Genomic DNA, 224,772 nt, shown 5'->3' on the forward strand with positions numbered 1-224,772 from the left:
GTCCCGCCCGGGCGACACGGTGCCCGGCCGCACCCAGCCCCCGTCGAACCCCGCAACACCCCGGCGTCGCCTCACCCGACCCGTTGCAGCAACCGTTGGAGTGGCGCCTCGCGCGCCAGCAAGCATGAAGAACTCGAAGCCGCCCACCCGCCTCCCGCGCGAGAAAGACCGCACGCCGCTGGTACGCGCCGGCGCGCTGCTGTTGATGGCCGGCCTGCTGTACCTGCTGTGGCCGTCGGCCGAAACCGCCTACCTTGCGATGGAGTCCGTCATCCGCTGACACGGCACGTCCGTCCCCGCACTACGCTATACTCGCGCAATGGAAACCCGACCCGCCTCGCCGAACGTGCATTGCTGGTGGCGCGCCTGACCCAGGCGGCCCGTTTCCTTTTGCATGTCCCAAACGTGATGCCGCCAGCCATGGCGGCATTTGCGTTTCTGCGCAGACGTCATGGCTGGCGGCTTCGATAACCCGGAGCAACGATCAACATGACCCACCCGACCCGACCGACCATCCTCACCGGCGACCGCACGACCGGCCCGCTGCACCTCGGCCACTACATCGGCTCGCTGCGCGCGCGCGTGCAGATGCAGCACGAAGCGAAGCAGTTCCTGCTGCTCGCCGACACGCAGGCGCTGACCGACAACATGGGCCGCCGCCAGCGCGTCACCGAGAACGTGATCGAAGTCGCGCTCGACTATCTCGCCGTCGGCATCGATCCGGCAATCTCGACGATCGTCGTGCAGTCGCAGGTGCCCGAGCTCGCCGAGCTGTCGCAATACCTGCTCAACCTCGTCACGGTCGCGCGCCTCGAACGCAACCCGACCATCAAGGAAGAGATCCGCCTGCGCGGTTTCGAGCGCGACATCCCGGCCGGCTTCCTGACCTACCCGGTGAGCCAGGCGGCCGACATCACCGCGTTCAAGGCGACGCACGTGCCGGTCGGCGACGACCAGTTGCCGATGATCGAGCAGACCAACGAACTCGTGCGCCGCTTCAACGCGACGGTCGACCAGCCCGTGCTGGTCGAATGCGAGGCCGTGCTGTCGGCGGTCACGCGGCTGCCGGGGATCGACGGCAAGGCGAAGATGAGCAAGTCGCTCGGCAACGCGATCACGCTCGGCTCGACGCCGGACGAGATCACGCAGGCCGTGAAGGACATGTACACGGACCCGAACCACCTGCGCGTGAGCGATCCCGGCCAGGTCGAGGGCAACGTCGTGTTCACGTTCCTCGATGCGTTCGAGCCCGACGTGCAGAAGGTCGACGAGTTGAAGGCGCACTACCGTCGCGGCGGGCTCGGCGACAGCGTCGTCAAGCGCGTGCTGAACGAGCGGCTGCAGGCGCTGATCGAGCCGATCCGCGCGCGCCGCCGCGAATTCGAGGCCGACAAGGCCGAGGTGATGGCGATCCTGAAGCGCGGCACGATGCACGCGCGGGACGTGGCCGGCGCGACGCTCGCGGAGGTGAAGGGGGCGATGGGGTTGAACTACTTCGATTGAGCGGCGCAGGCAGCGCGCGCGTGAACGCGCGCCGGACAGTATCGGGCCGGCGCGTGGCGATCACCCCATCAGGTGCGCGTGCGTGCGTCGCTGCAACCGCCTCTCGTCACGATGCGTGCGCCGGCACGGACGCGTGGCACACCGCCTCGACCCGGTTGCCGGCCGGGTCGACGAGAAACGCCCCGTAGTAGTCGCCGTGATAATGCGGCCGCAAGCCGGGCTCACCGTCGGACCGCCCGCCCGTCGCGAGGCCGGCCTCGAAAAACGCGTCCACCTGCGCGCGGCTCGCGGCCTTGAAGCACCAGTGCCGCTTGCTCACGCCGACTTCGGCGGGATCCAGGTAGATCGCGAGAAAGGTCGATGCGGTGTCGTTCGCATTGCAGCGTTCGCCGTAGCCGAGTGCGGTGCCCCGGTCATAGACCCTGGCCGCGCCCAGCGCGGCCATGATGGCATCGTAGAACGGGCGCGCCAGTTCGATATCCGGCACGCTGATTGACACGTGATCAAGCAGTTGCATTGCATCTACTCCGTTGAAGGGCACACGAGTCTACATGAGCGCGACAATTCGCGCCGAAGCCACGCTGCCGCTCGTGGGCGATACCTGCACACGCGACACTGTCACGCGTGATGTCGTTCATGACGGTAGCGGGCCGTCCCTTGATCCACTCCACCGATGCCGCGCCCGCGCGCCTCGCTATCGTTTCGCATGCGATCCACGGACGACGTCCTTCCGGGCACATTGGTGGAGCACTTCGAGGTCGGTGACCCGGCTTCTTGATAGGCTTCATTTCGGCGGTTCTGCTGTCCGCGAGCCTGGTCCTGGATAGGAGAACCGCGCGAATCCCCGCAGGAACCGCCGCCTTCGACCTGCAACTACTTTCGGGACTCCGCCCAATGTCAGCCGACGAATCGATACACGCGTACCCGGGGGAAGCATCCACTTTCAATTGTGCGTGTTGTGGTAGCGAGACGAGGAGAATCACGGGCGAACTGCACCAAGACGATTCAGTGGCTGGCGCCTATTTCATCCAATGGGCACCCGGAAGGCCGGACCATCCACCGATCATCGACCTCGTGTTGGCCGACTGGGGAGAAAGCGCCGGGCCCGCCGACCGCGTCCTGGTTTCATTGATCTATATTCCGCGCGAGGGAGGCGGTCCTGTCTCCGTCGTGAACGCCGCGGAACGGGGTGTCGATATTTCCGACTTGTTTGAATTCGCGCTTGCCCGGGAGCAGGTCATCGGTACGCCGCTGGCCCCGTTGGTGTTTCAGATGATCGATGCGCTCTGGATCACCGACCCTCGAATTGCAGACGTCAAGGCACTGGACAACATCGTGTAGATCAACCTCGAGCGGCGCGGCGTCACTTCATCTGCATCAGTTGAATCAGGTTCCCGCAGGTATCGTCGAGAACCGCGACGCGCACGGGCCCCGCGTCCATCGGCTCCAGCGTGAAATGGACCTCGAGATCCCTGAGCCGCGCGAATTCCGCATCGAGATCGTCGACCTGGAACGATGCCGCCGGAATGCCGTCCTCGTACAGCGCCTGCTTGTAAGGCCCGACCGCGCGATGGCTGCTCGGCTCGAGCAGCAGCTCGGTGCCGTCCGGCTGGTCCTTCGACACCACGGTCAGCCAGCGGTACCCGCCCACGGGCACGTTGTTCTTCAGCTTGAACCCGAGCTTGTCGGTATAGAACGTCAACGCCTTGTCCTGGTCGTCGACAAAAATACTCGTCACGTAGATTCGCATTTCAACCTCTCTGAAATAGCAGCCGTCGCCGCCGCTATTCTTCGTCGAAATCGATGACAAACGCATAACCGCCGTCGATCAGCTGGCGCAGGTAATCGTCGAAGTCGTCGGCGATCACCGCGTAGCTGTCGGGATCGTGCAGGAAGCGCACGACCTGCCCGACCTTGCCGCCCGCCGCCGGCTCGAAGTCGATGTAGAGCTGCGACGTGCCGCCGTTGTTCATGCAATGCGAGAAGCACAGCCGCCGGCCCATCGGCAGCGCGATGTCGATGCGCGGGTCGACGAGTTCGCCGTCGTCGTTCGCGTCGTCGCCGTAGATCTCGGCGATGCTGTCGCGGTACTTCGCCCCTTCCTCGAGCATCTGCGCGGCCGACAGCAGGTAATACGGGTATTCGTGAACGTCGGAGCCCAGCACCAGCACGTTGACCGTCGTGCCGCCGTAGTCGCGCCAGTAGGTGCCGTCGAGCTTGCCGAGCAGTTCGAGCAGGCCGGCTGGGCACTGCGGATACGCGGCACGCAGCGCGTCGAGCTGCGCGGGCGTCGCGCCCGTGGCGGCGGCGAGCGCCGCGTTGTCGGTGTCGGGCAGCACGGCACGCAGGCCGGCGAGATAGGTGTCGACGAGGGTCATTGCGTCAGGTCCAAAGAACAGGCCAGCGCTATTCTAGCGCCCGACAAGGCCCGCTCGTTCCCCGCACTCACCTACGTGATCTGATACGTCGACGCCGGCACGAATTCCTCCGGCAGCGGGCGATCGCCCAGTTCGAGCACCGACCGTTCGATCGTGCGTGCCATCGCATCGAGCGCCAGCGCGTTCGGCGCGAGGCCGAACGGCTCGGCCACCTCGTTCGCGATCGCCTCGAGTGCGATCAGCGTGTACGCGATGAACACGCAGATCAGCGGCGTGAAGAATTCCGTCGAATCGACGAGGCCGAACGGCAGCAGCACGCAATACGCATACACGGTGCGATGCAGCAGCACGCTGTACGAGAACGGGATCGGCGTCGACAGGATGCGCTCGCAACCGCCGACCGATTTGCCGAGCTCGTCGAGTTGCGCCTCGAACATCCAGCAGGTCGCGTCGCTGCCGGGCGCGCGGCCCAGCGCGCGGACGATGCTGCCGCGCAACTCGTCGAGGATCGCCACGGGCTTGAAACACTTGCCCGCGAGCGCGGCGGTGCGCTCCGCGCCGAGGATCCGCTGCAGGTCCTGTGTCGGATCGGTATGACGCAGCTGATGCTTCAGCGCATAGGTGAACGCGATCAGCAGGTCGGCAAGCCGGTCGCGCTCGGCGTCGCCGACGCTGTCGGGCAGGTAGCGATTCAGTTGCGACGTCAGCGCGCGCGCCGCGATCAGCAGGTTGCCCCACAGATGCCGCGCCTCCTTGAACCGCTCGAAGCTCGCGTTGTTGCGAAACGCGAGGAAGATCGCGAGCGCCAGCCCGAACAGCGTGAACGGCGCGGTATTGAGGGGAATCTTCTCGCCGAAGATGCGCCCGTTCGTGAAGACCGCCAGCGTGCTGACGATCGCCATGAACACGAGCTGCGGAATGATCGATTGCAGCACGGAGCCGTTCCAGACGAACAGCATCCTGAGCCAGTTTTGTCGTGGTCGGACGATCATGGTGTTTTCTCGACTGCCAGGGAAATACGCGATACGGCACGCCGGCGCCCGATGCGCAGCGGCCCGCGCGTGGCGGGCCGCTGTCGGGTGGATGCCGGGCCGGGCGCCGTGCTGCGCGAGATGATACGCCCGCGCGCGCCGCGCCCGTCACATCATGCGGCGCTCAGTGATAACCGACGTCGCCCTCGCGCACCTTGCCGCGGAATACGCGGTATTGCATCGCGTTGTACACGAGGATGATCGGCAGCACGATCACGGTGCCGATCAGCGCGAACTTCTGGCTCGAATGGCTCGACGACGCATCCCAGATCGACAGCGACGGGGGCACGATGTTCGGCCAGATGCTGATCACGAGCCCCGTGTAGCCGAGGAACACGAGCGCGAGCGTCAGCAGGAACGGCGTGGCCTCGTGCGCGCGCTTCACCGAGTGGAAGATGCCCCACACGCATGCAACGACGAGGATCGGTACCGGCAGGAACCAGCCCAGGTTGCCGCTGCCGAACCAGCGGTGCGCGACGGCCGGCAGCCCGATCACGGTCCACAGGCTGACCACGCCCATCACGGCGAGCAGCACGCCCGCGAGCGGCTTCATCAGCAGCCGCATCTTGCGCTGCAACTCGCCGTCTACCTTCAGGATCAGCCAGCCGCAGCCGAGCGTCGCATACGTGACGAGCACGCCGATTCCGCACATCAGGCTGAACGGCGACAGCCAGTCGAACGGCCCGCCCGCGAACTGGTTGTTCACGATCTTGATCCCCTGCAGCAGCGAACCGAGCACGATCCCCTGGCAGAACGCCGCGAGCGCGGAGCCGCCGATGAACGCGAGATCCCACATGTGTTGCGTGCGGGTGGCCTTCGCGCGCAGTTCGAACGCCGCGCCGCGAAAGATCAGCCCGACCAGCATCAGGACCAGCGGCAGGTAGTTCGCGGGCAGCAGCGTCGAATAGACGACCGGGAATGCGCCATAGAGCCCAGCGCCGCCGAGCACCAGGAACGTCTCGTTGCCGTCCCACACCGGCGCGACGGTATCGAGCATCACCTGGCGCTCGGCCTTCGCATCGAAGAACGGAAACAGCAGGCCGATGCCGAGATCGAAGCCGTCCAGCATCACGTAGATGAATACACCGAGGCCGATGATCGCGGCCCACACGACAGGAAGATCGATTTGCATGGCTTACTCCGCTTCGGTCACGTTCAGCGGCGTGGACAGTGCGCTCTTGCGCAGCCCCGGATGCCGGTGCAGCTCGATATACCCGGCCTGGGCAGCCGGCCCGCGCTTCATCAGTTTCATCATGTAGTAGATACCTGTTCCGAATACCAGGAAATACACGACCACGAAGACCAGCAGCGACACGCCGACCTGCTGAGCGTTGAGCGGGGAGACGGAATCGACGGTGCGCAGCACGCCGTACACGGTCCACGGCTGCCGCCCGACCTCGGTCGTGATCCAGCCGGCCAGCAGCGCGACGATGCCCGAAGGCCCCATGCAGACCACGAACCACTGGAACCAGCGCGTTTCATAGAGGCGCCCGCCCTTTCTCAGCAGCAACCCGAGCAGCGCGGTGAGCAGCATCAGCATCCCGAGGCCGGCCATGATCCGGAACGTCCAGAAGATGATCGGCGAGTACGGGCGGTCCTGCGGCGGGAATTCCTTCAGCCCGCGAATCTCGCCGTCCCAGCTGTGCGTGAGGATCAGGCTGCCGAGGTGCGGCACCTGGATCGCATAGCGCGTGGTTTCGGCCTGCATGTCGGGCAGCCCGACGAGGTTCAGCGCCGTGCCGCCCTTCTCGGTTTCCCACAGCCCCTCGATCGCCGCGATCTTCACCGGCTGGTATTCGCGCGTGTTCAGCCCGTGCGCGTCGCCGACGACGATCTGGATCGGCGCGAGCACCAGCAGCATCCACAGCGCCATCGAGAAGCTGCGCTTCACCGGCTCGTCGCGGCGCCCCTTCAGCAGGTGCCACGCACCGCACGCGGCGACGATGAAGCCCGCGACGATGAACGCCGCGATCGTCATGTGCACGAGACGGTAAGGGAACGACGGGTTGAACACGACCTTGAACCAGTCGACCGGCACGACGAGGCCGTTCTCGATCTTGTAGCCCTGCGGCGTCTGCATGAAGCTGTTCGACGCGAGGATCCAGAACGTCGAGATCAGCGTGCCGACCGCGACCATCAGCGTCGCGAAGAAGTGGGCGCGCGGGCTCACGCGCTGCCAGCCGAACAGCATCACGCCGAGGAAGCCGGCTTCGAGGAAGAACGCCGTCAGCACTTCATAGGTGAGCAGCGGGCCCGTGATGTTGCCCGCGACGCGCGAGAAGCCGGCCCAGTTCGTGCCGAATTCGTACGCCATCACGACGCCGGAGACCACGCCCATCCCGAAGCCGATCGCGAAGATCTTCGACCAGAACTGGAACATGGATTTGTAGGCGGCGTCGCCGGTGACGAGATAGCGCCATTCCAGCACCGCCAGGAAGCTCGCCATACCGATGCTGATCGCGGGAAACACGATGTGGAACGACACCGTGAATGCGAATTGCAATCGTGCGAGATGGAACGCATCGAAGATTTCCATGACCGTAATTTGCTCGTGTTTGTGAGGACGTCCGCCCGAAGCAGGAAATCGCGCGACGGCTTGCCGAAGACACATGCGAATACAAAACGGTCACTCGCATGGCATCGGAGCGTGAATGACGATATCGCGTTTGCAACGATACTCGCAATCGTTCGAACGTGCGCTGAAACTGTGCTGCTTCCGTTGCCGAAGATGTGTGTACGGAAAACACATTTCGCGCCGGCGGGACGTTCAGCTGTACTGCTTTCCGCACTGCGGCGCTGTACATCGGGCGCACTGTTCATCCCCGTTAACATCCGATGCAACGCCTGCCCGCGGCCACGGCGCGCCTCTCGGCCGCGCCCGCCCGGCAGCCCCGATTCCCCTGGTCCGGCGCACGCGCCCGACCCGGCCGGCCCGCCGGCCGATCCGCCTGGAGAAACCGCATGGAGTCCTGCATCCGCCGCGACGAGCCGACCGGCAGCACCGCGTGTCATGTGACACGTCACCGTGCCGGCGAAGTGCGCGACACCGTCGATCGCGTCGTCGACGAAACGCCGGTTGCACTCGTGGTCAACGGTATTGCACACACGGTCATGATGGCGACCCCGATCGACCTCGACGCGTTCGGCCTCGGCTTCGTGCTCAGCGAAGGCATCGTCGAGCGTGCGTCGGACGTGTTCGACATCGAGAGCGAATGCCGGCCCGGCAGCGCCGAAGTGCGCCTGACCGTGTCGCAGCAGGCGTTCATGGCGCTGAAGGCGCACCGACGCGCGCTGGCCGGCCGCACCGGATGCGGTGTCTGCGGGATCGAAAGCATCGCGCAGCTCGACCTGCACCCGCCGCGCATCGCCGCCGCCGGTACGGCCGCCGGCATCGGCGCCGACGCGATCGCACGCGCCGCGCGCACGCTGCCGGCCCATCAGACGCTGATGCGCGAAACCGGCGGCATCCACGCGGCCGCATGGTGCGACCGGGACGGCGCCGTGCTCGACGTGTTCGAGGACGTCGGCCGCCACAACGCGCTCGACAAGCTGATCGGCCGGCTCGCGCGGCGCCGCGCCGACCTGCACGACGGCTTCGTGTTCCTGTCGAGCCGCGCGAGCTACGAACTGGTGCGCAAGGCCGCGCGGGTCGGCATCCCGATGATCGCGACGATCTCGGCGCCGACGTCGCTCGCGATCGACGTCGCCCGCGAAGCCGGCGTGCGGCTGCTCGGCTTCTGCCGCAACGACGGCTTCGTCGAGTACGTGTCGCCCGACGCCGTTCACCCCGACCAACCGGCGCTTGCGCAAGCACACCCGGACTTCTCCTGATGAAACCACTGACCGATTTCGATACCGCGCAGCAGCATTTCGCGAGCGCGTTCGCGCCGCTCGGGGCCACCCTGTCCGTCCCGATCGCCGAAGCGGCAGGCCACGTCCTGGCCGCGCCGCTCACCGCCGTGCTCGACCAGCCGCCGGCCGACCAGAGCGCGATGGACGGCTACGCCGTGCGTCACGCGGATCTCGCACTCGGTGAGCCGCTGCACGTCGCGCAGCGCTGTTATGCGGGCGACATGCCGGCGCCGCTGGCCCCGCGCACGGCCGCGCGCCTCTTCACCGGCAGCCTGATTCCGCCCGGCGCGGACACCGTCGTGATGCAGGAGCATGCGCACGAGCAGGACGGCCGGGTCGCATTCGACGCGCCGCAGCGCAGCGGTTCGCACATCCGCCGCCGGGGCGAGGAAGTGCGCGCCGGTGACCTCCTCGTGCCAGCCGGCGTGCGCATGAGTGCGATGCATGTCGGCGTGGCCGCCGCGCAAGGGTTCGCGCGTATCGACGTGCGTCCGGCGCTGCGCGTCGGCATCCTGACAACCGGCGACGAACTCGTCGCGTGCGGCGAGCCGCGTGCGCCGCAACAGATTTACAACAGCAATGCGCCGATGCTCGGCGCGCTGGTCTCGGGCACCGGCGCCGAAGTCGCGATGAGCGTGCATGCCGCCGATACCGCATCCGCCGTCGATCGCGCGCTACGCGATCTGCACGCGGGCTGCGACCTGGTGATCTGCGTCGGCGGCGCGTCGGTCGGCGACAAGGATCTGCTGCGCCCCGCGCTTGACGCGCTCGGCGCATCGTTCATCGTCGCCGGCGTGCGCATGAAGCCCGGCAAGCCGGTTGCACTCGCGCGGCTCGACACGCGGCCGGTGGTGCTGCTGCCCGGCAACCCCGGCGCGGCGATGACCGCGTTCGCGCTGTTCGTCGCGCCGCTGATCCGCCGCCTGCAGGGGCGCGCCGCACGCCTGCCGACCGTGCCGTCGCTGCCGATCGACGGCGGCTTCGAACCGGACGCGCAGCGCGAGCGCTTCGTGCGCGTGCACTGCACGGTCGGCCTCGACGGCATGCCCGTCCTCGATACGCTGCGCCAGCAAGGCGCCGGCACGCTGCAGTCGCTCGTGCAGGCGAGCGGGCTGGCCCGGCTGCCCGCCGGGCGACGCATCGCGAACGGCGACGCGGTACCGTATTACGAATTCGCGCCGTGGCTCGCATGAGCGCGACGCCCGACTCGCGCCCGCTGCCGCTGCCGCGCATGCATCGCGCGTCCCGCACCGCGAACTGTATTCCTGCAATTCGGGCGCGATTGTGTCCCTGCCGGAAAAACCCGGCGGACTATCCTCACGATGAGGCTCGTCACGCGCCGTGCGCCGCCATTTCGGCATGCGCACGGCCGACCGGCGCCGCCCCTTCGCTTACTTCATGCAGGCCGACGAACCGATCGTGAATGCCATCGTTTCCGCCGCGCCGGCCGCCGCCGCAGCTTCCGGCGGCGCATCGCCCGGCGCCTTCCCCCGCCCGACCGACACGCTCGGCCGCCCGCTGCGCGACCTGCGCCTGTCCGTCATCGACCAGTGCAATTTCCGCTGCGGCTACTGCATGCCGCGCGAGAGCTTCGGCGCCGACTATGCGTTCATGCCGTCGTCCGAGCGGCTGTCGTTCACGCAACTGGAAAAGATCGCCCGCGCGTTCACGTCGCTCGGCGTCGAAAAAATCCGCATCACGGGCGGCGAGCCGCTGCTGCGCCGTAACCTCGAAGCGCTGATCGAACGCCTCGCCGCGCTGACGACCGTCGACGGCAAGCCCGTCGAAATCGCGCTGACGACCAACGGCTCGTTGCTGGCCGCGAAGGCGCGTTCGCTGCGCGACGCGGGCCTGTCGCGCGTGACCGTCAGCCTCGATGCGCTCGACGACGCGATGTTCCGCCGGATGAGCGACGCCGACGTGCCCGTGTCGCGCGTGCTGGCCGGCATCGAGGCCGCGCAGGCGGCCGGGCTCGCGCCGGTCAAGGTCAACGCGGTGATCGAGCGCGGTGTGAACGACGGCCAGATCCTGCCGCTCGTGCGGCACTTCCGGCATACCGGCGTGGCCGTGCGTTTCATCGAATACATGGATGTCGGCGGCGCGAGCTTCTGGTCGGGTGACAAGGTCGTGCCGGCCGCGCAGATGCGCGCGCTGATCGATGTGCACTATCCGCTCGTGCTCGTCGGCGAACCGGCGCACGATGCGACCGCGATCCGTTGCGCGCACATCGACGGTGCAGGCGAGGTCGGCTTCATCGCGAGCGTGTCGCATCCGTTCTGCGGCACCTGTTCGCGCGCCCGCGTGTCGGCCGACGGCACACTCTATACGTGCCTGTTCGCGACGCAAGGTACCGACCTCCGGCCGTGGCTCGACGAAGCAGCGTCGAGCGCCGACCTCGCCGCCGCCGTGCGCGATCGCTGGACGCACCGCGACGATCGTTATTCCGAGCGCCGGGCCGCGCGGCCGGCCCGCGTGCCGGGCAAGACCTATCCGACCGTGCGCATGTCGCTCGTCGGCGGCTGAGGGCCGCCGCGCGACACCGCACGCGCCGCCAAATGGAGAACCAGTCATGACGACCTTCACCGAATCCCCTGCCGGGCTGCCGGACGATCCGTTGCGTGCCGGCGGCCACCCGCCTCCCGTCGATGCGGCCGACCCGCACCACGAACCGCCGCCCGCGATTACCGCCGGCTTCGAAGTGCGCGTGCAGTACGCACCGATCGACGCAGGCGCGGAGCTTGCGCCGATCGTTCGCAATCCGAATGTCGGTGCGGTCGTGAATTTTCTCGGGGTCGTGCGTAACGAAGGTGATGTCGACGATGTCGTCGCGCTCGAGGTCGAGCACTACCCGACGATGACCGAGCAGGCCCTGTGGAGCATCGTCGAGGAAGCCAGCGCGCGCTGGCAGCTCGAAGCGGTGAAGATCGTGCATCGCGTCGGGCGCATCCCGCTCGGCCAGGCTGTCGTGATGGTCGTGGTGGCCGCCGCGCATCGCGCGTGTGCGTTCGATGCGTGCGAATTCCTGATGGACTTCCTGAAGACCCACGCGCCATTCTGGAAGAAGGAGATCCGGCACGACGGCGAATCCGGCTGGGTCGAGGCGAAGGCGCACGACGACCAGGCGATGCGGCGCTGGGGCTGAGTCGGTCCGCCGCGCGTTTTCCGATTCCGCCGACTCCATTCAAGACATCGCAATGAAACTGACGATCAAATACTTCGCAAGCATTCGCGAACAACTCGAGCGCGACGAGGAAACCGTCGAGGTCGACGCACGCGAACTCACCGTCGACGCGCTGCGCAGCACGCTGGCCGCGCGCGACGCCCGCAGCGCGGACGCGCTGCGGATGGACCGGCCCGTGCGCGCGGCCGTCAACCTCGAGATGGTGACGGGTGAATTCGTCGTGCGGGAGGACAGCGAGGTCGCGTTTTTCCCGCCGGTGACGGGCGGGTGACGTCGCGACGGGCGGGATCCCGCCGGTGTCGGATACGGGCCGGCGCGCGTCGGCTGCTTGCCTGAGCGGCCCCCAGCAGGTCAGTGCCCCAGGCCGGTGATCTTCCGGCCGTTGAGGTCGGTGTTGGCGAAGCTTTGCATGACCGCGCCGCCGTGGTTTGTCGTGTCGCCTTCGCGGACGATGTCTTGCATAGCAATCCCCATCCGATTTGGCTGTGCCAAGGCGGCAAGGCATGGACCCGCGACACTGGAAACAAAACTGCCCAGTGCCTCACTGGTAATGCTTGAACTGCTCGGCCAATTGACGCGCCGTATCGTCGTTCAGACGCATATCTCCCGAGGCCCGTCGCAACTCGACAAACTGGCAGGCGGAGCGCTGATGCAAGATACACGCCAACTCATCGCTCCGGTCCGCTCTTAATTCAATTCGCCGAAAATGACCTGCTGCATCAAACGCCCAAGAGACGCCCCTATCTCCTAACCTTCTACCCAGGATGGCTCGTCTTCGTAACAGTAAAGAATCGAGTAGACACTTGAAGATTGATTGCCAAAAGTGAACCTTTTATCCAACACTTCAACAGAGGTAAAAATCATACCGGCCTCCTCCATATGCTTTATCAAGGGGTACATAGAATCGGTTGTTGACAGGTCAATACTCGGTGACTTTTGACTTCCGTCCGACAACAATGACGATAAGTAATAGTACGGACCAACAAGCGACACCCGCAATATGAAATTCTCAGTACCTTCCTTCAAGAAATACCCATAACTCACGTCCGTGTTGGGCTCAGTATCCTCCGTGAAATCAAAATTCCCTTCGAGAAACCGAATTACATCAGGATACTTTGCCAAAGCAAGATTCGCCTTAACGAACGAGTAGTCAGGAGATTCAAAGCTCCCGTATGACTCAATCACGGAACGTGAGAATCTCCCCCAATCAAAATGTGAATCACGGGGTCTCTGGGCCTCTGGGATGTCCATGTATCTTTCCTCCATTGTCTTGGTGAACGCGCACTGAAGTTTGAGTGCCTCCATTGGGACCAAAACCTATGGGCGTCTTGAAATCGTGGTCTCGATGACAACGTCATGCCGGAATTTTTCACTTCCAAATGGGACAGTTTTGTGGGCTAGGGTCAAAACAATCACTGCGACCGTGTTTGGCCGCTGTGACGCCGGCAACCTTTGCGCCTTGTCCGCGAGCCTGCCTGCAAGTGTGCCGCTCAGTCCCAAAGGATCAATCCACTGCACCAGGCTTACAGCGTACTGGAAGACGTTGATGCCACCAGCTAGACCGATCGGGTCCTTGCAGATAAACCGTCCGTTACTCGGATCGTTGTACCTTGTCGGTTATAGTGCAGCCCGCTTCAGCGTCGAAGTATTGCCCCGCAAAGCGCAGCGGATTGCTAATCCCTTCCCGGCGTACCACGTTGCTCATCACCTTGCGCGATCGCCTATTAATCCGTGTTTCCTTAGCTGGCCAACGATTCCGAGGGGCAACGTAGATCTCACCTCTCCCCAAGCGTCAAGCCCTTGAGATTCACCAACAGATCTGTCAGTGAATCAGCCGATCTCTCCAGAAATTTCGGGTTCATTACCCCCATTCCCACCTCAAATACCTCTCCATTAGAATTAATCAAAATTGCTTGTCCACCGCCATCATCCCCAATCATGAAGCATCCCGGAAGGTACCTTGGGACTTCATATTCTATATTTCTCTCAGACAGAATTTCTATTTCATGCAAAGCCAAACAGCCCATCGAACTTAGTCCATTTGTGATTTTCAAAAAATCAACGTATTCCTTAGAAAAAGACAGCCCGACCTTCGCCTCTGCAACATTAATCTGGCTAGGGGTCGCTGGAATTCTCAGTTCGAAGTGTTGACTAAGATACGCTCTATTTAGCATTGAAAGCTCCCAAACAGTCGAAATATTTGTAATTTTGTCGCATCGCTCGCCTTACAACACTTTCTGGAACACCTGCTGCCCTCATCTGTCGGGCGGCCTCATTAAACTCTGTCTGCACATCCGTATTGAAGCCGTTTTTATTTCGGAATGCCCGCTGCATGCCAGAAATTTGAGCGTGGACGGAGCCCGAAGTGCTCGGCAGCAAAACCGCCGGTGCAGTTCCCGAACTATAGGTCGCGTTAGGGAACACCTGCTACTTTGCCCATTCCTGCTGAATTGGATGATGCGACTGCACAAGCCCGTCGGCAATCGTATTTGTGTTACCCGGTGCCCGATTCGCTTTGGGCGACTATAAGGTTGCCGTGTTGATCTGCATCATTCACACGATAGCCACCTGGCCGCCGGCATAGCAAACCAAGCGGGTCAATCCAGCCTATCCGATTGGGTGCGTATTGATACGCGTTCAAGCCACCTTGCAGCCCGATCGGGTCGTTGCTGATGAATCTCCCCGTGCCTGGGTCATAGTACCGATGCCGGCTGTAGACGAACGAGGGGCTGACCCTGAACCAGAATTAGTCCCGGTCGGAAGTGGAGATTTCCGGCTTGGTTGAGTTGTCAGGCGAGGCGGATTCCCTTGCCTGACGGGCGAATTCTGCGGGTGTCATCCACTGCAATGCGGAGTGGGGACGAACCTCGTTATAGTACGTGCGCCAGTCGTCGATTTTGCTCTGCGCGTCGGCCAATGACAAGAACCAATGTGCGTTCAGACACTCCTGCCGGAAGCGCCCGTTGAAGCTTTCGACCTTGGCGTTGTCAGTGGGCGTGCCCGGCCGGCTGAAATCCAGTTCAACGCCATGTTCATAGGCCCAGCGATCCATTGCCTTCGAAATGAACTCGCTGCCATTGTCGACCTTGATCGTGGCGGGGTGCCCGCGCAGGGCAGTAATACGCGTCAGCGCTTCGACTACATGCTCCCCCTTCAGACTTTGCCCGACCTCGATGGCCAGGCATTCCCGGGTGTAGTTGTCGACGACGGTCAGTGTCCGTAGACGTCTCCCGTCGAACAGTGCATCCGCAACGAAATCCATGCTCCAGATTTCGTTGATCGCGGTCACGATATGCTTGGGCTGTCGCAGCCGAGCCGATTTGTTGCGTCGTGGCCGCTTATGCCGCAGTGAGAGTCCCTCTGCCCGATACAGCCTGTAGACGCGCTTGCAGTTATCTCGCCAGCCTTCCCGTCGCAGGACCACGTGAACGCGCCGATACCCATAGTGCACGCGCGTGGCGGTGATCTCCTTGATACGCATGAGCAGCGCCGACGAATCACGCGCAACCGACTGATACCGATACAGTGAACGAGACATGCCAAACAACGCGCAAGTCTTCGTCAGGCTGGTTCGATAGCGATCACGCAATTCATCGATCAACATGCGCCGACGGGCAGGCTTCAGAGCTAATAGGATGGTCCGCCCCTCCCTGAAGGGGGATACTGAAGCCCCCGAAACCGTCGGAGAATGATCATGCGTATCGTTTCTCACAGCTGCGCCGTCTACGGCGTCGACCTGGGCAAGACGACGTTTCACATCGCCGGAGCCGACCAGCATGGACGGCCCACCCTGAGAATCAAGCTTCGTCGCGACGCCTTGCTACAGTTCTTTGCAACCGCGTCTCCCGCGCTCGTGGGCATGGAGGCTTGTCCAGGATCCCATTGGCTGGCAAGGAAACTGATCGCGTTCGGCCACGACGTCAAGTTGATACCGGCCCAATTCGTCAAGCCCTACCTGAAGTCGAACAAGAATGACACGCTCGACGCCGAGGCAATCGCCGAAGCAGTAACGCGCCCAACGATGCGCTTCGTCCCTGTCAAACGCCACGAGCAACTTGACATGCAAGCGCTGCACCGCGTGCGTGCCCAATTCGTTCATCAGCGCACGGCCCTGGTGAGTCAGTTTCGCTGCTTTCTGCTCGAATACGGCATCGCAATCCACACCGGTATCGGCATGTTTCGACGCGATGCGACTCGCATTCTCGCGGACGATTCCAACGATCTGACGCCGACGATGCGACAGCTGCTGATGGATCTGTGGTCGGACTTCCTGCGTATTGACGAGCGGGTCACCGCACTTTCCGGTCAGATCGAAGTCTCTGCCAAGCACGATGACGTTGTACAGCGCCTCACGACGATTCCGGGAATTGGCCCGCTTGGGGCAAGCGCTTTGTGCGCAGCCATTGGAAATGGCAAGCAATTCCGCAGCGGACGTGACTTGGCTGCATGGATCGGCCTCGTTCCGCGTCAGCATACGACCGGCGGCAAGCCTACGCTCTTGGGCATCAGCAAACGCGGCAATACGTACCTGCGCCGCTTACTTGTATTGGGCGCTCAGTCCTGTCTGATGCATCTGGATCGCTCAAGAGATCGGCTCGGGCGATGGCTGGATACGCTCGAGAGCAGGATGCATCACAACAAGGTCGTGATAGCGCTGGCGAACAAACTTGCTCGCGTCGCGTGGGTTGTACTCACGCGCCCGGGCGCCCTGTACAAAAAAATGGATCCTCGCTTCTAGAACCGAATCGACTTCAAGTTTGCAGGGACGTGGAATCGAGATGACGCAACAGTTGACTGGCGTGTCGTAAGCCTTGGTCAAAAAAGCGGGCTAGCAAGCCCGATCCAGCTTATTAGGAACGGTACGCGCAGATCTCATCATGGCCTGAACGCCAAAAGCGTTCGACTCGCGAGAGGCCGGATACATTTACGCAAACTGACATGCGTCGGATCGACAACGCTCGCCTTGCAAAGCCGGGGCGGACCATACATTTTTTGCGAGTACGTCCTGCAGCATGGCCTTGTCCAGGCTCAGGTCCGCCACGAGCCGCTTCAACTTCGTGTTTTCCTCTTCGAGCTGGCGCAAGCGGCGCAACTCAGAAGGCCCCAGCCCTCCGAATTTCTTCTTCCAGTTGTAGAAAGTCGCCTCGCTTATTCCGAGTTTGCGGCAGATCTCCTCGACCTTCGTACCCAGCTCGGCTTGCTTCAGGGCAAATGCGATCTGCTCTTCCGTAAACTTGCTCGTCTTCATGGCATGGCCTTCGTGTCCGCGTGGACACATCATGCCGAATTTCTCTACTTTTGCACCGGACTATTTCTTGGGTCAGGGTCATCGTAGTACCGATACCGGTTATAGTGCAGCCCCGTCTACTTGCCGCTACGGCCGACCTTTCAGCTTTTCAATCTCCTGCAGCGAGGCGCGTCACATTCATCGTCGTAGTGGTATCGCGCGGTAAATGACATGTCGTTGAGCCTTGTGCAATAATGAATCTCGACGTTGCTCGGCGGTTGACCAGAGCAGATCAGGTAGTAGGTCGTACACACATGGAACTCTTCGACCTCAATCCCGGCGACCATGTCTACCTCTCCTTCAATAACGTCTCTCGCCAGATCACCATTACGCCAGATTCATGCCAACCCCGACAACGCCAAGGGGCGCAACTACGACCCTTGGCGCTTAACACCTCACTCGAAAGCTCACATCGCTTCCCATGATCTGTAAGTCTTCAATTTCAAGGCGACCCTCGTTCGGAAGTGGGCCAACCAAATAAAAGCCAAGTTCAATGATTTCGCGCTCTAGCCTGTCTATCTCTACAAAAAGTTGATTGTTTGCGGCTTGCTCAAATTCCACGAAGAGTAGTTCATACGAGCGAAAATTCTCGCCAGGAGTAAAGTTGCCGATCATGAGCCCCCCCTCTGAAGAAGTCACCGTGACCTCTCCTGCAAAATTTCCACTGCAATCGTTTAAATGGAACTTCATCATCGTGGGCACTCCGTGGTTTTCCCAAGCGCTTCGGACAATCGCTCGAGATTTTCATTGCTGAATCCGTCGGCACCACTAGGATGAATGATTCGAGCGTGATTTGGAAACTTATTAGTCGGATCCTCAATAACGTCGAACCCTGCCCCTCGGACGGCATCTGCCGTACCTGATGCGACAGTTTCAGTTGCCTTCAGCAAGCCCGTGGCCTTCGGAAAGGCATTCCTCATCTGTTGAGCTGCAACGCAGGGACAACAGCCGTGCAGGACAGAGATTCCAGGAGGATTGACCTTCCTTTCTGGTTCTTTCAGACGGAGGTTATCGATCGAGTTACCGCCAATCCGATTGATCTTCGTGGGCCCAGGCAGAGGCTTGCCCGTCAACCCTAACGCATCGACCCAAGTTATAGGGTTCGGTGCGTACTGGAAGACGTTGATCCCGCTTGCGAGCCCGATCGGGTCCTTCGACACGAAACGCCCCGATGCCGGATCGTAATACCGATGCCGGTTATAGTGCAGCCCCGTCTACTTGCCGCTACGACCGACCTTTCAGCTTTCGCAATCTCCCGCAGCGATGCACGTCGCATTCATCGTCATAGTGGTATCGTGCGGTAAATGACATGTCGTTGAGCCTTGTGTAGCAAGGCATATCGACATCACACCACAGTTGGATAGAGTAGATCGGGTAGCACGTCATAGCCGTATCGCCGTCGGTTCACGTGAACTGGCACTCATTGCCTCATTTCCCGGCACGGATCTCGGCCTCGATCAGCCACTCGACCGGAAAGTAGATTCCGCCCGCGCGGCTATTCTCGATGCGCGACAGTTGTCACGCCGCATTGAAGCGATATCGCTGCCCATCTGAACTGCTCGACCTCGGTCAGATTATCGGGACAGAAAATCTGCACCCACATCCTTGATGTCTTCGTCAGAACTATCCAGAGCACGTTTCGCAAATTTAATCATCAACCCTCTATCCAGCTCACAACACAACTCTAGCAAACATCGATACTCTTCATAACCCCCATTAACCAGCACCCCATCAACTTCTGCCTCGATATTTTTCATCACCCAATCACGCGGTAACTCCAATATCAAATTTCTGCACTCTTCCGTGAAACCATTTACATAGCTTGACATTGAGATCAACTGTCTAAAAAAAACGACCCTCTCGGACTCAGGATAGCTCAACACCAAATCGATAGCCATAGCCCTTTCCTCAGGCACGGAAAAGGCTCTCTGAACAAAAGAAACAGCGGATGGTTTTTTTACAAACCCATCTCTCAATTTCACGTAGATCCGAAAAGCCTCTTTAAGATCTTTCCACGAGCCATTTTCTTTATCTTTCATGGTTACTTCTTCCCAGCCTTAATCCAAGGCAGATTTTTGAATTTCTCGACAAATGTCTGTCCCGACATTCGCTTAGACGGACAAACTGTATGATGAGTTGCGGCATGCGACCCGCCAACGTCCTTGCCATCCGCAACGACCTCTATCCCGTCTGGGAGTTCCGATCCAGCTGGAAGCTTGTGATAGGTGCCACTGATAGGTGCCTTATTGACATCACCAAATGTCGACGCTCCTCCTTCAGTAGTCGGCCCCACCATTCCAGCTGCGTCGGCAATCAAGTCTGCATTTTGTCCCGGTTTGGTGTTAACGCCCTGGATTCTAGGTTCGCGCGGACCACTGGCATTACCAAATGCATATAAGTCGCATGTTGTCTTAGCCAAGCCCAGCGGATCAATCCACCCGGCCGGATTCGGCGCGTACTGGAACGCGTTCAACCCTCCCGCCAAACCGATCGGGTCCTTCGACACGAAGCGTCCTGATTGCGGATCATAGTACCGATACCGGTTGTAGTGCAGCCCCGTTTCGTGATCATGGTACTGCCCCTGGAAGCGGATGGGGTTGGCGACGGAAGCCTTGCCCGACGCTTTCCGAATCACCTCCTGCGCGACACCCCAAGCACGATACTCGGCGGCCCACGCAATCTCACTCTGCTCGTCCGTCAGTTCCTGCGGCGTGCCAAGGTGATCGCATTGATACCACGCCAGACCATCGATCGGCGGCGCAGGCGGTGGAGGGCCCCACAGCGCGTCTTCGTCCTGCCGGTAGTAGTCGCCGTACTCGGGCTGGTCGAGCAGTTCGATGGCGTCGTCGCGCACCGCCTGCGCCACCGGCACGAAATTGCCCGGCTCGTACACGTAGTGTGTGGTGCGCGCACCGAAGCCATCCTCGTCGGCGATCTTGCTTTCCCACGCGAGGGTGTCGCCGTCCCAGCCGTATAGCGTGAAGCCGCATTGCAGTTCGCGGTTGCGCCTGACCCGCTCGGCGCGGTTCCAGTGCGGCCCGGCCTCTCTTCTTTCCTCGTAGTGGGCCTTGCTGTACTTCGTCAGGCGCCGGCCGAGGGCGTCGTAGCTGTAGTCCGCCTGCAGCCGCTCGTCTTCGTAGTGCGTGAGCCGGTCGAACAGGTCCCAGGTGAAACGACTTGCCTTACCGTTATGCCAGCGTTGGGTCAGGTTGCCCCGCGCGTCGTACTGGTAGTGGGTGCCGGCGTATTGCTTGAGCAGGTTGTCCAGCGCCTTGATGCGCGGCATGCGCTGGCGCTCCGCCTCGCGCTGCTCCTCTGGGTCGATCAGGTTGCTCGCGGGGTCGAACGCGAAGGTTTCATGCCCCAGGCGGCTCTGTGCTTCGAGCAGCCGGCCCACCGGGTCGTAGCGATAGGCCAGCTGGCCGCGCCGCGTGTCGTTGATGTCGGTGAGCTGGCCGCTGGCGTCGTAGCGGTAGCGGCGTACCAACATGCGGCTGCCGCCACCGGTCTGCCCGTGCGGGCCCTTGGCCTCGTGGGCCAGCACCTGCTCGCTCAGCCTACCCATGGTGTCCCACTGCTGCGTCTGTAGCAGGCGGTTGCCCTGGGTGCGGACGATTTCGCGGTGCAGGTCGTCGCGCTCGTAGCTGACCATTTCGCGATCGTCAAGTTGCAGGGCCAGCAGGTGGCCGCTGCCGTAGGTGAGCCAGCTTACGCGGTGGCCATCCGGGCGCACGGTGGCGATGCGCTGGTTGAGCGCGTCGTACTCGTGCTGCCACACGCCGACCAGCGGCTTGCCGAGGCGGGTGTAGTGCTGGTGCTCGCGTACCAGGTTGCCGGCCGCGTCGTGGAACCATTGCAGGCGGCTGTGGGCGTTGGTCGCCAACGCGAGGTTGCCGTTGCCGTCGTAGGCGAAGGTTTCCACCTGCCAGTCCCGCTCGCCCGGTTCGGCATCGCCGGTTTGCAGCGCCGCGCAGCGTTCTGCCAAACGCCCCATCGGATCAAAGGTATAGGCCGTGATGCGCTGGCCGTCCACGGCGCGCGCCAGCTTGCCGGTTTCTTCCTCGTACTCGTATCGAGTGGTGGCGCCATCGAAGCCGGTTTCGGCGAGCAGGCGGCCCACCGGGTCATAGTGGAACTCCGCGTCGCGGCCGTTCTCGTTGCGCAGTGCCGTGAGCTGGCCGAGCTTGTCCCACTGGTAGCGCAGGCTTTGACCGGCGGCGTCTACGCGGCTGGCGAGCAGCCCGGCCTCGGTGTAGTTCCATTCGGTGCGCCGCCCCAGTGCGTCGACGTGGGTCAGCAGGCGGCCTTCGGCATCGCGCTCGAAGTGTTCTTCACTGTTGTCGGCGTGGCGAATGGCGGCGAGCTGGCCCGCGTCGTAGCGGTAGCGGGTGACGTTGCCTGCCGCGTCGGTGAACTGGACCATCTGGCCGCGCTCGTCGTAGGCCCAGGCACTGGCCTTGGCAGAGCAATCCACGTAGCGTGTGAGCTGGCCGTTGGCGTTGTACTCGAGCTGCTTGGTCTTGCCGCTGGCATCGGTAATGCCGATGGGCAGGCCCATCAGGTTGTAGGCGTACTCGGTCTTGTTGCCCAGCGGGTCGATGGCCTCCGTGAGCCGGCCGCGCGTGTCGTAGTCGCGCAGCCAGAGGCCTCCCTCGGCGTCGCTGATCTTGATGAGCTGGTTCTTCGTATCCCACGCGTAGTGCACTACCGTGCCATCGGCCCGGATGTGTTCGAGCAGGTTGCCGACCTCGTCGTAGGCATAGCGGTCTTCGCTGCCATCGGGGTGGACATGGCGGATGACATTCTTGGCATCGTCGCGGAAGAACCATTCGGAGCGCTTGTCCGGATGGATGATGCGGTAGGTATAGCCAAGGATGTCGCAGTAGTACCAGGTTTCCTGCCCGTGCGCGTCGGTGACGTAGGTGAGGCGGATGTTCTCGTCCCATTCCAGCCGGGTGTCGAAGCTGCCGTCGTCGGCCCACTCGTGCACGGCGCGGGCATCGGGGCCTTCGCCCTGCCATTCGAGGTTCATGCCCCGGCCGGTGCGGTCGGTGTAGCGGGTGATCAGGTGGTGCTGGTAGGCGTAGGTCCAGACTTGCGCGTTCTCATCCTGGGCGATGGTGAGGTCGCCCGCCTCGTCGTAGCGGTACAGGCTCAGCCGGCGTTGGGGCGCGTCCTTTCCCATCAGCCACAGGCCGATGATGCGGCCTTGGGTGTCCACGTCAGTGCCGAGATGGGTGTGCGGCTGGCTGAGGTCGTCCTGGTAGGTCACAAGGTCGGACAGCACCACGCGCTCGCCCACCCGGTGGTCGTAGCCCAGCAGCAGGCCGGCGCCGCCGCGCAGCTCTATCCGCGTGAGCAGGAAGCGATCGCCGTGGCGCTGGTAGGTCTCGCGGCGCTCGAAGCCACGGCACAGCGCCAGGCTGTTTTCGCCGGTCCGGATCAGCGTGAGGTCTTCGATACGGTCATCGTGCGCTTCGCCCACCTTGGGCAGCGGGTAGTCGTGGCTGCGGCCATCGGCGCCGTGGTAGCGCAGCCCCTCGCCAACCACATCGAAGCGCGTGGTGTACGGGGTGATCCAGCGCGCACCAAGATCTCCCGCATCGTAGGCCCCCAGGCTGGAGCGGTAGGTACGCGTCCAGTCGATGGGGAAAGGCCCGGGAAGCGAGAAGTCGGTATGGCTGAGCGTCTCGCTGCCCATGGCGAAGCTGATGCTGCGCTCGGTCTTGGCGCACGTACAGCCTTCCTTGAGCGGATTGGGGTCCTTCGTAGTGGGGTGCTGCCTGGTTTGGGCCTCCATCATGCCTTCCGAGCCCTGTCTCTCCCCCTTGCTCGTGGTCTTGGGCTTGACGTTGGCGCTCTGGCCGGCGGCACCGCGCGCACGCCAGCGCGCCAAGGCGGTGACCAGGGAGGCGAGCAGATAGCCAATGCTGTTGGCCACTTTCTCGTCGCCCAGGCGGGCGACCTGGCTCTTGAGCTCCGGCGCGAAGTTGCGTAACGCCTGGGTGTTGCGAAGCACCAGTTCGCGTTGGCGCTCGTCGAGCAGGGCCTTGGCGGCCACGTTGGCGGCGGCTTTGCCAGCGGCTTTATAGACGCCCCACACGGCGCCGAGGAAGTTGCTGATGCTGGCCTTGGGGTCATGCAGCAACTGATCGCCAGCGGCACGCATTTGCTCGGCCGCTGCCTTGGCGTCGCCGGATGCGTTGAGCTTGCCCGTGGCGAGCGCTTCGAGACCGCCCGCGATGTCGACAATCGCCTTGCCGCCCCAATCGCCCGCATCCTTAAGGATGCCGTTGAGCTTGCCCTGCGCCTCCTTGGCAAACGTGTCGATCTCGCCCACGATGCTGGCGTTGAGGTGGGCCACCAGCACGTTGATGAGAGCATCGCCGAGCAACGACTTGCCGGTCAGCTTCAGTTCCTGGCGCACCAGGAACAGAGTCGGGCGCAGGCTCATGCGCGCCGCCGCCATGGTCGGCGGCGCCGGCAGCACGCCGATGAGGTTGATGCCCAGGCTGACCCAGTCGAGCAGTCGGCGCTCCTTGGCCTGCGACAGGGTGACGATGTCGCCCAGGCTGTCGACCAGGGCGATGATGTTGCCGACCACCGGCAGCGACCCCGCCACGGTGCGGATACGATCGAGGGTGACCACGCCATCGCTGACCTTGCGCAGCCATTGGTCGAACTCCTGGGCGCCGCGGTTGACGTCGCGCGCATCGATGGTGTTCAGCGGCGCGACCGCTACCTGGGGGGCGCGTTGCTGTTCCTGCGGGTTCGGGGTTGCCATACGTTACTCGTGGTGTAGGTTGGCTTGCACGGCATGACCACGGCCGTGCTGGGTGATGAATGGGGCGGTATTGGGCGCAGCGCTACGCAGCGGGGGCGGCAGGCCCTTTAGCGCGCCCGTGCCGACGCAGGGTGATGACCTTCAGTAGCTCGGATAGCAGCAGCAGCCCGAGGTTGAGCGACAGGCTCGGCCCCTCGCCCACGTGCAATAGCCATGGGATGAATGACAGAGATGGCACTGCCAAGAGCAGGCGCAGCGGCACCTGGGCATAGGCCAGCGGCCGCGCGTAGCGGCTGCCCCGCAGAAACAGGCAGGCCGACACGGCGATGGACACGGTGAGCAGCAGGGACAGGCCGAACCAGACAGCCGCGTAGCCGCCCGGCTCGTGCAATTGCCCGAATGCCTGAATGTCGTCGTACAGCGGAATGCGCCCGGCGGCGAGGTTGAGCCAGCAGTAGCGGACCAGATAGAGCAGATCCAGCCCGCCCCAGAACAGGTAGAGGGGGCGCGTCACGACGGCACCTCCCATCGTGGACCTGATTCGGACTCCGGATTGACCGATTTCCGCTGAACCGGCGTGGGTGGCCACGCCGGCGTGCCGATATAGCTGCGCTTGTCCCAAGGGTCGGCTGGGTCGGCACCAAACCGTACGCGCGCGGGGCCGGGAGCCAGGCCAACGACAAGGGCACGGCCTGCTTCGTCCAGCGTGCCGCTGAAGATTCGCCCCCGGGAATCTTCGACCTCGTAACTTCCATGGCTGACCGCCGCGCCGTTGGCGCGGATGTTTTCGAGCTGCAGGCGTGCTTCCTTCATGGTTTGACTCCCTTGATTTCATGCACTTCGTCGGCGACACCGGGTTGCCAATGCCACGACTTACCGCCGATGGCCCAGGCATCGTCTCCTTCGAGATAGCGTTGCTTGATCTTCCGGGTCTCGCCGTAGACATGGACAGCAGAGTTGTCCTTGAGCCACGGGTCGGCATCCGCAGGGAGCGGCTTCCACTGCTGGATCTTGTCGCGCGTGGTGTTCATGTAGTCCTTGCCGTCGGAGCCGAACAGGCGCCCTTCGTCGCCCATGGAGGTCAGGCGATTGATGAACATGACCCCGGTGTTTTTAATGCCGTGGTAGTCGTTGTCCGTGGTGACCCAGCGGCCGGGGCCCGATGCCGGCACCGGCGTGGCGCCAGCGCTCAGGGACTTCGCCATGGCTGGCACCGGCGCGGCGCCCATGGCCTGCGACGGCATGGCGCCAGCGACAAGGGACTGGACCTGGCTGGCGCTGCCACTCGGCGGATTCGCAGGCCACTTGGGCACGCCGACATAGCTGGCTTCCTCCCAAGGGTTAGCCGGGTCCAGCCCAAAACGAATCTTTGCCGGCCCTGGTGCTACGCCGGAGACGACGTTGCGCCCCGCTGAATCGAGCGTGCCCTTGAAGACTTTGCCGAGCGCGTCCTCGACCTCGAAACCGCCGTTCGCCAGGCCACGCTGGTTGGCGTAACGATTGAAGAGCTCGAGATTGCCCTGACTGGGTCTGGGCGGCTCCGGGAAACTGGCCGCGCGGTTTCTCGGACCGGTGTAGCTGAACTTGGCCGCATGACCGGTGTAGCGTCCGCTGGTCTGGTGGGTGATGCCGCCCGCGTTGTACACCGTGGCGCTGCCGCCGCCGTTGATGACCAGCTCGGTCTTGGCGTTCAGCGTGATGCGCTCGGCGGTGTGGGTGATGTTGAGCTTGGCCAGCAGGTTGATGCTGTCCTTCAGCGCGCGGATGTCGATGTCTCCCGCCGCCGCAATCAGGCGATAGCCGAGGCTCTGCACGAACAGGCGCATGCCACGGCTGGCGCTGGCGAGCAGGCGTTTGCCGCTGGTCAGGCTGGTATGTTCCGTACTGCTGAGCGCAATGTGCTCGCCGCTGGCGATATGGGTCGAGCCCGGCGTGCTGGTGGCGATGCCGACCGGGCTGGCGACGACCACATACGGCTGCGCGAACTCGGGGAAGTTGTTGCTGGCCGGGTCGCCGGGGCCGTTGCCGGCAATGCCCTGGTGCTGCTTTTGCAGCGCCTTGGCGACCGCATCCTGGTCACCCGCTTCCTGCGCCTGTACTTCGCGAGCCTGGGTGCCGAAGCCCTCCTGCTGCTCACCAGCCACGTGCAGACGGGCGGCGGTTTCCTTGAGGTCCTTGTGGTGCTCGCTGGCGTGCGGACGCGGCTCGGTGGTCAGCAGCAGGCCGGAGCCGGCGCGCACCGCGCCGTGCTCGTCGGTGCGCAGCTCGAAGCCCTTGCCGCGCGCCTTGCCGCCGCCCGGGCGCGGGTGGACGAGGTAGCCCAGGTTGAGCGCACTGGCGCCCTGGTCGCTGCGCAGCGTGGTGCTGATCTCGCCGTTGGTGTCGTCGAACAGCAGTTCGTTGTTGCGCCCGGCCTTGTGCTCCTTGCTCTTGATGGTGCTGAGGATGTTGTGCCTGGGCAGCTCGTAGGGCGGGCGCTGCAGCGCCATGTAGGTTCTGCCGATGATCAGAGGCTGGTCGCAATCGCCGTCGATATTGCCCACCAGGACTTCCTGGCCGATGCGCGGGATGGCCATGTGCCCCCAGGTGGCGCCGGCCCAGTTCTGCGAGACGCGGACCCAGCAGGAACTGTGCTCATCGGACTTGCCCTGCCGGTCCCAGGTGAACTGAACCTTGACCCGGCCCCACTCGTCGCAGTGGATTTCCTCGCCCGGCGGCCCGACGACGATGGCGACCTGCGGGCCATCGATACGCGGCTTGGCCATGGGTGCGGGACGCCATTCCACATCATCGGGAATCAGCTCGGCGGTGTAGCTGTAGTGGGTGCCCAGTTCTGCGTCGGCGCTTTCCTCCGCCTGGCTGGTATGTTGCACGCCGCGGTGCCTGATGCGCAGGGGCCGCCAGCCACGGTTGAGGTCGGCGCGCGGATGGCCAGTGAGGTCGAAGGCCAGGCCGGGCACGAGACGCGCGTCGTCGCCTTCCACTTCGGCGGTACGCGCATCGCCGCGCAGCCCGCGCAGACGGGTCCGGGTGAAGGGCTGCCCAGCCGCGTCTTCCTTGTAACGGCCGGGGAATTGGTAGACCTCGTAGTCCTGCCCCTGGTGGTCGAGCTGCGCGCCGTCGTGCTGATGCTCCTGGTTATAGGTCGGGTGCTTGAAGGTGTAGTCGCGCTGGGTCTGCCGCGCGGTGCGCACGCGCTCGCTGTAGCGCAAGCGGCGCAGCGCCGGCGTGGGCTGGTCGCCGCCCGGCGTGGCGTTGTATTCAACCGGGCCGCCCTCGATGGCGCCGAAGATGTAGAGATTGTCGCCATGAACCAGGCGGTGGCTGGCATCGGCGAAGGCAAAGGCGTAGTAGAAGCCCTCTTCCGCGGCGAGCCGGGCGAGGAAATGCAGGTCGCTGTCGCCCGCTTGTACGCAGTACTCGCGCGGCAGATGCACGTCGGTCACCAACTGTTCGTAGTCGGTGATCTCGTGCTCCTTGAGCACCGCCGACAGGATATCCGGCACGCTCTGCCGTTGGAAGATGCGCCAGTCGGCGCACAACCCCGTACGCGCGAGCTTGGGTTCGACCACGGCGCGGTAACGAGTGCGGCGAAAGCCGGTGTCTCCTTGCTCGAAATCGCTGACCAGGCCATGGACGTAGCGCACCGGCTGATCGGCGCGCCAGATGGTGAGCTGCGCGGGCTGGTCGAGCACCGCCCCGAAATCGATCGACGGATCGGTGCTGGCCAGATCGACCGACAGCGTGAACGGCTGGCTCAGTCCCTCTTCCAGCTCGAACGAAACCACATCGAACTCGAGGCCCCCCGCCTTGAAGGTGAAGCGCATATCGGATTGTCGAGGCATGGTGTGTTCCTCAATCAGTAAAAATTGCCCGGTGTGGATTGCCGCGAGGTCCTGAATTAGCGCTTGAGAGTGGCGTCGAGTGCGCGCAGCACCTGCCCGGTGCTGCTGTCCAGCTGAACGCTGAAGTAGGTGTACGCGCCGGTAAGCAGCACCAGCGCGCAGGCCCAGGGTGTCCACCACGGCAGTTGCCCGCCGAGCCGGTAACGGCGTGTGGCGATATTGCGAACGCCATCGGTGAGCTTTTCCGGGACGTCGCCACGCAAGCCGCGCAACACGTGGTGCAGCCGGTCGATGATGTGGTTGAGCGATTCATCGCGGTTGTTTCGCACCCCGTACTTGCCGGTGAAGCCCAGGCACAGGCAGAGGTACTTGAACTCCAGCACGTCGCGGTACTTGGCGGGCTCCACGAGCATGCGGGTGAGCACGGTGAAGAATTTCTCGCCGCCCCAGGTTTCGTTGTGGAAGTGGCTGAGCAGCGAGCGCTTGGCCCATATCGAGTCAGTGCCGCCCCAGGGGGTAGCCATCACGGCCTCGTCGATGAAGGTGCACAACGCATAGCGGAAAGCCAGCTGAGTGGCGCTGTCGTAGCTGTGCTGGCGGATTTCCTCGTCCAGCGCGCTGATCTGGTCGCGCACGGTTTGATAGAGCTTCCCGATGTCGTCGCAGCGCTCCAGCCTGCGCAGGCGAATCACCAGGCCCAGCAGCGGCTGCGCACCGTCCACCAGAGGATTCCAGCCATGGCCGCGCAGCTGGAAACTCAGGTCCGGGTCGCCGTTGAGCTGTTCGATTCGCTGATAGCCGACGGTCTGGCTGAGTTCGTCCGCGGCGGCATGGCCGAGAGCCGGTCGCGAGCGCAGCGTGCGCGGGTCGTCGATGGAAATAGTCGTGGTCATGTCAATGGCTCCGGATGGCCCAGAACTGCATCTCCAGTTCCGGGAAGTCGCCGGCGACGTGGAAGCCGAAGCCGGATGTCTGTTGCGTCATGACCTGCCACGCCGGATGCGTGCGATCGAGTTCGAAGTAGATGAAACCGGCGTGATACGGCAGATAGCGCGGCGCCACGTGCAATTGCTTGAGCGGAATGCCCGGCAACTGCAGGCTGACCAGTTCACCGAGGCGCTCCATCGAGGTGACCTTGGCTTGCTGGACGAACAACTGGCGCAGGTCGTCCCCGGACATCCGGGCGCGCACGGCGAGCACGAATTCCGCGCTTTCGATCAGCGTGCGATCGTGCACCTCGGCGGTCAGCGTGCCGTAGCGTTGCTCAACGATCGGCAGCGACACCGCGCGGGGCTGGAGCACGGTGCTCAGGGTCCGCCGCAAGGTATCCATGAGCATGCGGAAGGACACGCGCGGATCGTCGTGCTGATAGGCCGGGTACTCCTGCGGCAGACGCCCCTCGTCGGTGAAGGTGACCAGTTCGCCGCAGGCCTGGATGAACGCCACGTAGAGATCCTCTGGATGCACATGCCGCTTGCGCGACAGGTAGCCGAACCAGGGCTGCAGGCGGTTGATGACCTGCAGCAGGTTGAAGTCGGTGATGTCGGCCACGCCCGACTGTCCGGCAGAGCCGATGCGCTGGGCGATGCTCTTGGCCCGCTCGCGCATCAGCCCGGCCACTTCGCCGACGAAGCGATGCAGCGGCGCGATGGCGTTCACGGACAAGCTGGTGGGATAGAACCCGTTGTCGTCCAGCACCAGGCTGCCGTCCGGGCGGCGGTCGAGAATGCGGCACATGGCGATGCCGGTGAAGGCGCTGCGGTCCTGCTGCTCCAGAGCGAACTGAAGGTTGGGAACCACGAGGTCCACCGGCTGGTGGTCGCCTTCGAGGCTGTGCGTGTCGCGCACGGCCTCCGTGCGCGACACGTAGCGCGCGTTCGCATAGGTGTCCGGCCAGCGGACTTCGAGGCCGCTGTCCTGCTTGAGCGGCAGCGTGAGGTAGACCGTCTGATTGGCCACGCTGGCGTCGGTGATGGCCAGGGGTTCCGGCGCGGGCTGCTCGCCGGGAATGTCGATGACGGTGCCGTCGGGCATCACGCCGCGCGCCCGCACGATGGCCACCTTGCCGAAGGCCAGGTACTCGTGATTGAGCTCCAGTTCGCTGAAACCGTAGAGATGGTCCCTGACGCTGTCCAGTCGCTGGTTGGCGTGGTACTCGGCGGCTCGGGCCTGCTGCTGGAAGTGCTGGGGCTGGACGAACAGTCCTTCGCCCCAGAGAACGGCGTTGCGTGAAGTCATGGCGTTACCTGGATTCGAGATGGGTTGGAAGCGGCCCGCAGGTTCGGAGCCGATGGCAACGGCCCCGCCGGCAGCGGCGGGACAGCCGTCGCCGCCGGCAGCTTCGACGCCAGCTGCTTGGTTGTTTTTTTGATCGGTGCTGACGGCACGGGGCAAGCGGCTGATGCAGGGGTGGCGGGTAGCGCAACAGGTAATGCGGCAGGTGGTACGGGCCGCCCCTCGCGCGTCAGGCTCACGCTCGTTTCGCTCAACTTGACCAGCAAGGAATACTTACGGCCCTTGGGCTCGATCGGCATTACCTGCTTCCAGGCCACCGCGTTCGCGTCGTGGAAGTCCGCAATGACGGCGACGAAGCGCGTGCCGTCGCGGATCTCGACGAAAGGCACCACCTTGAACTGTCCAGGCAACAACAGGTAGTCGTCGGCCGCCAGGTAGGTGCTGCCCAGGGTCTTCTTCAAGTCCTTGCGCAGTTGATCCGGGTCGGCATTGAGCAGCATGGAGTCGTCCTTGAGCTGCACGATCTTGAAGGCGATCGGGGTTCCAGGTGCCTTGGCCGGTCTCGACCGGGCGGTCGACGGCGCAAAGCTATGACGGCGGCCATTGGCGTCGTACTGACCCAGCTCCAGGCCCTGCTGGCCGACCGCCCCCGTGTTCGGTAACGGAGGCACACTCGGTAGCGGAGGCACGAGCACCTGCTCGCTCGACTGCCCCGCTTTCTGGCGCGCGGATGAAGCGCCGACGCCGGCCGCAGGCCTCGCGACAAAGGCGGAAGCATCGGCGCCGGTGCGCAGCTGCTCGAGCAGCAGTTGCAGGTTTTCGAGAAGCTCCGGCTTGTTGGCGCTGACGAAGCGCACGGCATAGGGGCCGTCTTCCGCGTCCTGCTCGTCGGCAACGTTGAACCCGGGGACCTGATGCTGCCCATTGGGATTGACGTCGTGGTCGGCATACAGGCTCAGGCCGATCTGGGTCGGCTGGTCATCGTCCACACCCACCTGGACGGACGGGTCCATCAGAACCTGCCCCGTCTTCTTGAAAACATTGCCGATGGTGCTACAGCCCGTGAGCAGCAGCAGTGGCATCAGCGCGCAGACGAGCCGCCTCATTGCGGCTCCTGACGCAGGGCTCGGTCGTAGGCCTGCTCGAAGACTTCCCAGAACAGTTTCTCGAAACCTTGCTGGCGGGAGGACGCCAGCTCGTTGTAGTAGTGGGTGTACATCTGCCAGTTCCAGTCCGCTGCCTCGGCGTGCTGGACCTGGGCTGGCCGATAACGCCGGAAGCGCTGCTGCAGTTGCTCCGGCGAGAAGGCGCGCAACAGGGCCTGGAGGCTGGCCTCGATGGCCTCGATCAGCGCGGTCTGATGCCGTTGAACCTGGGCGAGGCTTTCCTCCACGGCGGCGGACGGCGACAGGTGCACGACGCTGCGCTCGCTGGAGAACAACGCGCGCACGGTCTCCGGGTAGCCCAGCCCCAGGCGCAAGGGGTTGTCCTCGATGGGCTGGAGCGTGCGGGCCAGCGGCGCCAGATTGCGCTGCTTGCCGTCCCGGGTATGCTGCAAGGCAGTGATGCCGTGAATGACCGCGCTCAACGTCCTGCCAATCTCCTGCAAGAGCGCGTGTCCCATCTGCGGATCGACCACGCCGACCGAGGCCCCCAGCCCTTCCACCAGGGGCTGGATCAGGGCATTGGCGTCGCCGGTCGAGACGGCACGCGAGTAGGACTGCGACATCGTGGATTCTCCAGATAAGGACTTCGGTGAGCCGGACACGGCTTCGAATCGGGTACGGGCGTGGTTGGCCTGGGTCTGGCTGGGACTGAGGCCGTAGTTCGTCGGGTCCAGCGGGGCAACGCCGAGCACCGGCTCGTGCCGCTGTTGCTCGGCATCCAGGGCGGCCAGCGGATCGCGTTCCTCTGCGGGCCGGCGCTCCCTTGCAAGATCATCGAAGGCCCTGAAATCGGGCTGGCGCGGCCTCGCATCCAGCGGTCTGTCGGTCTCGGCCGCGGGTTGCAGGCCAGCGCCCGGCTCGTTGAGCAACTCGCCGACCGAACGCTGCAGCAGCGGCTGGCCGCTGGTCGGATGCGCTTCGGATGTCTGCAGATGGACGGTGACCTGATAGGCGCCGATATGCAGCATGTCGCCGTCACGCAGACGCGCGGCCGCGCCGCGCCGCAACGGCGTCTCGGCGTCGTTGACGCGGGTGGCGCCACTCTGGTCGCGCACGCAGTAGCTGTTGTCGATCCAGGTGATCTCGCAGTGAATCGCCTGTACCTGGCCTTGGCCGTCATCGAGCAGCCAGTCGGCGCCACGGCTGCCGATGGTGCCGCCGGCATGGCCGAAGCTGTGCCGCGCAGTACTGCCGGCGCGCAAGGCGTGGGTATTGGCAACGAGGAGTTCGAGGCGCTGCGTGTCTGCCGACGCCTGGCTTGTGGAGAGAATCGGCGTGTTCATAGTCGCACCTTGATACGCACGGGGGTTCGAGTGGCGTCGTCACCGTTCACGAAAGTTGTCCAGCCAAGATGCGAGCCGCGCTCCCGGCTCAGGTTGAAGGACTCGACTTCCGCCGGGCGAAGCCGCAGCTCGAGATCGAAGGCCATCGGGTCGCGCAGCAGGAACTCCATGAGCTTGCGCAGCCGTGCGAAGTCCTCGCCGCTGGGCAGGAAGTGGCGAAAGCGCTCCTGGTCGAGATCGGAGATGACGACGGTGAATTTGTTGTGGCAGATGCGTACCCGCTTGCCGATCACGAAGCTGTCGCCGACCTCGCCATTGCGCTTGCCCAGCGACAGGCGCTGCCCTGACGGGATGTCGACGTAACGAATCTCGAATTCGCGCACCTGAACGGATTTCAGGCCGAAGCAATCGGCCACGATGCCCGCGACCATCGACGCGGAGCGGCTGCGGTTGATGATGGAGCCCGCGAAACTGAGCAGGCGGCTCCAGGGCAACGGCGTCGCACCGCGCAAGTCGCCGTCGCCCAGGCCAACGAGGGCAAATACATAGCGGGAGAAGCCATCGCTGGCTTCGCTGCGGAAGCGAATGTGGTAGCGATACTTGCGCCATGCCCGATGCAGCAGGGTGAGCAGGCGGTGGTGAAAGAAGTCGAGGAAGGCCGGGCGAATGCCGATGCCCTGCCCGTACTCATAGGCCAGGCGGTCCAGGTAATAGCCCGGCAGCGGCGAGTCCGTACCGTGCAGCCCGAAGAAGTTGACCTGCACCTGGTAGTCGCTGGCAGAGCTGTCGGGCATACGCGCGGCGAAGCTGATGTCCGACGCCGGAAACGCCAGTCCCGCCGAGCTGCTCAGGCGGATGCGCCAATGGGCATCCCCGAGCGGATCGCTCGCTTCCAGGTCGTCGTCGTGCAGCGCATGCAACTGCTCCAGCAAGCGGAAGAAATCGTACGCCTTCGCGCTGGCGAGCACCGCATCGGCGACGGCTAGATCAGGGGTTGCTTGCCGATCCGCAATGGCCATTGGTAGTGCTCGTTGTTACTGGTATTGATGACTTCCAGCACGTGGAAGGAATTGATGCTGGCGTAAAGCGCCAGGAAGTGGCTCAGCACGCTGCCGAACAGATAGAGGTCCCCTTCGCAAAGAAAGGCATCCTGATCCAGGTGCAGCACCGTCTTCAAGCCACGGATGGGCAGCCCCTTCATGAGCCAGTCCATCGGCTTGGTCTCGGCCTCGCCGATGCCTGCCAGGCGCTTGCTGCTGGCCCGCGCGTGCTGGATGTCATGCAGCGCGGCGAAGTCGTAGGCGCGCAGAACCGCCTTGAGTGGCTCGGCCGAGAGCAGCGACAGATAGTTCAGCGACAGGTTGGAGATCAGGCTCCACTGGAGGTCGCCGTCCAGCACCGGGCGATAGGATGGCGTCGGACGGGTGATGTTGCGGCAGCGGCTGTAGGATGGCGCCCTCTCCGATCCTTCGCAGATATCGCCCACGTCCAGCGTGAGCGGAAGGTCGCGATTGGTGCAGGTGAGCGACAGCGAAACTGTTTCGGTCTGGTCGACATACTCGCTCTCGTCGGCGCGCACGAAAGAGACAGCATGGTCGAGGCCGCTGCCATCAAGCGCGTTGCCGATGTGGGTTCGATAGTAGATCGCGGTACGACCTTCGGCATGCTCGACTTCGTGCGCCATCGTCTCGAACGGACGGAAGGTACGCAGCCCGTCGCCACGTCGTCCATCCGCGCGGCGGCGCAGCCCCTTGACTTCGTCGATGCTGAAGATTTCGTAGCCTTGCGGCCGCTGCCCCGAGGGATAGACCGGCTGTTGCGCGACCTTGCCGTCGATCCTGAGCGGTTCCGCGTCGTGGGTGAACAGATTGACCGCCGGGGTGCAGTACAGGGCAAGGTCGCCATCGCGCAAGCGGATGCCCGGCGGCATCGGCCGGCTGAAGTGGAATTCGATCCGCACCGTCTCCTGGCTGGCGGACGGCCAGAACGGCGCCAGGCCGCTCAACCTGAAGCAATGGAAACGCTGGGGAAAAACAAAGTACTCCTGCAATATCCGGTAGCCGTCGAAGGCATTTTTCGGATACGGCAGCAGGGCTTCGTCCTGCTCGAAACCAGGAAACTCCACCTGTCGCCTGGGCAGCGAGAATGCATTGCCGTCGAGGTCCACCCTGACCTTGTCGAGGTACTGGGCCAACCAGAGATAGAGCGTCTGCGCCGTGGTGTCATCGCCGCTGAGCTGAAAATCGAGCCGGTCGCAGTCCATGAGGCTGGGCGGGTTGTCAGTCAGGAACGACAGCTCGACCGTCAGGATCGACTTTTCTCGCGAGTGGGCATCGCTCACCCGGGTCATCTTGAGTGGCAGCAGGTGAACGTCCGCGCAGGTGCGAAAGCGGCACTGGACGCCATCGACCGGGCGCGATAAAACGAGGGTTCCCTTGGGCACGGTTTGTCGCTGCGTGATGGCGGTCTCGACCGGCTCAAAGCAGATGATGGTCGAGCTCGGTAGCGGCCGAAGGTAGTTCGGCCACAGCAGTTGCAGCATCGAGTGAGTCAGCTCGGGCAGATCGTCTTCGATCTTGAGCCGCAGCTTGGCAGTCAGAAAGCCGAAACCCTCGAGCAGCCGCTCGACATCTGGGTCGCTGCTCTCCCCACCCAGAAAACGGGAAAGTTGCGGATTGTCACGGGAAAACTCGCCGCCGAAGCGACGTAAGTAGTCGAGCTCCTCTCGGAACTTGCGGCGTAATGTCATGGCAATGACTTTTCATTGCGGACCGCGCGGTGGGTCAGGCGAACCGCGCGGCCCTGTTGTGATGCTGAAGTACCAGGTCGAGCTCGATGCTTTCGTGTGCGTTGCGCACCGGCACCAGGCAGTGCAACCGGAAATGCAGATCCATCGGGCGCTCAGCATCCATGAGCGGTTGCACGCGGGTCAACTTGACCCGCGGCTCGAACTCGTTGACCACGGCCTGGATGTGCTCGCTCAAACGGTGCCGCAGGTCGGCACTGCCGACCGCGACGTCGTTGAAATCCGGCAGCCCCAATTCAGGACTGCTGGACGAGCAGCCCTGCCGTGCATTGAGCACCCACTCGAGATGCCGCTTGATGGCCTGGATGCGTTCGGCGGCCAGATCCTGGCTCGTTCGCAAACGTCGCGGCGCGAGCTCGGGATCGAGCCGCTCGAACAGACTTCCCTGTCCGAGCGTTCTCGGCATGGTCTAGGCTCTCATCATTCCTTGTCGAGCCTGCCGACCAGGGACAGTTCGAAGTTGGCGCCCATGTACTTGAAGTGCGGACGCACCGCGAGCGACACCTGATACCAGCCCGGATCGCCGGCCACGTCCTGCACGATCACGCGGGCGGCCCGCAGCGGGCGGCGGCTGCGCACGTCGGACGAGGGGCTCTCCTGATCGGCGATGTATTGCTTGAGCCAGTTGTTCAGCTCGCGCTCAAGATCCTGGCGCTCTTTCCAGCTACCGATCTGCTCACGCTGCAGCACCTTCAGGTAATGCGCCAGCCGGTTGACGATAAACATGTACGGCAGTTGCGTGCCGAGCTTGTAGTTCGTCTGCGCGGCCTGCCCCTCCTCGGTCTTCGGGAAAATCTTGGGCTTTTGCACCGAGTTGGCGGAGAAGAACGCAGCGTTGTCGCTGTCCTTGCGCATGGTCAGCGGGATAAAGCCGGCTTCGGCGAGTTCGAACTCGCGGCGGTCCGACACCAGGATTTCCGTGGGAATCTTGGCCTGCAGCTGGCCGAGGGATTCGTACAGGTGGACCGGCAGATCGTCCACCGCGCCGCCGGACAGCGGGCCGATGATGTTCGGACACCAGCGGTATTTGGCGAAGCTGTCGGTGATGCGGTTGGCGAGCAGGAACGAGGTGTTGCCCCACAGGTAGTTGGCGTGGTCACCACCGATGCCTTCGCGATAGACAAAGTTGCGCGTCGGGTTGTCCAGCGGGTCGTAGGGCTGGCGCAGCAGGAAGCGCGGCATGGTCAGGCCCAGGTAGCGCGCATCTTCGGACTCGCGCAGGCTACGCCATTTGGCAAAACGGGGGCCTTCGAAGATGTCGCCGATCTCCTTCAGGTTGGGCAGTTCCTGGAAGCTTTCCACGTTCAGGAACTCGGGACCGGCGGCAGCCAGGAACGGCGCGTGGGCCATTGCGCCGACCGCCGCCACGTAGCCCAGCAGCTTGATGTCCGGCGCCGACGGGCCGAAGGTGTAGCTGCTGACCATGCAGCCCACCGGCTCGCCGCCGAACTGGCCGTAGCCCGCCGTGTAGGCATGCTTGTAGAGGCCGCTGCGGGTGATGTCGCCGGCCCCCTCGAAGTCTTCCAGCAGTTCGGCCTTGCCGACAGGCATGTAGCCGATCCGAATGTTCTCGCGGGTATCGGTGTTGTCGACCAGGAGTTTGAGCTGGCGCCAGTGGGACTCCAGGTTCTGGAACGACGGGTCGTGGAGAATCTCGTCCATCTGGGCGCTGAGCTGCTCGTCGAGCCGGGCAATCATGCCGTCCACCAGTTGCTTGCTGATGGGCTGCTCGCGATCGTCCGTCTTGAGCATTTCGGCAATGAACGCAGCAACGCCGCGTTCGGCGATGGCATAGCCCTCGTGATTGGGCTCGATGCGCGTCTGCGCCATGATCTGTTCGAGCAGGCCCTGGGATTGGGCCGCCTCAGCCTGGGCAACAGCGCTTTCGGTTTTCATGTTCGTGTCCTTGAAGCCGCGGAGATATTGAAAGATGTGATGTGCCGCAGGAGGCGCGTCAGTCGGACGAGCCGCCGAGCGCCTGGCTCAGCTCTTGCGCGAGCTTGCTGCGCGCCGCCTCGTCTCCGAGCAGGGCCTGCAGCTGCCTGCGGAACGCAGGCACGTTGCCCATGGGCCCCTTGAGGGCGACCAGCGCCTCGCGCAGTTCCAGGAGCTTGCGCAACTCGGGCACCTGCCTGGCGACGGCATCGGGACTGAAATCCTTGATGTGCTTGAACTGGAGGTCGACGGTCAGTGTGTCGTCGGCATTGGCATTGCCGAGGCGCAGGGGAACGGCAGACTTCAACGCCACGCCCGCCTCGCTGAGCACATCGTTGAAGTTGTCCTTGTCCACACGCACCACCGGCCGGTCTTCGAGAGCGGTCTCTTCTTCGCTCCCCTTGAAATCGCCAATCACCAGCATATTCAAAGGCAGTTCGATCTCCGCCTGCTGATTACCAGTCGCCGGAACATATTTGATATTGATTCGTTCCTTCGGGGCTACCGATGCCGTGCTCTTCGCCATAAATACTCCTTATCCTTATCTCTTGAGGATGCTGGAAATTCGCTCTCAGCCGTAAACCGCAGCATGACCAAACTGGCTCGAAATCTGCATGGGGAATCACCCCCAAATATTCCATGCCCCTCAGAAACCATGGCTCTCAGAAGCGCTTACCAGACATATTCAGACATACGCGGCCCGCCTGAATAATTGATCCCACACCATTGCACCGTCAATAAGACGTGTACGAAATTTCACCCGAAATAATCTCGAAATTTCGCCCGATAGCGAGTCAGGGTAAAACGTGACATTTGGCAATAGTCCCCGTGCGCAAAATCACAAATACCTCATTTACTAATCGGCGATATTGTGTTTTCTTAATGGGCTAACTATTCCCTGCACCGCCGATATATCTGCGTGCAATGCCCCGTTTCCAACCATCATTGATGGGCTGTGCTTCATGATCCGAATTGAACTGTCGGCCGTCTTCGACCGCTTGAATCCTCCCTCTCGACAAGCCCTGGAAGAGGCCGCGAGCCTCTGCATCAGCCAGCAAGGCGCCGAAGTCACGGTGCCGCATGTGCTGCTCAAGCTGGTGGACCTGCCGTTGGGAGATGTCCGGCTGCTATTGCGTCAAGCCGGGCTGGATCTGGACGCAGTGCGTCAGGCGCTATCGGCCAACTTCCCGAACCAGGAAATTGTCGGGGGGCAATACCCGGCGTTCTCGCCATTGCTGGTCGAGCTGTTGCAGGAGGCTTGGCTGCTGGGTTCGCTGGAATGGCACCAGGACGCCATCCGCGGCGGCAGCCTCCTCCTGGCCGCGCTGCTCAACCCCGGCCGCTATCTGCCGCTGTCCGCCGTGCGTCTGTTCGATGGCGTCAACCGGGAAGCCTGGCGCAAGGACTTCCTGTCGTTGGTCGCGAACTCGGCGGAAACGCCGCAGGGGCCGCAGCCCGTCCCGTCGCCCTCCATCGCAGCGACCGACTCGGCGCTGGCCAGGTACGGCCATGACTTCACAGCCCAGGCGCGTGACGGACGGCTGGACCCGGTGCTGTGCCGCGATGGGGAAATCGATCTGATGATCGACATCCTGTCGCGCCGCCGCAAGAACAACCCGATCGTCGTGGGCGAGGCCGGTGTCGGCAAGAGCGCGGTCATCGAGGGCCTGGCGCTGCGCATCGTCCAGGGGCACGTACCCGAGCCGCTGCGCTCCGTGACGCTGTGGGGATTGGACCTGGGTGCACTACAGGCCGGCGCGTCGGTCAAGGGTGAGTTCGAGAAACGGCTGAAAGCGGTCATCGACGAAGTGAAGACCGCCGCCACGCCGATCATCCTGTTCATCGACGAAGCGCACACGTTGATCGGCGCGGGCAATGCGGCAGGCGGCAGCGACGGCGCCAACCTGCTCAAACCGGCGCTGGCCCGGGGAGAACTCCGCACGATCGCAGCCACCACCTGGTCGGAATACAAGAAGTTCTTCGAAAAGGATGCGGCACTCAGCCGGCGCTTCCAGCTGGTCAAGCTGGATGAGCCGAGCCCCGAAACGGCAGTCCACATCCTGCGAGGGTTGCGAGACACCTACGAGCGCGCTCATGGGGTCTACATCTCCGACGACGCCTTGCAAGCCGCTGCCGGGCTTTCGGCACGCTACTTGTCGGGCCGGCAGTTGCCCGACAAGGCCATCGACGTGCTTGACACGGCTTGCGCGCGGGTAGCGACGGCACTGGCCGAGTCGCCCAGGCGATTGCGGGCGCTGGAGCATGAACTGCTGCAGATCGACGCGGAGGCGGCGCTGCTGCAACGGGATCAGCGTGCCGGCCTGTACGCTGACGCGCGAAGGCTCGATGCGCTTGAGAGCGCGCGCAGCGGGGTCCAGCAGAAAATGGATGCGCTGCACACAGCCTGGTCAGGCCAGAAGCCGCTGGTCGACGAAATCCAGGCACTGCGGTCGTCGCTGGCAAGCGCCGACATCCCCGACGCTGGCGAACGCTCCAAACAACTGTCGGCCAAGGTGGTGGAACTGGCGGCGCTGCAACGCCAGGGCGCGCTGCTGCATGCGGAGGTAGGCCGTGAGCAGATCGCGCAGGTCATCGCCGACTGGACCGGCATTCCGGCGACAACCATCAGCAGCGACCAGATGGCGCGCCTCGGGAACTTGCCGGGAATGCTGCGGGAACGGGTCAAGGGGCAGGACGCCGCCATCGAGCACATTCACCGGCATCTGCTGACCGCGGTGGCGGATCTGCGGCGGCCCGGAACGCCCCTCGGTGCCTTCCTGCTCGTCGGCCCCAGCGGCGTGGGCAAGACGGAAACCGCTCTGGCTCTGGCCGATTCGCTGTTCGGCGGTAAACAGTTCCTGACGACAATCAACATGTCCGAGTTTCAGGAAAAGCACACCGTGTCGCGCCTGCTCGGCGCGCCGCCGGGATACGTTGGCTATGGCGAAGGCGGCGTGCTGACCGAGGCGATCCGCAAACAGCCCTACTCGGTGGTCCTGCTCGATGAGGTCGAAAAGGCGCACCCGGACGTGCTGAACATCTTCTATCAGGCCTTCGACAAAGGTGAGCTGGCCGATGGCGAAGGTCGACTGATCGATTGCAAGAATGTGCTGTTCTTCCTGACCTCGAACCTGGGATTCGACCAGCAAGAAAATGATTTGACCGACCAGGACGAGGCCGCCCTTCGGGAACGCTTGCTGCAATTCTTCAAGCCGGCACTGCTGGCGAGAATGCAGGTCGTGCCCTATCGCTATCTGGATGATCGCGTGCTCGGGGACATCGTGGAAAGCCGCCTGCAACGGCTGATGAAACAGTTCGCCCAACGCTATGACGCCACCTTGTCCGTGTCCTCGAGCGCCAGCGACGAACTGCGCAAGCGCTGCACCCGCCATCAAAACGGTGCACGCATGCTGGATGCGAGCATCGACGGCGAGTTGTTGCCGCCGCTGTCCTTGTCGGTCCTGCAGCGATTGGCCGAGGGCACGGCCTTCCGGCGTGCCGATCTGTCATGGAGCGGCAGCGCTTTCGAGGCCGTCGTGGAATGACGATGCCGCGGCAACTGGATCCGATCGAGGTCGCGCGCATCGCGCGCGACATGACCTGGGCGACGCATCCCGACGGGTTGGCGACAGTGATCCTGCGAGCAGCCGTGGATAGCGGCGCGTTGCGTTTGGGGATGTGCTATCGCCTGGATCAGACGAGTGACTGCTTGCGACCGCTTTCCTGCGTGCCGGAAAAAGCGTCTGCTCTGCCGGAGCTGGATATGGGCGAGTTGGACAATCCGCTGGTCTATGGACTGGTCAGCGGTCATCCCTGCACGGTCGAGCACATCGCAGGCATGGTCGGCGTGGGTAGCACCTTCGAGCGGCTGCGCGAGCGCTTCATGCCTGGGGACGGTGCCTGGATTCTGCCATTGCGCGACGCCAATCAGCATGCCTTCGCTGTGCTGGCGCTGCTGGGCAACCCCTCGGCGCTGCACGCATTGCGCGAGTCTGCGCTGTGGCAGGCGCTGCTGCAAATCCATGAACGCCTGTTCTCCGGACTCGAGCAGAATCTGGGCGATGCGGAGCGGGCCCGTTCAACCGACGTCGTGCGCGCGCAGGCGCATACCCGCACACGCGAGCGAGCAGCCAGGCTATTGGCGGCGGAGTTCGTCGGCGTGAGTCCGGCGGTCCGCGAACTGCGCAGCGACATGCTGAGCATGACGGATTCGAACCTGGCCATTCTGATCACCGGCGAAACAGGCGCGGGCAAAGATCACGCGGCCTGGCTGATTCACCAGGCGGGCAGCCGCCAAGGCAAGTTCGTGCCGGTGAACTGCGCAGCGATCCCCAAGGATCTGATCGAGGCCGAGCTGTTCGGCAACGAGCGAGGCGCCTTCACCGGTGCCAGCCAGGCACGCGCGGGGCTCGTGGCGGAGGCCGACGGCGGCACGCTGTTCCTCGATGAGATCGGCGACATGCCGCTGGAATTGCAGGGCCGGCTACTGCGCGTGCTGAACGAGAAAAAGTACCGTCCGGTGGGCGCGACGCAGGAGCGCCATTCCAACTTCCGCTTGATATGCGCCACCCACCAGCCGCTGCCTCAACGCATCGCCGAGGGGAGCTTTCGGGAAGACCTGTACTTTCGCATCCGACAGCAATGCCTGCACGTGCCTGCGCTGCGCGAGCGGCCGGAGGATATTCCCGTTCTGGCCGAGCACGTGCTGCTGCAATACAACCGTGAGCGGCAGGCGCACATCCTGGGTATCAGCGCCGAAGCACTGCGCATGCTGCAGATGCATCCGCTGCCCGGCAATGTCCGGGAACTGCGCAACCTCGTCCTGGTGGCCGCCGAGCGCACCGGGCTCGGCCAGGACATCACGCCGCAGGCACTGCGAGAGCTGCGCGCCCCTGCCCCACGAACTGCCGCCCTCCCCACCACGTCGACGATGCCGCTGCACGATCTCTGGGAGACCAACGACCTGCCCGGTGCGCTGGCGGCTTTCGAATGCCACCTGATAAGCGAACGCCTGCGTCAGGCCAACGGTTCGCGCGCGCTCGCGGCGCAAAGCCTGGGCATCCCCAAACGCACGCTGGCACGGAGATGCCAGCGCTGGAATATTTTTCAGGAGGACTCCGAACCATGAGATCACTGAGCATGGCGCTGGTTTGCGCAGCACTCGTGACCGGATGTGACGCCAGCAAACAGAATGCCGCCACCGGCCCGTCCGCAGCGGCCCCCACCGCCACGAAAACCTGTACCGCCATCGTGTCCGCAGTAGAACGGCTGGCCTGCTTCGACGCGCTTGCGGGAACGCCGCCCGCACCGGCCGCGACGCCTCCAGCCACGCAACGTGACGATGCATCGACCAGCGACCAGAAACCGGCGACACGGCCAACGATCGTCGAGCTGGTCCGCCGCAATGAGGCGGAACGTGGCGTGGGCGAGACGGAATTCCGGCTTTCGCGCACGGAGGAAGCGATACCGGGCCGTTGGAGCGTGGTGATGTCCGCGCCGGCGTTGGGCGACGCTGCCGCGCCGCCGATCCTCGCGATCAGTTGCCTGTCGAATATCTCGCGTTTGCAATTGCTGGCAAAACAGCCGATCGCGCCCAACCGAATGAATATCCGGCTGCTGCTGGACGGGCACCCCATCTCCGCCTCGGTGCCGTGGCAGGTACTCGAAGACGGCACGGTCGTGGACGCGGGACGGGGCCTGGTCGCCATCGAGCAACTGCGATACCTGGTCAAGGCGGGCGGCCGCTTGCAGGTAGAAAGCGACTATGCGCCGTTCTCCGGGCAGCTGTTCGACGCAGGCAATCTGCATGACTTGATGAAGCAACAGCGTGAGGCCTGTCACTGGTGATCAACCTGCCTCCCCTTGATCTGGACGCATTGCTCGGCCAGTTGGATGCCAAACAGCCGGCCGGCGTGTTCGATGAGGAAGACGAAACGTATCAGGGCATCGAGCATGAAATGGTCAAGCTCGGCAGCCTGCAGGAAGCCCATATCGACTGGTCTTACGTCGATGAAGCCTCGCGTCAGTACCTGAGCACCCAGTGCAAGCACTTCCGCGTGGCCGGCCATCTGGTCACGGCCCGCCTTCGCCCCCGCACCTGGCCCCACTGGACCGAAGCGACGCTGGTGCTGGCCGGCATGGTGGAGCGCTACTGGGAAAACGGCCAGCCAAAGCCCGGGCCGCGTGGCCTGCTGGCCAAACGCAAGCTGGTCACCTTGCTGGTGGAGCGTCTGAGTCAGGCGCTGGAAGCGCTGGATCAGAAGACCTATAACCCCGGGCTGCAGGATCAGGCGCAACGGGCCTTCGACCGATTGCAGGCAGAAGCGGTCGCGGCACAGCTGGATGTATCGATGCTGTCCCGGCTGGAAGCGCAGATGCACCGGCATGTCGAGAGCACCCTGTTCCCGGAGCCGGTGGTGCTCACGCCGAGCGACAGTCAGCAAGGTGGGCGCGCGCTCAGCAACGCATTCTTCCAGCCGAGCGAGGTGCCGAAGTCCGGCGATGAACGCGAGGGACGCCGGACGTTGTTGACGATGGCGGAATTCATCAACGAGCAGGACATCTACGACCCCGCCGGCTACCAGTTGCGACGTTTCGCGCTGTGGGCGCACCTGCGGACCACACCGCCGGCGAAGCGCGACCAGCTCACCGAATTGATGTGCGTACCGGTCGATACCGAAGAGGGCTATCGCGAGGCGATCTCGACCAATTCGGTCAGCCCGGTGTTGTTGCGGCGCGTGGAAAAGAGCGTGACCAGCTCGCCCTACTGGTTGCGCGGCAGCTTCTTTGCCGCGGTCATGGCTGCCCGCCTGGAAATGCCGGCCGTGGCGGAAGCCATCCGTCACGCGGCCGAACGCTTCCTGCTGCGCATTCCCGGCTTGAGCGACCTGCGCTTCGCCGACGGCCGCCCCTTCGCCGACAGCGACACCTTGGGTTGGATCGGCAGCGCCGAAGCGCGGCCTGCCAATGCCGGTGCACCGCAGGAGTTCGTGGATCTGCGCGAGGAGCTGGCAAGCCGGTTGGACACCGAGGGCGTTGAGCCGGTGCTGCGCCGACTGCAGGCGCATCAGGCCTCGTCAGGCGGCCCGCGTCATCGTTGCCACGCAACCGTGATTGCGGCGGACCTGCTGAAGTCACGAGGTTTGGATTGGCTGGCCGAAGAACTCTATGCCAATGCCAGTCGGTTGATGAAGGGCGTCACGGTGGATCAATGGGAACCTGAACTGTTCCAACACCTCGCCAAACATGTCCCGGCGCATCAGGAAAACGAACATGGACGAAGCCAGCCGCAAGGAGAGAGAAAATGAAATACTGGTCGTTGCTCAAACGGTATGCCGCCCCCCTACTGCGTTGGGTCAAGGACGGCATGCCACTGCTGCTGGTACTGGGGCTGCTATTCCTGTTGATAGCCATCTGGTGGCTGGGGCCGCAGTGGGCCTGGCGTGATCGGCATCCTCTGGCGAGCCTGAGCGCCCGGGTCGGGCTGACCCTTGCCCTGCTGATGGTTCCCGTGGTGACCTGGGCCCTGGTACTGCGGGCCAGGAACCGCCGGCTGGAGGCCGAGCGTCAGCAAGCGAGTGCCGTGAAGGAAGACCCCGTGCTTGTCCATATCCGCGCCCAGGAGAAGTCCCTGGACGCCAACCTGACGGTGTTGCGCTCCTACCTGCGAGGCCGTCAGGGCCTGTACCAATTGCCGTGGTATCTCGTGCTCGGGCAAGAGGACGCCGGCAAGACCAGCTTCATCAACCGCAGCGGCCAGAACTTCTCGCTCACGGGCGAGATCAAGGCTGGCGGTCATGGCACGTTCGTCGACCCCGACCTGATCTACCGGACCGATTGGTGGATGGGCGACCAGGCTGTGCTGATCGACCCGCCTGGAGAATTGATCAGCCAGTTTCCCACCGGAGAGCATTCGGACAGCGCGCCCCAGGCCGCATCGACGGCCGATACTGAAGCAGCGCCGGCACCCGAGCAGCTTGGGGAGCCGCCCGAGACCCGGGCCCGCCTCTGGCAGCATCTGATCGACTGGTTGGGCAAGAACCGCTCGCGGCGGCCGCTCAATGGTGTGGTGCTGATCGTCGATCTGCCCTCGCTGCTGAGCCAGAACGCCAGCGAGCGCAAGGCACTGGCCGTCCTCCTGCGCACGCGCCTGGCGGAACTGAGCCGGCATCTCGGAACGCGTCCGCCACTGTACGTTATCCTCAGCAAGTTCGACCTGCTGGAGGGTTTCGAGCAGTTCTTCGCCAGACTGCCGAAGGCAGAGCGTGAGGATATCTTCGGGTTCACCTTCACGCTGGATTCCGCGCGGCAGTATGACGCCTGGCAGACGGAGCTCAGCCAGCGCTACACCGATTTCATCGATGGCCTGAACAATCAGGTCTTCGATGTGTTGAACGATGCGAAGTCGCTGCCGATACGCGAAGCGTTGTTCTCCTTTGTCGGGCAGATAGCAGGCATGCGCACCGTGCTGTTCAATTTCCTCGACGACGTGCTGGGCAGCGATCGCTACGGCACCCCCGCGTTGCCGCGAGGCGTCTATTTCTCGTCAGTTCACCAACAGGGGTTGTTGCACAACGCTTTCGTCGACAATGCCTCGCAGACCTATGGCGTACGAACGCTGGTGCCCATGGCACAGCCGGCGGGACGCTCCATGGTGTACTTTGCCCAGCAGGTGTTCCAGCGGGTCATCTATCCGGAAGCCGGCCTGGCCGGCGACAACCTGAAGGTGCTGGCCGACAAGAAACGGAATCTCGCCGTGGGCTTCGGCGTCGCGACGCTGGGCAGCGCGGTCGTGATCGGCGGCTGGTATCACTACTACACCGTGAACCGCGCACAGGTGGCGAGCGTGCTGGAGAAAAGCCGCACGTTCGCCAGCAACGCGATCGACGGCGGACAGGACCCGACCGGGCGCAATCTGCTGCGGCCGCTAGACCAGCTCCGTGATGCGGTGGCCGTCTATGGCGACTACCGGGAAGCGTGGCCGCTCGTATCCGGCATGGGTCTGTACCAGGGGCGCAAAATCGGCCCGAAGGTGGACGAAGCCTATCTGCGACTGCTCTCGACGCGCTTTCTGCCGCAGTTGGCCGGCGGAGTGATGACACAGTTGAACGCTGCAGCGGACGGCTCGGATGCGCAACTCAGCGCCCTTCGGGTGTATCGCATGATCGAGGACCGCCCCAACCGCCGCGCCCCCTTCGTGGAAGACTGGATGAGAAAGGAGTGGCAGGCGGCCTTTCCTGGCGAGGCGCCAGTGCAACGCGCGTTGTCGGGCCATCTCGATTACGCACTGAAGTATGCCAATGTTGCACTTCCGCAGTATGCCGTCAGGGTGTCCGAGGTTCAGCGGCAATTGCGGCAGATTCCCTTGCCGCAGCGCATCTACATGACGATGCGCAGCCAGGCGGGCGACGTCCTGCGGACGCCGCTGGATCTGCGCAATGAGATCGGTCCGACCTATGACGTCGTCTACCAATCCACAACCGCGGCAGCCGAGAGGGGCGAAAACCAGGGCACGCGCATCGACGCGCTGCTGACCGCCAAGGGCTATCGGAACTACTTCGAGCCGCACAATCAGGATGTCGCCACGCTGGCCGTCATTGACCAATGGGTGCTGGGCGAACGGCGGAATGTCGACTATTCGGAAGCGGACAAGCAGGCGCTCGTCGCGCGTGTGCGCTCACTGTACAGCCGTGACTACATCGAGAATTGGCGCCGCGGGTTAAACCAACTCGAGGTCGTCAATTTCGACGATATCGGCACCGCAGCCAACGTGCTCGGCGCCATGAACAGCCCGGCGGCACCCCTGCGCAGGCTTCTGGAAACCGTGCGCGACAACACCGATCTGACGTCCAAGGCGGCGTCGGACGCGGCGCGGACCGAAAGCATTGCCACCACGGCAAAGAGCGGCCCCGACGGCGAAGCCCAGGATATCGCCAAGATTGCTCAGGCATTCACACCGCTGACAGCGTTGCTTGAAGCCAAGGGCGAGAAGCCATCCTATCTGGACGAGACCATGCAGGCCATCGGCAGCGTCCAGGATATGTTGGTGAAGGTACAGGACAGCCCGGACCGGGGGAAGGCGGCGCTGACGGTGATGCTGGATCGCTTTGCGCTGCGCGGCACTGATCCGCTGGGCAATCTGCATCGGGTGGCTACCGGTCTGCCAGAGCCCCTCAACCGCCAGGTGAAAAAGCTGGCCGACGAGTCCTCCGACGTGCTGCTGATCGAGGCGCTGCGCGAGCTCGAAAAGCGCTGGAATACCGAGGTCTTCAGCTTCTACAGTCAGCGCCTGGCCAACTACTATCCGTTCAATCCGAACAGCCGCACCGATGCCTCCGTCGAGGACTTCACCGCCTTCTTCGGGCCGCAAGGCAAGTTGCAGGACTTCAGGGACAAGTACCTGAAGCTGTTCCTGGAGGACAACCTGGAAGCGCTCTATTCGGAGCGTCGAGGGGGCTACCTGATGCGGGCCGATGTATCCAAGCAGCTGGAAGCCGCCGACCGGATCCGCGATGCCTTCTTCAACAGCCGTGGTTCGATGGCCGTGCATTTCACGATCGAGCCGCTTGGCCTGGTACCCACGCGCCGGAGCAGCGTGCTGAATCTACAAGGACAACTCATCACCTATAGCCACGGGCCCAGCGAGACCGTCGGCGTCATCTGGCCCAACACGCTTGGCGGTAGCCCAGAAAGCCGCATGACGCTGGTCAATGGCGATGGCAACAGCAGCAGCCTGGTCTACAAGGGCTCGTGGTCACTCTTCCGCCTGCTGAGCCAGGCACGGCTCAATGGCGCAACGGCTACCACCGTCGACCTCAGCTTTACGGCCAGCGATGGCGGCATGCGTTACCGGATCACCGCGGACAAGAGCAACAACCCGTTCACCCAGCGCCTGTTCCATGGCTTCGCGCTGCCAGGCACGTTGCTGCAATGACAGCCGGGTCATTCCTGACTCGGCCTGGTCAAGAATGACCCAGATTTTTCCTCTTTGATTTCAATAGCTTGCCAGCTGACGAGTCAACCTTGACCTACCTGCAAGGAGTCGCTGGCTTGCTTAGCCGTCTCGAAGCGAGCCGGCACAAGCCAAATAGAAACATAAGCCATTGATTTATATATTTATTTTATAAAACGCGGCAAGATGGCACAGCGATTGCGATGTAGGTGTTGCTATCACTGATGGCGCATCGGGCCATGGGGGCCCGCCATAACAAAACGGAGTAAAACAATGCCTACACCCGCCTATATCAGCATCCAGGGCAAGACACAAGGCAACATCACCAAAGGTGCCTTCACCGCCGATTCCGTCGGCAACGTCTACCAGGAAGGCCACGAAGACCAGATCTTGGTTCAGGAAATCGAGCACCTGATCGCTACCCCGACCGACCCGCAGAGCGGGCAACCCTCGGGCCAGCGGGTGCACAAGCCGTTCATCTTCACCTCGCCGTTGAACAAGGCCACGCCGCTGCTGTACCAGGCTCTGGCCTCCGGTGAAATGCTCCCCGAAGTGGAAGTGAAGTGGTACCGCACCTCCACCGAAGGCAAGCAAGAGCACTTCTTCACCACCAAGCTCGAAGACGCCACCATCGTCAACATCAACACCGTGCTGCCGCACGCGCAGGACCCGGACAAGGCTGCGTACACGCAACTGGTCAAGGTGGCCATGGCTTACCGCAAGATCACCTGGACTCACCCCATCGCCGGCACCGAGGCATCGGACGACTGGCGCAAACCGCAAGAAGGCTAAATCTGGCTAAAGGCAAGGCTGGCGCGCGCCAGCCTTGCCTGGTGTACGGACGGGCTACCCATCCGACGCCGCGAGTAACTTGTCGAGAGTGGGTATGAAAAGCACTTGCCTGTGCGGCGCGATCGACGTGACCAACCAGAACCACCACGAAGTTGGTTTGTGTCACTGCTTCACGTGCCGACGCTGGGCGGGCGCATATTCTCGGTTCTCTGCGGCTCGAACTTGCAGTTCATGGACGATGCGCCCACCATCTACCGATCGTCTGATTGGGCGAAACACGGGTTTTTCCGCAAGTGCGGCATGCACCTGTTCTACCACCTGCTGCCGGCCAATGAGTATGGGCTGTCGGTCGGCATCTTCCAGGACGACCCGTTCCCGCTCGCCACGGAAAGTCAGCGCATGGAACATCGAGGGCAAGCGCCTGAAGCGGGCCGGGCGTGGCGTGTTCACGCCGTTCAACGCGGTGACTCGCGGCCACCGATAAGCGTGCTTCTGCTCACCGCCGCATGGAGCATCGGCGGGACCCGAACGGGCGTGTACTTCCTGCTCTGCGCGCTTTGGCGCAAAGCGCTGCTGAAAATCGTCAACTACATGGAGCACTACGGTATCGTTCGCGATCCAGGCACGCCGGTCCAGCCGCGCCATTCAAGGAATACCAATCGGCGCATCAGTTCGTGATCGATGTTCAACCTGACGCGCCATTCGTATCATCTTGTTCAGGGCGAAGTGCCCTATCAGGACCTCAAGCCGTTTGCCGATGAGCCGATGATGATCGGCTGCTACCTGACGACGATCGTCGTCGCGCTGATTCCGCCGCTTTGGCACCGGCTGATGACTCCCAAGGGACTTGCATGGGACCGCATCCATGCGACGGAACCGGAACGACGCCTCGCGGCCGACGCCAATGCGCGCAGCGGTATGACGGAGTTCGTGGCCGCGACGTGATTCAAGCTTCGCGCGGGCACGACCATCACGGCGCAGCGGACATTGCCAGCACCGTTGTCGGTCCGGGCCAAGCTCACATGCGTTCCCTCGCGGAATCACTTCATGCAACGGAAGAGAACACGCTTACGCCCCTGACTCCGAGAGGCCGGACTTTGAAATGCGTATTCATCGGCATCGCGGGGAACGAGATTTTTCCCTGCGCTCCAACGTGAGCGAAATTTCCAGGAGATCACTTGCGAGTACTTGTGCCTGTTTCGCTTGCTCCGCGTGGCGCTTGAGGTCTTCCAACGGCGAACCCAACTGATCCTCCGTTCCACCCATGAAAATCAGAACCGCAGCGTTGGCGTGGGCGCGGGCACGCGCGGCGTGGAACTGCGCTTTCCGGACACGTGAGCCGATCAGGTCTATGTGAGCGCGAGTGCTCGGAAAATGCGCGGTCGGCAGCCTCGAGTGCCGAACTTCGAGACTTTCGAGTTCGGAGACACTCGCTTCCGCTCTGACGGCAGAAATGGTAGCGGCGAGGACCACATCGGCCCCGCTCGGATCCTCGACAAGAACGCTCGACGATTGAGGGCCGATTGGCTTGCGATTCGCCGCGGGAATGCAACTCGAAACCCGAGCACGAATGCGTCCCGACGCAACGCGAATTCGGTCGAGCAACAAGGATATGGACATGGCAGGGCATACGCCTATGCATGAGCCGGACCGGCACTCAGCGGCCAACGACCGTATTCGGGATGATGCGTGACGACGGACGATGGCATGGCAAGTCAACTCATTGCATCGGCTGCCGATGATGCCGCCGGCTCCGCGATCCGATTCGACCGGTGGATCAGGAACTGTTCCCTTGCTCGGCCAGCGATCCACCGAGGCTCTCGTCCCCGCCCGCTCCATAAGGCACCAGACTCCGGATCACGATACTTTACCGTGGCCGGGCCGCGACGCTTTCCGCGACGCAGCTTGAGCTTGCGTTCAGAGAACAGGTCCTCCGGCATCAGGTCGAATTCCTCGATCAATTTTTGTATTTCCTTGACCGCACTCGCCAATTCCTGAGTGCGAGCAAGCTCAGCCTGCTTTTGAAGTTCCTGAATCTGCTCTTTCAAATCACGGTAGCTTTGCATATCGTATTCTCGAAGAGAAGAGAGCCAGGCACTCGCCTTGGTTCTCGGATGTTGCGATCATTAAATATAGGTATGCGAATTATATGAATCAGACGCACCACACCCGTATGGAATCAAAAGCGCGATCGAGAGCGGGATCGCGAACCGCCTGCGCCGCGATCTCGCGAGTCGCCGAACACAGGCAGGTCCGGTGACAGATTACCGGCTCCGTGCCCCGGTGTTCGATCCCCGCTGGGGACGACGACCGCATTGGGTGATTCGGGCAGAGGCCAAGGCAGCGGCTGGCGCGCTTGCGCGGCGCGCCTCGTTCACGATCGACTCCGCATCTGCCAGAGCGGATCTGGTCATCCGGGACGCCATCGACATTCAGCGCGCTTCATTGATTTCCCTTCAGCTTCAGCCACACCTTGTTACGCAGTTGAATCGCTGCAGGTGAACACATCTTGTAAGGCTTGAGTCGATCCTTATACTGCTCCGGCGTCTTGATCGCAGGATTGTCATGCAGCGCAGGATCAATGTAGCGCTCCGATCCGGTAATCTCGTTGCTGTACCGTAGCGCGTTCGTCACCAGCGCGATGTTCTCGGGTCGCATCATCCAGTCGATGAACTTGTAGGCCGAGTCGACATTTCGCGCTTTTGCCGGAATAAGCAGGCTGTCCATGAACAGTCGGACGCCCTCTTTCGGATACACGAATCGGATAGTCGGCAAGCGATCCTGTGCTCGCGCAGCCGCACCGTTCCAGACGTGCTGAACGATGATTTGCCTGGACGCGAGACGATCGACCGTTCCGTCGTTGCTATAGGTCTTCACGAATGGTTTCTGCTTCTGCAGCACGTCGAGGACGCGTTTCGCATCGTCGGGGCGCTCGGTGCATTCATCCTGTCCCAGATACCAGCTCGCTGCCATGTACAGTTCCTCCTCGACGTCCAGATCGCCGACCTCGCCGCGAAGTGCGACGGGGGGCTCGAAGAACGACTTCCAGCTATCGTCGAGGCGTCCGCCGGGCACACGCGCGCTGTCGTAAGCAAACCCGGTCAGGACGACCGTGAAGGGCATCGCGTAGTCCCGCTGGGGATCGAACGACGGATGACGGTACTCGGGCTTGATGTTTGCGACATTCGGCAACTTGCGCTTGTCGAGCTTGAGCAGAAGGCCCGACTTCACGAGCACCGGAACGTAGTAGTCTCCGGCGACCACAACGTCGTACCCCCCTCCTCCTGCCTGCAGTTTCTGGGTCAGCGCTGCATCGCTCGCATAGGTGTCGAGTGTCGTCTCGATGCCGGTATCAGCCTGGAACTTCTTGAGCAAATTGACAGGCAGGATGTTCGGCCAGCTTCCGATATGTAGCTCGGCGGCCTGGGTCGTGACAGCGGCAAGAAGCAACATCGCACCGATTGTTTTTTTCATGCTGTTCCTATTGCGTGGAGATTGGCGTGGTGTATTTCGGACTGCTCGGCTCGGGATCTTCTTTTACCTCGAGCACCGATGATCCAGACTACCGTCAGTTGTATTGTCGAGAGGCCGATGACGACGGTTGACACGGCGCTGACCTTGGGTGTGATTCCGATCTTCAATGCACCGAAGATATACATCGGCAATGTGGTCATGCCGGCGCCGGCGAGAAAGTAGCTGGTGACGTAATCATTCATCGACGCGACGAATGACAGCAAAGCCCCCGCGATGATGCCGGGTAGCGCCAAAGGCGCGGTAATTTGCCGAAATGCAGCCCATGGCGTGGCCGACAGGTCCGCGGCCGCCTCGAGCAGCGTGCGATCGATCGTCTTGAGTCTGGCTCTGATCGGCAGATAGGCAAGCGGCACACTGAACACCACATGAGCAAACAGAACGGCGCCGAATCCAAGCTCTGACTCGAACATCGAGAACAGCATCATGGTCGCGATCGCCAGCACGATTTCAGGTATCGCGAGCGGAAGCGCAATGACGAGTCCGACCGAATCGAAACCACGCCGGTCACTTCTCGACCACCAGGCAACCGCCGCGCTCGTCGCGAGCGTGGTGGAGAGCACCGTCGACGCCAGCGCCAGCAACAGCGAATTCTTCGCGGCACGGACCAGTGTCGGATCGGACCAGGCCTCGACGTAACCTCGAATGCCAAACCCGTCCCATATGAGGGCCGACGGGCCGACGTTGAAGCTCATCGCCATCACGGTCAGCATCGGCAGATAGAGGAACACCAGCACCGCGCATGCAATCGTTGCGGTCAGCGGAAACCGGCGCAGTTCAGGCGAAATCATGAACGCGCTCCTGCCGCTGGAACAGCGAACCGAGTCGAGACGCGAGCATCGCCAGCAGCACAGCGGCGAGCAACGCAAACGACATCGCGGCGCCCAAAGGCCAGTCCCGTCCGCCGGCAAACTGGAAGTCGATCAGATTGCCGATCATGAAAGCGTGGTTACCGCCGAGCAGACCCGGGATCGTATAGGAACCCAGCGCCGGAACGAAGACGAGCCCGATTCCTGCCATGATGCCCGGACGGCAACACGGTACGACGACATGGACCAGTACCGCCGGCTTGTGTGCACCCAGATCGTAGGCCGCTTCGGCCAACCGCCAGTCGAAGTCATCAAGCGCAGCGAAGATCGGCAGGACCATGAACGGCGTGAACGCATAGACGAGACCGATCAGCGTCGCGAGGTCGGTGTAGAGCAATCCGAGCGGGCCATGCATGAGGCCGGCTCGGGACAACATCTGATTCAAGAGGCCGTCGTCCGCAATGACGATGATCAAGCCGTACATCTGGACGACGACGCAGGTCCAAAACGGGATCGTGATCAGGATCAGCAACGCGGCCTTCCACTTCAGGGAGCGCGTCGCCATGAACAGCGCCGTCGGGAACCCGATCAGCAGACATCCCGCGGTGGTCAGTACGGCCATGGTCATCGACCTGATGAAAATGGCGAGATAACCCTGCTGAAGGACGCGTCCCCCATCCCAGTCCCGATCGAAGACAATCCGCTCGTATGCGCCGGCAGTGAAGTCGCCCCACGAGACGCCGCCGAAGTCGCGCGGTGCACTGAGCGAGACCACTGCCAGAACGATCATCGGAAGGACAACGCCCGCGATCATGACGAGCGCCGTCGGGCTGGCCATTGGCCGCCATGATTTCAGCAGATTGAGTATTCGGACTCGGCGCACTGCCAACTACCTCAAATCATTCAGTTCGATTGGCAAGAAGCGTACCAAATCGATGGCATCATTTATAGTCGGCATGTGTGCCGATCACGCCAATGTGTTATCCCTGTGTGCCATTTCCATTATAAATTTGAGGAAATGTATTTTATTGCGGATTATTGCATATATAGAAATTCCCGCGCTCGAGTCTTACTGAGGGCGCCATCCCCAATATTCTGGGCTAACCGAATATTTCGTCTAAATATTCGATCACGGTGCACAGCGCCATGCGCCGACGCCAAACCGGTAATTCGCGGGGCGTGCGACGACGTCGCCGGCAGAATCGCTTGACTCCAGCCTCCGGAGCGAACGCGTGGATGCCACGGTTTCCATGCAGCCCCAACTGCTCCATAGCGAACAACAAGCGACGCACGTCAACTGGATCAATAACACTCACAATAATTCTGTTGACGGATGTTCGTTATAGTGCTCCGTTGACCAGCGCGGCTATCTGACACCCGCGATCACGTTCGTTGGAGAATTTGCAAAAATCGTGAGATAGTTATCCGAGTTTCGCCACGTAAATTTCACATAACGAGAAGAGAGACGGTAAAAACATGGCCACTGCTGAGCAGCTAGAATACCGACCGATGACTGAGCGCGACGTCGGCGCTTTTTATGATGTGCGATTCTCCGTGAGCGAGAATAGAATCCATCCCCACCAGGTTCATCTTCTGAACCGCAACCTCCTGATCGAGAAAATCAGGCAGGGCGGTGGCTGGATCTGTGAATGTGGCGACGAGGTCGCCGGGGTCTGTCTGCCGGTCATCACCGAGACGCCGTTCATCTCGGCCTTGTTTGTGGCACCGCGGTTCCATGGTGTCGGCATCGGCCGCGAGCTGCTTGCCCGTGCGCTTGCATGGCTGAAAGACAAGGGAGTGAATCATGTCACCCTTGTGACCGATCCAGGCTCGCGGGCCGATGGCTTTTACCAGCGTCTTGGGTGGAAGCGCGGCGAATTGGACGAGTACGGGTGTCAGGTCGTATTTACAAAGTTGCTTGTGGACTAGAATCCAAGGAGTCGAATGAAGCCGGTAGCCGACGCGATTCGCCGCACTGCTGCGCAATGTCCAGCGCCACTGCACACCATCTTCATCACGCTCGATTTGATGAAGCGCATGGGTGTTCCGGTCGACGTCCTGCTGAAAGGCACCGGCATTTCTCCTGCAGACATCGAGCGGCCCGGTGCAATGGTGACGCATGCACAGGAAATGGTCCTGTTTGCGAATGCGCTGGAAGCGACCGGCAACAGCGCGATCGGACTGCATATCGGATATGCGATCCCGGTGACGTCGTACGGCCTGCGCGGCCACGCAATGCTGGTAAGCCCAACGTTGGGCGATGCGCTGCGCATGGGCTTCGAGCACCCGTTGCTCGGGATCAGTTATTTCAGAATTCGGATAACCACAATAGGCGAGACCGCTAGAATTATAGTCGGCGGCTATACCTATCGTACCGACCTGCTTGTCGTAAATACCGATATGGTATTTACCGCTTTACGTCGACAGATACGCGACTTGATCGGACACAATCCCGTTTTTTTCAGAATAGGGTTTGTTTTTCCCGAGCCGCCACACGCGAGTTCTTACGCCGAATATTTTGACTGCCCCATCGAATTCGAGGCCGACGAAAATTACCTCGAATTCAGCTCATCGGTGCTGGAGACTGCCCTTCCGCTCGCCCATCCGATCGAATTCGAAGTCGCAAGGAAAGCATGCGCGAAGCGTGAATTTGAACTGGCGCACTGGGTTCCTTCCGACCTCATCGGGCGGCTGCTCGCTCTTATGTATGACGACCCTACGTGCCAGGATATCGCGGAACAATCCAGAAAGCTTGGAATGTCAATGCGAAGTTTGCAGCGGAAGCTTCAGGAAATGGGGACATCGTTTAGCGACCTGTATGATATTGTCCGACAAGATCTGACGTCGCGGTATCTTGCGGAAAAGGAATACACAATCAAGGAGATAGCAGCCAGATTGGGGTATAAGAATTCCTCCGCATTCAGTCGGGCAATGAAACGATGGTCAAAATTGTCACCTGAATGATCGCGACATTTCCGAAGAGGCGCCCGTCACGGGGGCCGTCTTCCTGCTTCTATCAAACATCGGGTTTCTCACCGAGTTCTGACCTCGGCCCTTACGCCGCGACACAGAGGGCATTCGTCGACGGATTTCCTGGCGTGCTCCGATGAAACGGACAAGCTATCCGAATACCCGCACCCATACCGCCCGAAGGCGTCGCGCGCGGTCTTCGAGGAGATAGGAGGCCGCCAGCGTCAGGAGACCTGAAATTGCGCCCGTCACGATGTGCTCGATATAGGGGATGCGGTAGTGGCTCGTGTGCGAGTAGGCGTCGCCCAACGTCGTCAGGCAGCCGACGATCAGCGCATTGCCGTATCGATGCGCATAGAGTTTCGCCACGGGCGTGAACGTCAAAAGGACGGCCAGGAGTGCAGTAAGCAGACCTGTATGAAATGCGATAGTCCAGTGGGCAACGCTCATGATGTTGCCCCAGCTCCCCGGCATGCAGGTCATGCACGCACTGGTCGGCTGCCAGAAGCGCTGGATAAACAGTCTGACGCGGTGCTTCCACTCGGTTGACATGATGCATTCCCGTCGATGCCGTTGTCATGGCCAACGCCGCCACACGTATCGTTGAAGCAGTTTCCACACCCTTCAACGAGCTTGCTGCCCCCGTCCTGGACGGGCCGGCCGTAGGCCAGAGAGGCAGAACAATAACCCGGACATGGGGGGAATACTACTCCACGACCGGAGGGCCGCTGCTTCGACCGCGGCCGGCATTCGACGCTCGCGTCTGTCGGTGCGATCCTGTCCATGACGGGCGTCGGGCGTCGGGCTTTCGCGCGAAGTCGCCGTCCGGCGTCAACGGTAAATTCAGCCGGTCCATGCGACAGCGCGATGGAATCGTTCAGCCGGTGTATCGACGTTTGATGCCCTGCCTGGCCGCCGAACGTCCCCGTCATCATATAGAATGATGCGCTTTGCCCGTACGCCCATGTGGTTCAAGAATCTTCAGCTTCATCGTCTTCCGGCCCCCTTGGCCGTGACCCCCGACCAGATGGAAGCCTGGCTGGCGCCCTACGCGTTTCAGCCGTGCAACAGCATCGAGATGCAGCGCTTCGGATGGGCGTCGCCGCGTGACGACGGCGCGCTTGTGTATTCGAACAACCGGCAGATGCTGCTGGTGTTTCGTTCGGAAAAGAAGCTGCTCCCGGCGTCGGTCATCAATCAGGTGACCAAGGCCCGGGCGCTCGAGGTCGAGGAGCAACAGGGCTTCAAGGTCGGACGAAAGCAGCTGCGCGAACTCAAGGAGCAGGTCACCGACGAACTGCTGCCGCGCGCGTTCAGCATTCGCCGCGATACTCGCGTGTGGATCGATACGGTGAACGGCTGGCTCGTCATCGATGCGGCTTCACAGGCGCTCGCCGACGAGATCCGCGGCCTGCTCGTCAAATCGATCGACCAGTTGCCGCTCGCCGGCGTTCAAGTGGCGCATTCTCCGGTTGCCGCGATGACGGACTGGCTGCTGTCCGGCGAAGCGCCGGGCGGATTCACCGTGGACCAGGACGCCGAGTTGCGTTCGAGCGGCGAAGGCGGCGCCACGGTGCGATACGTCGGCCACGCGCTGGAAGCGAGCGACATGCGCCGGCACATCGAGGCCGGCAAGCAATGCATGCGCCTCGCGATGACCTGGAACGACCGGATCTCGTTCGTGCTGACGCCGTCGCTGACGATCAAGCGCGTGACGCCGCTCGACGTGATCAAGGAGGCGGCGGATCCCACCGCGCAGAACGACGACGAACGCTTCGATTCGGACGTCACGCTGATGACGGGTGAATTGGCGCGGATGCTCGCCGATCTCGTCGACAGCCTCGGGGGTGAGCAGCAGCACGACTCGATTCAAAAGGCCGCCGCCTGAACGCCGTCGGTTGTCGCGGATCATGGCTCGGTGACAACGAGGCTGCGCGCTGACGCGATGTTTCGAGGAGACCTGTCGCCGCACCGGCGACGGGTCGCACCTCAATGACGATCGTCGGGATCAGTCGTCAACGACGACCGTTTCCGGTTCGACTTCCGACATTCATCAAGAGACCGAAGCAACATCTATCGCCGGCTTGCGACAAGAGTCGCTGACGCGAGTTCTCCACGATTCGCGAGCAGATTCGGCAACAGACAGGAAGAGCAAAGCGAGGCAACGCTCGACGCGAAGCGGTGTGACAGGGCCGTGGCCCAATGCTTCTTCCAGCGAGTGCTCCGCACCGGACAAGATCGTCACCGATCCGGAGCTCGCAAGAGTGAGCATGTTTTCGTCAGAACGGCTGCGCGCATGAGCAGCCGCGCCGAGAACAGTCATCAGCCCAAGCGCGAACTCAAGCGACGCATGCGCGGCTTTCGACTGCCGGGGCGGACGCAGGCATTCCTGCCGTGCTTCGCTCCGATTCGCCAACACATCGCGTTCAGTCGTCATTTGCTGCGGGCTTCACGCCACCGCAAGCAACTTCGCGACGCGATTCGAAACCCGCCGCCCTTTCACCGGCATTACCCCGAATCCGTACGGCGACGCCTGCATGGCAGCTTCAACAGTGTGGTGTTGTCCTGCCAACGCCAACGTGGCAAAGCTCATCGCACTCCCCCGTCAAACCAAAAACAAAGCCGGCCCCAAGCCGGCTTCGTCATGCGTCCTCGAGCAACAACACGCACCCGTCACTTCATGCAAGCCGACGCGAGCTTCCCCACCGCAATCACCGCCTGCTCGATCTCCGGCGACCACGGGCTGCTGTAGTTCAGCCGGATGAAGTTCCGGTAGTTGTCCGTGATCGAGAACATGTAGCCGGGCCCGATCGTGATGCCCTGCTCCAACGCGAGCTGGTACAGCCGCATCGCATCGACCTGCGCGGGCAACTCGACCCAAAGCACGTACCCCCCCGCCGGGCTCGATATGCGCGTGCCTTCCGGGAAAAACCGCGACACCATCGCCCGCATCAGGTTCGCCTGCTGCGCATACGCCTTGCGCAAGCGCCGCAGGTGATGCTCGTAACCGTCGCGTTCGAGAAACTCCGCGATCGCGAGTTGCGGCAACGACGGCGTCGCAAGCGTGTTCAGGAATTTCAGCTTCTCGACCTGATCGCGATAACGGCCCGGCAGCGCCCAGCCGATCCGGTACGCGGCCGTCAGGCTCTTCGAGAACGACGAGCAATGCAGCACGATCCCGTTGCGGTCATACGACTTCAACGAACTCGGATGCGCATCGCCGAAATACAGTTCGTTATACACACCATTCTCGATCAGCGGCATTCCGGCCTTCGTCGCGAACTCGACCAGTTCGCGCTTGCGTTCGTCGGGCATCTGGAAGCCGAGCGGGTTCTGGAAGTTCGGCATCACCATGCACGCGGCGATCGGTTGCGACTTCGCGATCGCGGCCAGCGCCGCGATGTCGATCCCGTATTCCGGATGCGTGGCCACCTCGATCGCCTTCATCCCCATCCGCTCGATCGCATGCAGCATCGCGTAGAACGTCGGCGATTCCACCGCGATCGTGTCGCCCGGCTTCGCCACCGCCTGCAGGCACAGGTTGATCGCCTCGGTCGCACCGACCGTCACGATGATCTCGTTCGGGTCCACCGACATCCCGTTTTCCAGGTAGCGCCGTGCGATCTGACGGATCAGCCGCGGATGCCCGGGCGGCAATCCGTCCGTCACGCCCCACAGCGACTTGTCGCGGCCGGCCGCGTACGCATAGCGGTTCAGCTTCTCGAACGGGAACAGGCTCGGGTCCGGGTACGGCGAGCCGAGCGGCACGGCGTCGTCGGTGCCGATCGAACGCAGCGTCGACAGCACGAGCCGGCTCACGTCGACCGACGACGAGATCGCGATCGGCTTCGACGGCCGCAACTCGCGCACCGGTGCATGGCCGTCGTCGCGCCGCAGGTTCACGAAATAGCCGGACTGCGGGCGGCTTTCGAGCAGCCCGCGGCTTTCCAGCAGCAGATACGCGTGCAGCACGGTCGTGATGCTGATCCGGTGCTGCTGGCTCGCCTGCCGCACCGACGGAATCCGGTCGCCGTGCCGATACACGCCCTGGCGGATCAGGCGCTCGATGTCGTCCGCGAGCTTTTCATAGAGTTTCATCGGGTGCCTCCCGCCGGCCTGCGCAGCCGCCCCGCCCCGCTGCGCTCATCCGATACGCACGGGTTCCGCCCGTCGGCCGGGCCATCGTGATTCCTGATCTTTCCCTCCGGTTTTGCCTTTTCCATCGCACTGGCTCGCTCTTGAAGATGCGCCAGCAGGGTTCCGGTACGACTGGATCTGCGGCACTGTGCCCTTGATGGTGGAATCTTAAGAGCAGAACAGTTGGCGACGAGTACACACATCGTTCGCGCGAACAAGAGTACAGTTCGGCGCGAATCGCGCATCGTGGGCGAACTGTACGTCTTATGAAACGGCCGGGCCGCCGCAAGCGGCGCACAGCGTGGCCGGATCGGCCCGGAACGCCCGCCGCACGGCCTTCCGCCCGGCTGCATCAATTGGGGTGCAATACTGTGCGTCCGCTCGGTTTTCATTCCCGGAGTCAGACCATGCAGTACACGATCGAACAGGCATCCGACCTCGGCGGCGTGATCCGCGACGCCCGGAACGTACAGAAATGGCGCAGGAACGACACGGCCGGCACCGAGGCCCACGGATGACTGATCGCGCCCTCGTCGACCAGCTCGTCGCGCGGCTGACCAGCCGTGCCGACCATCAGCGCTTCACCGGCGCGCCGATCGACCTGTCGACACTCGACGCGCACGCGCTCGGCGCGGTCTGGCCGGCCCTGCGCCGTGTCGAGTACGAGATCATGGTGCACGACCAGGCATTCGAGGATCCGCGCGCCGATTTCGCGCGCTGGCTGCACCGGCAAATCGATGCGCTCGGACTCGTGCCGCTCGTCGACGCCGATGCCGCGCTCGAACTGTTCCGCGACATCCCGGCCGGCGGCTGGAAACGTGCACTGGAGGAATTGCCCTGCCTCGACGCGCTGCCGTCGCCCGCGCTGCAGGCCGAACTCGCGCGCATCGCGGGCGAGCCGGAGGAAGGCGACGAGCGCACCGCGTCCAGCACGTATGGTGTGTATACGCTCGACCGGTTCGCCGGCCGCCGCGACTTCTCGGCGAGACGCGACGCGTATGCGCAGGCGCTGGCGGATTCGCCGTTTCGCGTGCGCGAACTCGACGTGCTGCCCGAACTCGGGCTGGCCGGGCTGCTCGCGCTGGCCGCGACGAACAACGGTTATTTCGCGCCGAGGCGGTTGTGGCTCGACTTGAGCGATCCGGCCGTCACGCTCGCGGAAGACGCCGCGTATGTCGCGTTCGCGCGCGATGCGCTGACGGAAGCCGCGCAACGACTGGCGGCGCTCCATGCGGGCGCCGTCCCATACGAGGCCGATCGTGCATTCACGACCGACGACGCGCAGGTCGTCGCCCGGGCCGCCCGCGTGGCCGCCTATCGCGACGAAGCATGGCTGCGCCCGCTGATCGGGCCGCTGCTGACCGGCGTGTGCGTCGCGCCGACGGCCGCGAAGACCGCGCCGTCCCAGTCGCTCGCGATCGCGCTCGGCCACGCGGTCGAGACGATCCCGACCCCCGAGGGCGTGCGCGCGCTGCGCGATGCACTCGCCATCGTGCGTCACGCGGGCGTGCAGAAGAAGCTGGCACGCAACCTGAAGCCGGCCGAACGCGCGCTCGGCGAGCGGCCGCACACCGCGCTGCGCATGACGCTCGACGCGAAGCCCGACAAGAAGCAGCTCGCGATGCTCGCGACCTGCATGGAAGCCGGCTTCTGGCAGTCGATGACGCTCGGCCACGCCGAATGGCGCGAACGCCTCGTCGATGCGCCGGCCGGCGCCGCGTTCGCGGCACGCACGATCTGGCACGCGCGCGGCCGCGATGGGACGACGCAGTCGTTCATGCCCGAGATCGCAAAGGGCAAGGTCGTGCTGCGCGACGCGGCCGGGCACGCGATCGACATCGCCGGCGACAGCGACATCCGGTTATGGCACCCGCTGCTGGCCGATGCGGACGAGCGGCTCGCGTGGCAACGCGCGATCGTCGGCCGCACGCTGCGGCAGCCGGTCAGGCAGGCCTTCCGCGAATACTACGTACCGGCCGACGGCGACGCGTCCGCCAGCGATTCCGCGATGTTCGAAGGCCACGTGCTGTCGAGCCGGCAGTTGATCGGCGTCGCGCGTCGCGAAGGCTGGTCGATCCGCGCGTACGACGACGGGCTCGTCCGAGAATTCGGCGACGTGCGCGCGACCTTCTTCGTCGATGCGCGGCTCTATCCGGGCTCGGAAAGCCACGGCACGTCGCGCCGGCTGCACTTCGAACGCCGGCACGACCGGCACTGGATACCGCTGCCGATCGGCGAAATCGATCGTGTGGTGTTCTCGGAAGTGGCGCGCGCGGTCGATCTGCTCGTCAGCGTCGCCGCGTTCGCGCTCGACGACGACGCAACCCGCGCGGCGACAGCCGCGCTCACGGCCGACCCGGTGCGCCAGCGCGAGCGCGAAGCACAACGCTGGCAGCGCCTGAACCGGTTGTCGGACGTGCCGCTGGGCACGATGGCGCGGCATCGCCGGCACGTGCTGTCGCTCGTATTCGCCGGGCCGGTGGCGCAAGGGAAGATGACGATCGATGAACGGCATGTGCGCGTCGGCGCGTGGTCGGTGCATTGCGCGACCGGGCGTGTGATGCGCGACGGCGAACCCGTCGATGCCGCGATCGAGCCGCCGCCATCGCCGCTGCGCGCGGTGCCGTGGCTGCCTTACGACGAAGCGCTGCTGCAGCGGATCGTCGGCGTCGTCGCGGGGTTGCTCGATTGAGCGGACGCCGTCAGATCGAACCGAACAGCGCGCGCGGCCGGTCCTTCAGCGTGCCGGCGAGAATCCGCAGCCCGTTGACGAGTTCGTCGCGCGAGGCCGGGCACGCGAGGTTGATGCGCACGCCGTGCTCGATCTCCGCGCGATCGACCGCGAACGTCGACGACGGCATTACGATCACGCCGCGCGCCTTCGCGTTCGCGGCGAAGTCGTCGGCGCGCCACGGCGGCGGCAGGCGCAACCACACGAACATGCACGCCGGGTCGGATTTCAGCTGCCCGGCCGGCAACAGCTCCCGCGCGAGATCGACGCGCGCGCGGATCTCCGCGAGTTGTGCGCCCATGATCCGCTCGGCGGTGCCGTCCTCGATCCACACGGTCGCGATCAGCATCGACGTGGGGGCCGGCATCCACGCGGTCGTGCGCACCGCCTCCGCGCACAGTGCGACGCTGTCGCGCGGGCAGCTCAGGTAGCCGAGGCGCAGCCCCGGCGCGAGGATCTTCGACGTCGCGCCGATATGAAACGTCAGCTCGGGGCACAGCCCCGCGATCGCCGGCAGCCGGTCGCGCACGAGCGGGCCGTATACGTCGTCCTCGATGATCGTCACGTGATGGCGGCGCGCGATGTCGACGAGCGCCATCCGGCGCGCGAGGCTCATCGTCGTCACGGTCGGGTTCTGCAGGTTCGGCACGACGAAGATCGCCTTGACCGGCATGCGCTGGCAGATCCGCTTGATCTCGTCGGGCAGCAGGCCGTCGTCGTCGGCCGGCGCGCTGACGATCTCGAACTGGAATACCGGCGCGAGCGCCTTGAGCCCGTAATACGTGAGGCGGTCGGCCACGATCACGCCGTCGGTGCCGATCAGGCTGTTCAGTACCGCGTACAGCCCGTGCTGCGCGCCGCTCGTGACGACCACCTGGTCGCGCGACGGCGCGAAGCCCGGCGCGGCGAGCCACTGCGCGCCGGCGGCGCGCGCCCAGTCGGGGCCCTGCGGCGGCTGGTATTCCTGGAGGGCGGCGAAACGCGGGTCGTTCGGCAGCGTGCCGAACGTCTGCGCGAGGCTCGCGAGAAACTCGCCGGTGGCCGGGCGGTTCACCGTCAGATCGATCACGCCGTTGCCCGCCGCGAGCGACGCGCGGGCCGGCTCGATGCTCGGCATCGCGCCGCCAGTGACGAGCGAGCCGCGCCGTTTGCTGCCGATCACGAGGCCGCGCAGCTGCAATTCCTTGTACGCCCGGGACACGGTCGACACGTTGATGCCGAGCTCGGTCGCGAGCTGGCGCTGCGGCGGCAGGCGGCTGCCCGGCGGATACATCCCGCTGCGAATTTCCTCCTCGATCGAGCTCGATACCTCGACGTAGGTCGGCCGCTTCGCCTGCGCCGGCGCGCCGCCGTCGCGCTCGCCGGAAAGTTTGTCTGATGCCATTTGTCGCCCGTGACCACACAAAAAGCGTTTGTCTGCCATTTTGACCTGCCCAGCGATTGTATCCGACATCCCCTCCCCGTCAAACGTCAGTTGAAAAGTCTGTCGAATCAGTCAGTTGGAATCGGGTAAACACTAGCGCCACACAATCTCATTTTGATTGCACACAAAAAATTACTGTGTGATTCTTGATCGCAACTTTGTGTGAATCATGTGGACCGAGGGAACGCGTCATGGCGAATGTCGCCATCGTGGGTGCAGGCTTCATCGGGCTCGGCGCGGCTGCATGGCTGCAGCGCGACGGGCATCGCGTGACGCTGTTCGACCCGGCCGGCATCGGCCAGGGCGCGTCGTTCGGCAATGCAGCGACGTTCGCGCCGTACGGCTGCGTGCCGGTGAACGGCCCGTCGGTGTTCCGCGACATGCCGCACTTCCTGTTCGCCGCCGACAGCCCGCTGCGCATCCGCTGGCCGTACCTGCTGCACGGCGCGCCGTGGCTCGTGCGGTTCCTGCTCGCATCGACGCCCGCGCGCCACGCACACAGCGCGACCGCGCTGGCCGCGCTGCTGTCGCGCGCCGCCGACGGTTATACGCCGCTGCTTGCACCGTCGCGGCTCGCCGCGTTCGTGCGGCCGCGCGAATGCCTGTACCTGTATGCGCGGCAGGCGTCGTTCGACGCCGCGCAGCCGTCACTCGCGCTGCGGCGCCGGCTCGGCGTGCCGTTCGAGACGCTCGACGCGAGCGCAATCCGCCGGCTCGAGCCCGCACTCGCGCCGATCTTCACGCGCGGCGTACTGTTCGTCGGAAGCTGGCACTTCTCCGATCCATGCGGATTCCTCGGCGCCCTGTTCGCGCACCTCGCCACCGGCGGCGCCGCGCTCGAACGCACGCGCGTCGAACGGATCGAGCCCGCCGGCGACAGCGTGACAGTGCATGCGGGCGGCGCCGTGCGCACCTTCGATCACGTCGTCATTGCCGCCGGCGCCCGCTCGCGCGCACTCGCGGCCGCGTGCGGCGACACGGTGCCGCTCGATACCGAGCGCGGCTATCACGTACAGTTCGGCGCGCACGAGCCGATCGTCTCGCGGCCGGTCGGCTGGGCCGAGCGCGGCTTCTACATGACACCGCTCGACGAAGGGCTGCGCGCGGCCGGCACCGTCGAACTCGGCGGCTTCGACGCGCCGATGAATCCGTCGCTCGTCGCGCTGCTCACGCGTTCCGCGCGCGAAGCCGTGCCGTCGCTCGGCGCACCGACGCGCAGCTGGCTCGGCTTCCGGCCGACGCTGCCGGACGGCGTGCCCGTGATCGGCCGCGCGCGGCGCAGCGCGCGCGTGATCCACGCATTCGGCCATCAGCATCTCGGCGTGACGCTCGCCGGCATCACCGGGCAAATCGTCGCCGACCTCGTCGCCCAGCGCGCACCGTCGCTGGACCTCGCACCGTACCGGGCCGCGCGATTCTGACGCGCGCCGCGATTTTCACCACTGCAAGGAGGCATCCATCATGAATCGTCGTAACTGGCTGGTTTGGCTGGCCGTCTGCTCGATCGTCACGGTCGGCGCATCCGCGCAGGCCGCGGACCCCGATACCGTCAAGATCGGCTTCGCCGGCCCGCTGACGGGGCCCGTCGCGCGCGTCGGCAAGGATCTGCAATACGGCGCGCAACTCGCGCTCGACGAAGAGAACGCGAAACATCCGACCGTGGGCGGCAAGCCCGTGCGCTTCGTGCTCGACGTACAGGACGACCAGGCCGATCCGCGCATCGCGATCCAGGTCGCGCAGAAGCTCGTCGACGACGGCGTGGTCGGCGTGATCGGCCACTACAACTCGGGCTGCAGCATTCCCGCGTCGGCCGTCTACAAGCAGGCGAACGTCGCGATGATCACGCCCGGCTCGACCAATCCGCAACTGACGATGCAAGGTTTCAAGAACGTGTTCCGCACGATGGGGCACGATGGCGTCGGCGGCGTGGTGGCCGGCCGTTTCGCGGTCGAGCAGCTGAAGGCGAAACGGATCGGCATCATCGACGATCGCACCGCGTTCGGCCAGGGTCTCGCCGATGCGTTCGAGAAGGGCGTGAAGGACGCGCACGGCAGCATCGTGTCGCGCGAATACACGAACGACAAGGCCGTCGATTTCCGCGCGATCCTGACGACGATGAAGAGCAACAACGTCGACCTGCTGTTCTTCGGCGGCCTCGACGAACAGGGCGCGATGCTCGTCAAGCAGATGCGCTCGCTCGGCATCCGCGCGCAGCTGTTCGGCGCCGGTGCATTGAAAAGCAATGCATTCCTGAAGATCGCCGGCACCTCGGGCGAAGGCACGCAGGATCTCGAACCGGGGCCGGCGCTCGACAAGCTGCCTTCCGCCGTCGCGTTCGCGCAGCGCTACAAGGCACGCTTCAACCAGGATGTGGAGCTCTATGCGCCGTTCTCGTACGACGCGGCGCTCGCGATGATCGCGGCGGTACGCAAGGCCGATTCGCTCGATCGCGGCAAGATCGTCGCGAGCCTGCCCGGCGTGTCGGTCACCGGCGTGACCGGAAAGATCTCGTTCGACGAGCGCGGCGACCTGATCAAGCCGCCGTACACGCTGTTCCGCGTCGAACAGGGGCAGTGGCACAGCATCCGCACGGTCGGCGGCGCGTCGAACTGACGCGCGGCGGCGCGACCGGGAGCCACACCGTCATCGCGCCGCCTGCTGCCGCTGCACCTCCTGCGCTTTCATCTGCAGATACGCGCCGCGCTCGACCTCGTGCAGCTGCTGCGGATACTGCTCGGTCGCGTCGAACCAGCGCGCGAGGCGCTGGTCGAGCGGCTTGTCGAGCGTCGCGAGATACGCATCGATCGCGAGGTAGTAGCGCATCGTGTTGCGCTCCAGCAGCCCGCGCACGCCGCCGACGTACTGCGGCTGCGCGGCCGATCCGCCGACGTTCGTGAAGCCAACCTTGTCGCTGCCGACGGTCGCCAGGTAGGTCTTCATCGCCATGCGGCCGACCGTGCCGAAACCATACGAATACGTGAGATGCAGGAACGTGCGCGACGCGCCGACCGGCACGGCCTCCAGCGCGATCCGGTAATCCTTCGTGCCCATCGGGCCGCTGTCGGCGGTCAGGTCGACCTGGAAATAGTCGGGCGATGCGGCCGCCACGCGATAGCGGAACTGCACGCGATAGGTGTCGGACAGCTTCTGCTGGATCTTGCGGCCGAGGTTCACGTCGAGCACCGGGCCGTTGCCGCCGACCGATGCATGACAGTACTTCGTGTTCAGGTGCAGGATCAGCACCGCGCACCAGTTCGCGGGGCCCTGCGCGGGATCGTCGAGCTGCCCGCTCACGACCGCGAACGGATAGTCGACCACCGCGTAGATGTCGCCCTTCAGCGACGACGATGCTTCCGCCGATTCGAGCACCAGCGGCCGGTGAAACGCATTGTCCTTCAGTTGCGCGCCGAGGCTGCGGTAACGGTCGAGCAGCGCCGCCGCATCGTCCGCGCCGAACGACAGCGCGCTCCAGCCCGTACACAGGGCCGCGACGAGCGCGTACCGGGCGAAGCGAGCCAGCCACGTGCCGCGCGGATGTCCGGATGTCTTCATTCTTGTGCTCCCGCCTGGCGCGCGAGGGTCGCGCACCTGTGTCACAGAATACGCCTGGCCGCAGCGCAACATTGCATGCGAAAAGGCCGCTATCGACGCCGCTTCACCGGCACCGGCAACTGCGCGGCGGTGATCCGGATCAGCGCCGACAGCCATTCACGATCGTCCCAGCGCTCGCCCGAGATGACGAGGTGCGGCTTCGCGCCCGGATACGGCGAGCCTTCCTCGCACGCGCCGAGAAACGCACGGCCTTCGGGCGTCGGCTTGACGAACAGCCGATCGTCGCAGACGAGCGCCGCCATCTTGCCGTCGCAATAGATACCGTACTCGCCGAACATCTTGCGCGCCGATATCGTGCCGGCCGCCGCCATCTGCTCGACGATGAAATCGACTGTGCCCTGGCTCGATGCCATCCCTGCTCCTTGCAAAAAGGTGTATGACCGCAGCGTGTGCCCGACCGTTCCACCTGATCGGCGGATGCGCTGCGGTGCGTCATCCATTCGCCGGCGGAACGCGCATTCGGGTGCATTCAGGAACGTGCAGGCATTCCCGTCCCGCAACACGCTGCGTGCCATGCCGTGTCGTTCCGTGTCGCGACAGTCACATGACGGCGCGCGGCCGAGCGAGACGACCGCGATCGACGACGTAACAATGCGACAACGCCCGCCTACGAACGCAGTGCCGACGGCGCGACGCCCAGCCAGCGATGAAAGCTGCGCCGCATGTTTTCGGTATCGCCGAAACCGCACTCGTTCGCCACGCGCTGCAGCGACGCCGCCCCGCTTTCGAGCGCCGCGCGAGCGGCTTCCACGCGCAGTTTCTCGACGGCCTTGGCAGGCGTGAGGCCGGTTTCCGTCTGGAACGCCCGCGCGAACTGACGCGGGCTCATGCACGCCTGCTCGGCCAGGTCGCTCACGCGCAGGCGCGCGCCGAGATTGCGGCGAATGTGGTCGAGCAACGGCTTGAAGCGCCCTTGCGCGCTGTCGAGTTCGATCAGCGCCGAGAACTGCGACTGTCCGCCGGGGCGCCGGTAGTACACGACCAGCCGTTTCGCGACGGCGCGCGCGAGCCGCTCGCCGCGATCCTCGCCGATCAACGCGAGCGTCAGGTCGATGCCGGCCGTGATGCCGGCACTCGTCCAGAACGGCCCGTCGTTCACGTAGATGCGATCGAGCGCGAGCCGCACCTGCGGAAACGCCCGCGCAAACCGCTCGCCGCAGCCCCAGTGCGTGGTCGCCAGCCGGCCGTCCAGCACACCGGCGGCGGCCAGCAGCAGGCTGCCCGAGCAGACACTCGCCACCCGGATGCCGCGCGCCGCGCAGCGCCGGACGAACGCGCACGTCGCCGCGTCGGCCATCGCGGCATCGACGCCGTCGCCGCCCGCGACCAGCAGCGTATCGAGATCCGCCGCATCCGGCAGCGGTTCGGCGTGCCAGCTCACGCCCGACGAACTGCGCACCAGCCCCGGCTGCGCCGCGACGATGCGAACCGCGTAATACGGCGTGCGCGCGTAGTCGGCCATCTCGAACGCGGAAACGGGCCCGGCGGCATCCAGCACCTGGAAACCGGGATATACGAGCATGGCGACGCGATGGGTCATGGCAGAAAGTGCGGGAGAAATGACATTGCGACGGACAGCGCGCGGCGCGATGCTACACGCCGCTCATACCTGGGGAGATCGTGATGGCCACCACGCCGTTCATCGTCGTATTCGCATTGTTCGATCATGTCACGCAGCTCGATTTCACCGGGCCGGACGAAGTGTTCTGGCGTCTGCCGGGCGCGCGGATCCGGCGCGCCTCGGTGCGCGGCGGATCGATTCGCGCGGACAGCGGCCTGACCGTTGCCGAGGTCGAGCGGCTCGCCGACATCGCGCATGCCGATCTCGTCTGCGTGCCGGGCGGGCTCGGCGTGATCGATGCGATCGCCGACGCTGCATTCGTCCGCGAGGTGCGCCGGCTCGCGCTCGGCGCCCGCTATGTTACCTCCGTGTGCAGCGGGTCGCTGGTGCTCGGCGCGGCCGGGTTGCTGCAAGGCCGGCGGGCCGCCTGCCACTGGGCGTGGCGCGACCTGCTGCCGCCGTTCGGCGCGATCGTCGACGAAGGCCGCGTGGTGCGCGACGGCCCGGTCGTCACGGGCGGCGGCGTCACCGCCGGCATCGACATGGCGCTCTCGGTGATGGCCGACCTGGCCGGCCCGGCCTACGCGCAAGCGGTGCAGCTCGGCATCGAATATGCGCCCGAGCCGCCGTTCGACTGCGGACGTCCCGAGCGGGCCGCGCCGGACATTCTCGCGTCGGTGTCCGCGCTGTTCGAGCGCGTGCGGCCCGATCGTCATGCGGTCGTGGCGCGTGCGGCGCAGCGCCTCGCGCAGCCCGACGCGAACCGACAACCGGCATGACGCGCACGCGGGCCCTGCCGGATCGGCGCGACGCCGTTACTTGTCTGCCGCAAACGCGCTCGACATCTGCCGCGCCCGCTTCACGTCGTCGCCGTGCAGGTAGATCGACGTCGTCGAGATCGACGCATGCCGCAGGTTGTCGCGCACGGTCGTCAGCTCCGCGCCGCGCGCCAACGCATGCGTCGCATGCGTATGACGCATCCAGTGCGGGCTCGCCTGCCGCAGCTTCTGCGCGAGCGCGGGGTTGTCGGCCTCGACCTGATCGGCCGTCTGCGTGAAGAAACGCTGCATCACCTTCCACAGCCGCACGCTCGTGATCGCGGCCGCGCCGTCTTCCGCGAGGCTCGCGATCAGCGGCGTATCGGGCCGCCAGCGCACCGGCGTGACCGGCAGCCGGCGGGCGACCAGGTAACGGTCGAGCGCCGTGCGCGCGAGCGGCGGCAGCGCGACGCGCGCGGCCTTGCCGCCCTTGCCGACCACCTTCAGCCACGCGTCGCCGTGCGCATCCGTCTCGATGCCGCCGAGCGTCGCGCCGACCAGCTCGCTCGCGCGCAGCCCGGTCGCATATCCGAAATCGAGAATGAAGCGCAGCCGTTGCGCGGCGGCCGGCGTCCAGCCCGACTGCGGCGCACCGGCCGCCGTGCCGGTGCGGAACTCGAGCCCGTCGGCGATCGTGCGCACGAGCAGCCATTCGCCTTCGGTGAACGCGTGCGACGTGTCGAGTGCGTTCGCGCCGCGCGTGTCGCGCACCTTGACGCCCGCGAACGGATTCGCCAGCAGGTAGCGCTGTTCGATCAGCCAGCGAAACAGCGCGCCGAGCACCGACAGCGTGTACGCCGCCGAACGCGCGGACAGCGCGCCCGAGAACGGCCGCCAGTCGGGCGCGCCGCGCGGCCGCACGGGCCCGACCCAGCGTTCGTGCGGGCTCGGGCGCCGCACGAATGCGCGATACGCGACCGCGTCCTCGGTCGTCAGGGACGACAGCGCGCGGCCGCGCTCGACGATCGCCCACAGGATCAGCCGCTCGGCCTCCTTCCGGTACGCACGCCGCGTCGCGGCCGATTCGTGCAACGACAGCCACGCGTGCACGGCCGCGTAATCGTTGTCCGCATCGAGCGTGCTGGTCGCGCGCGGCGCGCGGAACGTACCGGCCGAGCCGTCGACCTCGTGCGGCAGCTTCAACTGCTCCCACGGCACGATGCTGCCGCGCGGCGTCGCCGCGATCAGCGCGCGCGCCCGTTCGGTCAGGTCCGGATGCGCGGCGAAAAACGCCTCGATGTGCCGCGCACCGGCCACGCCGAGGCCCGCGATCGCACGCCACCACTGGCGCCGGCGCGGAATCCGCACCGTGAGATCGGCGAGCGTCGCGATCCCGTGCGCCCGCAGCGCGGCGACCGCACGCGCGGGCAGCCACAGGCCGACGTCGTCGCTGATCTGCGGGACCGGCGCGCGCGCATGACGCAGCAGGCCGATCGCTTCGGCGGCCGCCTTCGCCTCCCGAATACGCTCACCGTCGGGATGACCGAGACGCTCCGCGAGATCGGGCCGGCCGGCCTGTCGTGCGACGCGCACGAGGCGGCGGCGAATCCCGCCGATCACGCCGCGCGCCGAGCGCCCTTCGCCGAGACGATCGGGCAGGTAGCGTTCGACGGCCTGGCGCACGGTCATGCCCGCGTACCATGCGCGCAGCGCGGCCAGTTCGTCGGCGTCGGGATAACCTGCGGGCGCAGGCGCGGAATCGGAGGAAGGCGGTGAGGCGAGGCGCGGTTTCATGGGCGCCAGTTTGACAGAAGCGCGCGCGGCCGGATACGTCGCGCACGGCGTTCCGGGGGCGGCGGGCGCCGAAGCGCGCCGGAAGATCGCAGCGGTGACACGTAGCGCGAACGAATGCGAGGATCGATCGAATTGCGGTCGCTTCACCCGTTTCATCGCTGTGGAATCGATTGCCGTGCGGATCGACATGTCACGCCCCGATACGAGTCGCGACATCGTCGATCCGCGTGCGACACCGAAACCAAACGGGAAACGAGCGCTTGGTACACGCCTGCTATGCTGCGCACTGCATTCGCGCATCATTCGTCCGCCGCTTCCTTGCATGACGCTGCGGCGCGCGGGTTCCGCACTGAATGGCGCCGAGCGCCCCTACGATCCGCCGCAGGCCGCCGACGGTTTCGCAACAGCGTCAACGCATGTCGATTTCAGGCCGTCGAACAACAAAATCCATACCGACAAGCACGCCAATTCCATGACATTCCGACTTCTCGCCGCGCTCGCTGCCGCGGCCTTGAGCTGCGCCGTGCTGCCCACCGCCCACGCGCGCACCTATGTCCCGCCGACAGCGTCGTTCGGCAACGGGCCTTATGTGCATCGGTTCGTGCTGCGCGACCCCGTCACGCACCGGCCGCTGCCGAATGCGCGATACCGGTTGCTGCTGCCCGGACACGCGATCGCGGGGCTGCCGCCCCATCAAGCAGGCGGCAACAGCGTCGTGTTCGGCACGACCGATGCCGCCGGACGCACCGTGCGGATCCGCCTGCCCGCGCGGTACCCCGAGAGCCAATGGGCGCTTCAGCCTGTCGTGGGCGAAGGCGACAGCGGCGGGACGTTTCAGGTGATCGACGAAGATACGGGGCGGCCCTACGGCCATTACCCGTACGTACTCGACGTGACGGGGGAATACCTCGTCTGCGGGCGCATCGATGCCAACGGCTACACCGTCTTCGTGCAGTCGAACGTGGACCGCAAGCTCAGGTTGCGTCGCACGGTATTGCGCGCGCCGGCGGACACCGACTGGTGTGCGGGGCCCGGCACGGACATCGCCAATCATGCCGGCGATCCGGGCACGCCCGATCTCTACACGCAGTATCTCGGCAGCCTGGTCGCCGACGGCCGGCACCTCGGCCGGGCACTCCGGGAACAGATCGCGGCCAAGATGATCGCGCTGGCGATTGCCGAGCGGGACGAAGGGCGCATCGACACCGCGCTCGACGCGGGCAATTTCTCGGGCGACCTGTTGAACGGCATCGGCTACGACCTCGTCAACGCCGGCCTGAAGATCGATCGTGCGATGGCGATGATCGATGCGCGCCTCGCGCAGTCACCCGATGACCCGTATGCGCTCGACAGCAAGGGCTGGGCGCTCCATCGCCTCGGTCGCGACGACGAAGCGCTGACGTGGTTCGACCGGTCGATCGCGATCCTCGCGAAGGAAGGCGACGCGGACAAGGACGTGCGCGAAGCCCACGCGACCGGGCTGACGCACAAGGGCGAAGCACTGTGGAAGTTGGGCCGCGCGGATGACGCGCGCGATGCGTTCGCGCAGGCGCGGAAGATTCAGCCGGACAACGCGGACCTGGAAGAAACACTGAAGCGGCTGAACGTGGGGGCGAGCCCGGACGGCGCGGCGTCGCCCCGTACGAGCAGTACGAGCGGTACAAGCGGTACGTAAGCGCACGCACGCGCCGCGCGCCGTGATTTCAGGGAGCGACGCCGCGTAACGCGTCGTCACTCCTCGCCTTTCGCGCCAGGATTGAGCATCACGACGAAGCCGGCCACGCCGACGACCAGCGCGACCGCGCCGCCGCGCAGCGCCATCGCGTTGTCGAACAATAGCCCCGTCACGACGGCCATCATCCCCACGAGCGAGACGAACACGGCGATTGCCGCGACGACGATCCGGGATTGGCGGCGTATCATTGCGCCCCCTCCGGGTTACGCGGCCGCAGCCGCTACGTCGGCATCGTCGCCGCGAATCAGCAGCACCGGGCACTTCGAGCCGCGCACGAAGCGCTCGGCGACGCTGCCGAGCAGCACGCGCCGGATGCCGCGCCGCCCGTGCGTGCCGACCACCGCGAGATCGATCCCGCCTTCCTTCACGTAGCGCTGCAGGCGTTCCGAGATGTCCTCGCCGATGCTCTCCGTCTCGACGAGTTCGGCCTCGCCTTTCGCACCGGCGAGCGCGATGACCTGTTCGGCTTCGCGCAGCACCTTGCGCCCGTCGTCGCGCATTTCCTCGACGAGCGCGTGCGGATCGAAACGGCCCGCGTAAGTGAACAGCACCGACTTGTCGACCACATACACGGCACTGACGTGCGCGTCGCCTGCCAGCGCGACCTTTACGGCCTCGGCAAGCGCCAGTTTCGACGAAGCGCTGCCGTCGACGGCCACCATGATCTTCTTGTACATGCAAACCTCGCTGGGGTGAATTGCCGCGCGGCTGGGTGCGCGCGGCCTGTCACCATCATCGGCGGACGGCTGGTTCGAATGTTGACGGCGATCAAGCGAGCGCCCATGCCGGCTGCGACCGGCCGACGCAGGGCACGGCACACGCGCCGGAGCCCGCACGCTTGTGCGTCTTCGCGTATGCGGCGCGCGATACGCGTGCCTGTCGAACCCGCCGGCGCGCGACGGAATCCGCCGGGCCCGCGGCGGCCGCGCGCCGCCCGCGCGCACCGGAATCGAGCGGTCACCATGCCGAAGGCGCTATCATCGGATGTGCGACTTTCGTCCGGCCCTTATTTGCCGGCCCACTTTCAACTCGCTCAACCGACATGACAACGACTACCGAACGCGTGGACGGCGCCGCCCAGCATCTCGTCGCCGCCCGCCATGCCGGCTCGCCCGGCCCGCTGCTGCCCGATGCACTGCGCCCCGACGACATCGACACCGCGCTCGCGATCCAGCAGCGCGTGGCCGACCTGCTCGGCGAATCCGTCGGCGGATGGAAATGCGCGCTGCCGCCGCCCGACCGCGTGATCCTCGCACCGATCTTCGCGTCGACGATCCGCGAAGCCGATGCGCCGTACCGCGTCGTCGGCGGCCCGATCGTGCGGATCGAACCGGAAATCGCGTTTGTGCTCGATCGCGACCTGCCCGCGCGCGAACAGCCGTACGACGAACAGGACGTGCGCGACGCGATCCGCGAAGTGCGCATCGTGCTCGAGGTGCTCGGCTGCCGCTATGCGGAGCCCGCGCGCGCGTCGAAGTTCGAGCTGCTGGCCGACGGGCAATTCAACCAGGGGCTGTGCGTCGGCCCGGTCGTGCCCGACGGGCTGAACGTGCCGCTCGAGACGCTGGCGCTGTCGTTCGAAGGCGCGCTGAACCGCACGATCGACGGCCGCCATCCGGACGGCGATCCGCTGAAGCCGCTGGTGTGGCTCGTCAACTTCCTCGCATTGCGCGGCGACCCGGTGCGCGCCGGGCAGATCGTGACGACCGGATCGTACGCGGGCGCGATCGACGTGCCGCTCGGCGATGCGCTGACGGTTCGCTTCGGCGAGCTCGGCAGTTTGTCGGTGACGTTGACGGCCTGATGCACGCGGCGCGCGGGCCCGGCTGACCGGCCGGCCCCGGTCGCCAATCGCCGCCGGCCGGCCGTTCAACCATCCCTGGAAACCATCCCTGGACGACGTGACGTCCATGACAAACCGCAGCAACTCACACAGAGTGACTCCGATGGGTGAAACGACGGGCCCGTTCGACGCGGGTGTGGGCACACCGCGCGACCACACCCTGACCATCGAGACGCTGACGAAAGACATCGCGCGGAACTGACTCCGCGAGCGCTCGCGCTCCGCGCCGGCGCGACTGCCCTGCCATCCGCTCTTTCGGCCACACCGTGATAACGTTGCACATCCCCGCGCGCACCGCGCCCTACCCGTTGGCATGCGCACCGCTTTCACGCCGATATCAAACATGTCGCTGACACCGCTTCCCGCCCTGCTCGACGAAACCCTGCGCACCGTCGTGCGCCGCTACCGGCTGCCGCCGCTCGACAGCGCGTCGTCGCCGGCCGACGCCGCGAACCCGGCCGCCACGCTCGCGATCGTGATCGAGGAAGCGCGCAGGATGCGAAGCGACGGGCACACATCCGACGCAGCGCTGCGGCAGCGCTTCATCGACGCCCTCGCGCAGATGATCCGCGATGCGATGGATACACATTCCGGCGATCCCGCGTTTCAGGCCGCGGTGCTGCGGCACGATGCGCCGAGCGTGCGCGAATACGCGTCGTTGTCGGCACACGCGGAGCAGGACCGTCGCGCGCTGCATTCGGCCGTCAACGCGATCGCGCACCCCGCCAAGCTCGAGCGCAGCGCCCGGCCGTGGCAACGCGACGGGCTCGCGCGGCTGCATGCGGCCGCCACCGGCGCGTCGTGGGCCGATCTGCGCGACACGCTGCGGCACCTGCTCGCACTGCCCGACATGAAGACCGACCCGGCCTTCGAACAAGACATCGTCAAGCTGAAAGACAGCCCCGCGCTCGAACGCCTGCTGCGTGTCGACGCCCTGGCATCGGACGAGCACGTGCGCCGCTACCGTGCGTTGTGGGTCCGCCAGGGCCCGCTCGAAGGCAGCTCGGTCGCCGTTGCACAGGGCGTCGCATCGCAGCAGCGCGGCGCAGCCGTCGAAGCGCTGGCCGCGCAGGCGCTCGACGCGCTGGCCCGCAGGCTCGACGCCGTCGACGCACGCCGCACGTACCGGGTGGTGACGTCGATGCGCGTGCCGTCGTCGATACCGGGCCGGCACGATCGCGCGAAAACCGAATGGGACGCGATCCTGCTCGAACGCCCTCGCGGCGACGACCCGGCGCCCGCGTGGAACGTGCGCTTCCTCGTCGAAGCGAAAGCGTCCGCGGATGCCGCGACGACCGACCTGCCGCGGCTGCTGCGCGGCCTGACCCTGCTCGCGCAGGCCGACCCGGACACGATCTATTCGTTCGAGACGCACCAGGGCACGGTGCGCGTGCACGGCGCGTCGCTGCGGGCGCTGACGACCGACGACGCCGCGCTGCAACGGGAAGTGCTCTATTGCTGCGATGCGTCCGCGGACGCGACGCCGCGCCTGCTGGGCGCCGCGAGCCGGATGCAGTTGCTGTCCGCGCAAGCCAGCCTCGAGTACGCGAGCGCGCTCGCGCAACAGCCGCATACCACCCCTGACGGCCTCGGCGTCGTCTGGCAGGCGCTGCTGACGATGCCGCAATGGCATGCGGTGCTGCACCAGTACCCGTCGTTGCGGCAGGTGCGCGAGCTGATGGTGGCGATCGACGACTTGCGGGCCGCGATCGACGAGGTCGATGAAGGCGGCGCGGCCAGCAGCGTGTACGCGTGACGCACGAAACGAGCCGCCGCGCGGCGTCCGGAACGCGCGGCCCGCTCAGTTGGTGAGCACACCGAACGGCAGCGTCCATCCTGCCAGCCGGCCACCATCCCCCCATCGATCGCCGGCCGCATCGCACGGCAGCAGAATCGGCGCGGCCGCGCATTCGAGCGTTTCCTTCGGCGTATGGCCGAACTCCGCCTTGAACAGCCGGTGGAAATACTTCTCGTCGGGAAAACCGTGCGCCCACGCGATTTCCGCGATGCGCTGATGCCGGCGCTGCGGGTCGCCGAGCACGTGGTACGCGTGACGCAGCCGCCGCCGCGTGATCTGCCGCATCACGCCGCCGTCTTCCTTGAACAGCTGGTAGAGCCGCGCTCTCGACACGCCGATGTCGCGGCAGATCCGGTCGGGATCGAGGTCGGGCTCCAGCAGATGCACGTCGATGTAGCGGCGGACCCGCTCGGCCAGCGCCCCGTCGATCGGGCCGCGTGCGTCGTGCAGCGCCTGTGCGGTCGGTGCGACGGCCGCGGCGAGCAGCAGCAGCATCGACTGGACGATGCTCGGGATCTCGTGCGTGCGCAGATTCGGCAGATTGCGGAACAGCGACAGCATGTGGTCGCCGAGCAGCCGCCCGACGCCGCTCGTCAGCGTCTGCCCGTGCGCCTGCGCCGCATGGCTCGGCAGCAGGTACCTGGGCACGACCAGGCTGATCACGTCGCCGGCCTCGACCCTGCAGTCGTTGATCTGCGCGACGTCGTACACGAACACGTCGCCGGCGCCTTTGATCAGTTCGGGCCCGCCGGTGTGGCTGGCCATCCGGCCACCGAGCAGCAGGGTGAAGCGGATCGAATCCTGTCCGTCGAGGCGGATCCGCCGCGTGGTCCGATGCACCCGGTAGGCCGGCGCGCGCGATCGCCAGTGGCGGCCCGACAGGATCAGCGGGCCGAGTGCCGCGCCGCTCGCTTCCGCGTCGAACGCGCCGTGGCCGCCGTCGTCTTCCAGGCGGCAGTCGCACAGCATGTCCTTGACCCAGACGTGGAACCTGTCCCGCTCGGGGTAGTCGATGGTGCGAAACTTGAAAACGGGGACGAATGCCGCTTGATCCATGACAGTGTTTTTATCGAGCCGACACGAGAGGATAGATCGGTTCGCAGATTATCGGACCAAACTGCGCCGGCGCAAGGCCGGCGCGGCACATCGTCCACCCATGCGGTCGACGGGCGCCTCGCGACGGGCGCCGTCGTTGCCGCGGCCATCAGCGTTGCGGATGGCATTCCCAGTTGTTGTACGTCGGCCGATCGATCGGCGTGAGCCCCGGAATCATGAACACCGTACAGCCGAAACGCCGCCCCTTGCCGGTCGTCGCGTCGTAACTCACCTTCTGGCCACCGAGCCCGTCCTTCTTCCCGTACTGCACGTTGGCGATCGTGATCTCGTCCGACGACGCGAGCCCGAGCGTCTTCGCGGTCGATGTCTGCACGTCGACCATGTTCATCTGCGTCGAACCGCACGCGGACAACACGAGGCCGGCGGCCGCCGCGCCCAGCGCCGTCCGCAAGGTGACGGCGCATTGCAGGATCTGCTTCATGGTTTCTCCTTCGAATTCCCGGTGGGGCACGATTACGAGCCCGGCGTAAAAAAGCTGGACTGGATCTGGCTGCCGACGTTCGCGACGAACGATTGCCAGACGAGCGCCATCGCCCCCGCGGCATTGACGGACAGCGCCGGCCACGACCCGTCCTGCGGATCCAGCGTCGACGTGCTCCACACCCCGTTCCGATAGCCGGCCACGAGGAGGAGCGACGCGTTCGGTGTGCCCGTGTCCTGCCAGGCGACGGTCACGTTACCGGCCGCGTCGATCACCAGCGGCGGGTACTGGAGCGCCGCCCCGTTCAGGTGTTCCGTCAACCGCTGCAGCGCCCCCCAGTTTCCGCCGGCATCGGACACGCTAGCCTGCAGCACCGCGCCCCCTTCCGCCCACATCGCCGCGGCCACGCCGTTTTCGTTGACGGCCAGCATCGGCGTCGCGATGAAACCCGTCGGCTCCGCGATCGCCGGCGCCACCGGCTGCGAGGGCTGCCATCCGGTTCCGGCGACGTAGCGCTGCGACATCGTGGCGGTGTAGATCTTCCCGCCCGTCACGTCGAGTTGCCCCCAGAGCAGCGTGATGTTGCCCTTCGCGTCCATGCCGGCGACCGGCGAGATGATCGTCGTGAACAGGCTCGTATTCGATACGGCCTGGTTGACGTTGGTCCAGCCGTTGGTCGCGTCGTAGGTGGCCGTCCACAACGCCGACTTCGTATGGTTGGTCTGCCGCCACGCGAGCACCGCGCGGCCGGACGACAGGACCGACAGCATCGGCCTCACGTTGTCCGTATCGCCGGTCACCGCGCCCGGCCCGGTCTGCACCGGCATCTGGACCAGCGCCGTCGGCGACCACTGTCCGGCCTGCGTATAGCGCGTCCACGCGATGCGCGTGTCGAGCAGGCTGATCGACTGTGTCCATGTGACGAGCGCGTTGCCCTGGCTGTCCATGCCGGCCGAATAGGACGAGCCGGCCATGTCCGGCACCAGTGCGACCGGGGTGCCCCAACCGCCATTCGGGGTGTACGGGCGTGCCCACAGGGCGTACGTGTTGGGGCCCGGCGTCCACTCGGTCCAGAAGGCGACCGCCTGCCCGCTCGCGTTGCCGACCAGTTGCGGCTGCACCCCGGTCAGCGAATTCATCGCATGCGAACCGTCGCTCGTGTCGAGCCGCGTCGCGCTTCCCCAACCCGAGCCCGGCACATAGCGTGCGCCCCACATCTCGTTGCCGGTCGTGCCGGCCGTGCCGTTGGTCATCCAGGTGGCGAGCGCGTTGCCGCTCGCGTCGATGGTCACGCTCGGCTCGCCTTCCGGCCCCTTGCCGTCCACCGCGGCGGCCTTCGACCAGCCGGCCTGCGGCTGCGTGGTCCCGCCGCCCGTCGGCCCGCCGTTCGAGCCGCCGCCGGGCGAGGTCGAACCGGACGGTGAACCGGAATTGTTCGGCGACGACAACGATGCGCCGCCGTTCGTGGCAACGTCGTCACCGCCGCATGCGGACAGCGCGAGCGCGGCTGCCATGACCATCCATGCAATGGGTTTCATCGGAATCCTCTTTTTCTCTTTCCGGCGTACTCTCGTCTGCCGTTCGCCGATACGCCTTATCGCACCGATCGGCCTCTTGATAAGCATTGCTATTTAACAGGCATGAAAACCGGCATCCGTTCGCCCCCCGTCATGATCGGCTGCATCGTGCGGATCGATGCGAACACCGCCCTCGGCAGACCGCCCCCGTCCGGCAGCGAGGACGCCGACCGACGTCTGTCGTCGAAGGTCCGTCGCTGCCGGCTGCATCTTAATTCAGGCGGTCCGGATTCAAGGTGGCGATGCGTCCACACTGAGTGGACTTCCATTTCGCCGGCCCGCCTGCGCGCGCTCGCGGCCGGGGCCGCGGGTGCGGTACGATACGCGCCGGGGCAAAACGCCTCACCTGAGAGACCCGGCCGCTGCGGCCCCACACCCGGCACAAGAAAAAATGCCCAGAAACCCATTTCTGTACCGACACCTGTTCGCCGCGCTGGCGGCCGGCCTGTTCTGGATTCCGGCTGCCCATGCCAGCGGCGACGATGGCTGCTACGCGCCGACCACACTCCGGCAGACCGCCTACTCGTGCGCCAACGTGCCGATGCTGAGCCCCGCGAACGACACGCGCATCAACGCAATGCTGATGATGGTCGACAGCGCCAAGGTCGCGCAGGCGTTTCCGGACCCGAAGACGATCCCCGCGAAAGACCGGATCAACCAGATCATCGTGCCGTTTCCGATGGACTTCTCCGGGTGGATCTACATCGGGCAGAAGGAGCCTGACACGACCGCCAAGGCCGGCAACGCGGCGGATAGCGACGCGTCGTCGAACCGCTACGCCGACGGCGAAGGCAGCATCTGCCGCGGCATGAACTCGGGCGCCGACGCGTTCAACGACGCACTGGGCGGTGCCGGCGGCCTCCCCGCCGACGAAGCCGCACGCCTGCGCGCGGCCCGCGCCGACATCGCGCAGAAGACCTGCAACGCCGGCGGCGCGAGCGCCGCGTGGACGAAACCGCCGGTCAAGTCGCCGCTCGGCCAGCAGTTCGCCGCGTACCTCGACGGCACGAACGCGTTCTACCGCGCCGATTTCCTCACCGCGACCCGGGCCTTCGCGAACGCGTCGCACAGCGCGAACCCGTGGCTGAAGGAAACCGGGCTCTACATGGCCGGGCGCGCGCAGCTGAACGCCGCGCAGGCCAACGTGTTCGACAACGACAACCCGACGCCGTCGCTCGGCCGCGTGACGAAGGTGTCGCTCGACGCCGCGAATACGGTGTTTCGCACCTACCTGAAGATCTATCCGCAGGGACGCTACGCGACCTCCGCGAACGGGCTGTTGCGGCGGGTCGCATGGCTCGGCGGCAACGTCACGCAGCAGGCCGACCTGTACGGCCACGCGCTCGCGCGCTGGTCGCCGACGACGTCGAACGTGCCGCTGATCCAGCTGGCGAACGAACTCGACAGCAAGCTGCTGTTCGGCTCGGAATTCGACGCGCGCCAGATCCAGTCGCCGACCGTGCTCGCGACCGTCGACCTGCTGCGCATGCGCACGTCGGACAACAGCGATTCGAGCCGCAGCAAGCCGCTGCCCCTGGACGAACTGCAGGCGCAGAAGCCGCGCTTCGCGAACGCGCCCGCGCTCTACGACTACCTGCTCGCGACCTGGTATGTCCAGATCGGGCACAAGCCGGACGCCGCGCTCGCCTTGCTGCCGCAGGCGCCCGCCGAGCCGCTCGACTACTTCGGCCTGAGCCAGCAGGCGCTGCGCGGGTTCGCGCTGGAGGATAGCGGCCAGGCCGACAAGGCGCGCCAGCTGTGGCGCGACCTGATCCCGCTCGCGAAATTCCGCTTCCAGCGCGAGGCGCTGGAACTCGCGCTCGCGATCAACCTGGAACAGGCCGGGCTCGTCAACGACGCGTTCGCCGACGATTCGCCCGTGCAGAACGCCGCGATCCGCGCCGTTCTGCTGCGGCGCGCCGCCAATGCGGACCTGCTGCGCGCGCAGGCACAAAACCCCGCGGCCGGCAGCGCGCTGCGCGACACCGCGCTGTACACGCTGTTGTACAAGGAACTCACGCGTTCGCACTACGCCGAGTTCATCGCAGACGCCGCGCTGGTATCCGGCACGCCTGCCGATCCGTTGAAGCCGTTCGTCGCGCCCGGCGCGAAAAACGAAGACGGCTACACGTGCCCGTCCGCGCGCGACATCGCGGCGACGCTCCAGCAGAATCCGGCCGACGCGAAAGGGTTGAACTGCCTCGCCGATTTCGTGCGCGTCAACCCGCTCACGGCCAACCTCGAAGGCGATGCGGTGCCTCCGTGGATGCGCAACGCGTCGTCGGCGAACGCCGCGCGCGTACCGCCGACGCTCGGCGCGGCGCCGTCGCAGTTCGCGGGCAAGCCGTACGAGCGGATGTCGAGCTACGTGACGGTGATGGCCGATGCGCAGGCGAACCCGAACGACCGCGCGTATGCGTACTACCGCGCGATCAGGTGCTATGCGCCGGCAGGCTCCAACGAATGCGGCGGCAAGGATGTGCCGAAGAACGTGCGCAAGCGCTGGTTCGATACGCTGAAGGCCAGCTACGCGGGCAGCCTGTGGGCGCAGAAACTCCGCTACTACTGGTAAGCGCCGCGTGAAGCGTGTCGCGAATGTCGCGTATGTCGCGTATGTCACGTGTATGGCGCTGCTGCTGGCCGGACGCGTCGCGCTGGCCGGCACCGTCGATGCCGCGCAGTACGACACGTTCTGGCTGTGGGCGGGCGTGAAGCCGCAGGCGGTCGTGCGCGGCGCCCGCGCCGTCTACGTGCTGCAAGGGCAGATCGAGGCATCGCCGCGCGACGAGTCGCAAGTACGCGTGATCGCGCAGGGCGTCGCGCTGCCACCCGCGCCGCATGCGCGCGTGTGGCTCGTCTATCGCGCGCATACGCTGCGCTGGACGCCGCGCGTCACGCAGATCATGCTCGCGCAACTTGAACGCTGGCGCGCGTCGGGTCGCACGATCACCGGTATCCAGATCGACTTCGATGCACGCACGCGCCACCTGCAGGACTACCTCGAATTCCTGCGGACGCTGCGCGAGACGCTGCCCGCCGATTGCCGGCTGAGCATCACGGGGCTGCTCGACTGGAGCAGCCGCATCGATACCGACCAGGTCAACCAGCTCAGGGGGATCGTCGACGAAGTCGTCGTGCAGACCTACCAGGGCCGCCGCACGATCCCCGACTATGCGGACTACCTGCCGCGCGTCGCGCGGCTGCAATTGCCGTTTCGCATCGGCATCATCCAGGGCGGCGAATGGGATGCGCCGCCCTACCTCGCGGCAAACCCGTGGTTCCGCGGTTATGTCGTGTTCCTGCGCAACGGGTAGCGGGAAACACGCGACGACGTCGATCGTTCCCGTGCCCCGGATTCATTCCGGGCGCGGCGAGCCCGCATCCACGTACACCCACGCGCTGACGCCCGATTCAAGCACCACGCGATCGCGGCGATACGCGTCGACTTCGTAGTCGTCCGCGTGCTGCAGTTCCTCGCGCGTGATCGCGAACACGGTGCCCGTAACGCGGTCGCCCGGTCGGCCGGTATAGGCCACCATCGGATGATGCGTCTTCCCGCTCGTCGCGACCACCTCCGGATCGTCGATCTTCAGCATCGTCATCGCGTAACCGGGCATCGCATCCTCGCGACCGTCGAGCCTGCGGCCGAAGGTGGCGAGCTGCACCGGTTCGAGTTGCAGCGTGCCATAGGAAAAGAGGTGCTCGGAGAAAGTCGGGGCAGTGCTGGACATGATCGAACTCGACAAAAAACAGGACAAACGAAACGTCACGCAGATCGTCCGCTGGCTTACGCACCACCCGCGATCGCGCCGCCGAGCCCGGCAAGCGCAATCACGAGCAGCGCACCCGCCGACGAGGCCGTGATCCATCGTTGCTTGCGGTGAATCAGCGGATGGTTGATCGCGGCCATGTAGCCGGTCATGATCGTGAAATCGACCGCGATCCACAGCAAGGCCAGGATGGCCAGGCTCACGCGGGAATCCGGCGTGATGCCGACGAACTGCGGAAAGAACGCGACGAAGAACAGCAGGTCCTTCGGGTTCGCGATGCCGACGAGAAAACCGCGCACCACACCCGGCAACCGCCACGCTTGCGACGCCGGTTCGCCTGGCGCGGCACCGTTGGCGTCGCGCGTACGGCCGGCGCGCCATTCGCCGAGCAGCGTCCGGACGGCCAGCACCGCGATGAAGACGCAACCCGCCACGTGCAACCCCGTGAGCAGGCGATCGCTGACGAGCACGACGCCGAACACCATCAGCATCGCCCCCGCGATCATCACGAGGCTCGCGGCATTCGCGCCCACCGCGGTCAGCATGCCCTGGCGGAACCCGCGCCGCGCGACGGTGCCGACCACGAGCATGACGACGGGGCCGGGCGTCGCGATGAGCAGCACGATCGCGGCGAGATAGGCGAACAGCAGCGGGTAATGGAGTGCCATGATAAAAAGTTGTTGGATGGATCGACGCGCGTGCGCGCTACGATGGCATCATCGGGATTCAGCGCGGCGGATTGCACGGTTTTTTGCAGTATCGCGTGCCCGGCCCGCTGCTGAAAAGCGGAAAATCCTGTCGAATGACATGAGTTTTATTCATATTCAAGCCCCGTGAAGGCCAAACCGCTCCCCCCTGTCTACGCGTTGCGCGCATTCGAAAGCGCCGCGCGCACCGGCGCGTTTACGCTTGCCGCCGAGGAACTGAGCCTCACGCAGAGCGCGGTGAGCAAGCACGTCAGGACGCTCGAGGCCTACTTCGGCCGGAAACTGTTCGTCCGGCGCGGCCCCAGGATGACCGTGACGGCGGAAGCGCAGATTTTCGCGTCGGGCCTGCGGCGCGGCTTCCGGCAGATCGAGGAAGCCTGCATGCTGTTCCAGTCGCAACGCGACGTGCTGCGGCTCAAGGCGCCGTCCACGCTCACGATGCGCTGGCTGCTCGACGCGCTGGCCGCCTTTCGCGACACGCGGCCCGCATTCGAGGTGCAGATCGCGAGCGTGTGGATGGATGTCGACACCGTCGATTTCTTCAGCGAATCCTACGATTGCGCGATCCTGCTCGGCACGGGCAAGTTCGGCGAGGCCACGCAGTGCGTGAAGCTGTTCGACGAATGGCTGATTCCGGTGTGCTCGCGTGCGACCGCGACGGTCGCACGCACGAATCCGGCGGCGTGCGAGCTGATCCACCCGTCGCCCGACCGGCGCGACTGGCGCCGCTGGCTCAAGAGCAGCGGCCACGACCTGGACGTGGACATCACGCGCGGGCAGGTATTCGACATGCTCGAACAAGGCATCGCGGCGGCCATCGCCGGCCACGGCATCTCGATCGGCGATCTCGCGCTGTGCGCGACGGCAATCGACGAGAAGCAACTCGTGCTGCCGTTCAAGACGGCCGTCAACACCGGCGACGCGTACTACCTCGTCTGGCCGGACGACTCCGGCAAAGCCGCGCAGGTACGCGAACTCCTCGCGTTCCTGGAAGGCCGGATGCCGCGCCTGACGTTTCCGGGCATCCGCTTCAACGGGCCGGGCTGAACCCTGCGGCCGCTTGGGCGACGGGGCAACAGGCGCTGACGGGCGCTACCGGCCACGGTTACCGGGTGCCGCCAGCCGTCCAAAAACGACGCAGCCCGCGAAGCGGGCCTGCGTCGAGCGTCACCGTTACGCCTGCACGAAAGCCAGCAGGTCGGCGTTGAGGACGTCCGCGTTGACCGTCAGCATCCCGTGCGAATAGCCCGGATAGGTTTTCAGCGTGCCGTTCTTCAGCAGCTTGACCGACTTCAGCGCGGCATCCGCGATCGGCACGATCTGGTCGTCCTCGCCATGCAGCACGAGCGTCGGGACGGAGATCGACTTCAGGTCTTCGGTCTGGTCCGTTTCCGAAAACGCCTTGATGCCTTCGTAATGCGCTTTGGCGCTGCCTTCCATCCCCTGCCGCCACCAGTTCCGGATGACGCCCTGATGCACGGTTGCACCTTCGCGGTTGAACCCGTAGAACGGGCCGCTCGGGACATCGAGGAAGAACTGCGCGCGATTGTCGGCGAGCGCCTTCCGGAAGCCGTCGAACACCTCGAGCGGCAAGCCTTCGGGATTCGAATCGGTTTTCAGCATCAGCGGCGGCACCGCGCTGACCAGCACCGCCTTCGCGACGCGGCCGGCCGGCTCGCCGTGCTTCGCGACGTAGCGTGCCACTTCGCCGCCGCCGGTCGAGTGACCGATATGCACCGCATTGCGCAGGTCGAGCGCTTCGACGACCGCGAACGCATCGGCCGCGTAGTGATCCATGTCGTGGCCGTCCGACACCTGCGCCGACCGGCCGTGGCCGCGCCGGTCGTGCGCGATCACGCGATAGCCCTTCTGGACGAAGAAGAGCATCTGCGCATCCCAGTCGTCGCTCGACAGCGGCCAGCCATGGTGGAACATGATGGGCTGCGCGTCCTTCGGGCCCCAGTCCTTGTAGAAAATCTCGACGTGATCCTTCGTTGTGACGTATGGCATCGCGATGCTCCTGTGACGTGGATGAACATGGCACTCTGGCCGGGAGCCATTATCGGACAGTATTGTTAAACGATGACGCCACGATGCAAGCGAGCGTCGGCAATCGGGTCAACATGGTCGCTGCCACGAAGGGCGAACGATGGGGCTGCGTCAGCTGTAAAAGGCTGGAATGGGCCAAATAGACGGCGTCAGATCGGCTGAGTCAGTTCGGCCGATCTCCGCCACCGGCAACGTCGGTATCAACGTCTGCTGTTCACCCCAAAACAGCCACCCAACGCTCACAGGCGCGTTTTCCCGAACGCAGAAACAGCAATGAATGGGGCTGCGGCACGCCCTGATGGAGCCGTTGTCCTAGCGTAAGAGCTCGACAATCACGACATCGGTGTCGTCTCGCGCCCTCAACACGAGCCGCGTTTCATTGCGAACGGCAATGCCATCGCGTTGCGCCAGCCTGATCGGCCCTACGTCCAGTCGCCCATGATCCGCAACCAGGTAAGCCGAACCGGGCATCGGCAAAACGTGCTGCATTGCCGTGCCTTCGCGCAGCGTCGCGATACGCAAACGTGCGTCGGCGTGAATGGGCAATGCGCCGACGCGGACATCCTCCGGATCGCCGCTCGCCAGCGTGACGAATCGACCCTCGCGACATCCGGGCGAACAGACGCGCGTCGCGCAGCGCGGTGTACCGGCAGGTGTGTGCGGACGGAGCCAGACCTGGAACTGCCGCGCGGGCATGTTTTCCTCGTTGCGCTCGGCATGATGGATCGCCGTGCCGGCACTCATCACGTGGACGCAGTTGGCAACCAGGCGCGCGCGATTGCCCGCATCGTCCTCGTGGGTGATGGCCCCCGAACGTACCCACGTGACGATCTCGACGTCGCGGTGAGCACGAAGCCCGAGTCCCGCGTGCTGCGCGAATTCGATGTCGTTCCACATATGGAGCGGACCGAGCGGCGCATGGTCGGCGTGCCCGACGTCGCCCGCGCGGAAATGCTGGCGGACATCGACGCCGTCGCGCCGGATTGCGTCAAGCGAAGGAAATGGCCGATGTTCAATCATGGCAATGATCGATTCGAGTGCGCCGGGCGTGGATCGCGATCGTCGAAGACCGCGTCCACCACATCCCGCGCGCTCAGCCTGGCTCAGATCTGCTGCTGGCCGCCGTCGACGAACAATTCGATGCCGTTCACGAAGCTCGCGTCATCCGAGGCCAGGAACAGCGCCGCGCCGGCGATCTCTTCCGGTTCACCGAGGCGCCCCATCGGAATCAGGGAAGCGAGGTAATCGGCGAGCCCTTGCCGTTGCGCGGCGTCGTCACCGGCGAGGTCGAGCAGGCCGGGCGTGCGAGTCGCGCCCGGGCTGATCGTGTTCACACGGACGCGGCGCTCCTTGAGGTCGAGAATCCAGCTGCGTGCAAAGGCCCGCACCGCCGCTTTCGAAGCCGAATACACGCTGAACGCCGCGGTGCCTGCGCTACCCGCCGTCGAGCCGGTGAGAATCACCGATGCGCCCTCGGCAAGCAGCGGCAGCGCCTTTTGCACCGTGAACAGCACGCCCTTCACGTTTCGGTCGAAGGTGTCGTCGTAGTGCGCTTCGGTGATGCTGCCGAGCGGCAGCATCGAGCCGCCGCCGGCGTTCACGAACAGCACGTCGAGGTGCCCCTGTTCTTCCTTGATTTGCGCATACAGCGCGTCGAGCTCATCCAGCCTGGTGGAATCCGAACGTACGCCGGTCGCCTTGCCGCCGGCTTCGCGAATGCCCTGCACGGCGGCATCGAGTTCGGCCTGGCGGCGGCCCGTGAGATAGACATGAGCGCCTTCCGCCGCGAAGCGTTGAGCGGTGGCGAGACCGATACCGCTGGTTGCGCCGGTGACGAGTGCGATCTTGTTGTCGAGTTTGCGTGCCATGGTGATTCTCCTTGCGGTTGGTAAGTGGGTCACTGCGTTCGGTGTTGCGTGCTGCGATGTGAGGAGAATATCGACGGCCCGATCTTTTCGAAATAGAATTAATCGCAATCAAACGTTGCATAAATGAAATGATGAGGGGAAATGGCTCAACTACCTGATTTCGAGGGGCTGGCGATGTTCGCGAAGGTGGCCGAGCACGGGTCGTTTGCGGCTGCCGCGCGTGCGACGGGGGTGTCGGTCGCCACGGTCTCGCGCGGTGTCGCCCGCCTGGAGGAGCGGTTGGGCGCACGACTGTTCAATCGCACGTCGCGCCAGCTCTCGCTCACCGAGTTCGGCCGGACAATCAGCGAGAAAGCCGGCGACATCTATCGACAGGCCGAGGAAGCGGAAAGCTCGGCGCGCGAAATGTCGGTGCAGCCGCGCGGGCTGGTGCGTCTGGCCGTGCCGATGTCGTACGGGCTGCGCTGGGTTGCGCCGTTGCTGCCGGGCTTTTTTCGCGCTTATCCGGAGGTGTCGATCGACCTGCATCTGTCGGATGCGTCGGTCGATCTGGTCGCCGATGGGTTCGACGCCGCGCTGCGTATCGCCGCGCTTCCGGATTCATCCCTGGTCGCGCGGCGGTTGTGCGCAGTGACGCAATTCGTGGTGGCGTCGCCCGAATATCTGAGGCGTGAAGGACGGCCCACGCATCCGCGCGAACTGGCGGATCGTCCTTGTCTCTCGTACGCGTACCGCGCGCGTAGCGCTGTATGGCGCTTCACGAACGACCGAGGCGAAGAGGAACCGGTGATGCCGGCGGGCCCGCTGCGCGTGACCAATTCCGATGCGCTGCTGCCGACGCTGCTCGATGGCCTCGCGATCGCCGAGCTGCCTGAATTCATCGCGGGCGAATACCTGGCCGATGGCCGCCTCGAGGCGATCCTGACTGACTGGTCGCTGACGAAGGGCGGTCTTTATTTCGTTACGCCGTCGGCGCGCGCGCGGCCCGCGAAAGTCGCGGCGCTGTCGGATTATTTTGCCGAGCGCCTTTCCGAGCCAACATGGCGGTGGCCGAAATGATCCATCGGCGCAGTTGATCAGCCGGCGTCCATCGTTGCATTCATGCAATGATGGATTTCAAACGATTCTATTTCGACAATAACGTCCGATCCGTATTCTCCTTTCCACCGGCTGCACGACATTACGTCGCAAGCCACTCGACCAGGCAAAGGAGAATCACGATGAACACGCAAGTCACACCGAACACGCCCGATACCGCGACGGTTGCCTTCCTCGACGCGCTGAACAGCGCCACCGGCCCGGCACTCCGCTTCCAGGGCCTCATGTGGCCGGTGGCCGACCACGCATTCGACAATGCCTCGTATGACGCCTTCGCCAATGGCTACTTCCTGAGCCGCGACTTGATGAAGTGGTTCTGGAATGCCTACACGATCGACGAAGCCGAGCGCAACGAACGCTATGCGTCGCCGCTGCGCGCGTCGCTCGACGAATTGAAGGGCTTGCCGCCCGCGCTCATCCAGACGGCGCAGTTCGACGTGCTGCGCGACGAAGGCGAGGCATATGGGTATCGGCTCGACCAGGCGGGCAACGACGTGACGACGACCCGGTACAAAGGCACGATCCACGACTTCGGCCTGCTCAACGTGCTTGCTGCCGACGCACCGACGCGCGCTGCCGTGCAGGAGATGGCGACTGCGTTGAAGACGCGTCTGCAATGAATCGCATCCTTTCACGCCTTTATCGAGCCGATCATGAACAACGCCAAACAACTGCTTTTCGCTTACCTCGAATCGATTCGTGACCCACGCGCGGCCGGCGCACTGTTTGCCGACGATGGTGTGCTGGAACTCCCTTATCTGAAGTCGCTTGGCATTGACGGGCGAGCACAGGGGCCAAAAGCGGTCGAAGGCTTCATTGCCTCGCTGCTCGCGAAAGTGCCGGATTTTGCGTTCCGAAACGTGCGGCTGCTGATCGAAACGCCTGAGCAGGTATTCGCCGAATATGAAGTCGAAGCGCTCGTTCCATCGACGGGGAAAATCTATCGCCAGTTGTACGCAGGGCGGCTGGTGGCACGCGACGGCAAAATCCTGCTGTTGCGCGAAGCACTGGATACGATGGCTGCGGCACACGCATTCTCGACGGCGCAGCCCATTTGAAGAGATGACGATGAAAGGCCGCTCGATCGATCGAAGCGGCCTGCCGATGTTTCATCCCGGCTGGTCGAACGCGGCTAGCCGCCGCTCGACAACGCGCGAGCGGCGCAGTTCGGCCCGAAGCGGACAGCGCGCCTTTCCCGAAGCAGTCACTCACTGTGACGTTGTAGGTGGCGATTATTCAACGCCTCGAGAAATGAGCCGGGTATTGGTTGCATCTCGCCGTCAGGCCCTATCACACGAATCTGCGGATCATTGACGGCAACTTGCAGCCCCGGCGGCAAGGCAAAGAATTTGATCAAATCGGGTCTATCTACGCCCAATTGATAGAGCGAAATTCTGATGAATTGCCCGGGATTCTGCAAACCAAGTTCATCATTCAAATCTGTGAGCGACCAACCAGAGTCTGTTTCATGAGCGAGATCACGAGTCAGCAGTACACGACACGCGCTCTTGTATTCGGCGTGCACAACTGCACTTTGCCGTAGCGAAGGAAAGTCAGGTTGCAGATCCGTGGCGACGCTTCCGACCACGTCCTTCTGATTGCGCAGGTGCATCAGCGTGCTGTTGACAGAATCGATGAACCTGATCGGAATCTCCTTCATATCGGGTTCGGTGATGCGCAGTGTGTCTGTCGCCCCTCCATCGAGCATCGTTAGCATCCAGCCGATCTGCAGGGTCTCGCCCGCGCGAAATCGCTCGCCGTCGGCGACACGCTGCTCAAGGAAGCGTAGCAGCCAACTGATGTCCTGATCGGGGATCGCACCGTTGGTGACCTGAATCTGGAATTCCGGATGGGCAAACCGCTTGCAATCAACGGTTCTATGAATAGAATCGGTCCGCTGCTGCGCAGCTTGTTTCGAGCCGGTCGATCGAAATAGCGAGCGAAAATGCATAGTTCACGTTCTTGGGTGGCAGGCGATTGTCGCCCATCCTGACCATGATATCGAAGGTCCAATGCTGGCCGGAAGTCGCCGGTTGGCGCTCGGTGCGGCTCGACCGGCGGTAGGCAACCCGTTGCGGAGCTTGGCGTCGAAAGTCGAGATGTCTGATCAGTGGTAACAAGCGGTCGCCGCCTGCCTACAGCATGCGAATACCTCGTACGTCATCGACCGCTGTGTACTTGACGAGGGCGCTTACGCGAAGGGGAACGGGCCTTCGAAATGGCCCACGTAACACAAGTGGGAGACCGCTGACTGACCGCGACCTGTCCAGCGATGGAGCATGTATGCAGGTGGTTCGAGAAAAGAAGCGGGCTGCGCGTCCGCTTCAACGCGCAGCGCAATCTGGGTGGTCGTGCTCGGGCAGGTGAGTACCGGAACGCTCCCAAGACGCGTCTGCATTGACCGGTGGACGTGCCCGGCGAGAATGCGATCCACGTTGCTATGCCGCGCAAGAACCCTGGCAAATGCATCCGCATTTCGCAACCCGTAGATGTCCAGATAAGGAATGCCGGTCATGAACGGTGGATGGTGCATGACGATAACCACGGTTCGACTGCGATGCTCGGTAAGTTCACTGTCGAGCCACGCCAAGGTTTCGGCGTCCAGTTCGCCGTGATGTAGTCCAGGAACGGAGGTGTCCAACGCCACGAGGCGTAGTTCGCCCACGTCTAGCGCGAACGAGAGTGCACCCTCGTTCGGAAGCCACGCGTGATCCGAGAACGCGGCTCGCAAATTGCCACGGTCGTCATGATTACCCGGCAGAACCACGAACGGTCGCCTCAACTCGACAAGCAATTCGCGAAGTTTTTGATACTCGTCTTCGGTGCCCTCGTCCGTAAGGTCGCCTGAGATGACAATCAGGTCTGGCTCAGGTCGAATGCGGTTCAGCGAATCGACGGCTGCCGAAAACATGACATTTGAGTCCACAGCGTCTTGATATAGGACACCGTGAGGCCGGACATGAATATCCGAAAGTTGTGCGATGACCGTCATTCAGCGCTCCGTTGAATTTGACCTGCCGGTACTTGGATCACAGAGATTTTGGGCCAGACAAAATTCACCCATCGACAGAGCCTTTCTGTGGCAACGATCTTGCTCCACGCGCTCCCAATTGTGCGTCCGGGTGGCTGATTCGGGATGACACGCAGGCGCTGGGTGATGAAGCACGAAAGACCGCTTCTGCGCCGATCCCGCCCCCTGACGAAGCAATCCCAGACCCGACCCGACGCCGACTGCCTGACAGCTCACATCTCGACTTACGCCCTTCAACCATCCGTCGAGACCGTCACCGCCTCCCACGCCCGGATTTCCTCGTCCAGCGCCGCGAGTTTGCCGCGCACGAGCCGCAGCGCATCGCTGCCGAGCAGCAGATGGGCCGGCGGATGTTGTGCCGCAATGACGGCGAGTATCGCCCGCGCCGCTTTCACCGGATCACCCGGTTGCTTGCCGCTCTTCTCCTCGCGCGCCTGGCGAATCGGGTCGAAGATCGCGTCGTAATCGGCGATCGAGCGCGGCGTGCGCACCATCGACCGGCCGGCCCAGTCGGTGCGGAACGAACCCGGCGCCACGGCCGTCACCGCGATGCCGAACGGCTCGAGTTCCTTGCCGGCGGCTTCGGAAATGCCTTCCAGCGCGAACTTGCTGCCGCAGTAGTAAGCGATGCCCGGCATCGTGATGTGGCCGCCCATCGACGTGATGTTGAGGATGCGCCCGCGCCGCCGCTCGCGCATGAACGGGACGACCGCCTTCATCATCGCCACCGCGCCGAATACGTTCACGTCGAACTGCCGGCGCATCTCCGCGAGCGGCGCTTCTTCCATGATCCCTTCGTGCCCGTAGCCGGCGTTGTTCACCAGCACGTCGACGGGCCCGACGTTCGCCTCGATTTCGGCCACGACACCGTCGATGCGATCGAAATCGGTCACGTCGAGCACGCGCGCGAATGCCCGCGCGGACAGCGCTTCGAAAGCCTGCGCCGCCTGCGCGCTTCTCACGGTGCCGACCACCGTGTGACCTGCGGCAAGCGCCTCCTGCGCGAGCGCGCGGCCGAAGCCGCTGCTGACGCCGGTAATGAGCATGAGGTTTGCGGATGCCATGTGAGCTTCTCCCGAATGTCGATTGGAGCGTGCATACTAGTCTGACGAACCCCGTCGAATAAGCCCGATTCCGCTGATTTTCTTGCACAAAACTATGAGCCTCGAGACAGCCTCTGCCCGATCCCTGTCGCTGCCGCCGCGCGACCGAAAGCGCCTGGTGACGCTGCTGCGCGCGCTGGCGCCCGACGAAGGCTACAACCTGACGGCACTGCCGAGCGTGCGCATCCTGCGGTCGAACCGCGCGCTGTCGCGCACGCCGGTGCTGTACGACCCGGGCATCGTGATCGTGTGCCAGGGCTGCAAGCGCGGCTATTTCGGCGGCGAGCGCTACCTGTACGACGAGCATCACTACCTGGCGGTGTCCGTGCCCGTGCCGTTCAGCATGGAAACCGACGCCACGCCCGAGCGCCCGCTGCTCGCGCTGTATCTGCACCTCGATTTCACGATGGCCGCCGAACTCGCGGCACAGATCGACCGCGAAGGGATCGCGGAGCCCGTGCAGGCGCCCAGGAGCATGATGTCGACGCCGATGGATGCAACGATGCACGCGTCGGTGCTGCGTTTCGTCGAGGCGATGGGCCGGCCGCTCGATGCCGCGGTGCTCGGCCCGGCGCTGCTGCGCGAGTTGTATTTCCGCGTGCTCACCGGTGCGCAGGGCAGCGCGATGCGCAGCGCGCTGGCGATGCGCGGGCAGTTCGGCCGGATCGGCCGGTCGCTGCGCGTGATTCACGCCGATTACGCGCAGCCGCTCGACGTGCCGCAACTGGCCGACGCAGCCGGCATGAGCGTGCCGAGCTTTCACAGCCACTTCAAGGCAATCACGCAGGTATCGCCGATGCAATACCTGAAGTCGACACGCCTGCATCAGGCGCGGTTGCTGATGGTGCGCGAGGACCTGACGGCGGAGGCGGCCGGCTACGCGGTCGGTTATACGAGCCCGTCGCAGTTCAGCCGCGAATTCAAACGCCTGTTCGGCCTGACGCCGGCGAAGGAAACGCAGCGCATGCGCGAGAGCTTCGCCATTCCGGCGGCATTCGACGATGCGGTGTTCGTGTCGTCGCATTGAATCGGGTACCGCGCCAGGCCCGCGCGCCGAATGTCGTCGGCCACATTCGACCCCGCTGCCGATAGATGCGCGCGACGCTCGCCAAGAACGACAGCGCGGCGATCGCGCTGTCGAGCGCGGACATGAATACGCCGACCAGAATCGCGACGGCCGCAAAATAGCGACGAGGGATGTCGAATCCTTCGTCGCCGAACGTTTCCACGATCTCCGTGAAACACCCTTGCCGGACGCAGGCCCGGTGCATGCACTAGTCGCGACGCGCCGGCTCGCCGTGCGCGGCATCGCGTGCCAGGCTCGCGAGCGAATTCAGGATGAAGGCCGTCACGCCCCAGATGTCCTGCGTCTGCTCCGCCCAATACCACGCGCCCATGCGTTCGCCGTCCGTGTATTGGCGCGGCAGATCCGGATTCAGCAGCGCGGCGAACGGAAACTCGAAGATTTCCGCGACTTCCGCGGGCGCCGCCTCCCATGTCGCCGTTTCCGGCACGATGCCGATCACGGGAAAGATCGCGTGGTGGCGCTTTCTGGTTTTATGGATCGGCAAGCTGCCGACCACTCGGACCGCGCCGGGCGCCAGGCGGATCTCTTCGAACGCCTCGCGCAACGCGGTCGCGCCGATATCGCGGTCGGCTTCCGCCGGGCGTCCGCCCGGAAAGCTCACGTGCGACGAGTATTCGCTGAGATTCGACGCGCGCCGGGTCAACAGGATCGTCGGCTCGCGCCGCGCGACGATCGCGACCAGCACCGCCGAGACTTTCCACTGGCCGTCGTTGTCCGCGAGGAATTGCTTCGCCGTCGGCCAGTCGGTGCCGGCAGGAATGCCGTGACCTTCGACGCCACGGACGATCGCTTCCAGCGCGGCCTGCGGCGAGCCGGCTTCCGCGTGCGCGCTTGCCAACCCGGCGCCGGTATTCACGACGCCTCTGTCTGGTTCCATGTCTGCCTCCTGCGTGCGGCACCTGCACACGCTGCACGACACTGAACCCGACACGTGTTGCATGGGCACGGCGTCGTTGTGGTCATTCCGATGAACGGGTGTTCGCATGCGATCGCAAATGACACGCGCGGGTGCGCGACTGTCTGCTCCGGCTTAAAGATATCCGCCGGCGTTGCGGATGATTGAATGCCGAAACCCGATCGCCGTAGATCAACGGAGAAACCGATCATGCACGAAAAAACGGGATTCCGTTCGACCTCGCGCGCACGTCGCGTCCTCGCTCAGGCGACGGATGTCGGCTCGCTCCGCGCATCGATGCGCGCCGATGCGGTTCCGATCCACCCGGCCGCCGCGATGGCCGCTGCCGCCACGATCATCATCGCGCCCCACCCGACCCGCGCGTTGAGCAGCCCGGCCGCGACGGCGCCGCCGGCACCGGCCGCGTAGTACAGCGTCAGGTACGCTGCGCTCAAGGCCCCGGCGCGGGCCGGCTGAATCGCGACGACACGCGTCTGGTTCGCGACCTGCGCGGCAAAGCAACCGGCATCGAACAACGCCAGCCCGACAGCCAGCCATCCGGGACGTCCGAGCGCAACGGCAAGGAGCAAGGTCGACACGGCCGCCACGACAAGCCCGCCCCGGATGACCGCGCGATCGCCGAATCGATCGGCGAGTTCTCCGGCAACGCGCGTCACGCCGAGGCCCAGCACGCCCGCGAGACTGTATGCACCGATCGCGGCGGCACCCAGGTTATACGGCGGCTCGGCCAGACGAAGCGCGAGCCCCACCCAGACCAGGTTGAACGCGAAGAACCACAGCATGCCGGCGCAGGTACGACGCCTCAACGGCGCACTGTCGCGCAGCAACCGCGGAATCGCACCGATCGCGTTCGCACGGCCGGGCAGCCCTTCCGGCCGGCCGCCCGGCAACAGCACAGCACCGCCGACGGCGGCCAGCGCAACGCATCCGGCCAGCACGAGCAACGCGCCGCGCCATCCGCACCATTGCGACAACACGCCGCCCGCGAAACGGCTCAGCAGGATTCCCGCGGAAATGCCCGCCGACACGGCCCCCATCGCCACGCCGCGCCGTTGCGGATCCGCGTGTTTTCCGGCGACGGCGCTGCATTGGGCCGCCACCGTGGTTGCCGCGCCCACCAGGAAAAACGCGGCGTCGAGCACGAACGGCCCGGGCGACAACGACGCGCACGCGAGCAACAACGCGAGCGCGCCCATCTGCATCGAGACGAGCACGCGCGGGCTGAAGCGGTCGACCAGCGGCACCAGCACGGCGAGGCCGACCAGATAACCGAGCATCGTCACGGACGCGAGCGCCGCCATGCGCGACGCCGCCACCCCGAACTCGCTCGCGATCGCCGACAGCGACGGCTGCAACGCATAGCCGTTGGCGATCGCCACGCCGGCCGCCAGCGCAAGCACGGCCGTCGCGGTGCGGGACAGCGGCCCGCGGTTGCCGGCGTCGGTCATGCCGCGGCCCTGACCGCGATCGCCTCGACTTCGACCAGGATCTCCGGATCGACGAACGGAAGCGCATGTACCAGCGAAAACGCCGGCCGGATATCGCCGTAGATCTCCCCATGTGCGCGTGCGGCGGCTTCCCAGTTGTCGAAGTCCGCGACCACCAGGCGGCTCTGGACGACGTCGGACAACGAGAACCCGCTGTCCGCCAGCACCCGGTCGATCGTCGCCAGCGCATCGCGTGTCTGCGCGTACACGTCCGCGCCTTTGCCGGCCGTCCCCGAAATGTAGATGGTGTTGTCGACGACCACCGCGCGCGAGTAGCCGACCTTGGGCTCCCACGGGGAGCCGGTGCTGATCCGTTTTCGCATGTTGAAAATCTCTCCAGTCAGGTTGAGAAGCATCGCCTACTACTTGGGTAGTAAGTTCAAGCGATTGTATACTACTCCAGTAGTTAATCAAGCAGACCCATGCAAGTCGCCGTGGGCGCAAGAGCCGGAGCCGATACACATGAGCGAAAACACGGAGCTGATCACGTCGTTGATCCGGCTTGGATTCACCCAGTACGAAGCGCAGGCCTACGCGGCCCTCGTCGGGCAGGCCGCGCTGACGGGGGCGGAAGTCGGCCGGCGCGCCGGCATGCCGCCTTCGAAGATCTATGAAACGCTGGGGCGCCTGGAGGCGCGCGGTGCGGTGCTCGTCAACCGTTCCGAGCCCGTCCGCTACGCGGCCGTGCCCCACCGGTCGTTGCTCGAGGATTTGCGCAAGCGCTTCAATGCGGATCTCGAAACGGCCGCGGGCGCGCTCGACCGGCTGCCGGTTCAACAGGAGCCGGGGCTCGTCTGGTCGCTGAGCGGGCGGGAAGCGATCGCCAGCGCCTTCGCGCGCGTCATCGTCAACGCGAAAACCCAGATCTTCGCGGGCGTCTGGGACGAGGAGATCGACGCCCTCGGGCCGCTGCTCGAGGCCGCCGCGGCACGCGGCGTCGACACGCACGTGGCGATTTACGGCAATCGCACGCTCAACGGGCCGCGCCACTACGACATGGCCAAATGCGGCGCCAGCGCGCGGCTCAGGCTGTCCGGCCGCCGACTCGCCGTCGCCGTGGCGGACAACACCGAGGCCGTGGTGGCGGAATTCGGCGATCATTCGCCCGATCACGCCACCTTGACGACCAACCCGGTCATTGCGCTGCTCGCGGTCGAGTACATCAAGGCGGACGTGAGCGGGCGCGTGTTGATCGACGCGATGAGCCCGGCGGAGTACCGGAAAGTCCTGAAGCATCCCGACATGCAGGCGATGCTTGCGCCGCTCGACAACGCGAGCTGACCCGTGCGACCCTGCACGGCTGCCCGCGCGGCGCGCGGCGCGCACTCCACCCCGGTACGTGAATCACCACACTGACGCGAACGTCCAATGACCGCCTATGCCTTCCGCCTGCTGAACGTATTCGCCGAATCGACGTTCGGCGGCAACCCGCTTTGCGTATTCGAGGATGCGCGCGGCATGGACGACGCGACCATGCGGGCGCTCGCCGTGCAGTTCAACCTGTCCGAAACGACCTTCGTGCTGCCGTCGGAGCGCGCGCATGCGCGGGTTCGCATCTTCACGCCGGGCTACGAGATGGCCTTTGCCGGCCATCCGACGCTCGGCACCGCGCATGTCGTGCGCGACCTTCTGGGCGCGGGCAACGAACTCGCGCTCGAATTCAAGGCCGGCGTGGTCGACGTCGGCGCGCACGACGACGTGTGGACGTTTACCGCGCCGCATGCCGGCATGCCGAAGACGGCGGCTTGCGAGTTGTCCGACGCCCGGACGGCGGCCCTGCTGGGGCTGACGGAAGACGACCTGCTCGCCCCGCCAATCTGGGTCGATACCGGCGCCGACCAGTTGCTCGTCGCGCTGAAAGACCCCGCCGCCGTGCGCCGCGCGCAGCCCGACAGCGCGGGCATCGGCGTCTGGCCGACCAGCAGCCTCGGCCGCAAGACCGCGTATGTATTCGCGTTCGATGCCGAGCGGCCGGGCACGGTGGTGTCGCGCTACTTCTTCGTGAAGCAAGGCAGCGTGTCGGAAGACCCGGGGACGGGATCGGCCTGCGCGAACCTGGGCGGGTGGCTGCTTGCGATGAACCGCGACCTGCCCGCCGCGTTTCGGGTCGAGCAAGGCGAAGCCGTCGGTCGGCCTTGCCTGCTGCGATTGTCGGCCAGTGCAGACGGCAAGATCGGTGTCGGCGGGCGCGTGATCGAACTCGGGCGCGGCGTCGTCGACGTGTAGACACGCCGGGCGGAAATATCGCCGCGATCTTCAGCATCGCGCCGCGCGCAGGCAACCCGTTGCGATGACGAACCGGCCACTACCGTCCGGCCACCGCCGGATCGGAAGTGCGGTGCGGCCGCCCCGCCCGCCACGCCGCGATATGCCGACGACAAAGTCCGCGGCTATCTCCGGATCGATACGCAGCAAGCACGGCACACGCCGCCGCGTTTGTTATGCTGCGCGCATCGCCAGCCCGAGCCGATCGCCGCTCATGAACGCCCTCGCCCCCGACCTCGCCCGCACGCTGCACGCCTCCTGCGATACCTGCTTCGGCACGGCCGCCGTCTGGCCGCTCGTCGAGCACGCGTATGGCGAACCGCAACGCCACTACCACACGCTCGCGCACCTGGCCGAGCTGTTCGCGCATCTCGCACCGTATCGCGCGGAACCGCTGTGGCCGGCGATCGAGCTTGCGGTATGGGCGCACGACTTCGTGTACGCGACGACCCTGCCGGATCATGCGGACAACGAAGCACGCAGCGCGCAATGGCTCGTGCAGGTCACGAACGCACACTGCAGCGCATCCTGGTTGCGTGCGCACGCATCGCATGTATCCGTTGCGCACGATCTCGTACTCGCGACGAAGTCGCACCGGCTGCCCGATGCGTTCGCGTCCGCCCCCGACCTCCAACGCGCCGGCCGGCTTTTTCTCGACGCGGATCTCGCGATCCTCGCGGCCGCGCCCGATCGACTGCGCGAATACGATCGCGCAATCGCATGCGAGTGGGCACAGGACCCCGATGCGCCGTCGGCTGCATTCCGCGAGGGTCGCAAGCAGGCGCTTGAACGCCTGCGCGCGCAGGCCCCGCTGTTTCAATCGGCGGAATTCGCGCCGCTCACACCGCTCGCGCAGCGCAATCTCGATACGCTGATCGCCGAGTACGCGTAAGCGCCGGGCAAGAACACACGAAAGCGCCCGCATCGCCGCCGCCGGATCGGTCGAGCCGGCCCGTCACGTCACGCCCGGCGACTCTCCCCACACCCGAACGGCACTCCGCAGCGCCGGGGCCCTGCCGCGTCGAATTCATCCGACATCCGACGGCAAAACCGGCCAACACGTCGATTTCCCCGAGAAACCGCCCCATCCGCATCGCGCGCCGATGCGTAACCCTTCAAACATCATGTGATTGCATTTTCACATCTTATGTGATTTTATTATCACATCGTGCATGCCGCCGCCCACCACCCGCGCGGCGCACCCCATACCAAGGAAGAGACGCAGATGGAGACAATCGCCGTTATCGGCAGCAACATGGTCGACCTCGTGACCTACGTCGCACGCATGCCCGCCCGGGGCGAAACGCTCGAGGCGCCGAATTTCGAACTGGGCTGCGGCGGCAAGGGCGCGAACCAGGCGGTCGCGGCCGCCCGCCTCGGCGCGCGCGTCGTGATGGTCACGAAGGTCGGCGACGACGTATTCGCCGACAACACGATCCGCAACTTCGCGCGCGAAGGCATCGACACCACGCACGTGCGCAAGGTCGCCGGCGTGCCGAGCGGCGTCGCGCCGATCTTCGTCGAGCCCGATTCGAGCAACAGCATCCTGATCGTCAAGGGCGCCAACCGCCACCTGACGCCGGCCGACATCGACGCGGCCGCGCCGCAGCTCGCCGAATGCGCACTGATCGTGCTGCAACTCGAGATCGAGCTCGACACCGTCTATCACGCGATCGAATTCGGCGCACGCCACGGCATCCCGGTGCTGCTGAACCCCGCGCCCGCGGTCGCCGACCTCGATTTCGAGCGGATCCGCACCGTCGAATTCTTCGTGCCGAACGAAACCGAACTCGCGATCGTGTCGGGCATGCCGGTCGATTCGCGCGACACCGCGGCACGCGCCGCCGAAGCGCTGGTCGCGCGCGGGCTGAAGCACGTGCTCGTCACGCTCGGCAGCGACGGTTCGCTGCTGGTCTCGCGCGACGGCGTGCGGCACGTGCCCGGCGTGCCGGTCGACGCGCGCGACACGACGGGCGCCGGCGACGCCTATATCGGCTGCTTCGCGCGCTGCTACGCCGCATCGCGCAACGCGCTCGACGCGATGCGTTACGCGTCCGCGTATGCCGCGCATTCGGTCACGGGCCTCGGCACGCAGAAGTCGTACGCCGACACCGCGACGTTCGAACGCTTCCTCCGCGACGCCGGCATCTGAACGGCGCCTTCATCGACGAGACAACCAGGAAGGAGACACCCATGGGCCGAGCCAGAATCGAACACACACCCGACGGCTATTACCTGAACCGCACGCCGCTCTTCGCCTTCACGCTGCTGTGCTGCCTGTTCGCGCTGTGGGGCACCGCCGCGAACCTGAACGACGTGCTGATCGCTCAGTTCAAGAAATCGTTCTTCCTGTCCGATTTCGAATCGGCGTTCGTGCAGTCCGCGTTCTATCTCGGCTACTTCTTCCTCGCGATTCCCGCCGCGACCGTCGTGAAGAAGTTCAGCTACAAGACGACGATCCTGGTCGGCCTGCTGCTCTACACGACCGGCTGCCTGCTGTTCTTCCCGGCCGCGTCGATGGCGAAGTACGGGATGTTCCTCGTCGCGCTGTTCGTGATCGCGGCGGGCCTGTCGTTCCTCGAAACCGCGTCGAACTCGTATTCGACGCTGATGGGCCCGCGCGAAACCAGCACGCGGCGGCTGAACATCTCGCAGACGTTCTATCCGTTCGGCGCGATGGCCGGCGTCTACATGGGCAGCTTCCTGATCTTCAAGGAAGGCGATGCATCGCACGCGCAGCTTGCGGCGATGTCGGCGGCCGAAGCCCACGTGCACCAGCTCGCGATGATCCAGGCCACGCTCGAGCCGTACAAGTGGCTGATCGTCGTGCTCGTCGCCGTGTTCATCGTGTTCGCGCTCACGCCCTACCCGGCCTGCAAGGGCAACGGCCCCGGCGCGGCCACGCACCGAATCGACGCACGCGGCACGCTCGCGCGCCTGTTCGGCAACCGGCGCTTCGTCGCGGGCGTCGTCGCGCAGTTCCTGTACGTCGGCGCGCAGGTGGGCGTGTGGAGCTTCACGATCCGGCTCGCGATGCAGATCGGCGGCCTCACCGAGCGCGGCGCGTCGCACTACCTGCTCGCGACGTTCTTCGCGTTCTTCGTCGGCAAGCTGGTCGCCACGCTCGTGATGAAGCGCGTCGGCCCGGCCAAGGTGCTGATCGTCTACGGCATCCTGTGCATCGCGCTGCTCGCGTACACGATCAGCGTGCACAACATCACGGCCGTCTATGCGGCCGTGGGCGTGAGCGTGTTCCTCGGCCCGTGCTGGCCGACCATCTACGGCCTCACGATCGACGGGCTCGGCAAGGACACCGAATACGGCGGCTCGATCCTCGTGATGAGCATCGTCGGCGGCGCGGTCGTGCCGCTGATCCAGGGGCTGATCTCCGACCACACCGGCGGCAACATGCAGCTCGCGTTCGTCGTGCCGCTCGCCTGCTTCGTCGTGATCGTCTACTACGGCTTCTACTGCCTGCGCCACCTGCCGGCCGCAACGCCCGACCCAACCGCCGACGGCCACGCATCCGCGCGCTACGCCGCCACGCGCAACACGTCGGGAGCATGAGCATGCGAGGCGAAATCGAACTGCGGCGCGACGACTTCCGCGACACGCCGCGCACGCTGTACCGCACCGACGGCCTGACCGTCACCGCGTTCGCGTATCCGTCCGGTGTCGAGGCGCTGAAGCTCGAGAACCGGCGCGGCCATCTCGTCGTGCTGCCGTATCTCGGCCAGATGATCTGGGCCGCCGCGTTCGACGGCCGCGACCTGACGATGAAGCACATGTTCCGGCAACCGAAACGCGCGGCTTCGATCATCGATACCTACGGCTGCTTCATGTTCCACAGCGGGCTGCTGCGCAACGGCTGCCCGGGGCCGGACGACACGCACGCGCTGCACGGCGAGATGCCGTGCGCGCCGATGGACCGCGCGAGCCTGGTCATCGGCGCGGATGCGCGCGGTGCGTTCGTCGAAGTGACTGGCGAGTACGAATACGTGCAGGGTTTCGGCAGCCACTACATGGCACGTCCGTCGGTGCGGCTTGCGGAGCACGACGCGCAGATGACGATCTCGATGGACGTGACGAATCTCGGCGGCACGCCGATGGATCTGATGTACATGGCGCACCTGAACTACGCGTACGTGCCCGGCGGCCGTTTCGTGCAGTCGCTGCCGCACAACGGGCTGCGGCTGCGCGACAGCGTGCCCGCGCACGTGAAGCCGACCGCCGCGTGGCGCGACTACACGGCCACGCTCGCGCGCGAACCGCAACGGCTTCACATGCTCGATGCGCCCGCGCTGTACGACCCGGAGATCGTGTTCTTCATGAACGATGCGGAAACGGATGCCAGCGGTGTCGCGCATTTCCGGCTCGAGCATCCGGACGGCGGCGCATTCCACACCGCGTACCGCCCCGAGCAATTCCCGCATGCGACGCGGTGGATCCTGCACAACGCGGACCAGCAGGTCGCCGCGTTCGCGCTGCCGTCGACCTGCGAGCCGGAGGGTTATCAGGCCGAGCGCCGCAAGGGCCATGTCGCGACCCTCGCGCCGGGCGCGGCGCGCCGCTTCGAAGTCGTCACCGGCTACCTGAGCGCGGCGGAAGCCCGCCATGCCTGAGGCGATGCGAAGCGCGATGCCCGCCCGCGCGGCGTCAGGTCACGAGCGCGATCCCGTGTTCGCGGATCGCCGTTTCGTAGCGGCTGCTCAGTTGCCCGTCCGAGATCACGTAGTTGAAGTCGGTCAGCTCGGCGAAATAAGCCGCGCGCACTTCGTCGAACTTCGTGTGGTCGACGAGCAGGAAGCGGTTCTGCGCGCGTTCCATCACCTTCTTCTTCGCGTCGACTTCGTGGAAATTGAAGCAGGTCACGCCGCAGCGGTCGCTCACGCCGGCCGCCGAGATGAACGCCTTCGACACGCGCACGGTATCGAGGATGCCCGTCTCGGCCACCGACTCGAACACCATGTTCTTGCGATGGTACGCACCGCCGCACAGGATCACGCTGCAATGCGGCTTCTGCTGCAGCTTCGCGAACACGTTCAGCGAATTGCAGACGGCGGTGAATTCGAGGTCGTCCGGAATGAAGTCGACGACGAACGGCGTGGTCGAGCCGCAGTCGACGAAAATCGTGTCGCCGGTCGTCACGAACTGCGCGGCCAGCTTGCCGATGCGGCGCTTCTCCTCCGTCTGCCGGTTGTTCTCGGCGCTGACCACGTACTCGCCGATGTCGCTGCGCTGCGCGGCGAAGTGGCGGGTCACGTAGCCGCCGATCAGGCTGAGGCCGTGCGGGTTGTCCGCGAGATCGCGGCGGATCGTCATTTCCGATACGCCGAACAGCTCGGCGACTTCCTTCAGATGAATCGCGTTCTGCCCTTGCAGCACGTTCATCAGCGTCTTGATTCGTTCGCCCTTCTTCGTTTCCATGCCAGTATCCTGCGTGCGCGCCGCGTCCGTCGCTTGTCGTGCCGGGCGCGCGGGCCCGGCCGGAATGTCGTATTTGTAACAAACCGATGTGAAAACATCAACTTTCCGTGTGCCCTTCCGGCACACGATCCGTGGAGTCCTGAAACATGCCGCTTTCCAACGCCCAACTCGCTCAAACCATCGATCACACGCTGCTCGCGCCCGACGCGAGCGACGCACAGATCCGCGACCTCTGCCGCCAGGCGGCCGAGCATCGCTTTTACTCGGTCTGCGTGAATTCGGCGAACGTGCCGCTCGCCGCGCGCGAGCTAGCCGATACCGGCGTGCTCGTCTGCGCCGTGGTGGGTTTTCCGCTCGGCGCGGGGCTGTCGGCCGCCAAGGCATTCGAAGCCACCGCCGCGATCGCGGCGGGCGCCGGCGAGATCGACATGGTGATCAACATCGGCGCGCTGAAGAGCGGCCGCGCCGACGACGTGAAGGCCGACATCGAAGCCGTGCACCGCGCCTGCGGTGCGGTGCCGCTCAAGGTGATCCTCGAAACGGGGCTGCTGACCGACGACGAGAAGGTGCGCGTGTGCGAAATGTGCCGCGATCTCGGCGTCGCGTTCGTGAAGACGTCGACAGGGTTCGGCCACGGCGGCGCGACGCTCGCGGATGTTGCGCTGATGCGCCGCACGGTCGGCCCCGTGCTCGGCGTGAAGGCATCGGGCGGCGTGCGCGACCGCGCGGCCGCGCTGGCGATGATCGAGGCCGGCGCGACGCGGCTCGGCACGAGCTCGGGGGTGGCGATCGTCGCCGACCAGGGCGGCGGCGAATCGGCGTATTGACGACGCGGGGCGCTGACGGCTGCGGTGGTGCGCTTCGCGCCGCCGCGGTTGCTACCGCGCGCGTTGTCGATCATTTTCAGCGGCATGGCAGTCGGCATGGTCGTCGCGTCGTCGATCCGGTTCCACGCACGTACTGCGCTGCTTCAGATCGATGGAGCATCCCCGGCCCGTATCGGGTTAGTCTGCCACCCGGAGGCCAGCCATAAAATAACTTAGTTAACCGAATCATCCGCAAGAACCAACGATCACCTATCACTCAATTAGAGAGATTCAATTGGCATCGCGCATGTCGACGAGACTACAGTTCGGCGGGGTCTTCCCCCGAATTTCATCCAAGGAACCTCATCGATATGTCAAACACCGCGAATCGCTTCTTGCAGAGCATGATTGCCGCGGCCTGCGTCGCATTGGCCTCTTCCTCACACGCTGCCGAACTGACGCGCGACAACGGCTCGCCCGTCGGCGACAACCAGAATTCGCAGACAGCCGGGCCGAACGGGCCGGTGCTCCTGCAAGACTCGCATCTCATCGAAAAACTCCAGCGCTTCGATCGCGAACGCATCCCCGAGCGTGTCGTGCATGCCCGCGGCACCGGCGCGTTCGGTGAATTCGTGCCGAGCGCCGACATCAGCGACCTGACGACGGCCAAGGTCTTCACGCCCGGCACGAAAACGCCCGTATTCGTCCGCTTCTCGACCGTGATGGGTTATCGCGGCTCGCCCGAGCAGGCGCGCGATCCGCGCGGTTTCGCCGTGAAGTTCTATACGGAACAGGGCAACTGGGATCTGGTCGGGATCAACCTGCCGATCTTCTTCATCCGCGACGCGATCAAGTTCCCGGACTTCGTCCATGCGAACAAGCCGAGCGCGGTCACCGGCGTGCAGGATGCGAACCTCGCGTTCGATTTCTTCGCGCACGCGCCCGAAGCAACCAGCATGCTGACCCGGCTGTACTCGATCGAGGGCATGCCCGATTCGTACCGGAACATGGACGGCTACGGCGTGCACGCATTCAAGTTCGTCAACGCCGACGGCAAGTACACGTACGTGAAGTTTCACTGGAAGAGCGCGCAAGGGATGCACGGGCTGCGCCCGAAGGACATTCCCGGTTCGATCGGTGCCGACTGGAACCTGATGACGAACGACCTGTACGGCGCACTGAAGGCGGGCAACGCGCCGAAGTGGGATCTCTATATCCAGGTGCTGAAGCCGTCCGAGCTCGACGCGTTCGACTTCAACCCGCTCGACGACACCAAGGTATGGACCGGCGTGCCAGAGCGCAAGATCGGCACGCTGACGCTGAACCGTGTGCCGGACAACTACTTCGAGTCGACCGAGGAATCCGCCTTTGCCCCGTCGCGGATGGTGCCGGGCATCGAGCCGTCGGAAGACCGGATGCTGCAGGGCCGGATGTTCTCGTACGCCGATACGCAAATGTATCGCCTCGGCGCGAACTTCAACCAGTTGCCGATCAATCGTCCGCGCGTGCCCGTCACGAACAACAACCAGGACGGCGCGATGAACTTCGGCGACCGCAAGGGCGAAGTGAACTACGAGCCGTCGGCGCTGAACGAACTCGCGCAGAACCCGCGGTACAAGTCGGTCCAGACGCCGCTTGCCGGCACGACGCAACAAGCCGCGATCCGCAAGACGCTGAACTTCCGGCAGGCGGGCGAGTACTACCGCACGCTGCCCGCGCAGGAGCGGCAGGATCTGGTGACCGCGTTGTCGGGTGACCTGAACCACGTGACGAACGACGCGAACAAGTACGCGATGCTGTCGTACTTCTACAAGGCCGATGCGGACTACGGGACGCGCCTGGCGCGTGCCACGCATGCCGACCTGACCCGCGTGAAATCGCTCGCCGACAAACTCGTCGAGAACTGATCGGGCAATCCCGCGAAGGCTGCCGGTGCGGCCTTCGCGTCCCGACCCATCGATCCGATTGCGCCGCGCGGCCATGCGCGGCGCGCATTGCTGATGAAGAATCGACTCCGAACCGCCCTCTCCCGCGCGCTCGCGATCGCCGGAGCCGTCGTGCTCGCGGCCTGCGCACCAACCGCACCGCCCGCGGCCGTGCCGCACCCCGATGCGCACGCCGACCTGCGCCGCTACGACGACGCATGGTTCGCCGCCGCGCGCCTCGGTCGCATCGACATCCTGCAGGCACTCGTCGACGCGCGCTATCCGATCGACGCGACGACACGCGAAGGTTATACGGCGGTCATCCTGGCCGCCTATCGCGACCAGCCTGCAACGCTCGACTATCTGCTGCGCATCGGCGCGGACCCGTGTCTCGGCGATCGTCACGGCAACACGGCCCTGATGGGCGCGCTGTTCAAGGGCGAGACCGCGATCGCGAAGCGGCTGGCCGATACGCACTGCCCGATCGACCAGACCAATCACGCCGGCGAAACGGCGCTGGCGTTCGCCGCGCTGTTCGGCCGCCTCGACATGCTGCCGGTGCTCGTCGCACACGGCGCGAACCCCGATCACGTCGATGCGCTCGGCCGCACCGCGCTGCAGAACGCGATCCTGCAAGGCAACGACGCCGCAGTGGCCGCACTCGAAAAGGTTGGCGCGACACCGAATGCCGATGTGACGTTGCGCTCGAGGCCGTGACCGCTCGACATTGAACCTGCCTTCAACGGCATGATTTCCGACCGGCAAAGGCAGGCACCGGCAGTTTCGACGAAGGCGCCCCTTCCTCCCGCTCGGCGACATCGGCACAATGCCGGTCATGCGCCAAGACAACGCCTTCGTTTACCCGTCCGCCGGCCCCGTCGGCCGCCTCGCCAACCGGCTCGTCGCGAGCCGCCCGCTGCTGCGCGCACGCCGCGCGCTGCTGTCGCGGCTGCCGTTCCTGCAACTCGCGAGCGAAGTCGAGAACGTCGTGTACTGCACGTGGCTCGTCGATGTCGCCGCCGTCGCGCACCTGGTGCCGCGCGGCGTCACGCTCGCGAGCCGCGACGGCCGCACGCCGTTCACGATCCTCACCTACGCGCACCGCCATTTCGGCCCGCGTATCGCGGGCCCACTGCGACGCGTGTTCCCGTCGCCGCTGCAAAGCAACTGGCGGCTGTACGTCGATGCGCTGCCGGGTGGCGTGCCGGCCGATCGCACGGTGCTGTTCGTGAAGAACGTGTTCGATCATCCGCTCTATGCGCTCGGCAGCCGGCTCTTCAGCGACGCGCTGCCGTCGCATCTCGCCGCGCGCTTCACCCATGCCGTGCAGGACGGACGTTATCGAACGCTGCTGTCAGGCGGGACCGGAAGCGCGCCCGATTTCCACTGCTCGGCGGCCGTGTCGAACGACGACACGCTACCCGCCGCGTTCGCGCCGTTCTTCGGCAGCTGGCGCGACGCCGTCGCCTACCTGTCGCTGCAGCACGCGGCCGTCGCGCATGTCGCGGACTGCGACGGCCTCGCCCATGCGTCGATCGACCTGCCGATCGACATCGATGCGGTCCGGCCGCTGAAACCGGTCGAACCGGTCGGCGGCGGCGCCCTCCTCGCACGGATCGGCGCGACCGGCGAACCGCTGTGCTTCGTCGTGCCGGATGTGGCGTTCCGCGTGTTGTCGGAGCGGGTGCTGTAACGCCCCGCTCAACCCGCGCGCCGGGCGTGCGCGGGTTCGTCCGCGTCGCGTTCGTCCGCCAGCCGCCCGAGATAATCCCGCACGAACTGCCCGGCAATCCGCCCCGACCGCGCACCGCGTTCCAGCGCCCACTGCAGCGCCGGTTCGCGCGCCGCGCGGATCTGCTCCGCATCGAACCCGGCTTCCACGAGCCGGCTTTCGACGACGGCCAGGTACGCATCCTGCGTGAACCCGTAGAACGTCACCCAGATCCCGAAGCGCTCGGACAACGAAATCCGCTCCTCGACCGCGTCGCCCGGATGCAGCTCGCCGTTCTCCGCGCGCGACACGTTCGCGTTGTCGCTCGCCTGCTCGGGCATCAGGTGGCGGCGATTCGACGTCGCGTACACGAGCACGTTCGACAGGTCGCTCGCGACAGAGCCGTCGAGCACCGTCTTCAGTTCCTTGTAACCGGTCTCGCCGGCCTCGAACGACAGGTCGTCGCAGAACACGATGTACCGCTCGGGCCGCGCACGCACCAGCTCGACGATCGCCGGCAGATCGCTCAGCCGTTCCTTGCCGACCTCGATCAGCCGCAGCCCGTGCGGCGCGAACGCGTGCAGGCACGCCTTCACGATCGACGACTTCCCGGTGCCGCGTGCGCCGGTCAACAGCACGTGATTGGCCGCGAACCCGCGCACGAACTGCCGCGTGTTCCGTTCGACGATCGCCACCTGGCGCTCGACGTTGCGCAGCGCATCGAACGTTGTCAGCGCAGGCGCCGCGACCGGTTCGAGCGGCGCCGTGCGCGGCCCGCCGTCGAAACCGCGCCAGCGGAACGCGACGGCCGCGTCGAAATCGACGGCCGCCGGGCGGCCGGTGCCCGCGAGTGCCTCGAGCGCGGTCGCGATCCGTTCGAGCTGATGCGCGAGCGCCGGACCGTCGACGGATGCGTGCGCGTCCGGCCGCGCGGCCATCAGGTTCTGCATGTCGCGGTCGCCGCTCATTGCCGTACTCCCTGCGACGCACTCGCGTGGAACGGGAACCGCTGCGCGATCGCCACGCCGACGAGCGCCACGCCGCCGCCGATCAGGTGATACAGCCGCAGCGATTCGCCGAGCAGCACGATCGCGCCGCCGGCCGTCATCACCGGCAGCAGGTTCATGAACATCGCGCAGCGACTCGGGCCGAGCAGCCGCACGCCCTGCATCCACAGGTACGGCAGCACGACCGACGCCAGCACGCCGGCATACAGGATCAGCGGCACGCTCGCGCGGGTCGGCCACGCTGCCTGCGCGGGCAGGCGCAGCAGCATCGGCACCATGAAGACGAGCGCGGCGAGCGCCTGCACGTAGGTCGACTGCCACGCCGGCAGCGCGCCGATGCGCCAGCGCTTGAGCAGCACGCCGTACAGCGCATACGCGGCCGACGCGGCCAGCATCAGCAGGTCGCCCGCATGCACGCCGCGCGCGGCGATCGTCGTCGGGTGCCCCTCGGCGATCAGGTAGACGACGCCCGCGAGCGACAGCACCCCGCCGCCGATCATGCCGGCCCCCGGCGGATCGCCGAGCAGCAGCGAGCTGAGCGCCATCGTCATCAGCGGCACGAGCGCCGTGATGATCGCCATGTTGGTCGCGCTCGTCGTTTTTGCGGCCTCGTAGGACAGGCTCTGGAACAGCGCCATCGCGAGAAAACCGAGCACCGCGAGCTTCGGCAGGTGCGCGACGAGCGCCGCGCGGTTGCGCCACGCGGGGCGCAGCGTGAACACGCTCATCAGCGCGACGGCGAGCAGCAGCCGGTAGAACGTGATCGCCGACGGGTCGATCGTCGATGCCGACAGCTTCGACACGACCACGTTGCCGGCCCACAGCGCGATCGCGCAGAAGGGAAACAGAAAAGGAGGCTTGTTCATCGCGTTTGACGGATTAATATCGTGACAGGGTGCGGGCGTGAATCGGAACGCCATCGTGCCCGCCCGCCCAACTGCCTGTCTCACGCCAAAATGTCAGGACCTGTCGCCAATCGGACACTCGAGCCCACCCCGCCGCTTGCGCACCTGCGCTATGAATCGACGCCGATGCCCGTGTCGGCGATGGCGGCGGCGTACCCGCACGGCACGTCGATACCGACGCACTGCCATCGCCGCGCGCAACTGCTCTATGCGATCGAGGGCGTGATGCACGTGGAGTCCGAAGGCGCGTCGTGGGTCGTGCCGCCCACGCGCGGCGTGTGGCTCGAAGCCGGCCTCGACCATACGGTGCAGATGAGCGGCGACGTGCAGATGCGCACCGTGTTCGTCGAACCGGGCACGGTCGAGCACCTGCCCGCGCGCAGTTGCGTGGTGGAAGTGCATCCGCTGCTGCGCGAGCTGATCCTCGCCGCGGTCGACGTGCCGCTCGACTATGCGCCGGGCTCGCGCCACGATCACCTGATGCACCTGCTGCTCGCCGAGGTGACGGTCGCGCCGCTGCTGCCGCTGTACCTGCCGTGGCCGCACGACGCACGGCTGCGGACGATCTGCGACTCGCTCGTCGCCGCGCCCGACGATCCGCGCACGATCGCCGAATGGGCCGACCGGCTCGGCCTGTCGGTCCGTACGCTGCATCGCGCGTTCCGGCGCGAGACGGGGCTCAGCTTCCGCCGCTGGCGGGAGCAGGCCCGCCTGCTGCTCGCGCTCAAGCGCCTCGCGCACGGCGAGAAGGTGCTGACCGTCGCGATGGATCACGGCTACAGCAGCCAGAGCGCGTTCTCGGCGATGTTCAAGCGGCATTTCGGGGTGTCGCCGTCGGCGTTTTACGCGTAGCGCGCGGCTGTGCGCGACGGGGGCGCTACCGCGCCGCGATCCCCGCGATGAAGAACACGCACGCGGCGGCCGACGCGACCGTGCGCACGTGATTCCACCTCGTCCAGTCGTGCACGTAACGCGTCCACAGCGCGGCGCCGGGCGCGGTCGACGGATCGGCCGCGGCGAGCGCATCGTTGAGCGGCACGTTGACGGCCATCGTCACCGCGAACATGCCGAACACGTACAGCACGCCGCCCGCGAGCGCGGCCATCGCCCCCGGCTGGCCGCGATCGAGCAGCGCGATCACGACCAGTGCCAGCGCCATCAGCGTCGTGACGAGGAACAGCGGCATGAACGGCGAACGCACGATGTCGACGTTGATCGCGTTCATCGCGGCCACGCCGGCTTGCGGCGCGATCCGTCCGAGCGACGTCATCACGAACGCCGAAAACGCGAAGTACACGCCGGCCATCAGCCCGCAGCCGACGGCCGAGCCCCACAGCAGGACGGGCGTCACGAACGCGATCATGATCGTGCGCTCCACACGCCGGTCGCGGCCGTCGCGCGCGCATAGTCGGCGAAGTCGCGTGCCGGCCGCCCGAGCGTCGCTTCGATGCCGTCCGTCACCGCGCTGTTGCGCCCGTCGAGCACCACGCCGAACAGATCGTCGAGCAGCGCGGCGACCGGCTCCGGTACGCCGGCCTCGCGCAATCCGGCCAAGAACGCATCGGCCGGAATCTCGCGATAGACGACCGGCCGGCCGGCGGCCCGCGCGATTTCGCCGACCGCTTCGGCGAACGTCAGCGCGCGCGGGCCCGTGACCTCGATCACGCGGTTCGCGACGCGCGCCTCGGTGAGCGCGGCCACCGCGACGTCCGCGATGTCGTCCGCATCGACGAACGGCTCGCGCACCGCACCGGCCGGCAGCGCGACTTCGCCGGCCAGCACGCCGTCGATCAGGTAGCCCTCGGAGAAGTTCTGGTTGAACCAGCTCGCGCGCACCACGCCCCAGCCCACGCCCGACGCCTGCAGCGCGGCCTCCGCAGCCTGCGCGCGCGGCTCGCCGCGCCCGGACAGCAGCACGACGCGCTCGACGCCGCGTTCCCGCGCCAGCCGCGCGAACGCGGCGATCGCGTCCACCGCGCCCGCGACCGCCAGATCGGGCTGGTAGGTCACGTACGCGGCCGACACGCCCGCGAGCGCGGCGGGCCACGTCTCGGGCGTCGTCCAGTCGAAGCGGACGGCCGACGTGCGCGACACGGGCCGGGTCGCGATGCCGCGCGCGTGCAGCCGTGCATCGACGCGGGCGCCCGTCTTGCCCGAACCGCCGACGATGAGGATGGGAAGTGCCGACATGACCGTCTCCTTTGACTAAATACGAGAACTTCTCGTATTTTGAAAACACGATAGACTCTCGCATTAGCAACGTCAAGTTTTTCCGGAGGCGGCATGGGCCGACAAAAATCGGGGCAAAACGACCAGCCCGAGGCGGCGGCAGCGGATGCGCCGGCGCGCGCGCGGCTGGTACCGACGCAGCAGCGCAGCCGCGAGCGGTTCGAGCGCATTCTCGCGAGCGCGTCGGAGGTGATGATCGAGAAAGGCTGCGACGCGTTCCGGATGAGCGACATCGTCGAACGCACGGGCATCTCGTTCGGTTCGCTGTACCAGTACTTCCCGGACAAGGCGGCCGTGATCGGCACGCTCGCAGAGCGCTACAACGAAGCCGGGCACGACTGCGTGCGGCGCGATCTCGCCGCGATGAAGTCGCTCGACGACCTGCACGCCACGCTCGCCCGCATCACGGACAGCTATTACCGGATGTTCATCGACGAGCCGCTGATGCGCGACATCTGGCGGGCCACGCAGGCCGACCGCGCACTGCAGGCGCTCGACCGGGCGGACGGCGAGTTTCTGGCGGGGCTGTTGGCGGATGCGCTGCGGGAACTCGCACCGGCGGTGCCCGACGTGCAGTTGGCCGCGTTCTCGGAATTGACGATGGTGTTGATCGCCGCGGCGGTACGACATGCGATCGAGTTGCCGCCGAAGGCGGCGCGCAGGATTCTCGCGATGTTCAAGCAAACATTGCCGGAAAATCTTTCCGTGCTCGACAGCTAGGGCGCGCACGAATTTCATAACCGGGAAATTCCCATTCCCCGCTCGTTATTGAATATTCGCCAATATAATTACAAGAATCCCCAAGGGCGCAGCGCGAGACCGCGGCGCCTGCATTCCTGATTCCCCATTCAAACCGACCCAAAGCTCCGCTACGCTCGAAAGCGCGGGGCTTTCTTTTTTTGCGCAGCGCAATCCGCTTCGTGAACCGACTCGCGTTTCGCACCGGTGAACTCCGCGACGCATTATTTATGCATTGCAGCAGCCAGACTCCGCCGGCGTCAACAAATCGCCAGATGATTTACCGGAACAGATTAATTAAAAAATGACGATGATCAATGGAATCGATTTCAATCGATAACCACAATCACCCTTCGATTCTTCCATTTACTTTTCAATATTTATTCCGTTAAGCTTGCGCCAATATTTTTTTGACACCACCCAGATTGATCGATGAATTTCAGATCCAGGCGCATTTGAATTAAACCGATCGATTATTGTTTATTTTGAAAATCAAATGAGACGATATCACTCCACCGAAACCGGCCAGCCTTCATCCGGTTGACCCGGCGCGCCGTGCGTCGCTCGGCGCCAGATGCCTGCCGCCCCGACCACATCTCTTTGGCATCGCGATTCAGGCTTCGCGGGCCGCGCCCGGTCATGGCGCACGGCCCGCGCGGCACCGCACTGCTATCACGAACTTCGAACTCACACTCTTGCGAGCGCTGACGATGGACGACTTTTGCCGCGCGAATTTGCCCCCTGCCGAGGATTGGCCGACGTTCGTCTTCGAATTGCCGGGGCTGCAGTTTCCGCCGTTTCTCAATTGCGCCGCCGCGCTGCTGGATACCGCCGTCGACGAGCGCGGCTGGGGCGATCGGGTGGCGATCACGACCGGGTCGGGCATCACGTGGTCGTATCGCGAATTGCGCGATGCCGCCAACCGGATCGCCAACCTGCTCGTCCATGACGGGGGCCTCGTGGCCGGCAATCGGGTGCTGCTGCACGGCGCGAATCACCCGATGCTGGCCGCCGCGTGGTTCGGCGTGGTCAAGGCCGGCGGCGTCGCCGTCGCAACGATGCCGAAGCTGCGCGCGGGAGAACTGTCGACCATCATCGGGCGGGCCCGGGTCACGCACGTCATCTGCGAAGCCGGGCTGTCCGCCGAACTCGACGCGGCGATGGCGAGCCTGCAGTGGCGCGGCGACGTGCGACGCTACGACACGGACGACACGCATCCGCACGCGCGCTGGCTCGACGGCCATTCGGCGGCATTCGCGGCCGCCGAAACACGCGCGGACGATCCCTGCCTGATCGCGTTCACGTCGGGAACGACCGGCGAACCGAAGGCAACCGTCCATTTTCATCGCGACGTGATGGCGGCCTGCCACTGCTTTCCGCAGCACGTGCTCCGGCCCACGGCCGATGACGTCTTCTGCGGATCGCCGCCGCTCGCGTTCACGTTCGGCCTCGGCGCGCTGCTGCTGTTTCCGGTCAGCGTCGGCGCAAGCGTCGTGCTGTTGCCGAAAGCGGGCCCGGAACAGCTGCTGGCCGCCGTCGAACGGCATCGGGTCAGCATCCTGTTTACGGCGCCGGCGGCCTATCGGGCCATGCTCGATCATCTCGACCAGCGCGGCCCGTGCGACATCTCGTCCCTGCGCAAATGCGTGTCGGCGGGCGAGGCGCTGCCGCCGTGGACGCGCGATGCGTGGCAGATCCGCACCGGCCTGCACCTGATCGACGGCATCGGGTCGACCGAGATGCTGCACATCTTCGCGTCGACCGGCGATACCGGCACGAAGGACGGCGCGATCGGCAAGGCGGTGCCCGGTTACCGCGTTGCCGTCGTGGACGAGCACGGCCAGTGCCTGCCGCCCTACGAGATCGGCTACCTGGCCGTGCAGGGGCCGACCGGATGCCGCTACCTGAACGACACGCGGCAACGCGACTACGTCAAGCACGGCTGGAACCTGACGGGCGACAGCGCCTACCTGGATGAGGACGGCTACCTGTTCTACCAGGCCCGCGCGGACGACATGATCATCACCTCCGGCTACACGGTGTCGCCCGGCGAAGTGGAGCAGGCGCTGCTGCGCCATCCGGATATCGCCGAATGCGGCGTCGTCGGGCACGTCGACGAACGGGGCGGCACGCTCATCTGCGCGCACGTGGTGCTGCGCCCGGGCGTCGACGGCTCGGATGCGTTGACGACGCAGCTTCAGCAGCACGTGAAAAGCGTGATTGCGCCATACAAGTGCCCGCATCGCGTGGCCTATCACGCCGCCGGTTTGCCGCGCAACGAGTCGGGCAAATTGCGGCGCGCCGTGCTCCGGCAGGCCGGTCATGGCGCGGCGCGTTCCCTGAATCAAGCAGTCCAAAGCGAAGAAATCCTATGAAAATTCTCGGCGCCGCGGCGGCCATTCCGGCCCCCGCGACCACCGCGCAATCCTGCGCGAACGACTACGCGATCAAGGCGGCCAGGCAGGCACTGCAACAAGCCGGTTGCCTGCCGTCGGAACTGGATCTGATCGTCAGCCTGTCGATCTCCCCCAGCCGGATGGCGGACGCGCCGTCGATCGCGGGCCCGCGGCTGGCGCACCCCGTGCAGCGCGACCTGCGTGCGCGGCATGCGGCCGTGTTCGACCTGCTCGATGCGGACTGGACGCTCGCGCTCGATCTCGCGCAAAGCCATTGCCGGCAGCTCGGCTATCGGCGCGCCCTCGTCGTTCGCGCGGAAGCGCTCGCGGACGTCGAGCAGGTGGCCGAGAGCGGCTTCGCCGACGGTGCGGGCGCGATCGTGCTGACGCCGTCCGGCCATGACCGCGCTTATGCGAGCCGCTACGCGGATCTCGATTCCCCGCCGTTCGCGACGCTCGACGCGCTCGCGCCCCGGCGCGTGAACGGCAGCCTGTCGCTGGCCCGCTTCGAAAGCCGGTTCGATCGCGCCACCGGCCGCTTCGACGCCGAACCGGCCAATGCGGGCGCCGCGGTCAACGCAATGCTCGACGCGGCGCAAAGCCGCATCGACCGGCGTGCCGCCACGCTGTTCTGCGAATCGTGGCTGGGCGGATGGCCGTCGATCGCCACCGGCGCGCGGGATGCTTTCCGCGTCGACGTCGTCACCGGTGCGGCGGAGATTCCGAACCCGTTCCAGCTGCCCGCGTGGCTCGCGTCGCGCGTCGCAGATTCGATTTCGTTGCGCGACGATGAACGGACGGTGATCGCCATGACACTGGATCCGTTCCGGCCGCGCATCGCCTGCAGCACGATGGAGGTCTGACGGTGCACAACGTCCGAATCGCAAGTCTCGCCTGCCGCCTGCCGGCCCGCCAGGTACCCAACGACGATCCCGTCTTCGCGGGCGTCGAGCCCATTCCGGCGGAATGGTGGCAATTCTGGGGCATCGAATCGCGCCACATGATCGACCCCGATGCCGGCGAATCCGAACTCGCGCTGGCCGAGCGCACGGCCCGCGACGCCCTCGCGCGTGCCGGCGTGGAACCCGCCGAACTCGACCTGGTGCTGTTCAACATGACGTCGCCGTTCGTGTCGCTCGCCGACGGCCGGCGCCGGTTCGCGCCGCGGCTCTCGCGCGCGCTGCGCGACCGGCTCGGCGCCACACGCGCGCTCGACGCCGATATCGAGATGGAATGCGCGAGCTTCGTGCTGCAACTGCAGCTCGCCGCCAACCTCATCAAGCAGGGGCGCGTGAAACGGGCGCTGGTGTGCTCGTCGGAGCGCATGTCGGCGGTGGTCGACTACACGAGCAAGTCGTCGACGAACTTCGGCGACGGCGCGGCCGCGGCCGTGCTCGTCGCGGAGCCGGCCGACCCCGACGGCGCCGACTGGCTGGATGCCGCGTATCACAGCGACGCCACTCGCTACGACCTCGTGACGATGCAGTGGCGCAATGCGCAGGCCACGGCCGACGACGACGCGGAAACCGGCGCCGACAACCCGTTCGGCGTGTATTTCACGCTCAAGCCCGAAGCGCAGGAAGCGATCTCGCGTTTCATGCCGGTGGCCATTCCCGACATCGTCGAGCGCCTGCTGCACCGGAGCGGCACCGGCATCGCCGACGTCGATGCGATGGTGTTCCACCAGCCGTCGGCGCTGCTCGTGCGCTCATGGGCGCAGCGGCTCGGGCTCAGACCCGATCAGTACGTGATTCGCGTGGCCGATTGCGCGTGCCTCGTGTCGGCCGCGGTGCCGTTCGCGCTGGCCGAGTCGATCCGGCAGGGCGTGATCCGGCCGGGATCGAAGGTCGTGATTGCCGGCGCGGGCGCGGGCTGGGGCTTCGGCGCGCAATTGTGGCGCTGGGGCGAAACCGTCGTGTCCGATGCGGGCGGCACGGTCGCCGTCGTGACGGAACAGGAGGGTCACGCATGAGCGCCCGTCTCGTCATCGCCGGGTTCGGCCATGCGCTGCCCGAGCGAATCGTCGGCAACGACGAAGTCGCCGGCATGATCGACACCAGCGACGCGTTCATTCGCGAACGCACCGGTGTCGTCGCGCGACGCTATCTCGGCCCCGATCAGGATCTGGCGGATCTCGCCTGCCCGGCCGCGGAACGCGCAATGGCCGACGCGGGCGTCACGGCGCACGACGTCGACCTGCTGATCGTCAACACGCTGTCGCCCGATCATCACGACCCGTCGCAGGCGTGCTACATCCAGCCCCGGCTCGGCTTGCGGGAAGTGCCGTGCTTCGACATCCGCGCGCAATGCAGCGGCGGGCTCTACGGGCTCGAGATCGCGCGTCACTTCCTCGCGAGCGGCCTGTATCGCAACGTGCTGCTGGTCTGCGCCGAGGCGCTATCGCGGCGCATCGACGCGAGCAACGCCGGGCGCAATCTGTCGATCCTGTTGAGCGACGGCGCCGCCGCGCTGCTGCTGCAGGCGACGGACGAGCCGGCGCGCGGGCTGATCGACCTGACGCTCGGCGCCGACGGCACCCAGTTCGACCTGCTCGCCACCGAGGCGCCCGGCGCGCGACGCCCGCGCTTCATCGACGCGGACGACATCGCGGCCGGCCGCCACCACTTCCGGATGAAAGGCGCGCCGATGTTCGAGGACGCGACGCGCCGCATCGTCGACGCATGCCGCCAGATGCTCGACAAGCATCGGCTGACGATCGGCGATATCGGCCTGGTCGTGCCGCACCAGCCGAACCTGCGCATCCTCGACGCGGTCATCGAGCGGCTCGGGCTGCCCCGCGAGCGCTGCATGATCTCGGTCGATCAACTGGGCAACATGGCGAGCGCGGCGTTTCCGGTCGCGCTCTCGCTCGCCCATGAGCAAGGCCGCATGCCGGCCGGCCAGCTCAACCTCCTCGTGACCTACGGCGCGGGCGCGACATGGGCCTGTGCGCTCTATCGGAGCTGAACGACATGCTGAACGCTTCCCCCGGGTGGATCGAGCCGCGGCTGGCGCTGATCGGCACCGCCGACGTGCCGCTGTATGTGATCGTCAACGACGAGGCCGCGACGCTGATCGAGGGCGGCCTGAGCGGCATGACGGCGCTCGTATGGCAGCAGCTTCACGACCTGCTGCGGGACTTCGGCGGAATCCGGCATTTGCGCTACTGGCTGATAACCCACTCGCACTATGACCATTGCAGCCTGCTGATGACGCTCAAGTCGCGCATGCCGTGGCTCCATGTATCCGGTTCGCCCGACGCGTTCGATGCGTTCCAGAGCCCGTCGGCCTGCCGCACCATCCGCCAGCTCGACGAGCACGCGTCTCGGTCGTGGGAACCCGCCGCCGGCGCCGATTTCACCGAGTTGGCCGACCTGCCGTTCTACCCGGTCAATCCGGGCGCGCAACTCGACATCGGCGACGGGATGCAGATTCGCACGATCGCGCTGCCGGGCCACAGCCGCTGCCAGTTCGGCTACTACTGCCCGCAGCTGGACATCGGTTTCGTGTCGGATGCGCTCGGCGAGTTTCAGGACGCCACCCACTGGCTGCCGCTGGTCTTTCAGGACCTGTTTGCGTACCGGCACTCGCTGGACGTCATCGAACAGCTGCATGCACCGCGGCTCGCCCTGGGGCACCACGGCATCCTCACCGGCGAGCTCGCCCGGTCGGCCGCACGGCATGCGCGCGCGTGCCTCGATGCACGCGAGGCCGACGCACGCGCGGTTCGCGGCAACGCCGCCGCCACGCAGGCACTGGCCCATCAGTGGACGGCCCGTTACGCGGCAAGAAGCGAAAAGGTCGTGCCGCGTTTCCTGCACCTCAAAAGCATGACGCACATGATCGACCTGTTCCATCGCGCCGAATAGCCGTATCCGGATGTCCGCCGCGGCAACGCACGGGCACCGGCCGGTGCGAGGCCCCTGCTCGCTGTTTTCATTCCTCTTCCGACGACATCATGACCACTGCGACCTTGCCGACTACGCTTGGCGAATTGCTTCAGAACCGCGCCGCCACACGCGGCGACCACACCGCCTACGTGTTCCTGAGCGGGCCGCCCGAGCAGGAACGGGCCGAATCGATGACCTTCTCCGAGCTCGACGTGCGCGCCCGCCGGGTCGCCGCGCTGCTGCGGCAGAACGCGGTCGACGTCGGCGACCGCGTGCTGCTGCTGTGCCGGCCGGGCCTCGATTACGTCGGCGCCTTCATGGGGTGCCTGTATGCGGGCGCGATCGCGGTGCCGGCCTACCCGCCGCGCAACAGGCAGCATATGGTGCGGATCGCCGGCATCGTCGAAAACGCGGGCGCCGACACGATCCTGTGCTCGGCCGAGGACCACGCGCGCTGCTCGACCTGGCTCGCCGATACCGACGCGTCCGGCAGCACGCTGCTCGACGTCGGCGGCGCGCAGGCGCTGGCTCCCGTGGATTCGCCCGCCGGCGTGCAGCCGTCCCACATCGCGTTTCTGCAATACACGTCGGGAACGACGGGCACACCGAAAGGCGTGATGGTGAGTCACGCGAACCTGATCCACAACCTGGGGCTGATACGCGAATGGCTTGCGTATGACGAGTCGAGCACGATCGTCAGCTGGCTGCCGCCGTATCACGACATGGGCCTGATCGGGGTGATCCTGACGTCGCTGTACGGCGGCTTCCGCAGCGTGCTGATGGCCCCGGAACGGTTCATCCAGCATCCGTACCTGTGGCTGCGCGCGATCAGCCAGTACCGCGCGGACCTGACGGGCGCGCCCGATTTCGCGTACCGGATGTGCTGCCGGCGAATCTCCGACGAACAGCTGGCGACGCTCGACCTGTCGTGCCTGCGCGCCGCGTACAACGGCGCCGAGTCGGTGCGCGCCAGCACGCTGACGGATTTCTCGCAGCGCTTCGCGGCAGCGGGCTTCGCCGCCGACGGGTTCCTGCCGTGTTACGGGCTCGCGGAGGGCACGCTGTACGTCGCCGGCCGCACGGAACGGCACCCGGTCCGCACGCTGTGCGTCGACCAGGCCGCGCTCCAGCGGCAATCGGTGGTGTTGCGCAACGAGACCCTCGGCGTGTCGCCGCAGCCGCTGGACCGCCCGGGCGAGCGGGTTCTGGTCGGCGTGGGCCGCACCGACGGCGAACAGCAGGTGATCGTGCGCGACCTGGAGACCAACGCGCGATGCGACGACCGGACCATCGGCGAAATCTGCGTGGCCGGCCCGAGCGTCGCCGCCGGCTACTGGCGGCTGGACGAGCAGACGCATTCGACCTTCCGGCACACGCTGGCCGGCGACCGGGACCAGGCATTCATGCGCACCGGCGATCTCGGCTTCATTCTGGATGACGAACTGTACGTGACCGGCCGGCTCAAGGACATGGTGATCCTCGCCGGCCGCAACTACTACTCGGAAGACATCGAATACGCGCTGATCGTCGGCGTGCCGGAACTGGTGCCGAACGGCTGCGCGGCCTTCATGGACGACCAGGCCGACGCGGAGCGCCTGATCGTCGTGGCCGAAGTCGAGCGCACGCAACGCAAGGGCAATCTCGACAGCTTCATCGAAGCGATTCGCCAGGCGATCTGGAACCGCCTCGACATCGGGCCGAGCAGGATCGTGCTGGTGTCGCCCGGCAGCGTGCCGAAGACGTCGAGCGGCAAGGTGCGCCGCAGCACGTGCCGCGCGCAGCTGCACGACGGCGCGCTGACGATCCTCGCACAGTGGGACGTCGACGCCGGCACGCAAACGCCGGCGCCCGATCGCGGGCAGCCCGCGCGCCCGGCCGCCGGTGTCGACCAGCCGGCGGCCAACGATCGCCGGCGCGACGACGGCGCCACCGTCGACGAACTGAACGACTGGCTCAGGCACTACGCCCGCACGCGGATCGATTCGCGCACCATCGACGAGCGACGCACCATTCCGCCGCACGTCGTCCTCGATTTCGGCAACCGGGGCCTGCTCGGCATGCCGATCGACCGTTCGCATGGCGGGCTCGGGCTCGGCCACCGCGAAATGGCGCGCGTGTTTGCGCAACTGGCCGCGATCGATTCGACGCTGGCTTTTTTCGTCGCCCTGAACAATACGCTCGGCATCGTGCCGATCATGCAGCACGCGCAACCCGCGTTGCGCGACGAACTGCTGCCGAGCCTCGCGAGCGGCCGAATGCTCGCCGCATTCGCGATCACGGAGCCGGCCGCGGGCTCGCATGTCCGCGCGATCGCGTCCCGCGCGCAGCGCACCGCGTCCGGCGACTGGCTGGTCAGCGGCACCAAGCGCTGGAGCGGCTCGTCCGCGTGGGCGGGGATCATCAACGTGTTCGCGAAGCAGGCCGACGGCACGGGAATGGTCGGCCTGGCGGTGCGACCCGGCACGCCGGGCGTGCGGATCGGCGCCGAAGAGCTGACGATGGGCGTGCGCGGCATGATCCAGAATTCGCTGCATCTGAATCGGGCGCGGATCGACGACGCATGCCGGCTCGGCGACATCGGCCAGGGCCTGTCCGTGGCGCAGCACGCGATGAACATCGCGCGCCTCGGCATCGCCGCCGTCAGCGTGGGCGGAATGAAGCGCTGTGCGCAGCTGATGCATCGCTACGGGGCGCGGCGCGAGGTCGCCACCGGGCTCCTGCTGGACAATCCGCTGAGCCGCCTGCGCCTGGGCGAGCTGCGGGACCGCATCGACGGGCTCGACGCGCTGGTCGAGCACCTGGCCACCGAGCTGGACCTCGGCGTCGCGCTGCCTGAAGACTGCCTGCTGATCGCGAAGATTCTCGGCTCCGAGCTGCTGTCGCAATCCGCCGACGAGCTGATGCAGTTCCTGGGCGGCCGCGGTTACATCGAGACCAACTTCGCGCCGCAGATCTTCCGCGACGCGCGCCTGACCCGCATCTTCGAGGGGCCGACCGAAACGCTGCTGGTTCACCTCGGCAGCCGTCTGCTGAACGGAAGCGACGAGCTTCCGCGTTATCTGGAAAGCGCGCTGGGCGCCGGCGTGCTGGCCACGGAGCTGCGCGAGCTCAGCGCCCGGCTGTCGCAGGACGGGCTCGCCAATGCGGCGAAACTCGGCGGCGCCGCGCATGCCGCCGTCTGGGTCAATTACTGGCTCGGCACGATCGCGCAATGGGGACTGCTGCTCGCGGTGACCGAACGTGCGGCTGCGCAGCAGCGCATCGGTGACGGCGCGCTGCGCTGGGCGCAGCGCCGGTACGAACTCGCGATCGAGGCGGCGCAGCGGCAGGTCGGCCTGCGATCCGCACTGACCACGTCGGCGCAATTGAACGACTGGGCCGCGCAGATCGGGCTCGAGATCGGCGCGATCGAGCAAACGGTCCCGGGCGCCAGCCAACTCGTCGATCCGTTGCTGGACGCCAATCCCGGCGAGCACGCGGCCGCCGGCATGCCCGACACTCCCGACACACCCGACACGCCGGCCGGCGAAGACGCCGGTCCGGCGCCGGCCCCGATCGCGGGCGAGCCGGCGAGCCTGCTCGATCGCCAGCAGGTTCATGCCGTCGAACAATGGCTCATCGCGTGGCTGGGCGAGCGCCTCAAGCACCGCAAGCTTCGCTTGACGCGCGAGTCGACGTTCGCCGAGATCGGCTTCGACTCGATCCTCGCCGTCGAAATGACGATCGTATTCAGCGAGGCGTTCAGCGTGAGCGTCGATCCGTCCGCGGTCTGGGACTACCCGTCCATTCGCGCGCTGGCCGCCCATCTCGCGCCCCGTACTCGCGGCACCGCGCCGGCGCCGATCGTGGCGCACGCCGATCCGGATGCCCCTTCATCCCATGCAGCCCAACCTTCGATCCTGTGAGACCGTCCAACATGCACGCCCGATACGCCCGATACGACCTTGGTGATTCCACCACCGCGCTGGCCCGGCAGCTCGAACACTATCTCGACGCCTATCCCGACGAAACGCGCACGTTGCTCGGCCTGCCGGCCGGCGCCGCGATCGGCGTCGAGGTGCTCGACGAGGAACTGCCCGTCAGGCTCGAACAACACACGCATGCGGCCACGCTGCGCATCGGCCGGCACGACGCACAGCGCGTGATGGCCTACACGCGCAGTTGCAACTGGGCCAACGGCATCGTGCTGGTGCCGACGCTGGCGCGCCTGGTGTTTGCCGGCGCGTTCGACGGCCTGCGGGCCGGAGCGCCCCGCGCGATGCGCGCGTTCGCGGCATCCCGCCAGCCCGACCCGACCCGCAACCTCGGGATTCTGTGGGGCGCCTTCAACCTGCTGAGCCTGGCCGGCTGGCTGACCCTCGATCGCGGCGACGAAGACGCCGACTATGCGCTCACGCCCGCCGGCGAATATGTCGTCGCGTGCGTCGAGCACGCCCGGCCGCTGTTCGGGCAACTGGCCGATGCAACGTCGGTGCTCCAGCATCTGCACGCACTGTGTCATCGAACGCGCGTGGCGGCCGAGGACAGCCTGCTGTATGCGCGGCTCGTGCGGGCCTGCGTGGCGGGCTGGCCGGAGCTTGCGCCTCCGGCCACCGACCTGGAGCGCCAGGCGAACGGACAGCTGCGCACGGCGATGGACGGCCTGCTGCTGGGCCCGACCTGGGTCGCGCTCGACATGCCGGTGTTCGACAGGCAGCCGGATGGCCAGTACGCGCAGTCGGCGCCCGGCATCCTCGGCAAGCTCGTCGAGCAGCCCGGCGGGGTCGCGGTGGGCGCCTGGACACAGGCGGACCCGGTCGTCCTGGACGCGGCATGGGCGCTGATGGGCAAGTTCGGCATGGTGGAAATCGACCAGGGAAAGGTGCGGCTCACCGAGTCGGGCCGGATTCACCGTCCGATCGCCGCGCCTTATGCGGGGCTGCCCGCGTCGTATCTGCGTTCGTATGCGCTGCTCGACGAGCTCCTGTTCGGCAACCCCGATCCGCTCGATATCGACAGCGACGGCCACATCGATCGCGTGATGAACGTGTATGCGTCGAGCGGCGCCGGGTCGGGGCCGGCGTCGCAGGAAATCACGACGAAGATCCTGCGCGAGCTGTTCGACGACACGCCGCTGGATCGCCAGCCCGCCGGCATCGCCGACATGGGCTGCGGCGACGGCAGCGCGGTGAAGCGCCTGGCGGAATACGTCATCACGTCGACGCGGCGCGGCCGGCACCTCGCGGACTATCCGCTGCTCGTGATCGGCGCCGACTACAACGAATCCGCGCGCGGCCGCGCCGCCGCGACGCTATCCGCGCTGAAGGACATTCCAGGCGTGCAGGTACGCGTGATCGCCGCCGACATCTCCCAGCCCGACCGCTACGACGAAGCCGTGGCCGACAGCGGCCTGACCGTCACGCAGCCCGACGGCAGCGTGCGCCCGGCGCGACTCAGCGACCTGCTGCACACCTTCATGTTCCTGGTCCACAACCGTCGGCTGGGCGTCCGGCGCACGGACGCCGCCGAAGCGATCCTCGAGCGTCATCTCCGCACCGTCGATCGGGCACGCCTGCGCGCGGTGATCGACCAGCACTATGCGGGGGCCCTGACGGTATCGGATCAGGAAGCGTTGCCGATCGGGCTCGAACAGATCAAGCGCGCGTTCAAGGTCGCGTACAGCGACGCGGAAGGGCTCGTTCCCGGTTACGTGGCGGCTGCGGACCTGATCGATTTCCTGACCCGCTGGAAGCCCCACGCGAAGCATGGCTTTCTCATCGTGGAAGGACATAGCCCGTGGGCGGAGAACCTGTGCGCGCGGGCGCCGGGCGGCCCGGACACGTGGTTGCGCACCGAGCAGCTTCCGTCGGTGTTCAACTGGGGCATGCATTTCGTGTCGCGCCAGTTCATGGCGCCCTTCAACGAATTCACGCTCGCGCTGACCTTGGCCGGCCTGCGCCCCGACAGCCCGATTTACGGGCGGATTCATCCGGAAGGGTTCCCGGCGCCCGATCTGCTGAGCGACTATCGGTTCTTCAGTATCGCGAACTACGTTGCCGATACCGCTGTTGCCGATTGACGGTCCGTTCGGCGCCATGCGGTACGCAGCGACGGCCGTGAATCGCATCGAGAAAACACCCCGGAGGCTGGATCAGTGCCCAGTCTCCGGGGTGCGGGTGCGCGCCGTACTGCTCGCCGGTTTCATGAATGCCCCGGATTCACACAGGGGCCTCCACGCAACCGGCGCCCGGCTCGCGCATCAGGCGCTGTAGTCGTACACCCCGCGCCCCGTCTTCCGCCCCAGCCGCCCGGCGGTCACCATCTCGCGCAGCAGCGGGCACGCGCGATACTTCGGGTCGCCGCCATTCGGACGCGACGGACACGCCCCCGGTTGCGCCGCGCGGCCGTCATGTTGGAGACAGGGCCCCCACGGCCCCGGCCCCGACCATCCTTAACGCACCACGTTGATCCGGCCGCGCGAGTCGTCGAAGCAACCGATGCCGGGCCCGCAAGCGCGCGCGTTGATCGCGAACTCGCCGAGCTTGACGGCGCGAACCGAAAAGACCGGCTGGAACAGCACGACCCCGCCGTTCGTATAGCCCGTGAAGTTGACGACACCGAACGGCTCGGAGTAGAGCGACATGGGCACGTTCCCGATCTGCGCCGTCGATACCCACAGGTGGACCGGCAAGTCGGTGAATTGGAGGACATGGGCCAGGATCCCCGGCACGATGATCGTGATGCCCTGGTCGTTGGCGATCGCCTTCGCGGGCGCGGTCCCGCCGGCCTTCGCGGCGCGGGCGACCTCGGCCGGCATCGGGGCGGTGCTGCGGCACAGCGCGAAATCGAGAACCCGCTCGTCGATCGTCACGTCCGACTCGTCGGTCACATCGACCGCGCCGCGTTGCGCGCATTGCTGCTGCCGATGCCGCGTCGCCTCGGCCGGCTGCTCGCCGCGCACGAAGCTCACGCGGCCCGGCGCGATCTGCTTCAGCACCTGTTCGATGACGACCGTCCTGCGCGCATCGGTGGGATCCGTGGTGCGGATCGAACGATAGATCTTGGTCACGCCGGCGGCATTGCCGACCGCTTGGTAATTGACGATCTCGTCCTGAGCCGTAGCGGGCGCGACGCCGTCCGCCTGCTGTGCATGAGCGGAAAGCGCGGCAACGGACGTCGCCACTGCGATAACCCAAGCTTTAGGTTGCATGTATCCATCCTGAAGTGAGAGAGGAAACCACGCGCCCCTCGTTGCCGACGGGCGCACACCATGGCGCCGTGGTCCGGACGAACGGACGACCGCGCCCCGCCGATTCGCGCCGGCTTTTCACGTCCTTGAAAGCGAATAGGCGAACGACATCCGCACGATCAGAAATCGTGTTTTAGTAAGTGCGATGGCAATGGATCCATTTTCAGAAAACCAGCGCGAATCTACGCAGGAACCCGAACCGCTGTTGTACGTAAATGTCAGCCGCCCACGCGCGCCCGATTTATGCAACAACCTATTGCCGCTTTATTTTCTCTCGATTGCATTTGCGCAACCAAGATATAACATTACACACTGAAACGTCAATTTAATCGATATGAAAATATCCACGCTAATTGATTTAACTATTTGACGATTAAAATCGATTTTCGAAATAATTCAACCGGCGGACAGGATTCGGCGAGCCACTTCCATAAATGAAAAACGCGGATGGCGAACCGCACCGGATGAACGACACCATCCGACACGACTCGCCACCCGCGTTGAAGACTTTCCAGCCTTCTGCTTATTTGCTGTAGTCGTACACCCCCCGCCCCGTCTTGCGCCCCAGCCGGCCGGCCGTCACCATCTCGCGCAGCAGCGGGCACGCGCGATACTTCGGGTCGCCGAAGTCCTTCACGAACACGTCCATCACCGCGAGGCACACGTCGAGGCCGACGAGGTCGGCCAGCGCGAGCGGCCCGATCGGGTGGTTCGCGCCGAGCTTCATCCCCGCGTCGATCTCCTCGGCCGACGCGATGCCTTCAGCCAGCACGAAAAACGCCTCGTTGATCATCGGCACGAGAATCCGGTTCACGACGAAGCCCGGCGAGTTACGCACGCCGATCGGCGACTTGTCGAAACGCTCGGTCAGCTCGCGCACCGACGATGCGGTCGCTTCGCTCGTCTGCAGCCCGCGGATGATCTCGACGAGCGGCATCAGCGGCACCGGGTTGAAGAAGTGCATGCCGACGAAGCGCGCCGGATCGGCGAGCGGCGCAGCGAGCGCGGTGATCGAGATCGACGACGTGTTGGTCGCGATGATCGCGTCGGGCCGTGCGACGGCCTCGATCTGCTTCAGGATGCGCCCCTTCAGCTCGACGTTCTCGGTCGCAGCTTCGATCACGATATCGACCGACGCGAGCTGCGCGTAGTCGGTCGACGTCGTGATGCGCGCCAGCGCCGCATCGCGCACGGCTGCGTCGAGCTTGCCCTTCGACACGAGCCGCTCGAGGCTGCCCTTCAGCGTCGCGACGCCCTTCTCGAGCGCGGCGTCGCTGACGTCGATCATCACGACGTTGAGTCCCGCAACGGCGGCGGTCTGCGCAATGCCGTTGCCCATGGTTCCGGCGCCCACGACGCCGACAATTTCGATGGCCATGTAGTTCCTGTGTGTTCGGGTGCTGAGCGGTCGATTATCAGATGTTCTCGAAGATGGCCGCAATCCCCTGGCCGCCGCCGATACACATCGTCACGAGCGCGTAACGCCCGCCGATGCGCTTCAGTTCGTACAGCGCCTTGACCGTGATCAGCGCACCGGTCGCGCCGATCGGGTGACCGAGCGAGATGCCCGACCCGTTCGGGTTGACCTTCGCCGGATCGAGGCCGAGCTCCTGCGTGACCGCGCATGCCTGGGCGGCGAACGCCTCGTTCGCCTCGATCACGTCGAGATCGGTGATCTTCAGGCCCGCGCGTTCGAGCGCCTTCTGCGTGGCCGGCACGGGGCCGATGCCCATGTATGCCGGATCGACACCCGCGTGCGCATACGCGACGAGCCGGGCGAGCGGCTTCACGCCCTGCGCGCGCGCGGCGTCCGCGCTCATCATCAGCACGGCCGCGGCCGCATCGTTGATGCCCGACGCGTTGCCGGCCGTCACCGTGCCGTCTTCCTTCTTGAACACCGGGCGCAGCTTCGTGAAATCGTCCGCGCTCGCGTCGTGACGCACGTGTTCGTCGGTGTCGAACGCGACCTCGCCCTTCTTCGTGCGGATCGAGATCGGCAGGATCTGGTCCTTGAAGCGCCCTTCCGCGATCGCGCGCGCCGCGCGACGATGCGATTCGAGCGCCAGCGCGTCTTGCGCGTCGCGCGAGATGCCGTACTTCGCCGCGACGTTCTCGGCGGTCACGCCCATGTGGATCGTCTGGAACGGGTCGTGCAGTGCGCCGAGCATCATGTCGACGAGCTTGCCGTCACCCATGCGCTGGCCGAAACGCGCGGCCGGTACCGTGTACGGCGCGCGGCTCATGTTTTCCGAGCCGCCGCCGATCGCGACGTCGGCGTCGCCGAGCATGATCGTCTGCGCGGCCGACACGATCGCCTGCAGGCCCGAACCGCACAGGCGGTTCACGGTCAGCGCGGGCGTGTGCTGCGCGACGCCGCCGTCGATCGCCGCGACGCGCGCGATATACATGTCCTTCGGTTCGGTGTTCACGACGTGGCCGAACACGACATGCCCGACCGCATCGCCCGACACGTTCGCGCGCGACAGCACTTCGCGCACGACTTTCGCCCCGAGGTCGGTCGGCGAGAAATCCTTCAGGCTGCCGCCGAAATCACCGATCGCGGTACGGACACCGCTCACCACCACGACTTCTTTCGCTGCATTGCTCATCGTCTCACTCCGGTTCGTTCGCGCCCGCAGGCGCGGGGATACGTTGCGTTACATGTTCGGGTAATTCGGCCCGCCGCCGCCTTCCGGCGTGACCCACACGATGTTCTGCGTCGGGTCCTTGATGTCGCAGGTCTTGCAGTGCACGCAGTTCTGCGCGTTGATCACCAGCCGATCGCTGCCATCGTCGTTCTTCACGAATTCGTACACCGCCGCCGGGCAGAAACGCCCCTCCGGCCCCGCATACGTGCGCAGGTTCACGTTCACCGGCACGTTCGCATCCTTCAAGGTCAGGTGCGCCGGCTGGTTCTCTTCATGGTTCGTGTTCGAGATGAACACCGACGACAGCCGGTCGAACGTCAGCTTGCCGTCCGGCTTCGGGTACTCGATCGGCTCGCACTGCGACGCCGGCTTCAGCATCTCGTGGTCCGCGTGCTTGTGATGCAGCGTCCACGGCACGTTGCCGCCCATCACCTTCTGTTCGAGCCCGACCATCAGCGTGCCGAGGTACAGGCCCTTGGCCATCCACTGCTTGAAGTTGCGCGCGCGGTACAGCTCCGTGTACAGCCACGATTGCTTGAACGCATCCGGATACGCGTTGAGTTCGTCCGACTGGCGGCCCGCCTGCACCGCGTCGAACGCGGCATCGGCGGCCAGCATGCCGGTCTTGATCGCCGCGTGGCTGCCCTTGATCCGCGATGCGTTCAGGAAGCCCGCGTCGTCGCCGATCAGCGCGCCCCCCGGGAACACCGTCTTCGGCAGCGACAGCAGACCGCCCGCCGTGATCGCGCGCGCGCCGTACGACACGCGCTTGCCGCCTTCGAGGAACGCGCGGATCGACGGGTGCGTCTTGTAGCGCTGGAATTCCTCGAACGGCGACAGGTACGGGTTCGTGTAGCCCAGGCCCACCACGAAGCCGACCACAACCTGGTTGTTGTCCATGTGATACAGGAACGAGCCGCCGTAGGTGTCCGACTTCAGCGGCCAGCCGGCCGTGTGGATCACGAGGCCCGGCTTGTGCTTCGCCGGATCGATTTCCCACAGCTCCTTGATGCCGATCCCGTACGCCTGCGGATCGGCGTTCGCGTCGAGCTTGAACTTCGAGATCAGCTGGCGGCCGAGATGGCCACGGCAGCCTTCGGCGAACAGCGTGTACTTCGCGTGCAGCTCCATGCCGAGCTGGAAGTTCTCGGTCGGCTCGCCGTCCTTGCCCACGCCCATGTTGCCGGTCGCGACGCCTTTCACGGAGCCGTCGTCGTTGTAGAGAATTTCCGCGGCCGGGAAGCCCGGGAAGATCTCGACGCCCAGCGCCTCGGCCTGCTGGCCCAGCCAGCGCGTGACGTTGCCCAGCGAAATCACGTAGTTGCCGTGGTTCTGGAAGTTGGCGGGCAGCGCCCAGTTCGGCGTGGTGACCGCGCTTTTCTCGGACAGGAACAGGAAGCGGTCTTCCGTCACCTCGACGTCGAGCGGTGCGCCGCGTTCCTTCCAGTCGGGGAACAGTTCGGTGATCGCGCGCGGGTCCATCACCGCGCCCGACAGGATGTGCGCGCCGATCTCGGAACCTTTCTCGAGCACGCACACGCCGATCTCGGTGCCTTTCTCGGCGGCCAGCTGCTTGAGCCGGATCGCCGCCGACAGCCCGGCGGGGCCGCCGCCGACGATCACGACGTCGTATTCCATCGATTCGCGCGGGCCGTACTGCGCGAGCAAGTCCTGTGTGGTCAAAATCCTGTCTCCTCCTGCGTCCCGACCGTCAGCCGGTCAGAACTGGTCTTCCGTCAACGCGAGCACGCCCTCGTTGCCCTTCGTGCCGACGATCGACGCCTCGAGCGCGCCTGCCTGCACCAGCACCTGCTCCGCATAGAGCTGCGCGATCGCGATCTTCGCGCCGAAGAACGCCGGGTCGCTCGCGCGGTTCGCCTGCGCGGCCACCAGCGCACGCGCCATCTGCCATCCGCACAGCACCACGCCCGCCAGCTTCAGGTACGGCACGCTGCCCGCGAACACCGCGTTCGGGTCCTGCTTCGCGTTCGCCAGCACGTAATCCACCACCGACGACAGCGCCTTCGCGCCCTTCTCCAGCTGCACCTTCATCGATGCGGCCGCTGCGCCGTCCAGCTTGCCCAGCGTCGTGACAGTCTCGCCGATTTCGGCGATCAGCGCCTTCGCCACCGCGCCGCCGTCACGCAGCGTCTTGCGGCCCACCAGGTCGTTCGCCTGGATCGCGGTCGTGCCTTCGTAGATCGCCAGGATCCGCGCATCGCGGTAATACTGCGCCGCGCCGGTTTCCTCGATGAAACCCATCCCGCCGTGCACCTGCACGCCCAGGCTCGCCACGTCGTTCACCATCTCCGTGCTCCAGCCCTTCACGACCGGCACCAGATATTCGTAGATTGCCTGATGACGCGCCCGCTTCGCCTCGTCCGAATGGCGGTGGGCAATGTCGCTGTGCGCCGCAGCCACGTAGGCCAGCGAGCGCGCGCCTTCGGTCAGCGCGCGCATCGTGCCGAGCATCCGGCGCACGTCCGGGTGATGGATGATCGTCACCGACTGCTTGGCCGACCCGTCCACCGGGCGGCTCTGCACGCGCTCCTTCGCGAATTCCGCGGCCTTCTGGTACGCGCGGTCGGCGACGCCGATCCCCTGCATCCCGACGCCGAAGCGCGCCGCGTTCATCATGATGAACATGTATTCGAGGCCGCGGTTCTCTTCGCCGATCAGATAGCCGATCGCGCCGCCGTTATCGCCATATTGCAGCACCGCCGTCGGGCTCGCCTTGATCCCGAGCTTGTGCTCGATCGATACGCAGTGCACGTCGTTGCGTTCGCCCAGCGAGCCGTCGTCGTTCACCAGGAACTTCGGCACGATGAACAGCGAAATGCCCTTCACGCCTTCCGGCGCGTTCGGCGTGCGTGCCAGCACCAGGTGGACGATGTTGTCCGCCATGTCGTGCTCGCCCCACGTGATGAAGATCTTCGTGCCGAACACCTTGTACGTGCCGTCGCCCTGCGGCTCGGCGCGCGAACGCACCAGCGCAAGATCCGAGCCCGCCTGCGGCTCCGTCAGGTTCATCGTGCCGGTCCATTCGCCCGAGATCAGCTTCGGCACGTAGCGCTGCTTCTGCTCGTCGGTGCCGGCCGTCAGCAGCGCCTCGATCGCACCGTCGGTCAGCAGCGGGCACAGCGCGAACGACAGGTTCGCCGCGTTCAGCATCTCGATGCACGGCGTCGCGATCAGCTTCGGCAGCCCCTGGCCGTCGTATTCGGACGGGTGCTGCAGCCCCTGCCAGCCGCCTTCGACGAACTGGCGGAACGCTTCGCCAAAGCCCGGCGTCGCGGTCACGACACCGTCCTTCCAGCTGCTCGGATTGCGGTCGCCTTCGACGTTCAACGGCGCCAGCACCTCACCGCAGAATTTGGCGGACTCGTCGAGCACGGCCTGCGCCGTGTCGTAACCGGCGTCCTCGAAACCCGGCAGTTGCGCAACGGTGTCGATGCCCGCGAGTTCCTTCAGCACGAACAGCATGTCCTTGACAGGGGCGTTATAGCTCATGGTGTGTCTCCCTCTTCTCTCTTCTGTCGATGGCGAAAAAAAAGGGGCGCTCGTCGCGCCCCTCTTCTCGTGTGCTTACCGCCTGAGCGTCACACTGCGTCAGCCGAGCTCGTTCACGAGCTCCGGCACGAGCGCGAACAGATCGCCGACGAGGCCGTAGTCGGCCACGCTGAAGATCGGCGCTTCCGGATCCTTGTTGATCGCGACGATCACCTTCGAATCCTTCATGCCGGCCAGATGCTGGATCGCACCCGAGATGCCCACCGCGATGTACAGCTGCGGTGCGACGATCTTGCCGGTCTGGCCGACCTGGTAGTCGTTCGGCACGTAGCCGGCGTCGACTGCCGCGCGCGACGCGCCGAGCGCCGCCGACAGCTTGTCGGCCAGCGGCTCCAGCACCTTCGTGTAGTTCTCGCCGCTGCCCAGACCGCGGCCGCCCGACACGATGATCTTCGCGCTCGTCAGCTCCGGACGGTCCAGCTTCGTCACTTCACGGCTCACGAACTGCGACTTGCCTGCATCGGCCGCCGCTTCGATCTTCTCGACCGCTGCGCTGCCGCCTTCCGCTGCAACCGGATCGAAACCCGTCGCGCGCACCGTGATGACCTTGATCGGGTCGCTCGACTGGACCGTCGCGATCGCGTTGCCCGCGTAGATCGGGCGCTCGAACGTGTCGGCACTGTCAACCGCCGTGATGTCCGAAATCTGCGCAACGTCCAGCTTCGCGGCGATACGCGGCGCGATGTTCTTGCCGTACGCAGTCGCCGGCGCGAGGATGTGCGAGTAGTCCTTCGCAATGTTCAGCGCAGTCGCTTCGACGTTTTCCGCGAGGCCCGCTTCGAGCTGCGGCGCGTCGGCCAGCAACACCTTCGACACACCTGCGATCTTCGCTGCGGCATCGGCCGCCGCTTGCGCGTTGTGGCCCGCGACCAGCACGTGAATGTCACCGCCGATCTTCGCTGCCGCCGCCACCGTGTTCAGCGTCGCGGCCTTGATCGACGCGTTGTCGTGTTCTGCAATCACCAGAATCGTCATTTCTTTCCGCTCCCTCTTACAGCACCTTGGCTTCGGTCTTCAGCTTCTCGACCAGCGTCTTCACGTCCGGCACCTTCACGCCGGCTGCGCGCTTCGGCGGCTCGGCCACCTTCAGCGTCTTCAGACGCGGCGCGACGTCCACGCCGAGGTCTTCCGGCTTCACCGTTTCCAGCGGCTTCTTCTTCGCCTTCATGATGTTCGGCAGCGTCACGTAACGCGGCTCGTTCAGGCGCAGGTCGGTCGTCACGACCGCCGGCAGCGTCAGCGACAGCGTTTCCGCGCCGCCGTCGACTTCACGCGCGACCGTTGCCTTGCCGTCGGCGATCGTGACCTTCGATGCGAACGTCGCTTGCGGCAGGCCCGCCAGCGCGGCCAGCATCTGACCCGTCTGGTTCGAATCGTCGTCGATCGCCTGCTTGCCGAGGATCACCAGTTGCGGCTGTTCCTTGTCGACCAGCGCCTTCAGGATCTTCGCGACGGCCAGCGGCTCGACGCTGTCGTTCGACTCGACGAGGATCGCGCGATCCGCGCCGATCGCCAGCGCCGTGCGCAGCGTTTCCTGCGCTTGCGTGACGCCCACCGACACGGCGATCACTTCGGTCGCCACGCCCGCTTCCTTCAGGCGCACCGCTTCTTCAACCGCGATTTCGTCGAACGGGTTCATCGACATCTTCACGTTCGCGATATCGACGCCCGTGTTGTCCGACTTCACACGGACCTTCACGTTGTAATCGACCACTCTTTTCACTGGCACCAGGATTTTCATGCACACGCTCCAAAGTTACGAATACGACCAGAGGCCATTCTATAGCGAGGCCTCATGACTGCGCGGCCAAGCGGACCCAACCATCATGGTTGTCGAGGATACCGCTTCTTGACGACGCGCCAATGATAGCGAACGATCGTTCTATTTTAAAAGAGAAAAAACCCGGACGCAAAGCCCGGGTTTTCGATCATCGACTCTAATCCCGCCGGGCGTTCCGTGCTCTGCCCGTTACCAGGCGGCAACGACCGCGCCGCCGAACTTGCCTTCGATGAACTGCTTCACGTCGGCCGAATGATAGGCCGCGATCAGTTTCGCGACCCACGGCTTGTTCCGGTCCGCCTCGCGGATCGCGAGGATGTTCGCGTACGGCCCGTTCGGCCCTTCGATTGCGATCGCGTCCTGTTTCGGTTTCAACCCCGCTTCCATCGCGTAGTTGGTATTGATCGCGGCCGCATCGACGTCGCCGAGCGAGCGCGGAATCTGCGCCGCGTCGAGCTCGACGATCTTCAGCTTGCGCGGATTGTCGACGATATCGAGCGGCGTCGCCTTCAGCCCCGCGTCCGCGCGCAGCTTCAGGAGACCCTGCTTTTGCAGCAACAGCAGCGCACGGCCGCCGTTGGTCGGATCGTTCGGGACCGCGACGCGCGCGCCCGGCTTCAGTTCGGTCAGCGACTTCACGCGCTTCGAATAGATGCCCATCGGGAACGTGACGGTATCCGCGACCTTGATCAGCTTGTAGCCGCGATCCTTCACCTGCGCCTGCAGATACGGATCGTGCTGGTAGCTGTTCGCGTCGAGGTCGCCCGACGCGAGCGCCGCGTTCGGCTGCACGTAGTCGGAGAATTCGACGATGCGGATCTCGAGGCCGCTCTTCGCCGCGACCTTCTTCACCGCTTCCATGATCTGCGCGTGCGGCCCGCCCGTCACGCCCACCTTGATGGTTTCGGCCTGAGCGTGCGCACCCGCGAACAGCGCGGCTGCGCCGAGTGCCACCGCGAACTTCAGCATGAAGCGTCGTTGCATCGTCTGTCTCCCCTAACGGTTCAATTTCGTCTTATTTGTGGCTCAGCCGGCGGACGAGCCAGTCGCCGAACGACTGCACGATCTGCACGAACACGATCAGGATCGCAACGACCGTCCACATCACTTCCGGCAGATAGCGCTGGTAGCCATAGCGGATCCCGAGATCGCCGAGCCCGCCGCCGCCGATCGCGCCCGCCATCGCCGAATAGCCGACCAGCGACACGAACGTGATCGTCAGGCCCGCGACGACACCCGGCAGCGATTCGGGCAGCAGCACCTTGAAGACGATCTGCGACGTGGTCGCGCCCATCGATTGCGCGGCCTCGATCAGCCCGCGGTCGACTTCGCGCAGCGCCGTCTCGACGAGACGCGCGATGAACGGCGCGGCCGCGAGCGTCAGCGGCACGACCGCCGCGGCCGTGCCGATCGACGAACCCGTGACGAGCCGCGTAAACGGAATCACCGCGACCAGCAGGATGATGAACGGCGTCGAGCGGACGGCATTCACGATGCCGCCGAGCACGCGATTCACCGCGAGGTTCTGCAGCACACCCTGGCGGTCGGTCAGGTAGAGCAGCACGCCGAGCGGCAGGCCGACGAGCGCGCCGACCGCCCCGGAGATGCCGACCATGATCAGCGTCTCCCAGAACGACTGCACGAACATATCGAACATCTCACTCAACATACGAAAGCTCCTCTACCACCACACCTTGTTCGCGCAGGAACGCGAGCGCCTGCCCGACCTTGCCCGGCTCGCCGCCCGCGAGCACCGCGAGCGAACCGAATGCCTGCCCCTGGATCTCGTCGATCTGGCCGTGCAGGATGTTGAAATCGAGTTCGTACCGACGGATCGTTTCCGACAGGATCGGCTGGTCGACACCCGAGCCCGTAAACGCAAGCCGCAGCAGATGACCGCTGCCGGTCTTCAGCCGCTCGGCCACACGCGCCTTCAGCGCGGGCGGCAACTCCTGCGCGATCACGTCGCCGATCAGCGCGCGCGTCACCTCGTGATGCGGCTGCAGGAACACGTCGATCACGCGGCCTTCCTCGACCACGCGCCCCGCATCGAGCACCGCGACGCGATCGCACACCTGCTTGATCACTTCCATCTGGTGCGTGATCAGCACGATCGTCAGGCCGAGTTCGCGGTTGATGCGCTTCAGCAGGTCGAGGATCGAGCGCGTGGTCTCGGGATCGAGCGCGGATGTCGCTTCGTCCGACAGCAGTACCTTCGGCTGGCTCGCGAGCGCGCGTGCGATGCCGACGCGCTGCTTCTGCCCGCCGCTGATCTGCGACGGATAGCGATCCTTCTGCGCGGACAGCCCGACGAGGTCGAGCAGCGGCAGCACCGCGGCCTCGATGTCGGCACGGCTTGCGCCGGCCAGCTCGAGCGGCAGCGCGACGTTGTCGAACACCGTGCGCGACGACAGCAGGTTGAAGTGCTGGAAGATCATGCCGATCTCGCGTCGCGCCTCGCGTAGCGCGCCAGCCGACAGCAGCGTGAGATCGAGCCCGCCGACGACGACATTGCCTTCAGTCGGCCGCGTGAGCAGGTTGATGGTGCGCACGAGCGTGCTCTTGCCGGCACCGCTTCGGCCGATGATGCCGAACACCTCGCCCTGCGGGATCGTCAGGTTGATGTTGCGCAGCGCCTCGACCCAGCCGCCCGGCCCGGGAAATCGCTGCGAAAGATTGCGTAATTCGATCATGTAAACAAAACGGCGGCCGGCTGGCGAGTTGGCCCGCCAGTCGGCCGCCGATGCATCTGGAATAACCGACGATTTTACCGCAAACCCCTCATTCCCCTTAATAATCGATTTCGATCTTTTCATAACCGCACGAAATTAGAGGGACGCCGCTGGCGCGTCACGACGATGCCGCGACTATGATCCGGAACACCGACCAACCGACAGGGGACACGCCAGATGACCGCCACTACCACGCCGGCCGCCGCACCTGCCACCGCCGGACCGGCACCATGGTCCCCACCCGCGCCGACGATGGGCCGCCTGCGTACCGCCGACGGGCTCGAACTGGCGTCGTACCGCTGGCCGGCTGGCGACGGCACCGAGCCGCCGCGCGCGACGATCGCACTCGTACATGGCCTTGCCGAACACGCGGGTCGTTATGCCGCGCTCGCCGGCCGGCTGAATGCGGCCGGCATCGAGGTGCTCGCGATCGACCTGCGCGGGCACGGCCAGTCACCGGGCAAGCGCGCCTGGGTCGAGCGCTTCGACGGCTACCTGAACGATGCGGATGCGCTGGGCGCCGAAGCCGCACGCGGCAATTCGCCGCTGTTCCTGATGGGGCACAGCATGGGCGGGGCGGTCGCGGCGCTGTACGCGATCGAACGCGCGCCGGCACGCGGCCACGCGCTGGCCGGCCTCGTGCTGTCGAGCCCGGCGCTCGCGCCGGGACGTGACGTACCGCGCTGGATGCTCGCCGTGAGCCGCGTCATCAGCCGCATATGGCCGACCTTCCCCGCAATCAGGATCGATGCCGCGCTGCTGTCGCGCGATCCGGCCATCGTCGCAGCCAACCGCGCCGATCCGCTCGTCCATCACGGCGCGGTGCCCGCGCGCACCGGCGCGGAGATTCTCGACGCGATGGCACGCATCGAAAGCGGTCGCGGCGGGCTGCGCGTTCCCGTGCTCGTCTATCACGGCACCGAAGACAAGCTGACCGAACCCGACGGCAGCCGTGCGTTCGGTGCGCACGTCGGCTCGCCCGATCGCACGCTGACGCTGTACGAAGGCGGCTTTCACGAAACGATGAACGATCTCGAACGCGATCGCGTGATCGACGCGCTGATCGCGTGGATTCACGCGCGCGTGCCGGCGCGCTGAGTGCGCCCGGCCCGGTCGGTCACGCGATCGTCAGATGCCGGCCAGTACGCGCAGGTGCGCGACGACGCTGCGCCCGAGCGCGGACAGGTTGTAGCCGCCTTCGAGGCAGCTCACGATGCGCCCCTGCGCATGCCGGCGCGCCACCTCGACGATCTGCGCGGTCAACCATTCGAAGTCGGCTTCGACGAGGCCGAGGCTGCCGATGTCGTCCTCGCGATGCGCATCGAAACCCGCGGACACGAACAGCATCTGCGGCTTGAACGCATCGAGGCGCGGCAGCCAGAACATGTCGACGGCTTCGCGGATCGCCATCCCGTTGCTGCGCGCGGGCATCGGCAGGTTGACCATGTTCGGCGCCTGGTGATCGACGCCCGAGAACGGGTACAGCGGATGCTGGAAGAAACTGCACATCAGCACCCGCTCGTCGTTCGCGAACGCCGCCTCGGTGCCGTTGCCGTGATGCACGTCGAAATCGATGATCGCGACCCGCTCCAGACCGTGTACGTCGAGCGCATGTCGCGCGGCGATCGCGACGTTGTTGAAGAAGCAGAAACCCATCGCACGCGCAGGCTCCGCATGATGGCCGGGCGGACGCACACCACAGAACGCATTCGCATAGCGGCCTTCGATCACCGCGTCGGTTGCCGCGATCGCGGCGCCGGCCGCACGCAGCGCCGCGCGCCACGTATCGCGGTTCATCAGCGTATCGGGATCGATCTCGACGTAGCCGTCGACCGGCGTCATGCTCCGGATGTAGTCGATGTGCGCCTGCGTATGCACCCGGCCCAGCGCCACCTCGCTCGCGAACGGCGCGGTTTCGTGCACGATCAGATCGTCGATGCGGCTCGCGATCAGTTGATCCTGGATCGCCGACAGGCGGGCCGGGCATTCCGGATGCCATTCCCCCATCTCGTGCAGCATGCAGTCGGGGTGCGTATAGAAAGCGGTTGCCATAAGCTGTCATCCGCGGCGCACGGTGCGCCGCAGGTCTCCATCAATGATGTCCATCGTCTGCCGCGAATTCGCCGCTAACTTACCACAACGGTGGCCTGCCACGCCCCGGCGCGCCGGATCCGTCGGGTATACTGCGCCGAACCCAATCGCCCTGTCCGCCCGCTTCGACATGAATTCCAGCAAGCCTGCCGCCCTTCTCTCCGCGCTGTTCCGTGTTCGCGTTCCGCTCGTCGCGGCCGCTGCCGTCGCGGCCCTCGGCACCGCGCCTGCCGGCGCGCAGACGCAACCCGCGAAGCCCGCGGGCACGCTCGTCGCACAGGCCCAGCCGCAACAGCCGACGCCGCAAGGCCAGACCTTCGAAGAAGAAATCGTTCCGCAGCGTTACGCGAACAATGCGAAGGTCGACGCGTTCATCGACGAGATGGTCAGCCGCAACGGCTTCGACTCCGCGAGCCTGCATGCGCTGTTCTCGCGCATCAGCTATTCGGCGACGGCGGTCAAGCTCGTGAAACCGGCCCCGTCGCCGACGGTCAAGAACTGGCGCGTCTATCGCTCGCGCTTCATCGAGCCGATCCGCATCAACGCGGGCGTGAAATTCTGGAAGGCGAACCAGGCAACGCTGCAGCGTGCATCCGAGCAGTTCGGCGTGCCGCCCGAGGTGATCGTCGGCATCATCGGTGTCGAGACGATCTACGGCCGCTACATGGGCAATTTCCGCGTGCTCGACGCGCTGACGACGCTCACGTTCGACTATCCGGACACGCCGAATCGTGACAGCCGCCAGGCGACGTTCCGCAAGAACCTCGAGGATTTCCTGGTCTGGACCCGCGACAACCAGCTCGACCCGACCACCGTGCTCGGTTCGTATACGGGCGCGATCGGGATCCCGCAGTTCCTGCCGAGCAGCATCCGCGAATATGCGGTCGACTTCGACGGCACGGGCCATGTCGACCTGCGCAGCAGTCCTGTCGATGCGATCGGCAGCGTCGCGAACTACCTGAAGCAGCACGGCTGGGAAACCGACCGCCCGGTGGTCTGGCAGATCACGCCCGACACGGGCAGCCTGGGGATCGCACAAGCCGCCGCCGACGGCCAGCCCGAACCGCACTGGGCACTGTCGCAACTGCTGCGCGCGGGCATGACGCTGAACGAGCCGACGGTCAACATCACGACCGAAGCCGGCACGCCCGTGACGGTGGTCGACCTGCCGTCGCCGGGCCGCGCGACCGAATACATGCTCGGGCTCAAGAATTTCTACGTGCTGACGCGCTACAACCGCAGCTTCTTCTACGCGCTTACCGTGTACCAGCTTGGCGAGGCGGTCAAGGCGCAGATGGAAGCGAGCGGCGCGCTTCAGCCGAGTAACACCGATACACAGTCGCAGTAAGCACCGCCCGCCCAATGAAAAAGCGCCGCACAAGCGGCGCTTTCGTTTCGTACACGCGCGACGCGCATCTGCCCGCGTTCAGGCAGGAAACACGCCCGTGGACAGGTAGCGGTCGCCGCGATCGCAGACGATGAACACGATCGTCGCATTCTCGACCTGACGCGCGATGCGCATCGCGACTTCGCATGCGCCGCCCGACGAAATGCCCGCGAAGATGCCTTCGACGGCCGCGAGGCGGCGCGCCATCGTTTCCGACGCAGCCTGGCTCACGCTCTCGACGCGGTCGACACGGCTGCGATCGAAGATCGTCGGCATATAGGCTTCCGGCCACTTGCGGATGCCCGGAATGCGCGAACCGTCTTCCGGCTGCGCACCGACGATCTCGATCGCCGGATTCTGCTCCTTCAGGTAGCGCGACGTGCCCATGATCGTGCCCGTCGTGCCCATTGCCGACACGAAGTGCGTGACGCGCCCTTCGGTATCGCGCCAGATTTCCGGGCCCGTCGCTTCGTAGTGCGCAACCGGATTGTCGGGGTTCGCGAACTGGTCGAGGATCACGCCCTTGCCTTCGCGCTGCATCTCGTCCGCGAGATCACGTGCCAGCTCCATCCCGCCCTTCACCGGCGTCAGGATGATTTCGGCACCGTAGGCGGCCATGCTCTGGCGGCGCTCGACCGACAGGTCCTCCGGCATGATCAGCACCATCTTGTAGCCGCGGATCGCCGCTGCCATCGCGAGTGCGATACCGGTGTTGCCGCTCGTCGCCTCGATCAGCGTGTCGCCCGGCTTGATGCGCCCGCGCGCCTCGGCCTTGCTGATCATCGACAGCGCCGGACGATCCTTCACGGAACCGGCCGGATTGTTGCCTTCGAGCTTCGCGAGCACCACGTTGTTGCGCGCGCGAATCTCGTCGTCCGGCAAGCGGACCAGTTGGACGAGCGGCGTATTGCCGATCGTGTCTTCGATAGTTTTGTAAGCCATGGATATACCGTGAGTACGAGGCCGATCAATCGATCGATTGTAAACCAGCACCGCTGCTCGCGCCGGCAACCCCATTGCGGCGATGGAATACGCATGCCGTGCAACGCGTGGACGCCCCATGCGCCGTGGCCACGCAAAAAACCCGCGGCACGCCGCGGGAAGCCGTCGCAACGACGGCGACTGAAGGAGCTTGTTGTCGGCTGCGCGCGACGCGTTACTTCTGCGTGGTGGTGCGGGCAGGTGCGGCTGCAGGCTTGCCGGCGGCCGGCTTGCCCGGGGCCGGCTGCGCGGCACCCGTGCCGGCCGCACCGATCGTCAGGCCTTCCTGCTGAAGCCGCTCGACGGTATGGCCGCCCATGCCTTTCACGCGTGCGGCGAGATCCTCCGCATTCCTGAACGGGCCGCGTGCGCCGCGTTCGTCGAGAATCGCCTTTGCCCGCGCCGGGCCGATACCCTTGATGCCGACGAGCGCATCCTCGTTGGCGGTGTTGACGTCGACGGCCGCCCAGGCCGAGGCGATCGTGCCGAGCATTGCCGCTGCGGCCAACCATTTCCTGATCATGTGCTGGATCTCCGATGAATACGGCCGGCGGCTGCCGACCGTGAGACCCAGTCTATCGATGCAACGCTTCCGTTTAAACCTGGCCGGATAGCCAACGCACGTAGCGGTCGACGCCTTCCTGCACGGTCAGGAACGGTGCGTCGTAACCGGCCGCACGCAGTTTCGTCTGGTCGGCCTGCGTGAAGCACTGGTACTTGCCGCGCAGCGCATCGGGGAACGGCACGTATTCGATCAGCCCTTGCTCGACCTGCTGCGCGAGCGTCAGCGGCGGCAGGTTGTCGAGCGCGCGCAACGTATTCACGACCGTCGACGCGATATCGTTGAACGGCTGCGCACGGCCGGTCCCGAGGTTGAAGATGCCCGACTTCTCCGGATGATCGAAGAAGAACAGGTTGACCTTCGTCACGTCCTCGATCGACACGAAGTCACGCGTCTGCTCGCCCGGTGCGTAGCCGTTGTACTCGCCGAACAGCTTCACCTTGCCTTCCGCGCGGAACTGGTTGAAGTTGTGGAACGCGACCGACGCCATACGGCCCTTGTGCGTCTCGCGCGGGCCGTACACGTTGAAGTATCGGAAGCCCGCGATCTGGCTCTGCGCGGTCGGCAGCACACGACGGATCACCTGGTCGAACAGGAACTTCGAATAGCCGTAGACATTCAGCGGCGCCTCGACGTCGCGCTCCTCGACGAATCGCGTCGAGCCGCCGTAGGTCGCCGCCGACGACGCGTACAGGAACTGCGTGCCCTGTGCGAGGCAGGTGTCGAGCAACGCGCGGCTGTAGCGGAAGTTGTTGTCCATCATGTAGCGGCCGTCGGTTTCCATCGTGTCCGAGCACGCACCTTCGTGGAACACCGCGCGTACCTTGCCGAAATCGCCGCGCGCGAAACGTTCGACGAATTCCGACTTGTCCAGATAGTCGTCGATCTCGCAATCGACGAGATTCCGGAACTTGTCCGCGCGCGTCAGGTTGTCGACCGCGATGATGCGCGTCTCGCCGCGCTCGTTGAGCGCCTTGACGATGTTCGCGCCGATAAAACCGGCTGCGCCGGTGACGATGAGGGTCATGATCGTCCTGCCTGAAAAGTGCGAGCCATGCGTGCGGCGCGCTCATCGCGCCGCCGCATGCGCTCAATGAAACAGTTCGTCGTAATCCACCGTGGCCGTGCCGAGCTTGCCGACCACGATGCCTGCCGCGCGATTCGCGAGCACGACGGCGTCGACGAGCGGCACGCCTGCGCCGAGCATCGTCGCGACCGTCGCGATCACGGTATCGCCCGCGCCCGACACGTCGAACACCTCGCGCGCGAGCGCCGGCGCATGCAGTTCGCCGGTGGCGGAAAACAGCGTCATGCCTTCTTCCGAACGCGTGAGCAGCAGCGCGTCGATGTCGAGTTCCGCGCGCAGCTTCGCGACACGTGCGCGCAGATCGTCTTCCGATTTCCACTGCCCGACCACTTCGCGCAATTCCGCGCGATTCGGCGTGATCAGCGACGCACCGCGATAACGCGCCCAGTCGTCGCCCTTCGGGTCGACGAGGACGGACTTGCCGGCCGCACGCGCCTTCTCGATCATCGTCGTGACGTGCGTCAGGCCGCCTTTCGCGTAATCCGACATCAGCACGACGTCGTGCTGCGGCAGCAGCGCATCGAAGCGCGCGAGCCCCGCGAGCAACACCTCGTGCGTCGGCATGGCCTCGAAGTCGACGCGCAGCAGTTGCTGCTGGCGCGCGAGCACGCGCAGCTTGATCGTGGTCGGCAACGCCGGGTCGCGTTCGAGATGCGGCGTCACGCCGCTGCTGCCGAGCAGTTCGACGATGCGCTCGCCGGGTTCGTCGCACCCGACGACGCACAGCAACCCGGCCTGGCCGCCGAGCGTCACGGCGTTGCGTGCGACGTTGGCCGCACCGCCGAGCCGCTCTTCCTGACGCTGCACGTGCACGACCGGCACGGGCGCCTCGGGCGAAATGCGATCGACGTTGCCGAACCAGTAACGGTCGAGCATCACGTCGCCGACGACAAGCACGCGCGAGCGCGCGAGTTGCGCACGCGGTACCGGAACGACCTCGCGGAGAGTATTCATCGTGTGATCAGCCACGGGAGGACGACTGGGGATCGACATACGGCCGGCCGATCGCATAGTAGTCGATGCCCAGTTCGGCCATCGCATCCGGCTCGTACAGATTGCGCCCGTCGAAGATCACCGGCGCCTTCAGTTCAGCCTTCAGGCGCGTGAAATCGGGGCTCCGGAATTCCTTCCACTCGGTCACGATCACGAGCGCGTCCGCGCCCGTCACGGCGATGTCCTGCGTGTCGACGAGATGGAGCCGCGCCAGCGCGCCAGGATCGGTATCGAAGTCGAGCGCAAACACGCGCCGCGCCTCGTCGATCGCGACCGGATCGTACGCACGAACGGTCGCGCCGCGTTCGAGCAGCGCGGCGATCAGGCGGCGGCTCGGCGCCTCGCGCATGTCATCGGTGTTCGGCTTGAACGCCAGGCCCCAGACCGCGAACTCGCGGCCGGTCAGGTCGGCACCGAAACGCTGCTCGATCTTGCCGATCAGCACGTCCTTCTGCGCATGGTTGGCCGCCTCGACGGCTTCCAGGATGCGCAACGGCTGGCCGTTCTCGCCGGCCGTGCGAATCAGCGCCTGGACGTCCTTCGGGAAGCACGAGCCGCCGTAGCCGACGCCGGCGTACAGGAAGTGATAGCCGATGCGCGGATCGGAGCCGATCCCGCGGCGCACGGCCTCGATGTCGGCGCCGACCTTGTCGGCGAGATTCGACATCTCGTTCATGAACGAGATACGCGTTGCAAGCATCGCATTCGCCGCATATTTCGCGAATTCCGCCGAACGCACGTCCATGTAGATCGTGCGCTCATGGTTGCGGTTGAACGGCGCGTAAAGCTTCTTCATCTTCTCGCGCGCGATCGTGCCCGTCTCGTCGTCGTCGACGCCGATGATGATCCGGTCCGGACGCATGAAGTCCTCGACCGCGGCGCCTTCCTTCAGGAACTCCGGGTTCGACACGACCGAGAAGCGATGCGCGACGCTGCCCGCCAGCCCGCGGGCGGCGAGCGCTTCGTCGACCACGCCGCGCACGCGCTGTGCGGTACCGACCGGCACGGTCGACTTGTCGACGATCACCTTGAAGCTCGTCATGTGGCGGCCGATGTTGCGCGCGGCTTCGAGCACGTACTGCAGGTCGGCCGAACCGTCCTCGTCGGGCGGCGTGCCGACGGCGATGAACTGGATCTCGCCGTGCGCGACGCTTGCCTCGATGTCGGTCGAAAAGCGCAGGCGCCCCGCCGCGCGGTTGCGCGCGATGATGTCCAGCAGCCCAGGTTCGTGAATCGGCATCCCGCCGTTGTTCAGGATGTCGATCTTGCGCGGATCGACGTCGAGGCAGAAGACGTCGTGGCCGATCTCCGCCAGGCAGGCGCCCGTGACGAGACCGACATAGCCGGTGCCGATGATGGTGATTTTCATAGATGTTCCGGTACTTCCCGGTAATTGACTAACTTGGCCGCCGGGACGAACCCGGCGGCAACCGCAGTGCGTTGGCTCCGCGTGCCGGGATCAGCCCGGCATCGCAGGATCGACGCGACGCGGCGCATAGGTTTCCCAGCCGCTGCAGCCCGGACACTGCCAGTAGAAATTGCGCGCCCGGAAACCGCAATTCTGGCACGTATACCGTGGCAAATTCTTGGTGCGCTGCTTGATCAGCGCACGCATCATTTCAAGTTCCTTACGGCGCGGTTCGTCGGCCGCCGCGATCTGCGCATCGAGCAGGTGCAGCATCCCCGACAGGTTCGGCGACTTCTCCATCTGCGTGCGCGCGAGCGTGTGCGCCGCGTCCTGGCCGCGCAAGCCCGCGATGTGCTGGTATGCGATGTCGAGCAGGTCGTTCGACGGATAGCGGTCGACATAGCCCATCAGCAGCTCGGCACCTTCGGCGTTCTTGCCGAGCGCGACGTACGCCTTCATCAGCTTGTCGGCGACGAGCGGCAGATACGCCGGATTCTGCGCTTCGACGCGCTTCCAGTGCTCGATCGCGGCCGCATGGTTGCCCTCGGCCGCCGCGGCGTCGCCGGAGAGGATCGTCGCGCGAACGTTCTGCGGGTTCACGGTCAACGCGAGGCGCAACTGTTCAGCAGCCGCTGCCGCGTTCTTGCGCTGCAGCGCGTCCTGCGCAAGTTCGCAGTGAAACTGCGCAATTTCGACGCCAAGCGGTTTGTCGCTCATCGACTCGATGCGCTTCGCCGTATCGATCGACTTGTTCCAGTCCTTCTCGATCTCGTAGATCGTCAGCAGCGCCCGCTGCGCGCCGAGTGCGTAATCGCCGTCGGCGAGTTTGTGGAACGCCTCCTCGGCGCGATCGAGCAGGCCGGCCTTCAGGAAGTCCTGGCCGAGTTCGTACAGTGCGTGGTCGCGTTCGTTGACCGGCAGGTCCGTGCGGCTCAGCAGGTTCTGGTGCACGCGGATCGCGCGGTCGGTTTCGCCGCGGCGGCGAAACAGGTTGCCGAGCGCGAAGTGCAGCTCGACCGTCTCGGGATCCAGCTTGGCGACCTCGATGAACGCGTCGATCGCCTTGTCGGGTTGTTCGTTCAACAGAAAATTCAGGCCGCGGAAATACGAGCGCGGCAGGTTGGCACTCTCCGACAGGAGATTCTTAAGGTCATAGCGTGACGCCGCCCAACCGAGCGCGAACGCGACCGGAATCGCGAGCAACCACCAGAAATCCAGATCCATGCGAAATATCGAAGCAGAGACGAAAACCGCGCGATGATCGCGCGGCGTCCGTGTTAAATGACGGGCGGCATCGGCGGCTGGTCGATGACGGCCGGCGTTTCGCGCGCCGCGCGCAGATCGCGCTTCAGGCGCCCGTTCTCGAGACGCAGGCGGAAGATCGAAGGCAGCGCGGACAGCAAGCCAGCCAGCAGCCCCACGGCGAAGAACGCGAGGCCGATCAGGATCAGCGGCGCCTGCCATGAATAGCCGGCCACGAAATTCAGCGTCGCGGTTTGCGTATTGGCCAGCGCAAGCACCAGCAGCAGTACGAACACCAATACCCGGATCAGCCAGACGATAAACTTCATGAAGCCCTCTCTTTGTTGAGGTTTGCCGCGGCGCGCGACTCCCCTTCGTCGCGCCGAATCGACCCGTATTGTAAAGGAAGCGTTTCCGCGGCTGCGCACATCCTGCTCGCACCCGTTGCGTCGCATTCGCCGGAAATGAAAAAAGCGCCCGCAAGGGGCGCTTTTCTTTTCAGCCTTCGCCGGATGGGTTCCGGGCAATCCGGGTGACGCTCAACGCTCGTCGTCCGGATCGTCAGCCTTCAGCGGTTCACCGGCGCGGCCGTCGACGCGTTCCCGCAACTCCTTGCCAGGCTTGAAGTGCGGCACGAACTTCTCGGGCACCTGCACTTTCTCCCCTGACTTCGGGTTGCGTCCGACGCGCGCCGGGCGACGGTTGAGGCCAAAGCTGCCGAAACCCCGAATTTCGATACGATGCCCTTTCGCCAGAGCGTCAGACATCGCATCGAGCATCGTTTTCACCGCGAAATCCGCATCCTTGAGGACAAGTTGCGGAAATCGCGATGCCAGCTGCGCGACCAACTCGGATTTGGTCATACTTCAGCAGACCTCGTGAGGCTTACTGGTTCTGGCCGTCGAGCTTCGCCTTCAGCAGCGCGCCGAGGTTGGTCGTACCGGTCGCAGCAGCGCTGGTGTCCGACTGCAGGCCGCGGATCGCTTCCTGTTGTTCAGCCGAATCCTTCGCCTTGATCGACAGGTTGATGCCGCGCGACTTGCGATCGATGTTGATCACCATCGCGTTGACCTTGTCGCCTTCCTTCAGCACGTTGCGTGCGTCTTCGACGCGATCCTGCGAGATTTCCGACGCACGCAGGTAGCCTTCGATGTCGCCCGTCAGCGTGACGACCGCACCCTTCGCATCGACCGTCTTCACGACGCCGTCGACGATCGAGCCCTTGTCGTTCATTGCAACGTAGTTGCTGAACGGGTCGCCTTCGAGCTGCTTGATGCCGAGCGAAATACGCTCCTTCTCGACGTCGATACCGAGCACGATCGCTTCGACTTCGTCGCCCTTCTTGTACTTGCGAACGGCTTCTTCGCCGGCTTCGCTCCACGACAGGTCCGACAGGTGGACCAGGCCGTCGATGCCGCCCGGCAGACCGATGAACACGCCGAAGTCGGTGATCGACTTGATTGCGCCCGTGATCTTGTCGCCCTTCTTGAAGTTGCGGCTGAAGTCATCCCACGGATTCGGCTTGCACTGCTTCATGCCGAGGCTGATACGACGGCGGTCTTCGTCGATCTCGAGGACCATGACTTCGACTTCGTCGCCCAGCTGGACAACCTTCGACGGAGCAACGTTCTTGTTGGTCCAGTCCATTTCCGACACGTGGACGAGGCCTTCGATGCCCGATTCCACTTCGACGAATGCGCCGTAGTCGGTAATGTTCGTGACCTTGCCGAACAGGCGCGTGCCCGACGGGTAACGGCGCGAGATGCCTTCCCACGGATCGTCGCCCAGTTGCTTGATGCCCAGCGAGACGCGGTTCTTCTCTTGGTCGAACTTGAGGATCTTCGCGGTGACTTCCTGGCCAACCGACAGGACTTCGCTCGGGTGACGCACACGACGCCATGCGATGTCGGTGATGTGCAGCAGGCCGTCGATGCCGCCGAGGTCGACGAACGCGCCGTAGTCGGTGATGTTCTTGACCACGCCGTTGACGATCGCGCCTTCCTTCAGCGTCTCGAGCAGCTTCGCGCGCTCTTCGCCTTGGGTTGCTTCGATCACTGCACGACGCGACAGCACGACGTTGTTACGCTTGCGATCGAGCTTGATCACGCGGAACTCGAGCGTCTTGCCTTCGTACGGGGTCGTGTCCTTGACCGGACGCGTGTCGACCAGCGAACCCGGCAGGAACGCGCGGATGCCGTTGACCATCACGGTCATGCCGCCCTTCACCTTGCCGGTGATCGTGCCGGTGACGAGTTCGTTGTTGTCGAGAGCCTTTTCCAGCGACAGCCACGATGCAAGGCGCTTCGCCTTGTCGCGCGACAGGATCGTGTCGCCGTAGCCGTTTTCGAGTGCGTCGATCGCGACGGACACGAAATCGCCCGACTGCACCTCAACCTCGCCCTGATCGTTCAGGAATTCCTCGATCGGAATGTAAGCCTCGGACTTCAGGCCTGCATTGACGACCACGAAGTTGTGGTCGACGCGCACGACTTCGGCGGAAATCACTTCGCCGGCGCGCATGTCTTGGCGGGTCAGCGACTCTTCGAACAGAGCCGCGAAAGATTCAGTATTCGGGGTGGAGGTTTGCAGGTCGGACATAAAAATCTGATTGTGCATGGATCGCTGTGCCACGCCGGCCGGAATGGCAGGCTGAAAGGGCCAGATCGATGACCACACGGGGTTAAGGGTTCGAAACACGCTCCGCGCTTGCGACGCGGAACACCTACCGCTACCCGCCTTCTCAGGCGGGCTGGCCGAGCGCCCGGTACCACTGCAGCACCTGGTCGACCGCTTCATCGACCGAAAGCGCCGACGTATCGAGCAGCTTGGCATCTGCCGCAGGCTTCAGCGGCGCGGCCGCGCGATTGCTGTCGCGCGCATCACGTTCACGAAGATCCCGGAGCAAGTCATCTATATTAGCAGAAAAACCTTTTTGCATCAATTGCTTATGCCGTCTGGTCGCGCGCGCCTCGGCGCTGGCCGTCAGGAACACCTTCAACACGGCGTCCGGGAAGATCACGGTGCCCATGTCGCGCCCGTCTGCAACGAGGCCCGGCGTCTTGCGGAACGCGCGCTGACGCGCGACGAGCGCGGTGCGCACCGGCCCATGCACGGCAATCGCCGATGCGCGGTTGCCGACCGCTTCGGCACGGATGTCGTTCGACACATCGACGCCGTCGAGCTGCGCGCAGCCCTCCCGGAACGTGATGTGGAGATCGTCGATCAGCTTCACCAGCGCGTCGATGTCCTCTGCCGCGATGCCGTAGCGCACGCTCGCGAGCGCGGCGAGGCGGTACAGCGCGCCGCTGTCGAGCAGGTGGAAGCCAAGATGCGCGGCGACGAGCGCGGCGACGGTGCCCTTGCCGGATGCAGTGGGACCGTCGATCGTGATGACGGGAGTCGGGTGAAAGGGTCGGGTCGATTTCATCGGAAACAGTCGGGTCAGGCTTTGGCGAGCGCGGCGAAGCGGTCGAAATAGTCGGGGAACGTCTTGCCGACGCACTTCGGATCGTTGATCCGCACGGGCACACCGCCCAGGCTGACGAGCGAGAAACACATCGCCATCCGGTGATCGTCGTACGTGTCGATCGCCGCGTTCGGCGTGAGCTTTTCCGGCGGCGTGACGACGAGATAGTCAGGACCTTCCTCGACGATCGCGCCGACCTTGCGCAGTTCGGTCGCCATCGCCGCGATGCGGTCGGTTTCCTTCACGCGCCAGCTTGCGATGTTGCGCAGCGTGCTCGGGCCGTCGGCGAACAGCGCCGCGACCGCGATCGTCATCGCCGCATCGGGAATCAGGTTGAAGTCCATGTCGATCGGCTCGAGCTTGCCGTGGTCGTGGCCGATGCCGCGCACTTCGATCCAGTCGTCGCCCATCGTCACGTTCGCGCCCATCTGCATCAGCGCGTTCGCGAAACCGACGTCGCCCTGGATGCTCGCGCGCCCCACGCCCTCGACACGCAGCGGCCCGCCGCCGAGCGCGCCGGCCGCGAGGAAATACGACGCCGACGATGCGTCGCCCTCGACCATGATCTGCCCCGGCGATTTGTAGCGAACCCCGGCCGGCACGACGAAGCGCTGCCAGCCGTCGCGCTCGACGGTCACGCCGAAGCGCTCCATCAGCCGGATCGTGATGTCGATGTACGGCTTCGAGATCAGCTCGCCGTCGATCTCGACGACGATCCGGCCGTCCTTCGCCTTCACGAGCGGCAACGTCATCAGGAGCGCCGTGAGGAACTGGCTCGACACGTCACCGCGCACGCGGATCGGCGCATCGACCGAGATCGTCGCAGGCTTGATCCGCAGCGGCGGGAAACCTTCGTTCAGCTCGTAGTCGATCTGCGCGCCGATCTGGCGCAGGCCGTCGACGAGATCGCCGATCGGTCGCTCGTGCATGCGCGGCACGCCGTGCACGCGATAGTCGCCGCCGTTCACCGCGAGCGCGGCGGTCAGCGGCCGCACGGCCGTGCCCGCGTTGCCGAGGAACAGGTCGGCCGTCTTCGCGGTGAATGCGCCGCGCGTGCCCGTGACGACACAGGTGTCGCCGTCGCGCGCGAGCTTCACGCCGAGCTTGCCGAGTGCGTCGAGCATCACGCGCGTGTCGTCGGAGTCGAGCAGGTTGGTGATCGTCGTTTCGCCTTCGGCCAGCGCCGCAAGCAGCAGCACGCGGTTCGAAATGCTCTTCGAGCCGGGCAGGCGCACGGTGCCCGATGCGCTGGAGTACGGGCCGAGATCGAGATAGTCCATGGGAATCGTCCTGTTATTTCTTGACCGGTTCGGCAGCGGGCGCGCCGCCGCGCTCCTGCCATGCCTTGCGCGCGGCGCGCGAACGCGTGAACACGGCTTCGAGCGCCGCGCCGTCGCCGGCGTCGATCGCCGCGCGCAGCCGCGTGAGCACGCGCGTATAGCCGTCGAGCTCGTCGAGCAGCGCCGCGCGATTCGCGACGCACACGTCGCGCCACATCTCCGGACTCGACGCCGCGATGCGCGTGAAATCGCGGAAACCGCCCGCCGCGTACGAGAATTTGAGTTCCGCGTCGGCCTCGCCGAGGATCTGCTCGACGAGCGCGAACGACAGCACGTGCGGCAAATGGCTGATCGACGCAAACACGCGATCGTGCTGCTCCGTGGTCATCGTGCGCACGTCGGCGCCGGTCGCGCGCCACATCGCGTCGATCCGCGCGACGGATTCGGGCGCATTCTCCGGCAGCGGGCACAGCACCACGTTGCGGCCGACGTACAGATCCGGCAACGCGGCCTCGACGCCGCTCGACTCGCGACCGGCAATCGGATGCCCGGGCACGAACTGCGCGATGCGTGCGCCGAGCGCGTCGCGCGCGGCTGCGACGACATCGGACTTGGTGCTGCCGGCATCGGTGACGATCGTCGCCTCTTCAAGCCACGGCGCGATGCGCTTGAGCAACGGGCCCGTTTGCGCAACGGGTGCCGCCAGCAGCACGAGATCGGCGCCGGCCAGCGCGTCGCGCAATTGCGCGTCATCGTCGAGCGCCGCCGCGCGATCGATCACGCCGAGCGCGAGCGCGCGCTCGACCGACGCACGCGAACGGCCCACGCCGACGACCTCGCCCGCACCGCCCGGCGCGCGTTCGCGCAGCGCGCGGGCCAGCGATCCGCCGATCAGGCCGACGCCGAAAATGACCAGTTTGTTGAATGCAAAGCCTGACACGACAAGAGCCAAGTTACGCGCGCGGAACGACGCCCCGCATGCGGAATTCCAGATTCCGGGCAACGGGCCCGCACCCGGCGCAACCTGCGCCGGACGCGGGCCGAACCCGCCTTCGGCAGCGCCGACCGGCCTGCCCTGCCCGCCTCGCCGCAACGCCTGCCCGGGCAGGCGACGGGCCGCCGCGTTTCAGCGTGCGCGCGGATACGAACCGAGTATCTTCAGGAACGCGGCCTTCTGGCCGAGTTCCGCGAGCGCGGCCGCTACCGCCGCATCGTCGCGGTGCCCTTCGATATCAATGTAGAAGTAGTACTCCCACGTGCCGACGCGCGCCGGGCGCGACTCGAAGCGCGTCATCGACACGCCGTGCCGCGCGAGCGGCTCGAGCAGCTTGAACACGGCGCCCGGTTCGTTCTTCACCGACACGATCAGCGACGTCTGGTCGTGACCGCTTTGCCCGGCCGGCTGCTTGCCGACGATGACGAAGCGCGTGCGGTTGTGCGGATCGTCCTGGATCAGCGAGAACGCGATCTGCAATCCGTAGTGCGCGGCCGCACGGTCGCCCGCGATCGCCGCGACGGTCGGATCGGCCGCCGCGAGACGCGCGGCCTCCGCATTGCTCGCCACGGCCTGCCGCTCGAGCTGCGGCGCATTCGCCGCGAGCCACTGCTGGCATTGCGCAAGCGCCTGCGCATGCGCGCAGACGCGCTTCACGCCGTCGAGCGTGCCGCCCTGCGTCAGCAGGTTGTGATGGATCGGCAGCGCGAGCTCACCGCTGATCAGCAGTTGCGTCTGCAGCAGCAGGTCGAGCGTGCGCGACACGGCGCCTTCGGTCGAATTCTCGACCGGCGCGATGCCGTATGCGGCAGCGCCGGCCTCGACCGAGCGGAATACTTCGTCGATCGACGGGCACGGCAGCCCTTCGATCGACTGGCCGAAATACTCGAGCATCGCCTGCTCGCTGTACGTGCCGACCGGCCCGAGGAACGCGACGTGGATCGTCTGCTCGAGCGCGCGGCTCGCGGCCATGATCTCGCGCCAGATGGCGCTGATGTGCTCGCTCGCGAGCGGCCCCGCGCTCATGTCCTGCAGCCGCGCGATCACCTGCAGTTCGCGCTCCGGCCGGAACACCGGCGCGTTGAAATGCTTCTTGACCTCGCCCACCTCCAGCGCCACCGCGGCGCGCTGGTTCAGGAGCACGATCAGCTGCGCATCGATCGCGTCGATGCGATCGCGCAGCGGTTTCAGGCGGGAATTCAGTTCGTCGTCCATGCGTTTTGCCGTGCTGTTTGAACAGCGCCGCCGTCAGGCGCCGCGCTGCTCGAAGTCCTTCATGTACTCGACGAGCGCTTTCACGCCCTCGAGCGGCACCGCGTTGTAGATCGACGCCCGCATGCCACCGACGGACTTGTGGCCCTTCAGCTGCAGCAGCCCGCGCGCCTTTGCGCCGGCAAGGAAGTCTTCGTTGCGCGTTTCGTCGGCCAGGAAAAACGGCACGTTCATTCGCGAACGTGCTGCCGGCTCGACCTTGTTCAGATAGAAACTGCTCGCATCGATCGTGTCGTAGAGCAGCTTCGCCTTTTCGATATTGCGGGCCTCGATCGCTTCGAGACCGCCCTGCCGCTTCAGCCACTGGAATACCAGACCCGCGATGTAGATCGCGTAGGTGGGCGGCGTGTTGTACAGCGAGTTGTTCGCGGCAATGGTCTTCCATTCGAACGCGGACGGGCAGATCGACAGCGAGCGGTCGAGCAGGTCCTCGCGCACGATCACGAGCGTCACACCGGCCATCCCGATGTTCTTCTGCGCACCGCCGAACAGCACACCGTACTTCGCGACGTCCATCGGACGCGACAGGATGTGCGACGAGACATCCGCGACCAGCGGCACGTCGCCGAGATCGGGAATCTCGAACGTCTCGACGCCGTCGATCGTTTCGTTGGTGCACAGATGCACGTAGGCCGGATCGTCCGACAGCTGCCATTCGGCGCGCGCGGGCGCACGCGTGAAGCCGTCTTCCGTCTTGCCGGTTGCGGCGAGATGCGGCGTGCCGTATTTCTTCGCTTCGCTGAACGATTTCTGCGACCACGAGCCCGTCACGACGAAGTCGGCCGTCTTGCGCGAGCCGAGCAGGTTCATCGGCACGATCGCGTTTTCGGCGATACCGCCGCCCTGCAGGAACAGGATCCGATGGCTTGCCGGCACGCCGAGCAGGTCGCGCAGGTCGGTCAGCGCGGCCTCGTGGATCGACATGAACTCCTTGCCGCGATGGCTCATCTCCATCACGCTCATACCGCTGCCGTGCCAGTCGAGCATTTCGTCGGCGGCTTGCCGCAGCACTTCCTCGGGCATCGCCGCAGGGCCGGCGGAGAAATTAAAGACGCGCATCGTGAAAACCTCGGAGGGACGCGACCGGCTCGCCGCCGGCAGAACGCACCAGAAAAGAAATGGCCGCTTGCGCTCGCGCGCAAACGGCCATTATCGCACTGTCGTCAGGCTCCCGCCAAACCCGGCCGAACGGCCGGTGGCGTGCCCGGACGGCTTTACTTGCCCGGCTTGACTGCTGCGACTTCCTTGTCAGCCTGCGTACGCGTTGCCTGGATCGCTTGCGGCATGTACTTCTGCATCAGGCCGTTGACCACGTCGCGACCGACCTGATCCTGAACCTGGATGAACTTGCGGCCCGTCGGGCTCTTGTAGAACGTCGTCAGATCCTTGATCTCCGACGTGCTGTAGTACTTCGCGTAGGCGTCGTACTGAGCCGACATCGCGTCGTTCTGGAACTGTTGCGTACCGAACACCTTGCCTGCGCCGTCGACCAGCTTCGGCACCGCGTTCTTTTGCAGCGTCGGAACGGCAGCCTGCTTCTGCTTGTCGTTCAGCGTCTTGTTTTCCGACAGCGCGTCCGACAGGATTGCCGGCACGAGTTGCTTGGCCTGCATTTCGGCGCTGTTGCCGATTGCCGACACGAGCTTCGGCGCGTCGATCGCGTCGAGCAGATCCTTGATCGCAGCCTTCTTGTCGGCGTCGATCGGCGCAGCTGCCGCGGCAGGCGCCGGTGCGGAATTCGACAGCGCTTGCGCCATCGCGAACGTCGGCACCAGTGCAGCCAGCAGGACCAGTTGCTTGAATTGCTTTTGCATCATCACTCCCTTTTGGAAATATGAATGGTTGCTCGCCAGCCGCGGCGCTTCACGCCCGCGGCGGCCAGAGTCTCATCCGTTCTTCAGGCTTCGCCGTCCGACGCCTCGTCGGCCTCGCCATCGCCCTCCTCGGCCTCCGCGATCTGCTGCAGGCCGGAGAGCTTGGTACCCTCATCGAGACTGATGAGTGTAACACCTTGCGTGGCACGCCCCATCTCGCGAATCTCCGAGACACGGGTGCGAATCAACACGCCGGCCGTCGTGATCAGCATGATCTGATCCTCGGCGTCGACGAGCGTCGCAGCCACGACCTTGCCGTTACGCTCCGACGTCTGGATCGCGATCATACCCTTCGTGCCGCGGCCGTGACGCGTGTACTCGGTGATCGGCGTGCGCTTGCCGTAGCCGTTCTCGGTCGCGGTGAGCACGGTCTGCTCCTCGCTGCCCGCGACCAGCATCGCGATGACCTGCTGCCCGTCCTCGAGCTGCATGCCGCGCACACCCCGCGCCTCGCGCCCCATCGGACGCACGTCGTTCTCGTCGAAGCGCACGGCCTTGCCGGAATCGGAGAACAGCATCACGTCGTGCGCACCGTCGGTGATCGACGCGCCGATCAGGAAGTCGCCCTCGTCGAGGCCGACCGCGATGATGCCCTTCTTCATCGGACGGCTGAATGCCTCGAGCGGCGTCTTCTTCACGGTGCCGAGCGACGTCGCCATGAAGATGAACTTGTCGGCCGAGAATTCCTTGACCGGCAGCACGACGTTGATCTTCTCGCCTTCCTGCAGCGGGAACATGTTGACGATCGGGCGGCCGCGCGAGTTGCGCGAACCCTGCGGCACTTCGTAGACCTTGACCCAGTACACGCGGCCGCGGTTCGAGAAGCACAGGATGTAGTCGTGCGTGTTCGCGATGAACAGCGTCTCGATCCAGTCGTCTTCCTTCATCTGCGTCGCCTGCTTGCCGCGGCCGCCGCGCTTCTGCGCGCGGTACTCGGACAGCGGCTGCGACTTCACGTAGCCCGCGTGCGACATCGTGACGACCATGTCCTGCGGCGTGATCAGATCCTCGGTGTTCAGCTCGGTCGCGTTCAGCTCGATCTTCGAGCGGCGCGCGTCGCCGAACTCTGCCTTCACCGAGGTCAGCTCCTCGCCGATCATCGTCGTGATCCGCTCGGGGCGTGCGAGGATGTCCAGCAGGTCGGCGATCTGCGCCATCACTTCGCGGTACTCGCCGATGATCTTGTCCTGCTCGAGGCCGGTCAGGCGCTGCAGGCGCATCTGCAGGATTTCCTGGGCCTGCGTGTCGGACAGGCGGTACAGCCCGTCGCTCTGCATGCCGAACGCCGGGTTCAGGCCTTCCGGGCGGTACGCGGAGCGGCCGCCGGCCGCCGCGTTCTCGCTCTCGGCACGCGTGAGCATCTCGCGCACGAGCGACGAATCCCACGGCTTCGCCATCAACTCCGCTTTCGCGATCGGCGGCGTCGGCGCTGCCTTGATGATCGCGATGAATTCGTCGATGTTGGCGAGCGCGACCGCGAGACCTTCGAGCACATGGCCACGTTCACGGGCCTTGCGCAGTTCGTAGATCGTGCGGCGCGTCAGCACTTCGCGTCGGTGCGACAGGAAGCACTGCAGGATTTCCTTCAGGTTCAGCAGCTTCGGCTGGCCGTCGACCAGCGCGACCATGTTCATGCCGAACGTATCCTGGAGCTGCGTCGCCTTGTACAGGTTGTTCAGCACCACTTCCGGCACTTCACCGCGCTTGAGCTCGATCACGACGCGCATGCCGCTCTTGTCGGACTCGTCGCGGATGTCGGAGATGCCTTCGAGCTTCTTCTCGTTGACGAGCTCGGCGATCCGCTCGAGCAGCGAGCGCTTGTTCACCTGGTACGGCAGCTCGTCGACGATGATCGCCATCCGCTGGCCGCGGTCGATCTCCTCGAAGTGCGTGGCCGCGCGCATCACGACGCGACCGCGCCCGGTGCGGTAGCCGTCGCGCACGCCGGCGACGCCGTAGATGATGCCGGCCGTCGGGAAATCGGGCGCCGGGATGATCTCGATCAGTTCGTCGATCGTCGCTTCCGGGTTACCCAGCAGGTGCTGGCACGCGTCGACGACTTCGTTCAGGTTGTGCGGCGGGATGTTGGTCGCCATGCCGACCGCGATGCCTGACGAGCCGTTGATCAGCAGGTTCGGGATGCGCGACGGCAGGACCGACGGCTGCATTTCGTTGCCGTCGTAGTTCGGCTCGAAATCGACCGTTTCCTTGTCGATGTCGGCGAGCAGCTCGTGACCGATCTTCGCCATGCGAATTTCGGTGTAACGCATCGCCGCGGCATTGTCGCCGTCGATCGAGCCGAAGTTGCCCTGCCCGTCGATCAGCATGTAGCGCAGCGAGAAGTCCTGCGCCATCCGCACGATCGTGTCGTACACCGCGGTATCGCCGTGAGGGTGGTATTTACCGATCACGTCACCGACGATACGCGCCGATTTCTTGTACGCGCGGTTCCAGTCGTTGTTCAGTTCGTGCATCGCGAACAACACGCGCCGGTGCACGGGCTTGAGGCCATCGCGGACATCCGGGAGGGCACGTCCGACGATCACGCTCATCGCGTAATCGAGATACGAACGGCGCATTTCCTCCTCTAGGGAGGTGGGCAGGGTCTCTTTGGCGAATTGATCCATGTATCCGTATCGTTTCGGAGCGAAGACGGCGAACGCCTTTCGCGTGGGCGCTGCATGCGCAACGCAACGCGAGATTCTAACATGCGCCCATCAGCCGCCAATTCGCCGCCCCCTCTATATATAAATAGCGAAAATCGCGGCCACGTCGATTCGACCGAAATCGCGCGCGACTCGACGCCGCAGGCGATCCCTTCACACTTGTTTCACGCGCACGAGTAAACAACCACGCACATTCGCGCAATTTCGCCGACACACTCTTGACAATCTCTGAAAGTTGCGGCAGGCCGGTGTTGCGCATGCACCACAAAGTTGAAGCGATCTTAGGGTGGGGAGGATTTTTTTTCGTAGGAAGGGAACGATATGGCAAAATGCCAACGCACTGAAAGTTAGACGCTGCTCGAAGTCTACACAGAGCGGTGCCGCGTTTTTTGTGCCGCACCAATGTTATACTTCGAGCAATGTATGACTTGTCACCGTCAACAGGCTCGCAGTAAACCTGCGGTAATCTCAATTTCGAGAGGAGAAATATGAATAAACTTTCAAAGCTCGCGTTCATTGCAGCTACCGCAGTTATGGCTGCATCCGCTTCGGCACAGTCGGTGCCGGCGTCGCGTCAAGCCGTCAATGACAACTGGGTGAACGGCACGGGCGAATGGGTGTGGATGAACGGCACGAACGAGCTCTGCTGGCGCGATGCGTTCTGGACGCCGGCCACCGCCAACGCGAAGTGCGATGGCGCACTGGTCGCCCAGGCACCGCAGCCGCCGGTCGCTCCGGTCGCTCCGGCTATCTCGAGCCAGAAGATCACGTATCAAGCTGACGCACTGTTCGACTTCGACAAGGCAACGCTCAAGCCGCTGGGCAAGCAAAAGCTGGACGAACTGGCTTCGAAGATCGAAGGCATGAACACGGAAGTGGTCGTCGCAACGGGCTACACGGACCGCATCGGTTCGGACAAGTACAACGACCGTCTGTCGCTGCGCCGTGCGCAAGCCGTGAAGTCGTACCTGGTCAGCAAGGGTGTGCCGGCCAACAAGATCTACACGGAAGGCAAGGGCAAGCGCAACCCGGTCACGACGGGCTGCAACCAGAAGAACCGCAAGCAACTCATCGCCTGCCTCGCACCGGATCGCCGCGTGGAAGTCGAAGTGGTTGGTACGCAAGAAGTCCAGAAGACGACCGTTCCGGCAAACTAAGCCGCGGTTTTCGACTGCTTCAAAGCCCCGCCCCGGCGGGGCTTTTTCTTTGACGCCCGTCCAGGCGCCTGCCGCTTCGCCGCTCGTCCGCTTCTTATATACTCGGGGCTGACGAATCGCAGTACCGCCCTCCTCTCGTAGCCCGTTTGCCGACATGACCAACGCCGATCCACACGAACTCCAGAAATTCAGCGACCTCGCCCATCGGTGGTGGGATCCGAACGCCGAATTCAAGCCGCTGCACGACCTGAACCCGGTCCGCCTCGGCTGGATCGATGCGCATGCGCACCTCGCCGGCAAGCGTGCACTCGACGTCGGCTGCGGCGGCGGCATCCTGTCCGAATCGATGGCCGGGCTCGGCGCACAGGTGAAAGGTATCGACCTGTCGACCGAAGCGCTCGGCGTCGCCGACCTGCACAGCCTCGAAAGCGGCATCTCGGTCGACTACGAAGCCATTGCCGCGGAAGCGATCGCCGCGCGTGAACCGGGCACCTACGATGTCGTCACGTGCATGGAGATGCTCGAGCACGTGCCGTCTCCCGGTGATGTCGTTGCCGCGTGCGCGACGCTCGTGAAGCCGGGTGGCTGGGTGTTCTTCTCGACGCTGAACCGCAACCTGAAGGCCTACCTGTTCGCCGTGATCGGCGCGGAGTACATCGCGCAAATGCTGCCGAAGGGCACGCACGACTACGCGCGCTTCATCCGCCCGTCGGAACTGGCCGGCTTCGTGCGTGCGACGGATCTGCACATCGTGGAGATCAAGGGCATCACGTATCACCCGATCGGCAAGCGCTTCGCGCTGTCGAACGACACCGACATCAACTACCTCGTCGCGTGCCGCCGCGGCGCATGACCCTCCACCCTGCATGACGACTCCCCTCTCGACCGCGCGGGCTGCACTCGACGAACCGCGCCTGCTGCACTGCGATGCCGTGCTGTTCGACCTGGACGGCACGCTCGCCGACACGGCCCCCGATCTCGCGGCGGCCGTCAACAAGATGCAACGCGTGCGCGACCTGCCCGAAACACCGCTCGACGTGCTGCGTCCGCTGGCCTCGGCCGGCGCGCGAGGCCTGCTCGGCGGCGCGTTCGGCATCGATCCGCACACGCCCGGATACGAAGCGATGCGCGACGAGTTCCTGGCCAACTACGCGACGGATCTGTGTGTGCATACGACGCTGTTCCCCGGCATCGGCGACGTGCTCGACGAACTCGATGCGCGCGGCGTGCGCTGGGGGATCGTCACGAACAAGGCGATGCGGCTCACGGCGCCGCTCGTCGAGTTGCTCGGTCTCGCGCCACGCGCGGCCTGCGTCGTCGGGGGCGACACAACGCCGCACCCGAAGCCGCATCCGGCCCCGCTGCTGCATGCGGCCGACCAGTTGACGCTTGCGCCCGCACGCATCGTCTACGTCGGCGACGATCTGCGCGACATTCAGGCCGGCAGCGCCGCCGGCATGGCGACGATCGCGGCCGCGTACGGCTACTGCGGCGACGGCGCCGCACCGGCCGACTGGCAAGCGCAGCATCTCGTCGACACGACACAGCAACTGCGCGAACTGCTGCGCGATGTTGGGCTATAATGGGCGATCTTATCCGCGGGGGCGACCTGGTTTCGACAGGGGTTGTGAAGCGGCTAGGGCATGTCGAGGACCCGTCACCTCGTTAATCAATGGGAAAATCGTAACTGCAAACGACGATACGTTCGCACTGGCAGCCTAACGGCCGCCGTCCTCTGCCTAGTTCACTGACGGGCTAGTGTCGCAAGACCGGTAGCAATACCGCCAGAGGTCATTTACGTCAGTTAAGCCCTGTCGGCGTCGCGACGCCAGGGTCGAAAACCTAGCGAATCGCCGTAGTGCAGCGTGTTCGTCCGCGTCGCTGCGGTTAAATCAAATGACTGAACTAAACATGTAGAACTAGTCGTGGAGCGCTTCTGGACGCGGGTTCGATTCCCGCCGCCTCCACCAAATACCCGCCAAACGTCTCCAACGTTTGACCAGAGAACCCCGCCAGGCCTAGCCTAGCGGGGTTTTTTGTTGCAAACTTCTCCAAACCTCTCCAACTGACAGCAACCCCCAATCGGGGGTCCTCCCGGGGGTTCTCATCGAAAATTCAGATCGAGAACCCCCGATCGCCTCGCTAGAAGCCCCCGCACCACAGCGCGCATATGGCCCTCACTGACATCGCGATCCGTAACGCCAAACCGACCGAGAAGCAGCAGAAGCTTTTCGACGGCGGAGGCCTGTTCCTGCTCATCAAGCCGACCGGCAATAAGCGGTGGGTGCTCAAGTACAGATTCGGCGGGAAAGAGAAGAGCCTTGCGCTCGGCACATATCCGACCGTGCCCCTCATCGAGGCGCGCAAGCGGCGCGACGCCGCGCGCGACAAACTGGCGGCAGGGATCGACCCGGGCGAGGTGAAGAAGGCCGAGAAGCGCTGCCAGCGCCTCAACGCCGAAAACTCGTTCGAGGCCGTCGCGCGCGAGTGGCACGCAAAGTACGCGCCGTCTTGGTCCGAAAGCCACGCAGCCCGCATCCTGCGTCGACTGGAAGTCGATGCGTTTCCGTGGATCGGCGGCAAACCAGTTGCCGACCTCGCGCCGCCTGACGTGCTGGACGCCCTGCGGCGCGTCGAGAAGCGCGGCGCGCTCGAGACGGCGCACCGACTGCAGGCCAACATCGGCCAGGTGTGCCGCTACGCCGTGGCGACCGGCCGCGCGAAGCGGGACGTAACCGCCGACCTCCGCGGCGCCCTGCCGCCGGTGCAGACCGAGCACATGGCCGCGCTCACGGATCCGAAGCAGGTCGCCGAGCTCCTGCGCGCGATCGACGGGTATCACGGCACCTTCCCCGTGCAATGCGCTCTCCGCCTCGCCCCGTTGCTGTTCCAGCGCCCGGGGGAACTGCGCGCGGCCGAGTGGACCGAGTTCGAGCTCGACGGCGCTACGTGGGAGATCCCGAGCGAACGCATGAAGCGGACGAAGCAGGGCAAGGCGGCCGGCGGCGCGCACATCGTTCCGCTCTCAGCCCAAGCAGTGGCGATCCTGCGCGAGCTACACGCGCTGACGGGCACCGGTCGGTTCCTGTTTCCCAGCGTTCGAACGAAGGACCGCCCGATGTCAGACAACACGATCAACGGCGCGCTGCGGCGGCTCGGGTACGACGGCGCCACGATGACAGGTCACGGCTTTCGTGCCATGGCCCGGACGATTCTCGATGAGGTGCTCGGCGTGGCCCCCGCAATCGTCGAAGCCCAGCTTGCGCACGCCGTGAAGGATCCGCTGGGGCGCGCGTACAACCGGACGGCTCACATGCCGCACCGGCGCGAAATGATGCAGCAGTGGGCCGACTACCTTGACCGGCTCAGAACAGGCGCCGACATCATCCCGATCGCCGTCGCCTCTGGAGCTGCCTAAGCCTCAGGCCGGCCGACTCCAAACGCGTCGCGCGGGCAGCAACTACACGACGATCACGTCTGCCCGCGACGAATACGTCGCGGCGGCCACGTGGAGCGTACCCGCGTGGTTCGGCGCGCTCGGCGGCGTGCCGATCGACCGGGCGGGCGGCGCGCAGGTGCACGGCGGCGACGTGCGGCTCGAGGATTCGCCGCTCGGCGGCGCGCGCTTCGTGATCACGCTGCCCGTGCGCGCGCTGCCGGACAGCCTCTTCGACGTCGCGCAGCACGTCGCGAACCGGCACGCCGATACGCGCCGCCGCAGCGGCATGACTAGCGTCGTCCCGCTTTGATGAAACGGGCGGCGGGCCCCGCCCGCCGTCGCCGGCCGCGCGTCGCCAGCGCCGGCGCAGCAGCGCGACGAAGAACAGGCTGCCGAACAGCGCGGTCACGATGCCGATCGGCAGATCCTCCGGCGCCGCGAGCGTGCGCGCGGCGACATCGGCCCACACGAGCAGGATCGCGCCCGCCAGCGCGGCGACCGGCAGCAGCCGGCCGTGCTCGGCGCCGACCACGCGACGGCACAGATGCGGCGTCACGAGTCCGACGAAGCCAATCGCGCCGCTGACCGCGACCACCGCGCCCGTCGCGAACGACGCGACGACGAACACCTCGCGCCGCATCCGCGCGCTCGGCACGCCGAGCGACGCGGCGGCGACGTCGCCCGACATCAGCGCATTCAGTTCGCGCCGGCGCGCATGGAGCGCGCCGCCGGCAAGCACCGCGCACACGGCCGGCACCGGCAGCAGATCCCAGCGCGCGAGCCCGACGCCGCCGAGCATCCAGAACAGCACCGACGACGCGGCGCGCTGGTCGCCGAGATACAGCAGCAGGTTGCCGAACGCGGCCATCATGAACGACACCGACACGCCCGCGAGCAGCAGCCGGTCCGATTCGAGCCGGCCGCTCCGGTAAGCGAGCGCGATCACGCAGGCGGTCGCTGCAAGCGCACCTGCGAACGCGGCGGCCGACAGCGTGAACGGGCCGAACGCGGCGCCGGCCACCACCGTGACCGCGATCGCGCCGAGCATCGCGCCCACGCTCACGCCGAGCAGGTGCGGATCGGCCAGGCGGTTCGCGGTCGCCGCCTGCAATGCGACGCCGACCGCCGCCAGCGTCGCGCCGACGATCGCGGCCAGCAGCGCACGCGGCATGCGGATCAGCCACACGATGCTGTCGTCGCCCACCGCCGCCGCGACCGCGCCGGCGCCGCCGAACGCCGACGCGACGTGCGCGGCGACGATCCGCATCGCGTCCGACACCGCGATCGGCGCGGGGCCAAACGCGGCCGACACGACGATCGACACGATCAGCAGCACGGCCAGCCCCGGCAGCACCACGCGCACGGCGGGCCGCGCCGCCTGCCCGCGCACGCTCATCGTGCCGCTGCCGCGAATGCGGCCGGATACAGCGCGCGGGCGAGCGTCTCGACGGCCGCGACGTTCTCGGGGCCCGGCGTCGCCGCATCGTACGGAATCACGACGAAGCGCCGGTCGCGGATCGCGGTCGCGCGCGCGAGCGCGAGCGCCGGCATCGCAGAGAGGCGCTCATGTTGCGCCGTGCCGCCCCTCGAGCGCAACAGCGTGCAGTGATTTGCCACGGGAATGTTTTGCAACCTTTAGCAAAGGTATTCAAAACAGCGGGGAATACGCGGCACTATCGGAATTTCCGATCACTTTTCGACGGATTTATATATAAAATGTGCGCGCGCGAGGTGATTCGCGCAATCCCACACATCGCCACTCAGGGAGACCGCAATGTCGCTATCCCTTTCGGCAGACGCCCCGACGAAACGTCCGATCGAGCCCGCCGCCAGTGTCGACTGGTTCCGCGTCCTTGAGGACGTGCGGCGGGCCGACTATACCCTCGCCGAGATCGCGCAGTACACGCAGATCCCGCGCACCACGCTGCTCGGCTACCGGAATCTCGGTGCCGAGCCCAAGCACTACGCTGGACAGACGCTGCTTCGCATGTGGACCCAAGTCACGGGCAAGCCGCCAGGTGATGCGCCGACCGTACAGCGTATGCCGTCCGTCTCCGACATCCTGCGAAAGTCGTGAGGCGAACGGCGTCCACACGCTCTACCGATGTGTCAGCTGTTCCAGCAGCTCGGGCCATTTACCCGCATCGAAGGTCAGGCCCTTCCGGCTCGGCACCATCTCGCCACCATCGGCCGAAAGGCACCACAAACGGATATTGATCACAGGCCGGCCCATGTAGATCTCGCGCGTGATCCGAATTTCCGCCGAGTCGTTCTTACGCACGCGTGCCAAGACTTCCATCGGTTGCCTCCATGTGCTGAACGAGTGCCATCGCTGCGGCCCTGGCCGTCCTGAATTGACCGAGCGCCAGAAGCGCCCCGGCCTCCGACACCTGCCACATACCATCGTCGTGACGGTCGATGGAAAATCCGCGTTCGTGCCGCCAGCTTCCGCTGGCGCAGCGCGTCAGCCCCATCGCGATCAGGGCCTGATTGCCCGGCATCACGGATACCGTCGGCTTGGGCACCGGCGGTGTCGCTTGTCTCGACAGAACTTCAACCGCCCGTTGCAGGCAATGAGCGAGATTGCGAGCCGACGACGCTTCCGCGCGTAACGATCCGGGGCGGCTGCTCGACGATTTCCGCACAAGCGCTCGTTCGATCACCGGCTCGGACACCGCACGCGCGGCGTGGCCGTCCAACGAATCGGAAAGCGCACGCAGCTTCCGAAGACGTTCGCTGTCGACCATGCGATCACCCTCCGAATGCATGACTGAGATCTGGCGCGCGATGCGGCGTATGCTCCTGCGGCGCCCAGTAGAACGACTGCCCCCATTCCTGCGCCGCCTTCTGCTGCTGTCGACCGAGGTACCCAGGCGACAGGTTCTCCTGCACAGCATTCATGAATCCATGATCGATCGCTGCCTTCGCGTACCAGAGGTTGACGAACGGGGTGTGCGAGCGCGCGAGGTTGACCGCCTGCGCACCGATGTCGGTCGGCTTCCCCTGCGCTGCCTTGTAGGTGCCCGCCACCCCCATTCCGATTGCCAGATCGAACAGCGCCCCAAGGCTCGGCCCTGCGAGGCTCTTCAGTGCGTTCGCCCCCGGTGACCCAAACTGGCTGTTCGGATCCTGCAGCAGCATGTCTCCGACGAACGCGAGTCCGCCGCCTTGGGACGAAGCCTGCAGCCAGAACTTCGGGCGGCTCATGTCGATCGGGTCCTTGCCCTGAAGCAGTTGCTTCACCTGCGTGATCACCGCGCCGAGCAGGACCGACGACAGCAGGAACGACGACGCGTACACGTACCGGTTTGCCATCAGCGGCTGCCCTTCCTCGAAGCCGGTCGGCAGGCTCAACATGCGCCGCCAGTGGCGAGAGATCAGCGCGATCGGGAACGCCTTGAACTGCATCACCGCGCGCGCGATCTCGCCGGGCACCGTACCCGCCTTGAGTCCCCACGTCGTCACGCCGCGCGTCGCGAGGTCGGGATTGAGGACGGCCGTCTCGCCCTCATTGTTGATGAAGGACAGCACCTTCTGAACGACCTCCTGGGTGCGCGGCGCGCCGGTATCGTGGATCGATTCCGGCGTGAGCAATTCACGGCCACGGTACTCCGTCAGTTGCGTCCGGTTGATCACCCCCCAATCTTCCGGCGTGAAGCCGGCGCGCTCCAGCCGCGTGCGATCATAGTTGTGCAGCCGTTCCCACGGCGTTTGCCCCATTTTGCCCATCGCGCCCATCATCGACAGACTGAACCCGCGCCGCAAGCCGTCGGTCCACGCCTGAAGCAGCGACACCTTCATCGTCGAATTGGCGAGCTTTCCGGCCAAAGAGGGGTTCAGCAGGTCGCCCGAGATGCGATTCAGCTCGCTCGCCAGCGATTCGGCGATGATGCCGTGCATCGTCAGGAAATCCTTCGTCTCGCCGTGGAACGCCGCGGCGCCGACGTCCTGCAGCAGTTGAAAGTACGGCAACTTGTTGACACCCGCCGTGACCGCGATCGTATGCAAGTCGGAAATCGACGCGATGAGCGTCCCCTGCAGTTTGCCGAACGTCTCGATCGAGCGAATCGTCTGCGCGATGTTCGACACCCGGGCGCTCGCCGGTGTCGACAGCTCGCCATTGACGAGCCCCCAATACGTCTGGGGCCGCACGCCGAAGCTCTTCGGCAAATCCGATACCGGTCGGCCGTCTGCCTTCGCCGCAAGCTCGAACTGCAGGCGCATCTGGCTGTTCGGGTTCGGCCCGTATGCCTCGACGAGCGCGATGTCTTTCGACATCCGGCCGAGGTGGCCCATCATCGCCTGGAACGCGCTGCCCTTGCCGAATTCGCTCATGTACTCAAGATAAGCCTCGGCATCCTTGAAATGGATCTGCCGCGCCTGGCTGCCGCGATTCGCGCGCGCGCCGGTTCCGGGCATGCCTCCGTTACCCGGGTCGAGCTTGTTCAGGCCGTCCGTGCTGATGGTTTCCCACGCGGCACGCAGCAGCTCCGTCACCTGGTCGTCGCGCATCAGCGTCCCGTCTTCGTTCACATATCGGTCGCGCGCGAGCTTGGGCATCAGCTTGTTCACCCACGCGTCACGCGCGGCGTCACCGCCCTTGCCCTGCACCTTCGCGGAGTCGTGAGGTTGTGGCGTGTACCCGTAGTCCAGCCGGCCAACGTCGCCACCGCTTCGATTGAAGCGTTCGCGCATCGCGCCGATCACATCGAGCCATGCGCGCGCGCCCTTCTGCGCCATCGCGTTGCCGCTGCTGCCGTCTGCGTTGGCGAAGATTTCGCGGAACAGGTCACGCGTCATCGACGGATTGTCGGCGTCGAACAGGTACATCGCGATACGCCGCGTGAATCCCGCACTCTCCTTCGATTTCACGGCTGTGATGTAGTCCATCAACTGGCCGATCGACTCGTTTTTGATCGCGGCGGCATTATCCTGCGTGCGAACGATGTCCTCGACGAGCGCATGCGCGCGCTTGCCGCCGTGCGCCAGTTCCCGCTCAATACGCGTGTCGGTCTGCACCGTCTTCAGGGCTGCCAATTGCGCATTCCGATACGTGCGCTCGGCCTCCGCCTTCATATCGGCCGCCGCCTGCTCGGCCGCGGCCATCGTTCGGTCATCGGCCGACATGGCCATCCACTTCGGTCGGTCCTGACGCGCGAGTCGGCGCGCCGTGTCGCGGATTCGATTGTCGATCTCGTCGATCTCGCTGCGTGCGAGCGCCCGGCCAGCGGCCCGGGAAACGGCTTCAATGCATGCGGGATTCACGTTTTATTCTCCATTCGCGAGGAAGCACTGCGCCGCGATGCGGAACAGCGGGATGATTTCGTTCTGACGCGCCATTTCGGCATCGATCAGGGCCATCTGCTCGGATAGCGTCGACAGCCGTGTCGTTTCCCCCGTCTCAGGGTTTGATTCCGCCCACACTGGACGATCCGCATTCGCGGCGTGGAACTCGGGCGTGTAGTCGGTCAACTGTCCTGCCGGCGGAAAGGCAGTCGGCTCCATCACCGGCAGGGATGCCTCGTCCGGCCCTGGTACAGCCGCTGCTTCCTGCTTCGGTACGGCCTCTGACGTCGTGTCGCGCGCGGCGGTCGCGATCGCCGTGCGACGGCTTGGCGGCGCGCCGACCTCATCGCGCTGGTTACGGAGCGCGGTGAGTTGCTGGTCAAGCTGCGGCAGCGCCGCGCGCGCGAGTTCCGCATTCCGGTTCGTCTCGATGGCGCCGCGCAGTCGCGCGATCTGGGCGTCCTGCGCATCGATGCGCGACTGCAGCTCGACGGGTGCGTCGCGCTCCATCTGCGCCTGCTCGCGCGCCATACGCGTCTTTGATACCGAATACGTCCGGCGCGACTGCATCGAGTCCATCACATCCTGCAGCGTGGGGCGAGGCTGTGCCTCCAGATCAGCCAGCTGCGCGCGGAGTTGCGACACCTGCCCTCGCTCGGCCGTATTGCCGATATCAGCGAGCAGATCGGCACGCGTATCGTCCAAACGGCCGATCATGTCGTTCAGCGCGTCCACGTGGCGAATCTGGTCTGGCTGGATCAAATCGCCGACTTCGACACGATCGCCGACCGACAGTTGATCGATCGTGCGCTGGAAGGCCGTCAGATGCGTCGCCAACGCGTCGAGGTCGTCGGCCCGGCCGAGGCTGGCCTGCTCAAGAAGCTGGCGGTTGTACACGACCCGCGCGGCGTCGACCTGGTCCGGGGTTGGCTGCGCGTGACGCAGCGCCTCGTCGGCGCCGCGGTCCGCCAAATACCGCTGAACACGCTGAAGGTACGCACGCGTTTCGGCGGCCGGCGGCTGTTTGCCCTGACTTACTGCAGCGGCCTGCTTTGGGCCGCCGTTGTAGTCGGCGATGATGAGGGCCAAGTTGTCCCCGTACTGTCGCCGAGTGGCGGCTAGGTACCGCGCCATGCCGTCGATCGACTGCACCGGGTCGGTCGGGTCGGTCACGCCGAACTTCCGCATGTTGTCCGGCATCATCTGCGCGATGCCGGCCGCGCCCTTGCGAGAGACCTGCCCGGAATTCGAGCGCTCCCCGGCATTCTTCAGCGCGACCATCAGGTCGCCGAATTCCGGCGGCAATCCTTCGCGCTGCGCGGCCTGCACCGCATATGCATCGAGGCGCGAGTCGTTGAACGGGAGCGCTTTTCGCTCGTTCAGGCTCATCGCTGACAACTGCCGTGCGGCGCCCGGACCGACCTGCGGCGCCGCTGCGCGCGCTTGCGCTTCGGCACGAACACCTCGATAACCAAGCGCACCAAAAATACCCGCCGTCGCAGCCGAAACAGCCAACGCTATTGGGTCGAACGGGTCGTACTGATCGGCCAACTGCCGATAGTCGGCAGACTGGAGGATTGCCCTCGTCATCGCTGTCTGCGCGATTTGCAGACCTGGGCCCGCGGCAAGGCCCAGCGCAACGGTGCGGGCGATCGTTCCGCCGGCAACCGGGATGACGCCAGCGAGCGCCGCACCGGTGCCAGCCACTGCGCCAACGGCCGTCCGGGTGCCGAGATCAACACCCTTCTCGCGAAGTCCCTGCGACACCGTCTCGCCTTCACTAGCACCGGTCAGCACTGCGCCGGTGAACGGGTTGCCGGTGGCGAGTGTGAGGCCGATGTACTTCGTCAGCCCGCGCGACACACCGAATACCGTCTGCTCGGCAATGTTCGAGGTAGCCGGATCCGGTGCCAAACGAGAGGAGAATCCATACAGGTTGTCACCGATCGTTGACGAATACGATACCCCGCTGGCGAGGTTCGCACGAGCCTGCTCGCCCTCCTGCCAACGCTTCGCCTGTGCCTGCGGATCGGTCAACAGGGATGGATCCGTGTTCGCCGTATACCCGGCCACCACATCACCGAACGACTTGATCGAGTCGAACCCGAAAGCCCCGACCTCGGCAGCAGCAGCAGCGACACCACGGAACGGCGCCGTGACGGTGTCGATGACCTTGAACGGCGGCGACACCTGCGGCTCCGGCAGCGGATTCGAATTCGCGGCATCGATCGCGCGGAGCGTGTCCTGCGCGTACGGGTCGGTAAAGAGTGTCTGCGCCATTATTTCAGCCTGATCAGGATCGGTTGCTTTTGCGAGTTCGTCGCGTAGCCGGTTCCAGCCGTCACGGCGTACACGCCCTGCGGTGAGATGCGAACCAGACGCGCGGCCGGCAGCTTCGTTACGAAGTCAGCCACCGGGACCTCCGTCTGTCCGATGTGCACTTTGCCGTCGCCGAGCGGGGTCACTATGCTCGACGCGCTCACGCCCTTGACCGAGGTGTCGAAGCGAGCGTCGTCCCACCCGTACGGCTTGAGCGTCTTGCGCCCGTTCAGATCGACGACGCCGCCCGTCGCACCGCTGATCGACGCATTCAACTGGCCATCGTCGACGGCCGCGTTTGAGAGGTTGTTTTTGGCTGCCCCGTACGCGTACAGGTATTTCGTCGTGTCGATCGCATCCTGGGCGGCTTTCGCGCTCGCGAAGGCTTCGCGCAGTTGGGCCGACGCCAGTGCCGTGACGCCCTGCAGCAGTTTGTCGTCGACACCCGCGCGCTTGTCGCGGATCGCCTCGGCGCCCTGATAGATCAGCGACGCGATACGCTTTCCGCCCGTCGACGTGAGCTGACTGGACCCGGCGAGCAAGGCGAGGCGGTCGACAGGTCGCTCGTCATGCAACTGATCGGCGAGCGCACCGATGCGATCCGCGTTCCCGATCGCGAAGCCGATGTCGCTGACCTCCTGCCCTCGCTGATCCGCCGGCAACGAGTCGAGCATTCGCGCAAGCTGCCGCGCCTCGTCGTTCGTCAAAAGCGAGATCGGGTGACCGGCCTTTTGCTCGACTACGCCGGCCGCGGCGGAACGCGCGGACAGCGACTTCGCGATCGTGGTCGGGCTCGACAGGTCCAGTTGGGGAATAGATTGAATCGCTCCGACCGACGCCGCGGTTTCCCACGGTGCCGTCTTGTATCCGTCGTTCAGGCGGCTGTCGATCGTCCGCCACGTTGAGAGCTGCTTCTGCTCGATAGGATCGGTACCGATCTTCGGGTTGGCCTGATCCCGTTCCATCCCTTGGATCATCGCTGCGCGCTCACTCGCGCTCGCCGTCGAGAAAGCATTGGCCGGGCCGTTCAGGCGAACCAACTCCTGAGCCTGCTTCTCCATCGTGGTGCCCTTCGTCCGAGCGAGAAAGTCGACTTTGTACTCGGGCGACATGTACGATCCAGAATCGTTGAACTCGATCGCCTGATTCACAGCCGTGATCGCATCGTTTTCCCGTGCGAGATTCTGAGACGCGATCTGGTTTTCCATCTGTGCCTTTAACGACACGACCGTCGACAGCACCTGGTTGTGCTTGCCGGCGTCCAGCTTGCCGGCGTAGTAGCCATCGGGCGACGTGAGATCCTTCTCCAGTTTCGTCAGCGCGGGGAGGTCGCCGTTCGCACGCGCGGTAATCGCCGTCGATTGCGCATGCGCTGCCCATTGGGAATCTTTCCAGTCCTGCAGCCGCTTCTCCGCAATAGGCTTCGCGACTCCTGCCAGCGATGCCATATTCGGATACACCGCCTGCACTCGCGCAATGGTCCCATCGATGCCGGCCGGAGTGGTCGCTATATCCTTGCCAGCCGTGTCGAGCAGCGTTTCCGCGTTCGTCCCGATGAGCTGTTGCGTGTTCTTCGTGAGCGTCTCCTGCACGCTCAGAGCCGTGGCTCGGTCCAGCGCCTGTGCCTGAATCGTCGCAACCTTCTTGAAGTGGCTGTCCGGCTGTGCGCCGATCGTCGAGTCAAACGACTGCTTCTGCGCGTCGGCGAGCTGCTTCTCGTACGTCGGTTGGTCAATGGCGCCGCTCATCAACTGCTCGTCGAGCGATTTTTTCGCTGCCTTGACGTTCACCTCATGCGTCTGGAACGCAACGACGTTGTTCGTCCGGGCAAGATCTTGTTGCTGTTGCATGAAGTCAACGGTGGCCTGCGTGCCGGCCTCGCCAAGACCTTGCAGCGCGCGCCCGGTCGCCGCGCCGAACGCGTTCGGGTCTGCCTGAACGGCTGGGCCCGGCTGCGCGACGGCGCTCGCCGGATCTCCAAGGGGAATTCGTGCCATGTGTCCTCCGGTTTAGCTGGTCAGTTTTTTCCAGCCGGTTATCAGTTGCGACGCCCCCGACAGCACCGACGTCATTGCACCGATGCCGCCGGCGCGCTGCTGCTGTTGACCGGCGGCGAGAGTCATCTGAGCCTGCCCGCGCATCGCCTGCGCCTTCGTGTCGGCGCTCAGAATCGTGTTGAACGCGTCGGTCTCCGTGTTCTGGCCGATGCGCTCGCGCACGTCGTTCGACGTACCAGTCCCGACGTCGACGCCGGACGCCGACAGCGCCGCGGTCGCTTGGCCGGTCGTGGTGCGCCCCTGCTCGCGGATGCGCTTCGCCTGCTGGTAGCCGGCCGCCTGCGTCTGGTCGGCCTGCATCAGCTCCTGCTGCGCGTTGAACTCGGCCGCTTGCTGCGCTGCGGTGCCCTGTTGAGCGGCGCCGCTCGCAGACGTCAGCACCGACCCCACCGCCGGCAGAAGTTTCGCGCCAGTCGTCACAGCTCCCAATACCGTCACCGGATCACACATGCGACACCTCGAAAGTCATTGCGGCCCTGTTCAGGCCATACGAGTTACAAAACCACGCAGCTCGGCCGACAGATCGGTCGGCGGCCGCGGCGAGTACAACTAGCGACTCCATCCATGCCTCCACGTACCGGAGGCCAGATCCAGATACCGCGCGCCATCGGCCCGGCAATCGCGAAATTGCAGGCTCGCTGCATCGAACCAGAGACGCACAGTGCCCTCCCACGTGTGGTGACGCTGCTTGGCGCAGATCAGAGCGGTATCGGCCTGCTGCTCGGCCTCTTCGCGCTTCTCATCGGAGAGCGTGTCCTTGCGCAACAGCGCCTCTTTGGTCTTGTTCCGATGCACGATCAGCACGTTGTCGACCAGGTCCGTGATCTCGCCGGCGCCCTTCATGTCGAACTTGTCCGGCACGACGGCTTCCTTCTCGCCCTTGCGCGCGTGGTGCACGAGGTGGATATGCACGCCCGTATCTCGCGCCAGAGAGCACAGCGCATCGACGAATGTCTTCTGGCCGGCGTAATCGTCCGGGGCGATACCGCACTTCAGCAGGCTGTCGATCACGACGTGGTGCACACCGAGTTCCTTGCGGCAGTACCGCGCGACGGCAAGCATGCGCGCCCGCTCAACCGTGCCGACGTGCGCGTACAGCCACAGTCGGTCGTTCGTCCACCGCCCGAAGCCACGAATGAATTCCGGCGCCGGCATTGCGGTTGCCGCGGCCTGGCGCGTCAGGCGCTCCATGGTCGCGATCGGCCGCATCTCCATCGACGCGATGCACACGCGGTCCCCGGCCGACATGGCGTGCAGCATCGCCTCGCCAAGCACAGCGGACTTGCCATGACCGTTCACGCCGCCCCAGAGCGTCACCTCGCCCTCGCGGAAGCGGAGGGCATCGCCAACGCTAGACCACGGCGATGCCGTACCGGACGCGACTTCCTTCGGGCTGTGCAGGTGCTCGACAAGGTCTTCGATGAACTCGCTGGCACGGCGCACGTCCGCGCGGCCGTCATCCTCGTCTCTGGCGTATGCCTCCCAGTCGATCGAGTCGGGTAGTGTTCGGGCCATCAGGCCACCTCCTTGGTGTTTCCATGTCGTTCTGCGGCGAGCTGCGCTACGAGCTCGCACGCGTGGTCATAGGGATTCGGCAGCGTGTCGCCCAACGCATCGAACAGACGGCGCGCAAGCGTGTGCGATGCCGGCCAGCACATCGGCGCGATCGCCATCGGGAACCAGTCGAAGAGCGCGAAGTCCTCGCCGGGCACCGCGCGCCGCTCGCCACAGTGGACGCACGGACCTTCGCGGAACGTGAGCACCAGCGTGTCGGGCACCGCGGCCGCGATGTCAGCGAGCGTGTGCAGCAAATCGCTCCAGGGCACGTCCGCCGACGCGAATACCTCGACGTCGAGCGCGGCGACAGGACGCCAGTCATAGGGCTGGCCGGCGGCCGCCGAGAGCGTCACATTGTCGAAACGCAGCGGCCCGGCCAGCGCCACGAGCACCGGCAGCTCCGGTACGCGGCCAGCTCGGCGCATGGACACGAGCGCGGCTCCGTTGGATGGATAGCGAAGGCTCATAGCGATCAGGCAAAGGGGTTGTCTGAGGACTGGCCGCTCGCACGCGGGGTCGAGTTCTCCAGCCAGTCAGCCTTGAAGCCGCCCCACCCGCGGACAACGCACGTCCGCAGAGCGTCAGCCATCGAGATCCCCGCCCTGTCCGCCTCGGCTTTTGCGGCATCGAACGCCGTAGCAGTGGGGGCCAGCCGCTTGGTCTTGCGCACTGCGAGCCAGTCCTTCGCGAGTTCCGAGGGAACCCCAAAAGATTCGAGATGCGCCTGCGCATCGAAGCGCGGAGCGCGCTGTGTTTGTTTCTTTGAAGATGAAGATGAAGAAGAAGATGAAGAGCCGTCACCCAAGGGGGGCTTTGGTGAAGCTTTGGTGCTATCACCTATGGGGGGCTTTGGTGCGCCCTTCGATGCGCTGTCGTCGCCGGCCTGAAAGCGCGACGATTCACCACGAACCGAACGCACGTACTCGTCCTTGACCATGCGCGACGAGTACCAGATCGGCCCTTCCTGCTCGGCAACCAGCGTCACCGGCTCGCCGTCACGGCGGCCGGAGCGCGGCACGTAGATGCACGCGGCGCACGGCTGCCCGTTGTCGGCGCCCTTCAACACGCCCTTGTGGACGATGGCTCGGAGCGTCGCGAGCGGCGCGCCGATCGCCTGGGCGATCTCCTTGAGCGGCCAGCGCAGGACGCCGTATTCCTCCGAGTCGTGCAGCAGGCACATCACGTCGATCCACACGCCCTTCTCAGCGTGGGTGCAGCGTCGCAGGTTGCTGTTCGCCTGCCAGTCGCCCGGGTAAAACTGGAACGATGGGCGGGTCATACCGGCAGCCCCATCGCATCCTCCATGCGCCGGATCTGCGCCGCGCTGCGGTGCCGGATTTCCAAACGCATGAGATGGCTGCAGCGAGCGCGCAGCACGCGCGTGCCGGCGGCACACATCAGCCGCCCGAGAGCGTCAATACGAAGCTCGCGCGCATGGTCATCAACAGATCGGCCGAGAGCGGCCGCAGAGGCGGTGGCGGCGCGCGTCGACCAGCTTCGCAACTGGATAGCGCCGACGCGGCGCGCGCGGGTCGCAAGGTTTGCCGTCATGGCGCACCTCACGCGGTTTCGGGAGCGCGGTAGCCGGCCGGGTCAGCCAGCCATCGATGGATTTCACGGCAGGACCATCCAACGCTACGCGCCGACCCAAGCTGCACACGCTTCGGGAATCGGCCCGCCAGTTCGCGCTGGCGCACGGTCTCATGGCTGACCGGAATGAAGTGCTTCAGATCGGCCCAACGGACGAAGCCGTCAATCGGAAGCACCCTGGGAACAGGATGGGCGCCATCATCAGACAGCGCATTGCGGATTGCAGACATGGGCGAAACCCTGTTGTTGATTGAACAGGGTCGATGCTAGGGCCGCGGATGTTCTCTGCGAATCCCCGAAAATCTCGCGTTAATTTACCCCCATGGCGTGCGTCACCCTCGCCCCTTCTCGCGTCTGTAGCGCTCCCCGCTCGCGCTCATGAATTTTCTGGCGCGCAATAGCGACTCTGTGCCGAATTCCGGAGCACCGTCATCCACGAATGGATCTCGAAAGTCATGGACTTGATCCCGATACTTGTTCTGCCACTTCTCGACGGTGTCTCGATCCACGGCAAAAGAGGCCATGACAGATTTGACCGGATCGTCATCGATACCAAATTGCGCTCGCATCTCAGGTGCAGGACGACGACGCTTGATCTTTGTGAGAGCGATGATCTCCAACACCCGCTCTGGCGTAGTGCCGAATTTTTCGCAGCCGCCGTCAACATGCGGATCATTCGAAATTGCCTTGCACCACGCGCGGGCCGCCTTCATGAGGCGGATATATTGCACGGCGGTTGCTACACACCCTGCTGCAACGAGCGTGATAGGTCGAGGCCCCGGTTTCGGAATACCCTTCAATAACCCAGGCTCCTCTCGCGTATCAACCATGCGAAGCGCCGCAATCAGTTGCATCGCAACGCTTTCGTCGACTGCTTGAATGTCGCCCCGAACATAGGCCTCGAGATGCTCCACGATGCCCATCCGTGCCTGCTGCCGGTTAGCAAGAAAGGTGTCTTCGGACACGGGCTGAGTCTCGAAGTGCATATCATGCAGATCTCGTTCAGCCGTCTGGAACCGTAACAGCCCCTCGTCCTTTCGCTTGTTCCTGCCGATCATTGCGCCCTCACGCAACCCCTTATGAGGACCCGCGCCAGCCGGGTAAGGGAGCCCGGCTTTCGCCCCGTCGAGCTAGGCGCAGTCCGAAGGATTATGCCGCAGCCGCAGCGCCCGGCCCCTGTAGCCTGTTCACGTACGCTTCGGTGAGTTGCGCAAGCCGGCGCACCTCCGCCGTGGCGTCCGCCAGCATCTCGATCAGGACGGCTCGCTCGTCATCAGACATGACCGCTGCGCCCGCCGGCGACATGCTGTCGCGACGCAGCACCGACGCCAACACGTCGAGCCGCGTCGTCTCGCACGCGAGCGTCACGTCAGGTGACTGCTGATCGTATCGTCGGCAGATGGACGTCGCGCCGTCCGCGTAGGTCGCCGAAAACTCGCCGGATTCGGATCGAAGTGCGATCACGCGCTTATTCATGATTCACCTCCGCGGCCCGTTCCGCGAACCCGCGCGCGCAATCGTTCATGCTTACAGCAGCGTCGCGAAGATACTTGCCGATCAGGTCTGCGGCGTTCAACAGACCAAGATGCGCGGACAATCCAAGCGGCTCGGCGCCCGACATTTCCGGCTCGCACAGGCTGTTGTGAACGAGACGTGCGATTGTGCTGATTGCGTCGGCGGCGCGATTCACGTCACCGATCAGGTTTGACGGAACGGTGGCGTGCTCGCCGACCGAATCGAGTTCGAAGTGGTCGCACGTCAACGCCCCGCGAAAGCTGGGTGCAAGATGGTCTCGCTTCGTTTCAGACATGGCGCACCTCCGCACGAGCGATTTCCGCCAGGCGGCACAACGCGTCGCCGGTGACGTCGAGAGCATCCTGATAGGTCGGCGCAAGCGCGGCCGCGCGCAGGGCGGCGCGGATAATTTCGAGTGGGGATTGCGGTTGCTCGGGACGAGCGAGAACTTGGCGCATGATGCGGCCTCCTTGTACGGTTGAGGCCCGCTGTCCCGTCGCCAAACGGGGTGAGCGGGCACTGAGCAGGGTTGGCGAACCGGCGTACAAGGTAACCGGCAGACCCGAAGGTCTCCCCGCCCAGGCCCGCCCATTGAAGGCGTGCAAAGGCAGCGCAAATAGAAAAGCCGCGGGTCGAACGACGGCGCGGCTTCATTGCGCCTTGTACACGTCAGGTCGCCAAACCCGGCCGCTGTTGTCTCAGCGACGAATGCAGGTTATCCCTGTCGGACGTGAGGCGTCAACAGCGAATTTGTAAACTTGCTCGGTCGTGGCAAGATGGCGGCTCGTATTCGGGGAGAACGTCATGGCTGACCCGATGGAAGAATTGCGCGCGACGGCGGCCCGGCTGAAGCGTGAAAGCGATGATCTGGTGCGAAAAGTCGACGCGCTTCGGCACACCGATACTCACGCGCGCCGAGATACCCCGCTCACCGAAGAGCAGATGCTATTGCTCATCGATCGGGCTATCGCCGAGTTCGAGCGTGCGCCGAAGCGGCCGCCCCACGTGACCCAGGCGGGGGCCGCCGACATGCTCGGGCTGAGTCGCGCGACGGTAGGTAAGCTGGTACGGACCGGTGAGCTCAGACTAAACGGCGTCGGCCGTATCCCGATCGGGCAGATCGATTTGTTTCGCGCCCGCACGAAAAACAAGTGACCATTCCGCCGCTCCAGCGCGGCACATCCCGGGGGACCACCATGAAGAAAAAAGCATTGCTTCTGATCGCCTGCATCGCCGCGGCGCCGACATTTGCCCAATCGCTGTATGGGAGCCATCGATCGAGCCCGTACCTGTACGGCGGCTCGACGGGCTTCGGGTCCGATCAGACCGTCAGCGGCTACACGCGCAGCGACGGATCGTACGTGCAGCCATATCATCGCTCCGCACCTGACGGGAACCCATACAACAACTATTCGACGCAGGGGAACGTCAACCCGTACACGGGCCAGCGCGGCTACAAGAATCCCGGCTATTGATTCCGCCGGCGACGACAGAAAAACAGCTTGCTGGACCGAATGAAGAACTGCAGTTGCACGGGCCACGCCGCCGCGCATGCCGGTCGATAGTGATGCGGTAGCGGCGGCGACGCCCATCGACCGGCCAGCGGCACGAAATCATCTGGAATCGCCTCGATACCATCGAACATCGACGGCTGGGTTTCCTCGGTATGTGACGCTCGCGCCACTCGTCGATTGAGCGTCCGCGCTCCGATCGCCAGATACGTCGCCACGCGCACCGCGTCACCATCGAACCGTTCAAACGTGCGTAGGTATGCGATGGCCTCGGAGAATCGGCCACCGATCGCCCGCGCTGCCGCCGCGGCGTCTTCGCGCATCTCGAGCGCAACGAGCGGCTCGTATTTTTCTGGGGCTGCAAGTCGCGCGCCGACAGCACTGGGTAGAAGATCGCCATCGTCGTCGATATCGTCTCGATCGATTCGCAACGCGAACCGTTCCTTCCGATTGACAAATTTCCCGAACTGGCGCTGCAGCCGGGCGACGATCATGTCGCGCAGGTCTTCGTCGTCCGGGTCAGGAGTTGCGTCAGGATCTGCGTGGAGCTCGTCCACAATCAGCCAGGTTTCGCTCGTCAGATCGTCAACGGAGTGATCCCCTTCCGAAGACCAGGCGATTCGCTCAAGCTGCTTGCGGAGCAGGCTCGTGATGCGCTGGAAGAATGCGAAGGCCCTGTTCAACGGCCCTCCCCGTTAGCCGGGGACGCGTTACCTGCGCCTGTATCGGCAGCGCATGAATTCCTCGGCAGCGATAGCCGGGCGCGACGCCCGGTACTCGATCTGGAGTGCATCGCGCGATGCTAAATCAATCGTATGAAAGATCAATGCATCCGAGCCACAACCTCAAAAGCACTGCTTCTGAGTTGAGCAAGTCGTGACCGTATGGTCAGCACGTATATGCCGGCGCGCGCCTGCGACCTGACCATCCACCGCGATCGGACTGTGGCACCAGCGCAACCGGCGAAATCGAGAGTAGCCGTACGAATCAGGGGGTTCTTCTGGGGGTTTTTTATTCACCGAACTGCGGCAGATCATTGTCTGACAAGGCATAGCGGCCACAATGCCGTTGCCGCCGCCCCACCAAATTCCGCGCTCGTCGCACGAACCCCGCATGACGCAAGTCTGCGGGGTTTTTTGTTGCCGCCGAAACGCATGCACCCTTCCCCTTCCGAAAAAGCGCCCAGCCACGGGCGGGCCGGGCGGAATGCCACCGGTATTCCGGCGACAGGAGGTGACGGATGTCCTGCCGCGCCCGCACGATCATCGATCGCGCCAGGCGGCGGCCGACCCGGGTGCCGCAGTGCCGGACGCGTCGTCGCACCAGCACTCACGCACACCGGGCGATGTGCGGCTTAGCTGCCGCGATACAGCGACTTCATTTCTTCAGCGGTGGCCGGGCGCACGCCCGTTGCACGCGAACCCGATGCCGACGCACCTTGCGCCTGTGCACCGTAACCGCTGGCGTCGGCGCCTTGCGCTTGCGCCAGCGCGCTGCGCTGTTGCTCTGCAACACGCGCCGTTGCGGCCTGGATCGCTTCCGGATAATGCGGATCTTCGCCGCGAGCCGAGTTGTAACCTGCCTGCTGCAGCTGGACCAGTTCGGCGCGAACCTGCGCGCGGGTGATCGTCGAACCCGACTGGGCAAACGACACGACCGGGGCAACGAGAGCAGCGGCGACGACAACAGCTTGAACGAGCGACTTCATGATGACCTACCTCCAGATTTGTCTGTGTTCGCGGTGAACACCTTGTTCATCGCTGACAACCCGAAGTTTATGTAGGCGGATGCTTAAGAATAAGGCAGCTTTCTGGAAGACATCCTTCCTGATTTACGGGTTAACCCTAGATCACCTGCCAGGCCGACGATGCGCACATGCAGGCATCGCCCGACATCGAATCGCATGAAGATTCGCCGGAAAGCAAAAGCCCCGCGAAGCGGCAACGCTTCGCGGGGCTCGGACAGAACCGGAATCGCACGAGATTCCGGCAGTCGCCGGTCAACCGGCCAGGCCAGTACGCGGACGAAACGCCCGTCAAGCGAACCGGCGCCGCATGACCCTTGCGGACGCGCCCGTCCGCCCGGTTACTGGCTATCCATCGGACACTTCAGGTTGCAGCCGTTCGGATCGCCCAGGTCGCCCTTGCGGCGCAAGGCCGACTTCTTGCCGCTCTGGTATTTCTGCGACGGCGTCGACGCTGCGAACGGCATCTGCGGGTGCTCGTTCAGGCGAAACTGTTCGCTCAGGATACCGCCAGGCACACCAGGGGAATTCTGCGCGAGCGCAAACGGCGAAACAGCGACCAGCAGCCCCGCGGTCAACGCTGCCGCGGCGAGGGGAACGGAAAATTTCATGGCGGGATGACGCTTGAACGGCGTGCTTGTTGGAACGTTGGTCAAGCGGCAAGCGTAGCGCAAATCCCCCGCTGCTGCAGCGCGGTTCGATCGCGCGCGCGTTACCGCGAATTGCCGCCCGGCACACTCGCGCCGTCGCCGCCGGCCAGCCCCGTCGCGATGCTCGTCAACGTTCCGCACGCAGCCGGGTCGTAGCCGTCGAGATGCGCGACGCGCTCGACGAAGCGCGCGTCGCGCAGCAGCGCCAGTACGCCGGCAAGCGGCCGCGCGTCGAGCCGCGCGCGTTCGCACGCGAAATAATAGTCTTCGTCGACGACCGGGATGAAATCGAGCCCGAAATGATGGGCCGCAGGCTCGACGCCGAAGCCGAGATCAGCCATCCCGCTCGCGACGAACGCCGCGATCGCCGAATGTGTGAGCTCGGCCGATGCGTAGCCGTCGATGCGCTCGGGATCAATGCCGATCGCGCGCAGCGCGAGGTCCAGCAGCATGCGCGTGCCCGACCCCGGCTGGCGGTTGACGAAGCGGATGTCATTGCGCGCGAGATCCGCGAGACCGCGAACCTGCTTCGGGTTGCCGCGCGGGACGAACAGCCCCTGCTGGCGCCGAGTCAGGTGGATCAGCACATGACGCGTATCGTCGAGCCACGGTCGGTAGATTTGCGCGCACTGCGCACGAAACGCACCGCGCGGCAGATGGAAGCCCGCCAGGTCGCACTCGCCGCGGGCAAGCGCCTGCACGGCCTCGACGCTCTCGCGATACTTGATGTCGACAGCCGCCTGCGCGTCGACGAGCGCGGATACGAGCGTCGCGACCGCGTAGCCATGCGACGCGTGAATGCGCACGGCACCGTCGCGCTGCGCGAGCCGCCGGTTCAGGTCGCTCGCCACTTCGGCCGCCAGCGTCCGCAGGTTACCGTCGAGCCGGCTACGCGCGAGGCGCTGCGCATCGACGACTGCCTGCCCGAGCGCCGACAGCGTCGAGCCCTTGCCGCGCGCGGTTTCGATCAGTTCCCCGCCGATGCACGCCTCCAGCGCGCGCAGCATGCCCCACGCGTGCCGGTAGGACAGCCCTTTCGCGTGCGCGGCCTGCGCGATGCTGCCCGTGTCGGCCACGAGTTCCAGCAACGGCGCGACATCCGACAGGCTGGCCGCACGGCCTTCCGTGTCGCGTACGGTCAGATACGCGTCGCATTCGATCCGAATCAATTATGCACTCCGATTTCCTATTGCGACCGCCAAATCTTCCGCTTATCGTTGGTTAAAATCAATCAGAACGAAGTCGCAGTGCGCACTATATGAATCCCGAGCGCATATGAGACTTTGGAGGAGCACAACCGATGTCCCCGAATTCCCAAGCGCCCGACGCGCTCGTCGAGCGTCATGCGCGCGCCGGCCGGTCGCTCGTTGCGATCCTGCACGCGATCCAGGACGACGCAGGCTACGTGCCGCCGGGCTGCGTCGCACCGCTCGCCAGGGCGCTCAATCTGTCGCGCGCGGAAGTGCACGGCGTACTGACTTACTACCACCACTTCCGCACCGCACCGCCCGCCCGCGTGACGATCCAGATGTGCCGTGCCGAAGCGTGCCGCAGCATGGGCTGCGAAGCGCTGGCCGCGCATGCGGAAGCCCGCACGGGTTGCCGGTTCGACACGGCGCACGGCGATGTCGCGAACGCGCATGCGACCGGTGACGTCGCGCTCGAATCGGTGTACTGCCTCGGACTGTGTGCGCAATCGCCGTCGCTGACGGTCAACGGCGTGCTGCACGCAAAGGTCACGCCGGAGAAATTCGACGCGCTGCTTGCCGAGGCGGTCGCCCATACCCCGGAGGCCGCATGACGACCCGCATCTACGTTCCGCGCGACTCGTCCGCACTGGCACTCGGCGCCGACGCGCTCGCTGCCGCCATCACGGCGGAAGCACAACGGCGCGGCGTCGCCGTCGAGCTGGTCCGCAACGGTTCGCGCGGGCTGCTGTGGCTCGAGCCGCTCGTCGAGGTCGGCACGGCCGCCGGCCGCGTCGGGTATGCAAACCTGTCGGCCGCCGACGTGCCGGCCCTGTTCGACGCAAACTGGCTCGACGGCGGCACGCATCCGAGCGGTGTCGGCCTCGTCGACGCATTGCCCTATCTCGCGCGCCAGCAACGCCTCACGTTCGCACGCATCGGCCTGACCGATCCGCTGTCGATCGACGACTACCTGCAATACGAGGGCCTCGCCGGCCTGAAGAACGCGCTCGCGCTCGATGGCGACGCCGCGTGCGAAACGCTGATCGAATCGGGGCTGCGCGGCCGCGGCGGTGCCGCGTTCCCGGCCGGCATCAAATGGCGCACGGTCCGGCAAGCCAGCGCCACGCAGAAATACATCGTCTGCAATGCAGACGAAGGGGATTCGGGCACCTTCTCCGACCGCCTGATCATGGAGTGCGACCCGTATTGCCTGATCGAGGGGATGATCATCGCGGGCGTCGCGACCGGCGCGACGGTCGGTTACATCTACGTGCGCAGCGAATACCCGCATGCAATCGCCACGCTCGAAGCCGCGATCGTCCGTGCACGCGAAGCCGGCTGGCTCGGCGAGCACGTGCTCGGCTCCGCGCATGCGTTCGAGCTGCACGTCGCGAAAGGCGCGGGCTCGTACGTGTGCGGCGAGGAAACGGCGCTGCTCGAATCGCTCGAAGGCAAGCGCGGCGTCGTGCGGGCGAAACCGCCGCTGCCCGCGCTCGCGGGCCTGTACGGCCAGCCGACCGTCATCAACAACGTGATCACGCTCGCGACGGCGCCCGTGATCTTCGCGCGCGGCGCCGCGTTCTACCGCGACTACGGGATGGGCCGCTCACGCGGCACGCTGCCGTTCCAGCTCGCGGGCAACATCCGCCACGGCGGCCTCGTCGAGCTCGCGTTCGGCGTCACGCTGCGCGAGCTGCTGTTCGACTTCGGCGGCGGCACGGCAAGCGGCCGGCCCGCGCGCGCCGCCCAGGTCGGCGGCCCGCTCGGCACCTACCTGCCCGACCATCAGTGGGACGTGCCGCTCGACTACGAAGCGTACACGGCGATCGGCGCGGTCGTCGGGCACGGCGGCATCGTGCTCCACGACGATACGTCGAACCTCGCCGAGCTGGCCGAATACGCGATGAAGTTCTGCGCGATCGAGTCGTGCGGCAAGTGCACGCCGTGCCGGATCGGTTCGACACGTGGCGTCGAGACGATCGCGCGCATCCGCCACGGCGACACGTCGGAGCGGCAGGTCACGCTGCTGCGCGACCTGTGCGACACGATGCTGGCCGGTTCGCTGTGCGCAATGGGCGGCATGACACCCTATCCGGTGCTGTCCGCGCTCGACCATTTCCCCGAAGATTTCGGGCTCGCCGCCGGCAAGGATGCCGCGTCGGGTCCGGTCAAGGCTGCGGCCTGACCCAGAAGGAGCCCTGCATGTCCCTCGACACGAACAACGTCCGCCAAGGCGGCTGCGGCTCGGGCCAATGCGCGTGCAAGAGCGCCGCGCAAGCGCGTGCCCGCGACCCGTTCGACGATACCGACTACGGCACGCCGCAACGGCATGCCGATACCGACGTCACGCTCGAAATCGACGGCCAGCCGGTCACCGTGCCGGCCGGCACGTCGGTGATGCGCGCGGCGATCGAAGCCGGCGTCAACGTCCCGAAGCTCTGCGCGACCGATTCGCTCGAACCGTTCGGCTCGTGCCGGCTGTGCCTCGTCGAGATCGAAGGCCGGCGCGGTTATCCCGCCTCGTGCACGACGCCTGCCGAAGCGGGCATGAAGGTGCGCACGCAGTCGGACCGGCTGCAGTCGCTGCGTCGCAACGTGATGGAGCTGTACATCTCCGACCATCCGCTCGACTGCCTCACCTGCCCCGCCAACGGCGACTGCGAGTTGCAGGACATGGCGGGCGTCGTCGGGCTGCGCGAGGTGCGCTACGGCTTCGACGGCGCGAATCACCTGAAAGACCGCAAGGACGAGTCGAACCCGTACTTCACGTACGACCCGTCGAAGTGCATCGTCTGCAACCGCTGCGTGCGCGCCTGCGAGGAAACGCAAGGCACGTTCGCGCTGACGATCGCCGCACGCGGCTTCGAATCGCGCGTCGCCGCGGGCGAAAGCGAATCGTTCATGGCGTCGGAATGCGTATCGTGCGGCGCATGCGTCGCCGCCTGCCCGACCGCCACGCTGCAGGAAAAATCGGTCGTGCAACTCGGGCAGGCGGAACACTCCGTCGTCACGACCTGCGCGTACTGCGGCGTCGGCTGCTCGTTCAAGGCCGAGATGAAGGGCACGCAGGTCGTGCGCATGACGCCGCACAAGAACGGCCTCGCGAACGAAGGCCATGCGTGCGTGAAGGGACGCTTCGCGTGGGGCTACGCGACGCACAAGGACCGCATCACGAAGCCGATGATCCGCGAGAAGATCACCGACCCGTGGCGCGAAGTCAGCTGGGACGAAGCGCTCACCTACGCGGCAACGCAATTCCGCAAGCTGCAGCAGAAGTACGGCCGCGACTCGATCGGCGGCATCACGTCGTCGCGCTGCACGAACGAGGAAACCTACCTCGTGCAGAAACTGGTGCGCGCCGCATTCGGCAACAATAACGTCGACACCTGCGCACGCGTGTGCCACTCGCCGACGGGCTACGGCCTCAAGACGACGCTCGGCGAATCGGCCGGCACGCAGACGTTCGCGTCGGTCGGCCAGGCCGACGTGATCGTCGTGATGGGCGCGAACCCGACCGACGGGCACCCGGTGTTCGGCTCGCGGCTGAAGCGGCGCGTACGCGAGGGTGCGAAGCTGATCGTGATCGACCCGCGCCGCATCGACGTCGTCGACGGCCCGCACGTGAAGGCCACCCACCATCTGCAGCTGCGCCCCGGCACCAACGTCGCGATCGTCAACGCACTCGCGCACGTGATCGTCACCGAGGGGCTCGTCGCCGACGCGTTCGTCGCCGAGCGCTGCGAGACACGCGCATTCGAGCAGTGGCGCGAATTCGTATCGCGTGCCGACAATTCGCCCGAGGCGACCGCCGACGTGACGGGCGTGCCGGCGGAACAGGTCCGTGAAGCCGCGCGCCTCTATGCGACGGGCGGCAATGCCGCGATCTACTACGGGCTGGGCGTGACCGAGCACGCGCAGGGCTCGACGACGGTGATGGGCATCGCGAACCTCGCGATGGCGACCGGCAACGTCGGCCGCGAAGGCGTCGGCGTCAATCCGCTGCGCGGCCAGAACAACGTGCAGGGCTCGTGCGACATGGGCTCGTTCCCGCACGAGCTGCCCGGCTACCGGCACATCAGCGACACGATCGTGCGCACGCAGTTCGAACAGGCGTGGTCGGCCACGCTGCAACCCGAACCGGGGCTGCGCATCCCGAACATGTTCGACGCGGCGCTCGACGGCAGCTTCAAGGGGCTCTACTGCCAGGGCGAGGACATCGTCCAGTCGGACCCGAATACGCAGCACGTCGCGGCCGCACTGTCGGCCATGGAATGCATCGTCGTGCAGGACATCTTCCTGAACGAGACCGCGAAGTACGCACACGTGCTGCTGCCCGGCTCGTCGTTCCTCGAGAAGGACGGCACGTTCACGAACGCGGAACGCCGCATCTCGCGCGTGCGCAAGGTGATGCCGCCGCTCGCAGGCTACGCGGACTGGGAAGTCACGCTGATGCTGTCGCGCGCGCTCGGCTACGAGATGGACTATGCGCATCCGTCGGAAATCATGGACGAGATCGCGCGACTCACGCCGACGTTCTCGGGCGTGTCGTACGCGAAGCTCGACGCGCTCGGCAGCATCCAGTGGCCGTGCAACGAGCACGCACCGGAAGGCACGCCGACGATGCACATCGACGCATTCGTGCGCGGCAAGGGCAAGTTCGTGATCACGCAGTTCATCGCGTCGCCGGAGAAGGTCACGCAGCGTTATCCGCTGATCCTGACGACAGGTCGCATCCTGTCGCAATACAACGTCGGCGCGCAGACGCGCCGCACCGAGAACGTCCGCTGGCACGAGGAGGACCGCCTCGAGATCCATCCGCACGACGCGCAGGATCGCGGAATCCGCAGCGGCGACTGGGTCGGCATCGAGTCGCGTGCGGGGCAGACGGTGCTGCGCGCGCTCGTGACCGAACGCATGCAGCCGGGTGTCGTCTATACGACGTTCCACTTCCCCGAATCGGGTGCGAACGTGATCACGACGGACAGCTCGGACTGGGCGACGAACTGCCCCGAGTACAAGGTGACGGCCGTCCAGGTCTTGCCCGTCGCGCAGCCGTCCGACTGGCAGCAGGCCTACGCGCGCTTCAACGCGGAGCAGCTCGATCTGCTCGAGCGCCGTGCGGCCGCGACCGCCGGCGTGACCACGGGCAAGTGAGGAAGCGATGGACAACGGACACCTGATCGACATGGCCAACCAGATCGGCGCATTCTTCGAATCGATGCCGGATCGCGACGAAGCGCTGGCCGGCATCGCCGACCATATCCGGCGCTTCTGGGAGCCGCGGATGCGCCGCGCGCTGCTCGCGGCGCTCGACGATCCGTCAAGCGAGGCCGCGCAACGCGCGGCGCCGATCGTGCGCGACGCGATCGCCGTACACCGCGCGTCCCTCGTGCCTGCCGCGGCAAAGGCCTGACCGCCCCGCTACGCGGGCCGCGACATGCCCGCGAACCAGCTTTCGCAGTGGCGCAGCAACGCATTCGCGTCGGTCGCCGTGCGCCCGCGCGCGGCCACGTAACCGTCGGGCCGGAGCAGGTAAAACGACGGCCGCGAGCGGCCGTATTCCTGCGCAAGCCCGGCATCCCCGCCTTCGGCATCGGTGACGCGCCAGACGCGCACCGCGTCCGGCATGATCCGTTCGAGCCCCTGCGCGAGCACCTGCGCATCGGCCGGTATCGGCGGCAACGCGCCGGCGTCGGCATCCGGCGGCTCTTCCAGCAGCAGCAACGTGAAACTCGCGGGATCGTGCAGGTCGTATAGCCGCGCCGTGCCGGGCGCCTGACCGAGCGGCCCGTCGACCACGCGCACGAACGCATCGGGTGCCCGCTCACCTGCGCGCGGCCCGCCGTCTAGCACGCGCTCCAGCGTGAGCGGGCTCTTCCGGTACTGCACGCCGAGCTCGCTGACCGTACGCCGCACGGCGTCGCGCATCGGCCCGAACGACGCCAGCAGCGGCACGACATGATCGCGCAGCAGCTTCATCGCGCCGCGCTCGGCTTCGACGACCTGCGTGACGAAACCGGTCTGCCGCAACACGTCGCGCTCGATCGGATGACGTTCCGCGTGATACGTGTCGAGAAGCCGCTCGGGTGTGCCCGCGCCGAGCACGCGCGTGAGCTTCCAGCCAAGATTGAACGCTTCCTGGATGCCGGTGTTCATGCCCTGCGCGCCGGCCGGACTGTGGACGTGCGCGGCGTCGCCCGCGAAGAACACGCGGCCGTGACGCAGCCGGTCGACCATCCGGCTGTGCAGATGAAAATAGGACGACCACACGAGATCGCTCGGCGAGATCGACACACCGGCACGGGCACGCACGATCGCGTCGCATTCCGCGAGCGACGGGACCGGCGCATCGGACGACGCGTCGCTGCCGGGCGGCCGGTCGGCCACGAGCCGGTAACGGCCGCCGCCCATCGGAAACAGGCCGGCCATGCCTTCGGGCGTCGCGAACAGGTGGATCTCTTCGTCCGGCCAGTCGGGTATCGCCGCGAAATCGGCGAGCAGGAACGTCTGCTCGAACGCCTGCCCGGTGAAGCCCAGGCCGAGCAGATGCCTGACCGTGCTGTGCGCGCCGTCGGCGGCGATCAGGTACGACGGCGCGAACGATTCGTCGCGACCGTCGGCGCGGCGGATCGACACGTCGAGCGACGCGCCGCCCGCATCGCATGCGGTCAGCGTCGCGCCGCGCTCGACCGTCACGCCGAGCCGGGCCAGATGCTCGGCGAGCAGGCGCTCGGTGACCGTCTGGTCGAGAAACAGCAGGTACGGATAGCGCGTGTGCAGCGGATCGAAATCGAGCCGCGCGATCACGCGGCCGTCGGCATGGAGCGCGGCCGCATGCGCACGATGGCCGAGCGCGAGAAACGGTTCGACCGCGCGATGCTGCTCCAGCAGTTCGAGCGTGCGCGCCTGGATGCCGATCGCGCGCGAATGCGGCGCGGGCGCGCTTAGCCGATCGATGATGCGCACCGGCACGCGGGCCCGCGCGAGGCTCATCGCCGCGGCAAGGCCGGTCGGCCCCGCGCCGACGATCAGCACGGGCCGGATATCGGGCAGTGTGTCAGCCATGAGAACCTCGATGACACGCGATCCTGCAAGTCTACGCCGCTCCACGTGACGGGGCCATATGCCGATCGGCCGACGCGCGGCACCGCCGCGCGGTGTGGGAAAATACGCCCTTTCCGTCAGTTTTCGCGTCATGGATACCGCATTCGACCGGGCGTATGCCGCACACCGCGCGGGCCGCCTCGCCGAGGCCGAGCACGGCTATCGCAACGCGCTCGCCTCCAATCCCGCCAACGCCGACGCGCTGCATCTGTTCGGCGTGCTGCGGCACCAGCAGGGCCAGCACGCCGAGGCGGCCGACCTCGTCGGCCGCGCCGTCGCGCTGCGTCCGGACGATGCCGCGCTGCAGCTCAATCTCGGCAACGCGCTGAAGGCGCTCGGCCGGCTCGACGAAGCGGTCGACCGCTTTCGCAACGCGCTGACGCTCGCGCCCGAATTTCCGCTCGCGCACTACAACCTCGGCAACGCGTATGCGGCGCTGCAGCGCCACGACGATGCGATCGATGCATTCGGCCGCGCGCTGCGGCTCACGCCCGACGATGCATCGATCCACAACAATCTCGGCAACGCGCTGAACGCTCTGGGCCGCCACGACGACGCGCTCGCCGCGTTCCACCGCGCGCTCGAGTTGCGGCCGGGGCATGCGGGAGCGCACAACAACCTCGCGATGGCGCTGAACGCGATGGGCCGCGCCGACGACGCGATCGCGCACTTCCAGGCCGCGATCGCCGCGCAGCCGCGCTTCGTCGCCGCGCACTTTAATCTCGGCAACACGTTCGACGCGGTCGGCCGGCATGCCGAGGCCGCCGCCGCGTTCGAAGCCGCGCTCGCGCTGCATCCGCCGTTTCCGCTCGCGCTGTTCGGGCTCGCGAACGCACTGAGCGCGCAGGCGCGCCACCGCGACGCACTGCCCTTCTACGAGCGTGCGGTCGGTCTCGATCCGTCGTTCAGCCTGGCCTGGCTGAACCTCGGCAACGCACATCACGCGCTCGGTGCGCACGAGATGGCGCTGCGCGCGTTCGACCAGGCGCTGCGCGTCGCCCCCGATCTCACGCTGGCAAAGCTGCACCGCGCGGTCACGCTGCTGACGCTCGGCGACTTCACGCGCGGCCTGCCCGCCTATGAAGCGCGCCACGACACGCCGGGCGCGACGCCGCTCGGCACGCTGCCGCGCTGGCAAGGCGAACCGATTGCGTCGCGCACGCTGCTGATCCGCGCGGAACAGGGCTTCGGCGACACGCTGCAGTTCGTCCGCTTCGTGCCGCTCGCGCGCGCGCGCTGCGCGCGCGTCGTGCTCGAAGTCCAGCCGGAACTCGTTACGCTGCTGGCGCCGGCTGCAGCGCGCTGGCGCGTGACCCTCGTCGCACAGGGCACCGCGAAACCGCCTGCCGCCGATGTCGCGTGCACGCTGATGAGCTTGCCGTTCCTGCTCGGGCTTCAGGCGGAGGACATCGTCGCGGGCTCGCGCTACCTCGACGCCCCCGACGGCGCCGGCCGGCGCTTTCGCGGCTCGCTCGGCGGGCAGTCGAAGCGCAAGTTCGGCCTTGCATGGTCGGGGCGACGGCAGGCGCAGGAAAACCGCTCGATGCCGTTCGACGCGCTCGCACCGCTGCTCGCGCTGCCGGATATCGACTGGATCGTGCTGCAACCCGCACTCGACGAGGACGAACGCGCGCGCGTCGACGCGCATCCGCGCGTGCATCGGCTCGACGGCCGGTTGAACGACTTTGCCGACACGGCCGCGCTGATCGGGCGGCTCGACGGCGTCGTCACGATCGATACCGCGGTCGCGCACCTCGCCGGCGCGCTCGGCAAGCCGCTGTGGGTCATGCTGCCGTTCGCGCCCGACTGGCGCTGGTTCACCGGCGACGACTGCCCGTGGTATCCGCAGGCCAGGCTCGCCCGCCAGCCCGCACCGGGGCAATGGCTCGACGTGGCGGCAGCAGTCGCCGGCATGCTGCGCGAAGCCTGAGCGCGGACGAAAAAAAGGGAGCGCCGTTCACCCGGGCTCCCTTTTTCAATGCAACGCGTGCGGCCGGCGCCGCGCGGCATGCGCTTGCCCGTCAGGCCGCCTTGTACTGGTTGCGAGCCTCGGGCGTGCGATACAGCACGAGTGTCGCGATCAGCCCGCAAATCGCGGCAACGCTCAGCCACAGCCCCGGCGCGGCCTTGTTGCCGGTCTGATGAATCAGCAGCGTCGAGATCGCGGGCGTGAAGCCGCCGATCGTCGTCGCCAGGCTGTATGCCAGCGAGAAACCGGCCGTGCGCACGTCGGCCGGCATCACTTCGGTCAGCGCGACGACCATTGCGCCGTTATAAGACGCATACAGGAATGACAGCCACAGCTCGACCGCGAGCAGCCGCAGGAACGACGGATCGCCGACGAGCCACAGCACGGCCGGGTAAGCCGACAGCAGCGTCAGCACGGTGAACGCAATCAGCACCGGGCGGCGACCGATACGGTCGGACAACGCACCGGACAGCGGCAGCCACACGAGATTGGAAATCCCCACGCAGACGGTCACGACGAGCGCGTCGAGCGACGACAGGTGCAGCACTTCCTTGCCGAACGTCGGCGTATAGGCGGTGATCATGTAGAACGACACCGTCGTCATGATCACCATCCCCATGCCCGCCACCACGACGCCCCAGTTGTCGAGCATCGAACGCATGATCTCGCCCATCGTCGGACGATGACGCTTCGCGAGGAACTCGTCGGTCTCCTTCAGCGAACGCCGGATCAGGAACAGGAACGGCACGATCAGGCAGCCGATCAGGAACGGAATGCGCCACCCCCACGCGGTCATCTCCTCGGCCGGCAGCGCGCGGTTGAGCAGCACGCCGACGAGCGCGGCGAACACCACGGCCACCTGCTGGCTGCCCGACTGCCACGACGTATAGAACCCCTTGTGGCCCTTCGTCGCGATCTCCGACAGATAGACCGACACACCGCCGAGTTCGACGCCCGCCGAAAAGCCCTGCAGCAGCCGGCCGAGCAGCACGAGCACCGGCGCGAGCACGCCGATCGTCGCGTAGCCGGGTATCGCGGCCACCGTGAGCGTGCCGAGCGCCATCAGCCCGAGTGTGAGGATCAGCCCCTTGCGCCGGCCGTGGTGGTCGATGTACGCACCGAGCACGATCGCGCCGACCGGCCGCATCAGGAAGCCCGCGCCGAACACCGACAGCGACAGCATCAGCGACGCGAATGCGTTGCCGCTCGGGAAGTAGGTTTTCGCGATGGCCGACGCGTAATAGCCGTAGACCATGAAGTCGTACATTTCCAGGAAGTTGCCGCTGACGACCCGGAACACGGTGCGGAATTTCGATTCCTGCGTGATGGCGTGTGACGCTGTGGACATGTTTTTCTCGCTCAGCTCGGATGGCGCGAATCCGCGCCGCATGGATCCGACGACGCACGCGGCGCCGGGCCGGCGCGCACGGGCATCGCTGCCCGCCGGCGGCGCACCGCGCGACGACGCGCGCACCGGCATGGTTCGCGCATCATGCCACGCCAACCCGACATTTGCCTTGTGCCGCCGCGACCGTCGCCATTGCCGTCGCGGCACGCTTCTCGTACGAATCGTCCCGAATCGGAAGCAAAAATCGGATTGATCTGATCGACCTGCTCTCGCCGCCTGACCACAATGTCACGATTAGCGACGACATTTCCGCGCCGCGGCCGGCACGGTTGCCCGTGTCGCACGGCGTACTGCCCTCATGACCCCATCGCCCCTCGTCCCCGTCGAAGGCGCACTCGCCCGCCCTCGCGTCACGCCGCTCGATATCGTTCCGTCGTTCGGCCGCGAATGGACCTTTCGCGGCGCCCCCGGTGCGCGGCCCGGCAGGCACTGTCTCGCCACGCTGACGACATCCTGCATCGACGTCGACCGGCCGCACAGCGCGTGCCGCTGGCAGCCACGGCCCGTGGCGATACCGACGCCGGTTTCGGCTGGCGCCCCGGTCGTGCCGGCTGCTGTTACCGGCACGCGCATCCGCCGCTCTCACGACCGGCGTGCGAGGTACGCGATCTGCTGGAGCATCGGCGCGCTCGGCATCATCGGCTGGTTGATCGCCGCATATGAACCGCCTGCGGGATTCGGGCCGACATACGCGATTCACGCGGCCGGCAGCTTGCCGGATCACGCTACGTCGTCGTCCGGCGCCGTGCGGGTTGCGACGGTGCAGCCGGATACGTCGACGAGCGCGCCACCGCAGCGCACGATGGCCGCACCTGTCGCGACAACGGCCGAAGCGCCGCAGGTCATGCCCCCCGTCACGCTTCGTCCGGCATCGCTTCGTCCCGACGCAACGACCAACGTGCCGCCCACGGCATCGTCACTCCGTTCGAACGACAAACGCGGCGCGACGACGGCGGCGCCGGCCCGGACCGCGCCCCCGTCTCGGCTGGCCTCGCGCCCACCGGTCCGGAGCAGCACGGCCGCTCCAAGCGCACATGATCAGTTCGCCCCCGCGTCGCCCGCAGTCGCCGCACCACGCGACACGCTCGACGATCCGCTCACGCTGATCGCGACGGCAAGCACGCTGCGCGCTACCCAACCCGCCCACGCAACGCGCACGCCCGCCGCCGGTTTCGACTGGACGGCACAACTGTCCCACCGCCGCCTGACCGATACGCCGGACGCGTTCGCGCGCTGACGGCCGCGCCATGAAAAAACCCGGCGAAGCAAGCTTCGCCGGGTTTTGCCCGTCTCTCTCCGTCCGTCTGACGAATCGTTACTTGTGTACCGGCAGCCCCGTCTCGGTCTGCTTTTCGAGTTGCCGCACCTGCTCCTGCAGATCACGCAACTGCATCTGCGCGGCCCGCTTCTCGACCTGCAGCGCCTGTGCCTGCTCCTGCGCCGAACGCTGCCGTTGCGCGACTTCGGCCTGCTGGCTACGCGCAACGCTCAGGTCGGCCTGCAACTGCTGCGCCCGGTTTGCCTGCAGCGCGATCACGCGCTCGAGAAACGCTTTCTGCGCCTCAAGCTCGGTACGACGGATCTCGATATCGGCGAGTTGTACGGTCTGCTGAACGAAGTTCGCGTACACCATCTCCGCGCGGCTCTTCTCCTGCGACCGGATCACACGCCACAGGTGCTTGTCCTGGAACAGCGCGACGTAGTACGTCATCTCGCGCGGATCGAACATCAGGCTCGCACCGTAGCTGCCGTTGTACGTCGTGCGCATTTCGACGATCCGGCCATCGTGCAGCATCTGCGTCAGCTCGGCGACGTTGCCTTGCGCGGATGCATCCGTCGCCACCGCGGTGGACGCCGCCGCGTCGCCGCGCAGGCTCGTGACCGCCGGGCGCGTACCGGCGGCCGGCGCGGTCGCGTCGGCGGACCAGGCCGTGCCCGCTTGCATGCAGGCAGCCAGCGCAACGATCCACGTTGCGCATCGTGCAGGGGAAAAATTTCGGAAAACCAACGTCGAACTCCGGCGAACGAATCGGAACTCGCGATTATCGTTCAAAACGAAACGGCCGCATCTCGAATTTATCGGGATGCGGCCGGCCTTCGTACGACGCGAAAAAAGTAGCTGGCTACAGGCGGGTTTCGCGCGCCGCGCGCAGGAATGCATCGAGCAGCGGCGTGCAGTCGAGCAGCTCCGAGCCGCCGGCGCGATGGAACTCGGGGTGCCACTGCACGCCGACGACGAACGGCGAACGCCTGTGACGGATGCCTTCGATGATCCCGTCGCCCGCCGACACGGCCTCGATGTTCAGATCGCGGCCGAGATCGCGGATCGCCTGATGGTGAATCGAGTTGACGATCGCCTCGCTGCGCCCGGGAAACATGCTCGCGAGCGTCGACGAATCGGGAAAGCGGATCGCGTGTCGATGCTGGTCGTAATGCTCGCTCACGTGAGCATTCGCGGTCGGCACGTCGGTGGCGATGTCCTGGTACAGCGAGCCGCCGAACGCGACGTTGATCAGCTGGCAGCCGCGGCACACGCCGAGGACGGGTTTGCCGGATTCGACGAACTCGTGCAGCAGCTCGAGTTCGTACATGTCGCGCACGCGATCGCCCGGCCATTCGGGGCGGGCGTCGGACGCGGCGTAGGTTTGCGGCGATACGTCGGCGCCGCCCTGCAGCAGCAGCCCGTCGAGATGCTTCGCGTAGTCGCGCAGGCGGATGTTGCTCGGGTGAATCATGCCCTGGTGTCCGACGGTCGGAATCATGAACACGAGCACGTCGCGCGACATCACCCAGTGCGCGATCGATTCCTCGAGATACTGCAGCGTCTTGCCCCGCAGCCCCTTCGCACCCGGTTCCGGATGGAAGATCCGCGCCGACACGCCGATGCGCAGCGTGCGCTGCGTGATGCGCTGGCCGGCGCGGTCGAACAACCGGCGCGCGCGCGCGGCCACGATCCGGCCAAACACCGACCACGGCGTGTCGCTCTGTTTCAGGTAGGCCGGCGGCGCATTCTGCGCGCTCGCCGGCGGCGGGCGCGGTGTGTCGAAGTCGGGCTGCGCGCCGAACCCCGGCGGCGGCGCGCCATGCTTCGGCGGCGCGGCAGCAGCGCCATCGACGGCGGCGCCCGTTGCACCGGGCGCGCCCGGCTCGGACGCCGCCGTGACCGGCGACGCGCCGTCCGCGGCGACGTTCTGCGCGGCGGCGGCCTGGGCTGCCGGCGCATCGGGCGCTTTCGCCGGATCGGTACGGGGGGAATCGGAAGAAACGGAGGAGGTGCCGGGCAGACCGGCCGGGGAAGGCGTGTTTTCGCTCATGACGATGGTCTGGTACGTCGCTCACGCGTATGGATAAACGAGGATTCATTATGCTTCAGCGCACGATCGCGCGGCAAACCTGCAACATCCTGTCGATATTGTTGCAAGTCGGCGGCAAACTGCGCCGGCAAGCGCCCCGTCCCTCGCACCGGCAAGCCGGTGCACCGCCGCCGGTACTGGACACCAGTGATATATCACAATAATATCCAGGCATCGTCCACGCTTCCCGATCGCCCGCGCCATGATCGCGCCCCGGCCGGCCGCCGCGCCGCACCCCGCATGAATGCCCTGACCGACGTCACCCGCGACCGCCCCGCCGCACCGGTGGCCAGCCTCGCCGACCGCGCGTACGCACTGATCCAGCGCGACATCATCACGATGCGCCTGAAGCCCGGCGCCGCACTCAACGAAGCCGACCTCGTCGCCCGCACCGGGATCGGCCGCACGCCGGTGCACCAGGCCGTGCATCGGCTCGTGCTCGAAGGACTGCTGTCCGTGATGCCGCGCAAGGGATTGATGGTGCAGCCGCTGTCGCTCGACGACATCGTCGCGGTGATCGACGTGCGGCGCATCAACGAAGCGCACTGTGCGGAACTCGCCGCGCGCCATGCGACGCCCGACGATCTGGCGCGCCTGGCCGCGCTGCTCGACGAAGGACAGGCGTGCGTCGACACGCACGACGTCGAGGGCATGATGGAACTCGACCGCGCGTTCCACCAGGCGATCGCCGCGGCCGCGCGCAATGCGGTTCTCGCCGACATCCTGCGCGCGCTGCACGAACGGTCGCTGCGCTTCTGGTTCGTCACGCTGTCCGAACCCCACCATCTCGCCGACGTCCAGCACGAACATCGCGAACTGTTCGACCGGCTGTCCGCGCACGATGCCGCCGGCGCACGCGCGGCCGTCGAAAACCATATCGACTCGTTCCGCTCCACGCTTCTTCAACATCTTCGCCCCTGAGCCGCCATGACCACTTTCACGCCCTTTCCCCCGCTCGCCCAGCTCGCCGCCGACCTCGCCGCCGGCCGGACCACGAGCCGCGCGCTCGTCGACACCGCGCTCGACCGGATCGCCGATCCGTCGGGCCAGGGTGCGGTCGTCTTCACCGAAGTCGATGCCGACAACGCGCGTGCGGCCGCCGACGCGCACGACCGGCTGCGCGCCGCGGGCACCGTGCTGTCGCCGCTCGCGGGCATTCCCGTGTCGGTCAAGGACCTGTTCGACGTCGCGGGCCAGGTGACGCGCGCGGGTTCGCGCGTGCTCGACGGCGCGCCGGCCGCGCGCACCGATGCGGTCGCCGTCGCTCGGCTCAAGCGGGCGGGCGCGGTGCTGGTCGGCCGCACCAACATGAGCGAGTTCGCGTTCTCGGGGCTCGGGCTGAATCCGCACTTCGGCCACCCGCGCTCGCCGTACCACCGGGACGTACCGGGCGACGCACGGATTTCCGGCGGCTCGTCGTCCGGCGCGGCCGCGTCCGTCGCCGACGGGATGGCCGCCGTCGCGCTCGGCACCGACACGGGCGGCTCGATCCGCATTCCGGCCGCACTGTGCGGGCTGACGGGATTCAAGCCGACCGCGAGCCGGATCCCGACACAAGGCGGCGTACCGCTGTCGACGACACTCGACTCGTTCGGCCCGATCGGCCTGACGGTCGCCTGCTGCGCGCTCGTCGACCGGATGCTCGCGGGCCTCGAACCGCACGTGCCGGCCGCCCGGCCGCTCGAGGGCGTACGGCTCGGCGTGCTGACGAACTACGTGACGGACGGTGTCGATGCCGACGTCGCGGCCGCGCTCGACGCCGCGCTCAAGCACCTCGAAGCCGCCGGCGCGATCGTCACGGAAGTGCGCTTCCCGGCACTCGACCGGCTGCCGGACGTCAACCGCTTCGGCTTCTCGCCGATCGAGGCGTACGCATGGCATCGCCCGCTGCTCGCGCGGCACCGCGACCAGTACGATCCGCGCGTGCTCACGCGCATCCTGAAGGGCGAACCCGCGAGCGCGGCCGACTATCTCGACCTGCTCGCCGCGCGCACGGCGATGCTCGACGAAGCCGCGCACACGGTCTGGGCGCGCTTCGATGCGCTCGTCGCGCCGACGGTGCCGGTCGTGCCGCCGCGCATCGCCGACCTCGAAACGGACGACGCCGCGTTCACGCGCACCAACGCGCTGATCCTGCGCAACCCGAGCGCGTTCAACTTCCTCGACGCGTGCGCGCTGTCGCTGCCCTGCCATCCGCGCGACGCGGCGCCGGTCGGCCTGATGCTCGCGGCCGCACCGCATCGCGACGACGCGCTGCTCGCGATCGGCCAGGCCGTCGAGGCCGTGCTCAATACGATCCGCTGAACGCAGCCAGCCGAGCGCCGGCGGACAGGACGCGCGGTGCGGCAGGTTGCCGCACGCGCGCTGTCAGTTTCGTGCCAGACCGTTCGCGCTAAAATCGCGCGATTGTTTTCCGGACCGACCCCACGAGGAACCCCGCCGACATGAACGACTACACGCTCGCAATCCGCCGCGAACGCCGCCTGCTGATGCTGCTCGGCTGGGTGTGCATCGCCCTGCTGGCCGGTGCGCTCTACCTGCAGTACGTGAAGAACGAAGATCCCTGCCCGCTGTGCATCATCCAGCGCTACTTCTTCTGTGCGATCGGGATCTTCGCGTTCCTGGCCGCCGGGATCCGCAACTGGCGCGTCATCTGGGTGCTCGAGCTGCTGATCGCGATCGCCGCCGCCGGCGGCGTCGGCACGGCCGCCCGGCATCTGTCGATCCAGATGAATCCGGGCTTCAGCTGCGGCTTCGACACGCTGCAGCCGATCGTCGACAGCCTGCCGCCCGCGCAGTGGTTCCCCGGCATGTTCAAGGTCGCCGGGCTGTGCGAGACCGTCTACCCGCCGATCCTCGGCATCCTGCTGCCCGGCTGGGCCCTGATCGGCTTCGCCGCGATCCTGGTTGCCGTCGTCGCGAGCCTCTGGCGCCATCGCCGCAAGCTCGCGGCCTGACCGGCCGGTTTCGCACCGGCCCGCGCGCGGCCCGCTCACCCGGGCCGCACGCCGCCGGCCGGCAAGCCCGGCACCGGAGCACCCGCCGAACCGGCCCGGCCGGTCGCCCCTGACCGGCCGTACCTGGGCGGCCCCGCGTAAACACCTACTTCGCCGCCGCCCGGATAGCCGGGCGAACACGCATCGCGCGACTTCCGCGCCCAGCCCCGCCGCGCCTGCGTTTTGGCCCGATGCGCACGCATCGGCGCCCCGATCCCGAGCGGCGGGCCTATGATCGACATGATCGCCTCCTGATAGCCCGGATCAGCGCCCCGCGATGTTCCCGTCGCCGTGCGGTGCTATCTTCCGGACTGGATGGCGATCTACGTGCGCGAGGCCAGGCGGTCTCACCACCCCTGCGTAACGCGCGCCCGATCCGCAATGTCGACTGGATTCATCATGACAACGCAAACCATCCGCATCCGTCATCCTCATGGCGTCCGCGCATCCGGCGGTGCCGTCCGCGCGCACCGTCCCCGCGCCGCCGCACCGCATTCGCCGTGCGGCCGGCCCGCCCCGCTCCCGTCCGTCATCGTTGCCGCCACGCTCGCCAGCCCGCGCCGCGTGTCGTGCCGCGTCGTTTCGCACGGGGTGTGCTGATGGAAGCCTGGCTCGGCGATCTGCAGCAACTGCTCGCGCACGGCGAAGCGGCCGTGCTCGTGACGGTCGCGTACACCGACGGTTCCGCGCCGCGCGAAGCCGGCACCAAGATGCTCGTCACGCGCGACACGGCCCGCCATACGATCGGCGGCGGTCATCTGGAATGGAAGGCGATCGAGATCGCGCGGCATCTGCTGAAGGACGGCGCGCATGTGCCACACGCGCGCCGGCTCGAACGGCTCGCGCTCGGCCCGAGCCTCGGCCAGTGCTGCGGCGGCGCCGTGGTGCTCGCGTTCGAGCGGCTCGACGTCGGCGATCTCGGCTGGATCATGTCGCTCGCGAAGCGTGTCGCGGCCGGCGCCGCGACCGTGCGTAGCGTATCATTCGGCCCCTCGCCGGGCGCGCCGCTGTTGAGCGAGCCCGAATCGGAAGCCGCGCGTGCCGACTGCCTGCTGTGGGAAACCGGCGGCGTGTCGCTGATGACCGAAACGATCGCGCCGTATGCGTTCCCCGTCGTGCTGTTCGGCGCCGGGCACATCGGCACCGCGCTCGTGAAGGTACTGGCGACGCTGCCGTGCCACGTGCGCTGGATCGACGAGCCCGATGCGGTGTTCCCGCCGGCCGACGCGCTCGCCGGCATCGGCAACCTCGCGATCGAGGCGGCCGCCGCCCCGGCCGACGCCGTCGACACGGCGCCGCCGCAGTCCTACTTCGTCGTGATGACGCACGACCACGCACTCGATTTCGTGCTGGCCGAGCGCATCCTGCGACGCGGCGACTATGCATACTTCGGGATGACCGGCTCGCACGCCAAACGCGTGCAGTTCGATCATCGCCTCGCGGCGATCGGCATCGACCCGGCCCAGGTCGCGCGGATGCGCTGCCCGATCGGTGTCGAAGGCATCATCGACAAGGCACCCGAAGTGATCGCGATCTCGGTGGCTGCGCAATTGCTGCAGGCCGTCGAAGCGAACGCGGCCGCGCAGGCTTCCCCTACCTACTGACCGACCAAGAACGACGCCATGACCCCGACATTCAAGGACAAGATTGCCCGCGCGCCGAAAGCGGAGCTGCACATCCACATCGAAGGCTCGCTCGAGCCCGAACTGATCTTCGCGCTCGCGCAGCGCAACGGCGTGAAACTCGCATACGACTCGATCGACGCGCTGCGCGCCGCCTACGCGTTCACCGACCTGCAGTCGTTCCTCGACATCTATTACGCCGGTGCGAGCGTGCTGCTGACCGAGCAGGATTTCTACGACATGACGGCCGCGTACTGCGAACGCGCGCTCGCCGACAACGTCGTCCACACCGAACTGTTCTTCGATCCGCAAACGCACACCGAACGCGGCGTGCCGATCGAGACGGTAGTCGCGGGCATCGAGCGCGCACTCGCCGATTACGAGCAGCGCGGGCTGTCGAGCAAGCTGATTCTGTGCTTCCTGCGCCACCTGTCCGAAGAAGACGCGCTCGCGACGTTCGAATCCGCGCTGCCGCTGTTCGAGCGCTATCGTCATCGCCTGATCGGCGTGGGCCTCGACTCGTCCGAACTCGGCCATCCGCCGACGAAGTTCGCGCGCGTGTTCGACAAGGCACGCGCGCTCGGGCTGAAGCTCGTCGCCCATGCCGGCGAGGAAGGGCCGCCCGCATACATCTACGAGGCGCTCGACGTGCTGAAGGTCGACCGGATCGACCACGGCGTGCGCAGCATCGAGGACGCGGCCCTGGTCGAGCGTCTCGCCAGGACGCGCACGGCACTGACCGTCTGCCCGCTGTCGAACCTCAAGCTGTGCGTGTTCGACGACATGGCGAAACACACGCTGAAGGCGCTGCTCGATCGCGGCGTCGCGGTGACGATCAACTCCGACGATCCGGCTTATTTCGGCGGCTACGTCAATGAAAACTACTTCGCGACGGCCGAAGGGCTGCAACTCACGGATGCCGAAGTCCATGCGGTGATCCGCAACGGCTTCGAGGCATCGTTCATCGAACCGGCGCAGCGCGACGCACTGTACGCGCGCCTCGACGCGTACTGGCAGGCCGCCTGACGGCCCGCATCGAGGAACGCCAGACAGATGAAACACGGCAACGGCATCCGCTTCGCAACCACCGGCCCGGCGTCACGCCGGAACGGTCGCGTGCGTGCCCGGGCAGCGCGCGCGCCATTCGTCGCCCGCCCGTGCTTGCCATCGCGGTTTGCCGCTGCGGTCGCCGCTGCGTTCGCCGCCGCACCGGTCGCGAACGCAGCGGCTGCGAGGCCCGCCGGCAACCACTCGCCGGCGGCTTCGGCCGCCACGTCCGCCCGCGCAACCGCCTCCGGTCGTGCCGCATACAGCGTGCCGCTACCGCTCGCGAAGCGCCGTCCCGCCGCCCTCCGGCGTCGATCGCTTTCTTCTGTTCGCCTTACCTTGATGCAGGACCATTCGTCATGACGCAAACCGCTTTCCGTTCCCAGCTGCTGACTTTCAACGGCGACCCGGCGCAATCGAGCCAGGCCGCGAACTACGAGACCGACGGCCTCCTGATCGTCGACGACGGCAAAGTCGTCGCGGCCGGCCCGTACGCGCAGCTCGCCGCGACGCTCGCGCGCGACGCGATCGTCCATGACCTGCGCGACAAGCTGATTGTGCCCGGCTTCATCGACACGCACATCCACTATCCGCAGACGGACATGATCGCGTCGCCGGCACCGGGCCTGCTGCCTTGGCTGGACAAGTACACGTTCCCGACCGAGCGCCAGTTCGGCGATCCCGAGCATGCGCGCGAGGTGGCCGACTTCTTCGTCGACGAACTGCTCGCCTGCGGCACGACGAGCGCGCTCGTCTACTGCACGGTGCACAAGCAGTCGGCCGACGCGCTGTTCGCGGCGAGCGACGCACGCGACCTGCGGATGATCGCGGGCAAGGTGCTGATGGATCGCAACTGCCCCGAATTCCTGCGCGATACCGCGCAATCCGGTTACGACGACAGTGCCGAGCTGATCGGCCGCTGGCACGGCAAGGGCCGCCAGATGTACGCGCTCACGCCGCGTTTCGCGCCGACGTCGACCGAAGCGCAGCTCGAGGCGTGTGGCGAACTCGCGCGCCGCCATCCGGACGTGTTCGTACAGAGCCACGTCGCGGAGAACGTCGACGAGGTGAAATGGGTGGCCGAGCTGTTCCCCGGCCATCGCAGCTATCTCGACATCTACGACCGCTACGGGCTGCTGCGCCCGCGCGCGGTGTACGGCCACTGCATCCACCTCGACGACGAGGACCGCCGCCGGATGGCCGAGACGCGCACCGTCGTCGCGCACTGCCCGACGTCGAACTTCTTCCTCGGCAGCGGGCTGTTCGATTTCGACAAGGCCGGTGAATACGACGTGCCCGTCACGCTCGCGACCGACGTCGGCGGCGGCACCTCGTTCTCGATGCTGCAGACGATGAACGAAGCGCACAAGGTCGCGCGGCTGTCGGGCCACCACCTGACCGCGACCCGGATGTTCTGGCTCGCGACGGCCGGCGCCGCGCAGGCGCTCGACCTCGCCGACACGGTCGGCACGCTCAAGCCGAGCACCGAGGCCGACTTCGTCGTGCTCGATCCGCAGGCCACGCCGCTGCTCGCGCGCCGCACGAAGCGCGCGGATTCGCTCGAGGAACTGCTGTTCGCGTTCGCGCTGCTCGGCGACGACCGCGCGGTGTACCGCACCTATGCGGCCGGCGAACTCGTCCACGAGCGCGGGGCGGCGCGCCGCCCCGCCGCGTAACGGCGTTCCGGGGGGGCCCGGCAGGCGCGGGCGTTCGCCGCCGCGTCTGCCTGCCCGTCTGCCCGTCTGCCCGTCTGCCCGTCTGCCCGTCTGCCGTACAGCCGGCGCTTGCCGAGCGCCAGGCACCGCGCCGCTCGACCGCTTTCCCGCACGCGACACGCCGTGCTAGAATTCGCCGCTCATTGGGGAGTAGCCGCTCCGCTCGATGTCCCGCGCCCCCGGCGCGCATCGTGACGGAGGCGTCCGTCAACAGACTTGGCCTTGCGGCCATGGCGGGCGCAGCCACCTAGGCCTGGCGAGACCGATGGTTCACAGTGCGCCGCATCAGGGCCCGGCGCGCCGTGGATCGTCGCTCGCACGCACAACACCGGCCCGTGGAACCCCATACGTGTCCCAAGCCTTCCTGATCTCCACCGGCGCCGTCGCCCTCGCTGAAATCGGCGACAAGACCCAATTGCTTTCCCTCGTCCTGGCCGCACGCTATCGCAAGCCGGTGCCGATCATTCTCGGCGTGCTCGTCGCGACGCTCGTGAACCACGGTTTCGCCGGCGCGCTCGGCGAATGGCTTGGCGCATTGGTCACGCCGTCGATCATGCGCTGGGCGCTCGCGTTCTCGTTCATCGCGATGGGGTTGTGGATCCTCGTGCCGGACAAGCTCGACGCCGACGAGGCCAATGCCAACCGTTCGCGGCTCGGCGTGTTCGGCGCGACCCTCGTCGCGTTCTTCCTCGCGGAAATGGGCGACAAGACGCAGATCGCGACCGTCGCGCTGGCCGCGCGCTTCCAGGACTACATCGGTGTCGTGGCCGGCACGACGTTCGGGATGATGCTCGCGAACGTGCCCGCGATCCTGCTCGGCGACCGTTTCGCGCACCGCCTCCCGACCAAGCTGGTGCACGGCATCGCGGCCGTGCTGTTCGTCGTGCTCGGTGCGCTGGCGCTGCTGGGCGTCGGGGTCTGACGGGGAAGAAAATGGCAGGCGCGGCCGGACGGCCGCGCCGAGGCTGATGCCGCGTTACTTGGCGGCGGCTGCGCCCGAAGCGGGCGCCGCCGGCACCGCGCGCTCGTTGGCGGCCGGTGCCGCCGGGCCGCCGCGCTTGTCGACCGGCAGCCGGACCGAGCGGACCGCGCCGTTCGACAGCGGGAAATCGGCGAGCGCGCTGCGTGCGAGGAACGGCATCGCATACAGCAGCGTGCCGTTGTCGCCGGTCGTGCGCGCGGACACGTTGTAGACCTCCTTGCCCGTCGCGCGCTCGGTGATGCGGATGCCGAGCGTGTAGTCGAACACCTGATACGTCTGCGCGACATAACCGGCCGGCATCGGCCCCCAGGGCCCCCACGGGCCCCACGGCCCGCGCCGCCAGTACGGCCCCGGCCCGACGAACCACGGATCGTAATAGACGGGCTGCGGCACGGTCACGAGATCGCTGCCGACCGCATAGGTCAGCCCGACGAGATACCGTGCCTGCGCCTGCGGCACCTGCCGGAACGCATAGGTGGACAGCTCGTTCGCGACGATCGGCTCGTAAGTCGACTGCTCGATGCTGTTCTTCTGCGCGTCAGTACGGGTGAACGCATAGGTGCGTGTCGCGTCGCTGCCGCTCCAGTCGGAGAAGGCCGTGACCTGGGTCGTCACGTAGCTGGTGCAGCCGGTCAGCAGCGCCACGCACAGCACCGCCGCCCAGCCCGCACCGCGTTGAATCCATTCGCGTTTCATGTTGATCCTCGTCGATCCGTCACCCGTTCGTCGCACCGCGCGAACCGTAACGGGATGCCGATAATACGCGGACTCCCGGAACCGGTAAAAAGTTCGCCCGGCACGCAGCCGCAAGCCTTTGTACAATGGCCCGGTTCGCCCGGCCCGCGTGACGGGCCCGCCCCCCACTCCACCGATCTCGACGACCATGTCCGACAACGCCTCCTCCACCGTGATCCGCCGCGCCGACTACACGCCGCCGGCCTTCCTCATCGATTCCGTCGCGCTCGAATTCGATCTCGCGCCGGCCCGCACGATCGTCAGGAATACGATGCGCGTGCGCCGCAATCCGGACGCCGCGCCCGCGCCGCACCTGGAGCTGATGGGCGAAGCGCTCGAATTCGTCGGCGCATGGCTGGACGGCGCGCCGCATGGCGCCGTGCGCGCGCACGAGCACGGGCTGACGGTCGAGAACGTGCCCGATGCGTTCGAGCTGACGCTCGAAAGCGCATGCGCACCCGACCAGAACACGACGCTGTCGGGTCTCTACGTGTCGAGCGGCAACTTCTTCACGCAGTGCGAAGCCGAAGGCTTTCGCCGCATCACCTACTTCCTCGACCGCCCGGACGTCATGGCGTCGTACACGGTGACGCTGCGCGCCGACAAGGCCGCCTACCCGGTGCTGCTGTCGAACGGCAACCTCGTCGATTCCGGCGACCTGCCCGACGGCCGCCACTTCGCGAAGTGGGAAGACCCGTTCCGCAAGCCGAGCTACCTGTTCGCACTGGTCGCCGGCAAGCTCGTCGCGATCGAGGAGAAGATCACGACCGGCTCGGGCAAGGAAAAGCTGCTGCAGGTGTGGGTCGAGCCGGCCGATCTCGACAAGACACGTCACGCGATGGATTCGCTGATCCATTCGATCCGCTGGGACGAGAAGCGCTTCGGCCTCGAGCTCGATCTCGACCGCTTCATGATCGTTGCGGTCGGCGACTTCAACATGGGCGCGATGGAAAACAAGGGGCTCAACATCTTCAACACGAAGTACGTGCTGGCGAACCCCGAGACCGCGACCGACACCGACTTCGCGAACATCGAGTCGGTGGTCGGCCACGAGTACTTCCACAACTGGACCGGCAACCGCGTGACCTGCCGCGACTGGTTCCAGCTGAGCCTGAAGGAAGGGCTGACGGTGTTCCGCGACCAGGAATTCTCGGCCGACATGGCCGCGGGCGACGCCGTCGAATCGGCTGCCCGCGCGGTCAAGCGCATCGAGGACGTGCGGGTGCTGCGCCAGCTGCAGTTCGCCGAGGATGCCGGCCCGATGGCGCACCCGGTGCGCCCGGAGAGCTACGTCGAGATCAACAACTTCTACACGATGACCGTCTACGAGAAAGGCTCGGAAGTCGTGCGGATGTACCAGACGTTGTTCGGCCGCGACGGCTTCCGCAAGGGGATGGACCTGTATTTCAAGCGCCACGACGGGCACGCCGTGACCTGCGACGACTTCCGCCACGCGATGGCCGACGCGAACGGGCGTGACCTCGCGCAGTTCGAGCGCTGGTACAGCCAGGCCGGCACGCCGCGCGTGTCGGTGCGCACCGCGTACGACGCGGCCGCGCGCCGTTATACCGTCACGCTCGCGCAGGGCTACGGCGACGCGTCGCCGGCCGCGCGCGAAACGCAGCAAGGGCCGCTGCTGATCCCGTTCGCGATCGGCCTGATCGGCCGCGACGGCCGCGACCTGCCGCTGCGCCTCGACGGCGAAGCCGCCGCGGCGGGCACGACGCGCGTGCTCGACTTCACCGACACCGAACAGACCTTCACGTTCGTCGACGTGCCGGAACAACCGCTGCCGTCGCTGCTGCGCAACTTCTCGTCGCCGGTGATCGTCGAGTACGACTACAGCGACGACGACCTCGCGTTCCTGCTCGCGCACGACAGCGATCCGTTCAACCGCTGGGAAGCCGGCCAGCGCCTCGCGACGCGCGCGCTGCTGACGCTCGCCGCGCGTGCCGCCGCGAACGAGCCGCTCACGCTCGGCGAGAACTTCGTGGCCGCCTTCCGCCGCGTGCTGACCGACGCGACGCTGTCGCCTGCGTTCCGCGAACTCGCGCTGACGCTGCCGTCGGAAACCTACCTCGCCGACCAGATGGCGGAAGCCGATCCGGCCGCCGTGCATCGCGCGCGCCAGTTCGTGCGCCGCCAGCTCGCCACCGCACTGCGCGCCGACTGGCTCGCCGCATACGAGCAGCACCAGACGCCCGGCGCCTACGAACCGACGCCCGAGGCTTCCGGCCGCCGCGCGCTGAAGAATCTCGCGCTCGCGTATCTCGCCGAACTCGAGGATCCGGCCGATGCCGTGCGCCTCGCGACCGCGCAATACGACGCGGCGAACAACATGACCGATCGCGCGGCCGCACTCGGCGCGCTGCTGTCCGCCGCGGCCGCCGGCGCGAACGAACCGGCCGAGCACGCGCTCGACGATTTCTACCGCCGCTTCGAGAAGGAAGCGCTCGTGATCGACAAATGGTTCGCGATGCAGGCCGCGCAACGCGGTACGCCCGCGCAGCCGACGCTCGCGAAGGTTCGCAAGCTGCTCGCGCACCCCGCGTTCAACCTGAAGAATCCGAATCGCGCACGCTCGCTGATCTTCAGCTTCTGCGCGGCCAACCCGGCGCAATTCCACGCGGCGGACGGCTCGGGTTATGCATTCTGGGCCGAACAGGTGCTCGCGCTCGACGCGATCAACCCGCAGGTCGCGGCGCGCCTCGCCCGCTCGCTCGAACTGTGGCGCCGCTTCACGCCCGCGTTGCGCGACCGGATGCGCGAAGCGCTCGAGCAGGTCGCCGCCGGCGCGAAATCGCGCGACGTGCGCGAGATCGTCGAGAAGGCGCTCGCGTAACGCAATCCTCCGCATCGCTCACGCGCGAAACGGCCGGTGCCGCCAGTGGCGGCACCGGCTTTTTTATTGCGCGAATACTGCCGGCCCCGGACGCCGTCCCGGGGTCTGACCGCACTGCTTGCCACCGCTGCACGGCGCGTCCCGCGCGTCTTCGCCGCCGGAAACCGGCCCGGCTCGGCCGCCCGGCCATGTAACCGGACGAAAAAAGCCGGCGGCACGGGAGGCGCGACGGGTAAAATTGCGGCCATTCAAGGATTCTTTGGCCTTCTGGAGTCTGTCATGTCCATTGCCCGCCGCACCACGCTGTCGAAGTTCCTGATCGAACAGCAACGTGAGACCAACAACCTCCCCGCCGACCTGCGCCTGCTGATCGAAGTCGTCGCACGCGCGTGCAAGGCGATCAGCTACAACGTGTCGAAGGGCGCGCTCGGCGAGGCGCTCGGCACCGCCGGCAGCGAGAACGTCCAGGGCGAAGTGCAGAAGAAGCTCGACATCCTGTCGAACGAGATCCTGCTCGACGCGAACGAATGGGGCGGCAACCTCGCCGCGATGGCATCGGAAGAAATGGAAACCTTCTTCCCGATCCCGGCGAACTACCCGCGCGGCGAATACCTGCTCGTGTTCGACCCGCTCGACGGTTCGTCGAACATCGACGTGAACGTGTCGATCGGCACGATCTTCTCGGTGCTGCGCTGCCCGGACGGCAAGCAGGCAACCGAGGAATCGTTCCTGCAGCCGGGCACGCAGCAGGTCGCGGCCGGCTACGCCGTGTACGGCCCGCAGACGGTGTTCGTGCTGACGACCGGCAACGGCGTGAACTGCTTCACGCTCGACCGCGAAGTCGGCTCGTGGGTGCTCACGCAGAGCAACATGCAGATCCCGGCCGACACGCGCGAATACGCGATCAACGCATCGAACGCGCGCCACTGGTACGACCCGGTCAAGCGCTACGTCGACGAACTGAACGCCGGCAAGGACGGCCCGCGCGGCGACAACTTCAACATGCGCTGGATCGCCTCGATGGTCGCCGACGTGCACCGGATCCTGAACCGCGGCGGCATCTTCATGTACCCGGCCGACAAGCGCACGCCCGATCGTCCGGGCAAGCTGCGCCTGATGTACGAAGCGAACCCGATGTCGTTCATCGTCGAACAAGCGGGCGGCGCCGCGACGACGGGCACGCAGCGCATCATGGAAGTCCAGCCGACCGGCCTGCACCAGCGCGTGCCCGTGTTCCTTGGCTCGAAGAACGAAGTCGAGCGCGTGACCGGCTATCACGACGAAGCAAAATAATTGCACTGCAGCACTAGACGGAGGTGCGATGCGCAAGTACAATCGCGCCTCTTGATGTGGCCCTGACCGGTCGCATCACAGTGAAGTGAAAGCGGGAAGTCCGCCGGATCGATGGTTTCGCAAAGCAGCAGCAGCAAGCTGAAAAAAAATTCGCAAAACCTATTGCCAAGATCCCGGAAATCACCATATAATTTCATTTCTCTGCTGCCGGTGTAGCTCAGTTGGTAGAGCAGCGCATTCGTAATGCGAAGGTCGTAGGTTCGACTCCTATCTCCGGCACCAAGACATAAAGGTCTGACAAGCATCGCTTGTCAGACCTTTTCTCTTTTCCGGCGCCGAAATCGTGCGCCCGCCGTCTCGCCTCACCCAGTCCGCTTGCGGGCATCCCCGGACTCCCGTATCACGCGCCGACGACTACAATCGCCGGACACTCCACCCTCGCCCCCTTCTTCATGCGCACCTGGCGTATCGAGCGAGCGAATCTCGCCGCGCAGCTGGACGTGTCCCGCACGACGCGCCTCGTCGCCGCGATCGGCGGCAACGAGCCGAACGCATTCGCGGCCGAAATCCTGACGCTGTTCGACGACGCGCTGTCCATCACGCAGTGCACGATCTTCGCGTACGAGTTCGGCAATCGCCCGCGCACGATGTCGGTCGCCGATCATCGCGGAGGCCGCTACCTGCGCGACCTCGCCGACACCTACGCACGACATTTCTACGCACTCGACGGCAACCAGCAGATCGTGTCGACAGCCCATCTCGGTACACGCCGCCACGATCTGCTGCTGCACCAGCAGGCCGGCGACGAGATCGATCACGAAGCGTATCGTGCCGCGTGCTACCGCGGCCCCGACGTATCCGACCGGCTGGCGCTGCTGATGCAGCCCGGCGATGCAACGTGGCTGTCGATCAACCTGTACCGTGCGCATCGCAGCGGCACATTCCAGCCGCGCGAGATCGCCGCAATCGAAGCGCTTGCGCCACTGATCGCGCAGGCCGCAAGGCATCACTACGCGCTCGCCGGTGCGGCGCAGATCGGTATCCCGCAACGGATGCTCGCGCGACTGCGCCATGCATGCCCCGATTTGTCCAAGCGCGAGCTCGACGTGCTGCGTGGCGTACTCGACGGCCAGACCGCGCACGAGATCGGCGAGACGATCGGCGTGAAGGCATCGAGCGTCGTCACCTACCAGAAGCGCGCATACCGGCGCCTCGGCATCTCGAGCCAGCGCGAGCTGTTTGCGCTGTGCATGCAGCCGTGAAACGTCGCGGCCTGCGTTGAGCCCCTCGCTGTACCCGAATTGGGGACAACCGACGCACGACCGGCTTCCATACTGTCCCGACCTGTTGCGCGCATCTTTGCGTCGATGCACGCACGTCAAACCGGACTCCCCTGGAAGCCAACGATGGATATCGACTTCAAGCCCTACCCGTTCGTCGCCGAGCGCCATCCCGCGCATCTGCCGGCCTGCGACGACGGTATCGATACGCACCGGCATCGCGTTGCGATCGTCGGCGGCGGCCCCGTCGGCCTGGCCGTCGCGCTCGGCCTCGCGAACCACGGCATCCGCAGCGTGCTGATCGAGGCCGACGACGCAGTCTGCCACGGCAGCCGCGCCATCTGCATCTCGCGACGCAGCCTCGAGATCATCGAGCGGCTCGGCGCGCTCGACGACTTCCTGCGCAAGGGGCTGCCGTGGACCGGCGGGCGCAGCTTCTACCGTCGCGACGAAGTGCTGCATTTCACGATGCCGCAGGACGAAAACCAGAAGCTGCCACCGATGGTGAATCTCGCGCAGTATCACATCGAGCAGTTCCTGCTCGACGCCGCGCTGCGCCGCCGCGAACTCATCGAGATCCGCTGGCAGACGAGAGTCACCGGCGTGACCCCGCAACCGGACGGCGTGCGCCTCGACGTCGACACGCCGCCCGGCGGCTACGCACTCGACGCCGACCGGGTCGTCGCGTGCGACGGCGGGCGCAGCACGATGCGCGACGCGCTCGGCCTGTCGCTCCGGGGCACGAGCTACGAGGGCCGCTACGTGATCGTCGACATCGCGCTCGACAGCGACCGGCCGACCGAACGACTGGCGTACTTCGACCCGTCGTCGAATCCGGGCTCGACGGTGCTCGTTCACAAGCAGCCCGACAACGTGTGGCGGATCGACTACCAGTTGCGCGACGATGAGGATGCCGAAGCCGCCGTAAAACCGGAGAACGTGATCCCGCGCGTGCAGAACCTGCTCGACATGATGGGCGAGCGCGGCGACTGGTCGCCGATCTGGATCACGATCTACAAGGCGAACGCACTGACACTCGAACGCTATCGGCACGGGCGCGTGCTGTTCTGCGGCGACGCCGCGCACCTCGTGCCGATCTTCGGCGTGCGCGGCGCGAACTCGGGCATCGACGATGCCGACAACCTGGCATGGAAACTCGCGTACGTGACGCGCGGGCTCGCATCGGACACGTTGCTCGACAGCTACTCGGACGAACGCGTGTTCGCGACGCACGAGAACCTCCGCTACGGCACCAAGAGCACCGAGTTCATGGCGCCGCCGTCATTCGCGTTCGAACTGATGCGCAAGGCCGTGCTGTCGCTCGCGGTCCGCCATCCCGCACTGCGTTCGCTGATCAATCCGCGCCAGACGACGGCCATCGCGTATGCGACGTCGCCGCTCAACGCGGCCGAACGCGACACGTTTTCGGCCGGCCCCGCGCCCGGCACGGTGCTCGCCGAATGCCCGCTGATGCTGTACACGGCACACGGCAGCGACGTGCGCCGCGGCCATCTGACCGACCTCGTCGCTCCGCGCTTCACCGCGTTCTGCTTCACCGCGGACGGCGTGCCCGATGCGACGCTGGCCGATCTCGAACGCCGCCTGCAGGCTGCGCGGATGCCGTTCGCGCTCGTCACGCTCGCGCGGCATGCGGCACCACGGCAACCGGCCTGCGGCGGCCATGACGTCGACGGCCGGCTGTTCGACATGTACGGCGCGCGCGACGGCACCGTCTATCTCGTGCGTCCGGACGGTCACGTACTCGGCCGCTGGCACGATGCGCGCGCCGGCGACGTGGCCGCCGCACTCGAACGCGCACTCCATCCTTGCGCATCGACCGATCCTCAGGAGACCACATGATGACGGATACCGAACGCGACACCCTCTACACCGACCTGTGCCGCACGATGACGCGGATCGGCGAAGCCGATGCGTCGCTCTTTCTCGCCCGCTTCGCACTGCTGTCGATCGAGGCGATCGGCGACACCGCGACCGTCGCACGGCTGATTGCCGACGCAAGCGACGGCTTGCCCGCCGCGAACATGCAGGCTCCGACGCCCGGACGGTGACGCTCACGGCCGACCGGTTTCACCGGCGGCCATTTCTTACAGATTCATTTCGCCGCGCATCGCCCGTGCGCCAGCCTCGCCGTATGCAGACGAATTCCCTGGAAAATCCCGTTAAGGGTGCATAACATTACTTAACGATTCCGACCCGTCTATCGCGTTACATTGCGTGGGCGGCGCGGCGGGTCGCAATGCCGCCTTCATTCAGCTTGCGGCGACACAGCCGACGTCCGGTCATTCGACACAACACAAGGAGAGGATCACCATGACTCATGGCTTGATTATGTGGCTCATCATCGGCGCGATCGCCGGCTGGCTTGCCGGCTTGCTCGTCAAGGGCGGCGGCTTCGGGCTGATCGTCGACATCATCGTCGGGATCGTCGGCGCAGTGATCGGCGGCTGGCTCGCCGGGCTGCTCGGCATCAGCATCGGCAGCGGTTTCATCGGATCGGTGATCGTCGCGGTCGTCGGTGCGGTGATCCTGCTGTTCGTGATCCGGCTATTCAAGCGAGCGGCCTGACGCTTCTCTCCACGCGCCTTCGGGCGCGTTTTCGCATCAGGCCGGCGCGCGGCCCGTTCGCCGCGCGCCACTGGCCCGTTCAGCGCGTAACGCGCTGCAACCCGCCGTCGAGCACGTCGGCCGTCAGCAATCCGCTGCGCGCTTCGCGTGCGCCATCGCGCACGATCCAAACGGTGCGCGGCACGTCCCCTCTCCATCCCGCATCGAGCGCCGCGCGAAGCCGCTCGGGCATCGGCTCGGCGTTCGCGTACTACGCGACCTGCGGTGGCAGATTCATCTGCGCGAGTGCGCGGGAGATCGCCGCGCCGTTGTCGTCGTACGCATCCATTGCGACCATCGCGAGCTGCACGTCCGGACTCGTAGCGATCTTCGGGCGATTCTCGGCGCTCGTGTAGATCGGCTCCGGCATCGCGTCGACGGTGACGGGTGCGGACAGCGTGCGACCTGCGTCGTCGGAATGCGCGACGACGACATGCGCGCCTTCGACCCACGCGCCCCACGGCCGGTGATACGTGTCGAATGCCGCCCCCGTCGCGAGCGGCTGCTTGTGCTGCGCGGGCGCGGCATGCGAATCGGCGGCCTTCGGCACGTCGTGGGTGTCGTGCGCACCGGCAGTCGACAGCAACGCGCACCACAACGCGCCGCCTGCCGCGAGCGACTTCACAGCGACCATTTCAGTTCTCCATAGAAAGTACGGCCCGGATATGGATGGAACACGTAGTAGCGGCGGTCCGTCAGGTTGTCGATGCCGACCGACGCGGTCCAGTGACGGTCGAAGCGGTAGCGCGCCTTCAGGTCGACGATCGTGAACGAGCTCGTGCCGCCGTAGACGTCCGGGTTCACGTCGCTGTTGTCGAGCGTGTTGAACTGGCGGCCCGAATAGCGCACACCGACGCTCGCGAGCCAGTGTTCGTCGAAGCGATACGACGCGAGCAGGTTTGCACGCATGCGCGGAATACGCGGAAAGCGCGAGCCGACGTACGCAGGATTCGCGGCATCGGCGAGGATCTGCGCGTTGCTCGCCGACACGTTCGCGTCGAAACCGAGGCCGCGCAGCCCGACGTTCTCGCCGCTGAACGCGAGTTCGACACCGCGCACGCGCACGCGATCGACGTTCGAGATGTTGGTCACCGTCGTCGCACCCGACACCGTCGTCTGGCTGTAGATCGAATCGCGCAGATCGCTCTGGAACACGCTGGCACGCACGACGCCGACACCCACGTCGCGTTCGGCCGTGAAGTCCCAGTCGATCGCCTTTTCCGGCCGCAGGTTCGGGTTGTTGTTGACGATTGCGTTGTTCGAGATCGTGCCCTGGAACAGTTCGCCGACCGTCGGGTAACGCGTGCCCGTTGCGAACGACAGCCGGAAGCGCCAGACGTCGGTCGCATCCCATTGCAACGCGACTTTCGGCGACAGCGCATTCGCGCTGCGATCCGCGTAACCGAGCGTGCCACTCGCGTTACCGAGCGCACCGCCATACGCATCCCAGCGTTCGTAGCGCAGCCCCAGCGTCGCGAGCCAGCCCGGTGCGAAGCGCCACGCATCCTGCCCGAACAGCGCCTGCGTGCGCGTGTCGCCCCGATAGGTGCTCGCGAGCGACGTGGTCGGCCCGGCCAGCCAGTCGGCCGTGTTGTACGTGACGTTGCGCAGGAAGTAGTTGTCGTAGTGATAGCCGAACGTGAACGTGTGGCCCTTCACTTCCGGCGCCTCGGCCTTCAGGTCGAACGTGCGCCAGCCAGTGCCGTCTCCCTGGAACAGCGTGCCTGCCCCGCCCTGCACGGTCGACGCCGAGCGCTGCACGTCGCGCGACACGTCGTACGCGGACACGACGCCCGACAGGCGCCAGCCTGAATCGAGCCGGCCGTTCAGCCCGAGCGCGTACAGCCAGTTCTCCTGGTCGCCGCGCTGCGGCGCGAACGCATTCGGCGCAACGGTCATGTTCCGGCCACCGATCGACACGTTGCCGCCGTAGACCGGATTGCCGGCCGCATCGCGCAGGAAGGTTTCGCCATGCTGCCGGTAATGGTTCTCCCAATGCCCGAGCGTGAGCGTCGCGTCGACGTGGTCGGTGAACGCGTAGCCCATCCGGATCGTCTCGTTGAGCTGTTCGGTCCGCTCGATCGTCTGCGCGCCGACGATCGTCCGCGGCTTGCCGTTGGGCCCGATGTCGGTCGCGGCGCCGCTCACGGGCACGGCGGCGCCGAGCTTCGGGTTGTACGCCGAATTGGGGCTCGCATATTGCATCGGCTGACCGTTGTTCTCGAGCCGGTCGAGCGACAGCGCGAACCAGAACCGCCCGACGCGGTTTGCGATCCGCGCGGTCTGGTGATTGCCGCCGAAGCTGTCCGCGAATCCGTAGCCGTCGTGGTAGCGCTGCGTAAAGAACTGCGTCGACAGCGACGCCTCGAGCTTTTCTGGCCGGCGCGTCGTGAGCAGCACGGTCGAGCCGATCGAGTTGCCCGGGTACAGCGCGGAAAACGGGCCATAGAGCACGTCGACGCGCGCGATATCGTCAGGCGGAATCAGCGACCAGCGCGGCGGGTACGCGTAGCTCGACCCGAGCAGGTTCGACAGCAGCACGCCGTCGGCGTAGACGAGCCCGCGCGCGCTCTGCAGTTCGTTGAAGTCGCGACCGGCGAACACGCTGTTGCGGTCGCCGATATAGCGCTTGCGGACCATCAGGTTCGGCGCGTACTTGAGCGCGTCCTCGGTGGTGACGTTGGTATGCGATTCGATCTGCTCGCGCGTGATCGATGTGACGACGGCCGGCGTATCCGGATCGACCGGTTGCCGCTGCGCGGTCACGCTGACCGCGGTCAGCGTACTGCCGGCCGGCACCGGCGAAACGGTTGCGGCGGCGGATGCCGGCGCGACGGTCTCGGCGGGACGCTCGACACCACGGCGGGCAGTGTCGACACGCGTATCGTCAGTTGAAGCCGCATGGGCGACAGGCCATGCGAACGCGGCCGCGCATGCGAGCGCGAGCCGCCCGCGCGACGGCCGCGCGGCGAAGGAGGAGGACATGAAGGGATTCCTGAAAACGTGATCGGACGCCGCCGGACACGAGCACGCGCACCGCGCACGGACGGCGCGGCACGCGGCCCGGCCGCGAGCGGCACGCGCGCCACCGGGGCGCGCGGACGACATCAATCAGATCGGAGCGTTTTCAGGCGGCGCGCGAGGCTGCGCGAGACGGATACCCTTGCGGGGGCTATCGGGAATGACGGGTGCTGCCGCGCGGTAGGCGAACGTCCGCACGAAACCCGGCAGCGCGGGCAGGCTCGTACCGAGCGCCACGTTCGCCGCGAAGCCGGGGCAGTACACGCAGTGCGGCACGCCGGCATGGTCGAACGACGGCGCATCGTGGTCGCCGCCGGCCTGCGCGAGCACGATCTGGCGGGCGCCCGCTGCACTGCACAACTCGAGGGTGAGCTCGCCGGAGCCGCTCGAGGCGAGACGCGCATAGCCGACGACGGGCGACAGTACGTTCAGTACCAGCGCCAGCCATACGAGGCCGATCCATCGCGTCGTTCGTTTCATCGCGGTCCAGGAAAAAGTGCGCGCAAGTATAACAAGCGGCCCGATTGTTGCCGATTCCGCACGACTCGATAGTCGGCATCGCAGCGCGCGTCCGAGCGCATGTGCCGTTAATACAACAGAGACAAAATCTAACGATTCGCCACTGGCATAAATCCAAGCGCGAGGATGATAATCATCGAACCTGCTGGAGAAATGACCATGGACGAAAGACCAACTCGCATGCCACCGCCCGAGCAAGTGATGAGCCCGGATCCGGAACCCGTCGGCGTGGAATTCCTCGCCGAATTGCCCGACCACGTACGGGCATTCTTCGACGAGCAGCACAAGCTGTACTCGCCGAAGTGAACGCCTGTTCGGTTCTGTAACCGCCACGTGTCGATCATCGCTATCGTGCGGTTCATCATTGCGCATCGCGCGCAACTCGCCTCGCACCCGGGCCGCAACAGCCTGACGGTGCCGGATCAGCTCGCCTGCTGATTCCTCTGTCGCGTCGCTACGCCGCGCGACTGTCTTCGTCTATCCTTCTGGTTTTCCACGTCCGGCCCGCCCGGCTCTCCCGATCGTTCCGATGAAGCAAGCCATTCGTGCCAGCGTCGCTGTCGCCGCGCTCGGCGTCGCCCTCTTTTCGTCCCCGCGCATCGCCGTTGCGGACGGCGACGACACCGCCCTCACCAACATCGTCGCGCTCGCGTCGCAGCGCCTCGCGCTCGCTGAGCCGGTGGCTCGATGGAAATGGGCAAATCACAAGGCAATCGAGGACCGGCCGCGCGAAGCGGCGCTGCTCGAATCGGTCGGGAAGCGCGCGGCACAGGGCGGCGTCGATCCCGCGTTCGCGCGGACGTTCTTCGAGGATCAGATCGCCGCGAGCAAGGACGTGCAGAACGCCCTGTTCGCGACCTGGCGCGCGACGCGGCCGCCGGAAGGCACGCCTCCCGATCTCGCGACCAGCACGCGCCCCGCGCTCGACCGGCTGACGCAGAAAATGCTCACGGGGCTCACGCAGGTCGCACCGCTGCGCGATGCGCCTGATTGTCAGGCGCGGCTCGCGCGCAGCATCGCGAACTGGAAGACGCTCACGCGCTACGACTCCACGCAGACGCAGGCGCTCGACACCGCGCTGTCGCACGTCTGCTCGGCCGGCGGCGCAAGCGCAATCGGCTGATACGACGGTCGCGCCGGGTCAACCCGCCTGGCCCGCGGGCGTGAGTGCGGCGAGCGGAATCAGTTGCAGGCCGCGCGCGAGATGCGTCTGCAGCAGGCGGTGGGTGAAGGGTTCGAACGCGCCGGCCGCCCCGTCGGCCGCGAGCTGCGCGGCCGCGTCGAGCGATTCCGCGACGCCGAGATAGCGCCAGCCATCGATCACATGAAACAGGCGGCGCTCGCCGCTCGCTTCGAACGCCACGGCGCCTTCGAACGGCCAGGGTGCATTGCCGACACGGGCCGTGTCGGCCGCAGGGCGCCGGTTGTACGACGGACGCAGCCCGGCGATCCATTGCGCTTCCGCGAGCATCGCCCCCAGTTCGTTACCCGTCTCGCGCCATTCAACGCGCCGCACCTGCTGCGCAAGCCGCATTTCCTTCGACGACCGACGCTCTCCCGTCAACAACGCGCGCAGCCGCTGCCGCACGCGTACGCTGCGGCCGACGTACAGTGGCGCGTCGCCCTCCCCGAACAGTGCGTACGCGCCGCACCCGGCCGGCGCGGTATCGAGCCACGCTTCGGTCAGGTCGCCGCCCAGACGGAAGTGGCGCGTCGTGCGCGCGATCTGATCGCGCAGCCGCTCGAGCGGCACGATGTCGTGCAACTGGCGCCAGAACTGCCACAGGAGATCGGCATCCGCCAGCGCCCGGTGGCGTGCTGCCGGCACGAGGCCGTGGCGCTCGATCAACGCGTCGAGCCCGTGCCGCGTTTCACGCGGGAACAGCGCACGCGACAGCCGCACCGTACATAGCACGTCGGGATTGAACGCGAACCCGGCGCGCTCGAATTCGGCCCGCAGGAAACCGCGGTCGAAGCTTGCGTTGTGCGCGACGAAAAGCTTGCCGTCGAGCCGCTCGAACAAGGCCGGCGCCAGCGATGCGAACGACGGCGCGTCGCGCACCATCTCGTCCGAAATACCCGTCAGTTGCTGGATGAACGGCGGAATCGACTGCCCTGGATTGACGAGCGTCGTCCACGTCGACACGCCGAGCGGGCCGATTTCGACCACGCCGATTTCGGTGATGCGATGTTCGGCGGGCGAGCCGCCCGTGGTTTCAAGGTCGACGAAAACGAGCGGCTGTTCGCTGGCCGGATCGGACGGACGGGGGAAATCGGACATGAAAAGACTGGGAAACGATGCTTCCGTGAGTATGCACCGGCATCCCTGTTCGCGGCCAGCCCGAACCGTATTGTTCCGTCCCCGGAAAATGAAAAGCCCCCGCCATGCGGGGGCCGGACGTGATCGGCAATGCGTGGCGCGTCAGACCGCCTGGATATTCGCTGCCTGCTTGCCTTTCGGCCCGACTTTCACGTCGAACGAAACACGCTGGTTTTCCTTCAGCGTCTTGAAGCCGTCCATCTTGATTTCGGAAAAGTGCGCAAACAAATCTTCACCACCATTGTCCGACGTAATAAAGCCGAAACCTTTAGCATCGTTAAACCATTTCACGATACCGGTATCCATGTCTTCGTTCCCCACTCGATTAGATCAAAAAAGCTATTTTTATAGCCGTTTCCCGAAATCCCGAAACATCGCGCCAGCAACTGCACCAGCACCAGCACGCCGCCCGAGGAGTGCTCACTTTATAAATTGGACAATCCGGGTGCGTCAAGAAAATTTTTGATGATCGTTTTATCAAAAAAGTGCTAATGCCATTGGAATCGGTACACCATCGCCCTTTATTAATTGATTCGAGTCAAAAACCTGTCAACATTACCGGGGTGGGAGTTCTAATAATCTCGACCCTGAAATTTCTACCGGGGACAAATCGCCTCGGTAAAATCCTCGGGTTTTTTCCGGGTTGCGGAAATGCGGGGACATTGCGATGCTCATCCAATGCCGGAAGGAAGGAGAAGGTCATGTGGCTGGACGGAATCAAGCGCTTCGCGAGCCGACTCGGGCGCGTACGCCGCAAGTCCCGCGCTCTGGCAGAGTCCGCGCGCGAAGCGCCGTGCGACACCGAGTTCGATACGACCTGGCACGGCGATCACTGGCAGAACCTGCTTGCATCGCCTCTCGATGCCCGTCACTACGTGATGGAAGACTGGACATACACGCCGCCCCCGAACGAAGCCGAGGAGGCCGCGCCTGCGGCCAAGCGCAAGCGGCGCTCGTACACGCAGTAGTGCGCAGCGGCGGGGCAAAAAAAAAGCGCGACTGGGAAGTCGCGCCGACAAAGGTTTGGAGATCTTTTCCGTCAACGAAAAAGTCTGCTTCGGAAAGCAGAGATCGCAGTATAGCGAGAGAACAACCTTTCATTATCCATGCTCCACACAAACCTCTATTGCCGATGTGTCAATAATCGCGCTATGACCGCCGTCGCCTGCCGCTGATTACCTGTCGCGGTCGCGCAACATCCGTTACGCAGTCCTGAGCGCCTTTTTCTTTCGCTGCATCGCCGCAAACCCTTGCTGGACAACCGTTTGCACTAGCCCGACGATCTTTGCGGATTCCAAAATACATTATTGCTTAAAGCGCATCCCTCCCCCGCTGCGCGCACTCCTTACACTGCAGATGGCTTTTTGAAAACCGCACCGCCGCTCTGCCGGATCGGCCGCAGCGTCAAGCAGAACATGCCAGTCCGCAGCAGGTTCGATCGACATCATCCTGTTTGGAGACAGATCCATGAAAAAAACCCTGATCGTCACCGCGTTGTCGGGTGTATTCGTTACGGCAGCCCATGCCCAGAGCAGCGTGACGCTCTATGGCCTGATCGACGCCGGCATCACCTACACGAACAATCAGCACGGCCACAGCGCCTGGCAGGAAACGAGCGGTTCGGTCAACGGCAGCCGCTGGGGCCTGCGCGGCACCGAAGATCTCGGCGGCGGCATGAAAGCGATCTTCACGCTGGAAAATGGTTTCGGCATCAATAACGGCGCGCTGAAGCAGAACGGCCGCGAATTCGGCCGGCAAGCGTTTGTGGGCCTCGCACACGACAGCTACGGTTCGCTGACGCTGGGCCGGCAGTACGACAGCGTCGTCGACTATCTCGGGCCGCTGTCGCTGACCGGCACCCAGTACGGCGGCACGCAGTTCGCCCACCCGTTCGACAACGACAACCTGAACAACTCGTTCCGGATCAACAACTCGGTGAAATATCAGAGCGCGAACTACGGCGGCCTCAAGTTCGGTGCGTTGTACGGGTTCTCGAACTCGACGTCTTTCGCGAACAACCGCGCCTATAGCGGCGGCGTGTCGTACAGCTACCTGGGCTTCAACTTCGCCGCGGCCTACTTGCAGTTGAACAGCGACGTGAACGCGCTCGCGCAGGCAGCGACCGATCCGGGCGCGGTGACCGGCGACTGGACCTTCGCCTCGCGCGTGCAGCGCACCTGGGGCGCCGGCCTGAACTACGGGTTCGGCCCGGCCACGGTCGGCTTCGTGTTCACGCAGACGCGCCTCACCGGCATCCGTGCAATCAGCGCGGGGCAGTCCGGCGTGTCCGGCGGCATCACGGGCCTCGGCGGAACCGCGCGCTTCAGCAACTACGAACTCAACGGCCGCTACGCGCTGACGCCGGCGCTGTCGCTTGCCGGCTCCTACACGTACACGCAGGGCCGCCTGGCCGGCGACAAGCCGACCTGGCACCAGTTCAACCTGCAAGCCGACTATGCGCTGTCCAAGCGCACCGACGTCTACCTGCAGGGCGAGTTCCAGAAGGTCAACAACGACGGCCTCGACCTCGGCGCCAACATCAACGGGCTGGGCGCCGCGTCATCGACCAACAAGCAGATCGCGGTCACGGCCGGCATGCGCCATCGCTTCTGAGCGACCGGCACATCCGCTGCACGCCGGATGACGAAGCGCCCCGTCGGGGCGCTTTTTCTTTGCCGGACTGCGCCGGGTATCGCTCAGGCGTTGTCCCGCGGCGGGTAGCGAACATCGAGCACGTCGATCGGCTGCGGGCCGGCCGGCGTCATCAGCATGACGGTATCGCCGATCTTCGCCTTGATCAACGCACGCGCGACCGGGGAAATCCAGCTGACGCAGCCGCGATCCAGATCGACCTCGTCGATCCCCACGATCGTGATCGTATGATCCTCGCCGTCCGGCGTCTCGTAATCGACCGTTGCACCGAAAAACACCTGGTCGACATTCTCCTGCCGGCTCGCATCGACGACTTCGGCAAGATCGAGCCGCTTCGTCAGGAAGCGGATGCGGCGATCGATCTCGCGAAGCCGCCGCTTGCCGTAGATGTAATCGCCGTTTTCCGACCGGTCGCCGTTCGATGCGGCCCAGGACACGAGCCGCACGACCTCGGGACGCTCGACGTCGATCAGGTTCAGCAGTTCGTCCCTCAGCCGCTTGTGGCCGGCCGGCGTGATGTAGTTCTTCGCGCCCGCCGGAATCGCCGGCTGGGCCTGGTCGAGATCGTCGTCGTCGCCGTCCGACTCTTTGACAAACGCCTTGTTCATGATGCAGGTTCAACGTGGATGACTGATGCTCCAAGGGTACACGATGGGGGCCCCGGCAAGGCCGCGCAGAACAATTCGCGAATAAGGCTTCCCTTTTTATACAACCCTGCTATAATTTCGCTTCTGCGTGCGGCTGTAGCTCAGT

The 224,772-nt window shown here is 65.7% G+C and carries 198 protein-coding genes, 1 tRNA gene, 1 other RNA gene, 11 pseudogenes and 1 riboswitch; of the genes and pseudogenes, 90 read left to right on the forward strand and 121 right to left on the reverse strand.

The annotated features are described in order from the left end of the window. The first annotated feature begins 124 nt into the window (after window positions 1-124). Both FOZ70_RS21530 and trpS read left to right on the forward strand, forming a co-directional pair. A complete protein-coding gene (locus FOZ70_RS21530) occupies window positions 125-280 on the forward strand; it encodes a hypothetical protein (protein ID WP_021157927.1) in 156 nt (51 codons plus the stop codon). 209 nt (window positions 281-489) lie between these two features. Then, entirely contained in the window at window positions 490-1,503 is a 1,014-nt protein-coding gene (trpS, locus tag FOZ70_RS21535) for a tryptophan--tRNA ligase (protein WP_059485983.1), read from the forward strand. A gap of 106 nt (window positions 1,504-1,609) precedes the next feature. On the opposite strand, the gene FOZ70_RS21540 is transcribed toward trpS, so the two are convergent. After that, window positions 1,610-2,020: a VOC family protein gene (locus FOZ70_RS21540; protein ID WP_059492667.1), complete on the reverse strand. Its 411-nt coding sequence runs from the start codon at window positions 2,018-2,020 to the stop codon at window positions 1,610-1,612. 491 nt (window positions 2,021-2,511) lie between these two features. On the opposite strand from FOZ70_RS21540, the gene FOZ70_RS21545 reads away from it, so the two are divergent. Next, window positions 2,512-2,844, forward strand: a complete 333-nt coding sequence (locus FOZ70_RS21545) for a hypothetical protein (protein WP_219706663.1) — start codon at window positions 2,512-2,514, stop codon at window positions 2,842-2,844. A gap of 22 nt (window positions 2,845-2,866) precedes the next feature. Here FOZ70_RS21545 and FOZ70_RS21550 read toward each other — a convergent pair whose 3' ends face one another. From FOZ70_RS21550 to FOZ70_RS21570, 5 genes are all read right to left on the reverse strand, one after another. After that, window positions 2,867-3,253 (reverse strand): VOC family protein, encoded by a 387-nt coding sequence (locus FOZ70_RS21550; RefSeq protein ID WP_219706664.1) that lies wholly within the window; start codon window positions 3,251-3,253, stop codon window positions 2,867-2,869. A gap of 34 nt (window positions 3,254-3,287) precedes the next feature. Then, window positions 3,288-3,881, reverse strand: a complete 594-nt coding sequence (locus tag FOZ70_RS21555) for an SMI1/KNR4 family protein (protein ID WP_059485987.1) — start codon at window positions 3,879-3,881, stop codon at window positions 3,288-3,290. A gap of 71 nt (window positions 3,882-3,952) precedes the next feature. Beyond that, a complete protein-coding gene (locus FOZ70_RS21560) occupies window positions 3,953-4,873 on the reverse strand; it encodes a bestrophin family ion channel (RefSeq protein ID WP_021157921.1) in 921 nt (306 codons plus the stop codon). Between the two features lie 163 nt (window positions 4,874-5,036). After that, window positions 5,037-6,044, reverse strand: coding sequence for a cytochrome d ubiquinol oxidase subunit II (gene cydB / locus FOZ70_RS21565; protein WP_021157920.1), 1,008 nt, complete (start codon window positions 6,042-6,044; stop codon window positions 5,037-5,039). 3 nt (window positions 6,045-6,047) lie between these two features. Further along, window positions 6,048-7,448 carry a cytochrome ubiquinol oxidase subunit I gene (locus FOZ70_RS21570; protein ID WP_219706665.1) on the reverse strand — a complete coding sequence of 467 codons (1,401 nt, stop codon included), beginning with the start codon at window positions 7,446-7,448 and terminating at the stop codon, window positions 6,048-6,050. A gap of 425 nt (window positions 7,449-7,873) precedes the next feature. Here FOZ70_RS21570 and fdhD point away from each other — a divergent pair, with 425 nt between their 5' ends. The 5 genes from fdhD to moaD all read left to right on the forward strand — a co-directional run bounded on the left by fdhD (window position 7,874) and on the right by moaD (window position 12,216). Beyond that, window positions 7,874-8,743 (forward strand): formate dehydrogenase accessory sulfurtransferase FdhD, encoded by an 870-nt coding sequence (gene fdhD, locus FOZ70_RS21575; protein ID WP_219706666.1) that lies wholly within the window; start codon window positions 7,874-7,876, stop codon window positions 8,741-8,743. Next, window positions 8,743-9,957 (forward strand): gephyrin-like molybdotransferase Glp, encoded by a 1,215-nt coding sequence (gene glp / locus FOZ70_RS21580; RefSeq protein WP_219706667.1) that lies wholly within the window; start codon window positions 8,743-8,745, stop codon window positions 9,955-9,957. Before fdhD ends, glp begins: the two co-directional genes overlap by 1 nt. 205 nt (window positions 9,958-10,162) lie before the next feature. Then, on the forward strand, window positions 10,163-11,287 hold the full coding sequence (gene moaA / locus FOZ70_RS21585; RefSeq protein WP_219706668.1) for a GTP 3',8-cyclase MoaA: 1,125 nt from the start codon (window positions 10,163-10,165) through the stop codon (window positions 11,285-11,287). A gap of 46 nt (window positions 11,288-11,333) precedes the next feature. After that, the gene (locus FOZ70_RS21590; protein ID WP_219706669.1) at window positions 11,334-11,906 is read left to right on the forward strand and encodes a molybdenum cofactor biosynthesis protein MoaE; all 573 of its coding nucleotides are present in this window, start codon (window positions 11,334-11,336) and stop codon (window positions 11,904-11,906) included. Between the two features lie 52 nt (window positions 11,907-11,958). Next, on the forward strand, window positions 11,959-12,216 hold the full coding sequence (gene moaD / locus FOZ70_RS21595; protein WP_021157913.1) for a molybdopterin converting factor subunit 1: 258 nt from the start codon (window positions 11,959-11,961) through the stop codon (window positions 12,214-12,216). 476 nt (window positions 12,217-12,692) lie between these two features. On the opposite strand, the gene FOZ70_RS21600 is transcribed toward moaD, so the two are convergent. From FOZ70_RS21600 to FOZ70_RS21625, 5 genes and pseudogenes are all read right to left on the reverse strand, one after another. Further along, the gene (locus FOZ70_RS21600; RefSeq protein ID WP_219706670.1) at window positions 12,693-13,196 is read right to left on the reverse strand and encodes a hypothetical protein; all 504 of its coding nucleotides are present in this window, start codon (window positions 13,194-13,196) and stop codon (window positions 12,693-12,695) included. Window positions 13,197-13,262: 66 nt separating this feature from the next. Beyond that, window positions 13,263-13,526 carry a hypothetical protein gene (locus FOZ70_RS38135; protein WP_346656409.1) on the reverse strand — a complete coding sequence of 88 codons (264 nt, stop codon included), beginning with the start codon at window positions 13,524-13,526 and terminating at the stop codon, window positions 13,263-13,265. 194 nt (window positions 13,527-13,720) lie between these two features. Continuing rightward, a complete protein-coding gene (locus FOZ70_RS21610; protein WP_219706671.1) occupies window positions 13,721-14,119 on the reverse strand; it encodes an SMI1/KNR4 family protein in 399 nt (132 codons plus the stop codon). A gap of 320 nt (window positions 14,120-14,439) precedes the next feature. Then, window positions 14,440-14,655, reverse strand: a pseudogene (locus tag FOZ70_RS21620) (RHS repeat-associated core domain-containing protein); the annotation flags it as partial. A 36-nt stretch (window positions 14,656-14,691) separates the two neighbouring features. Beyond that, window positions 14,692-15,573, reverse strand: a pseudogene (locus tag FOZ70_RS21625) (IS3 family transposase); the annotation flags it as partial. Window positions 15,574-15,639: 66 nt separating this feature from the next. Between FOZ70_RS21625 and FOZ70_RS21630 the strand changes: the two are divergent. Further along, window positions 15,640-16,683: an IS110 family transposase gene (locus tag FOZ70_RS21630; RefSeq protein ID WP_219706673.1), complete on the forward strand. Its 1,044-nt coding sequence runs from the start codon at window positions 15,640-15,642 to the stop codon at window positions 16,681-16,683. Between the two features lie 255 nt (window positions 16,684-16,938). On the opposite strand, the pseudogene FOZ70_RS21635 reads toward FOZ70_RS21630, so the two are convergent. From FOZ70_RS21635 to tssB, 17 genes and pseudogenes are all read right to left on the reverse strand, one after another. Continuing rightward, window positions 16,939-17,193, reverse strand: a pseudogene (locus FOZ70_RS21635) (transposase); the annotation flags it as partial. Window positions 17,194-17,619: 426 nt separating this feature from the next. After that, on the reverse strand, window positions 17,620-17,925 hold the full coding sequence (locus FOZ70_RS21640; RefSeq protein WP_059631096.1) for a hypothetical protein: 306 nt from the start codon (window positions 17,923-17,925) through the stop codon (window positions 17,620-17,622). Next, the gene (locus FOZ70_RS38140) at window positions 17,922-18,440 is read right to left on the reverse strand and encodes an RHS repeat-associated core domain-containing protein (protein ID WP_258025699.1); all 519 of its coding nucleotides are present in this window, start codon (window positions 18,438-18,440) and stop codon (window positions 17,922-17,924) included. The genes FOZ70_RS21640 and FOZ70_RS38140 overlap by 4 nt, the downstream gene beginning before the upstream one ends. Before the next feature lie 366 nt (window positions 18,441-18,806). After that, window positions 18,807-19,271: a hypothetical protein gene (locus FOZ70_RS21650; RefSeq protein ID WP_219706674.1), complete on the reverse strand. Its 465-nt coding sequence runs from the start codon at window positions 19,269-19,271 to the stop codon at window positions 18,807-18,809. A 2-nt stretch (window positions 19,272-19,273) separates the two neighbouring features. Further along, window positions 19,274-24,016 carry an RHS repeat-associated core domain-containing protein gene (locus FOZ70_RS21655; RefSeq protein WP_219706675.1) on the reverse strand — a complete coding sequence of 1,581 codons (4,743 nt, stop codon included), beginning with the start codon at window positions 24,014-24,016 and terminating at the stop codon, window positions 19,274-19,276. An 82-nt stretch (window positions 24,017-24,098) separates the two neighbouring features. Continuing rightward, complete coding sequence (locus FOZ70_RS21660; protein ID WP_219706676.1) at window positions 24,099-24,530, reverse strand: hypothetical protein; 432 nt, start codon at window positions 24,528-24,530, stop codon at window positions 24,099-24,101. Continuing rightward, entirely contained in the window at window positions 24,527-24,829 is a 303-nt protein-coding gene (locus FOZ70_RS21665; RefSeq protein ID WP_219706677.1) for a hypothetical protein, read from the reverse strand. The genes FOZ70_RS21660 and FOZ70_RS21665 overlap by 4 nt, the downstream gene beginning before the upstream one ends. Then, complete coding sequence (gene tssI, locus FOZ70_RS21670; RefSeq protein ID WP_219706678.1) at window positions 24,826-27,843, reverse strand: type VI secretion system Vgr family protein; 3,018 nt, start codon at window positions 27,841-27,843, stop codon at window positions 24,826-24,828. The genes FOZ70_RS21665 and tssI overlap by 4 nt, the downstream gene beginning before the upstream one ends. 74 nt (window positions 27,844-27,917) lie before the next feature. Next, complete coding sequence (icmH, locus tag FOZ70_RS21675) at window positions 27,918-28,754, reverse strand: type IVB secretion system protein IcmH/DotU (protein ID WP_176131533.1); 837 nt, start codon at window positions 28,752-28,754, stop codon at window positions 27,918-27,920. Between the two features lies 1 nt (window position 28,755). Continuing rightward, window positions 28,756-30,099: a type VI secretion system baseplate subunit TssK gene (gene tssK, locus FOZ70_RS21680; protein WP_219706679.1), complete on the reverse strand. Its 1,344-nt coding sequence runs from the start codon at window positions 30,097-30,099 to the stop codon at window positions 28,756-28,758. Beyond that, a complete protein-coding gene (gene tssJ / locus FOZ70_RS21685; protein WP_219706680.1) occupies window positions 30,096-31,202 on the reverse strand; it encodes a type VI secretion system lipoprotein TssJ in 1,107 nt (368 codons plus the stop codon). The genes tssK and tssJ overlap by 4 nt, the downstream gene beginning before the upstream one ends. Further along, the gene (gene tagH / locus FOZ70_RS21690; RefSeq protein WP_219706681.1) at window positions 31,199-32,545 is read right to left on the reverse strand and encodes a type VI secretion system-associated FHA domain protein TagH; all 1,347 of its coding nucleotides are present in this window, start codon (window positions 32,543-32,545) and stop codon (window positions 31,199-31,201) included. Before tagH ends, tssJ begins: the two co-directional genes overlap by 4 nt. Further along, the gene (gene tssG, locus FOZ70_RS21695; RefSeq protein WP_219706682.1) at window positions 32,542-33,564 is read right to left on the reverse strand and encodes a type VI secretion system baseplate subunit TssG; all 1,023 of its coding nucleotides are present in this window, start codon (window positions 33,562-33,564) and stop codon (window positions 32,542-32,544) included. The genes tagH and tssG overlap by 4 nt, the downstream gene beginning before the upstream one ends. After that, window positions 33,528-35,294, reverse strand: a complete 1,767-nt coding sequence (tssF, locus tag FOZ70_RS21700) for a type VI secretion system baseplate subunit TssF (RefSeq protein WP_219706683.1) — start codon at window positions 35,292-35,294, stop codon at window positions 33,528-33,530. The genes tssG and tssF overlap by 37 nt, the downstream gene beginning before the upstream one ends. 34 nt (window positions 35,295-35,328) lie before the next feature. Next, the gene (gene tssE / locus FOZ70_RS21705) at window positions 35,329-35,757 is read right to left on the reverse strand and encodes a type VI secretion system baseplate subunit TssE (RefSeq protein ID WP_219706684.1); all 429 of its coding nucleotides are present in this window, start codon (window positions 35,755-35,757) and stop codon (window positions 35,329-35,331) included. 14 nt (window positions 35,758-35,771) lie between these two features. Continuing rightward, the gene (tssC, locus tag FOZ70_RS21710; protein ID WP_111998364.1) at window positions 35,772-37,247 is read right to left on the reverse strand and encodes a type VI secretion system contractile sheath large subunit; all 1,476 of its coding nucleotides are present in this window, start codon (window positions 37,245-37,247) and stop codon (window positions 35,772-35,774) included. 58 nt (window positions 37,248-37,305) lie between these two features. Beyond that, window positions 37,306-37,812: a type VI secretion system contractile sheath small subunit gene (tssB, locus tag FOZ70_RS21715; RefSeq protein WP_219706685.1), complete on the reverse strand. Its 507-nt coding sequence runs from the start codon at window positions 37,810-37,812 to the stop codon at window positions 37,306-37,308. A 436-nt stretch (window positions 37,813-38,248) separates the two neighbouring features. Here tssB and tssH point away from each other — a divergent pair, with 436 nt between their 5' ends. The 8 genes from tssH (at window position 38,249) to FOZ70_RS21755 (ending at window position 49,974) form a co-directional block, all read left to right on the forward strand. Further along, the gene (gene tssH / locus FOZ70_RS21720) at window positions 38,249-40,831 is read left to right on the forward strand and encodes a type VI secretion system ATPase TssH (RefSeq protein WP_219706686.1); all 2,583 of its coding nucleotides are present in this window, start codon (window positions 38,249-38,251) and stop codon (window positions 40,829-40,831) included. Between the two features lie 2 nt (window positions 40,832-40,833). Then, a complete protein-coding gene (locus tag FOZ70_RS21725; protein WP_219706687.1) occupies window positions 40,834-42,414 on the forward strand; it encodes a sigma 54-interacting transcriptional regulator in 1,581 nt (526 codons plus the stop codon). Beyond that, window positions 42,411-43,133, forward strand: a complete 723-nt coding sequence (locus tag FOZ70_RS21730) for a type VI secretion system-associated protein TagO (RefSeq protein WP_208450951.1) — start codon at window positions 42,411-42,413, stop codon at window positions 43,131-43,133. Before FOZ70_RS21725 ends, FOZ70_RS21730 begins: the two co-directional genes overlap by 4 nt. Further along, window positions 43,130-44,593, forward strand: a complete 1,464-nt coding sequence (gene tssA / locus FOZ70_RS21735) for a type VI secretion system protein TssA (protein WP_219706688.1) — start codon at window positions 43,130-43,132, stop codon at window positions 44,591-44,593. Before FOZ70_RS21730 ends, tssA begins: the two co-directional genes overlap by 4 nt. Then, on the forward strand, window positions 44,590-48,219 hold the full coding sequence (gene tssM / locus FOZ70_RS21740; protein WP_219706689.1) for a type VI secretion system membrane subunit TssM: 3,630 nt from the start codon (window positions 44,590-44,592) through the stop codon (window positions 48,217-48,219). The genes tssA and tssM overlap by 4 nt, the downstream gene beginning before the upstream one ends. A 291-nt stretch (window positions 48,220-48,510) precedes the next feature. Then, window positions 48,511-49,029: an Hcp family type VI secretion system effector gene (locus tag FOZ70_RS21745; protein WP_060175116.1), complete on the forward strand. Its 519-nt coding sequence runs from the start codon at window positions 48,511-48,513 to the stop codon at window positions 49,027-49,029. Window positions 49,030-49,188: 159 nt separating this feature from the next. Beyond that, window positions 49,189-49,707, forward strand: coding sequence for a hypothetical protein (locus tag FOZ70_RS21750; protein ID WP_175904326.1), 519 nt, complete (start codon window positions 49,189-49,191; stop codon window positions 49,705-49,707). 3 nt (window positions 49,708-49,710) lie between these two features. Then, window positions 49,711-49,974 (forward strand): hypothetical protein, encoded by a 264-nt coding sequence (locus tag FOZ70_RS21755; RefSeq protein ID WP_219706690.1) that lies wholly within the window; start codon window positions 49,711-49,713, stop codon window positions 49,972-49,974. A gap of 770 nt (window positions 49,975-50,744) precedes the next feature. Here the strand turns inward: FOZ70_RS21755 and FOZ70_RS21760 are convergent. The 4 genes from FOZ70_RS21760 to FOZ70_RS21775 form a co-directional block, all read right to left on the reverse strand. Next, window positions 50,745-51,095, reverse strand: coding sequence for an H-NS histone family protein (locus FOZ70_RS21760; RefSeq protein ID WP_060233414.1), 351 nt, complete (start codon window positions 51,093-51,095; stop codon window positions 50,745-50,747). Between the two features lie 376 nt (window positions 51,096-51,471). Then, complete coding sequence (locus FOZ70_RS21765; RefSeq protein ID WP_021157909.1) at window positions 51,472-52,503, reverse strand: extracellular solute-binding protein; 1,032 nt, start codon at window positions 52,501-52,503, stop codon at window positions 51,472-51,474. Further along, window positions 52,500-53,351 (reverse strand): ABC transporter permease, encoded by an 852-nt coding sequence (locus FOZ70_RS21770; protein WP_059485996.1) that lies wholly within the window; start codon window positions 53,349-53,351, stop codon window positions 52,500-52,502. Before FOZ70_RS21770 ends, FOZ70_RS21765 begins: the two co-directional genes overlap by 4 nt. Next, a complete protein-coding gene (locus tag FOZ70_RS21775; protein WP_124475936.1) occupies window positions 53,338-54,183 on the reverse strand; it encodes an ABC transporter permease in 846 nt (281 codons plus the stop codon). The genes FOZ70_RS21770 and FOZ70_RS21775 overlap by 14 nt, the downstream gene beginning before the upstream one ends. A gap of 662 nt (window positions 54,184-54,845) precedes the next feature. Here FOZ70_RS21775 and FOZ70_RS21780 point away from each other — a divergent pair. Together FOZ70_RS21780 and FOZ70_RS21785 are read left to right on the forward strand one after the other, a co-directional pair. After that, window positions 54,846-55,298 carry a GNAT family N-acetyltransferase gene (locus FOZ70_RS21780; RefSeq protein WP_048028446.1) on the forward strand — a complete coding sequence of 151 codons (453 nt, stop codon included), beginning with the start codon at window positions 54,846-54,848 and terminating at the stop codon, window positions 55,296-55,298. 15 nt (window positions 55,299-55,313) lie between these two features. Beyond that, window positions 55,314-56,333 (forward strand): AraC family transcriptional regulator, encoded by a 1,020-nt coding sequence (locus tag FOZ70_RS21785; RefSeq protein WP_219706691.1) that lies wholly within the window; start codon window positions 55,314-55,316, stop codon window positions 56,331-56,333. 156 nt (window positions 56,334-56,489) lie between these two features. Here FOZ70_RS21785 and FOZ70_RS21790 read toward each other — a convergent pair whose 3' ends face one another. Continuing rightward, entirely contained in the window at window positions 56,490-56,891 is a 402-nt protein-coding gene (locus FOZ70_RS21790) for a hypothetical protein (protein WP_219706692.1), read from the reverse strand. Between the two features lie 412 nt (window positions 56,892-57,303). Between FOZ70_RS21790 and FOZ70_RS21795 the strand changes: the two genes are divergently transcribed. Next, a complete protein-coding gene (locus tag FOZ70_RS21795; protein ID WP_219706693.1) occupies window positions 57,304-58,227 on the forward strand; it encodes a recombination-associated protein RdgC in 924 nt (307 codons plus the stop codon). A 288-nt stretch (window positions 58,228-58,515) separates the two neighbouring features. After that, window positions 58,516-58,861 (forward strand): annotated as a pseudogene (locus FOZ70_RS38145) (IS6 family transposase); the annotation flags it as partial. A 151-nt stretch (window positions 58,862-59,012) separates the two neighbouring features. Here the strand turns inward: FOZ70_RS38145 and FOZ70_RS21805 are convergent. After that, a complete protein-coding gene (locus FOZ70_RS21805; protein WP_027792441.1) occupies window positions 59,013-60,437 on the reverse strand; it encodes a PLP-dependent aminotransferase family protein in 1,425 nt (474 codons plus the stop codon). 553 nt (window positions 60,438-60,990) lie between these two features. Here FOZ70_RS21805 and FOZ70_RS21810 point away from each other — a divergent pair. Continuing rightward, window positions 60,991-63,168, forward strand: a complete 2,178-nt coding sequence (locus tag FOZ70_RS21810) for a DUF4132 domain-containing protein (protein WP_219706695.1) — start codon at window positions 60,991-60,993, stop codon at window positions 63,166-63,168. Between the two features lie 10 nt (window positions 63,169-63,178). On the opposite strand, the gene FOZ70_RS21815 is transcribed toward FOZ70_RS21810, so the two are convergent. Next, entirely contained in the window at window positions 63,179-64,591 is a 1,413-nt protein-coding gene (locus FOZ70_RS21815; protein WP_219706696.1) for a PLP-dependent aminotransferase family protein, read from the reverse strand. Window positions 64,592-64,821: 230 nt separating this feature from the next. Here FOZ70_RS21815 and FOZ70_RS21820 point away from each other — a divergent pair, with 230 nt between their 5' ends. Together FOZ70_RS21820 and FOZ70_RS21825 are read left to right on the forward strand one after the other, a co-directional pair. Beyond that, on the forward strand, window positions 64,822-66,051 hold the full coding sequence (locus FOZ70_RS21820; protein ID WP_219706697.1) for an FAD-dependent oxidoreductase: 1,230 nt from the start codon (window positions 64,822-64,824) through the stop codon (window positions 66,049-66,051). Window positions 66,052-66,091: 40 nt separating this feature from the next. Beyond that, window positions 66,092-67,243 (forward strand): branched-chain amino acid ABC transporter substrate-binding protein, encoded by a 1,152-nt coding sequence (locus FOZ70_RS21825; protein WP_219706698.1) that lies wholly within the window; start codon window positions 66,092-66,094, stop codon window positions 67,241-67,243. Between the two features lie 30 nt (window positions 67,244-67,273). On the opposite strand, the gene FOZ70_RS21830 is transcribed toward FOZ70_RS21825, so the two are convergent. The 3 genes from FOZ70_RS21830 to FOZ70_RS21840 all read right to left on the reverse strand — a co-directional run bounded on the left by FOZ70_RS21830 (window position 67,274) and on the right by FOZ70_RS21840 (window position 69,782). After that, entirely contained in the window at window positions 67,274-68,182 is a 909-nt protein-coding gene (locus FOZ70_RS21830) for a hypothetical protein (protein ID WP_059608614.1), read from the reverse strand. 89 nt (window positions 68,183-68,271) lie between these two features. Next, window positions 68,272-68,595 (reverse strand): TfoX/Sxy family protein, encoded by a 324-nt coding sequence (locus FOZ70_RS21835; RefSeq protein WP_059555850.1) that lies wholly within the window; start codon window positions 68,593-68,595, stop codon window positions 68,272-68,274. Between the two features lie 254 nt (window positions 68,596-68,849). Continuing rightward, complete coding sequence (locus FOZ70_RS21840) at window positions 68,850-69,782, reverse strand: GlxA family transcriptional regulator (protein ID WP_042973773.1); 933 nt, start codon at window positions 69,780-69,782, stop codon at window positions 68,850-68,852. Between the two features lie 83 nt (window positions 69,783-69,865). On the opposite strand from FOZ70_RS21840, the gene FOZ70_RS21845 reads away from it, so the two are divergent. Next, the gene (locus FOZ70_RS21845) at window positions 69,866-70,582 is read left to right on the forward strand and encodes a DJ-1/PfpI family protein (RefSeq protein ID WP_021157893.1); all 717 of its coding nucleotides are present in this window, start codon (window positions 69,866-69,868) and stop codon (window positions 70,580-70,582) included. A 36-nt stretch (window positions 70,583-70,618) separates the two neighbouring features. On the opposite strand, the gene FOZ70_RS21850 is transcribed toward FOZ70_RS21845, so the two are convergent. Continuing rightward, complete coding sequence (locus tag FOZ70_RS21850) at window positions 70,619-72,355, reverse strand: site-specific integrase (RefSeq protein ID WP_021157892.1); 1,737 nt, start codon at window positions 72,353-72,355, stop codon at window positions 70,619-70,621. A 472-nt stretch (window positions 72,356-72,827) separates the two neighbouring features. Here FOZ70_RS21850 and FOZ70_RS21855 point away from each other — a divergent pair, with 472 nt between their 5' ends. After that, a complete protein-coding gene (locus tag FOZ70_RS21855; protein WP_219706699.1) occupies window positions 72,828-74,030 on the forward strand; it encodes a tetratricopeptide repeat protein in 1,203 nt (400 codons plus the stop codon). Window positions 74,031-74,086: 56 nt separating this feature from the next. Here FOZ70_RS21855 and FOZ70_RS21860 read toward each other — a convergent pair whose 3' ends face one another. Both FOZ70_RS21860 and FOZ70_RS21865 read right to left on the reverse strand, forming a co-directional pair. Then, window positions 74,087-74,278, reverse strand: coding sequence for a DUF2964 family protein (locus FOZ70_RS21860; protein ID WP_021157890.1), 192 nt, complete (start codon window positions 74,276-74,278; stop codon window positions 74,087-74,089). A gap of 15 nt (window positions 74,279-74,293) precedes the next feature. Next, a complete protein-coding gene (locus tag FOZ70_RS21865; RefSeq protein ID WP_021157889.1) occupies window positions 74,294-74,767 on the reverse strand; it encodes a universal stress protein in 474 nt (157 codons plus the stop codon). Between the two features lie 365 nt (window positions 74,768-75,132). On the opposite strand from FOZ70_RS21865, the gene FOZ70_RS21870 reads away from it, so the two are divergent. Both FOZ70_RS21870 and FOZ70_RS21875 read left to right on the forward strand, forming a co-directional pair. Then, window positions 75,133-75,894, forward strand: a complete 762-nt coding sequence (locus FOZ70_RS21870) for a fumarylacetoacetate hydrolase family protein (protein ID WP_060088651.1) — start codon at window positions 75,133-75,135, stop codon at window positions 75,892-75,894. Between the two features lie 382 nt (window positions 75,895-76,276). Further along, entirely contained in the window at window positions 76,277-77,689 is a 1,413-nt protein-coding gene (locus FOZ70_RS21875) for a 3-deoxy-D-arabino-heptulosonate 7-phosphate synthase (protein ID WP_219706700.1), read from the forward strand. A 45-nt stretch (window positions 77,690-77,734) separates the two neighbouring features. Here the strand turns inward: FOZ70_RS21875 and FOZ70_RS21880 are convergent, their stop codons facing one another. From FOZ70_RS21880 to FOZ70_RS21890, 3 genes are all read right to left on the reverse strand, one after another. After that, complete coding sequence (locus FOZ70_RS21880; protein ID WP_059651402.1) at window positions 77,735-78,787, reverse strand: AraC family transcriptional regulator; 1,053 nt, start codon at window positions 78,785-78,787, stop codon at window positions 77,735-77,737. A gap of 148 nt (window positions 78,788-78,935) precedes the next feature. Continuing rightward, window positions 78,936-79,268 (reverse strand): hypothetical protein, encoded by a 333-nt coding sequence (locus FOZ70_RS21885; RefSeq protein WP_034196211.1) that lies wholly within the window; start codon window positions 79,266-79,268, stop codon window positions 78,936-78,938. A gap of 32 nt (window positions 79,269-79,300) precedes the next feature. Further along, entirely contained in the window at window positions 79,301-80,806 is a 1,506-nt protein-coding gene (locus FOZ70_RS21890; protein ID WP_219706701.1) for a hypothetical protein, read from the reverse strand. 430 nt (window positions 80,807-81,236) lie between these two features. On the opposite strand from FOZ70_RS21890, the gene FOZ70_RS21895 reads away from it, so the two are divergent. Both FOZ70_RS21895 and FOZ70_RS21900 read left to right on the forward strand, forming a co-directional pair. After that, window positions 81,237-83,417 carry a hypothetical protein gene (locus tag FOZ70_RS21895; protein ID WP_219706702.1) on the forward strand — a complete coding sequence of 727 codons (2,181 nt, stop codon included), beginning with the start codon at window positions 81,237-81,239 and terminating at the stop codon, window positions 83,415-83,417. Between the two features lie 52 nt (window positions 83,418-83,469). Continuing rightward, window positions 83,470-84,159 carry a DUF3142 domain-containing protein gene (locus FOZ70_RS21900; protein ID WP_048028434.1) on the forward strand — a complete coding sequence of 230 codons (690 nt, stop codon included), beginning with the start codon at window positions 83,470-83,472 and terminating at the stop codon, window positions 84,157-84,159. Window positions 84,160-84,201: 42 nt separating this feature from the next. Here the strand turns inward: FOZ70_RS21900 and FOZ70_RS21905 are convergent, their stop codons facing one another. Continuing rightward, window positions 84,202-84,576 (reverse strand): gamma-glutamylcyclotransferase family protein, encoded by a 375-nt coding sequence (locus tag FOZ70_RS21905; protein WP_219706703.1) that lies wholly within the window; start codon window positions 84,574-84,576, stop codon window positions 84,202-84,204. 56 nt (window positions 84,577-84,632) lie between these two features. Further along, window positions 84,633-85,283 carry a LysE family translocator gene (locus FOZ70_RS21910; RefSeq protein WP_192387913.1) on the reverse strand — a complete coding sequence of 217 codons (651 nt, stop codon included), beginning with the start codon at window positions 85,281-85,283 and terminating at the stop codon, window positions 84,633-84,635. A gap of 165 nt (window positions 85,284-85,448) precedes the next feature. Between FOZ70_RS21910 and FOZ70_RS21915 the strand changes: the two genes are divergently transcribed. Continuing rightward, window positions 85,449-86,369 (forward strand): LysR substrate-binding domain-containing protein, encoded by a 921-nt coding sequence (locus FOZ70_RS21915; protein WP_219706704.1) that lies wholly within the window; start codon window positions 85,449-85,451, stop codon window positions 86,367-86,369. A gap of 126 nt (window positions 86,370-86,495) precedes the next feature. On the opposite strand, the gene FOZ70_RS21920 is transcribed toward FOZ70_RS21915, so the two are convergent. The 3 genes from FOZ70_RS21920 to FOZ70_RS21930 form a co-directional block, all read right to left on the reverse strand. Beyond that, window positions 86,496-87,332, reverse strand: a complete 837-nt coding sequence (locus FOZ70_RS21920) for an alpha/beta hydrolase (protein ID WP_219706705.1) — start codon at window positions 87,330-87,332, stop codon at window positions 86,496-86,498. A gap of 351 nt (window positions 87,333-87,683) precedes the next feature. Next, complete coding sequence (locus tag FOZ70_RS21925; protein WP_219706706.1) at window positions 87,684-88,391, reverse strand: pirin family protein; 708 nt, start codon at window positions 88,389-88,391, stop codon at window positions 87,684-87,686. Window positions 88,392-88,474: 83 nt separating this feature from the next. Then, window positions 88,475-89,239, reverse strand: coding sequence for an SDR family oxidoreductase (locus FOZ70_RS21930; protein WP_021157878.1), 765 nt, complete (start codon window positions 89,237-89,239; stop codon window positions 88,475-88,477). Window positions 89,240-89,380: 141 nt separating this feature from the next. Here FOZ70_RS21930 and FOZ70_RS21935 point away from each other — a divergent pair, with 141 nt between their 5' ends. The 3 genes from FOZ70_RS21935 to FOZ70_RS21945 all read left to right on the forward strand — a co-directional run bounded on the left by FOZ70_RS21935 (window position 89,381) and on the right by FOZ70_RS21945 (window position 91,395). Then, window positions 89,381-90,298, forward strand: a complete 918-nt coding sequence (locus FOZ70_RS21935) for a LysR family transcriptional regulator (protein WP_219706707.1) — start codon at window positions 89,381-89,383, stop codon at window positions 90,296-90,298. 161 nt (window positions 90,299-90,459) lie between these two features. Continuing rightward, the gene (locus tag FOZ70_RS21940; protein ID WP_258025695.1) at window positions 90,460-90,957 is read left to right on the forward strand and encodes an alpha/beta hydrolase; all 498 of its coding nucleotides are present in this window, start codon (window positions 90,460-90,462) and stop codon (window positions 90,955-90,957) included. A gap of 33 nt (window positions 90,958-90,990) precedes the next feature. Beyond that, window positions 90,991-91,395, forward strand: coding sequence for a nuclear transport factor 2 family protein (locus FOZ70_RS21945; RefSeq protein ID WP_219706708.1), 405 nt, complete (start codon window positions 90,991-90,993; stop codon window positions 91,393-91,395). A gap of 146 nt (window positions 91,396-91,541) precedes the next feature. Here the strand turns inward: FOZ70_RS21945 and FOZ70_RS21950 are convergent, their stop codons facing one another. The 3 genes from FOZ70_RS21950 to FOZ70_RS21960 all read right to left on the reverse strand — a co-directional run bounded on the left by FOZ70_RS21950 (window position 91,542) and on the right by FOZ70_RS21960 (window position 94,432). Then, window positions 91,542-92,288 carry a hypothetical protein gene (locus tag FOZ70_RS21950; RefSeq protein ID WP_059862719.1) on the reverse strand — a complete coding sequence of 249 codons (747 nt, stop codon included), beginning with the start codon at window positions 92,286-92,288 and terminating at the stop codon, window positions 91,542-91,544. Between the two features lie 240 nt (window positions 92,289-92,528). After that, window positions 92,529-93,329, reverse strand: coding sequence for a phosphodiesterase (locus FOZ70_RS21955; RefSeq protein ID WP_014724549.1), 801 nt, complete (start codon window positions 93,327-93,329; stop codon window positions 92,529-92,531). A 272-nt stretch (window positions 93,330-93,601) separates the two neighbouring features. Continuing rightward, window positions 93,602-94,432 carry an oxidoreductase gene (locus FOZ70_RS21960; RefSeq protein ID WP_176131511.1) on the reverse strand — a complete coding sequence of 277 codons (831 nt, stop codon included), beginning with the start codon at window positions 94,430-94,432 and terminating at the stop codon, window positions 93,602-93,604. Window positions 94,433-94,526: 94 nt separating this feature from the next. Between FOZ70_RS21960 and FOZ70_RS21965 the strand changes: the two genes are divergently transcribed. Further along, the gene (locus tag FOZ70_RS21965; protein WP_059486037.1) at window positions 94,527-95,498 is read left to right on the forward strand and encodes an AraC family transcriptional regulator; all 972 of its coding nucleotides are present in this window, start codon (window positions 94,527-94,529) and stop codon (window positions 95,496-95,498) included. Between the two features lie 247 nt (window positions 95,499-95,745). Here the strand turns inward: FOZ70_RS21965 and FOZ70_RS21970 are convergent, their stop codons facing one another. The 3 genes from FOZ70_RS21970 to FOZ70_RS21980 all read right to left on the reverse strand — a co-directional run bounded on the left by FOZ70_RS21970 (window position 95,746) and on the right by FOZ70_RS21980 (window position 98,284). After that, a complete protein-coding gene (locus FOZ70_RS21970; RefSeq protein ID WP_219706709.1) occupies window positions 95,746-96,435 on the reverse strand; it encodes a CoA pyrophosphatase in 690 nt (229 codons plus the stop codon). 281 nt (window positions 96,436-96,716) lie between these two features. After that, entirely contained in the window at window positions 96,717-97,922 is a 1,206-nt protein-coding gene (locus tag FOZ70_RS21975; protein WP_219706710.1) for an MFS transporter, read from the reverse strand. After that, on the reverse strand, window positions 97,919-98,284 hold the full coding sequence (locus FOZ70_RS21980) for a RidA family protein (protein WP_175034245.1): 366 nt from the start codon (window positions 98,282-98,284) through the stop codon (window positions 97,919-97,921). The genes FOZ70_RS21975 and FOZ70_RS21980 overlap by 4 nt, the downstream gene beginning before the upstream one ends. A 139-nt stretch (window positions 98,285-98,423) precedes the next feature. Between FOZ70_RS21980 and FOZ70_RS21985 the strand changes: the two genes are divergently transcribed. The 6 genes from FOZ70_RS21985 to FOZ70_RS22010 all read left to right on the forward strand — a co-directional run bounded on the left by FOZ70_RS21985 (window position 98,424) and on the right by FOZ70_RS22010 (window position 104,848). Further along, window positions 98,424-99,242, forward strand: a complete 819-nt coding sequence (locus FOZ70_RS21985) for a TrmB family transcriptional regulator (RefSeq protein WP_021157868.1) — start codon at window positions 98,424-98,426, stop codon at window positions 99,240-99,242. Between the two features lie 87 nt (window positions 99,243-99,329). After that, window positions 99,330-100,187 (forward strand): PhzF family phenazine biosynthesis protein, encoded by an 858-nt coding sequence (locus tag FOZ70_RS21990; protein WP_219706711.1) that lies wholly within the window; start codon window positions 99,330-99,332, stop codon window positions 100,185-100,187. Window positions 100,188-100,440: 253 nt separating this feature from the next. Continuing rightward, window positions 100,441-101,118: a hypothetical protein gene (locus FOZ70_RS21995; protein WP_219706712.1), complete on the forward strand. Its 678-nt coding sequence runs from the start codon at window positions 100,441-100,443 to the stop codon at window positions 101,116-101,118. Between the two features lie 333 nt (window positions 101,119-101,451). Then, window positions 101,452-102,378, forward strand: coding sequence for a ribokinase (gene rbsK, locus FOZ70_RS22000; protein WP_059555877.1), 927 nt, complete (start codon window positions 101,452-101,454; stop codon window positions 102,376-102,378). A 41-nt stretch (window positions 102,379-102,419) separates the two neighbouring features. After that, window positions 102,420-103,793 (forward strand): L-fucose:H+ symporter permease, encoded by a 1,374-nt coding sequence (gene fucP / locus FOZ70_RS22005; RefSeq protein ID WP_219706713.1) that lies wholly within the window; start codon window positions 102,420-102,422, stop codon window positions 103,791-103,793. Window positions 103,794-103,795: 2 nt separating this feature from the next. Further along, entirely contained in the window at window positions 103,796-104,848 is a 1,053-nt protein-coding gene (locus FOZ70_RS22010; RefSeq protein WP_219706714.1) for an aldose 1-epimerase family protein, read from the forward strand. Window positions 104,849-104,882: 34 nt separating this feature from the next. Here the strand turns inward: FOZ70_RS22010 and deoR are convergent, their stop codons facing one another. After that, entirely contained in the window at window positions 104,883-105,653 is a 771-nt protein-coding gene (gene deoR / locus FOZ70_RS22015; RefSeq protein WP_021157862.1) for a DNA-binding transcriptional repressor DeoR, read from the reverse strand. Window positions 105,654-105,799: 146 nt separating this feature from the next. Here deoR and deoC point away from each other — a divergent pair, with 146 nt between their 5' ends. The 4 genes from deoC (at window position 105,800) to FOZ70_RS22035 (ending at window position 110,077) form a co-directional block, all read left to right on the forward strand. Beyond that, a complete protein-coding gene (gene deoC / locus FOZ70_RS22020) occupies window positions 105,800-106,480 on the forward strand; it encodes a deoxyribose-phosphate aldolase (protein WP_219706715.1) in 681 nt (226 codons plus the stop codon). 350 nt (window positions 106,481-106,830) lie between these two features. Beyond that, window positions 106,831-108,366 carry a catalase gene (locus FOZ70_RS22025; protein ID WP_059494053.1) on the forward strand — a complete coding sequence of 512 codons (1,536 nt, stop codon included), beginning with the start codon at window positions 106,831-106,833 and terminating at the stop codon, window positions 108,364-108,366. Between the two features lie 93 nt (window positions 108,367-108,459). Beyond that, complete coding sequence (locus FOZ70_RS22030) at window positions 108,460-109,101, forward strand: ankyrin repeat domain-containing protein (RefSeq protein WP_219706716.1); 642 nt, start codon at window positions 108,460-108,462, stop codon at window positions 109,099-109,101. A 109-nt stretch (window positions 109,102-109,210) separates the two neighbouring features. After that, a complete protein-coding gene (locus FOZ70_RS22035) occupies window positions 109,211-110,077 on the forward strand; it encodes a DUF2071 domain-containing protein (protein WP_219706717.1) in 867 nt (288 codons plus the stop codon). Between the two features lie 8 nt (window positions 110,078-110,085). On the opposite strand, the gene FOZ70_RS22040 is transcribed toward FOZ70_RS22035, so the two are convergent. Next, a complete protein-coding gene (locus FOZ70_RS22040; protein ID WP_059555963.1) occupies window positions 110,086-111,033 on the reverse strand; it encodes an ATP-binding protein in 948 nt (315 codons plus the stop codon). Window positions 111,034-111,059: 26 nt separating this feature from the next. Continuing rightward, on the reverse strand, window positions 111,060-111,968 hold the full coding sequence (locus FOZ70_RS22045; protein WP_027792389.1) for a DMT family transporter: 909 nt from the start codon (window positions 111,966-111,968) through the stop codon (window positions 111,060-111,062). 90 nt (window positions 111,969-112,058) lie between these two features. On the opposite strand from FOZ70_RS22045, the gene FOZ70_RS22050 reads away from it, so the two are divergent. Beyond that, window positions 112,059-112,859 carry a helix-turn-helix transcriptional regulator gene (locus FOZ70_RS22050; protein WP_219706718.1) on the forward strand — a complete coding sequence of 267 codons (801 nt, stop codon included), beginning with the start codon at window positions 112,059-112,061 and terminating at the stop codon, window positions 112,857-112,859. A gap of 25 nt (window positions 112,860-112,884) precedes the next feature. Here the strand turns inward: FOZ70_RS22050 and FOZ70_RS22055 are convergent, their stop codons facing one another. Both FOZ70_RS22055 and FOZ70_RS22060 read right to left on the reverse strand, forming a co-directional pair. After that, window positions 112,885-113,370, reverse strand: a complete 486-nt coding sequence (locus FOZ70_RS22055) for an anthrone oxygenase family protein (RefSeq protein ID WP_059585885.1) — start codon at window positions 113,368-113,370, stop codon at window positions 112,885-112,887. Next, a complete protein-coding gene (locus tag FOZ70_RS22060; RefSeq protein WP_219706719.1) occupies window positions 113,367-114,197 on the reverse strand; it encodes an NmrA family transcriptional regulator in 831 nt (276 codons plus the stop codon). The genes FOZ70_RS22055 and FOZ70_RS22060 overlap by 4 nt, the downstream gene beginning before the upstream one ends. A gap of 93 nt (window positions 114,198-114,290) precedes the next feature. Between FOZ70_RS22060 and FOZ70_RS22065 the strand changes: the two genes are divergently transcribed. The 8 genes from FOZ70_RS22065 to FOZ70_RS22100 all read left to right on the forward strand — a co-directional run bounded on the left by FOZ70_RS22065 (window position 114,291) and on the right by FOZ70_RS22100 (window position 127,318). Further along, on the forward strand, window positions 114,291-114,956 hold the full coding sequence (locus FOZ70_RS22065) for a TetR/AcrR family transcriptional regulator (RefSeq protein WP_219706720.1): 666 nt from the start codon (window positions 114,291-114,293) through the stop codon (window positions 114,954-114,956). Window positions 114,957-115,684: 728 nt separating this feature from the next. Next, window positions 115,685-117,349 (forward strand): AMP-binding protein, encoded by a 1,665-nt coding sequence (locus FOZ70_RS22070; protein WP_219706721.1) that lies wholly within the window; start codon window positions 115,685-115,687, stop codon window positions 117,347-117,349. Further along, the gene (locus FOZ70_RS22075; RefSeq protein WP_059651437.1) at window positions 117,346-118,233 is read left to right on the forward strand and encodes a hypothetical protein; all 888 of its coding nucleotides are present in this window, start codon (window positions 117,346-117,348) and stop codon (window positions 118,231-118,233) included. Before FOZ70_RS22070 ends, FOZ70_RS22075 begins: the two co-directional genes overlap by 4 nt. Next, a complete protein-coding gene (locus FOZ70_RS22080) occupies window positions 118,212-119,342 on the forward strand; it encodes a 3-oxoacyl-ACP synthase III family protein (protein WP_219706771.1) in 1,131 nt (376 codons plus the stop codon). Before FOZ70_RS22075 ends, FOZ70_RS22080 begins: the two co-directional genes overlap by 22 nt. After that, window positions 119,339-120,337: a ketoacyl-ACP synthase III gene (locus FOZ70_RS22085; RefSeq protein WP_219706722.1), complete on the forward strand. Its 999-nt coding sequence runs from the start codon at window positions 119,339-119,341 to the stop codon at window positions 120,335-120,337. The genes FOZ70_RS22080 and FOZ70_RS22085 overlap by 4 nt, the downstream gene beginning before the upstream one ends. A 5-nt stretch (window positions 120,338-120,342) precedes the next feature. Next, the gene (locus FOZ70_RS22090; protein WP_042973145.1) at window positions 120,343-121,239 is read left to right on the forward strand and encodes an MBL fold metallo-hydrolase; all 897 of its coding nucleotides are present in this window, start codon (window positions 120,343-120,345) and stop codon (window positions 121,237-121,239) included. A gap of 89 nt (window positions 121,240-121,328) precedes the next feature. After that, window positions 121,329-125,165, forward strand: a complete 3,837-nt coding sequence (locus FOZ70_RS22095; RefSeq protein WP_219706723.1) for an AMP-binding protein — start codon at window positions 121,329-121,331, stop codon at window positions 125,163-125,165. 11 nt (window positions 125,166-125,176) lie between these two features. After that, window positions 125,177-127,318, forward strand: coding sequence for a hypothetical protein (locus FOZ70_RS22100; RefSeq protein WP_219706724.1), 2,142 nt, complete (start codon window positions 125,177-125,179; stop codon window positions 127,316-127,318). Between the two features lie 180 nt (window positions 127,319-127,498). Here FOZ70_RS22100 and FOZ70_RS22105 read toward each other — a convergent pair. From FOZ70_RS22105 to FOZ70_RS22155, 11 genes and pseudogenes are all read right to left on the reverse strand, one after another. Next, window positions 127,499-127,606: pseudogene (locus tag FOZ70_RS22105) on the reverse strand (3-hydroxyacyl-CoA dehydrogenase family protein); the annotation flags it as partial. Between the two features lie 84 nt (window positions 127,607-127,690). Then, complete coding sequence (locus tag FOZ70_RS22110; protein ID WP_219706725.1) at window positions 127,691-128,506, reverse strand: hypothetical protein; 816 nt, start codon at window positions 128,504-128,506, stop codon at window positions 127,691-127,693. A gap of 505 nt (window positions 128,507-129,011) precedes the next feature. Further along, complete coding sequence (locus FOZ70_RS22115; RefSeq protein ID WP_059862763.1) at window positions 129,012-129,866, reverse strand: 3-hydroxybutyryl-CoA dehydrogenase; 855 nt, start codon at window positions 129,864-129,866, stop codon at window positions 129,012-129,014. A 37-nt stretch (window positions 129,867-129,903) separates the two neighbouring features. Next, window positions 129,904-131,097 carry a beta-ketothiolase BktB gene (gene bktB / locus FOZ70_RS22120; protein ID WP_048028343.1) on the reverse strand — a complete coding sequence of 398 codons (1,194 nt, stop codon included), beginning with the start codon at window positions 131,095-131,097 and terminating at the stop codon, window positions 129,904-129,906. 48 nt (window positions 131,098-131,145) lie between these two features. Beyond that, the gene (locus FOZ70_RS22125; protein ID WP_136470571.1) at window positions 131,146-132,819 is read right to left on the reverse strand and encodes an electron transfer flavoprotein-ubiquinone oxidoreductase; all 1,674 of its coding nucleotides are present in this window, start codon (window positions 132,817-132,819) and stop codon (window positions 131,146-131,148) included. A gap of 36 nt (window positions 132,820-132,855) precedes the next feature. Beyond that, a complete protein-coding gene (locus FOZ70_RS22130) occupies window positions 132,856-134,646 on the reverse strand; it encodes an acyl-CoA dehydrogenase (protein ID WP_219706726.1) in 1,791 nt (596 codons plus the stop codon). A gap of 99 nt (window positions 134,647-134,745) precedes the next feature. Continuing rightward, window positions 134,746-135,681 (reverse strand): electron transfer flavoprotein subunit alpha/FixB family protein, encoded by a 936-nt coding sequence (locus tag FOZ70_RS22135; protein ID WP_059620141.1) that lies wholly within the window; start codon window positions 135,679-135,681, stop codon window positions 134,746-134,748. Window positions 135,682-135,697: 16 nt separating this feature from the next. Continuing rightward, window positions 135,698-136,447 carry an electron transfer flavoprotein subunit beta/FixA family protein gene (locus tag FOZ70_RS22140; RefSeq protein WP_021157446.1) on the reverse strand — a complete coding sequence of 250 codons (750 nt, stop codon included), beginning with the start codon at window positions 136,445-136,447 and terminating at the stop codon, window positions 135,698-135,700. Window positions 136,448-136,675: 228 nt separating this feature from the next. Beyond that, window positions 136,676-137,470: a MetQ/NlpA family ABC transporter substrate-binding protein gene (locus tag FOZ70_RS22145; protein WP_059678009.1), complete on the reverse strand. Its 795-nt coding sequence runs from the start codon at window positions 137,468-137,470 to the stop codon at window positions 136,676-136,678. A 31-nt stretch (window positions 137,471-137,501) separates the two neighbouring features. After that, complete coding sequence (locus tag FOZ70_RS22150; RefSeq protein WP_006486982.1) at window positions 137,502-138,155, reverse strand: methionine ABC transporter permease; 654 nt, start codon at window positions 138,153-138,155, stop codon at window positions 137,502-137,504. Next, window positions 138,145-139,179 (reverse strand): methionine ABC transporter ATP-binding protein, encoded by a 1,035-nt coding sequence (locus tag FOZ70_RS22155; protein WP_027788053.1) that lies wholly within the window; start codon window positions 139,177-139,179, stop codon window positions 138,145-138,147. Before FOZ70_RS22155 ends, FOZ70_RS22150 begins: the two co-directional genes overlap by 11 nt. Window positions 139,180-139,395: 216 nt before the next feature. Between FOZ70_RS22155 and FOZ70_RS22160 the strand changes: the two genes are divergently transcribed. Continuing rightward, window positions 139,396-140,316 carry an alpha/beta hydrolase gene (locus FOZ70_RS22160; RefSeq protein ID WP_219706727.1) on the forward strand — a complete coding sequence of 307 codons (921 nt, stop codon included), beginning with the start codon at window positions 139,396-139,398 and terminating at the stop codon, window positions 140,314-140,316. A 30-nt stretch (window positions 140,317-140,346) separates the two neighbouring features. Here FOZ70_RS22160 and FOZ70_RS22165 read toward each other — a convergent pair whose 3' ends face one another. Further along, on the reverse strand, window positions 140,347-141,270 hold the full coding sequence (locus tag FOZ70_RS22165) for a histone deacetylase family protein (RefSeq protein ID WP_060066380.1): 924 nt from the start codon (window positions 141,268-141,270) through the stop codon (window positions 140,347-140,349). A gap of 43 nt (window positions 141,271-141,313) precedes the next feature. Between FOZ70_RS22165 and mltB the strand changes: the two genes are divergently transcribed. After that, a complete protein-coding gene (mltB, locus tag FOZ70_RS22170) occupies window positions 141,314-142,657 on the forward strand; it encodes a lytic murein transglycosylase B (protein ID WP_081082833.1) in 1,344 nt (447 codons plus the stop codon). Between the two features lie 78 nt (window positions 142,658-142,735). Here the strand turns inward: mltB and cysM are convergent, their stop codons facing one another. The 16 genes from cysM to gyrA all read right to left on the reverse strand — a co-directional run bounded on the left by cysM (window position 142,736) and on the right by gyrA (window position 160,482). Next, window positions 142,736-143,638 (reverse strand): cysteine synthase CysM, encoded by a 903-nt coding sequence (gene cysM / locus FOZ70_RS22175; RefSeq protein WP_042973431.1) that lies wholly within the window; start codon window positions 143,636-143,638, stop codon window positions 142,736-142,738. Between the two features lie 214 nt (window positions 143,639-143,852). Further along, window positions 143,853-144,200 carry a helix-hairpin-helix domain-containing protein gene (locus FOZ70_RS22180; RefSeq protein WP_021157453.1) on the reverse strand — a complete coding sequence of 116 codons (348 nt, stop codon included), beginning with the start codon at window positions 144,198-144,200 and terminating at the stop codon, window positions 143,853-143,855. Window positions 144,201-144,273: 73 nt separating this feature from the next. Then, entirely contained in the window at window positions 144,274-145,266 is a 993-nt protein-coding gene (gene rfaD / locus FOZ70_RS22185; protein WP_048024367.1) for an ADP-glyceromanno-heptose 6-epimerase, read from the reverse strand. Window positions 145,267-145,329: 63 nt separating this feature from the next. Beyond that, a complete protein-coding gene (gene rfaE1, locus FOZ70_RS22190) occupies window positions 145,330-146,280 on the reverse strand; it encodes a D-glycero-beta-D-manno-heptose-7-phosphate kinase (RefSeq protein ID WP_051363294.1) in 951 nt (316 codons plus the stop codon). Between the two features lie 7 nt (window positions 146,281-146,287). Further along, window positions 146,288-147,688, reverse strand: coding sequence for a UDP-glucose/GDP-mannose dehydrogenase family protein (locus FOZ70_RS22195; RefSeq protein ID WP_059485226.1), 1,401 nt, complete (start codon window positions 147,686-147,688; stop codon window positions 146,288-146,290). A gap of 90 nt (window positions 147,689-147,778) precedes the next feature. Continuing rightward, the gene (gene lapB, locus FOZ70_RS22200; protein WP_059485227.1) at window positions 147,779-148,951 is read right to left on the reverse strand and encodes a lipopolysaccharide assembly protein LapB; all 1,173 of its coding nucleotides are present in this window, start codon (window positions 148,949-148,951) and stop codon (window positions 147,779-147,781) included. 53 nt (window positions 148,952-149,004) lie between these two features. Further along, on the reverse strand, window positions 149,005-149,298 hold the full coding sequence (locus tag FOZ70_RS22205) for a LapA family protein (RefSeq protein ID WP_021157458.1): 294 nt from the start codon (window positions 149,296-149,298) through the stop codon (window positions 149,005-149,007). 210 nt (window positions 149,299-149,508) lie between these two features. Then, window positions 149,509-149,832, reverse strand: a complete 324-nt coding sequence (locus FOZ70_RS22210; protein ID WP_006486894.1) for an integration host factor subunit beta — start codon at window positions 149,830-149,832, stop codon at window positions 149,509-149,511. 22 nt (window positions 149,833-149,854) lie between these two features. Then, window positions 149,855-151,585 (reverse strand): 30S ribosomal protein S1, encoded by a 1,731-nt coding sequence (gene rpsA / locus FOZ70_RS22215; protein WP_306304903.1) that lies wholly within the window; start codon window positions 151,583-151,585, stop codon window positions 149,855-149,857. 124 nt (window positions 151,586-151,709) lie between these two features. Next, complete coding sequence (gene cmk / locus FOZ70_RS22220) at window positions 151,710-152,396, reverse strand: (d)CMP kinase (RefSeq protein ID WP_006476573.1); 687 nt, start codon at window positions 152,394-152,396, stop codon at window positions 151,710-151,712. Between the two features lie 14 nt (window positions 152,397-152,410). Continuing rightward, window positions 152,411-153,715 (reverse strand): 3-phosphoshikimate 1-carboxyvinyltransferase, encoded by a 1,305-nt coding sequence (aroA, locus tag FOZ70_RS22225; protein ID WP_048024362.1) that lies wholly within the window; start codon window positions 153,713-153,715, stop codon window positions 152,411-152,413. Between the two features lie 13 nt (window positions 153,716-153,728). Beyond that, window positions 153,729-154,655, reverse strand: a complete 927-nt coding sequence (locus FOZ70_RS22230) for a prephenate dehydrogenase/arogenate dehydrogenase family protein (RefSeq protein WP_042973435.1) — start codon at window positions 154,653-154,655, stop codon at window positions 153,729-153,731. Between the two features lie 186 nt (window positions 154,656-154,841). Next, on the reverse strand, window positions 154,842-155,924 hold the full coding sequence (gene pheA, locus FOZ70_RS22235) for a prephenate dehydratase (RefSeq protein WP_219706728.1): 1,083 nt from the start codon (window positions 155,922-155,924) through the stop codon (window positions 154,842-154,844). Window positions 155,925-155,957: 33 nt separating this feature from the next. Beyond that, on the reverse strand, window positions 155,958-157,040 hold the full coding sequence (gene serC, locus FOZ70_RS22240) for a 3-phosphoserine/phosphohydroxythreonine transaminase (protein WP_021157462.1): 1,083 nt from the start codon (window positions 157,038-157,040) through the stop codon (window positions 155,958-155,960). Window positions 157,041-157,195: 155 nt separating this feature from the next. Then, window positions 157,196-157,795, reverse strand: coding sequence for a DUF2059 domain-containing protein (locus FOZ70_RS22245; protein ID WP_021157463.1), 600 nt, complete (start codon window positions 157,793-157,795; stop codon window positions 157,196-157,198). An 83-nt stretch (window positions 157,796-157,878) separates the two neighbouring features. Then, window positions 157,879-160,482 carry a DNA gyrase subunit A gene (gyrA, locus tag FOZ70_RS22250; protein ID WP_042973437.1) on the reverse strand — a complete coding sequence of 868 codons (2,604 nt, stop codon included), beginning with the start codon at window positions 160,480-160,482 and terminating at the stop codon, window positions 157,879-157,881. Between the two features lie 527 nt (window positions 160,483-161,009). On the opposite strand from gyrA, the gene ompA reads away from it, so the two are divergent. The 7 genes and pseudogenes from ompA to FOZ70_RS38155 all read left to right on the forward strand — a co-directional run. Next, window positions 161,010-161,678, forward strand: coding sequence for an outer membrane protein OmpA (gene ompA, locus FOZ70_RS22255; RefSeq protein WP_021157465.1), 669 nt, complete (start codon window positions 161,010-161,012; stop codon window positions 161,676-161,678). A 154-nt stretch (window positions 161,679-161,832) separates the two neighbouring features. Then, the gene (ubiG, locus tag FOZ70_RS22260; protein WP_021157466.1) at window positions 161,833-162,531 is read left to right on the forward strand and encodes a bifunctional 2-polyprenyl-6-hydroxyphenol methylase/3-demethylubiquinol 3-O-methyltransferase UbiG; all 699 of its coding nucleotides are present in this window, start codon (window positions 161,833-161,835) and stop codon (window positions 162,529-162,531) included. Window positions 162,532-162,544: 13 nt separating this feature from the next. After that, on the forward strand, window positions 162,545-163,261 hold the full coding sequence (gph, locus tag FOZ70_RS22265; protein WP_048024353.1) for a phosphoglycolate phosphatase: 717 nt from the start codon (window positions 162,545-162,547) through the stop codon (window positions 163,259-163,261). A 17-nt stretch (window positions 163,262-163,278) separates the two neighbouring features. Then, window positions 163,279-163,648, forward strand: a transfer-messenger RNA (tmRNA) gene (ssrA, locus tag FOZ70_RS22270). 200 nt (window positions 163,649-163,848) lie between these two features. Then, entirely contained in the window at window positions 163,849-165,096 is a 1,248-nt protein-coding gene (locus tag FOZ70_RS22275; RefSeq protein WP_219706729.1) for an integrase arm-type DNA-binding domain-containing protein, read from the forward strand. A 7-nt stretch (window positions 165,097-165,103) separates the two neighbouring features. After that, window positions 165,104-165,247 (forward strand): annotated as a pseudogene (locus FOZ70_RS38150) (branched-chain amino acid ABC transporter permease); the annotation flags it as partial. Then, window positions 165,248-165,427: pseudogene (locus FOZ70_RS38155) on the forward strand (two-component sensor histidine kinase); the annotation flags it as partial. It abuts the pseudogene before it with no gap. Between the two features lie 48 nt (window positions 165,428-165,475). On the opposite strand, the pseudogene FOZ70_RS22280 reads toward FOZ70_RS38155, so the two are convergent. Together FOZ70_RS22280 and FOZ70_RS22285 are read right to left on the reverse strand one after the other, a co-directional pair. Continuing rightward, window positions 165,476-166,513 (reverse strand): annotated as a pseudogene (locus FOZ70_RS22280) (iron ABC transporter permease); the annotation flags it as partial. Then, window positions 166,510-166,656: pseudogene (locus tag FOZ70_RS22285) on the reverse strand (iron ABC transporter substrate-binding protein); the annotation flags it as partial. The pseudogenes FOZ70_RS22285 and FOZ70_RS22280, both read right to left, overlap by 4 nt. A 235-nt stretch (window positions 166,657-166,891) precedes the next feature. On the opposite strand from FOZ70_RS22285, the gene FOZ70_RS22290 reads away from it, so the two are divergent. Further along, a complete protein-coding gene (locus FOZ70_RS22290; protein ID WP_219706730.1) occupies window positions 166,892-167,194 on the forward strand; it encodes a hypothetical protein in 303 nt (100 codons plus the stop codon). A 21-nt stretch (window positions 167,195-167,215) separates the two neighbouring features. On the opposite strand, the gene FOZ70_RS22295 is transcribed toward FOZ70_RS22290, so the two are convergent. From FOZ70_RS22295 to FOZ70_RS22365, 15 genes are all read right to left on the reverse strand, one after another. Beyond that, window positions 167,216-167,416, reverse strand: coding sequence for a transcriptional coactivator p15/PC4 family protein (locus FOZ70_RS22295; RefSeq protein WP_219706731.1), 201 nt, complete (start codon window positions 167,414-167,416; stop codon window positions 167,216-167,218). Then, window positions 167,391-167,864, reverse strand: a complete 474-nt coding sequence (locus FOZ70_RS22300) for a hypothetical protein (RefSeq protein WP_219706732.1) — start codon at window positions 167,862-167,864, stop codon at window positions 167,391-167,393. The genes FOZ70_RS22295 and FOZ70_RS22300 overlap by 26 nt, the downstream gene beginning before the upstream one ends. Before the next feature lie 4 nt (window positions 167,865-167,868). Beyond that, window positions 167,869-170,244 carry a hypothetical protein gene (locus FOZ70_RS22305; protein ID WP_219706733.1) on the reverse strand — a complete coding sequence of 792 codons (2,376 nt, stop codon included), beginning with the start codon at window positions 170,242-170,244 and terminating at the stop codon, window positions 167,869-167,871. Between the two features lie 141 nt (window positions 170,245-170,385). Then, window positions 170,386-172,683, reverse strand: a complete 2,298-nt coding sequence (locus FOZ70_RS22310; RefSeq protein WP_219706734.1) for a transglycosylase SLT domain-containing protein — start codon at window positions 172,681-172,683, stop codon at window positions 170,386-170,388. Beyond that, entirely contained in the window at window positions 172,683-174,719 is a 2,037-nt protein-coding gene (locus FOZ70_RS22315; RefSeq protein ID WP_219706735.1) for a hypothetical protein, read from the reverse strand. Before FOZ70_RS22315 ends, FOZ70_RS22310 begins: the two co-directional genes overlap by 1 nt. A gap of 12 nt (window positions 174,720-174,731) precedes the next feature. Beyond that, the gene (locus tag FOZ70_RS22320) at window positions 174,732-175,160 is read right to left on the reverse strand and encodes a hypothetical protein (protein WP_219706736.1); all 429 of its coding nucleotides are present in this window, start codon (window positions 175,158-175,160) and stop codon (window positions 174,732-174,734) included. A gap of 168 nt (window positions 175,161-175,328) precedes the next feature. After that, on the reverse strand, window positions 175,329-176,294 hold the full coding sequence (locus tag FOZ70_RS22325) for a DnaB-like helicase C-terminal domain-containing protein (protein WP_124476245.1): 966 nt from the start codon (window positions 176,292-176,294) through the stop codon (window positions 175,329-175,331). After that, window positions 176,294-176,728, reverse strand: coding sequence for a histidine ammonia-lyase (locus tag FOZ70_RS22330; RefSeq protein ID WP_346656408.1), 435 nt, complete (start codon window positions 176,726-176,728; stop codon window positions 176,294-176,296). The genes FOZ70_RS22325 and FOZ70_RS22330 overlap by 1 nt, the downstream gene beginning before the upstream one ends. Before the next feature lie 80 nt (window positions 176,729-176,808). After that, window positions 176,809-177,615, reverse strand: coding sequence for a hypothetical protein (locus tag FOZ70_RS22335; RefSeq protein ID WP_219706738.1), 807 nt, complete (start codon window positions 177,613-177,615; stop codon window positions 176,809-176,811). After that, on the reverse strand, window positions 177,612-177,887 hold the full coding sequence (locus FOZ70_RS22340; RefSeq protein WP_219706739.1) for a hypothetical protein: 276 nt from the start codon (window positions 177,885-177,887) through the stop codon (window positions 177,612-177,614). The genes FOZ70_RS22335 and FOZ70_RS22340 overlap by 4 nt, the downstream gene beginning before the upstream one ends. 8 nt (window positions 177,888-177,895) lie before the next feature. Then, window positions 177,896-178,156 carry an AlpA family phage regulatory protein gene (locus FOZ70_RS22345; protein ID WP_219706740.1) on the reverse strand — a complete coding sequence of 87 codons (261 nt, stop codon included), beginning with the start codon at window positions 178,154-178,156 and terminating at the stop codon, window positions 177,896-177,898. A gap of 102 nt (window positions 178,157-178,258) precedes the next feature. Continuing rightward, window positions 178,259-178,891, reverse strand: a complete 633-nt coding sequence (locus FOZ70_RS22350; RefSeq protein WP_219706741.1) for a hypothetical protein — start codon at window positions 178,889-178,891, stop codon at window positions 178,259-178,261. A 184-nt stretch (window positions 178,892-179,075) separates the two neighbouring features. Next, window positions 179,076-179,402: a hypothetical protein gene (locus FOZ70_RS22355; RefSeq protein WP_219706742.1), complete on the reverse strand. Its 327-nt coding sequence runs from the start codon at window positions 179,400-179,402 to the stop codon at window positions 179,076-179,078. Beyond that, window positions 179,395-179,736, reverse strand: coding sequence for a hypothetical protein (locus FOZ70_RS22360; protein ID WP_219706743.1), 342 nt, complete (start codon window positions 179,734-179,736; stop codon window positions 179,395-179,397). Before FOZ70_RS22360 ends, FOZ70_RS22355 begins: the two co-directional genes overlap by 8 nt. Beyond that, window positions 179,729-179,899, reverse strand: a complete 171-nt coding sequence (locus FOZ70_RS22365) for a hypothetical protein (protein WP_219706745.1) — start codon at window positions 179,897-179,899, stop codon at window positions 179,729-179,731. The genes FOZ70_RS22360 and FOZ70_RS22365 overlap by 8 nt, the downstream gene beginning before the upstream one ends. 346 nt (window positions 179,900-180,245) lie before the next feature. On the opposite strand from FOZ70_RS22365, the gene FOZ70_RS38160 reads away from it, so the two are divergent. Together FOZ70_RS38160 and FOZ70_RS22375 are read left to right on the forward strand one after the other, a co-directional pair. Then, window positions 180,246-180,596 (forward strand): DNA-binding protein, encoded by a 351-nt coding sequence (locus FOZ70_RS38160; RefSeq protein ID WP_258025698.1) that lies wholly within the window; start codon window positions 180,246-180,248, stop codon window positions 180,594-180,596. Then, on the forward strand, window positions 180,593-180,916 hold the full coding sequence (locus FOZ70_RS22375; protein WP_219706747.1) for a hypothetical protein: 324 nt from the start codon (window positions 180,593-180,595) through the stop codon (window positions 180,914-180,916). The genes FOZ70_RS38160 and FOZ70_RS22375 overlap by 4 nt, the downstream gene beginning before the upstream one ends. Here the strand turns inward: FOZ70_RS22375 and FOZ70_RS22380 are convergent. From FOZ70_RS22380 to FOZ70_RS22395, 4 genes are all read right to left on the reverse strand, one after another. Beyond that, window positions 180,910-181,635 carry a hypothetical protein gene (locus tag FOZ70_RS22380; protein WP_219706749.1) on the reverse strand — a complete coding sequence of 242 codons (726 nt, stop codon included), beginning with the start codon at window positions 181,633-181,635 and terminating at the stop codon, window positions 180,910-180,912. The genes FOZ70_RS22375 and FOZ70_RS22380 overlap by 7 nt on opposite strands. A gap of 671 nt (window positions 181,636-182,306) precedes the next feature. Then, the gene (locus tag FOZ70_RS22385) at window positions 182,307-182,660 is read right to left on the reverse strand and encodes a DUF4148 domain-containing protein (RefSeq protein ID WP_219706750.1); all 354 of its coding nucleotides are present in this window, start codon (window positions 182,658-182,660) and stop codon (window positions 182,307-182,309) included. 377 nt (window positions 182,661-183,037) lie between these two features. After that, entirely contained in the window at window positions 183,038-183,307 is a 270-nt protein-coding gene (locus FOZ70_RS22390; protein WP_042973441.1) for a hypothetical protein, read from the reverse strand. Window positions 183,308-183,408: 101 nt separating this feature from the next. Continuing rightward, the gene (locus FOZ70_RS22395) at window positions 183,409-184,515 is read right to left on the reverse strand and encodes a substrate-binding domain-containing protein (RefSeq protein WP_021157471.1); all 1,107 of its coding nucleotides are present in this window, start codon (window positions 184,513-184,515) and stop codon (window positions 183,409-183,411) included. A 131-nt stretch (window positions 184,516-184,646) separates the two neighbouring features. Here FOZ70_RS22395 and FOZ70_RS22400 point away from each other — a divergent pair, with 131 nt between their 5' ends. From FOZ70_RS22400 to FOZ70_RS22415, 4 genes are read left to right on the forward strand one after another with little or no spacing between them, the layout of a single operon-like run. Further along, a complete protein-coding gene (locus tag FOZ70_RS22400; protein ID WP_048024349.1) occupies window positions 184,647-185,147 on the forward strand; it encodes an NAD(P)H-dependent oxidoreductase subunit E in 501 nt (166 codons plus the stop codon). Continuing rightward, entirely contained in the window at window positions 185,144-186,721 is a 1,578-nt protein-coding gene (locus tag FOZ70_RS22405) for a formate dehydrogenase beta subunit (protein ID WP_059590198.1), read from the forward strand. The genes FOZ70_RS22400 and FOZ70_RS22405 overlap by 4 nt, the downstream gene beginning before the upstream one ends. A 17-nt stretch (window positions 186,722-186,738) precedes the next feature. Beyond that, the gene (gene fdhF, locus FOZ70_RS22410; RefSeq protein WP_059498464.1) at window positions 186,739-189,690 is read left to right on the forward strand and encodes a formate dehydrogenase subunit alpha; all 2,952 of its coding nucleotides are present in this window, start codon (window positions 186,739-186,741) and stop codon (window positions 189,688-189,690) included. 7 nt (window positions 189,691-189,697) lie between these two features. Beyond that, on the forward strand, window positions 189,698-189,949 hold the full coding sequence (locus FOZ70_RS22415; RefSeq protein ID WP_021157475.1) for a formate dehydrogenase subunit delta: 252 nt from the start codon (window positions 189,698-189,700) through the stop codon (window positions 189,947-189,949). Between the two features lie 8 nt (window positions 189,950-189,957). Here the strand turns inward: FOZ70_RS22415 and FOZ70_RS22420 are convergent, their stop codons facing one another. After that, window positions 189,958-191,601, reverse strand: a complete 1,644-nt coding sequence (locus FOZ70_RS22420) for an FAD-dependent monooxygenase (RefSeq protein WP_219706751.1) — start codon at window positions 191,599-191,601, stop codon at window positions 189,958-189,960. Window positions 191,602-191,659: 58 nt separating this feature from the next. Between FOZ70_RS22420 and FOZ70_RS22425 the strand changes: the two genes are divergently transcribed. After that, a complete protein-coding gene (locus FOZ70_RS22425) occupies window positions 191,660-193,570 on the forward strand; it encodes a tetratricopeptide repeat protein (RefSeq protein ID WP_059498460.1) in 1,911 nt (636 codons plus the stop codon). A 91-nt stretch (window positions 193,571-193,661) separates the two neighbouring features. Here the strand turns inward: FOZ70_RS22425 and FOZ70_RS22430 are convergent, their stop codons facing one another. After that, on the reverse strand, window positions 193,662-194,957 hold the full coding sequence (locus FOZ70_RS22430) for an MFS transporter (RefSeq protein WP_042973445.1): 1,296 nt from the start codon (window positions 194,955-194,957) through the stop codon (window positions 193,662-193,664). A 358-nt stretch (window positions 194,958-195,315) separates the two neighbouring features. Between FOZ70_RS22430 and FOZ70_RS22435 the strand changes: the two genes are divergently transcribed. Next, a complete protein-coding gene (locus FOZ70_RS22435; RefSeq protein WP_219706752.1) occupies window positions 195,316-196,254 on the forward strand; it encodes a hypothetical protein in 939 nt (312 codons plus the stop codon). 78 nt (window positions 196,255-196,332) lie between these two features. Here the strand turns inward: FOZ70_RS22435 and FOZ70_RS22440 are convergent, their stop codons facing one another. Then, window positions 196,333-197,025 carry a DUF2968 domain-containing protein gene (locus FOZ70_RS22440; protein WP_060229371.1) on the reverse strand — a complete coding sequence of 231 codons (693 nt, stop codon included), beginning with the start codon at window positions 197,023-197,025 and terminating at the stop codon, window positions 196,333-196,335. A 115-nt stretch (window positions 197,026-197,140) separates the two neighbouring features. Next, window positions 197,141-198,331: a type 1 glutamine amidotransferase gene (locus FOZ70_RS22445; RefSeq protein ID WP_021157482.1), complete on the reverse strand. Its 1,191-nt coding sequence runs from the start codon at window positions 198,329-198,331 to the stop codon at window positions 197,141-197,143. A gap of 279 nt (window positions 198,332-198,610) precedes the next feature. Between FOZ70_RS22445 and FOZ70_RS22450 the strand changes: the two genes are divergently transcribed. From FOZ70_RS22450 to FOZ70_RS22480, 7 genes are all read left to right on the forward strand, one after another. Continuing rightward, on the forward strand, window positions 198,611-199,291 hold the full coding sequence (locus FOZ70_RS22450; protein WP_060342753.1) for a GntR family transcriptional regulator: 681 nt from the start codon (window positions 198,611-198,613) through the stop codon (window positions 199,289-199,291). A 6-nt stretch (window positions 199,292-199,297) separates the two neighbouring features. Then, window positions 199,298-200,674 (forward strand): amidase, encoded by a 1,377-nt coding sequence (locus FOZ70_RS22455; RefSeq protein ID WP_027788083.1) that lies wholly within the window; start codon window positions 199,298-199,300, stop codon window positions 200,672-200,674. A gap of 140 nt (window positions 200,675-200,814) precedes the next feature. Next, window positions 200,815-201,327, forward strand: a complete 513-nt coding sequence (locus tag FOZ70_RS22460; RefSeq protein ID WP_021164287.1) for a disulfide bond formation protein B — start codon at window positions 200,815-200,817, stop codon at window positions 201,325-201,327. Window positions 201,328-201,965: 638 nt separating this feature from the next. Beyond that, complete coding sequence (gene xdhC, locus FOZ70_RS22465) at window positions 201,966-202,970, forward strand: xanthine dehydrogenase accessory protein XdhC (RefSeq protein ID WP_219706754.1); 1,005 nt, start codon at window positions 201,966-201,968, stop codon at window positions 202,968-202,970. 18 nt (window positions 202,971-202,988) lie between these two features. Next, window positions 202,989-204,014 carry an adenosine deaminase gene (locus FOZ70_RS22470; RefSeq protein ID WP_021163946.1) on the forward strand — a complete coding sequence of 342 codons (1,026 nt, stop codon included), beginning with the start codon at window positions 202,989-202,991 and terminating at the stop codon, window positions 204,012-204,014. Between the two features lie 380 nt (window positions 204,015-204,394). Further along, window positions 204,395-205,711 carry a guanine deaminase gene (gene guaD, locus FOZ70_RS22475; RefSeq protein WP_059485243.1) on the forward strand — a complete coding sequence of 439 codons (1,317 nt, stop codon included), beginning with the start codon at window positions 204,395-204,397 and terminating at the stop codon, window positions 205,709-205,711. Between the two features lie 172 nt (window positions 205,712-205,883). Next, a riboswitch (yybP-ykoY riboswitch) is annotated at window positions 205,884-206,021 on the forward strand. A gap of 78 nt (window positions 206,022-206,099) precedes the next feature. After that, on the forward strand, window positions 206,100-206,672 hold the full coding sequence (locus FOZ70_RS22480) for a TMEM165/GDT1 family protein (RefSeq protein ID WP_021163944.1): 573 nt from the start codon (window positions 206,100-206,102) through the stop codon (window positions 206,670-206,672). 54 nt (window positions 206,673-206,726) lie between these two features. Here FOZ70_RS22480 and FOZ70_RS22485 read toward each other — a convergent pair whose 3' ends face one another. Continuing rightward, window positions 206,727-207,428 carry a DUF4136 domain-containing protein gene (locus tag FOZ70_RS22485; protein WP_048024326.1) on the reverse strand — a complete coding sequence of 234 codons (702 nt, stop codon included), beginning with the start codon at window positions 207,426-207,428 and terminating at the stop codon, window positions 206,727-206,729. 187 nt (window positions 207,429-207,615) lie between these two features. Between FOZ70_RS22485 and pepN the strand changes: the two genes are divergently transcribed. From pepN to FOZ70_RS22520, 7 genes are all read left to right on the forward strand, one after another. Continuing rightward, complete coding sequence (gene pepN, locus FOZ70_RS22490) at window positions 207,616-210,309, forward strand: aminopeptidase N (RefSeq protein WP_059485245.1); 2,694 nt, start codon at window positions 207,616-207,618, stop codon at window positions 210,307-210,309. Window positions 210,310-210,588: 279 nt separating this feature from the next. Beyond that, window positions 210,589-211,602: a class 1 fructose-bisphosphatase gene (locus FOZ70_RS22495; RefSeq protein WP_006485729.1), complete on the forward strand. Its 1,014-nt coding sequence runs from the start codon at window positions 210,589-210,591 to the stop codon at window positions 211,600-211,602. Between the two features lie 206 nt (window positions 211,603-211,808). Further along, window positions 211,809-211,884 (forward strand) — tRNA-Thr (locus tag FOZ70_RS22500). A 170-nt stretch (window positions 211,885-212,054) separates the two neighbouring features. Then, window positions 212,055-212,864 carry a helix-turn-helix transcriptional regulator gene (locus FOZ70_RS22505; RefSeq protein WP_219706756.1) on the forward strand — a complete coding sequence of 270 codons (810 nt, stop codon included), beginning with the start codon at window positions 212,055-212,057 and terminating at the stop codon, window positions 212,862-212,864. A 144-nt stretch (window positions 212,865-213,008) separates the two neighbouring features. After that, window positions 213,009-214,742 (forward strand): FAD-dependent oxidoreductase, encoded by a 1,734-nt coding sequence (locus tag FOZ70_RS22510; RefSeq protein ID WP_219706757.1) that lies wholly within the window; start codon window positions 213,009-213,011, stop codon window positions 214,740-214,742. Beyond that, on the forward strand, window positions 214,739-214,951 hold the full coding sequence (locus FOZ70_RS22515) for a hypothetical protein (RefSeq protein WP_021163939.1): 213 nt from the start codon (window positions 214,739-214,741) through the stop codon (window positions 214,949-214,951). Before FOZ70_RS22510 ends, FOZ70_RS22515 begins: the two co-directional genes overlap by 4 nt. A gap of 262 nt (window positions 214,952-215,213) precedes the next feature. Further along, window positions 215,214-215,468, forward strand: coding sequence for a GlsB/YeaQ/YmgE family stress response membrane protein (locus tag FOZ70_RS22520; RefSeq protein ID WP_027788093.1), 255 nt, complete (start codon window positions 215,214-215,216; stop codon window positions 215,466-215,468). A gap of 79 nt (window positions 215,469-215,547) precedes the next feature. Here FOZ70_RS22520 and FOZ70_RS22525 read toward each other — a convergent pair. The 4 genes and pseudogenes from FOZ70_RS22525 to FOZ70_RS22540 form a co-directional block, all read right to left on the reverse strand. After that, window positions 215,548-215,823: pseudogene (locus tag FOZ70_RS22525) on the reverse strand (TlpA family protein disulfide reductase); the annotation flags it as partial. After that, a pseudogene (locus tag FOZ70_RS22530) lies at window positions 215,818-216,141 on the reverse strand (exo-alpha-sialidase); the annotation flags it as partial. The pseudogenes FOZ70_RS22525 and FOZ70_RS22530, both read right to left, overlap by 6 nt. After that, complete coding sequence (locus FOZ70_RS22535) at window positions 216,129-218,492, reverse strand: TonB-dependent receptor (protein WP_219706759.1); 2,364 nt, start codon at window positions 218,490-218,492, stop codon at window positions 216,129-216,131. The gene FOZ70_RS22535 and the pseudogene FOZ70_RS22530, both read right to left, overlap by 13 nt. Before the next feature lie 126 nt (window positions 218,493-218,618). After that, window positions 218,619-219,008: a DUF2946 domain-containing protein gene (locus FOZ70_RS22540; protein ID WP_060219497.1), complete on the reverse strand. Its 390-nt coding sequence runs from the start codon at window positions 219,006-219,008 to the stop codon at window positions 218,619-218,621. Window positions 219,009-219,206: 198 nt separating this feature from the next. Between FOZ70_RS22540 and FOZ70_RS22545 the strand changes: the two genes are divergently transcribed. Further along, window positions 219,207-219,353 carry a hypothetical protein gene (locus FOZ70_RS22545; RefSeq protein ID WP_006756195.1) on the forward strand — a complete coding sequence of 49 codons (147 nt, stop codon included), beginning with the start codon at window positions 219,207-219,209 and terminating at the stop codon, window positions 219,351-219,353. A gap of 223 nt (window positions 219,354-219,576) precedes the next feature. Further along, window positions 219,577-220,170: a chorismate mutase gene (locus FOZ70_RS22550; RefSeq protein WP_219706761.1), complete on the forward strand. Its 594-nt coding sequence runs from the start codon at window positions 219,577-219,579 to the stop codon at window positions 220,168-220,170. An 18-nt stretch (window positions 220,171-220,188) separates the two neighbouring features. Here FOZ70_RS22550 and FOZ70_RS22555 read toward each other — a convergent pair whose 3' ends face one another. Both FOZ70_RS22555 and FOZ70_RS22560 read right to left on the reverse strand, forming a co-directional pair. Next, on the reverse strand, window positions 220,189-221,328 hold the full coding sequence (locus FOZ70_RS22555; protein ID WP_048024309.1) for an exonuclease domain-containing protein: 1,140 nt from the start codon (window positions 221,326-221,328) through the stop codon (window positions 220,189-220,191). Between the two features lie 141 nt (window positions 221,329-221,469). Further along, the gene (locus tag FOZ70_RS22560) at window positions 221,470-221,673 is read right to left on the reverse strand and encodes a cold-shock protein (protein WP_011351289.1); all 204 of its coding nucleotides are present in this window, start codon (window positions 221,671-221,673) and stop codon (window positions 221,470-221,472) included. Between the two features lie 395 nt (window positions 221,674-222,068). Here FOZ70_RS22560 and FOZ70_RS22565 point away from each other — a divergent pair, with 395 nt between their 5' ends. Continuing rightward, the gene (locus FOZ70_RS22565; protein ID WP_048024307.1) at window positions 222,069-222,335 is read left to right on the forward strand and encodes a hypothetical protein; all 267 of its coding nucleotides are present in this window, start codon (window positions 222,069-222,071) and stop codon (window positions 222,333-222,335) included. A 499-nt stretch (window positions 222,336-222,834) separates the two neighbouring features. Then, window positions 222,835-223,980 carry a porin gene (locus FOZ70_RS22570; protein ID WP_021163930.1) on the forward strand — a complete coding sequence of 382 codons (1,146 nt, stop codon included), beginning with the start codon at window positions 222,835-222,837 and terminating at the stop codon, window positions 223,978-223,980. Between the two features lie 83 nt (window positions 223,981-224,063). Here FOZ70_RS22570 and greB read toward each other — a convergent pair whose 3' ends face one another. Then, window positions 224,064-224,627, reverse strand: coding sequence for a transcription elongation factor GreB (gene greB / locus FOZ70_RS22575; RefSeq protein ID WP_021163929.1), 564 nt, complete (start codon window positions 224,625-224,627; stop codon window positions 224,064-224,066). Between the last annotated feature and the right edge of the window lie 145 nt (window positions 224,628-224,772).

Source organism: Burkholderia sp. COPS, assembly GCF_019425585.1.
Lineage (GTDB): Bacteria > Pseudomonadota > Gammaproteobacteria > Burkholderiales > Burkholderiaceae > Burkholderia > Burkholderia cepacia.

Coding starts and splice junctions, on each gene's coding strand:
- FOZ70_RS21650 (WP_219706674.1), bottom strand. CDS start 19,271: ATGAAAGATAAAGAAAATGGCTCGTGGAAAGATCTTAAAGAGGCTTTT.
- FOZ70_RS21630 (WP_219706673.1), top strand. CDS start 15,640: ATGCGTATCGTTTCTCACAGCTGCGCCGTCTACGGCGTCGACCTGGGC.
- FOZ70_RS21845 (WP_021157893.1), top strand. CDS start 69,866: ATGGCCACCACGCCGTTCATCGTCGTATTCGCATTGTTCGATCATGTC.
- FOZ70_RS22340 (WP_219706739.1), bottom strand. CDS start 177,887: ATGACGGCAAACCTTGCGACCCGCGCGCGCCGCGTCGGCGCTATCCAG.
- FOZ70_RS21795 (WP_219706693.1), top strand. CDS start 57,304: ATGTGGTTCAAGAATCTTCAGCTTCATCGTCTTCCGGCCCCCTTGGCC.
- FOZ70_RS22045 (WP_027792389.1), bottom strand. CDS start 111,968: ATGAACAAGCCTCCTTTTCTGTTTCCCTTCTGCGCGATCGCGCTGTGG.
- guaD (WP_059485243.1), top strand. CDS start 204,395: ATGACGCAAACCGCTTTCCGTTCCCAGCTGCTGACTTTCAACGGCGAC.
- icmH (WP_176131533.1), bottom strand. CDS start 28,754: ATGACCACGACTATTTCCATCGACGACCCGCGCACGCTGCGCTCGCGA.
- FOZ70_RS21840 (WP_042973773.1), bottom strand. CDS start 69,782: ATGACCCATCGCGTCGCCATGCTCGTATATCCCGGTTTCCAGGTGCTG.
- FOZ70_RS22030 (WP_219706716.1), top strand. CDS start 108,460: ATGAAGAATCGACTCCGAACCGCCCTCTCCCGCGCGCTCGCGATCGCC.
- FOZ70_RS21985 (WP_021157868.1), top strand. CDS start 98,424: ATGAGCGAAAACACGGAGCTGATCACGTCGTTGATCCGGCTTGGATTC.
- pheA (WP_219706728.1), bottom strand. CDS start 155,924: ATGGACGACGAACTGAATTCCCGCCTGAAACCGCTGCGCGATCGCATC.
- FOZ70_RS21640 (WP_059631096.1), bottom strand. CDS start 17,925: ATGATGAAGTTCCATTTAAACGATTGCAGTGGAAATTTTGCAGGAGAG.
- FOZ70_RS22420 (WP_219706751.1), bottom strand. CDS start 191,601: ATGGCTGACACACTGCCCGATATCCGGCCCGTGCTGATCGTCGGCGCG.
- tssH (WP_219706686.1), top strand. CDS start 38,249: ATGATCCGAATTGAACTGTCGGCCGTCTTCGACCGCTTGAATCCTCCC.
- FOZ70_RS21945 (WP_219706708.1), top strand. CDS start 90,991: ATGAACAACGCCAAACAACTGCTTTTCGCTTACCTCGAATCGATTCGT.
- serC (WP_021157462.1), bottom strand. CDS start 157,040: ATGCGCGTCTTTAATTTCTCCGCCGGCCCTGCGGCGATGCCCGAGGAA.
- tssC (WP_111998364.1), bottom strand. CDS start 37,247: ATGAAAACCGAAAGCGCTGTTGCCCAGGCTGAGGCGGCCCAATCCCAG.
- FOZ70_RS22115 (WP_059862763.1), bottom strand. CDS start 129,866: ATGGCCATCGAAATTGTCGGCGTCGTGGGCGCCGGAACCATGGGCAAC.
- FOZ70_RS21665 (WP_219706677.1), bottom strand. CDS start 24,829: ATGAAGGAAGCACGCCTGCAGCTCGAAAACATCCGCGCCAACGGCGCG.
- FOZ70_RS22155 (WP_027788053.1), bottom strand. CDS start 139,179: ATGATCGAATTACGCAATCTTTCGCAGCGATTTCCCGGGCCGGGCGGC.
- FOZ70_RS22095 (WP_219706723.1), top strand. CDS start 121,329: ATGACCACTGCGACCTTGCCGACTACGCTTGGCGAATTGCTTCAGAAC.
- FOZ70_RS22100 (WP_219706724.1), top strand. CDS start 125,177: ATGCACGCCCGATACGCCCGATACGACCTTGGTGATTCCACCACCGCG.
- lapB (WP_059485227.1), bottom strand. CDS start 148,951: ATGGATCTGGATTTCTGGTGGTTGCTCGCGATTCCGGTCGCGTTCGCG.
- FOZ70_RS21880 (WP_059651402.1), bottom strand. CDS start 78,787: ATGGATCAAGCGGCATTCGTCCCCGTTTTCAAGTTTCGCACCATCGAC.
- xdhC (WP_219706754.1), top strand. CDS start 201,966: ATGGAAGCCTGGCTCGGCGATCTGCAGCAACTGCTCGCGCACGGCGAA.
- gph (WP_048024353.1), top strand. CDS start 162,545: ATGACGACTCCCCTCTCGACCGCGCGGGCTGCACTCGACGAACCGCGC.
- FOZ70_RS22400 (WP_048024349.1), top strand. CDS start 184,647: ATGTCCCCGAATTCCCAAGCGCCCGACGCGCTCGTCGAGCGTCATGCG.
- FOZ70_RS21990 (WP_219706711.1), top strand. CDS start 99,330: ATGACCGCCTATGCCTTCCGCCTGCTGAACGTATTCGCCGAATCGACG.
- FOZ70_RS21940 (WP_258025695.1), top strand. CDS start 90,460: ATGAACACGCAAGTCACACCGAACACGCCCGATACCGCGACGGTTGCC.
- FOZ70_RS22070 (WP_219706721.1), top strand. CDS start 115,685: ATGGACGACTTTTGCCGCGCGAATTTGCCCCCTGCCGAGGATTGGCCG.
- FOZ70_RS22520 (WP_027788093.1), top strand. CDS start 215,214: ATGACTCATGGCTTGATTATGTGGCTCATCATCGGCGCGATCGCCGGC.
- FOZ70_RS22055 (WP_059585885.1), bottom strand. CDS start 113,370: ATGATCGCGTTCGTGACGCCCGTCCTGCTGTGGGGCTCGGCCGTCGGC.
- FOZ70_RS22075 (WP_059651437.1), top strand. CDS start 117,346: ATGAAAATTCTCGGCGCCGCGGCGGCCATTCCGGCCCCCGCGACCACC.
- FOZ70_RS21920 (WP_219706705.1), bottom strand. CDS start 87,332: ATGCCATACGTCACAACGAAGGATCACGTCGAGATTTTCTACAAGGAC.
- FOZ70_RS22515 (WP_021163939.1), top strand. CDS start 214,739: ATGATGACGGATACCGAACGCGACACCCTCTACACCGACCTGTGCCGC.
- FOZ70_RS21935 (WP_219706707.1), top strand. CDS start 89,381: ATGGCTCAACTACCTGATTTCGAGGGGCTGGCGATGTTCGCGAAGGTG.
- FOZ70_RS22275 (WP_219706729.1), top strand. CDS start 163,849: ATGGCCCTCACTGACATCGCGATCCGTAACGCCAAACCGACCGAGAAG.
- FOZ70_RS22435 (WP_219706752.1), top strand. CDS start 195,316: ATGACCCCATCGCCCCTCGTCCCCGTCGAAGGCGCACTCGCCCGCCCT.
- FOZ70_RS22090 (WP_042973145.1), top strand. CDS start 120,343: ATGCTGAACGCTTCCCCCGGGTGGATCGAGCCGCGGCTGGCGCTGATC.
- FOZ70_RS21775 (WP_124475936.1), bottom strand. CDS start 54,183: ATGATCGCGGGCGTTGTCCTTCCGATGATCGTTCTGGCAGTGGTCTCG.
- FOZ70_RS21850 (WP_021157892.1), bottom strand. CDS start 72,355: ATGAAACCGCGCCTCGCCTCACCGCCTTCCTCCGATTCCGCGCCTGCG.
- FOZ70_RS22210 (WP_006486894.1), bottom strand. CDS start 149,832: ATGACCAAATCCGAGTTGGTCGCGCAGCTGGCATCGCGATTTCCGCAA.
- pepN (WP_059485245.1), top strand. CDS start 207,616: ATGTCCGACAACGCCTCCTCCACCGTGATCCGCCGCGCCGACTACACG.
- cmk (WP_006476573.1), bottom strand. CDS start 152,396: ATGAAATCGACCCGACCCTTTCACCCGACTCCCGTCATCACGATCGAC.
- FOZ70_RS21875 (WP_219706700.1), top strand. CDS start 76,277: ATGTCGCTGACACCGCTTCCCGCCCTGCTCGACGAAACCCTGCGCACC.
- rbsK (WP_059555877.1), top strand. CDS start 101,452: ATGGAGACAATCGCCGTTATCGGCAGCAACATGGTCGACCTCGTGACC.
- FOZ70_RS21540 (WP_059492667.1), bottom strand. CDS start 2,020: ATGCAACTGCTTGATCACGTGTCAATCAGCGTGCCGGATATCGAACTG.
- FOZ70_RS22150 (WP_006486982.1), bottom strand. CDS start 138,155: ATGTTGAGTGAGATGTTCGATATGTTCGTGCAGTCGTTCTGGGAGACG.
- FOZ70_RS22360 (WP_219706743.1), bottom strand. CDS start 179,736: ATGTCTGAAACGAAGCGAGACCATCTTGCACCCAGCTTTCGCGGGGCG.
- FOZ70_RS22450 (WP_060342753.1), top strand. CDS start 198,611: ATGAATGCCCTGACCGACGTCACCCGCGACCGCCCCGCCGCACCGGTG.
- FOZ70_RS22050 (WP_219706718.1), top strand. CDS start 112,059: ATGTCAGGACCTGTCGCCAATCGGACACTCGAGCCCACCCCGCCGCTT.
- cydB (WP_021157920.1), bottom strand. CDS start 6,044: ATGCAAATCGATCTTCCTGTCGTGTGGGCCGCGATCATCGGCCTCGGT.
- FOZ70_RS21925 (WP_219706706.1), bottom strand. CDS start 88,391: ATGATTGAACATCGGCCATTTCCTTCGCTTGACGCAATCCGGCGCGAC.
- FOZ70_RS22390 (WP_042973441.1), bottom strand. CDS start 183,307: ATGAAATTTTCCGTTCCCCTCGCCGCGGCAGCGTTGACCGCGGGGCTG.
- ompA (WP_021157465.1), top strand. CDS start 161,010: ATGAATAAACTTTCAAAGCTCGCGTTCATTGCAGCTACCGCAGTTATG.
- FOZ70_RS21820 (WP_219706697.1), top strand. CDS start 64,822: ATGGCGAATGTCGCCATCGTGGGTGCAGGCTTCATCGGGCTCGGCGCG.
- tssE (WP_219706684.1), bottom strand. CDS start 35,757: ATGCCGAGAACGCTCGGACAGGGAAGTCTGTTCGAGCGGCTCGATCCC.
- FOZ70_RS21555 (WP_059485987.1), bottom strand. CDS start 3,881: ATGACCCTCGTCGACACCTATCTCGCCGGCCTGCGTGCCGTGCTGCCC.
- trpS (WP_059485983.1), top strand. CDS start 490: ATGACCCACCCGACCCGACCGACCATCCTCACCGGCGACCGCACGACC.
- FOZ70_RS22355 (WP_219706742.1), bottom strand. CDS start 179,402: ATGAATAAGCGCGTGATCGCACTTCGATCCGAATCCGGCGAGTTTTCG.
- FOZ70_RS22430 (WP_042973445.1), bottom strand. CDS start 194,957: ATGTCCACAGCGTCACACGCCATCACGCAGGAATCGAAATTCCGCACC.
- FOZ70_RS22145 (WP_059678009.1), bottom strand. CDS start 137,470: ATGCAACGACGCTTCATGCTGAAGTTCGCGGTGGCACTCGGCGCAGCC.
- FOZ70_RS21835 (WP_059555850.1), bottom strand. CDS start 68,595: ATGGCATCGAGCCAGGGCACAGTCGATTTCATCGTCGAGCAGATGGCG.
- FOZ70_RS22345 (WP_219706740.1), bottom strand. CDS start 178,156: ATGTCTGCAATCCGCAATGCGCTGTCTGATGATGGCGCCCATCCTGTT.
- FOZ70_RS22405 (WP_059590198.1), top strand. CDS start 185,144: ATGACGACCCGCATCTACGTTCCGCGCGACTCGTCCGCACTGGCACTC.
- FOZ70_RS21825 (WP_219706698.1), top strand. CDS start 66,092: ATGAATCGTCGTAACTGGCTGGTTTGGCTGGCCGTCTGCTCGATCGTC.
- FOZ70_RS22310 (WP_219706734.1), bottom strand. CDS start 172,683: ATGGCGCAGACACTCTTTACCGACCCGTACGCGCAGGACACGCTCCGC.
- FOZ70_RS22535 (WP_219706759.1), bottom strand. CDS start 218,492: ATGTCCTCCTCCTTCGCCGCGCGGCCGTCGCGCGGGCGGCTCGCGCTC.
- tssB (WP_219706685.1), bottom strand. CDS start 37,812: ATGGCGAAGAGCACGGCATCGGTAGCCCCGAAGGAACGAATCAATATC.
- FOZ70_RS21950 (WP_059862719.1), bottom strand. CDS start 92,288: ATGCATTTTCGCTCGCTATTTCGATCGACCGGCTCGAAACAAGCTGCG.
- FOZ70_RS21815 (WP_219706696.1), bottom strand. CDS start 64,591: ATGGCATCAGACAAACTTTCCGGCGAGCGCGACGGCGGCGCGCCGGCG.
- FOZ70_RS22195 (WP_059485226.1), bottom strand. CDS start 147,688: ATGAAAATCACCATCATCGGCACCGGCTATGTCGGTCTCGTCACGGGC.
- FOZ70_RS21790 (WP_219706692.1), bottom strand. CDS start 56,891: ATGTCAACCGAGTGGAAGCACCGCGTCAGACTGTTTATCCAGCGCTTC.
- FOZ70_RS22065 (WP_219706720.1), top strand. CDS start 114,291: ATGGGCCGACAAAAATCGGGGCAAAACGACCAGCCCGAGGCGGCGGCA.
- FOZ70_RS21805 (WP_027792441.1), bottom strand. CDS start 60,437: ATGAAACTCTATGAAAAGCTCGCGGACGACATCGAGCGCCTGATCCGC.
- FOZ70_RS21855 (WP_219706699.1), top strand. CDS start 72,828: ATGACATTCCGACTTCTCGCCGCGCTCGCTGCCGCGGCCTTGAGCTGC.
- FOZ70_RS21960 (WP_176131511.1), bottom strand. CDS start 94,432: ATGGCATCCGCAAACCTCATGCTCATTACCGGCGTCAGCAGCGGCTTC.
- deoR (WP_021157862.1), bottom strand. CDS start 105,653: ATGGAAACGAAGAAGGGCGAACGAATCAAGACGCTGATGAACGTGCTG.
- FOZ70_RS22485 (WP_048024326.1), bottom strand. CDS start 207,428: ATGAAACGCGAATGGATTCAACGCGGTGCGGGCTGGGCGGCGGTGCTG.
- FOZ70_RS38160 (WP_258025698.1), top strand. CDS start 180,246: ATGGCTGACCCGATGGAAGAATTGCGCGCGACGGCGGCCCGGCTGAAG.
- FOZ70_RS22010 (WP_219706714.1), top strand. CDS start 103,796: ATGCGAGGCGAAATCGAACTGCGGCGCGACGACTTCCGCGACACGCCG.
- FOZ70_RS21910 (WP_192387913.1), bottom strand. CDS start 85,283: ATGGCACTCCATTACCCGCTGCTGTTCGCCTATCTCGCCGCGATCGTG.
- FOZ70_RS22565 (WP_048024307.1), top strand. CDS start 222,069: ATGTGGCTGGACGGAATCAAGCGCTTCGCGAGCCGACTCGGGCGCGTA.
- FOZ70_RS22445 (WP_021157482.1), bottom strand. CDS start 198,331: ATGAGCGAAAACACGCCTTCCCCGGCCGGTCTGCCCGGCACCTCCTCC.
- FOZ70_RS21900 (WP_048028434.1), top strand. CDS start 83,470: ATGGCGCTGCTGCTGGCCGGACGCGTCGCGCTGGCCGGCACCGTCGAT.
- FOZ70_RS22495 (WP_006485729.1), top strand. CDS start 210,589: ATGTCCATTGCCCGCCGCACCACGCTGTCGAAGTTCCTGATCGAACAG.
- FOZ70_RS22305 (WP_219706733.1), bottom strand. CDS start 170,244: ATGTCGGCCGATGACCGAACGATGGCCGCGGCCGAGCAGGCGGCGGCC.
- FOZ70_RS21955 (WP_014724549.1), bottom strand. CDS start 93,329: ATGACGGTCATCGCACAACTTTCGGATATTCATGTCCGGCCTCACGGT.
- FOZ70_RS21590 (WP_219706669.1), top strand. CDS start 11,334: ATGACGACCTTCACCGAATCCCCTGCCGGGCTGCCGGACGATCCGTTG.
- moaD (WP_021157913.1), top strand. CDS start 11,959: ATGAAACTGACGATCAAATACTTCGCAAGCATTCGCGAACAACTCGAG.
- FOZ70_RS21610 (WP_219706671.1), bottom strand. CDS start 14,119: ATGCTAAATAGAGCGTATCTTAGTCAACACTTCGAACTGAGAATTCCA.
- FOZ70_RS21760 (WP_060233414.1), bottom strand. CDS start 51,095: ATGCAAAGCTACCGTGATTTGAAAGAGCAGATTCAGGAACTTCAAAAG.
- FOZ70_RS21995 (WP_219706712.1), top strand. CDS start 100,441: ATGAACGCCCTCGCCCCCGACCTCGCCCGCACGCTGCACGCCTCCTGC.
- FOZ70_RS22545 (WP_006756195.1), top strand. CDS start 219,207: ATGGACGAAAGACCAACTCGCATGCCACCGCCCGAGCAAGTGATGAGC.
- FOZ70_RS22140 (WP_021157446.1), bottom strand. CDS start 136,447: ATGAAAATCCTGGTGCCAGTGAAAAGAGTGGTCGATTACAACGTGAAG.
- FOZ70_RS22510 (WP_219706757.1), top strand. CDS start 213,009: ATGGATATCGACTTCAAGCCCTACCCGTTCGTCGCCGAGCGCCATCCC.
- FOZ70_RS22550 (WP_219706761.1), top strand. CDS start 219,577: ATGAAGCAAGCCATTCGTGCCAGCGTCGCTGTCGCCGCGCTCGGCGTC.
- FOZ70_RS22460 (WP_021164287.1), top strand. CDS start 200,815: ATGAACGACTACACGCTCGCAATCCGCCGCGAACGCCGCCTGCTGATG.
- FOZ70_RS22570 (WP_021163930.1), top strand. CDS start 222,835: ATGAAAAAAACCCTGATCGTCACCGCGTTGTCGGGTGTATTCGTTACG.
- tssM (WP_219706689.1), top strand. CDS start 44,590: ATGAAATACTGGTCGTTGCTCAAACGGTATGCCGCCCCCCTACTGCGT.
- tssJ (WP_219706680.1), bottom strand. CDS start 31,202: ATGAGGCGGCTCGTCTGCGCGCTGATGCCACTGCTGCTGCTCACGGGC.
- FOZ70_RS22060 (WP_219706719.1), bottom strand. CDS start 114,197: ATGTCGGCACTTCCCATCCTCATCGTCGGCGGTTCGGGCAAGACGGGC.
- FOZ70_RS22455 (WP_027788083.1), top strand. CDS start 199,298: ATGACCACTTTCACGCCCTTTCCCCCGCTCGCCCAGCTCGCCGCCGAC.
- FOZ70_RS22385 (WP_219706750.1), bottom strand. CDS start 182,660: ATGAAGTCGCTCGTTCAAGCTGTTGTCGTCGCCGCTGCTCTCGTTGCC.
- FOZ70_RS22325 (WP_124476245.1), bottom strand. CDS start 176,294: ATGGCCCGAACACTACCCGACTCGATCGACTGGGAGGCATACGCCAGA.
- mltB (WP_081082833.1), top strand. CDS start 141,314: ATGATGTCCATCGTCTGCCGCGAATTCGCCGCTAACTTACCACAACGG.
- glp (WP_219706667.1), top strand. CDS start 8,743: ATGAAACCACTGACCGATTTCGATACCGCGCAGCAGCATTTCGCGAGC.
- FOZ70_RS22300 (WP_219706732.1), bottom strand. CDS start 167,864: ATGGTCGACAGCGAACGTCTTCGGAAGCTGCGTGCGCTTTCCGATTCG.
- FOZ70_RS22180 (WP_021157453.1), bottom strand. CDS start 144,200: ATGATCAGGAAATGGTTGGCCGCAGCGGCAATGCTCGGCACGATCGCC.
- FOZ70_RS21830 (WP_059608614.1), bottom strand. CDS start 68,182: ATGAAGACATCCGGACATCCGCGCGGCACGTGGCTGGCTCGCTTCGCC.
- FOZ70_RS21550 (WP_219706664.1), bottom strand. CDS start 3,253: ATGCGAATCTACGTGACGAGTATTTTTGTCGACGACCAGGACAAGGCG.
- FOZ70_RS22505 (WP_219706756.1), top strand. CDS start 212,055: ATGCGCACCTGGCGTATCGAGCGAGCGAATCTCGCCGCGCAGCTGGAC.
- rpsA (WP_306304903.1), bottom strand. CDS start 151,585: ATGCACAATCAGATTTTTATGTCCGACCTGCAAACCTCCACCCCGAAT.
- FOZ70_RS21765 (WP_021157909.1), bottom strand. CDS start 52,503: ATGAAAAAAACAATCGGTGCGATGTTGCTTCTTGCCGCTGTCACGACC.
- FOZ70_RS21975 (WP_219706710.1), bottom strand. CDS start 97,922: ATGACCGACGCCGGCAACCGCGGGCCGCTGTCCCGCACCGCGACGGCC.
- FOZ70_RS22290 (WP_219706730.1), top strand. CDS start 166,892: ATGTCGCTATCCCTTTCGGCAGACGCCCCGACGAAACGTCCGATCGAG.
- cysM (WP_042973431.1), bottom strand. CDS start 143,638: ATGGCTTACAAAACTATCGAAGACACGATCGGCAATACGCCGCTCGTC.
- FOZ70_RS21970 (WP_219706709.1), bottom strand. CDS start 96,435: ATGGAACCAGACAGAGGCGTCGTGAATACCGGCGCCGGGTTGGCAAGC.
- FOZ70_RS21865 (WP_021157889.1), bottom strand. CDS start 74,767: ATGTACAAGAAGATCATGGTGGCCGTCGACGGCAGCGCTTCGTCGAAA.
- FOZ70_RS21745 (WP_060175116.1), top strand. CDS start 48,511: ATGCCTACACCCGCCTATATCAGCATCCAGGGCAAGACACAAGGCAAC.
- FOZ70_RS21725 (WP_219706687.1), top strand. CDS start 40,834: ATGCCGCGGCAACTGGATCCGATCGAGGTCGCGCGCATCGCGCGCGAC.
- FOZ70_RS22245 (WP_021157463.1), bottom strand. CDS start 157,795: ATGCAAAAGCAATTCAAGCAACTGGTCCTGCTGGCTGCACTGGTGCCG.
- rfaD (WP_048024367.1), bottom strand. CDS start 145,266: ATGACCCTCATCGTCACCGGCGCAGCCGGTTTTATCGGCGCGAACATC.
- fucP (WP_219706713.1), top strand. CDS start 102,420: ATGGGCCGAGCCAGAATCGAACACACACCCGACGGCTATTACCTGAAC.
- deoC (WP_219706715.1), top strand. CDS start 105,800: ATGCCGCTTTCCAACGCCCAACTCGCTCAAACCATCGATCACACGCTG.
- FOZ70_RS22470 (WP_021163946.1), top strand. CDS start 202,989: ATGACCCCGACATTCAAGGACAAGATTGCCCGCGCGCCGAAAGCGGAG.
- FOZ70_RS21870 (WP_060088651.1), top strand. CDS start 75,133: ATGACAACGACTACCGAACGCGTGGACGGCGCCGCCCAGCATCTCGTC.
- FOZ70_RS21885 (WP_034196211.1), bottom strand. CDS start 79,268: ATGAAGCAGATCCTGCAATGCGCCGTCACCTTGCGGACGGCGCTGGGC.
- tssG (WP_219706682.1), bottom strand. CDS start 33,564: ATGGCCATTGCGGATCGGCAAGCAACCCCTGATCTAGCCGTCGCCGAT.
- tagH (WP_219706681.1), bottom strand. CDS start 32,545: ATGAACACGCCGATTCTCTCCACAAGCCAGGCGTCGGCAGACACGCAG.
- FOZ70_RS22025 (WP_059494053.1), top strand. CDS start 106,831: ATGTCAAACACCGCGAATCGCTTCTTGCAGAGCATGATTGCCGCGGCC.
- FOZ70_RS22085 (WP_219706722.1), top strand. CDS start 119,339: ATGAGCGCCCGTCTCGTCATCGCCGGGTTCGGCCATGCGCTGCCCGAG.
- FOZ70_RS22560 (WP_011351289.1), bottom strand. CDS start 221,673: ATGGATACCGGTATCGTGAAATGGTTTAACGATGCTAAAGGTTTCGGC.
- FOZ70_RS21530 (WP_021157927.1), top strand. CDS start 125: ATGAAGAACTCGAAGCCGCCCACCCGCCTCCCGCGCGAGAAAGACCGC.
- FOZ70_RS21905 (WP_219706703.1), bottom strand. CDS start 84,576: ATGTCCAGCACTGCCCCGACTTTCTCCGAGCACCTCTTTTCCTATGGC.
- FOZ70_RS21890 (WP_219706701.1), bottom strand. CDS start 80,806: ATGAAACCCATTGCATGGATGGTCATGGCAGCCGCGCTCGCGCTGTCC.
- FOZ70_RS21860 (WP_021157890.1), bottom strand. CDS start 74,278: ATGATACGCCGCCAATCCCGGATCGTCGTCGCGGCAATCGCCGTGTTC.
- FOZ70_RS22040 (WP_059555963.1), bottom strand. CDS start 111,033: ATGGCCGCGCGGCCGGACGCGCACGCATCCGTCGACGGTCCGGCGCTC.
- FOZ70_RS21570 (WP_219706665.1), bottom strand. CDS start 7,448: ATGGAAATCTTCGATGCGTTCCATCTCGCACGATTGCAATTCGCATTC.
- FOZ70_RS22205 (WP_021157458.1), bottom strand. CDS start 149,298: ATGAAGTTTATCGTCTGGCTGATCCGGGTATTGGTGTTCGTACTGCTG.
- FOZ70_RS22035 (WP_219706717.1), top strand. CDS start 109,211: ATGCCGGTCATGCGCCAAGACAACGCCTTCGTTTACCCGTCCGCCGGC.
- FOZ70_RS21560 (WP_021157921.1), bottom strand. CDS start 4,873: ATGATCGTCCGACCACGACAAAACTGGCTCAGGATGCTGTTCGTCTGG.
- moaA (WP_219706668.1), top strand. CDS start 10,163: ATGCAGGCCGACGAACCGATCGTGAATGCCATCGTTTCCGCCGCGCCG.
- FOZ70_RS22315 (WP_219706735.1), bottom strand. CDS start 174,719: ATGGCACGAATTCCCCTTGGAGATCCGGCGAGCGCCGTCGCGCAGCCG.
- FOZ70_RS21965 (WP_059486037.1), top strand. CDS start 94,527: ATGAGCCTCGAGACAGCCTCTGCCCGATCCCTGTCGCTGCCGCCGCGC.
- FOZ70_RS21780 (WP_048028446.1), top strand. CDS start 54,846: ATGGCCACTGCTGAGCAGCTAGAATACCGACCGATGACTGAGCGCGAC.
- FOZ70_RS21770 (WP_059485996.1), bottom strand. CDS start 53,351: ATGATTTCGCCTGAACTGCGCCGGTTTCCGCTGACCGCAACGATTGCA.
- FOZ70_RS21655 (WP_219706675.1), bottom strand. CDS start 24,016: ATGGCAACCCCGAACCCGCAGGAACAGCAACGCGCCCCCCAGGTAGCG.
- ubiG (WP_021157466.1), top strand. CDS start 161,833: ATGACCAACGCCGATCCACACGAACTCCAGAAATTCAGCGACCTCGCC.
- bktB (WP_048028343.1), bottom strand. CDS start 131,097: ATGAGCAATGCAGCGAAAGAAGTCGTGGTGGTGAGCGGTGTCCGTACC.
- FOZ70_RS22365 (WP_219706745.1), bottom strand. CDS start 179,899: ATGCGCCAAGTTCTCGCTCGTCCCGAGCAACCGCAATCCCCACTCGAA.
- FOZ70_RS21810 (WP_219706695.1), top strand. CDS start 60,991: ATGACTGATCGCGCCCTCGTCGACCAGCTCGTCGCGCGGCTGACCAGC.
- FOZ70_RS21755 (WP_219706690.1), top strand. CDS start 49,711: ATGTTCAACCTGACGCGCCATTCGTATCATCTTGTTCAGGGCGAAGTG.
- FOZ70_RS21600 (WP_219706670.1), bottom strand. CDS start 13,196: ATGGACATCCCAGAGGCCCAGAGACCCCGTGATTCACATTTTGATTGG.
- FOZ70_RS22335 (WP_219706738.1), bottom strand. CDS start 177,615: ATGACCCGCCCATCGTTCCAGTTTTACCCGGGCGACTGGCAGGCGAAC.
- FOZ70_RS22165 (WP_060066380.1), bottom strand. CDS start 141,270: ATGGCAACCGCTTTCTATACGCACCCCGACTGCATGCTGCACGAGATG.
- FOZ70_RS21785 (WP_219706691.1), top strand. CDS start 55,314: ATGAAGCCGGTAGCCGACGCGATTCGCCGCACTGCTGCGCAATGTCCA.
- FOZ70_RS21895 (WP_219706702.1), top strand. CDS start 81,237: ATGCCCAGAAACCCATTTCTGTACCGACACCTGTTCGCCGCGCTGGCG.
- FOZ70_RS22425 (WP_059498460.1), top strand. CDS start 191,660: ATGCCGATCGGCCGACGCGCGGCACCGCCGCGCGGTGTGGGAAAATAC.
- FOZ70_RS22540 (WP_060219497.1), bottom strand. CDS start 219,008: ATGAAACGAACGACGCGATGGATCGGCCTCGTATGGCTGGCGCTGGTA.
- tssI (WP_219706678.1), bottom strand. CDS start 27,843: ATGCGCTTCACCTTCAAGGCGGGGGGCCTCGAGTTCGATGTGGTTTCG.
- tssF (WP_219706683.1), bottom strand. CDS start 35,294: ATGACATTACGCCGCAAGTTCCGAGAGGAGCTCGACTACTTACGTCGC.
- FOZ70_RS22130 (WP_219706726.1), bottom strand. CDS start 134,646: ATGAGCTATAACGCCCCTGTCAAGGACATGCTGTTCGTGCTGAAGGAA.
- fdhD (WP_219706666.1), top strand. CDS start 7,874: ATGGAGTCCTGCATCCGCCGCGACGAGCCGACCGGCAGCACCGCGTGT.
- FOZ70_RS22555 (WP_048024309.1), bottom strand. CDS start 221,328: ATGTCCGATTTCCCCCGTCCGTCCGATCCGGCCAGCGAACAGCCGCTC.
- FOZ70_RS21730 (WP_208450951.1), top strand. CDS start 42,411: ATGAGATCACTGAGCATGGCGCTGGTTTGCGCAGCACTCGTGACCGGA.
- gyrA (WP_042973437.1), bottom strand. CDS start 160,482: ATGGATCAATTCGCCAAAGAGACCCTGCCCACCTCCCTAGAGGAGGAA.
- aroA (WP_048024362.1), bottom strand. CDS start 153,715: ATGGACTATCTCGATCTCGGCCCGTACTCCAGCGCATCGGGCACCGTG.
- FOZ70_RS22415 (WP_021157475.1), top strand. CDS start 189,698: ATGGACAACGGACACCTGATCGACATGGCCAACCAGATCGGCGCATTC.
- FOZ70_RS22295 (WP_219706731.1), bottom strand. CDS start 167,416: ATGGAAGTCTTGGCACGCGTGCGTAAGAACGACTCGGCGGAAATTCGG.
- tssK (WP_219706679.1), bottom strand. CDS start 30,099: ATGACTTCACGCAACGCCGTTCTCTGGGGCGAAGGACTGTTCGTCCAG.
- fdhF (WP_059498464.1), top strand. CDS start 186,739: ATGTCCCTCGACACGAACAACGTCCGCCAAGGCGGCTGCGGCTCGGGC.
- FOZ70_RS22135 (WP_059620141.1), bottom strand. CDS start 135,681: ATGACGATTCTGGTGATTGCAGAACACGACAACGCGTCGATCAAGGCC.
- rfaE1 (WP_051363294.1), bottom strand. CDS start 146,280: ATGAATACTCTCCGCGAGGTCGTTCCGGTACCGCGTGCGCAACTCGCG.
- FOZ70_RS21980 (WP_175034245.1), bottom strand. CDS start 98,284: ATGCGAAAACGGATCAGCACCGGCTCCCCGTGGGAGCCCAAGGTCGGC.
- FOZ70_RS22160 (WP_219706727.1), top strand. CDS start 139,396: ATGACCGCCACTACCACGCCGGCCGCCGCACCTGCCACCGCCGGACCG.
- FOZ70_RS21930 (WP_021157878.1), bottom strand. CDS start 89,239: ATGGCACGCAAACTCGACAACAAGATCGCACTCGTCACCGGCGCAACC.
- greB (WP_021163929.1), bottom strand. CDS start 224,627: ATGAACAAGGCGTTTGTCAAAGAGTCGGACGGCGACGACGACGATCTC.